Origin of the sequence: Brevundimonas faecalis, from assembly GCF_040549405.1 — a bacterium.
In the GTDB taxonomy this organism is placed as follows: Bacteria; Pseudomonadota; Alphaproteobacteria; order Caulobacterales; family Caulobacteraceae; genus Brevundimonas; species Brevundimonas faecalis.
In genome coordinates this window covers 1-215576 of sequence record NZ_JBEPTF010000002.1, presented here as the reverse complement: position 1 = coordinate 215576, position 215576 = coordinate 1, and the positions used below count along the sequence as shown (strand labels likewise).

Here is a 215576-nt window from a genome sequence, read left to right as displayed (position 1 = left end):
CCTGTTCCGTCCGGAAGTCCGCACCTTCTACAATATCGAGAAGATCTGGGCGATCGACAGCGCCCACCGCGGCGCCGGCGCCGCCTGATCCTCCTCGGACAGGGCTGACCTCATGAAGCTGGCGATCGCGGCCATCGGCAAGCCGGGCCGCGGTCCCGAGGCCGCCCTGGCCGATGACTATGCTCGCCGGGCGACCTTGGCGGGTCGGCCGCTGGGGCTGGGTCCGCTCGAACTTCTGGATCTCGAACCTCGCAAGCCGGGCAAGGCGCCGGAGGCCGAGCTGATCCTGGCCGCCGCCGAGGGCGCGCACCTGATCGCCTGTGACGAACGGGGCAGGACCTATTCGTCACGCGCCTTCGCCGACCATGTGGCGACCCTGCGGGACCAGGGTGAACGGCGCCTGGTCTTCGCCATCGGCGGGGCGGACGGCCTGGACGAGAGCGTGCGCCGGGCCGCGCGTTCGACCCTGGCCTTCGGACCCCAGACCTGGCCCCACGCCCTGGCCCGAGCCATGCTGGCGGAGCAGCTCTATCGGGCCGTGACCATCCTGGCCGGATCGCCCTATCATCGCGATTGATGCGACGCGGGGCCCTTCTTCTTCTGACCTCTTCCTGCCTGCTGCTGGTCCTGGCCGGACCGGCGGTCGGGCAGCGCCCCCCCGCGCCCACGCCCGAGCTGGCGCGCCTCCAGGCCGAATACAGGGATGAGGTGGCCCGGGCCCGCCGTCTGCGCGCCGAGGCCGTGGCGGCGAGCGAGGAACTCGTCGATCTCGACCGCCAGCTTGCCGAACTGCGCCGGGCCGAGGCTGACGACGATGTTCAGATGCAGGCCCAGCGCGCGCGCCTGAAACAACTGACCGACCGCGAGGCGGCCCTGGTCGCGGCCCTGTCGCGGGAACGGGCGGGGCAGGGGCGTCTTCTGTCCGCCCTGCAGATGATGAGCCGCAAGCCGCCGCCGCCCCTGCTGATCCCGGCGGACGAGGCCGTGGACACGGTGCGGGCCTCCATCCTGATCCGCGCCATGACGCCGGAGCTTCAGGCGCGGGCCAGGACCCTGGTCGAACGTCAGGCCGAGGTGAACCGCATCAGGCGTCTGGCCGCACTGTCCAGCGAGCGTCTGTTCACGGTCGAAAGCGCCCAGGGCGACCGCCGCGCCGAGATCGAAAGCCTGTCGACCCGCAAGACCGCCCTGCGCGCGGTGTTGAGGGCCGAGGCGAGCCGGGCCGAGCGCGCCACCCGCGCCCTGGAGGCCCGCATCCGCGAACTGGGCGGCCAGACGCCCAGCCTGTCCGACGAACCGGTCGAAGCCCCGGCCGCCCGCTTGCCGGCCGGCCGCAACCGCCTGACGCCGCCGGTCCAGGGCGCGCCGTCGCAACGCTTCGGCGGCGGCTCGCAGGGATGGCGCTGGCGCTCCAGTCATGAGGCGATCGCGGCGCCGGCGGCGGGGCGCGTCGCCTACGCCGGGCCGTTGCGTGAATGGGGCGAGGTGGTGATCCTGGATCTCGGCCCCGGCTGGCGCGTCGTGGTGGCCGGCCTGGACCGCCTGTCGGTGGAGACGGGCCAGAGGGTCGGCGACGGTCAGGTCCTGGGGCGCACCGGCGAGGACGGAGAGGCCTATTTCGAACTGCGTCGCGACGAACGGCCCATCGACCCGGCGCCCTGGCTTCAGTGACGCGAACCTGTCGCCGAGTTGAAAGCGAAAGTCCTTTCAAATCCGCGCGGAGGCTGATTGTATCGGCGCGAACGACGCAGGCGGCCGTCTCGGCCGTCGGCCTCCCCCTCGACGACCGGAGCCCGCGCGGGTCCGATGGAAAGACACCGAATGCGTAAACTGCTTCTCATCGGCTGCGCCGCCTTGGCCTTGGGCGGATCGGCGGCGGCCGTCGCCAGCCAGACGCCGCGCAACGAGACCTTCCGCATGCTCGAGATGTTCGGCGACGTGCTGGCCATCGTCGAGCGCGCCTATGTGGTGCCGGTGGACAACAAGAAACTGATCGAGGCAGCCCTTCAGGGCATGATGACGGCCCTCGATCCCCACTCCAACTACCTGCCGGCCAAGGCCTTCGGCGACCTGCGCGAACGGACATCGGGCGAATATTCCGGCGTGGGCCTGACCATCACCTCCGAGGGCGGACTGGTGAAGGTCATCTCGCCGATGGACGACAGTCCGGCGGGCCGCGCGGGCGTCCAGGCGGGCGACGTCATCAGCGCCATCGACGGCCAGAACGCCTCGGGCCTGACGGTCTCCGAGGTGTCGGACAAGCTGCGCGGCGCCATCGGCACCAGCGTCACCGTCACCTTCCTGCGCGACGGCGAGGAGCCGCGCGAGGTTGTGTTGAAGCGCGAGGTCATCAAGGTCGAATCCGTCACCGGCCGTCTGGAAGGCGACTTCGGCTACCTGCGCATCTCGACCTTCAACGAGAACACCGGCCGCGAACTGACCGAGACGATCGAGCGTCTGAAGCGCGAGAAGCCGGGCCTGAAGGGCTATGTGCTGGACCTGCGCAACAACGGCGGGGGCCTGCTGACTGCGGCCATCGACGTCTCCGACGCCTTCCTGGAACGGGGCGAGATCGTCAGCCAGCGCGGCCGCAAGCCGGAGGACATCGAACGCTACGCCGCCAAGCCGGGCGACCTGACCGGCGGCCTGCCGGTCGTGGTCCTGATCAACTACGGCTCGGCTTCGGCGTCCGAGATCGTGGCGGGCGCCCTGAAGGATCAGGAGCGGGCGACGGTCGTCGGCCTGACCAGCTTCGGCAAGGGATCGGTCCAGACGGTCATCCCGCTGCGCGGCGGCTCGGACGGCGCCCTGTCGATCACCACGGCGCGCTACTACACGCCCTCGGGCCGCTCGATCCAGAAGATCGGCATCGAGCCGGATCTGGAGGTCGCCCGCTCCGAGGCTGAGGCCCGCATCGTCTCGCGGTCCAGCTTCATCTATTCGGAAGCCGCCTACGCCACCGCCCTGGACGCCTCGATCGGCGCCGAACGCAAGGGCCCCCACACGCCGCGCGAGGCGCCGGGCCCTGACTACGACAAGGCCAAGGACTATCAGCTCCAGCGGGCTCTGGACGTCCTGCGCGCCGGCGGCGACCTGTCGAAACTGACGGCGGCGCCCGAGGGCGTCGTCATCACCGAACCGGGTCAGGAAAAGGCAGAAACCCCCGCCGCGGACGAGGCCAAGCCGGACGAGACCCGGCCCGACTGAGCCCCGTCGGCGCGACGGCCCGAAACGTGGTGAACGGCGCGTTAGGGTTTCTTAACCGACCACGAGGTTAATGGGGACTGAGGGAAGCCGCGTCCGGCGGCTTCCGCCCCTGTTTCCTGTCGTTCGAGCGCCGTTCCGTCCATGTTCGCCAAGCGCCAGTCCGCCCTCGCCGCCGCCGCCGGCATGCCGCCGGAGGCGCGCTCGCGCGTCAGCTTCGACGCCGTCGTCGACGCCCTGAAGAAGCCCCCGGTCGCGGCCGGAGCGGCGGGCGCCTTCGTCCTGGCGGCGGGCGCTCTCTTCGTCGCCGTCCTGGGCGATCCCCGGGCGGGCGCGCCTTCGGCCCGGGTGGCCCTGGAGCGTCCGGCGGCCGAGGCCCCGACGGGCGCCGAGGCCTTCTCGATGAGCGGCCTGGATCTCTATCAGGACCTGAGCGGCGTCGATCCCGCCCTGCTGGACCCCAACGGCGCGGCCGGGGGCGAGGCCCTGATCACCCTGCCGGACGGCGCCACGGTGGCCGGCGGCTCGACCATCGCCGCCCCGGTGCGCGCGCCGTCCAATCCCCTGCCCAAGGCGCCGATCGCCGGTCTGTTCTCGCCCGGCCCCAACGGCCCCCTGCCGCGCATCGCCCCGGACGGCCGCGTGCCGGCCCAGGCCTACGCCCGGCCCTTCCGCTCGAACGGCAAGCCCATGGTGGCCCTGGTCGTCGGCGGCCTGGGCCTGAACGCCGTCACCACCCGCGCGGCCATCGAACGCCTGCCGGCCGAGGTGACGCTCAGCTTCGTTCCCTACGCCGAGGGCCTGCAGACCTGGATCGACATGGCCCGCGCCCAGGGGCACGAGGTCATGATCGAACTGCCGATGGAGCCGACCGGCTATCCCGACAACGACCCCGGTCCCTACACCCTGCTGGCTGACGGCGGCGCCGACGACGTGGCGGCCAAGATGGACTGGCTGCTGGGCCGGGCGACGGGATATTTCGGCGTGACCAACTATCTGGGCGACCGCTTCGCGACCTCGGACGAGGGCATGGGCGCGGTGCTGGGCGTGCTGCGCCAGCGCGGCGTGGCCTTCCTCGACGACGGCTCCATGCGTCGCCGCCCGGGAGCCTTCTCCCGCGCCAGCGCCGACCGCATCATCGACGAGAGCCAGAGCCCGGCGGCCATCATGGGTCAGCTCACCGCCCTGGAGGCCGCGGCCAAGACGCGCGGCGCCGCCATGGGTTCGGGCTTCAGCTATCCGGTCACGGTCGAGGCCGCCGCCCGCTGGACCGCCGGCCTGGAAGCCCGCGGCCTGCAACTGGCTCCGGCCTCGGCGATGACGCGACGTCCGGGGCGATAGGCTTCGGCGGGCGCATCCGCCGCGCTCCCGTGCTATGGCGTCCGCATGAGCGAGCAAGACGACGCCCCGAACCCCGCCGCCGCGACGGAAACCCCGGCCCAGAAGGCGCTGCGCCTGAAACAGGCGGCCCAGGCCGCCAAGTCCGGCCCGCCCAAGGACGGCTTCAAGCGGCGACAGGCCGCCGCGCCCAAGGCGGGATCGTCCAAGCCCTGGATGACGCGCTGACGTCTTCCGGGTCCGGAACGTCCTAGGCCTGGGCTGCGGCCTCGCGGATGCGGCCCACCATGTTGTTCAGGCCGTTGGCGCGCTGGCGCGTCAGGGCGGCGGGCAGGCCCAGCCGATCCAGCGCCGCCCTGGCGTCGAAGGCCAGGATCTCGTCCGGCCGGCGGCCGGAATAGAGCTTGAGCAGCAGGGCGATATTGCCTTTCGACAGGGCGCTGTCGGAATCGGCGTCGAAGAACAGTCGTCCGTTCGCGCGTCGCGTCGACAGCCAGACCTGGGCCGCGCAGCCCGGCACCTTGTTCGCCTCGATCCGCGCCTCTTCGGGCAGGGGCGGCAGGGCCTTGCCCAGGTCGATGACGTATTCGATCCGCCCTTCCCAATCACCGAGCAGGTCGAATTCCTCGACCAGTTCGGCCAGGGTCGCGTCAAGGCTCAGGGCGGGAAGGGCGTCGGTCTGCGTCATCCGGGCGACATAGGCCCCAGCGGCCTCGACGACAACCGTCGCCTGTCGCCCGACAATCGCCCCAAAGGCGAGCGCTCTTTGGCGGAGTCCGGCTCGGGTCTAGAATGCCGGGTTGATTCATCGTCGGGACCTTGTGGATTGAAGCCTTCGCTCGCCGCCCTTGAGCCGCCTCGCGCGCCTGTGGTCGACGCCGACCGCCGGGACGGCGCGGCCGTGGCCGTCTGGCATGCGCTCTGGGCGGCGGCGGCGGGCCTGTTCGCCCTGGGCGCCGACGCTCTGGGGCGGGGCGGGGCGGAGACGGCCGGTCTGCTGATCCTGGCGACGCCGGGACTGCTCGGCCTGGTTCTTCTGGGCAGGGACGGAGGCGCCACGCGGGCCGCCCTGCTGGCCGCCTGGACCCTGGCGGCGATCGCGGCCCAGACCCTGACCGGGGGACTGACCGGCCCTCTCGGCGCCCTGGCCTTCATGCCCCTGATCGCGGCGGTGGTCCTCGGCGGACGGCTCGCCGTCTTCGGCGCCCTGGGTTCTGCGGCCGCTGCGGTTGCTGGTCTGACAAGCGTGGGTCTGGCAGGCGCGGCGATCAGCCAGGCGCCTGGCGCGCCTGAGCCGGGCGTGGCGGCGATCTCGGCCCTGCTGGCCGTCGGAGCGGCGGCCCTCGCCTTCTGTCAGGCCGAGCGACGGCGCGCGGTGCGTCTGACCGCGCTCCAGGCCGGCCTGGGCCGGGCCGAGACCATATTGGCGGGCCAGCCGGGCCTGACCCTGGTGACGGACGCCTCGGGCGCGGCGCTTGCGGCCTATGGGGCGGCGCCGGCCGCTCTGCCGGTCGATTCCCTGTTCGAGGAGGGCCTGCTGGCCGCCGTCCATGCGCCCGATCGCCCCGCCGTTCAGGCCGCCCTGGCCAAGGCGGCGACCGGGGCCGAGGCCCAGGTCCGCTTCGCCCCGCGTCTGGCGCTGGACCGGCGCATCCTCCTGGTCGTGCGTCGTCGGGCGGGCGCCGCGCCCCTGCGCCTGACCGTCATCGCCCTGGACGCCACCCTGCAGCACGCGCGCGAAGCCGAACTGGACGCCGCCCGCGTCGAGGCCGAGGCCCAGAACGCGAGCAAGACCCGCTTCCTGGCCAATATGAGCCATGAGCTGCGCACGCCGCTGAACGCCGTCCTCGGCTTCTCGGACATCATGCGCCAGCGCCTGTTCGGCTCCCTGCCGGACCGCTACGCCGAATATGCAGACTCGATCCACGAGGCGGGCGGCCATCTGCTGGACCTGATCAACGACGTCCTGGACGTCAGCCGGATCGAGGCGGCCCGTTACGAACTGAACCTGGAAAGGTTCGACGTGCGCGAAACCGTTTCCGCCGCCATGGCTCTGGTCCGGGTCCAGGCCGACGACAAGGGCGTGGACCTGGCCGCCGTCATGCCGGGCGAGGCCCTGACCGTCTCGGCCGACCGTCGCGCGGTCAAGCAGATCCTGCTGAACCTGCTGTCCAACGCGGTGAAGTTCACGCCGTCAGGCGGCGCCGTCACCGTCACGGCCGAGGCTTTGGACCAGGTGCTGGAACTGAGCGTGGCCGACACCGGCGTCGGCGTGGCGCCGGAAGACCTGGCCCGTCTCGGCCGTCCCTTCGAACAGGCGGGCGGCGCCGAACAGAGGGCGCAGGGCACGGGTCTGGGCCTGTCCCTGGTCCGCGCCCTGGCGGAACTGCATCAGGGGACGATGAGCGTGGACAGCACCCTGGGCGAGGGCACGGCGGTGGTCGTCCGACTGCCGGTCGTCGCGCCTCGCCCCGCGGTCGAAGGCGGCGCCGAGATCATTCCCCTGAACCGCAGCGCCTGATTCCGTTCAGGCCCGGGCTTCGACCTTCAGCGGCATGGGCTTGAGGTCCAGAAGGGCGAACAGCCTGGCGTCGTCGTCCTCTTCCGGATTGGGCGTGGTCAGCAGCTTGCCGCCGACGAAGATGGAGTTGGCGCCGGTCAGGAAGCACAGGGCCTGCATCTCTGGCGTCATGCCTTCGCGGCCGGCCGACAGGCGGACCATGGACTGCGGGCAGACCAGACGCGCGACGGCGACGGTGCGGACGAACTCGATCGGGTCGATCTCGCCCTCCTTCAGCACCCGCTCGCCCAGGGGCGTGCCGCCGACCGGGACCAGGGCGTTGACCGGCAGGCTGTCGGGGTGGACGGGCAGGGTGGCCAGGGCGTGCAGCAGGCCGGCGCGGTCGCGCCGCTTCTCACCCATGCCGACGATGCCGCCGCAGCAGGTGTTCATGCCCGCGTCGCGGACATGCTGCAGCGTCTCCAGACGATCCTGATAGGAACGGGTCGTCACCACCTCGGCATAGTACTCCGGCCCGGTGTCGAGGTTGTGGTTGTAGTAGTCCAGACCCGCGTCCTTGAGCTGTTTCGCCTGGTCGGCGTTCAGCATGCCGAGCGTGGCGCAGGTCTCGAGCCCCAGCGCCTTCACGCCCGAGATCATGGCCGCCAGCTTGGGCGTGTCGCGGTCCTTCAACTCGCGCCAGGCGGCGCCCATGCAGAAGCGGCTGGCCCCGCCCGCCTTGGCCGCCATGGCCTCGGCGATGACGGCGGTCGGCTCCATCAGCTTCTCGGCCTTGAGGCCGGTCTTGAAGCTGGCCGACTGCGAGCAGTAGCCGCAGTTCTCGGCGCAGCCGCCGGTCTTGACCGACAGCAGTTGCGACTTCTGCACCTCGTTCGGGTCAAAGGTGCGGCGGTGCACCGTCGCCGCCTCGAACACCAGCTCCATGAAGGGGCGGGCGAACAGGGCCTCGACCTCCTCCAGCGTCCAGTCGTGACGGGGGATCGAGAGATCGCGGGCGGGTCGGATCGATGCGTCGTCAGCCATGGGACGACGGCTTAGCCGCGCGCGCGGGCGCGGCCAAGCCGGAACTGACGCGCCGCCGTTCTCCGGATCAGCGCTCGTCCTTGTAGACGCGGCCGTCGCGCATGACGAAGGACACGGTCTTCAAGGTCGTCACGTCGCTGAGCGGGTCGCCCGCCACGGCGATGACGTCGGCGCGCTTGCCCGGCTCCAGGGTCCCGATCTCGGCCGACAGGCCCAGCAGGTCGGCGGCGTTGACGGTGGCGGCCTCGATCGCCGTCATCGGCGTCATGCCGTTGCGGACCATCAGTTCGAACTCGTCGGCGTTGCGACCGTGCTTGGACACGCCCGCGTCGGTGCCGAAGGCGATGCGGACCCCGGCGGGCACGGCCTTCTGCAAGGACTGGCCGGTGATGTCGATGCGCCAGCGAATCTTGGCCAGGACGTCCGGCGGATAGGCTTCCGGATCGGCCGCCAGTCGTTCGGTGTAGCCGTTCACCACCGACAGGGTCGGCACGTAATAGGCGCGCGTGCGGCGCAGCAACTGCAGGGTCTCGTCGTCGAAGATGGTGCCGTGCTCGATGGAATCGGCGCCCATGCGCAGGGCCAGGTTGATCCCGTCCACGCCGTGGGCGTGAACCGCGACCTTCTTGCCGTACAGGTGGGCCGTGTCGATCAGGGCCTTGGCCTCGTCCTCGAACATCTGGGCGCCCAGACCGGCGCCGATGCGGCTGTTGACCCCGCCGGTGGTGGCGATCTTGATCAGGTCCACGCCGCGCCCGACCTGAAGGCGCACGGCCTCGCGGCAGCTTTCCACCCCGTTGCAGACGTTGTCGTGGGCCACGTGCTCGCGCAGGTCGTCATTGAAGCCCAGCCGCCCGTCCATGTGGCCGGAGGTGGTCGAGATGCTGTTCCCCGCGTCCAGGATGCGCGGCCCGGGCAGACGGTGCGCCGCCGTCTCGGTCCGCAGGGCCAGGGTGACGCCGCCGCTGTCGCCCAGGTTCCGCACGGTGGTGAAGCCCGCCATCAGCGTCTTCCGGGCATTCATCGCGGCGCTGTAGGCGTGGACGGGCAGGTTGTCGGTCACGCCGGACAGGAAGCCCGCCTGGCCCGCCACGTCGGAGACCAGGTGCACATGGCTGTCGATCAGTCCGGGCAGGACGAAGCGGTCGCGCTGGTTCACCACCGTCGCGCCGGGATAGGCCGAGGCGTCGACGAAGCCGTCCCTGATCTCGACCACCTTGCCGTCACGCACCACCAGGGTCGAGGGCCCGCGCGGCGCCTGACCGGGCCGATCCAGCAGGCGTCCGGCCTGGATCAGGGTGACGGTCCCGCTCGCGGTCTGCGCGACCGAAGGCGTCGGCGCGACAGCCAGGGCGGCGCTCAGGGCGACGGCGCAGGCCGCGGCGGTCAGAAAGGCTTTCATGGTCGGTGCTCCCCACACGAACGCGGCGAGCCGAACTCCCCCGTTCGAACCCTGCCGCACCCAGTGTTAGACCGCGCCGACCGTCCTGCGCCAGGGGCTTCTCGTCGGATCAGGCGACCAGGCGAGGGCCCGAGGCGGCGCCTGAGACGGTTTCGTTCAGGCGGAATCGGCCGACCTGCCGCTGCAGGCTGACGGCCTCGTTGGCCAGTTGGCGGGCGGCGGCCGTGGCCTCTTCGGTCATGGCGGCGTTCTGCTGGGTGATGTCGTCCATCTCGCCCATGGTGCGGCGGACGCGCGCCAGGGCTTGGGCCTGATCCTGGGCCGAGGCGGCGATGCCGCCCGCCAGGCCGTCGATGGCGACCACTCGGCCGCCGATCCGCTCCAGAGCCACCCCCGTCCGCTCGACCAGGTCGACGCCGCGCGCCACCTGGGCGGAAGAGGTGGAGATCAGGCCGCGAATCTCGCCCGAGGCTTCGGACGACCGCTGGGCCAGGGCGCGAACCTCCTGGGCCACCACGGCGAAGCCGCGGCCGGCGTCGCCCGCCCGAGCCGCCTCGACCCCCGCGTTCAGCGCCAGCAGATTGGTCTGGAAGGCGATCTCGTCGATCAGGCTGGTGAAGCGGGCGATGCCGGTCGAGGATTCGGCGATGGCGTGGATGGCGGCCACGGCCTCGGCCACCACCTCGGCGCTGTCCTCGACGTCGCGGCGGGCGTCGGCCAGGGCCTCGGCCGTCTGGCGGGCGTTGTCGGCGGTCAGGGCGACCGCCCCGGCGATGGAATCGGCTTCGTTGACGGTGCGCTCGAGGTTGGAGGCCTGGCGTTCGGTCCGGCTGGCCAGATCCTCGGAGGCGACAGCCAGTTCGTTGGAGCCGGCGCTCAGGTTCTGGACGCTGTCGGCCACGGCGCGCACGGCGGTGCGCAGCGAGCGGGTGGCGTTGTGGAAGTCGTTCTGCAACCCACGATACTCGTCCGGGAAGACGCCGGGAATGGCGACGGTCAGGTCGTTTTCAGCCAGGGCGTGCAGGGCGGCGCCCAGGGCGCGCACGACTTCGTTCTGACGAGCGTCGGCCTCGGCCTTGGCGGCCTGGACCCGGTCGCGTTCTTCCTGCAGGACCTCCAGATAGATGGAGATGGCCAGGTCCATGTCCAGCATGACCCTCTGGGTCAGCTCCGACACGGCCTCGGCGGTGATGCGGTCATGCTCGCGGCGGTTGGCGAACCATTTGCGGGGGCGTTCCACGATGGCGCGGGTCAGGTGGGCCAGGATGACGCTGTAGCCGCCGATGTACCAGCGCGGCTCCAGGCCGATCCGGGCGTGAACCTTGCCGATCGTGCGCACCGAGGCGGCGTAGTCGGCGTCAGCGCGGCCGTCGATGATGGCGTCCCAGTGCCGCTCCTGCGCGCCGCTGGCGGCGGCGATATGGCTTTCGTCCTTGAAGAAGCGGCGTGTGACGGGCTCTGCGCGCACCCGATCATAGAAGGCGGCCAGGGCGAGGGGCGCTTCGCGTCTCAGCAGGCCCGCCATGGCGCGATAACCCTCGGAGGCCTGCCCCAGGCCCATGAAGCCCATGCGGTGATCGATGCTCTCGCCGGCCATCTTCGTCTCGTCATCCTTCGCGACGCAGGGGAGCGCGCCGACTTACCCCTTCGAACTCTAGGGGTATTTTCCGTCTTAAGGCAGAGCTACGTAGAGTTCCTAGTCTGTGGACAGTCCGCAGGGAGTGACGCCGATTTCATATAAAGATATCTTTATGTCTTGATTGCTCCTGCGCCCCTCCCGCGCTATAGCAGCCGCCTGAAACCGCGCTGCGAGAAACCAATCCATGACCGACTACATCGTCCGCGACATTTCCCTGGCCGACTTCGGCAACAAGGAAATCGCCATCGCCGAAACCGAAATGCCGGGCCTGATGGCGCTGCGCGCGGAATATGGCGCGGCCCAGCCGCTGAAGGGCGCCCGCATCGCGGGCTCCCTGCACATGACCATCCAGACGGCGGTCCTTATCCAGACGCTGGAAGCCCTGGGCGCCGAAGTGCGCTGGGCCTCGTGCAACATCTTCTCGACCCAGGACCATGCCGCCGCCGCCATCGCGGCCGCCGGCACCCCGGTCTTCGCCACCAAGGGCGAAACCCTGGAAGAGTACTGGGACTACGCCCACAAGATCTTTGAATGGGCCGACGGCGGCTATCCCAACCTGATCCTCGACGACGGCGGCGACGCCACCCTGCTGTGCGTGCTCGGTCCGAAGGCCGAGAAGGACCTGTCGGTCATCTCGAACCCGCAGAACGAGGAAGAGGAAGCCCTCTTCAAGGTGATGAAGCGCTACATCGCCGAGAAGCCCGGCTTCTACTCGGCCATCCGCGACGCCATCGGCGGCGTGTCGGAAGAGACGACCACGGGCGTCCACCGCCTGTATCAGATGGCTGAGCGCGGCGAGCTGCCGTTCCCCGCCATCAACGTCAACGACAGCGTCACCAAGTCCAAGTTCGACAACCTCTACGGCTGCCGTGAATCCCTGGTCGACGCCATCCGTCGCGGCACCGATGTCATGCTGTCGGGCAAGGTCGCCGTGGTCTGCGGCTACGGCGACGTGGGCAAGGGCTCGGCGGCTTCGCTGCGTAACGGCGGCGCCCGTGTGATCGTCACCGAGATCGACCCGATCTGCGCCCTGCAGGCCGCCATGGAAGGCTATGAGGTCCAGACCCTGGAAGACGTCGCCGACAAGGCCGACATCTTCGTCACCACGACGGGCAACAAGGACGTCATCCGCGTCGAGCACATGCGCGCCATGCGCAACAACGCCATCGTCTGCAACATCGGTCACTTCGACTCGGAAATTCAGGTCGCCGGCCTGAAGAACTTCAAGTGGGACGAGATCAAGCCGCAGGTTCACCACGTCGAGTTCCCGGACGGCAAGAAGATCATCCTGCTGTCGGAAGGCCGTCTGGTGAACCTGGGCAACGCCACGGGCCACCCGTCCTTCGTGATGTCGGCGTCCTTCACCAACCAGACCCTGGCCCAGATCGAGCTCTGGACCAACGCCAAGTCCTACGAGAAGCAGGTCTACACCCTGCCCAAGCACCTGGACGAGAAGGTCGCCTTCCTCCACCTGGCCAAGCTGGGCGCCAAGCTGACCAAGCTGACCCAGGAACAGGCCGACTACATCTCGGTTCCGACCGAGGGTCCGTTCAAGCCGGAACACTACCGCTACTGATCGGGCGACAGCCTGAAACGGAAAACCCTGCGCCGACGGCGCGGGGTTTTTCTTTGGTTCTTTAAAATCCTCCCCCGCCTACGGGGGGGAGGGTGCCGCGTAGCGGTGGAGGGGGCGACCACAGCCGCCACAGCTGTGAGCTAGGCCGCTAGGTCGCGGGGATCGAAGACGTCGGCGCCCCGGCCCATCAGCCCGGTTTCGAAGTCCATGAAGATATCGATCAACTCCTCCACCCCGACCGGCGGAGCCTTGGGGCCGAAGCGGAAGCGCCAGAAGCTGACGATGTGCTGAACCGCGCCCAACTGGTCGCCCAGCCGCGTGAACAGGGCCGGCGCCTCCAGCAGGAAGTCGCGGAAGGCCACCGGATTTCCCTCCACCGTCAGCCCCGCATAGGCGTCGTCGTAATAGCGCAGGGTGCGGCTGACCTCCTCGCAGGTCTTCATGATCCGGCTGCGCAGCACGCCCCGGCCGCGATCGATGTATTCCCGGGCGGCGGGGTCGCTGGGGCCGACGGGCTGGATGGCCCCGACCTCGTCCGCGACGTTGACGATGTCGGCCATCATGCTGGCCAGGCACCACTTGTAGTAGAGGAAGCCCTTCCAGCAGAAGACGCCCTCCTGATACTGCTCCGGCTCCAGCCTCAGTGTGGCGCGCAGGGCCTCCAGCCGGTCGCCGGGAGCGTTGGACAGGATCTTGCTGGCCATGCGGGTGGTCGATCCGACCGCCGCCACGCCGCCGCCCATGCTCAGGGTGACCAGGGGCTCGATCTCCTTCTGGACGAAGGTCAGCATCTTCTCCAGGTCCGCCTCGCTCAGGGCGAAGTAGCAGGGGGCGGCGTCCACTCCGCCGCGCCGCAGTTGCTCGCGCAGCAGGAAGGGATCCAGCGACGGCAACTGGTCCATCAGCCGCAGGATCCGCAGATCGGGATGGTCGGCATGGACCCCGAACGCGTCCTGCATGGCGCGTTCGAAGCCGATCTGGTTGACGAAGACGAAGCGCCCGCCGGTCTTCAGGTCCGTGCTGTCGATGGGAACGACGACCTTGGTGGCCACCTGGCGTCGGCCGGGAAAGGCGTCGGTCTCGTTGCGACGCAGGCGATGCTTGATGATCAGGGCCGTGTTCAGCGCGGGGGTCCGGAACATGGGGCGATCGGCCCAGTCGTCGGTCTCTCCATGCTCGTCGAAGACCTTGAGCAGGTTCAGCACGCGCGCCGTCGAGGCGCTGCGTCGAAGATGTTCCAGATTTCGGATGGCGCGATCGGTCATGGACCCGGACCATGCCCAAGAAAGGTGACCGACTGCTTAGCCGTACTCATGAAAAGAGGCAGTCCCGTCAGGAAGCGGCCCCGGTCGGTCGAGGAGAGGTCGGAAGACGGCCGTCGCCGAGGCCTACATACGATACGGCTCCTGGTTGTTCGCATGTCCGGCGAAGATGTCGCTCCCGCGGCTTGCCGACAGCGCTGGCGCGGCGCGTGCGGCGGGCCTAGAAGGCGATCATGGAAATCTTCGACATCCTGATCCTGATCGCCATCGCGGCCGTGACCGTCACCCTGGGCTTCGGCGTCTACAGCCTGTATCGGGGCGGCGACTTCGCCCGGTCGAACTCCAACAAGCTGATGCGGCTGCGCATCATCCTGCAGGCCGTGGCCGTGCTCCTGCTGATGGGCGGCATGTGGTGGAAAGCCACGCACGGCGGCTGATTTCTCGAGGGGCGAACGCATGGTCACGCTGAACAAGATCTACACCCGCACGGGCGACGGTGGAAAAACCCGCCTGGCCTCGGGCGCGCCGGTGTCCAAGACTGACCTGAGGGTCGAGGCCTACGGGGCGGTGGACGAACTGAACGCCGTCATCGGCCTGGCCCGTCTGAACAGCGGCCAGAACGACCGGATCGACGCCATGCTGGGCCGTATCCAGAACGAACTGTTCGACCTCGGCGCCGACCTGGCCACGCCGCTGGAGCCGGCGCCCAAGTGGGAGGCCCTGCGCATCATCGCGACTCAGGTGGAGCGGCTGGAATCCGAAATCGACTGGATGAACGAAAGCCTGAAGCCCCTGGACAGCTTCATCCTGTCCGGCGGTTCGCCCCTGTCGGCCCATCTGCATCTGGCGCGCACCGTCTGTCGCCGGGCCGAACGCGAGGCCATCCGTCTGATGGAATCGGGCGAGCCGGTGAACCCCGACGCGATCCGCTACCTGAACCGGCTGTCGGACCACCTGTTCTGCGCCGCCCGTCGCGCCAACGCCAACGGCGCGGCCGACATCCTGTGGAAACCCGGCGCGACCCGCTGACGGCGTGATCCCCTCCTCCTGTCGAACAGGGGAGGGGGCAATATTCTATTGCTGGCGCATGGCCTCGACGCGGGCGCGTTCCGCCTCGGTGGCGGCGACGCGGGCGCGGCGGTCGGCGGCGACCTGGTCTTCCAGCTTCACCAGTGCCTCATTGGCCTGGGCCGAGGCCTCGGCCCGGGTCACGCCCGCGGGACGGCCGGTGATGTCGGGGATATAGATCGGCTGGGCGCAGATGCGCGTTTCCAGGTCGTACCAATAGCCCTTTGCCGTGCATCGATCGCCCGGATCCATCCAGTAGCGCTGGAAGACGAAGATGCCGACGACCAGCACGGCGAAGGCGCCGAAGAACATGATGCTCAGGCGTCGGATGGTCAGGAAGCGTTTCATGCGGGTCTTCTAACGCAAAATAAGGCCTGGGACACGAGCGCAGTTCACGTAGCGTTACGTTGACAGGCGGGTTTCGTCGGTCCAATCCCTCGACCGACATTTCGATGACCAAGTGGATAGGCTCATGAAGGTACTCGTCCCGGTGAAACGGGTGATCGACAGCAACGTCAAGGCCCGCGTGAAGGCGGACCAGACCGGCGTCGACCTGGCCAACGTCAAGATGAGCATGAACCCCTTCGACGAAATCGCCGTCGAAGAGGCCGTGCGTCTGAAGGAAGGCAAGGAACACCATGCCGCAGGCACGGCGACGGAAATCGTCGTCGTCTCCATCGGCGTGGCCCAGGCCCAGGAAACCCTGCGCACGGCCCTGGCCATGGGCGCGGATCGTGGCGTCCTGATCCAGTCGGACACGGACCTGGAGCCCCTGGCCGTCGCCAAGCTGCTGAAGGCGGTGGTGGACGAAGAGAAGCCGGACCTGGTCCTGCTGGGCAAGCAGTCGATCGACGGCGACAACAACGCTGTGGGCCAGATGCTGGCCGCCCTGCTCGACTGGCCCCAGGCCACCTTCGCCGGCAAGCTGGCGATCGAAGGCGGCAAGGCTGTCGTCACGCGTGAAGTCGACGGTGGTCTGCAGACCGTCTCGGCCGAACTGCCGGCGGTGGTCTCGGTCGACCTGCGCCTGAACACCCCGCGCTACGCCTCGCTGCCCAACATCATGAAGGCCAAGAAGAAGGAGATCGCGATGAAAGCGGTCGCCGACTACGGCGTCGATGTCGCGGATCGCCTCAAGGTCCTCAAGGTGACGGAGCCGCCGAAGCGTTCGGCGGGCGTCAAGGTCGCCGACGCGGCCGAACTGGTTTCCAAGCTCAAAGACGCAGGGGTTCTGTAATGGCCGTTCTCGTCATCGCCGACCACGACGGCTCGGTCGTTCGCGACACCACCCACAAGACCGTGACGGCGGCCCTGGCCCTGTCGCCGGACGTCGACGTCCTGGTCCTGGGCAAGAACGCCAAGGGCGTGGCCGACGCCGCTGCGAAAATCTCGGGCGTGCGCAAGGTCCTGCTGGCCGAGGGCGACGCCGTCGCTCACGGTCTGGCCGAGGCTGTCGAGGCCTCCGTCCTGCCGCTGGCCGGGAACTACGACGCCATCCTGACCCCGGCCAACACCGACGGCAAGAACTTCGCCCCGCGCATCGCCGCCAAGCTGGATACGGCGCCGATCTCGGACATCGTCGAGGTCGTCTCGGGCGACACCTTCGTGCGTCCGATCTACGCCGGCAACGCCCTGGAGACGGTCCAATCGGCCGACGCCAAGAAGGTCATCACCGTGCGTCCGACGGCCTTCGCCGCCGCCGCCGAGGGCGGTTCGGCCTCGGTCGAGACCGTCGTCGCCGGCGAGGCCCCCAAGACCGCCTTCGTCTCTGAGGAAATGGTCAAGTCGGACCGCCCCGAACTGGGCGCCGCCAAGATCGTCGTCTCGGGCGGCCGCGCCCTCGGTTCGGCCGAGGAATTCCACGCCGTCATGGATCCCCTGGCCGACAAGCTGGGCGCCGCCGTCGGCGCTTCGCGCGCGGCGGTCGATGCGGGCTACGCCCCCAACGACTATCAGGTCGGCCAGACCGGCAAGGTCGTGGCCCCGGCCCTCTACATCGCCATCGGCATCTCGGGCGCCATCCAGCACCTGGCCGGGATGAAGGACTCCAAGGTGATCGTCGCGATCAACAAGGACGCCGACGCCCCGATCTTCCAGGTCGCCGACTACGGCCTGGTCGCCGACTACAAGACCGCCGTGCCGGAACTGATGGCCGCCCTGGGCTAAGGGCGCTTCAGGCTGACATCGAAGCGCGCCGGACGGGAGACCGTCCGGCGCGTTTTCTTTTCCGGGGCCGGGTTCCGCCGTCTCTAGGCCGTCAGGTCGAACAGGGCGGCCTCTGCGGTACGGGCTGCGTCGTCGGGCGCCAGGCCCAGCAGCAGGCCTCTCTGACCGCCGTTGATCAGGACCTGCTCGAACAGGACGGCGGTCTCGTCCATCACCGTGGGCACGCGCTTCCTCTGGCCGAACGGGCTGACGCCGCCGACCTTGTAGCCCGTCAGGCGCTCGGCCTCGGCGGGCTTCATCATCTGGGCCGACTTGGCGCCCAGGGCGGCGGCCAGCTTCTTCATGCTGACCTCGCAGTCGGAGGGAATGATGACGCAGGCGGGCTTGCCGTCCGCCAGGGTCATCAGGGTCTTGAACACCTGCTCCGGCGCCTTGCCCAGGGCCTCGGCCGCCTGCAGGCCGACGCGCGGCGCATCCGGATCATAGTCGTAGGGAAACAGTTCGAAGGCGACGCCGGCCTTGGTCAGGGCGACGGTCGCGGGCGTGGTCTTGGACATGGCGCCGACCCTAGCGCCAAATCCTCCGCTTCGCCCGCTATAAGCGCCTATCCCGGATGACGCGGCGCGCGCGAGGCGTTACACCGCCTGCATGACCCAAGACGCCCCCTCCCTCGGCGCCGCCTCCGGCAAGACGTCCTCCTTCGGTTTCCGCGACGTGGACGCCAAGGAAAAGGTCCGCATGGTGCGGGGGGTGTTCGATTCCGTCGCCTCCAACTACGACCTGATGAACGACCTGATGAGCGCGGGCGTGCATCGCATCTGGAAGGATGCGGCGGCGGCCAAGCTGAACGCCCGTCCCGGCGAACTCATCCTGGATATGGCCGGGGGCACCGGCGACATGGCGCGGCGCTATTCCAAGATGGCGCGCGCGGCGCAGGAGCGTCGCGGCGGCGAGGACGCCACCGTCATCGTCATGGATTACAACGCCGAGATGATCCTGAACGGCGTGGCCAAGGGCGGGGAGCCGGAGATGGCCTGGGGCGTCGGCGACGCCATGAACCTGCCCTTCCCCGACGCCTGCCTGGACGCCTATTCGATCAGCTTCGGCATCCGCAACGTGTCGGACGTGGCCGGCGCCCTGAAGGAGGCGCGACGCGCGCTGAAGCCGGGCGGGCGGTTCATCTGCCTGGAGTTCTCGCGCCCCACGACCGGCGCCCTGCGCAAGGCCTATGACGCCTGGTCCTTCCACGCCATTCCGCGCATCGGCGAGTGGGTGGCCAAGGATCGCGACAGCTATCAGTACCTGGTCGAGAGCATCCGTCGCTTCCCCGACCAGCAGACCTTCAAGCGGATGATCGAAGACGCCGGCTTCAGCCGCGTCAGCGTCACCAATCTGTCGGGCGGGATCGCCGCCATCCACCACGGGTGGGCGATCTGAGCCGGCTGACCTTCAACGCCCCGCCGCCTACGCCCCAGGCCCAGCCGGTCCGTCACCCGGTGGGTGCCGCCCTGCGCATGGTCCGCTGGGGCTGGGTCCTGGCGCGCCATGACGCCCTGATCCCGCGCGAGGTCAATCCCCTGCTGCCCGCCTGGGGCCGCCCCTTCGCCCGCCTGATCCAGATGTTCGCCAGCCGCAGGCGTCGCGCCGGCCGCCCCGGCCAGCGGGTGGGCGAGGCGTTCGAACATCTCGGCCCCGTCGCCATCAAGCTGGGCCAGGTCCTGGCCACGCGCGCCGACATCTTCGGCCTGCAGTTCGCTCAGGACCTGGGACGTCTGAAGGACAGGCTGCCGCCCTTCCCGCTGGAGGAGGCCAAGCGCGAGATCGAACGCTCCCTGGGCCGCCCAGCCGAGAGCCTGTTCATCGACCTGGCCCAGCCCGTGGGCGCCGCCTCCCTGGCCCAGGCGCATCCGGCCTGGCTGGCCGACGGGCGCAAGGTGGCGGTCAAGGTGCTGCGCCCCGGCGTCGAGCGCCGTGTGGCCCAGGGGCTGGACGCCATGCGCCTGGGCGCCAAGCTGGTCGATCGCTTCGTCGAGCCCGCCCGTCGGCTTGAACCCCGCGCCTTCGTCGAGATCATCGCTCAATCCTTGCAGCTTGAACTGGACATGAGACTGGAGGCGGCGGCCGCCTCCGAACTGGCCGAGGTCATGGCCAAGGACGGCTATATGTCGGCGCCGGCCATCGTCTGGGACGGCGTGGGCAAGCGGGTGCTGACCCTGGAATGGGCGTTCGGCCTGCCGATGACGGACCCGGCCCTGGTCGATCTGCCCGGTCTCGACAAGGACGCCCTGGCCGACAAGGTGGTGCGCGCCTTCCTGGTTCAGGCCCTGGACCACGGCGTCTTCCACGCCGACCTGCACGAGGGCAATCTGTTCGCCGACGCCCCGGCCCGGCTGACGGCCATCGACTTCGGCATCGTCGGCCGCCTGGGTCCGGCCGAGCGCCGCTACCTGGCCGAGATCCTGTGGGGCTTCATCAGCCGCGACTACGACCGCATCAGCCGCGTCCATTTCGAGGCCGGATACGTGCCGCCGCACCATTCGGTCGATACTTTCGCCCAGGCCCTGCGCGCCGTGGGCGAGCCGGTCATCGGCCGCCAGGCCAGCCAGGTGTCGATGGGCCGCCTGCTGGGCCAGTTGTTCGAGATCACCGCCCTGTTCGACATGCACCTGCGCCCCGAACTGGTGCTGCTGCAGAAGACCATGGTCTCGGTCGAGGGCGTGGCGCGCCGCCTCAACCCCGACCACGACCTGTGGGAGGCCGCCAAGCCGGTGGTCGAACGCTGGATCAAGCGCGAACTGGGTCCCCAGGCCCAGATCAAGGAAACCGTCGAGGAGGCGGTCGCCGCTCTCAAGGCCCTGTCGCGCCTGGTGCAGAACCCGCCGCAGTCTCAGACGTTGGTGATCGAGAAGGCCGGAACGCGGCCCTGGGTGGTCGCCGCCGTCACTGTCGCGGTCTGCGCTTCGGCGGCCGCCTTGGTGCTGACGCTTTGGCCGATGATCGTCGCCTGACGTTTCTTCGGAGCCTGAACATGAAGACCCCGATTTCCATGGCCGTCCTGGCCGCGACCCTGATCGCCCTGCCCGCCGCGGCCCAGACCACAGGCCAGACCGCAGGCCAGGGCGCCGGGCAGAGCGCCTCGCCTCGTCCCGGCGCGGCGGCGACCCTGCCCAACAGCTTCGGCGATCAGGCCGCGGCCCAGCGTCCGGCGCTGAGCCCCGGCCGCACGCCGATCCAGCCCGGTGAACGACCGGCCGCAGCCCCAACTCAAGCCCGGACCGAGGCGCCCGGCGCCCTGGCGCCGGACATCGCCCGCTCGCAGCAGGCCCTGCGCGCCGTCATCGCCTCGCTTCAGGCCGGAGACGTCGACTATTCGATGTTCACCACCGACCTGGCGGCCAAGATTCGCGAAAAGTCGGGCGACATCGTCGGCCTGGTCCAGCAGTTCGGCGCGGTGAAGACCATGACCCATCGCGGCCAGCAGGACGGCGCCGACATGTTCCGCGTCGAGTTCGAGAAACAGTCCACCGACTGGGTGATCGGCTTCGACGACGACAACCAGATCGCCGCCCTGCTGTTCCGTCCGGCCCAGCCCTAGAACAGGGTCAGTCGAGCGAAGGCTTGCCGCGTCCGCTCTTGATGGTCGAACGGGTGGACTTGCTCTTCAGCCGCCGCTCCTTCGAGGCCTTGGTCGGCCGGGTCGGCACGCGATAGACCGGCTTGATCGAGGCCTCGGCCACCATTTCGTCCAGCCGGGCGACGGCATCGGCCCGATTGCGCTCCTGGGTGCGGAAACGCACGGCGGTGATCAGGATGACGCCGTCCAGCGTCAACCGGCTGCCCGCCAGCTTCATCAGCCGCGCCTTGACCGGGTCGGTCAGGCTGGGCGAGTTCTTCACGTCGAACCGCATCTGCACGGCGGTCGAGACCTTGTTGACGTTCTGCCCGCCCGGTCCGCCCGCGCGAAAGAAGCGGAACTCCAGTTCCTCCTCGGGAATGCGGCTCACGGACCGACCTTCCGTGCACGGACGACCGCCGTGTCCAGGGCCTGAAGGAAGCGCGAGCGGTCGGCGTTCGAGAAGGGCGGCGGACCGCTGGTCGCCACCCCCATGGAGCGCAGATGCTCGCCCACCATGCGTCCGGCCAGGGCCGAGCCGATGGAGTCGGGGGTAAAGGCCTGACCGTTCGACTTCAGCGCCTGGGCGCCGGACTTCAGGCAGCGGTCGGCCAGGGGGATGTCGGCGGTGATGACGATGTCGCCGGCTGTGGCGCGCTCGGCGATCCAGTCGTCGGCTACGTCCGGACCGGCGTCCACCACCACCTGCTCGATCAGGGCTTCGCGCGGGACGTTGATCCAGGCGTTCGACACCACGAAGACCTTGAGCCCGTAGCGGCGGGCCACGCGATAGACCTCCTCCTTCACGGGGCAGGCGTCGGCGTCGATGTAGAGGGTGGTGGCCATGGGGTCCTTCTATCCGGCCTTGGCCGGATACGAAAAGGGCGCCGGTCCTGCGACCGACGCCCTCAACGTCATAGGGTTCGCGCCTTAATGCGGATAGGCCACCGGCATGGCCCCTTCGCCGCCGGTGCGGTAGCGGTCGCGCAGCAGCAGGTTGCGGGCCTGCAGCGGCTGCTCCACCCCGTCGATGAAGACGGCCGAGGGTTGGCTCAGCGGCTCCAGCGGATCGCCGGACCAGACCACGACGTCGCCCGCCGCGCCGGGCTTCAGCTCGCCGAACTGGCCGTCGAAGCCGAAGATGCGGGCCGGGTTGACCGTGATCGCCTGGATGGCCGCCGCGAAGGGTAGGCCGTGCGAGACGGCGTTGCCGGCGTTGTAGCGGATGTCGCGGGCGCGGTGGGTCGAACCCTCGTTGCCCTTGATGGCGATGACCACGCCCGCCGCGTTCAGCGCCGCCGCGTTCTGCATCCGCGCCGCCCGCATTTCGAAATTGCCGGGCAGGTTGGTGATCGGGTGCAGCAGGACGGGGACGCGCGCCGCCGCGATCTCGTCGGCGACCAGCCAGCCCTCGGCGGCGCCGTCCAGGATGACCTTGACGCCTTCCTCGCGGGCCAGACGCAGGACCTGCTGGATGTCCGAGGCGCGGTTGACGCTGACGATCAGCGGCATGGAGCCATTGGCCACCGGGATCAGGGCCTCCAGATCGGCGCGCGACAGCGACAGGTCGCGCAGAGCGGCGCGGTCATAGGCGGCCTTGTTGCGGGCGTAGAGGCGGACCTCGGCCAGGGTCTCCTTGAACAGGACGAACTCGGCCCCGCGCGCGCCGCCGGCTACGCCCTTTCCGGCTTCGCCGAAGGGGGCGACCATGGCCACGCGCGGCTTCACCAGGATGTCGGCGCCGCCCAGCTTGATGACCGCCGCCTGGCCCGCGAACAGGCCCGGCGTCTGATAGCCGCCCGCCCCGGCCCCGGCGAAGTCGCTGTCGTCATGGCTGTGGCCGCCGCCCGAGCCCGCGTGCTGGGGCGTGACCACGGCGCGGGTCACGCCGCCCAGGCGCGCGGTCGGCAGGGTGAAGGACCAGGGGTCCAGGCCATACGACAGATCGAAGGCCGCGCTAAGGCTGTTGGCGTCGTTCGACAGGTCGTTGGAGCCGCGCACCGAACCGACTTCCGAGCCGCCCAGGCCCGAATCCACGGCCACGAAACCCGGCGTGACAATCTTGCCGCGCGCGTCGATGGTCCGCAGCCCGGCCGGGGCCGCGCCGGTTCCGACCGAGACGACGCGGCCGTTGCGCACGACCACGGTCCCGTTCTCGATCACCGAGGTTCCGGTCAGGACGCGGCCGCCGGTGATGGCCACGTCCTGGGCCAAGGCGGGGCCGGCGAGGGCGAGGGCCGCGACTGCGCCCGCGAGGATGGACTTGATGCTCATGGTTCAGCGAGCTCCCTGGGCGACGCCGGCGGCGGACTGGCCGAAGCCGGGCTGGCCCAGTTCGAAATCGGATACGGGCTGGTAGGCGGGGTTGGACCGGTCGAAGGCCAGGCCGCCGTCAATGAAGACCTGGTCGGCGCGGGCGTAGATCGAGAAGGGGTCGGCGCTCCAGATCACCACGTCGGCGCGCTTGCCGGGCTCGAGCGATCCCGTCTCCTTGTCGATGCCTATGGCCCGGGCCGCGTTCAGCGTGATCCAGCTGATGGCATGCTCTTCGGAGATGTTCAGACCGGCGCGACGGCCGGCCGACAGGGCGGCGGCGGCTTCCTGGTTCAGGCGCTGGATCAGTTCGGCGTCGTCGGAGTGGATGACGGCGCACGAACCCTCGGGCGCGTCGGTCAGGGCGGCGTTCTCCTCGATGCCGTCCAGGGCTTCCATCTTGAAGCCCCACCAGCCGGTCCACATGGCGGCGCAGACGCCTTCGCGGGCCAGCATGGGCGCGATCTTGTAGGCCTCGACCGCGTGGTGGAAGGTGGTGATCTTGTAGCCGAACTCCTTGGCCACATCGAGCATGACGGCCATCTCGTCGGCGCGATAGCAGTGGTTCTGGATCAGGATCGAGCCGTCCAGCACGCCCGCCAGAGTCTCAAGCTGCAGATTGCGGGTCGGGGGCGAGCCCTGGCCGTCCTCGCGCCACTTGTCCCACTTGGCCTTGTATTCGCGCGCGGCGATGAAGGCGGCGCGATAGCCGGCGACATTGCCCATGCCGGTGGCCGGCGACTGGTTGCGCGAACCATAGACGCGCGACGGGTTCTCGCCGCAGGCCATCTTCAGGCCATAGGGGGCGTTCGGGAACTTCATCCCCTGCATGGTGACCGACGGCACGTTGCGCACCGTCACGCCGCGCCCGCCGAACAGGTTGGCTGAGCCGGGCAGGATCTGCATCGTCGTCACGCCGCCCGCGCGGGCGGTGTTGAAGCCCGGATCCTGGGGCCAGATCGAATGCTCGGCCCAGACCTGGGCCGTGTTCGGATTGGTCGCTTCGTTGCCGTCGCTCATGCCCATGACGCCGGGCGAGGGATAGACGCCCAGGTGGCTGTGGATGTCGATGACGCCGGGCGTGACGTAGCGGCCGCGCGCGTCCACCACCTTGTAGCCCGCCGGAACCGGGGTGTTCGCTCCGCCCACGGCGGCGATACGCCCGTCGGTCACGACCACCACCCCGCCTTCGATCTTCTGGCCCGTCCCGGTCAGGACCGTGGCGCCGACCAGGGCCATGTTCTCACGCGGCAGGCCGCGATAGGTCGAGGGATAGGGGTCCTGATTGGCCCACCCGTCCAGGCCGGGGGCCATGGTGCGGTCCTTGGAAGCGGGCGAGGCCGAGGCCGTCTCCGTCTTGGGCGCGGCGTCGCCGGTCGTGGCGCAGGCCGACAGGGCTAGAGCCCCGAGCGCGCAGGCGAGAACAGCGAGGCTTGGACCCCGCAGACGGTTAAGCAACATGGGCGAGACCCCCTCGCGCCCGCGAACTGCGGGCAGACAACGGGGACGTATACAATCGTCAGTTTCCCCTAGCGTAAAGCGCTAAAACCGCGCACCCGCGAAACTCAGTCGCCGGACAGTCGCGCCCGTGCCTCGGCGTCGTCCAGGCCCTCGATCTCGATCATCTTCAGTCGCGACTGGCCGCCGCGCGCCAGGGTCACGGCGCGCTTGGGGACGCCCAGGGCCTTGGCCAGAAAGCCGGTCAGGGCGGCGTTGGCCTCTCCCTCCACCGGCTGGGCCCGCACCCGGACCTTCAGCACCGGTCGACCGTCGGGATCGACGTCCCAGCCGTCGATGCGGTCGGCGGCGGCGCGGGGCGTCAGCTTGACGGGAATGCGGGCGGTCATGGGTTCTGTCTCCATCGCTTCGTCTTCCGCGACGAAACGCGCCCCAGATGCAGAAAAGGCGGCCCGAAGACCGCCTTTCCGTCGTGTCGCTGCTTCGATCCCTACGCCTTGGGGGCGCTGGTCGCGGCCGGCGGGGCGGCCGGAGTCGCCTGGGCCGTGGCCGGGGCGGCGCCCTCGGCGGCCGGAGCAGCCTCCGCAGCGGCGGCGCTTTCGGCCGGAGCCGCGCCTTCAGCGGCCGGGGCCGCGGCGGCGCCGGGCTGACGAGCCGGATCGGGCGCCGGGATGGCGAAGCCGCCCGAACCCTGCGACCGCAGCCAGGCGATCAGGTTGATGCGGGTCTTTTCGTCGCGGATGCCGGCGAAGGACATCTTGGTGCCCGGGATGTAACGGCCCGGCGCGGTCAGGAAGTGATCGATCTCGTCATAGCCCCAGGTCGGCGCCTCGGCCTTGTGCTTGGCCATGGCGTCCGAATAGGCGAAGCCCGCGCGGTGCATGGCGGGACCGCCGATGACGCCGAACAGGTTCGGACCGATGCCGTCCGCGCCGCCTTGCGAGGCGTTGTGGCAGGCCTGGCAGCGCGCGAAGGCGGCCTCACCGGCGGCCAGGTCGGCGGTCGGCAGGACCGTGCCCCAGTCGATCGGCAGGGCGGCGGGCTCGCCGCCGGCGGATTCTTCCGGCGCGTCCACGAAATAGCCCATCTTTTCGGGCTGCTTGGTCTGGTAGACCATGGCCGAAACCTGCTGGACCACCAGGATGACGAAGGCGGTGCCCAGGCACGCGCCCATAATCTTGTTCCACTTCAGATCGCCGCTCATGCGCGTCGTCGCTTCCCGTCTCTAGATAAAGAGCCCCCCAACCGCGGAGCGGCGTTCAGGCGTATTCTTGCGTCGGCGTCTCTGACACGCTAGCGCGACCTTCGCAACCGGCCCGGGCGTTTCCGGGCGCCTCTGGACGTCGTCAAGTCGATGAATCCGCTGATAATGATACCCGCTCGCATGGCAGCGACCCGTTTACCGAACAAGCCGCTGGCCGACATCGGCGGAAAGCCCATGATCGTGCGGGCCTGGGAACAGGCGGCGAAGTCCGGTTTTCGCGTGGCCGTGGCGGCGGGCGACCCCGAAATCGTCGAGGCGGTCGAGGCGGCGGGCGGCCTGGCCGTCCTGACCGATCCCGACCTGCCCAGCGGTTCTGACCGCATCCGTGCGGCGGTCGAGGCGGTCGATCCCGCCGGCGCCCATGACATCGTCATCAACATCCAGGGCGACATGCCCTTCGCCTCGCCGGACCTGGCGCGCGCCTGCGCCGCCCTGCTGGCCCGCGAATCGGCCTGCGACATCGCCACCCTGGTCGCCGCCGAGGCTGACGCGTCGGACCGCTCCAACCCGGACGTGGTCAAGGCCGTCCTCGCCCTGCCGGAAGGCGGGACCAGCGGCCGCGCCCTCTACTTCACCCGCTCGACCCTCTACGGCGACGCCCCGATCTGGCGTCACGTCGGCATCTACGGCTATCGCCGCGACGCCCTGACGCGTTTCTGCGCCGCCCCCCCGTCGCCGTTGGAGAAGCGCGAGAAGCTGGAACAGCTCCGCGCCTTGGAAATGGGCCTGCAGATCTGGGCCTCGGTCATCGACGAGGCGCCCCTGTCGGTGGACAATCCGGCCGACCTGGAAGCGGCGCGGGCGCTGGCATGAATCGACCTTCTCCCCTTGTGGGAGAATATGCTCAAGCAGCCGAAGGCGTTAGCGCACCAAAGCCTTCTGCCCTTGTGGGAGAAGATAGAACGCGCTCAAGCAGCGAACGACCGCGTCGCGAGCGCTAGCGCTCTTGGCCTAGATGTGAATCGCGTGCCCGAGCGCCCGCAGGCTGGCCTCGTGGAAGGCTTCGCCCAGCGTCGGGTGGACGTGGATGGTTCCGGCCACGTCTTCTAGCACGGCGCCCATCTCCAGCATCTGGGCGAAGCTGTTGGACAGCTCCGAGACATGCTGGCCGACGGCCTGGATGCCCAGGATGCGGTGGTCGGTCTTGGAGGCGATGACGCGGACGAAGCCGCCGTCTTCGCCCGCTTCGATGGCCAGGGCGCGGCCGATGGCGGCGAAGGGGAAGACGGCCTGGATCACGTCGTCGCGGCCCTTGACGTCGTCGACGCCCAGACCGGCCGAGACGATTTCCGGCTCGGTGAAGCAGACGGCGGCGATGGCAGCCGGGTCGAAGACGCGGTCATGGCCGGCGATGATCTCCGCGACCACCTCGCCCTGGGCCGAGCCCTTGTGCGCCAGCATGGGTTCGCCGGTCAGGTCGCCGATGGCCCAGACGTTCTTCATGCTGGTGGCGCAGCGCTCGTCGATCTTCACGAACGGGCCGTTCATGGCCACGCCCATGTTTTCCAGACCCCAGCCCTGGGTCCGCGCGCGGCGGCCGACGGTGAGCAGCACCTTGTCGGCGTCCAGCTGCATCGGGTTTCCGTCCTTGTCGGTGACGTTCAGCTTGCCGTCCCCGAAGCCGCCCGCGCGAGCGCCGAGCAGCAACTGCACGCCGTGCTTTTCCAGCCATTTTGCGACCGGGTCGGTCAGGGCCTTGTCGTAGAGCGGCAGGATGCGCTCGGCCATCTCGACGATGGCCACTTCGGCGCCCAACTTGCGGAAGGCGATGCCCAGCTCCAGGCCGATATAGCCGCCGCCGACGACGACCAGCTTCTTCGGCACTTCCGGCAGGCTCAGGGCCTCGGTGGACGAGATCACGTCGCCGCCGAAGGGCAGGAAGGGCAGTTCGACCGGCTCCGACCCCGTGGCCAGGATGACGTGTTCGGCGGTGATGCGGATGTCGCCGTCGTCGGTTTTGACGGTGCAGGTCTTGGCGTCCGAGAACTCGGCCCAGCCCTTGACGACCTTGACCTTGGCCTTCTTCAGCAGGGCGGCGACGCCGGCGTTCAGCTTCTTGACCACGCCGTCCTTCCACTCGACCGTCTTCGACAGGTCGATGGCCGGGGTCGAGGCGGTGATGCCCAGGGTCCCGTCGCCGGCGGCCTTGGCCACCGTCTCATACTTGCCCGCCGCGTGGATGATGGCCTTGGACGGAATGCAGCCGACATTCAGGCAGGTCCCGCCGAGGCCCGGCGAGGCGTCCACTAGCACGGTCTCCAGCCCCAGTTGGCCGCAACGGATTCCCGCGACGTAGCCGCCGGTGCCGGCGCCGATGATCAGGACTTTGGTCTTCAGGGTCTGGGTCAACGATAGGCCTCGATGCGAGAGGTGAATTCCGGGGGAACTTGTTGGGGTTCAAAGAGACGAACGGCGCCGTTCGGGGTTTCCATGCCGAACACCAGATCGCCGACCGTCACGCGCTGAAAATCAACGCAGACCATGCCGGTATAGTCATCAAGGCGACGAACGCTCTCGGCGGCCGTCAAGGCGTAGGTCGACTGAGGTTGTCCCTGAACGATTTCGAGACGCGTGACGGTTGCTTTCGACTCGGTGATTTCGAGGGCCGCCGTGCGACGAGGTTCGGGCAAACGCTCCACCGTAGTCACTCGTCCAATGAAGAGCGCAGGGCCATCGGCACGCAGAAGCGAAGGCCAGTGAGGTGGTGGATCAGGAAGGCAGGCTCGAGCGGGGGCCACGCCGAGCGCGGCTAGGGCGAACGCAATGATCAGGACTTTGGTTTTCAAAAGCTGGGTCATTCGCGTTGATAGCGCTCCAGGAGGCTCTGAATTCTGGAGAGGTCGTTGGTGTAAGGATACACTTCCATAGGGGCGCGATAAGCTGACCCGTCGATGGGGGCGGGCGCGGGTGGATCTTCGCCATGAGAGGACGTGATGATCTCGGTGAAGAGGCGTTGGGCCTCCACTGGATCAGCTTCCAGTAGCAGCAAGACGCGTTGACCTTCCTTCACGGGAAAAATCGGTCCGCAGTCATCCTTCGTAGCCCAGCGATAGCTTGGCAAGGTTCGCAAGCGGGCAGGGCCAGCGAGTCGAAAATCGGCCACGTAAACGGGCCCCATGCTTTCTTCCCACTCTCTGGGCTGTACCCGTCGAACTTTGGTGACCTCAGCTTCGAATGCTGCCGGGGCGGTAAGGAATGTGAAGCTCAGGGGGAGAAGCGTACAGGCATTGGTTTCGCCTGCCGCTAACAGCGCGGCTATCGCCAGAGCTACAGCCGCGCTGTGCTTCATCCTAGTTCATCCAGAGCGTCGCCGGGTTCTCCAGCAGGGTCTTGATGCGCTGCACGAAGACCGCCGCGTCATGGCCGTCGACGATGCGGTGATCGAAGCTGGAGGACAGGTTCATCATCTTGCGCACGACCATCTGGCCGTTCCGCACCACGACGCGCTCCTCGATCTTGTTCGGACCGACGATGGCGACTTCGGGATGGTTGATGATGGGCGTGTGCACCACGCCGCCGAGCGTGCCCAGCGAGGTGATGGTGATAGTCGAGCCCGACAACTCCTCGCGCTTGGCGCTGCCGTCCTTGGCCGCGCCCGAGACGCGGGCGATTTCCAGGGCGGTGTCATAGGCGTCGCGCGCCTCGGCGTGACGGACGACCGGGACCATCAGGCCGTTTGGCGTCTGGGCGGCGATGCCCAGATGGACGGCGGCGTGCTGGGTCAGGACGCCGGCCTCGTCGTCGTACCAGGCGTTGATCTGCGGCTGATCCTTCAGGGCCACGACGATGGCGCGGGCGATGAAGGGCAGGACGTTCAGCTTGGGCTTGCCGGTCTGCTTGGCCTGGGCGTTCAGGTGGGCGCGCAGCTCCTCCACCGCCGTCATGTCGATGTCCTCGACATAGGTGATGTGCGGGATGCGACGGACGCTCTCGGCCATCTTCTCCGCGATCTTGCGGCGCAGGCCGATGATGCGGACCTCGGTCGTCCCTTCGGCCCTGGCGTAGAGCGAACCGCCCGAGGCCGTGGTCGGAGCCAGGGTCCCGCCGCGGGCGACGAAGGCGTCCAGGTCGGCGTGTTCGATGCGGCCGGCCGGGCCGCTGCCCGGGACGAAGACCAGGTCGACGCCCAGGTCGCGCGCGCGGTTGCGCACGGCCGGAGAGGCCAGCGGGCGCTCGCCCGGCTGACGGCCGGTCAGGGCCGGAACCGGCTTGGCCTCGGCCTTGGAGGCCGTCTGGGGCGCAGGCGTCGAGGCGGGCCTGGCCGCCGGCGCGGGGGCGGCCTTTTCGGTCTTGGCGGCGGGCGCCGGAGCAGCGGCCGGGGCCTCGGCGACATTGCCCTTGCCCTCGACCTTGAAGCTGACCAGGGGACCGCCGACCGGCAGGGCCTGACCGGCCTCGCCGTGCAGGGCGACGACGGCGCCGGCGACGGGCGAGGTGATCTCCACCGTCGCCTTGTCGGTCATGACCTCGGCCAGGATCTGGTCTTCCTCGACCGCGTCGCCAACCTTGACGTGCCAGGCGACCAGCTCGGCCTCGGCCGTGCCTTCGCCCACGTCGGGCAGCTTGAAGACGTGGTTGGCGCCGGCGGCGACGGCCGGCGCGGCCTTGGGCGCTTCGACGGCGGCGGGGGCGGGTTCCGAGGCGGGTTCAGGCGCGACGGCCGCAGGGGCGGGCGCCGGCGCCGGTTCGGCGGCGGCGTTGCCTTCGCCCTCGACCTCGAACTCGACCAGGGGGCCGCGCACCGGGATCATCTGGCCGGGCTCGCCGTGGATGGCGATGACCTTGCCGCTGACGGGGGCGGTGATCTCCACCGTGGCCTTGTCGGTCATGACGTCGGCGACGATCTGGTCTTCCTCGACCATGTCCCCGACCGCGACGTGCCAGCCGACGAGCTCGGCCTCTGCGGTGCCTTCGCCCACGTCGGGCAGCTTGAAGACGAAACGACCCATCTTAGCGTCCTCCGGCCATGACGCTCTTCAAGGCGTCCGCGACCCGCTGCGGTCCCGGGAAATATTCCCATTCAAAGGCGTGCGGATAGGGCGTGTCCCAGCCGGTCACGCGCGCCACCGGCGCCTCCAGGTGATAGAAGCAGCGTTCCTGCACCAGGGCGCTCAGCTCGCCGCCGAAGCCCGAGGTCTTGGGCGCCTCGTGCACGATGACGCAGCGGCCGGTCTTCTTGACGCTGGCCTCGATGGTCTCGATGTCCAGCGGCACGAGCGTGCGCAGGTCGATGACCTCGGCGTCCACGCCCGCGTGCTCGGCGCCGGCCAGGGCGACCCAGACCATGGTGCCGTAGGCCAGGATGGTGACGTCGTTTCCTTCGCGCATGACGCGGGCCTTGCCGATCGGCTCGACATATTTGCCGGTCGGGACCTGGGCCAGCTCCTGGGCCTTCCACGGCGAAACCGGCTTCTCGTGCCAGCCGTCGAAGGGGCCGTTGTAGAGACGCTTGGGCTCGAAGAAGACGACCGGGTCGTCGTCCTCGATGGCGGCGGTCAGCAGGCCCTTGGCGTCATAGGGATTGCTGGGGATGACGACCTTCAGACCCGCGATGTGGGTGAACAGGGCCTCGGGCGACTGGCTGTGCGTCTGGCCGCCGAAGATGCCGCCGCCGTAGGGGCTGCGGATCGTGATCGGCGAGGTGAACTGACCGCCCGAGCGGTAGCGCATCTTGGCCGCTTCCGAGACGATCTGATCATAGGCCGGATAGATGTAGTCGGCGAACTGGATCTCGACCACGGGGCGCAGGCCGTAGGCGCCCATGCCGATGGCGGCGGCGACGATGCCGCACTCGCTGATCGGGGCGTCGAAGCTGCGGGTCAGGCCGTGCTTCTGCTGCAAATGATCGGTGACGCGGAAGACGCCGCCGAAATAGCCCGCGTCCTCGCCGAACGACAGGACGTTGGAGTCTTCCGACATCTTGACGTCGAGCGCCGAGTTCAACGCCTGAATCATGTTCATGGGCGCAGTTTGGGGTGCAGTGGTCATGATCAGACTCCGACCTCGCGGCGCTGTTCGACCAGGCGCCAGTCCTCGGTCGCATAGACCTCCTCGAACATGGTCTTCACGCTGGGGCGCGACTGGCCCAGGGTGCCGATGGCCTCGGATTCCTTGCCGGCGGCGCGGACCTGTTCGACGGCGTCCTTCTCTGCGGCTTCCTGCTGTTCGTCCGACCATTCGCCGAGGGCGATCAGGTGCTGCTTCAGGCGCTCGATCGGATCGCCCAGGGGCCACTTCTCATGCTCGTCGCCGGGGCGGTAGCGGCTGGGGTCGTCCGAGGTCGAGTGCGGGGCGCCGCGATAGGTGAACAGTTCGATCACGGTCGCGCCCTGGTTGGTGCGCGCGCGCTCCTCGGCCCACTGGGTCGCGGCCCAGACGGCCAGGAAGTCGTTGCCGTCCACGCGCAGGGCCGGCAGGCCGTAGCCGATGGCCTTGGCCGCGAAGGTGGTCTCAAGACCGCCGGCGATGCCCATGAAGGACGAGATGGCCCACTGGTTGTTGACCACGTTCAGGATGACCGGGGCGCGATAGACGGCGGCGAAGGTCAGGGCGTTGTGGAAGTCGCCTTCCGCCGTGGCGCCGTCGCCGATCCAACTGATGGCGATCTTGTCGTCGCCCTTGTAGGCGCTGGCCATGGCCCAGCCCACAGCCTGCGGCACCTGGGTGCCCAGGTTGCCCGAGATGGTGAAGAAGCCGTAGTCCTTGGCCGAGTACATGATCGGCAGTTGGCGGCCTTTGATCGGGTCTTCGGCGTTGGAATAGATCTGGTTCATCATGGTCGCCAGCGGATAGCCGCGCGCGATCAGGAGACCCTGTTGGCGATAGGTGGGGAAGCCCATGTCCTCGCGGCTCAGGATCATGCCCTGGGCGACCGCGATGGCCTCCTCGCCGGTGCACTTCATATAGAAGCTGGTCTTGCCCTGGCGGTGGGCGCGGTGCATCCGGTCGTCGAAGGCGCGGGTCAGGATCATGGCCTTCAGGCCGCGACGCATGACCTCGGGGTCCAGTTTCGGATCCCAGGGACCGACGGCCTTGCCCTCGTCGTCCAGGACGCGGATCAGGCGGAAGGCGTGATCGCGCATGTCATAGGGGGCGGTCGACACCTCGGGTCGGCTCACGGCGCCGGCGGGGTCGAACTGCAGGTGACTGAAGTCGGGCGCATCGCCCGGACGACCCGAGGGCTCCGGCACGCGCAGCGACAGGGTGGGGGTGTTCTTCATCATGCGTCCCGTCCGGTTGATCCGTCCGCGTTTCCTCTAGGAAGAGGGCATAGCATGGCGCGTGTCTGTTGGCTTTCCTAAAAATACCCTTGCCAAATGCCGATTTGGGGTATTTTATTGCGTCAAATCCCCATTTGGAGAAACGCATTTGGCCGACGAACTTGATCCTATCGACGCCCGCATCCTCGACATCCTGCAGCAGGACGCCGGCCTGTCGGTCGCCGAGGTCGCCGATCGCGTGGGCCTGTCGGCCTCGCCGTGTTGGCGCCGGATCAAGAGACTGGAGGACTCTGGCCTGATACGCAAGCGGGTCACGCTTCTGGACGCCGGCCTCCTGGGCCTGGACTTCGAAGTCTACGCCATCGTCAAGCTCAGCCTGCCCTCGCGCGAAAACCTCGACATCTTCGAAAAGGCCGTATCCGATTGGCCGGAAGTGGTCCAGTGCGCCACCATCACAGGCCGCGAGGACTACGTCCTGCGCATCATCACCTCGGACATGCACGCCTTCGACCAGTTCCTGCGCGACAAGCTGCTGACCCTGGGCATCGTCTCCGACTGCGCCAGCCATATCGTCACGCGCGGCGTCAAGAACGTCACCACCCTTCCGCTGGGCATCATCACGCCCCACGTCGGCTAGTGGCCGCCGGTTCGGCCGCGCCTGTGTCTGAACCCGGATATTCGTTCCGGCGCTGAAGGCGTCAGGACAGGTCCCTCAGGAACCTCGCCAGGGCGGCGCTCACCTCCTCCGGTCGCTCCTGCTGGATCCAGTGGCCCGCGTCGGGCAGGACGATCTGGCCGCGCAGATCGGTGAGCCAGTCCTTCAGTCCGGCCTCGTGCACGCCGGCGTAGCGGCGCACCGGGTCCCGCTCGCCGACCAGGAAAAGGGAAGGGCGGTCGATCCCGCGGTCCTGCAGGAAGGCCGTCAGGGCCCAGTTGCGATCGATGCAGCGATACCAGTCCAGCGGTCCCTTGAAGCCCGAGGCGGCGAAGGCGGCGACATAGGCGTCGAAATGATCGGGGCTCATCCATGGCGGCGGGGCGGCCCGGTCCGAGACGCTGTCCATCAGGCTGACCCCGTCCGGCAGGAAGCCGGTCGACTGGTCCGCGTCGGACGTGGCGCCGTCGAAGGACCAGAACATCTTGCGCAGGGCCGTCGCCGGATCGGCGTCCATCTCGACATGGGCGTCGGCGGCCTGGAACCGCTCGATATAGAGGTCGCCCAGGCCCGCCCTCTTCGTGATTGCGGCCATGGCGGTGGTCGGCGGCCCCTTCGGACGGCGCGGCTGGAAGGGGACGGACAGGCCGGCCACGGCGCGGAACAGATCCGGCCGCATCAGGGCGCAATGCCAGGCGACGACGGCGCCCCAGTCGTGGCCGACCACGACGGCCTGATCCGCGCCCAGCGCCCGCACCAGATCGACCATGTCCCCGACCAGATGCAGGATGGAATGCTCGGCCTCGTCCGCGGGCCGGTCGGTCCCGCCATAGCCGCGCATGTCGGGGGCGACGGCGTGGAATCCGGCCTCGGCCAGGGCCTCGACCTGGGCGCGCCAACTGACGCCCAGTTCGGGGAAGCCGTGAAGCAGCAGGAGCAGGGGGCCTTCGCCCGCCTCGATCACCTGCTGGGTCAGGCCGTCGGTCGCGATGCGGCGGGTCTGCATGGGCGCTCCTCCCTGTCGCGCGCAGCCTGACTCGCTTTTCGACTTCTGGCGAGAGGGAGACGCGTTCCCGTTCCGTTTCGCCGCGAGGGAGGCTATGGATCGGCCGTGACCGACTCCGCGATCGCATCCCTGTCGGAGGTTTCCGCGCCCGCCGACCTTCCGCCCGCCCTGGCCACCCCGCCGGGCGCGGGCGCGATCTGTGACGCCTCGGGCGCCAGGAAGATCGGGCGCGGGGCGGCCGAGGGCGTCTTCACCGGGGGTCCCGTCCTGGTGGCCCACGCCGGTCTGACGGCCCGTCGCCTGGGCCTCAGCCCGCCGCCGCGCTCGGCCGACATGCTGGACGTGCTGGAGCTCTACGCCTTCGTGCGGCCCGCCCGTTTCTGCGCGCCTTCGCCGACGGGCCTGGCCCTCGCCCTGGGACGGTCTGAACCCAAGGGTGCGGAGGCTCAGGCCCAGGCCCTGCGCGACGCCGCCGCCGACCTGCTGAAGGAATTGGCCGATCCTGCCTATCCGGGACGGGAGGAGGCCTTCACCCTGGCCGGAACCCTGGACCGGGCGGGCTGGGCCTGGGGGCCGCGCGTCCTGGCCGCGCTTCAGGCCGGACCGCTGCGCGACCGGCGCGAGCGGGGCTCGGGCCTGGACGTCTGGGCTCGCCTTCAGGAATGGGAGGACGAGGCGCCGCGCGGCGAGGCCGGCTCGGCCCCCGTCGATTCCGAAAGCGCCCGCATCCGTCTGGACAAGCTGCTGCAGGCCTCGGGTCTGGATGAGACCCGGCCGGCCCAGTCCGACTACGCCGCCGAGGCCGCCTACGCTTTTTCGCCGCGAAATGAGGAGGGGCGTCCGCGCGTCCTGCTGGCCGAGGCGGGCACCGGCACCGGCAAGACCCTGGGCTATCTGGCCCCCGCCAGCCTGTGGGCCGAGCGCAATTCGGGGGCGGCCTGGGTCTCGACCTATACCCGCGCCCTGCAACGCCAGATCGACCGCGAAAGCCGCGCCCTGTGGCCCGATGAGGCCGAGCGCCGCAAGAAGACGGTGGTGCGAAAAGGCCGCGAAAACTACCTTTGTCTGTTGAACCTGCAGGACATGATGCAGGCGGCCCAGCTGGGGAACGGCGACCTGATCGGCATGGCCCTGGCCGCGCGCTGGGCCGCCCATACCCGCGACGGCGACATGACCGGCGGCGACTATCCCGGCTGGCTGCCGGGCCTGTTCGCCGTGCCCGCGGGGCATCAGGCGGGACCGGCCAATCTGGTGGACCGGCGCGGGGAATGCGTCCACGCCGCCTGTCCCCACTATCGCCTCTGCTTCGTCGAGAAGACCATCCGCGCCAGTCGGCGGGCCGACCTGGTGGTCGCCAATCACGCCCTGGTCATGACCCAGGCCGCCTTCGACGGCGCCCGCACCGCGCGCGGTCTGAAGCAGGACGGCGAGACGGCGGCGTTGAAGCGCATCGTCTTCGACGAGGGCCACCATCTGTTCGACGCCGCCGACAGCGCCTTCTCCGCCGCCCTGTCGGGCCAGGAGGCCGCCGAACTGCGCCGCTGGATCAGAGGGCCCGAGGGGCGCGGTCGTCGCGGGCGCGGGTTGGAGCAGCGGTTGGGCGACCTATGCGCCGACAACGAAGCCGCCGCCAAGGCCCTGAAGGACGCGCTGCAGGCCGCGGCCGCCCTGCCGGGCGAGGGCGTGTCGGGCCGCATCGCCCCCGCCTCGGGCGAGGTCAATCCGATCGGCCCGATCGAGGCCTTCCTGGTCGCCGCCCTGGAGCAACTGCGCGCCCGCAGCCAGGAGAGCGGCGGGACCGACTTCGGGCTGGAATGCGCCCTGCGCCCGGCGACCGAGCCGGTGCTGGAGGCCGCCCGCGCCGCCGCCCGCGCCATCGCCGCCGTCGAGGCGCCGCTTCTGGCCCTGTCGCGCCACCTCGAGGACATTCTGGACGAAGAGGCCGCAGAGCTGGACGGCGCCGCTCGCGCCCGTATCGAGGGGGCGCTGCGCGGCATGGACCGCCGCGCGCGCATGACCCTGCCGGGCTGGCGCTCCATGCTGGCGGCGCTGGAGGAGGGGGGCGACGAACCGGACCCGGACTTCGTCGACTGGCTGTCGGCCGAAGCCGCCTTCGGCCGCATCCACGACGTGGCTCTGCGTCGCCACTGGATCGACCCGACCGTGCCTCTGGAGGCGGCCGTGGTCATGCCCGCCCACGGGGTGCTGATCACATCGGCCACCCTGACCGACCCGGCGGCCGAGGATCCCTTCGACCTGGCGCGGTTGCGCAGCGGGGCGGCCCGGTTGATCGAGCCGGCGCGGACCCTGAAGGTCGACAGTCCCTTCGACTACGCCGTCAACAGCCGCATCATCGTCGTCAACGATCTGACCAAGGACGATCCGCGTCAGATCGCGGCCGCCATGCGCGAACTCTTCCTGGCGGCGGGCGGCGGGGGCTTGGGCCTTTTCACCGCCATTCGCCGTCTGAAGGCCGTCTATGAGCGGCTGGGGCCGGACCTGGCTCGGGCGGGGATTCCCCTCTACGCCCAGCACGTCGATCCGCTGGAGGTCGGCGCTCTGGTGGACGTCTTCAGGGCCGAACAGGACAGTTGCCTGCTGGGCACGGACGCCGTGCGGGACGGGGTGGACGTGCCGGGTCGCTCTCTGCGCGTTCTCGCCTTCGACCGGGTGCCCTGGCCGCGCCCCGACCTGTTGCACAAGGCCCGACGCGAACGCTTCGGTTCGGGATCGGGCGGGCGCTCCTATGACGACGCCCTGGCGCGCGGTCGCATCGCCCAGGCCTTCGGCCGGCTGATCCGGCGCGCCGACGACCGGGGCGTCTTCCTGATGCTGGACGCCGCCTGCCCGACCCGTCTCTTCTCGGCCCTGCCGCCGGGGGCGGAGGTCCTTCGCATGGGTCTGGCCGAGGCGGTCGAGCTGACGCAGGCCTTCCTGAGCCCCGACGCCGCTCCCGGCGGCGAAGGGCCCTCCTAGGCGTCATGGCCTTGTGACCTCGGCGGGCGCACGATACCCCTGAACAAAATCAAGGAGACGCCCATGACCGCCCTCGACGTCGACGCCGTGCTTCGCGACCTGCCGGATTGGCGCCGCGCCGACGATCCGCGCCCGGCCATCGCCCGGACGTTGAAGTTCGCCGACTTCAACGCCGCTTTCGGCTTCATGACGCGTGTGGCGCTGCTGGCCGACAAGGCGGATCACCATCCCGAATGGTCGAATGTCTACAACCGGGTCGAGGTGCTGCTGACCACCCATGACGCGGGCGGCGTGACGGAACGGGACACGGCGATGGCCCGGTTCATCGACGAAATCGTGAAGGGCCAGGTCGGATGAGCGCCTCTCGTCCGGGTCGCGTTGCGGGCAAGGCGGCCCTCATCACCGGGGCGGCCGGCGGTCTGGGTCAGGCCATGGCGCGCATGTTGGCGAAGGAGGGGGCCAGGGTCGCCCTATCCGACCTTGACCTGAACGGCGCGCGCGCCCTGGCCGACAGCATCAACGCCGAGCATCCCGGTTCCGCCCATGCCTATGAGCACGACGTGACGCGCGAGGACGACTGGGTCCGGGTCGTTGCAGCGGCGGCAGAGGACATGGGCGGCCTGTCCATCCTGGTGAACAACGCCGGCATCGGCGGTTCCCTGGCCTGGGCCGAGCAGGACACGCTGGACAACTGGCGGCTGGTTCAGGCGGTGAACATCGAGTCCGTCATGCTGGGCTGCAAGCACGCCCTGCCGCATCTGCGGGCCTCGGGGGCGGGCTCCATCGTCAACATCTCCTCGATCGCGGGACTGGCGGCGGCGCCGGGCCTGGGCGCCTACAACGCCACCAAGGCGGCGGTCTGGCTCTATACCAAGACCGTGGCGCTGGAGTGCGCCAAGGCGGGTTGGAACGTCCGCGCCAACTCGGTCCACCCGGTCTTCATCAAGACCCCGATCCTCGATCCCTTCGTCGCCATGGCCGGCGGCGACGAGGCGACGGCCCACGAAAAGCTGGCGCGCGGCATTCCGCTGAAGCGGATCGGCGAGCCGGACGACGTGGCCTACTGTGTTCTGTACCTGGCCTCCGACGAGTCCAAGTTCGTCACCGGATCCGAGTTCAAGATCGACGGCGGCATGACGGCGCAGTGACCTGTCTTTCCTCCCCATTCATGGGGAGGTGGATCGGCCGCGCAGCGGCCGAGACGGAGGGGGCGGCGCCGACCTTTCCGCATAAACCGAGAACGTCAGGCGTCGCGTCGACCCCTCCACCGCTTCGCGGTCCCCCTCCCCACAGAGTGGGGAGGAAAAAGAAAAACGCCCCGATCTTTCGACCGGGGCGTTCTCATGTTCAGGCCTGGCCGTCGCGGAGACGCTTCAGGTCCGGCGCCAGGGCCTCGTCGGTCAGGATGGCGATGGCCTCCTCGACCGTGACGATGGTCTGGGCTTGGGAGCCGAAGCGGCGGATGGCGACCTTGCCTTCCTCGGCCTCCTTGCGGCCGACCACGGCGATGGCGGGGACCTTGGCGACCGAGTGTTCGCGGATCTTGTAGTTGATCTTCTCGTTGCGCAGGTCGGTCTCGACGCGCAGGCCCGCCGCGCGGAACTTGGCCGCCACGTCCTCGGCGTAGCCGTCGGCGTCAGACGTGATGGTGGCCACCACGGCCTGGGTCGGCGCCAGCCACAGCGGGAAGGCCCCGGCGTAGTTCTCGATCATGATGCCGATGAAGCGCTCGAACGAGCCCAGGATCGCGCGGTGCAGCATGACCGGGCGGTGCTTCTGACCGTCCTCGGCGATGTAGGTGGCGTCCAGACGCTCGGGCAGGACATAGTCCAGCTGAATCGTGCCGCAGGTCCATTCGCGGCCGATGGCGTCCTTGACGATGAAGTCCAGCTTGGGCGCGTAGAAGGCGCCGTCGCCCTCGGTGACGACCGGCTCGGTCCCGGCGGCGCGGGCGGCCTCCAGCATCTGGGCCTCGGCCTTGTCCCAGAATTCCTCGGTGCCGGCGCGCAGCTCGGGGCGGGTGCCCAGGCTGATGTACTTGGTCTCCATGCCCAGGTCGGCGTGGACCGAATAGGCCAGCTTGATGAACTCGGCCGTCTCCTCGACGATCTGGTCCTCGCGGCAGAAGATGTGGGCGTCGTCCTGGGTGAAGCCGCGCACCCGCATCAGGCCGTGCAGCGAGCCCGACGGTTCATAGCGGTGGCAGGCGCCGAACTCGGCCATGCGCAGGGGCAGTTCGCGATAGGACCGCTGGCCCTGATCGAAGATCTGCACGTGGCCCGGGCAGTTCATCGGCTTGAGGGAAAGGGTTTCGCCCTCGACCGTCTCGCAGACGAACATGTTGGCGCGGTACTTGTCCCAGTGGCCCGAGGCCTCCCAGAACTTGCGGTCCAGCACCTGAGGCGTCTTGACCTCGACATAGCCTGCGGCGTCCAGGCGACGGCGCATATAGGCCTCCAGCACGCGCCACAGGACCCAGCCCTTGGGGTGCCAGAAGACCATGCCCCGGCCCTCTTCCTGCATGTGGAAGAGCTCCATGGCGCGGCCCAGCTTGCGGTGGTCGCGCTTCTCGGCCTCCTCGATACGCAGCAGATAGGCGTCCAGGTCCTCCTTGGTCGCCCACGCCGTGCCGTAGATGCGCTGCAACTGGGCGCGGTTGGAATCCCCGCGCCAATAGGCGCCGGCCAGCTTGGTCAGCTTGAAGGCCTTGCCCACGAACTTGGTCGTGGGGAAGTGCGGTCCCCGGCACAGGTCGGCCCATTCGCCCTGCTTGTAGACGGTGATGGTCTCCGTCTCGGGCAGGTCGCGGATCAGTTCGGCCTTATATTCCTCGCCGATCTTTTCGAAGTGGGCGATGGCGTCGTCGCGGTTCCAGACCTGACGCTCCAGCGGGGCGCCCCGGTCGATGATCTCGGCCATCTTCTTCTCGATCTTCGGGAAGTCGTCGGTCGAGAAGGGCTCGTCGCGGGCGAAGTCGTAATAGAAGCCGTCCTCGATGGCCGGGCCGATCGTGACCTGGGTGCCGGGGAACAGCTCCTGCACCGCCTGGGCCAGGACGTGGGCGGCGTCGTGACGGATGGTCTCCAGCGCCTCGGCGTCGTCGCGCATCAACAGGCGGAAGTCGCCGTTCCCGTCGATGACGCGGTCCAGGTCGCGCTGCTCGCCGTTCCAGACGACCAGGGCCGCCTTCTTGGCCAGAGAGGGCGAGATGGCGGCGGCCACGTCGCGGCCCGTCGAGCCGGCCGGATACTGACGCACGGCGCCGTCGGGAAATTTCAGTTCGATCATGACGGTCGTTCTTTTTCGGTCTTGGCGGGCGGCACGGGATCATAGCCCGAACCGCCGAAGGGATGGCATTTACAGAGACGGCGCAGGGTGAGCCATCCCCCCCGAACCGGACCGTGCTGGATCAGGGCGTCGCGCCCATAGTCCGAACAGGTCGGCAGAAACCGGCACGACTGGCCGAAGAAGGGGGACAGCGTCACCTTGTAGCCCCGATGGGCCGCGCGGACGCTGCGTTCGTAGAGAGACATCGGTCCCTTCGCCGGGGGCTCTGTTTCGGGTTCGCGCCGCTTATCCCTCTTCATCGCAGGGGGATCAACCGGACGAAGCCTTCAGGCCGCGCCGGCGAGGCGAGTTCGCGTATCGTCGTGTCGTTTCGCCAAAGCCTGATTCTCTTGGGCCTGTTTCACGGCGTCGAGCGTCGCCTCCAGCGCCACCATGGTCGAGGCGTGGCGCGCCGGATAGTCCGCGACCTGCTTCAGGACGCGCAAGGCTTCGAACCGGCCCTCGGGACCCTCGCCGCCGGACTTCAGCATGGCCGACATGGCGTCGCGCGCGGCTTCGATCTCCTGGACCGAAGCGCCGAGGACGGCTTCGCCGATCACGCCCGCCGCCGCCTGGCCCAGAGCGCAGGCCTTCACCGTCTGGGCGAAGTCGCTGACGCGGCCCGCGTCGTCCAGCATCACGTCGACCACGGCCTTGGAGCCGCACAGCTTGGCCACCCGCTCGGCCGTCCCCTCGGGCGCAGCCAGCCGCCCGCTGTGCGGCAGGTTGGCCGCCAGCGACAGGATGCGCGCGCTGTAGAGGTCGTCGATCATGGGCGGAAGATAGGGCTTTCGAGGCTGAGAGAGAAGAGCACGACGCCTCTCCCTCCCACTTGGGGGAGGGTGGCTGACGCCTAGCGTCAGACGGGTGGGGGCGCTTCGGCAAATCAGGCGCTGCGCCCGTATCGCCCGGCCCTCCCCACCCGGTCGCTTCGCGACCACCCTCCCCCAAGTGGGAGGGAGAAGCGCGGCGGCTGTTTCCTAGCCGCCCTGAACCGACGACCAGGTGCGAGCCGATCCGGCGGTCAGGGCCGGGGCAGGCGTCGCGGCGACGGTCGAAGCGGCCGTCCGTTCGGCCAGCCAGCGCAGGTTGGCGTCGGCGACTTCCGGCGGCAGGTCGCGGCGCAGAATCTGTTCGGCCTCGCCGGTCTTGCCCTGCAGCCCCAGGGCCAGGGCCAGGTTCTGGCGCACCTTCAGGGTCGCGCCCGGCTGGGCGGCGGCGCGACGCAGCAGGATTTCCGCCGCCGGCGCGTCCCCTTCGCCCATGCGGGCAATGGCGGCGTTGGTCAGGACGTCGGGGTTGTCGGGCGACAGGCGCAGGGCCTCGGTCCAGGCCGTCTTGGCGTCGTCGGGACGACGAACCTGCTGATAGGCCACGCCCAGCAGGGACAAGGGGCGCCAGTCGCGCGGCGCGGTCGCCCTGGCCTGTTCCAGGGCCGCGATGCCGTAGAAGGCCTGGCCCCGCGCGATATGGGCGCGGCCGACCTCCAGCATGGCCTCGATGTTGGCGGGCTGGACCGTCAGCACGCCCTGGGCCGTCTCGGCCGCCTGGTCGAACTGTCCCAGTTCGCGCAGGGCCTGGGCGGTCTTCACCCCCGCGACCGGGTCCATCGGATTGATCCGCTGCTCATTGGCCCAGAAGACCGAGCGGCTGAGGGCGTCGGCCCGGTCATAGCTGGCCCGCGTCGCCGCGTCGGCGGGCAGGGCGGCCTGCGGAGCCTGTTGAGCCTGGGCTTGGGCGTTCTGGGCCAGGGCGGCGCCCGGCGCGGCCAGAAGGACCAGAGTCAAGGTTGCGGCGGCGGCGGCGGTGCGCGACATGTCGAAAGGTCCGGACGGTTTGCCTCGGCCTTCAGGGTCGCGCCTCCGCGTCAAAACTTGGTTAATCGGCCTTTAAAGGCCGGAAAGGCTCCTCATGTCCGCCTCCCGCTCCGAACTGCTGGTCGCCGCCGCCCCGGCTGCGCGTCCCGTGCGCCTGATCGACCCGGCGGGGGTCAAGGCGCTGGCGGGCCGTCTGGCCGCCTGGGCCTCGGCGAACAGCTTCACCGGCAAGGCAGGCCAGCTTATGATCGTCCCCGGCGACGACGGAGCCCCGGAATCGGCCCTGTTCGGGACGGGGGAGGCCTTTGATCCCATGACCGCGCGCGCCTTGTCGGCGCGCCTGCCCGAGGGCGACTGGCGTCTGGAAGGGGCCGGGAGGGGCGATCTCGCCTGCCAGGCCGCTCTGGCCTTCGCACTCGGCGGCTATCTGTTCGACCGCTACAAGGCCCGGCCCGAGCGCGGTCGCGCCCGCCTGGTCGCGCCCGAGGATCTGGACCTGGCCGAGACCCTGAACATCGCCGCCGCCGCCGCCCTGGCCCGCGAAATGGTCGACACCCCCGCCGCCGACATGGGGCCGCACCAGCTCGAGACCATCGCCCGCGAGATCGCGGAGGCTTCGGGCGCCGTCCTGACCGTCACGACCGGCGACGCCCTGCTGGAGGAAAACTACCCCGCGGTCCACGCCGTCGGTCGCGCCGCCGCCCCGCACCGGGCGCCGCGCGTCATCGAGATCGGCTGGAATCTGGACCAGACGGACCGTCCCCTGGTGGCCCTGGTCGGCAAGGGGGTGGTGTTCGACACCGGCGGCCTGGACCTCAAGCCCGCCGCCGGCATGCGCAACATGAAGAAGGACATGGGCGGCGCCGCCCACGCCCTGGCGCTGGGCCGCCTGATCATGCAGGCGAACCTGCCGATCCGATTGGTGGTCCTGGTCGCGGCGGTCGAGAACGCGGTGTCCGGCGACGCCTTCCGTCCCGGCGATATCCTGAACAGCCGCAAGGGCCTGACGATCGAGATCGGCAACACGGATGCGGAGGGCCGCCTGATCCTGGCCGACGTCCTGACGCGGGCGGGCGAGCATGAGCCGGACCTGACCCTGGACTTCGCCACCCTGACCGGGGCGGCCCGCATCGCCCTGGGGCCGGAACTGCCGCCCCTCTACACCGACGACGAGGCCCTGGCCGAGGGGCTGCTGGCGGCCGGCCGCGCCGTGGGCGACCCCTTGTGGCGCATGCCCCTGTGGGCCGGCTATCGCGCCTCCCTGGACAGCGAGATCGCCGACGTGCGCAATGATTCCGCCGCCTGGGCCCAGGCCGGATCGGTGACGGCGGCCCTCTTCCTGCAGAAGTTCGCCCCCGCCTCGGGAAGCTGGGCGCACATGGACGTCTTCGCCTGGAACCCTCGCGCCCGTCCCGGCTGGCCGGAAGGCGGGGAATGCCAGGCCCTGCGCGCCTGCTACGGCTATCTGCGCGAACGATTCGGCTGACGGCTCCGCCTGTTAACGCGCGGTTTGGCTTCGGCGTTTACAAAGGGCGGCTAACCCGTGTGAACCGCCGAGTCCCGATTGACCGACGTCCTCGACCTGATCCCGCCCGGCGCGCCCCTGATCCTTCGGGACGGGGATCGCGCCGTGCTGGCCGAGCAGGCGCTTGAGGGCCTGGCGCCCGCGCTCGCCTATCGCCGGACCGAGGCCATGCACGGCCGCCTGCCCGTGGCCGACATCCTGTCCGACGCCGATCAGCGCATCGATCAGCTTCTTCACGGAGAGGTCTTCGACGTCCTGCACCGCCACGGCGACCGCGCCTGGGGTCGTGCGCGTCGCGACGGCGTCGTCGGCTGGATCTCCCTGAACGCCCTGGCGCCCGGCGCGCCCCTGGCCGTCCGCCGGGTGGCCTCGGTCGACGCCGTCCTGCCGCTGAACGCCCTGGTGGGCGAGGTCCTGCCGGAGGGCCTGTCCGAAGCCGACCTCTGTCCGGTCGGAGAGTTTGAAACCGATCCGGTCGCCGTGGCCGAGCGCCTGCTGGGCCGTCCGCACGCCCTGGGCGCCCGGACGTCCCGTGAAACCGACTGCTCCGGCCTGGTGCAGCAGGCCCTGCTGGCCTGCGGTCTGCCGGGGCCGCGCCGTTCCGATGCTCAAGCCCTGCTGGGCCGGGCCGTCGCGCGGGCCGAGGCGCGGCGCGGCGATCTGGTCGTCTGGCTGTCGTCCGGCGCGGAAGACTGGACTGGTCACTCGGCCCTGATGCTGGACGCCGAGCGGATCATCCATTCGACCGGCGCCCGAGGCGGCGTGGTGGTCGAGCTCTTCGCCGAGGTCGAGGCCCGCCTGACGGCCGACGGCTTCGCAACCGCCGTCTTCCGGCGCGTCTGATCCCCTAGCGCTTTTTCACGGGTCGCGGGGTTCGCGCGCGCCTTGATCCTTGGTCCTGCCTCAGTCCTTGGTTTATGTGGCGCAGCGACCCTGGAGACCCCATGACCGACGCCCCCGCCGCACCTGTTCGCCACAGCCGCAAAGGGTTGATCATCCCCTTCGCCATCGTCTTCGTCGGCCTGGCCCTGTGGACCGGCTGGTGGTTCTTCCTGACGCAACAGATCGAGAAGAAGCTGGAAGGCCGTATCGCCCGGCTGGAGCAGTCGGGCTGGACCGTGAAGCACGCGGGCGTGACCACGACGGGCTGGCCCATGCGGGCCCGGGTGGCGATCAAGCATGTCGACGTCACGGCGCCCTCCGGCCACGCCGTCGCCGCGCCCGAGATCGTGGCCGAGGCCAACGCCTACAACCCGACCAAGTGGGTGATCATCGCGCCCGACGGCCTGGTTCTGACGCGCGGAGAAAAGGGCAAGGTCGCCGTGCGCGCCGAAGCGATCCGCATGAGCGTCCACGGCCTGACGCAGCGCTGGCCCAATGTGGCGGTCGAACTGGCCAAGCCGGTCTTCACCGCCCTGCCGGAAGCCGAACCCTTCCCCCTGTCCAGGGCGGCCTCGATCCAGTTCTACATGCGGCCGCACGTGGCGGGCTCTAACGCGCCGACCGACGACGTGGACGTCCTGTTCCGCCTGGTCGACGGTCAGGGACGCCCCAATGGTCCGGTCGAGGGGCTGACCCAGTCCGGCCTGCTGAACGCCCAGGTCGAGGCGGTGGTGCAGAAGGCCAGCGCGCTGAAAGGCGCCGACGCCCGAGGTCTGCTGTCGGCCTGGACCGCCGCGGGCGGCCGCTTCGTCGAGATGAGGGGCGAGCTAGGCGCGGGCGAAAGCAAGGCCTTCCTGTCCAGTTCCGCCCTGTCGGCCGACGACAAGGGCCGTCTGCAGGGCGAGGTCTTCCTGCGTGCGGAGAAACCCTTGGCCGCCATCGTCGGCCTGGCCGGCGTCCAGCAGGGCGGGGCCCTGGACCGCGCCGCCGCCGCCCGCGCGGCGGCCGCCACGCCCCAGGGCGGGACCGGCGATCAGGGCCAGGGCGTCGACCTGGTGCTGAACTTCCGTGGGGGGCGGACCTATCTGGGCCCCTTCGCCCTGGCGCCCGCGCCCCAGCTGTTCTGACATGCTGGTCGAACCGCCCGAGGACCTTGAGCGCCTGGTCCTGGACCGCGCCCTGATCGCGGCGGCGCGGGCGCGGATCGCCGCCGGACCGCGCGGCTCGGCCGACGCCGACGCCATCGCCCTGCGTGAGCTTCTACGCGACATTCCGGCGGCTGAGCGTCCGGCCGTACGCGCTGTGCTGGGCCGTATCGAGGCCGGGGCCGGCCCGGCGCTGGCGACCTGTGGGCCGTTGTCGCAGTCGCTGGCCGCCGACCGTTGGGGCCTGATCGGCCGTCCGGTCGTGGAGCCGGATCAGGCGCTGGCGACCGCCCGCCAAGGCGGCCGCGCCCTGATCGATCTCGGCGCCCGACCCTGGTGGGCGAAACTTCTGGCCCTGCCCATGCTGAAGGTGATCGCCGCCCTGCCGGACGACGCTGCGGGCGTTCCTCGTGCTCTTCTGGTCTCGACCGAGGCGCCCGGTCCGACCGGCGACGACCGCACCTTCTGGGTCACGGACAGCCCCTTGCCCGACGCCCGCATCCTCGCGGCCCTGGGCGAGGCGGGCCTGGCCGCCGCTCCCCTGGCGGCGGGCGGCGGCTTGAAGCTGTTCGCCCTGACAGGCTATGTGCAGGCGGAGGACGGGCGGTTGATCGATGCTCCCGGTCGTCTCCATGGCGTCATCGGCGCCGCTCCCGTCTACTGACCGCAGACCCTTCGAGGATGACGCCCATGACCGCTGCGACCGCCGCGCCCGCCCCCAAGCCCGGCATCCTCGACATCGCCCCCTATGTCGGCGGCAAGGGTTCCATCGCCGGCTTCGCCGAGCCGATGAAGCTGTCCTCGAACGAGAACGCCCTGGGCGCGGGCGAGAAGGCGCGCGAAGCCTACGCCGCGGCCCTGAAGAACATCCACGTCTATCCCGACGGCCGCGCGACCAAGCTGCGCGAGGCCGTCGCCGCCCACCACGGCCTGGAGCCCGAACGCCTGATCTTCGGCAACGGCTCGGACGAGGTCTTCGCCCTGCTGAACCAGACCTATCTGCAGCCCGGCGACAACATCGTCACCGGCCAGTACGGCTTCCTGGCCTATCGCATCTCGGCCAAGGCCTGCAGCGCCGAGGTCAAGCTGGCGCCCGAGCCGAACATGAAGGCCGAGGTCGAGGCCATCCTCGAACAGGTCGATGACCGGACCCGGATCGTCTACGTCTCCAACCCGTCCAACCCGACCGGCAGCTGGAACTCGGGCGAGGAGATCCGCCGCCTGCACGCCGCCCTGCCGGCCCACGTCATCCTGGTGGTGGACGAAGCCTACGCCGAATTCGTGGTCGAGCCGGAATGGGAGAGCGCCTTCGCCCTGGCGCGCGAGGCGTCGAACATCGTCGTCACCCGCACCTTCTCCAAGATTCACGGCCTGGGCGGCCTGCGCATCGGCTTCGGCTATGCGCCCCTGGCGATCGAACAGGCGGTGGACCGCATCCGCCTGCCCTTCAACGTCTCCGTTCCCGGCTTGGACGCGGCGACCGCCGCTCTGTCGGACGAGGCGCACCAGAAGGCCTCGCGCGATCTGGTGCTGGACTGGCGCCCGCGCATGACCCAGGCCGTTCGCGGCTTTGGTTTCGAGGTCTTCCCCTCGGCGGGCAACTTCGTCCTGGTCCGCTTCCCTGACGAGAAGCGCAGCGCCGCCGCCGCCAACGACTATCTGAACTCCAAGGGGATCATCGTGCGTCCGGTCGGCGGCTACGGCCTGCCTGACTGCCTACGGATCACCATCGGGACCGAGGACCAGAACCGCGCCGTCATCGACGCCCTCAGCGAGTTCGCCGCCCTCTGATCCTGGGCGGGGTCAGTTCCCGCTGTGGAAGCGGACGACGCCGATCAGGCCCGCGCGCCAGACGTGGTCGTCCTCCACCAGGGGGCTGTTCTTGATGTCGCCCAGCCGCTGTTCGTAGTTGACGAAGGCCCCCATGCCGAAGCGGTCGCCGATCGGCACGGCCAGAAGGGCGGCCGCGCCCAGGCCTGAAAGCCCGCCCGAGGGTTCGAAGGCGGTGAAGCCGCCGCCCGCCGCCTCGGCGGTCGTGACGCCGTAGTAGCGGCGCGCCCGTTCGTCGTTGATCCCCCGGGCGTAGCCCATGACCTGCAGCAGGCCGATGCGGGTCACGCGCTGATGGCCGACCGAGGCGAAATACTCCAGGCCCGCGTCGTCGCCCGTCGCGTCATGCTGGATGCGGCCCCCGACCACCAGGTTCCCGGGCAGGCGCTTGTAGGCGTAGACGGCGGCGTCCGCGCCCAGGCCGGGCCGGTCCAGGGTCGTGCCTTCGATGTCGCCGGCGGCGAAGCGTGGGCGCAACTGGACCCCGGCGCGGAAGTCGTCCGTCTTGACCGCGTTCCAGCCCAGGCCGTCCAGGCCGTTGGCGTAGACCACGTCGCGATAGGAGGCCGAGCCCCAGGCCGTCCAGTTGACGTCCTGGCCGGTGTTGCCGGTCGCGCTGAAGCCGCGAACCACGCCGCCGCCGACGTCGACCTTCCAGGTCCGGGGCGTCTCCACCTGCTCATAGGGCTGGGCCTGGGCCAGGGCGGCCGAGGCGGGCAGGCAGGCGGCGAGCGCCAGGGCGATGGGGGCGACGGCGCTGCGGGCGCGGCTGAGGGTCATGGGGCGTCCTTGATCATTGGGCCGAAAGGGGAGGCGACCCGTGGATCCCCAACGCAAAACCTAGGTTTTTGGCTGTAACAAGGCGGTCGAGGCCGTTTCGACGCTCTCTTCCAGGCGGTTCATGAATTCGGCGCGCTTCAGTCCCGCCGGGATGGGCGGCAGGAATTCGAACACCACCACGCCCGGATGGCGCTTGAAGCCGTGGGCGGGCCAGTGGACGCCGGAATTGGTGGCGATCGGCCAGCACGGCGCGTCCACGTCGCGATAGATGGCGGCCACGCCCGGCTTGTAGTCCGCCGGTTCGCCCGGCGCGGTACGGGTGCCTTCGGGGAAGATGACGATCTGACGGCCTTCGCCCAGGCGGGCGCGGGTCTGGCGCACCATGTCCTTCAGGGCCTTGGCGTGGGCGGCGCGATCCACGGCGATCATCTTGGTCTTCCAGGCGAACCAGCCGAAGAAGGGCAGGGGCATCAGCTCCTTCTTCAGGACGAAGCAGGGATCGTCCAGGAAGGCGAAGGGCGCCACCACGTCCAGCATTCCTTGGTGCTTGGCCGCGATCAGGGCCGGACCGGTCGGGCGATGTTCAAGCCCGCGCACCACCACCCTGACCCCGGCGATCCAGCGCAGGCCGAACAGGACGAACCGCGCCCACAGCTTGATCACGCCCATGGCGGCCCCGTGCGGCATGAGCAGGGCCGGCGACAGGAGGACCGCGAACAGCGGCATCGACAGATAGAGCCACAGGGTGAAGATCAGGGATCGGACGGTGGTCATGTCGCGGGCTCGGCCTTTTCGGCGGGGGCTTCGGCTTCCGCCGGGCGTTCGGGGTGGCGGCCGGTCAGGCGATGCATGGCCTCGCGGCCCAGCACGGCCAGGTATTTCATGTATTCCAGCGTCATGCGCCGGGCGGTCTCGGCCGCGCGCCACCAGCGGGAATCGTCCAGCGACGGCGTGGAGACGGCGTAGGGCGTCAGCCGTACGCCCGGCGCGGCGCCCCGGATCTCCAGCAGGCTGCGCGGCATGTGATAGTCGGAGGTGACGACGATCAGGTCGTCATAGCCCTTGGATCGGGCCCAGGCGGCGATCTCGCGCGCGTTGCCGACGGTGTTCTCGGCCTCGAAGCCCAGGTCGACGCAGCAGTTGAACAGCTTGCTGGACCCCGGCGTCAGGGCGCGCAGCTCCCGGCGACGGACCTCGCGGTTGACGCCCGAGATCAGGACGCGATCGCCCTTGTCCTGCTCCAGCAGGCGGATGGCCGCGTTGACGCGCTCGGCCGAGGGACCGGTCAGGGCGACGATGGCGTCGGCCCGCGCGGGCTCGGGCGCGGGCGTCAGGTCGCGCACGCGCTCGGCGAAGACGAACAGTCCCACCAGCCACATCAGGGCCGCCACGACGATCAGCGTCAGGTACTTCATCACGCCTACCTAGCCACGACCGCCCAGCTTCGCCAGCGCCGTGAAGCGGGCGGCGGCGACGGCGACGCCGCAGGCGGCCAGGGGGCAGGCGATCAGGATCAGCAGGTCGCCGAAGGCCAGGGGCAGGGCCGGGGTCAGGCCGCCCGCGCCGCCGACCAGTCGCGCCAGGGCCAGCAGGAGGGCCGCTCCCGCCGCTCCCGCCGCCCCGGCGCGCGCCGCCAGGCCGCCGAAGCGACGCTGGAACAGGCCGGCGACATAGCCGTCCGTGGCGCCGTTCAGGCTCAGGGTCTCGATGACGGCCGCCTGGGCCGCCATGCCCGCGCGGGTGGCGTAGGCGATGACCGCCGCCGTGGCCGCCGCGATCAGCAGGAAGGCCGCCCCCGCCAGGGCCGCGACCACGCCCGCCGAACGCTCGACCTCTCCGCGCCACAGGCTGTGGTCGTCGACCGTGGCGTCCAGCCCGGCCTCGGCCAGGGCGCGGCTCAGGGTCGTCGCGCTCGCGGGGGCCTCGGCGTCCAGGCGGACCGTGACCAGATAGGGCATGGGCAGGTCCGGCAGCACGGCCTCTCCCACCCAGGGGCGCAGCAGGGCCTCGGCCGTCTTGCGGTCCATGGCCTCGGCCTCGGCCACGCCCTTTACCCCGGCCAGGACCTCGGCGGCCCGGCCTGCGGCCGTGGGACCGGTCTCGTCCACGCGGGGGCGGACCTGGACCGTGGCCTCGTCACGCAGGCGTCCGGCCCAGCCGTGGGCGGCCCGGTCGGCCGCCAGGGCGCTCACGGCGGCGACGGAGGCCAGGAAGCACAGGACGCCGATGACGACGGCCAGCCAGCGCTCGCCGCCCGAATCGCGGGGCAGCAGGCTGGGTCTGCGCGTGAACAGGGCGCCGATCATGCGGCCTCTCCCGTCGCCGGGGCGGCCTGGCTCAGCCGGCCGTTCTCAAGTCGCAGGACGGTCGCGCCGACCCGTTCCGCCAGGGCCTCGTCATGGGTGGCGATCAGGACCGTCGCCCCCAGCTTGTGCAGGGATTGGAACAGCCGCATCAGCTTCTCGCCCATGGCGCGGTCCACGCTGCCGGTCGGCTCGTCGGCCAAGATCAGGCGCGGCCGTGTGATGACGGCGCGGGCGATGGCCAGGCGTTGCTTCTCGCCGCCCGACAGGGCGGGGGGCAGGGCGTCCATCCGGCCGCCCAGGCCGACCCAGCGCAGCATCTCCTCCACGTCGGCGCCGAAGTCGGCGGGACGCTCGCCCGCCAGGGTCAGGGGCAGGGCGACGTTGTCGAAGGCCGTCAGGTGGTCCAGCAGGCGGAAATCCTGGAAGATCACCCCCATCCGCCGTCGCAGGGCGGGCACGGCGGCGCGCGGCAGCTCGGTCACGTCCTGCCCGAACAGGGTGATTCGCCCCGTTTGCGGCCGCGCGGCCAGGGTCAGAAGCCGCAGCAGCGAGGACTTCCCGGCGCCGGACGGTCCGGTAAGAAAGTGGAAAGAGCCCTGCGGCAGAATAAGGTTAACGTCCCGCAGAACCGCGGGTTGGTCCGCATAGCCGAAGCCGACGCCCCGCAGGCGGACGGAGTCGGGCGCGGAATCGGGATCGGCGGCGCGTCGGGTCGAGTTCGGCATCGGGTTTCTTATTGGACCGGGGCGTTGCGGGCGCCATTGACAGGAGGGGGCGTCGAGCCTCGCAGTCAGCAGACATGATACTGACCTGCCCCGCCTGCGCCACCAGCTATTTCGTTCCTGACGAGGCGATCGGCCCCAGCGGGCGTCGCGTGCGGTGCAGATCCTGTGGAAACGACTGGCGCGCCACGCTGGAGGACGAACCTCTGGAGCTGTCGTCCGACGCCGCGCCCGCGACTGAAATCGCATCGGAGATCGAGGACGCGACCCCTGACGCGCCCGCCACCCTGGCCGAGACCCCGGCGCCCGAACTGCCCCGCGCCTTCCGCGCCCAGGCTGAACGGAAACGCCGCGTCCGTCGCGCCGCGACCATGGGCGCCGTCTGGGCCGCCGTGGCCATCGCGGTTCTGACCCTGGTCGGGGCGGCCTTCGTCTTCCGCCTGCAGATCGCCCAGGCCGTGCCGCGCGCGGCGGGGGTCTACAAGCTGCTGGGCGCGCCGGTGAACCTGGCCGGGCTGGATTTCGAGGCCTTCGGAATGCGGCTTCTGCCGCATGATCCGAGCCAGATCGTGATCTCGGGCGCCGTGCGCAATATTCGCGACAACGAGGTCGTGGCGCCGCCGATCCGCGTCGCCCTTCTGGACGAAAAGGGCCGCGAGATCGGCCATCGCATCCTGCGTCTGGAGGGCGCTCCGGTCCTGCCCGGCAAGGTTCAGGGCTTCGCCCTCGTTGTGGCCAATCCTGACGGCAAGGTGACGGGCGCCGGCGTCGACTTCGTTCTGGAGCGGGACGACCGGTCGGCGCGCGCCGTCCCGCCCGCGCCCCGCATCGAACAGGCCGCCGCTCGCCCGTCGCGCCGGAACCCGCCCCCCGCGGACGAAGGCGGCCTGCGTCGGGCCACGGCCTATGATCTGAGCCCCGTCGACGCCCAGCCTCTCGACAGCGGGGGCGCCAAGGGGCTATCCGCCGTGAATGGCTGACAAAGACCCGGCGCCCGCCCCCACGGTTCTCCTGCCGCATGCCGAGATCCAGGCGATCGTCGCCGATCTCGCGCGGCGCATCGCCCCTGTCGTCGACGACGAGACGGTGGCCGCCGTCCTCCTGACCGGCGGTCTCTGGTTCGCGGCGGACCTGACCCGCGCCCTGTCGCGCGAGGGGCGTCACGTCCGCTTCGACGCCCTGTGGCTGGCCTCCTACGGCGACGAACAGACCAGTCGCGGCAAGATCGACGTCCGCGCCCCCTATCAGCGGCCGATCGAGGGCAAGACGGTGCTGATCCTCGACGACGTCTTCGACACCGGCCTGTCCCTGGCCGAGGCGGTGCGGATCACCAAGGAAGCCGGCGCGGCGCAGGTCCTGACCTGCGTCTTCGCCCGCAAGCCCTGGCCCGAGGCCCGGGCTCCGGAGCCTGACTTCGTCGGCTGGGAGGCGCCGAACCGCTTCCTCGTCGGCTACGGCCTGGACCACGCCGGCGGCATGCGCGGCCTGCCGGACATCTGCGCTTTGGACTAGTGGCGAGTGGTTAGTGGCGAGCGGCGAGACAAGCCAATCTTGCCGCCGATCCTCGCCACTCGTCACTCGTTGCTCGCCACTGGCGCAAGCCACTCCGCCATCGGCTCGCGCGCGAACATCTCGTCATAGGTCGGGCGCGGACGAACCACCGCGCGGCGCTCGCCGTCGATCAGGACTTCGGCCGCCAGGGGGCGGGTGTTGTATTCGCCGCTCATGACCGCGCCATAGGCCCCGGCGCTCATGAAGACGACCAGATCGCCGGCTTCGAGCGGCGGCAGATCGCGGTCGCGAGCGAAGGTGTCGCCGGTCTCGCAGACCGGCCCGACCACGTCATGGGGGCGCGTCTCGCCCGCGCGCGGCCGCACCGGCTTCAGGTCATGGAAGGCGTCGTAGAGGGCCGGGCGCATCAGGTCGTTCATCGCCGCATCCAGCACCAGGAAGCGTCGCCCGTCGGTTCGCTCGTTGACCTGGATGACCCGGCTCAGCAGCACGCCGGCGTTGGCGGCCATCAGCCGACCCGGCTCGAAGGCGGCCTCGACCTTCAGCCCGTCCAGCACCCGTGCGGCCATGGCGACGTAGTCGGCGGGCGAGGGCGTCGCCGCCTCGCCGTAATAGGGCACGCCCAGGCCGCCGCCGAGATCCAGGCGCGTGACGGCATGTCCCTGTGCTCTCAGGGTTTCGGTCATCTGGCGCAGCACGCCGAAGGCGGCTTCCAGCGGAGCCAGGTCGGTGATCTGGCTGCCGATGTGGCAGGCCAGGCCCACAGGGGTCACGTGCGGCGAGGCGGAGGCGCGGGCGTAGAGGGCCAGGGCTTCCTCGACCGGCACCCCGAACTTGTCGCCCGCGCCGCCGGTGGTGATCTTGGCGTGGCCGCCTGCGCCGATCTTGGGATTCACCCGGATGGCGATATTCGGAGCCGAATCCCTAGCTTTCGCCACCAGGATCAGCCGCTCAAGCTCCGCCGAGGACTCGACGTTGATCTGGCGCACCCCGGTCTCGATGGCGAAGGCCAGTTCGGCGTCGGTCTTGCCCACGCCCGAGAAGATGATGCGCTCGGCCGGGACGCCCGCCGCCAGGGCGCGGCGGATCTCGCCCTCGGACACGGTGTCGGCGCCGCAGCCCATCTGGGCCAGGGTCGCCAGGACCGACAGGTTGGAGTTGGCCTTGACCGCATAGGCGATCAGGGCGTCGCCCAGCGCATCCTTATGGGCGTCGCAGGCTTCGCGCAGCAGGCCGTAGTGACGGCGCAGGGTGGCCGAGGAATAGACATAGGTCGGCGTGCCGACCTCCGCCGCCAGCGCTTCCAGCGAAACGCCCTCGGCGTGCAGAACGCCGTCCTTCAGGTCGAAATAATGCACGGCGGGGAGTCCGGTCTGGAAGGGTTGGAAGGTCGCGTCAGGCCATCGGGGGCTTGCCGAACGGGTCGGAGGCGCCGCTGTCGATGGGAAGCCGGCTGGGCGAACGATTGATGGTCGCCGGTTCGGTCGGGGACTTGGCGTTGGCGTCGCGCGGGGCGCGTTCGTTCTGGCGGGCCTGGGGCGCCTCCAGATCGGCCATGCGGCCGCAGCCGGCCAGCAGAAGGGCGGCGGCCCCGGCGAGGATCAGGGTCTTTTTCACAGGCGGCTTCTCCAGTCGGCGATACGCGCGCGGACCTGTTCCGGCGCCGTGCCGCCGAAGCTCTGGCGGCTGGCGCAGGAGGCTTCGGGCGTCAGGACTTCATACACCCCTTCGGTGATCCGGCCATCCAGGGCCTGCAGTTCCGTCAGCGGCAATTCGCCTAGGCCCAGCCCCAGGACCTCGGCCCGCTTCACGGCGGCGCCGGTGACATGGTGCGCCTGGCGGAAGGGCAGGTTCAGTTCGCGCACCAGCCAGTCGGCCAGGTCGGTGGCGGTCGAGAAGCCCGCGCCTGCGGCGGCGGCCATCTTCTCAGTGTTGGGACGGATCACGGCGACCATGGCGGTCATGGCCGTCAGCGCCAGGTCGAGGGCGTCGAAGGCCTCGAACACCGGCGGCTTGTCCTCCTGCATGTCCTTGGAATAGGCCAGCGGCAGGCCCTTCATCACCGTGGTCAGGGCGATCAGGGCGCCGTTGATGCGGCCCGTCTTGGCGCGCACCAGCTCGGCGGCGTCGGGGTTGCGCTTCTGCGGCATGATGGACGAGCCGGTGGTCAGGTCGTCGGGCAGGGAGGCGAAGCCGAACATAGGCGTCATCCACACCACGATCTCCTCGGCCAGACGCGACAGGTGGCCCGCCGCGATCGAGGCGGCGGCCAGGCTTTCCAGGGCGAAGTCGCGGTCCGACACGGCGTCCAGCGAGTTGGCCATGGGCCGGTCGAAGCCGAGCGCCTGCGCCGTCATGTGGCGGTCGATGGGGAAGGGCGACCCGGCCAGCGCCGCGGCGCCCAGGGGGTTCTCGTTCATCCGGACGCGGGCGTCATGGAAGCGCCCGGCGTCGCGGCCGAACATCTCGACATAGGCCATCAGGTGATGGCCGAAAGTCACCGGCTGGGCCGTCTGCAGGTGGGTGAAGCCGGGCATCAGGTCGCCCGCGTGCTGCTCCGCCCGGTCCAGCAAGGTCCGCTGCAGGTCCTTCAACTGGGCCATGGTGCGGTCGCAGGCGTCGCGCACCCACAGGCGGAAGTCCGTCGCCACCTGGTCGTTGCGGCTGCGCGCCGTGTGCAGACGCCCCGAGGGCTCGCCGATCAGCTCCGACAGGCGGGCCTCCACGTTCATGTGGATGTCTTCATAGGCGTCGCGGAAGGGGAAGGTCCCGCCCGAGATCTCGCCCTCGATCACGTCCAGCCCGCCCAGGATGGCCTCGGCGTCGGCCTGCTGGATGATGCCCTGCTGCGCCAGCATGCGACAATGGGCCCGCGACCCGGCCAGGTCCTGCGCCCACAGGCGTTTATCGACGCCGATGGAGACGTTGATGGCCTGCATGATGTCTGCGGGCTTGGCGCTGAAGCGCCCGCCCCATAGAGACTGACCCTGAGGGGTGTTGGAAGGCGTGTCGGACATGAGCGGCTCTAAACGGACTATGGCGGGCGTGGCGGCGGCGGCGCTGGTCGGCGTGATCGGTTGCGCGGCGTTGCTATACGTCAATCATCATAAGGGGCGCAAAGACTCCGCGCCCGTCGCGGCCGAACCGCGGCAGCCCAGCACACGCCTGATCACCTACGCCCGGGGGTCGCTGAGCCGGCTTCAGGCCCCGCCGCCGTCGCCCGCGCCCGACTATGTGTTCAAGGATGCGGCCGGACGGGACGTCCGCTTCGCGGACTTCGCCGGCAAGGTGACGGTGGTCAATCTGTGGGCCACCTGGTGCGCGCCCTGCAAGATCGAGATGCCGACCCTGGCCGCCCTGGCGGAGCACTACAAGGACCGCGAAGACTTCGCCGTCGTGACCGTCAGCATGGACGTGGAGAAGACGGCGGGCGAGGCCAGGGCCTTCATCGCCCGAAACGCCCCGCTCGACTTCTACATCGACCCGAAATTCCAGCTGGCCTTCGAATTCCCGGGCAAGGGGGCCATGCCCCAGACCCTGGTTCTGGATCGCAAGGGCCAGGTCCGCGCCGTCGTGGTCGGCGAGGCGGACTGGGCGAGCGCCGAGGCCAAGGCCCTGTTCGACGATCTGCTGGCCGAGAAATGATCCTTCTCCCACAAGGGGAGAAGGCTTTGGTGCGCTAACGCCTTCGGCTGCTTGAGCGCATCCTCCCAAGGGGAGAAGGAAGCTGGCCTAGTGCTTCGCCGGGACGCGGGTGTCCGTGGCCGGGTTGACGGCGCCGGGGCGGCCCTCGGCGGCGGCCTGGGCCTGATTGTCTTCCAGCTTGTCGGCGACCTTGCCGGCGCCTTCCTCGACCGCCTGGGCGGCCTTCATGGCGCCGGACTCGACCACTTCGCCGGTCTGGGCGGCGACGTCGGCCGCCTTGTCGCCGGCGGCTTCGGCGTTCGCCTCGGCCTTCTTCTGCTCGGCCTGGGTGCAGGCGGCGGCGCCCAGGGCCAGGGTCGAGGCGGCGACGACGCCCAGGGTACGAGCGGAAAGCGTGCGGATGCGCATGGGATTGTCTCCTGCTTGCGGTGAACCTTGGCGGTGAACGCCCGCGCGCGGGCGAGGGTTGCCTCGCCGCCCCCTGATCATGGTCCAGGTCGATCCTAGTCCAGATCGACGGGCAGGATCTGGCTGCCCAGCAACCGCTCCATGGTCTTCCAGTGGTCCGGCCCATGACCTTCCACCCAGGCCTGCACCATGTCGCGCCCCAGGCCGTAGTTGATGACATAGGATCGATAGGTCTCGATGAAGCTCAGTCGCTGCGCCGCCCGATCGCGCGCGACCAGGCCGTATTTCTGAAGTTGGTCCAGCGCCGTCTCCCGGTCGATCCGGCCCGCCAGATAGTCGTCGGCTATGGTGTACTCCGCCCGCGCCAACTGGCGCGTCAGGGCCAGCAACTGGGTCTGGGCCTCGGCCGTCGCCGGATCCAGACCGGCCAGGGGGTAGAGGACGCGCTGTTCGAAATCGGTCCGCTCATGGTCGGGGAAGGCCAGGTCGATACCGTAGTTGGCGCTGCCCTCGGCGATGAAGGACATGGGGCTGAACAGGGGATAGACGCTCATCTCCACCCAGCCCTTGCCCTGGACGAAGGTCCGCTCCAGCAGGGCGTTGTAGACGTGGTGGCCGGGATAGCCCTCGTGACAGCCCAGATCGACGGCGCGGTCGATGTAGATGGGCAGGTCGGTGTTCACCTGGATCAGGCTGAAGGCCTTGCCCTTGTACCAGTTGTAACCCGACCACGGCTTGTTGTTGACGAACTCCAGGGTGAAGGTCTCGTCGGCCGGCAGGGTCATGTGGCGCTCGGTGCGCGCCTTGCACTCGGCGATGGCGGCCCGCATCACCGGCTCCAGCCGTTCCTTGGGAACGACGTAGCGCGCGCGGAAGGCGGCGACCCGGTCGGCCAGGGGGCCTTCGCCCGGCACCAGGGCGTCGATGCGCGCCAGGACCGGATCATAGCTCGACAGGGGCCGCAGTTCGGGCCGCACCCCGAACAGGGCCTCGGCCTCGTCGGCGAAGTTCGGCTTCTGTCCCTGCAGCATCCCCAGCCGCGCCGAGGCGGCCGAGACGTGGGCCAGCAGATAGGCCCGCCGTTGCCGGCTGTCGGCGTCCAGACCCGCTTCAGGAAGCGTTTCCAGCCGCCGGGTCAGAGCGGCGGCGCCTTCGGCCAACTGGGGCAGGGCGCGCGGATTCGCCTTGGCCGCCTCGGCCCATTCGGCCGGGCCGTAATAGGCGTCGACATAGCCCGGCTCGCGCTCGCCGATCTCCAGCGTCAGGGCCACATAGTCCCTGGCGACGGCGTCCAGACTGTCGGGCTGGCTCTCGGACGCCTGGCTGGGCGTCGTCGCGCAGGCGGTCAGCAAGGCGGCGCCCAGCAAGGCGGCGATGGTCATACGGCGCATGGAAACTCCCTCTCTCCGGCCGGGACGCTAGGCGTTCATAGGCCTCTCGCCAAGAAGCGACCGAAGGAAACCGATCAGGGATTGAGACCGCCCCGCCCATGCTGTAAGCACCGCCGTCCGGCCGTCGCGCCGCAGACGCACCCGTAGCTCAGCTGGATAGAGTGCTGCCCTCCGAAGGCAGAGGTCACAGGTTCGAATCCTGTCGGGTGCGCCATTTCCCTCTATCATTCAGTTCAGCGCCCGGTGCGACGAAGAATTCGCGGCGGTTTCAGCGGATACGTAAAGCTACGCAGTTGAAATCAACCTTTTTTACGTCAATGTCAGCAATAGGTGATCTTCGATAACCTATCGGCTTGCGTCCGCGGTGCGGGCGGGGCTGCGTCCCACGGGGGGGAGGGCGTCGTGCGTAGGAGGCTGAAACCCAAGCTGCGCCTGTCCGTGACGGAGGTCGCCCTGATCGCCCTCTATGTCGCGGTCCTGCTGGGCGCCCTGGCCGTGACGCGGGGCATTGAGCGATCCAACCCGCAAGTCCGTTCCGCAGCTCAAAGCGTCGCGGAGATCGCGAACCCGGCGCCGGACGACGTACGCGTCTCCCGGGAAGCCAGGGCCTAGCGTCCTAACCCAGCAGGGCGTGGGCGCGCACGGGGAAGGTTCCCATGCCGGCGATCCTGGGCGGCGCGGCGGTGAAGACGAACCCTTCGTTCGGAAGGGCGTCCAACCGGGTCATGTGCTCCACTATGGGTATGCCCGCGCCCAGAAGCACGGTGTGGACCGGCCGGGTCCCGCCCGAGACGTCGTCGATGTTGAAGCTGTCGATGCCGACCACGGTCGCGCCGTGGGCCTTCAGCCATTCGGCGGCGGCTTCGGTCAGGAAGGGATGGCCTTCGAAATAGGCGTCCGTGCCGAAATGTCGGTCCCAGCCGGTGTTGATCAGGACGGCGCGGCCCCGCACCTCGGTCGCGGCGAAGGCGGTCCAGTCGATGGCGCGCTCGGCCGCGCCCAGGGTGCGGACCACCACGCCCGGGACATGGCTGACGCGCTCCAGCGGCAGACCGTCGAGGTCGTGGCCGTCGGCGAAGCGGTGGAAGGGGACGTCGATATAGGTTCCCGTGTTGGAGACCATGTCGATCCGCCCAATCTGGAACTCCGTCCCTGGCGCATAGAGGCCGCGCGAGGCCTCGCGCGACAGGTGGTCGCAGATATGGGGCGCGGGCAGACCCTTGTAGGTGATCATGCCGTCGCGGATCGTATGGCTGAGATCGACATAGCGACGGACCTGGCCATCCAGCGGGGTTTCGATCCCGGCTGAGGCGGCCCGCTTGTGGCGCTCGACGATGACGGTCTTGTTGAGGATGTTCACCCGCCCGACCATCAGCAGCCGCAGGTCCTTGATGATATAGGCCGCCAGTTCCGCGTCCTCGATGTCGTCGCCGTCGATGTCGAGCCGGAAGTCCTGGCCCTGTACGCCGCCGCCGTTCGAGAACTCGACCTCGAAGTCGAAGCGGACGCGTTTCTCGGTCATTGGCTCATCCCCCTCGGCGCGACGGTCACGGTCGACAGGCCTTTTAACCGACGACCGCGCCTGACGGGAACGTCGTCGGTCGTCGAAAAGCGTCGGTATGTCGTCCTTGCGGGCGGTTCGGCCGCGTGGCAAGGCTGTGGGCATGAAGACGGACGACGCAGGATCAGGATTTGAGTTCATCCTGCCTTCCGGGGTGGGCGTCAGGGCGTCCGGCGATCCGGCCTCTCCGATCCTGAAGCGCTTCTTCGAGGGCTACGATCGCGCCTTCGTCCTGCCGGACGAGCGCGAGGAACTGGACGGCTTCGAGACATGCCTGGCGCTGAACGCCTCGCATGACCGCGCCTTCGGGCGTCGGCATCGCGAACTCGTCGCCGTGCTGGAGGACGCCGACGGGACCCTGCTCGGCGGGATCAACTTCCTGGCCACGGGGGTGGAGCGGCCTGGCCTGCCGCCCGCGGCGGTGGCGCTGAACTACGTCTATGTCGAGGAGGCGGCGCGCGGGCGCGGCCTGCTGCGGCAGGCGCTGCGGGCGGTGCGCGACCTGACGCAGGCGGCCCTGGCCCTAGACCCCGCCGGCCCCGCCCCGGCCGTCTTCATCGAGCAGAACGACCCCCTGTGCCTGACGGCCGAGGCCTATGCGGCCGATACGGCCCATTCCGGTCTGGACCAGGTGGACCGGCTGGCCATCTGGGACCGGGTCGGAGCGCGGGTGGTTGACTTCCCCTATGTCCAGCCGGCCTTGTCGGCGGACCAGAGGCCGGACGACGGCCTCCTCTACGCGGCCGTCGACTATCCGCATGGCGCCGTGGACGCGGGCTTCCTGCATGACCACCTGCAGAGCTTCTTCGCGATCTCCGTTCTGAAGGGAGAGGTCGAACCGCCCGGCGGCGCGGCGGGGGTCCAGATCGCGGCCCTGGCGGCGCGGACCGCGCCCGTCCCCCTCCTGTCCATGAAGCCCGCGCTGGATCGGCTGCGGGCCGGAGGCGGGGAAGGCTTCACGAGTTTCCGGGAACTGGCGAGGGAGGCCGGGGGCTGATGCGGTTGCGGGGGGAGCGGAAGAGCGAGAACGGCTACGAAAAGGCGCTGTCGGGAACAGTCTACTGGACCCTGTCCCTCTATATAGAGGCGTCGAAGGTCGCCGAGACCCTGGGCTGCGCCGAGGACGGTCATGTGAAGCCCGACCTGTTCCGCAAGGCGCAGATGCGGCACGGCCCGTCCTTCGCCCTGCGCAACGCCGTCGATCCCCTGATGAACGACATCGCCGACCGCGAGACCCGGGGCGAGGTGCAGGAATTCCTGTTGTCCGTCGTCGACGCGGACGTCTCCGACGTCGCGGAAGAGGACCTCGTCAGCGCCTATGACCGCGCCGCCCGCGAATATGAAGACCTGACCTTCCTGATGCCCAAGTCGATCTCCTGGACGACCGAGGGCCGGCGGTATCACGCCTATCCGCCGAACCTGGACGACGAGCGCCTGGTCCGACTGCGTCGGTTCTGGATGTCGCACAACAACGGCGCGCTCAGCTATCACCTCTCGTTCAGCCACTATTACGGCGAGGAGGGGAAGGGCTACGACCCGTCGACCTACTACTTCCTGTCGGCCCTGCAGAAGCTGGCGGCGCCCAAGGAGTACGGCCTGGACCCGAAGATCCTCGGGGAGATTCTTGCGGACAAAAAGACCCATGCCGACGTCTTCCGGGAGCCGAAGCTGGGCATAGCGCCGCTGGACGACATCCGGATTTCGGACGGCGAGGGCGGGGGCGAGGGGCAGACCTTCTGGCCCTTCGTGAAACAGAGGTTCGAGCAGGATGCGATCAAGCTGTTCGACCGGCTGGCGACGGGGTTTCCGACGCCCCCGACGCTGCGACCGGAGTTCGAGAAGGGCCTGCTGGAGCTAGCGCCCTTCATCGAGGTTCCCGGGCTGAAGGTGCCCAAGTCGCGCTTCATGTTCATGTTGCACGACGAGCGTTTCTTCAAACGGCTGATGCCGTTGGACCCGCAGACTATGGCCGCTGCGTCGCGTAAGACCATGGTGCGGCAGGAGTGCTACGAGACCTACCAGAACCGTATGGACAAGCTGACGGCGCCGATCGCCGGCATGCCGCCCAAGGCGGTGCATCTCGGCCGTGCGTCCAAGGACGTCAGGCCGGGAGAGGTCGGAGACCGCGACTACTGGACCTGGATCGCCGACGGCGCCGGATCGAATTATCGCGCACTCGCCGCCAAGGGCGTCTTCGTCGTCGCCAATCCGGATTTCAAGGAGGGCCTCGCGGAAGGGCCGGGCAACCTGCGCTGGGCGCCGACGAAGGATCTCAAGGGGCTGGAAAGAGCGATCCAGACGGGGCGTTGCCATCAGGTGAAGGACGCCAGGGGCAAGGTGCTGAAAACACCCCTCCGCCATCACATCCCGGCCTTTGAGATGGGGCGGACGGACTGTCTCGACTACCTGTTCCTGTCGGGGTTCAACCAGAACATCATCGACTTCATGAACCAGGACACCTCGGAGATCCTGGACAGCATCGATCCCATCTATCCCAGCCGGGAGGAGCAGTCGGAGGAGCGTTTCTTCGTCCGCTACGCCAACCATCGGGCGATGATCACCTATGTCCCCAAGAGCCGCAGCCTGGAGATCGGCAACGACTACATCGGCGCCTGCCCCTACGCCTTCCTCATCCACGTCCTGGCCCTGCACAACGAGTTCCTGGGCCGCGCGCATGAGACGAACAGTCTGGAGCGGATCGAAGAGATCAACGCCGAGATGGCCCGATTGAAGGACGAGGGCGAGCGCAAGGAAACCCGAAAAGCCATCGACGACGCGGAACTGGCGATCAACCGGGTGAAGCTGGCCCGGTTCGCGGACTATGAGCGTTTTCGCTACGCCAATCCCTTCCGCTACGACACCGAGCGCGACGTCTTCGCCAAGCTGGAGGAGCTTCGAGGCGTCAGCCGCAAGCAGGAGGCCCTCGCCCTCGCGATCAAGAGTCTCGAAGACCACGCCCGCGACCTTCAGCGGCGGTCCCAGAACCTGGTCGCGGACCGGTCGGCCAAACGCGACCTGATGCTCAACGTTCTGCTCGGCGGCACCGGCGTCTTCGGCGCCGGACAGATGATCTACTGGATCGGCGAAAAGGCGGCAGGCGGCCAGGACCCGGCCAAGTCGGTCAGCCTCTTCGGTTGGCCGCTGCCGATCAATCCGGCGACCGGGCGGTGGATCATGTGGGGAACCGAGACCGTGATGTCGGGGGCGCTCGTCGTTTTCATCGTGGCGATCGCCTTTTTCATCGCGGCCGAACGCCGCCAGTGGCTCAAGGATCACGCTTCGGACGTTCCCGCGGATGGCGCGAAGCGAGGTCTCAGGGCGCGGCGATCGCGCCTGGCGGCCTGGGGGCGTTCAGCAGGCGGCCGGCCTTGACCGAGGCGACGCCGGAGAAGGCGGGGCGGGATACGGCCAGGGTCTTCAGGTCGATCTCTCCTTCGACGCCCATGCCGGTGACGCGGACGGCCGGATAGTCCAGCGGCTTGCCCGGCGCGGCGAAGGGCGGACCTTCCGGCTGGACCAGCCAGACATAGCCGCTGCTGGCGGTGAAGAAGCGGCCGACGCCGTTCGCCTCGACGCAGAGGGCGCCGTCCTCGTCGACGCCCAGGCCGACGGCCTGGGGATCGTCCGTGGCGCGGGTCTGGGCCACGAAGGCGATCAGACGACCCAGACGGTCGCGGACCGCGAAGTGGGTGTCGGTCACGACATGGGCCAGATAGGGCATGTCCAGGAAGTCGCGGACCATGGTGACTTCCGACCCCATCGGGTCCTTCAGCGCCGTCTCGGAATCCACGCTGCCGTCGTCCATGGCGCCGTATCCGCCGCCGCCCAGGATGGCCAGGCCGGCGCTGGTGCCGCCGATCGGGCGGCCGCGCGCCACGTGGGCGTTCAGGGCGGTCTCGACCGGGGTGTCCTTCCAGAAGCGGACGTATTTGGCCTGGTCGCCTCCGGCCAGGAAGACGCCGTCGGCGCGTTCCAGAATGGCCAGGACGCGGGGATCGTAGGCGGCCTTGCGGTCGTCGAACAGCAGGGTCTGGACCGAGGCCGCGCCCCCGATGTCGCGATAGATCTCCTCCCCGCCCTCGCCGTCGCCCGAGGCGCGCAGGATGACCAGGTGGCCGTTCCCGGCCTTGGCCAGGAACCAGCGGAAGGCGTCGTAGGACCAGTCGCCGCCGCCCATCAGCATCAGGGCCGTCTCGGTCGCGCCCGGCGTCGGAGCGGAGACGTCGCCGGCGGTGAAGAGGGTGTAGCCGTCCGGCGTCCCCGCCGAGGCTGTCTGCAGCGGCGCCCCCCATGCGAGGGCGAGGCCGAGAAGAAGGGCGAAGACCGTCGATCGCATGATGGAGACTCCTGTCCGGATGCTGCCCGACATCATGGCGCAGTTCGACGAAAGGTGCGATTCGAACACTGATTTTTCCCCTTCTAAAACAGCGAAATCGGTCGCATGCTGACGCTGAGGGACACAAGAGGGGGAGCGCCATGAGAAGCGCCAAGTCTATCGTTCGCGCCTTGAGCGCGGGCAGCAGCCTGATCGTATTGTCGATGGCCGCCGGGGCTGCGGCCCAGACTGCGCCGGAGCAGGGGGCGACCACGGTCGACGAGGTCGTCGTCCTGGGCTCGCGCATTCCGCGCAAGATCGACAGCGAGGGCCCTGCGCCCGTGACGGCCATCACCGCCGAGGAGATCCTGCGCAACGGCTATCAGAGCGTGCCGGACCTCCTGCGCGCCGTGACCCAGAACGGCGGCGAGACCCAGAGCCAGCAATCCTCTTCGGGCGCCTCCTTCACCCCGGGCGCCCAGCAGGTGGACCTGCGCGGCCTGGGCCCGAACCACACCCTGGTGCTGGTGAACGGCCGCCGCATCGCCGACTTCCCCCTGCCGTTCCAGGGCCAGAGCAATTTCACCGACGTCTCCAACATTCCGGTCGGCCTGATCGAACGGGTCGAAATCCTGAGCGGCAGCGCCTCGGCCGTCTATGGCTCGGACGCCATCGCCGGCGTGGTCAACTTCGTGCTGAAGAAGTCGGCGGACGGCACGCGCTTCGACTTCCGCACCGGCTTCACCGAGGACGGCGGCGGCGAGTCGCAACGTCTGACGATTACGACGGGTTGGGATCGCGGCGCCTTCCACGGCGTGGTCGGCGTCGAGCTTCTGAATCAGGAGCCGCTTTGGGCCTATGATCGCGAGATTCAGGATTCGACCAAGGACAGCCCGGTCAACACCACGGCCCGTCGCGCCTTCCTGCGGTTCGACGAGTACGACGACTACCTCGACCCGGGTAAGGCGACCTGCGACGCCCTGTCCTCGTTGAACGGGGGCACGACCTATTACGCCAACCGCCCGCGCTATGGGGACTTCTGCGGCAGCGACGAATCGATCGGTTACGGCACCATTCTCAGCGAGCGGCAGGGGATCAACGCCTATTCGGCCATCGGCTACACCCTGAACGACCGGACCGAACTCTTCCTGGACCTGCAGTTCAGCCACAGCAATCTGAAGCTGTTCCGCGACGTGAAGACCTGGATGTACCAGGATGCGAACGGCAGCGAGGACGGCCTCTTCTTCAATGCCGACACCGGCCTGATCGAGGGTTGGCAGCGCCAGTTCTCGCCCGAGGAGATGGGCGGCCTGTCCAAGGGTTTCACGCGCAACCGCTCGACCTCGTTCAACATCACCCCGGGGATCAAGGGCACGTTCGGCGAGGGCGACAGGTGGGCCTATGAGGTCGCTTTCAACCACGCCGAATACCGGTCGAAGGTCCGCTTCCCGCAAATCATCGCCGAGGCGGCCAACAAGTTCTTCCTGGGAGATTCGCTCGGCGTCGATCCCGACAGCGGCTACGCCATCTTCTCCGTGGGCGCCAATGCGAACCGTCTGTACCGGCCGCTGACCCCGGCGGAGTACGACCAGATCTCACAGGACTCGGTCTACGAGCCCAGGTCTCGCACCGACAGCCTGTCGGCCAGCCTCAGCACCAAGGAACTGTTCAACCTGCCGGCCGGACCTGTGGGCTTCGCCGCCGTGATCGAGGCGGGCAACCAGGCTTATGAGCTGAATCCCGACCCCCTGGCGCTGAAGCCCTACTACTACGCCCTGGTCGATTCCGACGGGGAGGGGGATCGCGACCACTGGGGCCTGGGCTATGAGGTGCGCGCGCCCCTGCTCAGCAATCTGGAGTTCAGCACGGCCGGCCGCTACGACCACTACAGCTTCGCCGGCAACGACGTGGGCGAGTTCACCTACAACCTGGGTCTCGAGTATCGGCCGATCACCAGCCTGATGTTCCGCGCCGCCTACGGCACGGGCTTCCGCGCGCCGGACCTGCACTATGTCTTCTCGGGGCCGGGCAACACCCACCCGTCGGGCACCGACTACTTCCGCTGCCGCACCGAGGAGCCGGACGAGGAGATCGGCGACTGCTCCTACTCGGACGAGGGCATCGTCGCCTATCGGAACGGCAACCGCGATCTGGAGCCGGAGACCAGCAAGTCGTTCAACGGCGGGGTGGTCTGGCAGCCGGTCCGCAACTTCGACATCTCGATCGACTACTTCCAGGTGGAACTGACCAACCAGGTCCGCGACATGAGCCTCGACGCCATCCTGCGCGACGAGGCCGACTGCCGGATCGGCAGAACCTCGGGCGGAAGCACGGTGGATCCCAACTCGCCCACCTGCCGGGACGCCGTGGCCCGGGTGGACCGCTACGCCTCGGGCCCGCTTCAGGGTCAGTTGCGCGGCGTCTCCACCAATCCGATCAACATCGCCGAAGAGACGACCTCGGGCGTGGACGTGGCCGCCCATTGGCGCATCCCGACCGAGTCCTGGGGGCGCTTCAACCTGGCCGCCGCCTATACCTGGGTGGATAAGCACGACTTCCAGCAGTATCCGGGCGATCCGACCATCGACAAGCTGGCCTTCGACAGCGGCTACTACATCCCGCGTGAGAAGGGCACGGCCAGCATCAGCTGGTCGAACGACCGCCTGACCACGACCCTGCAGGGCCAGTACCTGGGCGAACTGCCGAACTATGACGAAGACGGCTTCATCGACGCCAGCTGGATGTTCAACGCCTCGGTCCAGTACGACCTGAACGATCGCGTGCGCCTGTCGGGCACGATCAACAACCTGTTCGACGAGGGACCGGTCAAGGATTCGACCTACAGCGCCTATCCCTACTACGACATCTCCTGGTTCGATTCCGTCGGGCGCAGCTTCTACTTCCAGATCACCTACAAGATGGGCGGCGAGGGGCTCTGATCGTTCGGATCCCCCTTCGCTGGGCGAAGGGGGATCTGGACCGCAGGCTTCGGGCCGTTTGACCGGGAGCGTCCGGCGAGCGATGAAACGCAGGTGAGCCAGCCGCCCGTCCGACATTCGCCGAAAGGCCGTTCGCCCAGGGGGCGTCTGCCCGCGCCGCCGGCGGGGCGGGGGATCATCCCGGGCTTCGCCGACGTCCGCCTGAGCGTCGAGGAGGCCGAGACCTCGCTGGAGGCGGCGGCCGACCGCCTGTCCCTGCCTCGGTCGGGCTGGTCGTCGGGACGTTTCGACATGCTGGCGGTGTCCGGCGGGGCGGCGGGCGGCGCCTATGGCGCCGGCGCCCTGGTCGGTCTGACCGAGGCGAGGACGCGGCCGGAGTTCGCCCTGGTGACGGGGGTCAGCACCGGCGCCCTGATCGCCCCCTTCGCCTTCCTGGGCCCGAAGTGGGACGAGCGGCTGGCCGACGCCTATACGGGCGGGCATGCGGCCCATCTGCTGAGTCTGCGCGGCCTGGCCTCGGGCTTCACCGGCGGCTTTTTCGGGGCCGAGGCCCTGGACGCCCTGATCCACCCCTTCGTCGACGAGGCCCTGATCGACGCCGTGGCGGCCGAGCACGCTCGGGGGCGGCGCCTGCTGGTCGCCACGACCGACCTGGACAGCCAGCGGCCCTGCATCTGGGACATGGGCGCCGTCGCCGCCCACGGCGGAAAGGAGGCGGTGGTCCTCTTCCGCGAGGTCCTGGCCGCCTCGGCCAGCCTGCCGGGCCTCTTCTCTCCGCGCCGCATCGCCTGCGAGGTCGACGGGGAGGCGCATGAGGAGATGCATGTGGACGGCGGGGTGGCGGCCCCGCTCTTCCTGATGCCCGAAGGTCTGTTGCGCTGGAAACGGCTGGGGCGGCGGCTGAACCGGGGGCGGGTCCACGTCCTGGTCAATACGGTGCTGGAGCCGGAAACCCGGACCACGGCGCCCAATATGGCGGCCGTCCTGAGCCGCAGCTTCGAGGCCATGCTGCGTTTCTCCTATCGTCAGGCGCTGGGGACGGCGACGACCTTCTGCGCGGCCCAGGGCCTGCCGATCAGCGTGGCCTCCATTCCCGACGCCCCGGACCAGGGCGGCATGCTCAGCTTCGACACCGCGACGATGAAGCGTCTGTTCGACGCGGCGCGCGAGCGGGCGCGGGCGGGCGAGCTGTGGCGCTCGCCGGTGGCCGAGCCCCAGGGCCTGTCGGGTCTGCTGGAACGGCTGCTGCCGCGATCCTGACCTTGCCTTCCGGGCGGTTCGGGGCGCATGGAAGGCGCCTCTCCCCGCTACGTCCACGAAGATCCGAGGCCGCTGAAGTGTCCGACGCCGAACAATCCTCCGCCCCTGTCCGTTTGCCCGAGGGCCAGCCGGTCGGCCGCGTCATCGCCATGCCCGCCGACACCAATCCCGAAGGCGACATCTTCGGCGGCTGGCTGCTGGCCCAGATGGACGTGGCCGGGGCCACCCCCGCCTTCGAGCGCGCCAACGGCCGCTGCGCCACCGTGGCCCTGGACGGCATGGTCTTCCACCAGCCCGTCTCGGTCGGCGACGAGGTGTCGATCTACGCCCGGATCATCCATACCGGCCGCACCTCCGTCCGCGTCCACGTCGAGGCCTGGAAGCGGGCGCGCGGCCAGCCGGAAGCCCAGTCGGTGCGCGTGACCGAAGGCGTCTTCACCTATGTGGCCATAGATTCCGATCGCAAGCCGCGCCCCTTGCCGCCGGTCTGAACCGGGACTGGACAAGTCCCGGTTTGAAAAGCATGGTTCCGCCAATTTCCGAATTGGGGGCGGATCATGTTGATTGTCGGGGCTTTTCTGGCGGGACTTTTTCTCATCCTGAGAGAGTTGATCCCCCTGCTTCAGGCGCGTGGAAGCGGGGTCGTCTACACCAAGGGCCACACCCGCAAGCGGGTCGAGCGCGACGTGGAGCCGGAGCGTTTTCAGGCCCTGTGCCGCAGCCGCTTCAAGGCCATGGGCCTGGGTGCGATCGTCATCGCGGCGGCGCTCGGCTGGCTGGTCGTGAACACGGTGCTGGTTGTCCTGGATAGCGCCCTTCCGCCGCCGCCGGGCGTCTAGAGGCCCGGTTCAAAACCAAGCGCGGGACTCGGAAATTCTTGACGTTTCGCCCTCTGGGCCCTACCTGCGGGGCATGGCTATCCGTCGCATCCTGACCATCGACAACGCCGCCGACCTGGCGGTCCTGAAGTCCGTCGCCGCGCCCGTGCAGGGCGGGGTCACCGACGCTGTGCGCGCCCTCATGGACGACATGCTGGAGACCATGTACGACGCGCCGGGCATCGGCCTGGCCGCGCCGCAGGTCGGCGAGCTGACGCGCGTCGTGGTCATGGACCTGGGCGACAAGCCGGTCGAAGGCGGCGCCGAAGAGGCTGAAACCGAGGAAGAGGCGCTGGAGCGCCGCAACCCGCGCTACTTCGTCAATCCCGAGATCCTGTGGTCGTCGGAGGAGATGTTCTCCTATGAGGAGGGCTGCCTTTCGATCCCGACCTATTACGACGCCGTGGAGCGTCCGGCCCGCGTCCGCGTCCGCTACCTGAACTATCAGGGCGCGACGATCGAGGAAGAGATCGAAGGCCTCTACGCCGTCTGCTTCCAGCATGAGCTGGATCACCTGAACGGCGTCCTCTTCATCGACCACCTGTCGCGTCTGCGCCGCGATCGCGCCGTGACCAAGGTCAAGAAGCACGCGAGGATGGCCGCCTGATGGCTCGCAGAAGCACGATCATCGATCCGCGCGGCCGTCGCCGCATGACCCGCAGCCAGAAGGTCGGCGCGGCCAGCCTGGCCACTGTCCTGGCTCTGGGCGTCCTGGGGATCGCGGCGGGCCTGCTGCTGGATCGCCTGCTGGACTTCGACGACGCCCTGGACGCCGGCGGCGAGTGGGACGAGGGCGGCGGCGTCTATACGCGCTGGCAGTAAGCCGCCCCAGGGTCTAAAGGCGGGACCATGCGCCTAGCCTTCATGGGAACCCCCGACTTCGCCGTGCCGTCTCTGGCCGAGTTGATCGCCTCGGGACACGAGATCGTCGCCGTCTATTCGCAGCCGCCGCGCCCCAAGGGCCGAGGCCAGAAGCTGACGCCGTCGCCGGTTCACGCCTTCGCCGAGGCCATGGGCCTGCCGGTCTTCACGCCCGAGAGCATGAAGGCGCAGGAAGCCATCGACGTCTTCAAGAGCCTGGACCTCGACGCCGCCTGCGTCGTCGCCTACGGCCAGATCCTGAAACCCGAGGTGCTGGAGGCGCCGCGCCTGGGTTGTTTCAACCTGCACGGGTCGCTGCTGCCGCGCTGGCGCGGGGCCGCCCCGATCCAGCGCGCCGTCATGGCCGGCGACCGCCAGACCGGCGCCCAGATCATGCGGATGAGCGAGGGCCTGGACGAGGGCGCGATCATCCTGTCGGAACTGATGGACATCCGCGCCGACGATACCGCAGCCTCTCTGGGCGACCGCATGGCCCATGTCGGCGCCGCCCTGTGGCCCCGCGCCCTGGCGGCCATCGAGCGCGGCGGCGTCACCGAGACGGAGCAGGTCGGGGAACCGACCTATGCGAAGAAGATCACCCCCGCCGAGGCCCGCATCGACTGGAGCCGCCCGGCGGCAGAGGTGGACGCCCACATCCGCGGCCTGTCGCCCTTCCCCGGCGCCTGGTTCGAGGTCGAGGCGGACGGCGAGCCGGTGCGCATCAAGGCCCTGATGTCGGCTCTGGCCGAAGGGCAGGGGGCGTCCGGCCAGGTGCTGGACGACGCCCTAACGGTGGCCTGCGGAACCGGCGCGGTGCGCCTGATCCGCGTGCAGCGCCCCGGCAAGGCGGCGCAGTCGGCTGACGAGATGCTGCGGGGCTTTCCGGTCTCGGCTGGAATGGTGCTGGACGGGCCGCGTCGGGTCGAGAAGGCGGAGCCTTCTGATCGCGGCCCTCAAGGATAATGCCCCGGTATCGGTTTACGGTCGAGTACGACGGCTCAGCTTACAACGGCTTTCAGGCCCAGGTCGGCCAGCCGACGGTGCAGGGAGCCATTGAGACGGCGATCACGGCCTTCTGTGGCCAAGCTGTGCGGATCGCCGCCGCCGGCCGCACCGACACGGGCGTCCACGCCACGGGCCAGACCTGCCATGTCGACCTGGAGCGCGACTGGCCGGCGCGGACGGTGATGAACGCCCTGAACGCCCACCTGATGCACGAGGCGGTGTCGGTGCTGGACTGCACGCCGGTCGGCGACGACTGGCACGCCCGCTTCACCGCCGTGGGCCGCAAATACCTGTATCGCATCCTGAGCCGGCCCGGCCGCCCGGCCCTGGACCGGGGCCGGGTCTGGCACGTCAAGAAGCCGCTGGACGCCGAGGCCATGCATGAGGCGGCGCAGAGCCTGATCGGCCTGCACGACTTCACCACCTTCCGCGACGCGGCCTGTCAGTCGGCCAGCCCGGTCAAGACCCTGGACACGGCCCGCGTCGTCCGCATCGGGGAAGAGGTGCATCTGGTGTTCGAGGCGCGCAGCTTCCTGCACCGCCAGGTGCGGTCGATGACCGGCAGCCTGGTCGAGGTCGGCCTAGGTCGCTGGACGCCCGCCGACCTGGCCGAGGCGCTTGAAGCCAGGGACCGCGCGCGTTGCGGCCCGGTCGCCCCGTCGGACGGCCTCTATCTGACCGGCGTGGTCTACGAGACCGAGGCCTGAACCTTCTTCTCCTCCCCCGCAGGCGGGGGGAGGAGTTGCTGTCGTCAGCGCTTGAACAGGCCGCCCAGGGCGCCGCCGATGCCGCCCGGGAGGTTTTCCAGCAGGCCGCCCAGCATGTCGTCGGCGCCCTCGGCCGAGCCGTTGGGCGTCAGACGGTCGATGGCTTCCGGCAGCAGGCCGGCCAGGGTCTCGCTGGCCTGTTCCGGGGATATGCCCAGCTTCTTGGCGAAGTCGGCGATGGGGCCGGAGCCGATGACGGCGGCGATCTGTTCCGGCGAGATCGCGGCGTTGCCGCCCTTGCTGATCCAGGAGGCGGCCAGGTCGCCCAAGCCGTTCTGGCCGAATTTCTCCGCCAGGCCGGCGACGCCGCCCTGACCCTTCAGCAGGTCCGAAAGACCGCCCGCGGCGTCGTCGCCCAGGCCGTTCAGCACAGAGTCCAGAAGTCCCATCTCATTACCTCCGAGTGGTGAGGCCGAGAGCATAGACGGTCTCGGCCTGCGATTTTGCGACGGAAAGGCAAAACAAGGCAAAGGCGCTGGGCGCCTCGGCCGATCCTCAGTTCTTGGCGCGCTCCGAAGAGGTGGAGACGGCCTGGCCGGCGGCCGAAAGGTCGCGGCCGATGCCGGCCACGGTGTTGCAGGCGGCCGTGGCCAGGGCGACGGCGACGACGCCGAGAGTGATGAGTTTGCGCATGGCGATATCCCCGAAAGAAACGAATTCACGCTTCAACGTGAAGCTTGGCCATGAGGTTGCATGGCCAAAGGAGCCTTCAGTCTGCTAACGGCGAACTTATGACGCAAGCATCCGGAACCGCCGCCCGCCGATTGGTCGAAACCCTGGTCATGAACGGGGTCGACAAGGTCTTCTGCGTGCCCGGCGAGAGCTATCTCGCCGTGCTCGACGCCCTCGCCGACGTGCGGGACAGGATCGAGGTCGTGGTCTGTCGTCACGAGGCGGGCGCCGCCAACATGGCCGAGGCCTATGGCAAGCTGACCGGCAGGCCCGGGGTCTGCATGGTCACGCGCGGACCGGGCGCGACCCACGCCAGCATCGGCGTGCACACGGCGCACCAGGATTCGACGCCGGTGATCCTGTTCGTGGGCCAGATCGCCCTGACCGACCGGGGGCGCGGCGCCTTCCAGGAGGTCGACTATCGCGAGGTCTTCGGCGGTCTGGCCAAGTGGGCGACCGAGATCGAGAGCCCGGAGCGCACGGTCGAGGTGGTCGAGCGCGCCTTCGCCACGGCCCAGCAGGGCCGCATGGGACCGGTGGTCGTCGCCCTGCCTGAGAACATCCTGCACGAGGACGGCGGCCCTTCGCCGGTGCGTCCGGTCGTCCCGGCCAGGGCGGCCCTGGACCCGGCCTTCGTCGAACAGGTGCGCGCGCGCCTGGCGACCGCCGAACGGCCCATGCTGATCCTTGGCGGCTCGGGCTGGAGCGATGAAGCGACGGACGCGATCTCGGCCTGGGCCGAGCGGCTGGGTCTGCCGCTCGCCCTGTCCTTCCGACGCAAGGATCTGGTCCGCAACGACCACCCGACCTACGCCGGCGACGTCGGCCTGGGCGTCAATCCCAAGCTGGTCGCGCGGGTCAAGGCGGCCGACCTGCTGCTGGTCGTCGGCGCCCGGATGGGCGAGAATCCGACCCAGGGCTATACCCTGCTGGACCGCGCCAGGACGGCCGAGACCCTGATCCACATCCATCCGGGACCGGAGGAGCTGGGCCGCGTCTGGGCGCCCGCCCTGTCGGCGGCGGCGGACAATTCCCTGGCCGCCCTGGCCCTGTCGACCATCGAGCCGGGCCGGACCTGGACCGATCTGGGCGCGTCGGCCCACGCCGACTTCATGGCCTTCTCTTCGCCCATCGAGGTGAAGAGCGCGGTCAACATGAGCGAGGTCGTCGCCCATCTGGCCGAGGCCCTGCCCGAGGATGCGGTCATCACCAACGGCGCGGGCAATTTCGCCGCCTGGCTGCATCGCTTCCATCGCCATCAGGCCCGGCGCACCCAACTGGCCCCGACCTCGGGCGCCATGGGCTACGGCTATCCGGCGGCCCTGGCGGCCAAGGCGGTCGAACCCGCGCGCGAAGTCGTCTGCGTCGCCGGCGACGGCGACTTCATGATGAGCGCCAACGAGATGGCCACCGCCGCCCAGTACGGCCTGGGCGTCATCGTGGTGGTGGTCGACAACGGAACCTTCGGCACCATCCGTATGCACCAGGAGCGGGAATACCCGGCCCGGGTCATCGCCACCGACCTGAAGAACCCCGACTTCGTGAAGTTCGCCGAGGCCTTCGGCGCCTTCGCCGTGCGTTGCGAGGCGACCGGGGACTTCCCCGCGGCCCTGGCGGCGGCGCGCGAGGCGGCGGCGGGCGGTCGTCCCGCCCTGGTCCACCTGATCACCGACGCCGAGCAGATCGCGCCCGGACGGACCATCAGCGACCTGCGTGGGGCGTAGGGCCTTTATCCTCCCCCGTAAACGGGGGAGGAGAGGGTGAGAAAATCGGGTCTGAATCGTCTGAAATCCGACCCACGGAGCCGGCCGGCTTGAACGGGGGCAGGCCCAGGGCGACGGCGCGGCGGTCCAGGGTTTCGAAGCGGCGCTTCATGCGGCGAACGGCCCCGTGGTCGGTGCGGTCGAGGTCGGCGACGTCGCGGGCGATGCATTCCACGTCGCGCGCAAAGACCGCGAACGCCTGCATCGGTTCGGGCGGCGAGGGCTTGGTCGTGGCCTTGGTTTCCAGGGGCGTTGTCGTCTCGGCTTCCATCTCGGCTGCGGCGACCTTGAGCGCGCGCCAGGTGCGCATCCAGGAGGCGGCCTCGGCGGCTCGGCCGGCGCTGACGGCGCGGTTCAGCCAGGCCAGGGCGACGCGGGCCATGCGCGACAGATCCGGCGGGCCCGCCGCGATCTCGGCCTCGATCTCGGCGTCCATGTCGAAGGCGGTTGGGCTTGGCGTATTCCCTTCTTCCTTGATCAGGCTCTCGACAGCAGTTGCAGGGGCTTCGGCGATGTCGGTCATGGCGTTCCCTCCAGTTTGAAGGTCGGAAGCTAGGGAGGGCTTACGTCAGAATCGGACGTAGATGAGTGTTTTGATTGACATGACTGTTAATTGATCGCCCAAGTATCAACGTTACTCATGAGGGAGGTTGGTCTTATGGCTCGTTTTCGTTTGAGCGGCGTGTGTCTCGGCGTGCTGATAGCCGCGTCTGCACAGGCGACGGCGTCTGCGCAGATTTCTCCGGCTCCTGGAATGTTCTCTGTGAGCGGACCGGTGGTCTTCAGCCAGGTCGGTAATCCGACGATGACCTGCACCGCCGATATGGACATCACGGTGTTTGCGGGCGGAATGACAGGCGCTGTCACGAATTTCAGCTTTTCACCCGGCCACCTGCTGTGTGGAGCCTTTGTTCCCGTGGGGCTTCCCTGGACGGTGAATAGAATTACGCCCGCCACAATGGGGCGATTTGAAATACTGAATTTCGCGATCGTCGGACTTGGTTCTCGTTGCGACAAAGGTCGGCTGATCGTGAGTTGGGACAACTATCCGCCTGCAACGGGCTATGTGACGACAGACGGGTCCATGCCCGGTCATGTTCCGACGATCAGCTATCCAAACGCCGTCTGCAAAATAGAGGGGACCATCACCCAGGTGTCGGGAGCGCCTGTCGAAGTGGACTAGAAGCGAAGCACGTCCTGCCCCGGCTTGCGCGGGGACGGGGTTCGCGAAAGAGTGCCGCCCTCAATGTATCGAGGGGGTTCTTCATGCGTCGTCTTCTGATCTCGTCCGCCGCCGTACTGGCCGTCTGCGCCGCCGCGCCCGTCGTCCTGGCCGAAGGGGCGTCCGCGCCTGCCGCTGCGACAGCGGACAGCCAGACCGAGGATGCGCGGCTGAACGCCTTCTTCGAACAGGCCTATCAGGCGCGGATCGCCCTGAGCCCTCAGGCGATGACGGCCCTGGGTCTGAAGACGGACTACGACAAGCTGGACGACGTGTCCGACGCAGCCTCGGCCCGGTCGCTGGCCCTGCAGGAGGCGCAACTGGCGCAGATGAAGGCCGAGTTCGATCCGGCCCGTCTGAGCGTTCAGAGCCGCCTGTCCTGGCGCCTGTTCGAATACGGGGTGGAGCAGGCGCGCCTGTCGAACCGGTGGCGCGACTGGAACTTCCAGTTCGCGGCCAACGGCAACCCGACCACGGGTCTGCCGGTCTTCATGATCAACAACCACCGGATCGGCAGCGTCGCGGACGCGGAGGCCTATGTCGCCCGCCTGAACGAGGCCGAGCGCTACATGGGTCAGGTCGCGGACACCCTGAAGGCGCGGGCCGCACGGGGCGTGGTCTCGCCCCGCTTCGTCTTCGAGCCCTCGATCGAGAACACCCGGGCTGTGATCGCCGGCGCTCCCTTCGACGGCGGGGCGGACAATCCGGTCTGGGCCGATTTCCAGAAGAAGGTGGGAGCTCTGGACGCCGATCAGGTGACCAAGGATCGGTTGCTGGCCTCCGGGCGGGCGGCCCTGACCGGCCCGTACAAGCGGGGCTATGACACGGTGCTGGCGGCCCTGGATCAGGTGCGGCCGATGGCGGACAGCGACGCCGGGGTGTGGCGGCTGCCGGACGGCGAGGCCTATTACAATGCGCGCCTGCAGCTCTCGACCACCACGGATCTGACGGCGGAGCAGATCCACCAGATCGGCCTGGAGGAGGTCGCCCGCATCCAGGCCGAGATGGAGGTCGTCAAGGCCAAGGTCGGCTTTACCGGTTCGCTGCAGGACTTCTTCGCCTTCCTGAAGACCGATCCGCGCTTCCAGTATCCGAACACGCCGGAGGGCAAGGAACAGTACCTGACCGACGCCCGGGCCTTCATCGCCCAGGTCATGGCCGTGGCGCCCCAGTGGTTCTCCAACCTGCCCAAGGCGGCGCTGGAAGTCCGTGCGGTCGAACCCTTCCGCGAGGCCACGGCCTCCATCGCCTTCTACAACTCGCCGGCGCCCGATGGGTCGCGGCCGGGCATCTACTACGTCAACCTGTCGGACATGACCCAGGTGCTGAAGCCGCAGATCGAGGGCATCAGCTATCACGAGGGCGCGCCGGGCCATCACTTCCAGATCGCCTATGCGCAGGAGATCGAGGGGCTGCCGCGCTTCCGCCGCTTCGGCGGATACGGCGCCTACGCCGAGGGCTGGGGCCTGTACGCCGAGCAGTTGGGCAAGGAGATGGGCTTCTATCAGGACCCCTATTCCGACTTCGGCCGGCTCTCGACCGAGCTGTGGCGGGCGGTGCGCCTGGTGACGGACACGGGCCTGCACGCCAAGCGCTGGAGCCGCGAGCAGGCGATGGACTATTTCCGCCGGAACTCCCTGCTGTCCGAGCGCGACATCCAGAAGGAGGTCGAGCGCTACATCACCAATCCCGGCCAGGCGACCAGCTACAAGATCGGCGAGCTGAAGATCGAGGAGTTGCGCGCCAAGGCCGAGGCGGCGCTGGGCGACCGGTTCGACATCAAGGACTATCACGCCGTGGTCCTGGGCTCCGGCTCGGTGCCGCTGGACGTGCTGGAGGATCAGGTGAACGCCTGGATCGCGGCGGGCGGCGGCAAGCCGACCCTCTGACGGCGGCAGGAGCGTCCTCGGCCTAGGCCGCCGCCGCGCCTTCGGGATCGGCGGCGGCGAGGGCCGGCTGGAATAGGCCCAGCGCCAGGGCCTCGACCACCGGGGTCGCTACTGCGTCCCCCATCAGCTTCAGCGCCGCGCTTTCGCTGGAGGGCAGGCGATAGTCGTCCGCCACGCCCATGAGACGGGCCGCCTCGCGGCCGCTCAGACGCCGCATCGCAACCCGACCGTCTTCGCAGATCAGGACATATTGCCGCGACGAGCCGCCGGAGGGGGTGCGCAGGCAGCCCGCCAGGCCGTCGAAGCGCAATTCCAGCCGCTGGACCTTTCGTCCCCTGACCGTTCGCACGCGGCGGAAGGCGGCGCCGATCCGGCGTTCGCCCGAAGCCAGGATCGTCTCCAGCCGCGCGCGGTGCAGCGGCGACAGCAGGGCCAGCAGGGCCTCGGTCTGATCTGTCTCGAAGACAGGAAGGCCGGGTTCCAGCAGGGCCGAGAGGTCCAGATTGCGGCGCGCGGGGGCGGCCACGGACCACCATGACCAACCGGCCTTCACCATCTCGGGCAGGCGCGCGTGGGCGGCGATCAGGCGCGGCGTGTGGAAGGGGCCGGTCGGTTCCAGGACGGCCGGCCCTTCGGCGCCCCGCATGGCGACGATGAAGAGGCGGGGGCGCGACTGGGGCAGCCACAGGGCCGCGTCCATCTCCAGGGCGCCGACGCGATAGCCGGCCTCGACCATGGCGGCGCAGACGGCGGCGAAGTCGCGGCCCTCGTCCGAGGTCAGCAGGCCGACGACGTTCTCGATAACCACGACGCGCGGGGCCCGGCCCTCGGCGTCCAGCCCCTGCATCAGCTTCCAGAAGCCCCAGAAGGCGCCAGACCGCACGGCCTTCAGGCCGCCGCGCGCGCCCGCCAGACTGACGTCCTGACAGGGCGAGGAGGCCCAGCACAGGTCCGGCGTCCCGGGAACCTGGGCGGGCGTCAGGTCCCAGACATCGCCGTGAGCGAGGGAGACGTCCGCATGGTTGGCGCGAAAGGCCGCGGCCTTCATGGCGTCGATGTCGTTGGCCAGGACGGTGCGGAAGCCCGCCCGGCCCAGGCCCAGGCCCGCCAATCCGCCCCCAGCGAAGAATTCGCAGGCGGTCAGGGGAACGGAAGCGGCTGCGACGCGATTCGTCATGCCGGGCACCATAGAGCCTGATCGGTCGAGGCGGAATCAGGCCTTCGCATCGATCCAGGCGCGATGCGCGTTCGGCGCCTGTCCTTGACCGCGGCCTTCGGCTGCGGTCCATGAAACGAAACTTCACGGAGCTCGCCATGCGTCCCGCCCTTTCTTTCGCCGCCGTCGCCGCCCTGGCCCTGGCCGCCTGTTCCCAGCCCGCGGAGAAGACCGACGCTCCTGCCGCGCCGACGCAGGCGCGCGTCCTGGCCGGCGTCGACCTGGATCAGCCGCTGCGCGTCATGGGGACCGAGCCCTTCTGGGCGGTGGAGATCACGCCCCAGGGCCTGACCTATTCCGGCGTGGACCGCCCGGAACAGAAGGCCGCCAACCCCGGTCCGACCCTGCAGGGCACGGTGGCGAGCTGGACCGCCGAGACCGCCCAAAAGACGCCCCTGGTCGTGACCGTGTCGGCCACCGACTGCTCGGACGGCATGAGCGACCGCATCTATCCTCTGACCGCCAGGGTCGAGATCGGGACGGAAGACCTGACCGGCTGCGCCGCCTCGGTCGCGGCGATCGAGAAGGCCGGGGAGGCGGGGCGCGTCGAATAGGCCGCGCAGGCCGAGACACAGGCGGGCGGGCGTCTGGCGCCCGTCTTGCTGACGGATGGTTTCGCCGCTTAACGCTTCCCAAAGCGGCGTCATGCCAGATTGCGCCCTATGACGCCCGTCCAGACGCCGAACCCCATGCCCGCCGATCTTCGGCCCCTGACCGCCCTGCGGTTCATGGCCGCCCTGTGGGTCGCCCTCTACACCTTCTGGCCCAATCTGGACGTCGGTTTCGTCCCGAACCTGACGGCCAAGGGTTATCTGGGGGTGGAGCTCTTCTTCGTCCTGTCGGGCTTCATCCTCAGCCACGTCTATCTGCAGGCCTTCGCGGAGAAGCGTTTCTCCTATCGCGGCTTCCTGTGGGCGCGGATCGCGCGGATCTATCCGCTGCATCTCTTCACCCTGTTCGGGGTCATGGCCCTGGGGCTGGCGGCGACCTTCGTCGGCATGCAGATCGATTCCGGCATCCTGAGCTGGAAGACCCTTCCGGCCCATCTGCTGATGGTTCACGCCTGGGGCTTCGCCGGCGAGGCCGGCTGGAACCATCCCTCGTGGTCGATCTCGGCCGAGTGGTTCGCCTATCTGACCTTCCCCCTGTTCGCGACCCTGGCCTGGAGCCTGCGCAAGCGGCCGTGGCTGGCGGCGGCGGCGGCGGCCCTCTTCCTGGCGGGCCTCTATGCGGGGTTCGAGCGGGTGGCGGGCTTTCCCCTGACCGAGGCCACCTTCCGCTGGGGCGCGCTGCGGATCGTGCCCTGTTTCGCCTACGGCTGCACCCTCTATCTGGTCTATCGGCGGGCGCCCCTGCCGCGCGCCGGACTTCTGGCCCTGGCGGCGGCGGCGGTCATGATCGCGGCGGCCTCGATCTTCGCCTGGGACGCGGTGACGGTCCTGGCGGCGGGGCTGCTGATCCTGGCCCTGGCCTCCGTACCTAACGAGCGGGCCGGCCTGCTGGCCTCGAGGCCCGCCGTCTACCTGGGCGAGATCAGCTATTCCGTCTACATGATCTGCGCCCCTTGGCAGATTCTCGCGGTCAATCTGGCGGCCCGGGCGACGGGGGCGGAAGACAAGCGACTTCAACTTTTCGTGTGGTTGGGGATAGTTCTCGGCCTGATCGCCGCGGCCGCCGTCACCTATCATCTGGTCGAACGCCCGGCCCGCAAGGCTCTGCGCGGATGGGCCGAGCGCCGCCGCGCCCCTGTGGATCACGGGGCGAAACAGTCGGAAACGGTTCTTCAACCTTCGGACACTATCGTCTAAGGCTTGTCCGCGTTCAGTCGGGAGCACGCCAGATGATGAAACGGCTCACAGCCGCCGCAGTTGCGGCGACCCTAGGATTCTTCGCCCTCGGTCCGACCCAGGCGAAAGCCGACGACCCCTACTGGCAGTGCGTGACCTTCGCCCGCATGTTCTCGGGCATCAATATCTTCGGCGACGCCTGGACCTGGTGGCGTCAGGCCGTGGACAAGTTCCGCACCGGCCGCGCGCCTGAGACGGGCTCGGTCCTGGTCTTCCAGCCCAGCGGCCGCATGAACCGGGGCCATGTGGCCGTGGTTTCCGACGTCCTGACCGACCGCGTGATCCGCGTGACCCACGCCAACTGGGGCGGCAGCCGCGGCAAGGTGGAAGAGAACGTCACCGTGGTGGACGTCTCTCCCTCGGGCGACTGGAGCCGGGTCAAGGTCTGGTACAATCCGATCAACGACCTGGGCACCACCGTCTATCCGACCTACGGCTTCATCTATAACGGGGCGCGCGACGCCTTCGCCAACGGCCGCCAGATGGCCGCCGCCGCCGCGAGCGGCGAGACCCGCGCCGCCAACTGATTTTCCGCCGCTTCCGGGCTGGCCCTTCGGGGCCGATCCGGCGATAGGTGGCGGATGACCGACGCACCCAACGACATTCGCGCCTCCGATATTCGTGGAACGGCCATTGAGACGGCCAAGCACGAGCCGGGCGGCGTCACCTACGCCGGCTATCTGTCGCTCGACACCCTGCTCAGCGCCCAGAACCCGCGGTCCGACCAGCATGACGAGATGCTGTTCGTCATCATCCACCAGACCAAGGAGCTGTGGCTCAAGCAGATCCTGCATGAGACGGCCCTGGCCCAGCGGCTGGTGCGCGCCGGCGATCTGGTGCCCGCCTACAAGAGCCTGGCCCGCGTCAGCCGCATCCAGTCGGTCATGACCCAGAGCTGGGACATCCTGGCCACCATGACCCCGGCCGACTATCTGAAGTTCCGGGGCGACCTGGGCGCCAGCTCGGGCTTCCAGAGCGACCAGTTCCGTCGCCTGGAGACCATGCTGGGCCTGAAGGATCCGCGCTTCCTGCGCTTCCATGCGGAACGGCCCGAGGCCCATGCGGCGCTGGAGGCGGCGCTGAAGGCTCCCAGCCTCTACGACGACGCCCTGCGACAACTGGCCCTGGCCGGCCTGCCGGTCCCGGCCGAGGTGCTGAACCGCGACGTCAGCCAGTCCTATGAAGCGTCCGAGGGCGTAGAGGCGGCCTGGCTGGAGGTCTATCGCGACACCAAGCGCTGGTGGCCCCTGTATCAGTTGGCCGAGAAGCTGGTGGACCTGGACGACGCCCTGCTGACCTGGCGCCACAAGCACGTGGTGACGGTCGAGCGCATCATCGGCCGCCGCCAAGGCACGGGCGGCACCGACGGCGTCGGCTATCTGGTGGAGACGCTGAAGCGTCGCTGCTTCCCCGAGCTCTGGTCGCTGCGCACCAGGCTGTAGGCCCGCAGTCGGTCTGGGCGCGCTCGCGCCGCAGCCGATTTCACAGCGGCGTCATGCCGGCAACCTTCGCTGCTGCGACGGGTTCTTCCCTCGTCAGCAACGGAGATTTCCGATGAGCGGCGACAAGCACGACATCCGGGTCCTGAACGGCCTGATCGAGGGCCTGATCGACAGCGCGGACGGCTACGCCGAGGCGGCGGCCGAAGCTGGGGACCAGGGCTACAAGGCCTGGTTCCAGGCCCGGGCGGACGAGCGCCGCCGTCTGGCGGACGACTTCAAGACCGCGGTGCGTGAACGCGGCGGCGACCCGGAGGAGGACGGCTCCATCCTGGCCAAGGCTCAGCGGGCCTTCATGGACGTGAAGTCGGCCCTGCTGGGCGACTCCGCCTCGGTGATCGGTTCGGTCGAGGGCGGGGAGGACCACCTGAAGGCCCGGTTCGAGCGCGCCATGGCCGACGAAGACCTGTCGGCCACCACCCGCGAAACCATCCGCCGGGCCTACGCCGTGGTGAAGGAGGGGCACGATCAGATGAGCGCCCTGAAGCATAGCCTCGACGCCCGCCGCGACGCCGACAATCCGTTGTATCCGAAGTAAAATCTCCCTCTCCCATCGGGAGAGGGAAAACAAAAAGCCCCGGCGTCTCCGCCGGGGCTTTCGTGTCTTTCAGCGCGGGGCTGAAGCCTGGGATCAGGCCTCGTCGCCGGCCTTTTCGGCCGAACCGGTGACCGGCACGGCGGCGCCCTTGTTCGGGCGGGCCGTCTGGCGCTCGGCGATACGGGCCGACTTGCCGCGACGATCGCGCAGGTAATAGAGCTTGGCGCGACGGACGACGCCGCGGCGCTTCACTTCGATGGACTCGACGTTCGGCGACAGGATCGGGAAGCGACGCTCCACGCCTTCACCGAAGGAAATCTTGCGGACCGTGAAGGTCTCGTTCACGCCGCCGCCGTCACGGGCGATGCAGACGCCTTCGAACGCCTGGATGCGTTCACGCTCGCCTTCCTTGATGCGCACGTTGACGCGCAGGGTGTCGCCGGGCTGGAAGTCCGGGATCGACTTGCCTTCGAGCAGGCGGGCTTTTTCTTCGGCAGCGAGCTGCTGGACGATGTTCATATCTATTCTCCTCGGGCTTTAGCGCCCTTTGCCTTTGATTTGGCGGAGCCAGGCTCCGCGGTCTTGGCGAGATGCGCCGCCCAGAGGTCCGGACGTCGTTCCCGCGTGGTCTCTTCCCGCTGCGCCTCGCGCCATTGAGCGATCTTCCTGTGATCGCCCGACAGCAGCACCTCGGGAATGTCATGCCCCTCGAACGTCCGCGGTCGCGTGTACTGCGGGTGTTCCAGAAGCCCGTCCTCGAAGCTCTCGGACGACAGGCTTTCAGCCGCGCCCAGAACGCCGGGGACCAGTCTTACGCATGCCTCGATCACCACCATGGCCGCCGCCTCGCCGCCGGCGAGCACCGCGTCCCCGACGGAGACCTCCTCGAACCCGCGGGCGTCGAGCACCCGCTGGTCCACCCCCTCGAAACGGCCGCACAGGACGACGATTCCGTCGGCCTTCGCCCATTCCTTCACTCGCGCCTGCGTCAGGGGCCGACCGCGTGCGCTCATGTACAAAACCGGCCGAGGCGGGCCTTCGAGACTGTCTAAGGCCCGGGCCACCACGTCCGCTTTCAACACGGCTCCAGGGCCGCCACCCGCAGGGGTGTCGTCCAGGAAGCCGCGCTTATCTTCGGAAAAGCCCCGGATGTCCAGCGTTTCCAGCGACCACAGCCCCTTCTCGCGCCAGGCCGTGCCGATCAGCGACACGCCGAGCGGTCCGGGGAAGGCCTCGGGGAACATGGTCAGGACGGTGGCGGTGAAGGGCATGGCGGCGGCTCATACACCAGAAAGCCGGAAAAATCCGACCCTCTGAACGCAATCATGACGGATGCGCGGCCGGCAGGAGAAAGGAAGGGGGCGGGAGAGGCTCAGTAGGGAGCGTCGTCTTCCGCTTCGTCGCGGCCGGGATCCAGGCGGTTGTCGACCCGGTCATCCCAACCCTCGCGGTCGGAACGGAAGGCCAGGGCCATGAGCAGCCAGGACAGGCCGACGGTTCCCAGGACCCCCAGTCCCATGGCGATCCAGCCGTGGATCGACATGGCGCCGCCGCCGATCAACCGCCAGTAGCCGGCCAGGCCGAGGGTAGAGGCGGCGGCGATGAAAAGCGCGAGGCCGAGGGAGAGCAGAAAGCGCCGGAGGCGGCTCGCCGGTCGTCCCTCGACCTCGGTGGTCTTCATCGGTTCAGATCAGCGCTGGACCCACTGGCCGGCGGCGTTCTTGTACCACTGGCCCGAGCTGATGCGGCCCAGCAACTGGGTTTCGAACATCCGGGCGCCGGCCACTTCGGCCGAGGTGCCGGCGTCGGCGGCGCTGCGGGCGTAGGCCTGGCGGCGGCCGGCGTTGGTGGCGCTGACGGCGGCCTGGGTGTCGGCGTTCACCGATGTGCGGACGCCGAGGTAGCCGTCGGCCTGTTCGCCGACCGAGCCGGCGGCCTTGGCCTGGTCGACCAGGGTCTTCTGCGCGGCGGTCTGGGCCACGGCGGCGCCGGCGGCGACGCCCAGGGCGGCGGCTGCGGCGACGGCGACGAAGAGCTTGCGATGGTTCATGTTCAGCCCCTTTCTACGATCAGAACAGGTTGGGGTTTTCGCGCAGGAGGTTTTGCAACTCCTGGTCGAGCTTGATGCGGATGTCAGCGTCCAGCTTGGCGTAGATCTGCAGCGGTTCGCTGAATTTGATGTTCACCGTGGGCGCGCACGCGGCGACGCTGACGGCGGCGAGGCCGAGCAGGGCGATCTGACGCTTGCTGATCATGTGGGCCGATCTCCAAAGGCGGCGATGAAACTCGTGGCGATCTAACGCCTTTGTGCGTGAACGGGTTCTGAACAAAGCGAAGCCTTAGCTCAAGGTCTTTGACTCAAGGTCTTGTCGAAGGCGCGTCGGCGGCGCGGCTGGACCGGCCCCATTCCAGCAGGTCGGACACGATCTGGTTGGCGTTCCAGGTGGTGTCCAGCGTCAGGTCGATGGGGGTGTCGGAGGGCAGGTTCAGCTTCTTGTTGAGGAAGTCGCGCCGGATCAGCTCCATGAAGGTCAGGCGAAGCTGCTCGCGCTGGGGCGGATCGTGGCGGCCGTTGATGCGGAAGCGGACGCCCAGGCGGCCTTCGTCGAGGCTGTTCACCTCGGCGGACAGGTCCTTGATCGCCAGTTCCTGCATGGCCTGATAGGCCAGATCCTGCATGGTGTTGGGCGGCAGGGCCGCGTCGCCCCCGCCCCCGGCGGCGAGGTCGTCGAAGACCTCGGGCTTGATCGACAGACGGCCGGGGCGCACGGCGTTCAGCACGCCGCCGACGATCCGCCAGCCCTGTTCGGCCGAATAGGTGAAGGGCAGTCGGCCGGACACCACGGCGTCCAGTTCGGCCTTTTCCTGCAGGTTGGCGCTCTTGAGCAGTTCGTTGAGCTGGACCTGTTCGACCACGATGGTCCCGCCCCAGGCCTGGCCGGGGGTCAGGGGGATGTCGAAGGGCTCGACGCTGATGCGGCCGCCTGCCGCCTCGATCTTGCCGCCGCCCAGCATCAGGGCCTTCTCGTCCAGGCCGAAGCGCAGCTCCAGGCCCGACAGGGGGGTGACCGCCTGCAGGGTGTCGACCGTCAGAACCTGATCCGGGGCGGTGATCAGGGGCGTCAGACTGGTGAACTCCACCCGGCCCTTCAGGCCCTTGACCTTGCCCGCCGGGCTTTCGAAGTCCAGGCCGGACGTGGTCAGCAGGCCGGAGCTGGTCGAGGTCGTGGGCGACCAGTCGAAACGGCCGGCGAAGGCGGCCGTCCCCTCGACCGGAGCCTTCATGTAGTCGGCGACCAGGGGGCTGAGATCGGCGGGTTGCAGGCCGCCCTGGGCGAAGGTCAGGGCGGGGGCGCTGATGGTCACGCCCCCCGCCTCGGCCTTGCCGTCGTGGCGCAGGTCGATGCGGCCGACCGCATGGCCCAGGCGCGACAGGTCGAAGCCGCCGCTCCAGACGTCGGCGGCCAGGCGGGCTTCGCCGGCGGCGGTCAGGGGCAGGAAGCGCTGGGGCGTCGTGACGTCGGCGGCCAGGGCGCGGCTGACGGCGGCGGTCATCGACAGGCCGGCGGGCTTGCCGTCCACGACCAGGTCGCCCTCGGCCTCGCTGAAGCGCATGGCCAGGAAGGGGGCGACGGCGGTCACGTCCGCGAGCCTGCCCTGGGCGCGCCAGCCCCCGTCGGCGACGACGATCAGGGGGGCATCCGAGGGGCAGAAGCGGCCGGAAACCTCGGTCACGTCGTTCTCGCCCAGTTCGAGCCGCTCGACGCTGACGGGAATGCAGTCCTGGGCCGTGTAGGTCAGGCGGCCGCCGCTGGAGGCCAGTTCGCCCGTCGTGGTCAGGGCGATGTTGCGGCCGGGGCCGAAGTCGAGGGCGGCCTGGCCGTTCAATTGGGCGCGGAAGCCGCCGTGCGACAGGCTCCAGGACGGAATGTCGATCCGGGCCTCGGGCAGGCCGCCGCCGCGCTCGGCCGTGAGGGTCAGGGCGCCGCCGCCGTCGCGTTCAGGCTCGGCCGCGAACAGGGGCGTGGCCGCGGGGGACAGACGCAGCAGGCCGCCGTTGGCCGGGCGCGCCGTGATCGGCTGGGTCAGGGTCAGCTCGGTCCCCGCATTGCCCGTGGCGAAGCGGACGCCGGGCGCGTCGACGGCGAAGTCCGACAGGGCGCGCTTCAGCTCCGCCATCTCGGGCAGGTCGTCCTTGGCGAGGCCGCCCAGGCCGTTCCAGGCGCCGCGCGAGGCCGACAGGGCGCCGACGGCGGAGATGCGGGTTACGCTGTCGCGGACCACGTCCAGGGCCAGCCGGCCCCGCGCGCCGTTCAAGGTCAGGTCGCCAGCCGCCAACTGGGCGGCGGACAGGGCCAGGGGGCCTTCGATCTCGAAGGCGTCGTCGTGGCCGCCGGCCGTCAGGGCGACGGTGGAGAGGACGGCGCCGGTCAGCCGGGTCTCGCCCGAGGCGGCCGAGGCCAGACGGACCACGGCGGGCGAGGACAGTCGCCACTCCAGCCCCTTTTCCCGGCGCGTCAGGCTGATGTCGGCGCGGTTCAGGGCCAGGTCGGCGCCGCGCGCCGTCAGGTTCGGGCCGGTCAGGCGCTGGGCCTGGATCTGGGTGCGCCCCCGGCCTTCCAGATGGAAGGCGTCGAGCCAGCCCTGGACCTGGCCGTCGAAGCCCAGGTCGACCGTCGCGCCCTGGCCCGTCATCCCGGCGCCGTTCAGGGCGTCGGCCGTCAGTCGTCCGGCGAGCACGGCCTTGCCGTCGCCCTTGCGGGTCTTGAGGTCGGGGTAGGACAGGTCGCCGGTCAGGCTGAGGACCGCTCCCTGGCCGCCCAGGTCCTGGCCGGCGGGGTCCTTGAGAGCGAAGCGTTCGGCCTGGGCGTCGATCTTCAGGGTCACGCGATCGCCGACGGTGGTCAGGTCCACGACCGCGCCGAGGCCGCGAGCCTCGGTCGTTCCGCTCTTGAGCGAGGCGGCGGGCAGGCGGGCGTTCAGCCGCATCAGCTTGCCGTCGTCGATGCGGGCGTCGGCCAGGAGTTGAAGCGGGCCGTATTCGGTGTCGATGCGGGCGCGGCCCGTCTCGACGATCACCAGAGGCGCGCGCGTGTCGGGACGGGGCGGCTTGCCGGTGAACTCCTCGATCAGGGGGTCGAGGGAGCCGAGCGACAGCTTTCCGCCCTTCCAGGCGGCGCGGACCAGGGGGCGGACCAGGCGGATGCGGCTGGGGGTCACGCCCAGGCCGGTCTTCGACCAGGGCATGCCCAGGGCGTAGTCGACCTCAACTCGTTCGACGCGGAAGTCGGGATTGCGCGGGTCGCCGATCGTCACCTTGCCGACGAAGCCGTCGACCTCCAGTTGCTCGACCTCGACGTCGGCGTCTATGCCACGCCGGTCCAGCCAGCCGACCAGCAGTTCTCGCGCCGCCGCGCGGCGGTTCAGGTAGAGGGCGGCCGCCAGGACGACGAGCAGCAGCAGGACGATCAGCAGGCCGGTGGAGGCCGTCCGCAACGCGGAACGCGACTTGCGGCCCGGCTTGGCCTTGGAACGGGCTTGAGGCCGGGGCTGGGGGTCAGGGGCGTCGTCGGTCAAGGGCGCTCGGCGTCCGTCGGCGGATGGAGGGGCAACAACGCCACAGAATGCGCGAGAGCGACAGTTGTTGCTGCGTAGTCACTGCGGCGTGTCGGTGCGGTCACTGTTCAGCAGAGCAAGGCGACAAAAGGGCGGGGCGCGGCGAAAGATTCAATCGCTTCAGTGGAATACTTGATTTTGGCGCACGGAATTTAACGTTTTGTAACGTCCCTGCTTCCCAAGATGGGACGTGCGGGCTATATGGCTCGCTTCGCGTCGGGGGCGAGCCTGGGCGCGTCCGTGATTCGAAGGGTTGGCGCCGATCGGGCGTCGTCGTTTGCCGGGGACCGATGGCTCAGTTCGATCCGCGCCGCCAGCCGATGCGGCTAGCGCCGCATATCCTGACGACCGCCGCCGCAGTGACCATCGCCTTCACGGCGGGTCGTGCATATGAACCCGCTCGCGCGGAAGAGGTTCCGGCCCTGACGTCGGAGCAGATCGCCTACCTGGAGACCCAGGCCTACGCCGCCGCTGGCGCGCCGGCCGGTCTGACCGCCCCGGAATCCATCGCCGTTCAGATTCGCCGCGGCGAAACCTTCGAGCAGGCTGTTCGCCGCACCGGCATCGGCGCCGAAGAAGCCAGCGCCGTGGCCGCCACCATCGCCAGCGCCTTCGACCTCAGCGACATGCGCGCGGGCCTGAAGTTTGAAACGGCCGTGTCCAAGCCGCGCGGCGGCCGGGGCGACGCCCGCCTGATCGGCCTGACCATGCGCACCGGCCCGGCCAGCCAACTGACGGTTTCGCGCAGCTTCGACGGCGCGCTTCGCCTGCGCGCCCTGGACGAGAAGGTGACGCAGGAGACCGTGGTCGCCCGCGACAAGGTCCAGCGCTCCCTGTCGGCGTCGGCCCGCGAACTGGGCGCCACCTCGGCGGTGGTCCGCCGCGCCAGTCAGCTGTTCGCCCACAAGTTCGACATGCAGCGCGACGTGCGCGCCGCCGACGAATTCACCCTGGTCTTCGACCGCTCCGTGACCGAGGCGGGCCGCACGGTGGAAACTGGCGAACTGCTCTACGCCGAGCTGAAGGGCCACGCCTTCTATCGCTATCAGCCCGCGGGCTCGAGCACGGCGCAATATTTCGACGCCACGGGCAAGAACACGCGCACCGCCATGATGCGCACCCCGCTGCAGAGCTTCCGCCGGGTCAGCTCCAACTTCGGCGTCCGCACCCACCCCATCTCGGGCTATCGCAAGATGCACCAGGGGATGGACTTCGCCGCCACCACCGGCACGCCCGTCGTGGCGCCCGCCGACGGCGTGGTCGTCGAAGCCCGTCGCTGGGGCGGTTACGGCAACTGGCTGCGCATCCGCCACGCCAACGGCCTGGAAAGCGGCTACGGCCACCTGTCGCGCTATGGTTCGGGAATCCGCGCCGGCCAGCGCGTGTCGCAGGGTCAGGTCGTCGCCTATGTCGGCTCGACCGGCGCCTCGACCGGCCCGCACCTGCACTATGAGATCTGGCGCAACGGTCAGCGGATCAATCCCTCGGGCATCAAGACCCAGGAAGGCACCGTCCTGGCGGGCGCCGATCTGGCCGCCTTCCGCGCCGAGAAGTCGCGGATCGATCGCATCATCGCCGCCGGCGGCCAGCGCCGCCCGGTGGTGCAGCAGGCTGCATCCGGCCTTCGTTCGATCGAAGGCTGACGCCCGAAGTCTGACGCCGACGGGGGCGCGTCCCCCGTTTCGCTCCAGCGCATTCCCCTATCCGACCAGCTTGGGCGTGTGGCCGTCACTGGGGCATTGTATGGCCAGGACCTGGACGTCGGCCTCGCCCAGCTTGACGCCCAGCAGGTCCAGCAGGGGCTGGACTACGCCGTCCAGCACGGGGCCGAGCGGCGTCAGCAGAACGCCCAGGGCCTTGACCAGGCCGCCCAGGCCGATCGCCAGGGGACCCAGTTCGACGTCGGCGTCCAGGCGTGTCAGCAGGCTGACGATCAGGCCGTTGACGAAGCCGCGCGACTGCACCGACTTCACCTTCTTCTGATCGATGTCGACCTTGTTGAAGGCGGTCTCGGTCCAGTTCTCGTCGGAGACCTTCAGGTCGGCGCCGGCGGTCAGCTTCACCAGGCTCAGGACGTTGAGCACGGTCGCGCGCGACGCGACCAGTTCGGTCTTGAAATCCTTCAGCTTGGTCTCGTCGATGACGCCGATCTGGGCGCGGGCCACGCCGGGGCGTACGGCCAGGGTCACCGTCTTTGAGGCGTCGCAGTTGATCCGGGCCAGCTTGGCCTCGGAGGCGGCGGCCTCGACCAGGATGGGCAGCTTGACCTGGGCCAGGCCGGACAGGGCCTGGGCCGTGGTCACCTTCAGATAGATGCGGGTCTGGGTGGTGCGGATGATGGGCTCGCCCTTGTCGGTGACGGTCAACCAGGCGGAGTTGTTCGGCCGCTCGCCTATGGCCACCATGACGTCCAGGTCGGCTATGCCCGTGCGCACGCCTGCGTCCACGGCCAACTGCCGGTTCTTGTTGGCCGTCTCCAGGGTGGCCATGACCATGTCCATGGCCGAGACATCGACGTTCAACGCCTCGCGTAGGCCCTTGCGCGACAGGGCGTCGACGCCGATCAGCTCGCTGAGCTTCAGCTTGGCGTCCACGGGCGCGCGGGTCAGCTTGCTGAGCACGCTTTTGGCGTCGGAACCGGCCACGGCTTCCAGCACCTTCAGGGCGCGTCCGGCGGTGATCTCCTGGTTCAGCAGGGCGTCGTAGTCGCCGGCCGCCAGGCCCAGGTCGGTGGCCAGGGCGTCCGAGAAGGACAGAAGATTGACCTGGGCCCCGGCCAGGTTGCGATAATCCATCACCGTCAGGGAGACGTTGCTGCCCAGCAGGCCCGACAGCAGGGCATTGGCCAGGCCGCCGTCCACGCTGGCCAGGCGCGTGCCGATGGAGAACATGGCCTGGGGCTTGCCGCTGGGGATGGCGGCGGTCGCGGTGCGGCTGACCGGCACGGTCTCGCGACGCAGGATCCAGCGACCGAAGAAGAGGGGGGCGGGGGCGGTGATCTGGACTCGGGCGGCGTTCGGCGTCGCCGCGCCGGGGCTGAAGCGATTGGCGGGCGCCAGGCGCGGATCGGCGACATAGGCGCCCTTCTGCACATTGACCGTCTGGACGTCCGTGAGATTGGCCTGGGCCGTGGCTCGGGCGGCGAGGTCGGCCCGGGTCAGGTCGTGGGCCGCCGCCATGGCCGAAAGATCGGCTGCGCCCTGGACCTGCCGCGCCTTCAGGGAAACGGATCCCAGGTCGATCGCCACGGCGGCGACGATGCAGAAAAGGCCGGCCATGGCGGCGGTGACGATAGTCACCCCGCCGTCTTCGTTTCGGATCACGCCGCGGGTCTTCATGTCAGTAGCCCCCCAGGCGGACAGTCGCGGTGCGGCGAATGATGCGCGGCGGCGAGGGGACGAGGCCTGACAAGGCCATCAAGGGATGCTGGCGGATGTCATAGGCGACGTTGACGCGGATGACGTTGGGATCGGCCTGGATCTCCACCGTCGTCTTCTGAGTGTCCAATCCCATGCTCGGGGCCTGGGAGGTGACGAAGGCGCGCGCCAGTTGCTCGCGCTCGGTCGGGTCCAGGCCAGCTATGGCGGTGCGGGCCGCCTCGGTGGCCAGGGACTGGACCGAATGGGCCATCCAGAACCAGCCGCCATAGATGATCATGCCGAACATCATGACGACCAGAACAGGGGCGACGATGGCGAATTCTATCGCGGCTACGCCCCGGCGATCGCTCCAGAAACGCGGAGAAAAACGGCTTCGCTTCATGACCAGCTCCCGCTTTTTGCGGTGATCAATCTACAAATAACACCGTTAAACGGTGATGAAGGGGCGATCAAAAAAATGAACGCCGGAAGCGGTCACGTGAGGCGGTCGTGGAATTCTTTCGGAAATACGCCCGGCGGCGTTGACGGACCGCCCGCCGCAAAGGCATGAAAACAATGGCTCTGCGGGTATAGTTCAGAGGTAGAACGTCAGCTTCCCAAGCTGAATGTCGGGGGTTCGATTCCCCCTACCCGCTCCAGCCCTAGTCGAAATCCGGGTCAGGGTGGCGGGCGCCTCTATGGCCTAGGCGACCAGTTCCGTCAGCATCCAGCGCTTGAAGGCCTCGGCGTCGATGGAGAGGCCGAAGCTGACGGTCGAGCCCAGGATGTAGAACCAGCCGTTCCCAGGGCGGGCTTCCAGCCAGGCGGCCATGCGGGCGGCGGCGTCGGGGCCTCGGTCAGGCAGACTCATGGTCGTGACCCGTTCGCGGACACGACCCCATTCGGCGGGGGTCAGGCGTTTCATCGGACGGATAGACGGCGGTTCGCCCGTCGTGTCGAGACGGGTGTGACGCTTCTCAACAGTTGAATGCGACGGGCCTCAGTTCGTGCGCGGAGCGACGGGCAGGGCGGGCTGCGGCGCGGGCGGTGCTGCGGCTGCGGCGGCCTTGATCTCCGCGTCGGCCAGACCGGGCGCCAGGGCCATGAAGGCTGCGGCGGCGCCGGCCGACAGGGCCAGGACGGCGACCACGACATAGGCGACCACGGACCGATTCTTCCGGCGACGGAAGCTTCCGGCCCTCAGGTTGCGGATGATGACGAAGGGGCGCCGGTTGAAGGCCTCGGAGCCCATGATGTTGTGTTGCGACAAGAACGCGCTCCCCGACTGTCCGGACATGGATCAGTTCAGAGAGCGGTCCCGTGAGGCCAAAGGATGGCGAACGCCGATAGGATTTTGAGGGCGGAGATCAGCCGCCCAGGGTGACGGAGACCATGCGGCCGCCGCGCGTCTGGACCCGCTTCATCAGGACCATGACGTCGTCGCCCGCCTTGACCGGCGAGATCAGATACCAACTGCCGTCGGGCAGGCCGGTGAAGCTGAAGGCGTCGGCGGAACAGGCCTGGGCCCGTTCGAAGGAGCGATAGTCGGCGCCCTGTTCCCCGGCGGAGCGGGTGCGGACCACGGCGGCCGGGATGGCGGCGCGCTCGGTCGAGCCGTAGAGGCGCTGCATGCGGGCGCGGGTATAGCCGGTGTCGGGGATCAGGCCGACATTGCCGACGCAGTGGAAGTCGCGGCCGTCCTGGGCGAAGGCGACGCGGCCCTCGATCGAGGCCTGGCCGGAGCGCGTGGACCAGCCGAAGGCCTCGGCGCTAAAGGCGCCGGTGTCGACCGGCCCGGTCGGCGTGGTGGCGCAGGCGGCCAGGGTAAGGGCGCCGATCAGGGCGGCGGACAGCGCGATCGGACGCGAGGCGAGGCGGAACGACATTGAGGCAGGCTCCGGGAGGCTTCTCGTTTCAGACCCAAAGGGCATGACCCGGCGGAAGGAAGCGAGTCAAGGTTGCCCGTCTGCTTCCGCTGCGTCACAACAGCGCCGGAGATCGGGCGCACAGAACGTCCGAGTAATGTTTTCAGGGACTTCATGACCGTCACCATCGACGACATCCGGGCGGCGCAGTCGCGCATCGCCGGCCAGGTCGACCGCACGCCCGTCCGTTATTCCCGCCGCCTGTCGCAACTGACCGGCGCGGAGATCTGGATCAAGTTCGACAACCTGCACTTCACCGGCAGCTTCAAGGAGCGCGGCGCGCTGAACCGCCTGCTGCAACTGACGCCGGATGAGAAGAAGCGCGGCGTCGTCGCCGCCTCGGCCGGCAACCACGCCCAGGCCCTGGCCTATCACGGCGGCCGTCTGGGCGTGCCGGTGACCATCGTCATGCCCGAGGGCACCCCCTTCGTGAAGGTGGACGGCACCCGCGCCCACGGCGCAAACGTCGTCATCCACGGTCTCGATTTTTCAGGCTCGACCGAGGAGGCCAAGCGGCTGCAGGCCGAGCACGGCTATGTCTTCGTCTCGGCCTTCGACGATGAGGGCATCGTGGCGGGCCAGGGGGTCTGCGGCCTGGAGTTCGTCGAGGACGCGCCGGATCTGGACGCCCTGATCATCCCCATCGGCGGCGGCGGCCTGATCGCCGGCAGCGCCATCGCCGCCAAGGCGATGAAGCCGGACATCAAGATCTTCGGCGTCGAGGCCGCCCGCTATCCCTCCTTCACCGCGCGTCGTCGCGGCGAGCCGGCCAAGTGCAGCGGGCAGACCATCGCCGAAGGCATCGCCATCAAGGCCGTGGGAGAAATCCCCTTCGCCCTGGCTGACGGTTTGATCGACGAGGTCTTCGTCTGCGAGGAGGCCGACTTCGAAAAGGGCGTGGCCCTGCTGGCGACGCTGGAGAAGACGGTGGCCGAGGGCGCCGGCGCCGGCGGCCTGGCCGCCGTCCTGGCCAATCCGGAGCGGTTCAAGGGCATGAAGGTCGGGATTGAGCTGACCGGCGGCAATATCGACGCCCGCATGCTGGCCGTGGTGCTGAACCGTGAAATGGTCCGCGAGAAGCGACTGATCGTCTATCGCATCCTGGGCGACGACCGTCCGGGCATGCTGTCGGCCATGGCCGCCGTGATCGGCGGGCTGGGCGGCAACATCATCGACGTGGTGCACAACCGGCTGGCGCTGGACGTGCCCGCCAAGGGGGCGGAGTTCGACATCATGGTCGAGACCCGCGACGCCCGACATGCCGAGGAAATCGGCGAAGCCCTCAAGGAACGCGGCTATGAACTTCGCATGGGCTAGGCCCGCACTCGTCGCGGCTGCGGCCGCGTCTCTGCTGGCTGTCGCCGCCTGCAACCGCCAGCCCGCCGTGTCCGACGCGGACCTGGCGAAGAACGCGGAAGAAGCCGCCGCCTTCATGAAGACCAACGCCTCGGCGGAGGGGGTGAAGACCCTGCCGTCGGGCCTGCAGTACAAGGTGGTCGCCAGCGGCCCGGCGGGCGGCGTCCATCCCGACAGCAACGACCTGGTGCGCGTCGATTACGAAGGCAGCCTGGTCGACGGCACGGTCTTCGACAGCTCGTTCAAGCGCGGCGCCCCGGCGGTCTTCTCGCCCGAGGGCGTGGTGCCGGGCTGGACCGAGGCCCTGCAACTGATGAAGCCCGGCGACGAATGGCTGCTCTATCTGCCGCCCGAGCTGGGCTATGGCGAAGCGGGCGGTCCGCCGATGATTCCGGGCAACGCCGTCCTGGTGTTCCGGCTGAAGCTGCTGGACGTGGCGCCTGTGCCGGGCGGCGGCCGAGGCGTGGGCGAGGCCGCGGTCTGACGTTCTGCCTTCTCCCCTTGTGGGAGGGATACGCTCAAGCAGCCGAAGGCGTTAGCGCACTAAAGCCTTCTCCCCTTGTGGGAGAAGGTGGCAGGCGAAGCCTGACGGATGAGGGGTGACGGCGGCGCCGCTTAATGTGTTCAGGCGAAACCGGCGGCGCCCCTTTTTCTTGAATGGTGCGCTGACACCCCTCATCCGAGCGCCTGCGGCGCCCACCTTCTCCCTCAAGGGGAGAAGGACCACTCTGTTCTGACGCTCTCGTCCGTTTCCTCGGCCAGCCGCGCCTCGCGCAGCGCCGCGAACCGCTCGGCATCCAGCCGCGACAAGGCCCAGACCGCCGCGCCCCGCACCACGGGCGCCGGGTCGTCCAGCAGGGCTTCGACCGGGACGATCAGGGCGGCGTCGGCGGAATTTCCGGCTGCGTAGAGGACGTTGCGGATGAACCGATCGCGCCCGATCCGCTTGACCGGGCTCTTGGTGAACAGGGCGCGAAAGGCCGGATCGTCCAGCGCCAGTAGGTCGGCCAGGCGCGGCCCCTTGAGGCTGTCGCGGGCGTGCAGCCGGGCCTCCGACGCCCCTTGCGCGAACTTGTTCCAGGGGCAGGCGCCCAGGCAGTCGTCGCAGCCGTAGATGCGCGGCCCCGTTGCGATGCGGAACTCCACGGGCCAGGGATCGGCGTATTCAATGGTGAGGTAGGACAGGCAGCGCCGCGCATCGATCTGGAAGGGCGCTGGAAAGGCGTTCGTCGGGCAGGCGTCGAGGCAGGCGGTGCAGCGGCCGCAATGCTCGGTTTCCGGTTCGTCCGCCTCGATCTCGGCGGCGGTCAGGATGACGCCGAGGAAGAGCCAGTTGCCGTGGGTGCGGCTGAGCAGGTTGGTGTGCTTGCCCTGCCAGCCCAGGCCGGCGCGCTGGGCCAGGGGCTTTTCCATCAGGGGGGCGGTGTCGACGAAGACCTTCACCTCCTGTCCCAGTCGCGCGCCGATCTGACCGGCCAGGATCTTCAGCCGGCCCTTGATGACCTCATGATAGTCGTCGCCGCGCGCATAGACGGAGATATAGCCTGCCGACCGGTCTTCCAGCTCGGGCAGGGGATCGGCCTCGGGGCCGTAGTTCATGCCCAGGACGACGGCGGTCTTCGCCCCGTCCCACATGGCGGTCGGGTGGGCGCGGCGTTCCAGCGTCGTCTCCATCCAGCCCATGTCGCCGTGCCGTCCGGCCTCGACGAAGTGAGCCAGCTTCTCGCCCGCGCTCCAGGGTTCGCTGGCCGAGGCGAAGCGGCACACGCCGAAGCCCAGTTCGGCGGCGCGCTGTCGGATGAAGATGCGGGGATCGGCCGCCATGAAGGGGCCTTTGCCCCCGTTGACGTCAGAAGTCGAGGTCGGCGTACCAGGGGGCTGGATGGACGCCGGGGAAACGGTCGCTCAGCAGAGTCCGGAAACAGGGCCGCGACTTCAGCTTGGAATACCAGGTCTTCAGCGACGGATAGGAGGCCCAGGCGATCTCGCCGAAATAGTCGAGCACCGACAGGTGGCCCGCCGCGATCAGGTCGGCCTGGCTGAGCCGACGCCCGGCCAGCCATTCACGCCCGGCGGCCAGGGCTTCCAGCATGGCCAGGTGGGCGCGCAGGGCGTCGCGACCCTCGCGCAGCATACGGGCCTCGGGCGGGCCGAGGCGGAGCAGGGGCTTCTCCATCCGCTCATGCAGCAGGACGGCGTCGACCTCGTCCATGAAGCGACGGTTGAACCAGGTCGCCAGACGCCGGGTCTCGGCGCGTTCGGCCAGGTCGGCGGGCATCAGGACGTCGCCCTTGGACCGATCCTCGATCCAGCCCAGGACGGCCTCGGTCTCGCACAGGGTCAGGGTCTTGCCCTTTTCCACGACGGTCAGGACCGGCGGCATGCCCGAGGGATTGAGGTCGATCAGGGGGCAGTCGGGCTCCCACGGCTTGACCGGTTCCTCGCCGAAGTCGATGCGCGCCTCGCCCAGGGCCAGTCGCGCCGTGCGCGAGCCGGGGTGGAAGGCGAAATGATAGAGGACGGCGGGCGCGGACATTTGCCCGATCCATGCGCCCGCGCTCGTTAAGGCTCCGTTTACCGCGAGGCCTGAGAGCCGATCAGGACCAGGGGCTGGCCGAGGCGGCGGGCGGCGTTTCAGTCGAGGGCGCCGTCGGCAGGCCATGGGTCGCGCCGCGGCCGCGTGGATCGGCGTGGATCAGGATGTCGGCGTGAGGGAAGGCGGCCAGGACGCGCTGCTCCGCCTCGACCACGATGGCGTGGGCGGCCTCCAGCGTCAGGGAGGGCTCCAGATCGACATGCATCTGGATCATCAGAACCTGGCCCGCCATCCGGGTGCGCAACTGATGCACGCCGAAGACGCGCGGGTCGGCCAGGACGGCGGCGGCGATGGCGGCGCGGTCTTCCTCTGGTCCCGCATGGTCCAGCAGGTGGTCGGCGGCGTCGCGCAGGATGGAGGTCGCGCCCCAGAACAGCCAGACGGCCACCACCAGGCCTGCCGCCGCGTCCAGGCCCGGCGCATGGAGGAAGGCGCCGGAGATCACGCCGATCAGCACCACGACATTGGCCGCCAGGTCGGCGGCGTAGTGGGCGCGGTCGCCCGCCACGGCCAGGGAGCCGGTCTTCTTCATCGCCTGGGTCTGCATCCAGACCAGCCAAAGGGTGACGAGGATGGAGACCGCGACCACGCCGACGGCCCAGCCGCCGGAGGTCACGGGGCGCGGGTCGAACATGCGCTGAACCGCTTCCCAGCCGATGAAGGCGGCGGAGGCGAAGACCAGGCCCGCCTGGACTAGGGCGGCCAGGGCCTCGGCCTTGCCATGGCCGTAGCGGTGCTCCTCGTCCGGCGGAGCGGCGGCCCAGCGCACGGCGAAGAAGGTCGCGAGCGAGGCGATCAGGTCCAGGGCGGAATCCGCCAGAGTGGCCAGGATGGACACCGAACCCGAGGCGCCCAGGGCGAAGGCCTTCAGCACGATCAGGACGGTCGCGGTCCCCACCGACAGCATGGTGATGCGGCGCGTGGCGGCGTGGGCGTCGTCGAGGGAGGCGGGCGAGGCGGTCATGTCCGGTTCCTTGTCGCGCAAAACCGCCGCCGCGCCAATGGCGGCGTCCGGCCTGGGACGCTATGACAGGATCAGGCCCGGCCCGGACGAACCGGCGGCCGGTCGAGACGGAGTTTTCATGGCGGACTGGCTGACGGCGATCCTTCTGGGTCTGGTCGAGGGGTTGACCGAGTTCATTCCGGTGTCGTCCACCGGGCACCTGCTGCTGCTGGGGCATTTCCTCGGCTTCGAGAGCACGGGCAAGACGTTCGAGATCGTCATCCAACTGGGCGCCCTGCTGGCCATCATCAGCGTCTATCTGAAGCGGTTGTGGTTCCTGGCCACGCGGTGGCCGACCGACGCCGAGGCGCGGCGCTTCATCATCGGCCTGCTGGTCGCCTTCATTCCGGCGGTGGTGATCGGCTTCCTGGCCTACGGCTTCATCAAGCAGGTGCTGTTCGAGACGCCCCTGGTCATCTGCGTCGCCCTGATCGTCGGGGGGGTGTTGTTGCTGTGGCTGGACCGGATGAAGAAGATTCCGACCTATCTGGACGCCGACCGCTATCCCTTCCGCGTCTATTTCCTGATCGGCCTGTTCCAGTGCCTGGCCATGATCCCCGGGGTGTCGCGTTCGGGCGCCACCATCGCCGGCGGCCTGCTGCTGGGCACGGACAAGCGTTCGGCGGCGGAGTTCAGCTTCTTCCTGGCCCTGCCGACCATGGGCGCGGCGGTGGCCTATGATCTGTTCAAGAACCGCAATGTGCTGGATTTCAGCGACTTCGGCCTGATCGCCATCGGTTTTGTCGCGGCCTTCCTGGCGGCCCTGGCCGTGGTGCGCTTCCTGCTGGACTTCGTCTCTAAGCGCGGCTTCGGCCCCTTCGCCTGGTGGCGGATCGCCGTGGGCGTGGCGGGGATCATCGGTCTGGCCGTGACAGGCGCGCTATAGAGCACTACGGTTTCAGCCAAAGAAAAACCCCTCGGGACGCGGGTCCCGAGGGGTTTTTCGTAATCGGCTCGATCAGGCCGCCGCCGGGCTTTCGGCGTACTGGCCGCCCACGCGGTAGCGGTAGAGATAGCTCGGCGCCACGGCCTCCAGGCCGGTAGGCTCGACGCCCAGTTCGGCCAGGCCCGCGGCGCCCGGCGAGACGACATTGTCGCCTTCCAGCAGCAGGACCTGATCCTTGGTCAGGGCGGGCTTCAGGCCGATCATCGCCGGGATCTGCGCCAGCGCGCCGATCATGCGGGCGATGGGGAAGGGGACGGGGATCAGGAAGCGGTCGCGCTTGGTCTCGCGCAGGATGAATTTCAGGATGTCCTCGAAGGTCCAGACCGACGGTCCGCCCAGTTCGAAGGTCTTGCCCTCGGCTTCCGGAGAGACGGTGGCGCGGGCCACGGCTTCCGCCACGTCGCCGACGTAGACGGGCTGGAATCTGGTCGCGCCGCCGCCGATCAGGGGCAGGGCGGGCGAGAAGGTCGCCATGGCGGCGAACCTGTTCAGGAAGTCGTCGCCCTTGCCGAAGACGACCGAAGGACGGATGACCACGGCGCCGGGGAAGGCGGCGCGAACAGCGGCCTCGGCGGCGCCCTTGGTGCGGGCGTAGGCGGCCTTGCCGTTCACGTCGGCGCCAAGCGCCGACATGTGGGTCAGGCGCTGGACGCCCGCGGCCTTGGCGGCCTCGGCGACATTGACGGCGCCTTCGACGTGCAGGGCCTCGAACTTGCGGCCGCCGGTCTCGAACAGGATGCCGACCAGGTTGACCACGGCGTCGGCGCCCTTGATCGCCTCGGCCACGGCGGCCTTGTCGGCGATGTCGCAGCGAACGGTCTGGATCTGGCCGACGTCGCCGGCCATGCGCAGTTCATAGGCCAGGGCCGGCTTGCGCACGGCGACGCGCACGCGCCAGCCGCGCTTGGCCAGGGCTCGCACCACCTGGGTTCCGACAAAGCCCGAGCCGCCGAAAACGACGACCAGTCCGGGGGCGAAATCAGCCATATGAGCGCTCCAACGCCAAGCCCCGGCCGCGACGGGCGGCCGGAGGAGAATTCCATGGGCGGGGCTTAACCGATGCGCCGCCCCGCCGCAACGCACAGGGCCGGGAGAAGGGTTTTAGTCGGCGCGATAGACGACCTGTCCATCCACCACGGTCAGGACCGCACGGCCCTTGGGGATGTCGGCGGCGGGGACGGTCATCAGGTCGATATTGAAGGCGGTGAAGTCCGCGCGCTTGCCCACCTCGATCGTGCCCAGCTCCTTCTCGCGGAAGCTGGCGTAGGCGGGCCACAGGGTGAACATCTTCAGCGCCGTCGCCCGGTCCACGGCCTCGTTCGGGCGCCAGTCCGGCCCCTGGAAGCCGTTCAGGTCGCGCCGCGCCACGGCGGCGTAGAACTCGATCAGGGGATCGCCGCGTTCGACCGGGGCGTCCGAGCCGCCGACCACGATGACGCCCCGGTCCACCAGGGTATGCCAGGCATAGGCCCCGTCCAGCCGCGCGTCGCCCAGACGGTCGGCGGCGAAATGCAAGTCGCCGATGGCGTGGCTGGGCTGCATGGAGGCGATGATCGGCAGTTCGTCGAAGTAGTGATAGTCGCTGGGCCGGACGATCTGGGCGTGTTCGATGCGCCAGCGCGGATCGGCCAGCTTCCATTCCGACTTCGGCACGGAGCGCAGGGCCTCTTCATACCAGGCGGCGACATCGTGATTGCCCTTGTCGCCGATGGCGTGGGTGGCGATCTGGACGCCGGTGCGCAGGGCCTGTTGATACAGGGGCATGACCTCGTCGTGCGAGGTGCGCATCAGGCCGGTGGTGTCGGGGCGATCCGAATAGGGCTCGAACAGCTTGGCCCCGCGCGAGCCCAGGGCGCCGTCGGCGTAGAACTTGATCGCCCGGGTGATGATCCGACCATCGGCGGCGTCGCGCGGACCGCCGGCCATCAGGGCGCGGGCGTCGCCCATGTCGATGCTGTTGTAGACCCGCAGGGGCGCCTCGCCCTCGCGCGCCATCTGCTCCATCAGGGGCACGTCCTTCCACGGCGCGCTCATGAAGTGGATGCCGGTCCAGCCGTAGCGGGCGTAGACGCCGAAGCCCGCGCGATAGGCCGCGCGCGTCGCCGCCGCGTCCGCCTGGGGCGTCAGGCCCGCGATCAGATCGCCCGAGGCGTCGACCAGCAGGCCGGTCGGTTGGCCGTCCGGTCCCTTCAGGATGTCGCCGCCCGAGGGAGAGGGCGTGGTCGCGTCGATCCCGGCGGCGGTCATGGCCGCACTGGACACGGCCACGGCGTGGCCGTCGGCGCGGGTCAGCAGGACGATGCGCCCCGGCGCGGCGGCGTCCAGATCGGCGGTGGTCAGGAAGCGTTTCTCAGGCCAATGGGTCTCGATCCAGCCGCGTCCGACGATGACGCCCTCGGGGTGGGCCTCAGCCCAGTCGCTGAGCCTTTGCATGGCTTCGACGACCGAGGCTGAGCCTTCGAGGTTCAGCGTGGTCTCACGCCAGCCGATGCCGTCGAGATGGGCGTGGCCGTCGGTGAAGCCGGGGAAGAGGGTCGCGCCCTTGAGGTCGATCACCTCCAGCCCCTCGGTCGAGGGCGCGCCGTTCGCGGCTCCGACATAGGCGATGCGTCCGTCCCGGACGGCCACGACCTCGGCGCTCGGCAGGGCCTCATTGCCGGTGTGGATGGTCCCGCCCCGGATCAGCAGGTTCTGGGCGAAGGCGGCGGGCGCGGCAGCGGCCATCAGGGCGGCGGCCAGCGGGATGGCCTTCATCAGGGAGCGGATCATGGAGCCTCCGAAACGGTCAAGGTCAGGAGGTCGCCTTACGGACGCGCTTGCGTCAAGATGGCGGTCGAACGCGGGAGGAGAGATCGATGCTGGCGGTCGTTGCGGCCATGGCGATGCAGGCGGCGCAGCCTGACGGGGGAGAGGCGGCGGCCAGGGCCGCGCGGGCCGAGGCCTGCCTGATCCAGATCGAATCCCTGATCGTCGAGGCCTATCAGGAGACGGGGCGGGTCGCGGGGCCGAGCTGGTTCATCCGTGACTGGTGGACGGCGCGCCTGCCCAAGCCGGGGCAGGCCGGAGCCCTGACCGAGGATCAGCGACGACAGGCGATCGCGGACGCCCCTGCGCGCAAGGCGAGCGACCCGACCGGCTTCGCCGAGGAGCGCCGCAGTTGCATTCATGAGGCCATGGAGGCGGGCGCCGTCCCCTGAGGCGCGTCCGGATCGGAGATCGAGATGAAGCTGTTCACCATCGGCTACGAAGGCTCGACGCAGGGTGCAGTCATCGACCGGCTGAAGGCGGCGGGCGTCGAACTGGTCGCCGACGTGCGGGCCGTGGCCTCGTCGCGCATCGCGGGCTTTTCCAAGACGGTGCTGGGCGAAAGCCTGAAGGCGGAAGGCGTCGATTATCTGCAACTGCGGGCGCTGGGCACGCCCAAGGCCGGGCGCGATGCGGCGAGGAAGGGCGACGTGGCCGCCATGCACGCCGTCTTCAACGCCCACATGCAGGAGCCCGACGCCGAGGCCGCCTTCCAGCAGCTGCGCCGCGTCGCGGGCGAGAAGCGCGTCGCCCTGCTGTGCTTCGAGGCGGACGCCTGCGGCTGTCATCGCGCCGTCCTCGCCGACCGGCTGGCCCGCGAGGACGGGGCCGAGGTGACGAACCTCTAGATCGCGCCGGCTCGCAGGGGAGGCGGCCGGGCGATTGAACAGGTGCGAGGTCTCTGTCACGCTTCGGCGCGAACAGGGGGCAGGATCCAATGCGACGGGCGCCTGCCCGACCGTCGCGCGCGATCGATCGTCGGGGAGGCGAGGTGGATTTCCTCAAGATATTGAGAAGCTTCGAGGAGTTCCTCTTTGAGGCGGCCAGCTGGCTGATTTTCTATCCGGTGACGATGTGGCGGATCATCCGTCGACCGTTGGCGACGATGGACTATTCGGATCGCGAGCAGACCGATCCGGAGGAGCGCCGCTACGACGATGCGCTGAGCCCGCCCCTGATGCTGCTGGCGACCATCGTCCTGACCAACGCCGTGTCTCTGGCCGCCCACGTCCCGCAACCGCAGGGCGCGTCGCATATCATGCACGCCCTGGCGTCGTCGCAGCAGAACCTCGTCCTGTTCCGTTCTCTGATGTTCAGCCTGATTCCCCTGATCGCGGCCGTCGCCCTGCTGCACCGTCAAGGCCGGAAAGTCAGTCGGGAAAGCCTGCGGGGACCCTTCTACGCCCAGTGCTATCTGGCCGCGCCCTGCGCCGTCTTCGTGTCGATCGGGGCCATCCTGGTGCAGCGGCCGGCGACGTTCGGCGTTCTGGGACCGCTGATCATGGCGGGCGGCGCCCTGTGGTTCCTGGCGATCCAGACCGAATGGTTCCGCAAGAAGCTGAACCTGGGACGGCTCCAGGCGGCGGGGATCGCAGCCTGGGCCATGGTCCGCGCCATGATCTATCTGATCGCCATCCTGATCCCGGTCGCCCTGCTCTAGGTCAGTAGGGGTTCATCGCCCGAACCTCGCCCGAGGCCGAGACGACGCAACGCGAACGGTAGGCGCCGGTGGCCATGGTCAGTTCATATTCGCCGCGTCCCAGGTCGCGCACGCCGACCGGCACGCTGGAGCCGTAGGGACGGTTCTGGAAGTCGTCGGCGCGGCGCGAGCAGGCTTCCTGCGCCGCGGTCGGAGCGCCGCGCACCCAGCGGCTGTTGGCGTGGCGGCGGTTGCTCGCCTCGGACTCTCCGGCCAGATAGCCTTCGTGATAGCCTTCGGTCTCGTGCCGGTCGTCGTAGTCGGAGCCGTAGAGGCCGGCCTGATAGCCGCGCGAATATTCGTCGTCATGGTTGCGGTCGGCGTCATCGTGATGCCGGTTATGCGCCGCGATGGCCGCCGCCAGGCCGACGATGGCGACCCCCGCGACCACGGCCGCAGCGGTGTTGTTTCCGGACGACGAAGAGTCTGAAATCCCACGACAGTAGTTGATGTGGGCCGGAACGATGGAATTGACCCGGCCGTCGCGGGTCAGAACCTGGATGCAGTCGTCTCCGCGGCGCCAGTAGACGTACCGGCTGTTGTTGCGGCCCTCGCCGCCGTTTCCGGAGACATAGCCGCGATTGCGCAGTTCCGAGTCGGCGCTCGACGCCCGGGCGCCGATCAGGTCGTAGTTATTGCTCTGGGCCTGGACCGGAGCGCCGCTGAGCGTCGTCAGGGCGACGGCCGCCGCGAGAAGGACTGCGGAAGGGGTCTGGGCGCGCATGGGCGATCCTGTGCTGAGCATGAGCATGCAGGGGAACACAGTCGCCGCCGTTCGGCAATCGGCGCTTTTTCAAACGCCTTGCACGTGACGTGACTCCTCCCCCGCAGGCGGGGGAGGAGTTCTTAGCCCTAGGGACGGCCGACCAGTTGATCGACCGATCCGGACGTGACCGGGTGATAGAGCGGCCGGGCCTTGGCGTAGATGCGCGCAGCGTTGGCGCGGCCCCAGTCGCCCTCGTTCCACAGGGTCTGGAACAGGGGCAGGACGAACTTGCGACGGCCCTGGCTGGTCAGGAAGCGGTCGGCGGTGGCGACAGCCGGTTCATAGCGGTGCGCCAGGGCGATCTGCAGCCAGGCGAAGGTCAGCTCGGCGTTGCCTTCATTGGCCAGGTTCAGCGTCTTTTCCAGATCGGCCAGTTGCGCCGTGGTCAGCCAGTCGGCGCCCTGGGCCAGGCCCTCGGGGCGCCAGGCCAGGAAGCGCTGGCGCTGCTGGGTGTTCCAGTTCTTCCAGCCGATGGCCGAGGCTGGGCCCTTGTCGGCGAAGAAGGCCTTGGCCTGTTGATCCACGGCCTCGAAGGCGTGCGACACCGGCGGGACCCAGTTCGACGGCATGCCCGGCTGGTAGATCCAGTTCTCCAGTTGAAGCTGGGCCTCCAGCGCCGCGTCGCCCTTGATCAGGTTCTCGCGGATGTCGGCCAGGAAGCCGACGTCGGTCATGGGCTGGAAGGCGTGGCGGTCGAAATAGCCGCGCAGCCAGCCGTCGAACCTTTCACGGCCGACGATGCGCTCGATGGTCCGCAGCATGGCCGCGCCCTTTTCATAGGGCACGCCCGACAGGCCGTCGTCGGGGTCGCGCCCGGTCAGGTCGATGTGCAGCTTGGTGTCGTTGGGATCGGTGACGGCCATTTCCGCCGACAGCTCGCCCCAGCCCAGAACCTGCTCCTGCAGGGCGCGGTCGCGACCGTAGAGAGCCTCCATGATCCGGTTCTCGAAGTAGACGGTCGTCCCTTCGTTCAGCCAGATGTCCGACCAGGTGGCGTTGGTGACCAGATTGCCGGACCAGCTATGGGCCAGTTCGTGCGCCACCAGGGAGACTAGGGACTGATCCCCGGCGATGATGGTTGGGGTGGCGAAGGTCAGACGCGGGTTCTCCATCCCGCCGAAGGGGAAGCTGGGCGGCAGGACCAGCAGGTCGTAGCGGCCCCAGCGATAGGGGCCGTAAAGCGCCTCGGCCGCATCGACCATGCGCGGGGTCGATTGCAGTTCGGCGCGGGCGGCCTCCAGGCGGCTGGGTTCGGTCCAGACGCCTGTGCGGCCGTCGAAGGAGGCGAAGGCGATGTCGCCGATGGCGACAGCCATCAGATAGGGCGGGATCGGATGATCCATGTCGAAGCGCCAGGCCTTCCGGCCGCTGCCGGCGGCTTCGCCCTGCGGCGTCAGGTGCTCGGCGGACATGACCACGGTTAGGTCGGCGGGGGCGACGATGCGGGCCGAATAGGTCTGGCGGATGCCCGGGCTGTCCTGGGTCGGGACCCAGGTGCGGGTCAGGATGGCCTGGCCCTGGCTGAACAGATAGGGCTTCTGGCCGCCGGCCGTCTGCTGCGGGCTGAGCCATTGCAGGGCCGCCGCGTCGGGACGGGTGGAATAGTCGACGACGACCTTCTGGACCTCGGCGCCGGCGAAGGCGGGCAGGTGGACGATCAGGGCCTGACCCTTGATGGCGTCGGCGGCGCCCAGTTCAAAGCGCAGCGGGCGGCCTTGGGCGTCGCGCACGCCCCGGATGTCCAGGTTCTTGGTGTCCAGCACCACCTCGGTCGCGCCGACGCGGCCGGTGACGTCCAGGGTCGCCGACCCCGACAGGGTCTTCGTCGCAAAGTCGGCGGTCAGGTCCAGGGCCACGTGGCCGACCCGCGCCTCGGCCGGGCGGGCGTTGGAGTGGATGTCGTTGGCATAGGCGAAGGCCGGGATTGCGGGCGTGGCGGCGGTCATCTCCGATCCTCCGGGCGCGGTGGCGCAGGCGCCGAGGGAAGAGACAAGGGCGGCGGCGAGGGCCAGGGCGGATACCTGCCCAACCAGCTTCAGGGTCATCGAACGCTCCGTATTCAGATGCGCCCGAAAAGGCTCCCTTCGCCGCGAAAGATCAAGCCTTGGTCGGAGCGGGCGGCGGCAGATGGTGGGCCTTGAACAGGCGCCCCTTCTCGGCGGCAAGGACCAGCAGCAGGGCCAGGACGCCCAGGGCGGCGAAACCGACCGTCATCGGCACTGTGGTGCCGTCGAAATGCTGGCCGATCCAGAAGCCCAGCAGGGCCCCGCCGATGGTCGAGATGAAGCCCTGGGCCGAGGCCGCCGTGCCCGCGATATGGCCCATGGGCTCCATGGCCATGGAGCCGAAGTTCCCGGCGATGAAGCCGAAGCAGAACATCTTGCAGGCCTGCAGCCCGGCGAAGACCCACAGGCTGTCATGGCCCATGTAGGCGATGGCGGCGTGCAGCAGGCTGAAGCCGATGAAGCCGAGCAGGGCCGTGTGGGCGATCAGGCGCGAGCCCAGCCTTTCCACCATGCGCGAGTTCAACACCGAGGCCACGGCGATGCCGCCCGCCACCATGGCGAAGACGGTGGTGAACAGGCCGGGCGACTTGAAGACGTCGAAGAAGATCTGCTGCGACGAGTTGATGAAGGCGAACAGGGCGCCGCTGATCGCGGTCATGGCCAGGGTGTAACCCATGCCCAGGCGGTTGGTCAGGGCCTGGCCGAAGGCGCCGGCGATGCGTCCGACGTTGATCGGCATGCGGTCTTCGGCATGCAGGGTCTCGGGCAGGCGCAGGGCCGCCCACAGCAGGAAGCTTCCGCCGAACAGGGCGAAGAAGCCGAAGATCCATCGCCAGGGCGCGACCAGCAGGATCAACTGACCCACGGTCGGGGCCAGGATCGGCACGCCAAGGAAAACCAGGAAGCTCAGCGACATGACCCGCGCCATGGTCCGTCCCGAATAGCGGTCGCGCACGATGGAGACGGCCAGAACCCGCGTCGCCGCAGACCCCAGGCCCATGCCGATGCGCGACAGGATCAGCCACTCGAACGAATGGGCGAAGGCGGCCAGGATGCTGAAGGCGACATAGAGGCCGATGCCGACGAACAGGATGGGCCGACGTCCGAACCGGTCCGCCAGCGGGCCGTAGAACAGCTGCGCCCCGCCGAAGCCCAGCAGATAGGCGGTGATGACCCACTGGCGCGTGTTCTCATTGGCGACGTCCAGGTCCGCGCCGATGTGCGGCAGGGCCGGCAGCATGGCGTCGATCGCCAGGGCGTTCATCGCCATCATGACGGCGATCAGGCAGACGAATTCGGCGAAGCCCGGGCCCTTCGGCGCGGCGGTCGGGGAGGCGGCGCTGGTCATCGGACCCTGATGCGGGCTGCGGCAGGCTGACGCAACCCTAGACGGTCATGAATTTTGCGCTGCAACAATAAGTCAGCGGTTCCGGGGTTCGGCGCGGACGTCGATCCGCGCCGTCACCGACATGCCGGGCGACAGGCGTTCGGCGCCGTCCTGACCCGGAACTATGGAGATGCGGACCGGGATGCGCTGGGCCACCTTGGTGAAGTTGCCGGTGGCGTTGTCGGGGCGGATGACGCTGAACTCGGACCCGGCGGCGGGCGAGATGCGCTCCACCCTGCCTTTCAGTCGCCGCCCGCCCAGGGCGTCGACCGCGATCTCGACCGGCTGGCCGACGCGGACGTCGCGCATCTGGGTCTCTTTCATATTGGCCGTGACCCAGACCACGTCGGGGACCAGGGCGGTAAGCTGGGTTCCCACGGCGACCTGCTGGCCCTGACGCATGGAGACCTCGCCCAGGCGGCCGGCGCGCGGGGCGGTGATGCGGGTGTTGTCCAGGTCGATCTGGGCCAGGCGCACCTGGGCGCGGGCGTTCTCGACGGCGGCCTCCAGCGCGCCGCGGCCGACTACTACCGAGGCGACGCCGGTCTGGGCCACGTTTTCGGCGGCGCGGGCCTGGGCCAGCTGGGCCTCGGCGGCGCGCAGGGCGTTCTGGGCCGTGTCCACCTGGGCCTGGGCCACCCAGCCGCCGGCGAACAGGGTGCGGACGCGCTGGGCGTCGGCGCGCGCCTTGGTCACGGCGGATTCGGCGGCGGCGATGGAGGCGCGGGTCTGGGCCACCGAGCCCTGGGCCGAGGCCTGGCTCTGGGTCGAGTTGGCCAGGGCGGTCTCGGCCGAGTGCAGGGCGGCGTTCGCCTGGTCCAGGCGCTGGCGATAGATGCGGTCGTCGATGGTCGCCAGCAACTGGCCCTGCCGCACCGTCTGGAAGTCCTGGACCTCGATCGAGGTCACATAGCCGCTGACCTGGGGGCTGATGATCGTCACCTGGCCGCGGACATAGGCGTTGTCCGTCGTCTGCGGCCCGCCCGAGAAAGGCGGCAGGCGCCAAGCGTGCAGCACCAGACCCACCCCGACCAGGGCGATCAGGCCCAGGGCCACGCTCCACATGACGCGGCGGCTCTTCGTCGGCTGGGGCGCGGGCGGGGCGGCGGGCGCCTGGGCCGGGGGCGGCGTCTGTGCGGAGGGGGATGCGGCGTCGGTCATGGTTCGGGTCCGGGGGATCAGTCGGCGGAGCTCGCCGCAGCGGCGGCGGCCTGGGCCTGTCGGCCGGCGGCGCGGCGCGCTTCGATGCGGGGGCGGAAGTGGTTGAGGGCGACCCAGGCGGCGCCCACGACGGCGGCGCCCGAGATCAGCAGGAAGACGTCGTTATAGGCCAGCACCTGGGCCTGCTGGCTGATCTGCTGCTGCAACAGGCGCAGGGCGACGCCCTGCCTCTGGGCCGCGTCGCCGATCACATGGGCGTAGGCCCCGCTCAGTTGCTGAAGGCGCAGCACCGTCTCGGGATCGCCCAGGTTGATGTGGGCGGCCAACTGGTTGGAATGGAACTTCTCGCGCAGGGTCTGGATCGTCCCCACCAGGGCGGAGCCCGTCAGGCCGCCGATGTTCTGGCCGATGGAGAAGACGACGATGAAGCTGACCATGTGCTTGCCGCCGCCCTGCAGCACCTTGCCGAAGCCGATGATCATGGTCGGGCCGATGAAGAAGGCGGCGGCGAAGGCCAGCAGGGCCTGGCTGAAATAGAGCTCGGCCGGGCGGGTCAGGACGGTGGCGTGGCTGTCGAGGAAGGCGCCGACCGCGATCATCAGCAGAGCGATGGAGATGGGCTTCCACAACTTGGTCGGGTTGAGGGTCAGGGCGCTGACCGCCGTGCCGGCCGCGGTGGCGACCAGCATGACCAGGAAGAGGCCGCGCATCTGGTCCGGTCCCAGGCCCATCTGCTGCAGGAAGCCGACGGCGCCGGTCGTCTGTTCCGACAGGACGATCCGCACCAGGAGGATGGCCAGGGTCAGACGCACGATATCGCCCCCGGCCAGCCATTTCAGGTCGATCAGCGGATTGCTGCGATTGTACTCGACGATGACGGCGGCGGTCAGAAGCAGGATGGCGCCGATCAGGGCCCAGCCGATCCAGGCGGCTTCGGTCCACCAGACGATGCGGCCCAGGCCCAGGACGGCGGTCAGCAGGGCCACGCCCGGCGCGAACAGGGCGAAGGTGACGAAGTCCAGCTTTTCGAAGGTCCTGATCCGCTGCGACGGCGGCATCTTCAGCGCGTAGACGGCGGCCAGAGCCATAAGCACCAGACCCAGTTCGAACATGTAGAAGGCGCGCCACTGGTCGAGATCGAGCAGCCGGTTGACCCCCAGGCGGGCCAGGGGGATGGCCAGGCTGGACAGGCCGACGCCGATGATGATGCCCTTGAGCCGGTGCTGCGCCGGGAAGGCCTGGATGATGTAGAGGATGCCCAGGGTGGACATGCCCGCCGCCGCCATGCCCGCGATCCCGCGCACGACCAGGGTCGATCCGAAGTCGTTCAGGAAGAGGTGGGCCGCCGCCGTCGCCAGGAAGACGATCAGGATGATCTCGGTGAACAGCCGCAGCCCGTACTGCATGCGGAACTTGACCAGCAGCAGGTTCATGCAGGCGTTGGTCATGACGAAGACCACCGGCAGCCAGGCGGCCTCGGTCGTCGTCACCCCCAGGGCGCCGGCCAGCTGGGGCAGGTTGGCGGTCACGGCGGCGTTGCCCATGGAGCCGGTCAGGGCGACCAGAACCCCCACCAGGGCGTAGGCCCAGCGCATGGGCGTCGAATGGTCCGGGGTGGCGGGCGAGCCGGGCAGGGTCGGCCGCTCGTGCGGCTTCAACGTCGCTAGGAATTCTTCCCAGGGCAGGTCCCAGTTGCGGCGGCTCATGCGGCGCGTCCGGCCTGGGGACGCACGGCGTCCAGCACCAGTTCGAGCGAACGGCGGCTTAGGACCTCCCGATCCTCGGGACGAACGGTGCGCGACGGGGCGCCCAGCATCAGGGTCAGGACGCGGATGTCCTCGACCGTCAGATCGGCCCGGACGCGGCCGGCGCCACGGGAAACCTCCAGGGCCTCGGCGCCCGCCTGTCGCATGGCGCGACGGATGGGGGCCAAGGCCTCGTCCTTCAGGTCGCGAACGGCGCTGGCCAGGCCGGCGCTTTCCAGCATCAGGCCGACGATCTCTTCAAGGAAGATCAGGAAGACGTCGGGGTCGTCGAGGCGCGCCTGAATCCGGCGGCCCAGGTCGTCGATCTGGTTCAGGAAGACCGCCAGGGCCAGTTCCGACCGATCGGCGAAGTTGCGGTACAGGGTCGCCCGACCCACGCCCGCCTGGGCGGCGATCAGGTGCAGGGGCGCGTCCAGGCCGTCGCGCGCGAAGGCTTCCGCGGCGGCCTTCAACAGGGCGTCGCGCCTTTCGACGGCGTCTTTGCGCAGCGGGCGGGTCATGGCGCGCTAAGTGGACACCTGTGTCCGGTTAATCAAGCGGGCGCGCGCTCATAGATTGTTTCAGCCTGCAAACGACGCACGCCCGCCGCCCGCGCCGGATCAACGCGCCGCAACGGCTAAGGCTGCGTCGGGCGGGAGCGCTATTGCTGAAGCAGGACGGCGCGGGACAGTTCGCTCATCGCGAAGGAGATGCCGCAGTTCAGATCATAGGGCGTCACCATGGCCAGGACGCGTTGCGGCTCCAGCGACGGCGGGGATTGCGGCGGCGACGCGGGGGCCATCCATGCAGCCTTGTCGATGGCGTCGGTCAGGTCCTTTCGCAACCGCGCGCGTCCCTGTTTGACGGCGGCGTAGACGACCTGGAAGTCACGACCGGAGAAGACCGTGTCCTTCAGCGTCCGGTTGCCGCCCTGCACCAGGCTGGAAAGGCTGGAAAAGACATTGGCGGCCTGCCCCTGGCTGGCCAGACCGCCGACGGTGCTGAGGGTCTGGGCGGTGATGCTCAGCCCGGCGTCGGTGGAGTTGTTCATCACCGACAGGCCGACCAGGTAGTTCTCGCAGCGGATGTCCGACTGGGCGATCAGCATATAGGCCAGTTCGCGATTGCTCTGGGCGCCGTGATTCTGGGCGAGGGTAAGCGGCGGCGGATTGGCCCTGGCCCCGACTTCGTCCGGTCGCGGACCCAGAGTGCCGCACGCGCTCAAGGACAGGGCGCAGGCGACGACGAGCGCGATCCTTCTCATGACGATGTCCCCCTTCGATCTCGCAGGGCATCAAGCCGTGCAGTCGCCGAAAGAGTCAATAACGGTGGTTTTTGAAGCTGGGCTCTGGCGCGGAGCGCCGGATGGTGCGGGTGGTCGGGCTCGAACCGACACTCCTTTCGGAACCGGATTTTGAGTCCGGCGCGTCTACCAATTCCACCACACCCGCACAGGTCTGGGCCGCGCAATCTAGCGGCGGAAACCGCCGGGTCAATCGGCGAAAGCGTTGCAGTGAAAACTAGGCTGCGACTTCCACATGGCTGTCGGTTCCGCCGGCCAGGACGCGGCGGGCGCGGACGTACATCTCCACGCGCTGGGCGATGATCAGGCCCAGGGCGAAGAGCATGAAGGCGTCGGTGACGACGACGGCGTCCAGGTGCCAGGCGGCGGCGTTGGCCTCCATCACTTCGCGCAGGCCCGCGCGGGCGGCGAACAGGCCGACCACCAGGATCAGTCCCAGGGGCGAGGCCTGGGCCTTCAGGGAGCCGTCCGGCTCCTTTTCGATGGTGATGGTCTTGCCTCGCCACCAGCCGGCGAAGGCGCCCAGGGCCAGGGCGGCGATGAAGCTGAGGATGGCCCAGGGTCCGAAATGGGGGTGGGCGTTCACGGCCCACAGCCCCATGCTGATCGCCAGGGTGACGATCAGCGGCATGACCCAGAGCAGGTGCGGCCGCAGGGTCCGCTTGCGCCGGTTGCGCAACAGGATGATCGCCAAGGCGACGCCTATGCCGATCAATGGCCCCATGGTTTGCGGCGACATGTCTTCTTCCCCCGTCGAAAAGTTTCAGTCTGGCGCGGAGATCAGGCCGGCTGGACAGTCTGTTCGATGGCGCCGAACAGGGTGTGGTGTTTGTCGTCCAGCATCTCGATGCGGACGGTGTCGCCGTGTTTCAGCAAGGGCGTCTTGGCCTCGCCGGTCAGGATGGTCTCGACGGTGCGAACCTCGGCGATGCAGGAATAGCCCAGGCCGCCGTCTGCCACCGGCTTGCCCGGGCCGCCGTCGGCGTCCTTGTTCGACACCGTGCCCGAGCCGATGATGGTTCCGGCGATCAGCGAGCGGGTCTTGGCCAGGTGGGCGATCAGGACGCCGAAGTCGAAAGTCATGTCCACGCCGGCGTCGGCCCGGCCGAAGTCCTTGCCGTTCAACTGCACCGACAGGGCGCCGGACAGCTTGCCGTCCTTCCAGCGGTCGCCCAGCGCATCCGGGGTGACGAAGACGGGCGACAGGGCGCTGGCCGGCTTGGACTGGACGAAGCCGAAGCCCTTGGCCAGTTCGCCGGGGATCAGGTTGCGAAGCGAGATGTCGTTGACCAGGCCGACCAGGCGGATCGAGGCCAGGGCTTCTTCGCGCGTGGCGCCCAGGGGCACGTCGCCGGTCACGACCACGATCTCGGCCTCCAGGTCGCAGCCCCAGGCCTCGTCCTTCAGCGGGATGGCGTCGCGCGGACCCATGAAGTGGTCGGAGCCGCCCTGATACATCAGCGGGTCGGTCCAGAAGGTCGCGGGCATCTCGGCGTTGCGCGCCTTACGCACCAGTTCGACGTGGTTCACATAGGCCGAGCCGTCGGCCCACTGATAGGCGCGGGGCAGGGGGGCGGCGGCGTCGCGCTCATGGAAGCGGCCGCGCGGCACGGCTTCGTGCTCCAGGCTCTCGGCCAGGGCCCGCAGCAGGGGCTCGCAGCGCTCCCAGTCGTCCAGCGCCGCCTGCAGCGTGGGGGCGATCAGGAAGGCGTCCGTGAACCAGTTCAGGTCGTTGGAGACGACGACGAGGCGGCCGTCACGGCCGTGCTTGAGCGAGGCGAGTTTCATAGGGCGAAGCTAGTCCGCGCCGAAGCGGTTGGGAAGCGGTCTCGACGGTCGCGAAGCCGTCGTTCGATCAACTATTCGGGGGAGCGATCACGGCGCGAGCCTCGGCCCCGGTGCGCAGGGCCGGGTCGCGCACCTCGACCTCGACGGCGATGGCGCCCGCCGGTTCGTGCGCCCACAGGTAGCGACGCTCGATCTCGACCGTTCGGCCGGACGGGGCCATGCCTTCATAGGTGTCGCCCCAGGGGGTGACGGCCTTCATCTCGACCCAGTGCAGGCCGCAGGCGGCGTCCAGTTCCTCTATGGCCATTTCCGACAGTTCGTCGGCGTGGGGCGCGGGGCGGTTCGGGGTCACAGCCATCGGCGGACCTTTCCTTTGTAGGCCTGGTATTCAGCGCCGAATTTCGCCGCCAGATAGCCTTCCTCGCGGGCGATGACGAAGCGGTCGATCACGATCAGGCAGGGAAGCAGCATGGCCAGGGCCAGGGGGCTGTCCATGGCCAGGGCGAAACCGACGAAGGTGACGGCGAAGCCGACATAGATAGGGTTGCGGCTGTAGCGATAGAGGCCGCCGGTCGCCAGAGCCGTGGTCGGCTTCCACGGCTCGGGCGGGGTGCCCAGGCGGCGGAAGGTTCCCGCCGCGATCCCGTCCAGCAGCAGGCCGCCGATCACCAGGGCGAAGGCCAGGCCGCGTCGGACGCCGACGTCCAGGCCGAAGGAAGGCTCGCCGATCAGTCGTCCAATTCCGAACCCGGCCAGCAGGAAGGCCAGATAGATCAGCGGCGGCGGAGCGATGACGCCGGGATGGTCGGGCTTGCTCATATCGTCTGGCCTGACGGCGCGGTGAAATCCGAGGTCGGGGCGTCGCCGGTGTTGATCACCTCCGAGGGCTCGAAGATCATCACCTCGGCCTCCTCGTCGGCGGCGGTGCGGTGTTCGACGCCGCGCGGCACGACGATGAACTGGCCGGGTCCCAGCGTCTCGACCCGGTCGCGGAACTCGACGCGGAACCGGCCCTTCCAGACCAGGAACATCTCTTCGGCCTCGGCGTGGCTGTGCCAGGGGAAGACCCCCTGAACCTTGACCAGCCGCACGTCTTGGCCGTTCAACTGGGCGGCGACGCGCGGCCGCCAGTGGTCGGAAAAGGCCGCGAACTTCTGTTCGACATCCACGACCTGTCCGTGGGTCATCGCGAGGCTTCTTCGTCGGCGTAGATGGCGACGCGCGAGGCGCGGCCCGAACCGGCCTCGCCGCGATACATGCCGGAGGTGTTCATGGAGAAGGCGACCGAGCCGTCCTTGCCCATGACGATGACGCCGCCGTCGCCGCCGATCGAGCCGACCTCGGCGATCTCGGCCTCGGCCGCGGTCTGGACTGTGGCCCCGCTGGCGGTGCGGTGGCAGATGTCGCGGGCCACGGTCGAGCGGATGAAGTATTCGCCCGAACCGGTGGCCGAGACGGCGCAGCCGTCGGCGTTCGAGGCGTAGGTGCCGGCGCCGATCACCGGGGCGTCGCCTACGCGGCCCCAGCGCTTGGCCGTCATGCCGCCGGTCGAGGTGCCGGCCGCCAGCCGTCCCTGGCTGTCGAGGGCCACAGCGCCCACGGTGCCGAACTTGCGCTCGTTCAGAGGCGCTTCGTTGAGGGCCAGGGGAACCGGAGCGCCGAGCCGCGAGGGTTCGGGCGGGGCGCCGGCGGGACGCGACGGCAGGGGCTCGCCCTTTTCACTCAGGGCGGTCAGCAGGGCCTGCCAGCGGCTTTCGGTGAAGAAGTAGGCCGGATGGACCTGCTCCAGCCCGACCGAGGCGGAGAAGGCGTCGGCGCCCGCGCCGGTCATCATGACGTGAGGCGACTTCTCCATCACCGCGCGGGCGGCGGCGATGGGGTGACGCGTACGGGTCACGCCGGCGACCGAGCCGGCGGTCAGGTCGACGCCGTTCATCACGGCGGCGTCCAGTTCGTTCTTGCCCGCCGCGGTGAAGACCGCGCCGCGACCGGCGTTGAAGAGAGGGTTATCCTCCATGACCTCGATCGCGGCCTGGACGGCGTCCAGCGCCGAGCCGCCGCGCGCCAGAACGGCCGAACCGGCGTCCAGTGCGGCCTGAAGACCGGCGCGATAGGCGGCGTCGCGTTCCGGCGTCAGCTCGGCGCGCTCGATGACGCCCGCGCCGCCGTGAATGGCCAGGGACCATTTGGACGCCTCCTGAGCCAGGGCGGGCGAGGCCAGAAGAGACAGCGCCGCGACGGCGCCCAGGATGGTTTTCATGTGTCGGTTCCCCCGGTGTCGGCGCCCCTCAGCGCCGGTGATGCAGACGTTTCCAGATACGATAGGCCAGGATGGGGACGAAGCCGCAGAACAGCGCCGCGAACAGCACCGTCCAGAACCCGCCCCCCAGCCAATACTCCCCGGCGAGCGCCCCGGCGCCGGCCGCTGCGAGCGGGCCGAGCCAGGGCAGCCAATGCGGCGGCCGCACCTTCATTCAGGCGTCGACCTTGATGACGCCGCGACGGATCTGGTCCAGCTCGATCGAGTCGAACAGGGCCTGGAAGTTGCCGTTGCCGAAGCCCTCGTTGCCCTTGCGCTGGATGATTTCGAAGAAGATCGGACCGAAGGTGTCCTGGGTGAAGATCTGCAGCAGCAGGCCTTCCTCGTCCGAACCGTCGATCAGGATGCGGTTCTTGCGCATCCGCTCCACGTCCTCGCCGTGACCCGGCAGGCGCTTGTCGATCAGTTCGAAATAGGTCTCGATCGTATCCTGGAAGTCGACGCCGCGCGCCTTCATCGTCTCGACCGTCTCATAGATGTTCTCGGTCGTCAGGGCGATGTGCTGGATGCCTTCGCCGTTGTAGCGGCGGATGAATTCCTCGATCTGGGAATTCTCGTCCTGGCTCTCGTTCAGCGGGATGCGGATGGCGCGGTCGGGCGCGATCATGGCCTGGGAGAAGAGGCCGGTCGCCTTGCCCTTGATGTCGAAATACTTCTGTTCCTCGAAGTTGAAGACCGAGTTGTAGAAGCCGGACCAGGTGCGCATCTCGCCGCGACGGACGTTGTGGGTCAGGTGGTCGAGGATTTCGAGGCCTACCGAGTTCTTGCGTTCGGCTTCTTCCCAGCCCTCGATCTCGTCCCAGGCGTCGTAGAGCGAGCCGGCCTCGCCGTACTGGTCGACGACATAGAGCAGGCTGCCGCCGATGCCCTGCAGGATATAGGGATAGTCGTTCCCCAGGGCGCCGCCGGCCGCGCCTTCGGCGGCGCGGGCGCCGCGGGCCAGGGCGCCTTCATATGCGGACTTGGCGTCGGCGACGCGGAAGGCCATGCCGTTGGCCGAGGGGCCGTGGTCCTTGGCGAAGTCCGCCGCCTGACCCTTGGGCGCGCGGTTGACCAGCATGGTGATGTCACCCTGCTTCAGGCGCACGGCCTGGGTCACGGGATTCACATGGGTCTGGGTGAAGCCCATCAGCTCCAGACGGCTGATCATGGCTTCGGGTTCAGGGCCGGCGAATTCGACGAATTCGAATCCGTCCACGCCCAGAGGATTTTCCTGGTCGAGCTTGGCGGCTGCGTCCTGCATGACGCGTCTCCTCTCACTGTCGTTCGGGGCGGCTTCAGCCGCCGATTGGGGCGGAACCTAATGGCCGCCCCCCTTGGCGCGCAAGGCGGGCGTGACCCGAAACAGGACACGATCCGGTGTCGCAGGCGGCGATCGGCGGATGCGAAAGCCGTTCAGGCCTGCTAGAGCCGCAGGCTCAACCGGGACGACTGAATGCTTCGCAAGCTCTACGACTGGGTCTTCTCCCTGGCCCGCCACCGTCATGCGACCCGGTCGCTGGCCGTGGTCTCCTTCGCCGAAAGCTCCTTCTTCCCCATTCCGCCGGACGTCATGCTGGCGCCCATGGTGCTGGCCAAGCCAGAGCGCGCCTATTTCTACGCCCTGGTCTGCACCGTGGCTTCGGTGCTGGGCGGCCTGCTAGGCTACGCCATCGGCTATTTTCTGGAGCCGGTCGGCCTGTGGATGCTGGCCGTCCTGGGCAAGGCGGATACGTTCGAGGCGTCCAAGGCCCTGTTCCAGCAGCACGGCGCCTGGGTCATCCTGATCAAGGGGCTGACGCCCATCCCGTTCAAGCTGATCACCATCGCCGCGGGCATCTTCCAGTTCAACCTGGCCCTGTTCGTTGCCCTGTGCGTCGTGACGCGCGGCGCGCGCTTCTTCCTGGTGGCCTTCGTGCTGAAGCGGTGGGGCGAACCCATGCTGGCGATCATCGAGAAAAGGCTGGCTCTTTTCACCGTGCTTTTCCTGGTTCTGCTGGTCGGGGCCTTCTTTGCGGTCAAGCTTGTCGGACACTGATCGACGCCGGCCCCGGCTAAGGCTAAGAAAGGCGCCATGAAGCGCTTGTATCAACGTCTGACGCGGTGGTGGACCGCCTTCGCCCTGGCGGCCTCGCTGGCCATGCTGGGGGCCGCCCATGCGTTCGAGCGGTTCGCGGGCCTCGCGCCCTGCAACCTGTGCCTCAAGCAGCGCGAGGTCTATTGGGCCGCCGTGGCCGTGGCGGGGGCCGCCACCTTCTGGGCCGTGTTCAGCCGCGCCAGCCGAGGCACGCCGCGCATCGCCGCCTTCCTGCTGGCGGCGGTCTTCTTCACCGGGGCGATCACGGCGGGCTTCCACGCCGGGGGCGAGTTGAAGTGGTGGGCCCTGCCGGCCACCTGCCTCGCCGCGCCTTCCTCCGCCATCGACCTCAGCGCATTGAACGCCCTGGCCGACGGCACGGGCGGAAGCACGGGCTTCGTCTCCTGCGGCGACGTGGCCTGGAGCTTCGCCGGTCTGTCCATGGCGGCCTGGAACGCCCTGATCTCCCTGGCGCTGGCGGTCTTCAGCCTGCTGGCGGCGAAACGTCCCAAGGACGCGCGCGCGCCGAAGGCGTAAGGAGAAGGCTGGAAGGACGATCATGACCCAGGCATCCGACACCGTCGCCGACGCCCGCCGCATTCCCCTGCCGCGTCCCGGCGTGGGTCAGGAAAGGGCGCGCTTGGCCGAAATGCTGCGGGTCGATCATGCGGGAGAGTTCGCCGCCGTCCACATCTACCGCGCCCAGCGCGCGGTGCTGGAAGGACGCAAAGGCAAGGACGCCATCGCCGCCGACCTGACCGAGATGGAGGGGCATGAGGCGGTCCACCTGGCCCGGTTCGAGGCCCTGTTGAACCAGAACCGGGTGCGGCCCACGGCCATGATCCCGCTGTGGAAGCTGGCGGCCACGGCCCTGGGCGCCGGCACGGCCTTGATCTCGGAAAAGGCGGCCCACGCCTGCACCGAGGCGGTCGAGAGCGTCATCGAGAAACACTACGCCGACCAGATCGAGGAGGTTCGCGAGCGCGACCCGGAACTGGCCGCTGAACTGACCAAGTTCCGCGAAGAGGAACTGGCCCACCACGATCACGCCATCGAGCACGGCAGCCGCGAGGCTCCGGCCTATCGCCTGCTGTCCAGCGTCATCAAGGTCGGCTGCAAGGCCGCCATCAAGATCAGCGAGCGGATCTGAAGCCGCTGGATTGATGCTGGAGCGAATATCCGACTGATTTCGCTCTAGCGAACGTCGAAGGCCAGCATCAGGGTTCGCTGCACGGCGTTGAAGTTGTCGTCCGACAGGATGTAGAGGCGCGTCCGGTCGCCATGCCGCTCCGCCGCGATTCCTTCGAAATTATCCGTGGTGCCGGGCAGTTTCAGTTCCACCAGGACGGGACCCAGGGCGCCGTCCTCATCCATGCGCCGGACCCGCGCACGCACGTCGAGCGGGGGGCGATACAGGCGCTGGACCACGAACCAGCCGCCCGCCGGGTCGCGATCCATGCCGGTGATGCGGTACTCGCCGTCCGGCAGGGGCGTCTCGGGCGGCGCGACGACGACGCGGCAGCGGACGGGCGAACAGTCCCAGACGCCGCCGGATTCGCCCGCGACGCGCCAGCCGTCGGCGGAGGCGGCCAATCCCTCCATCCCGTCGTTCTCGGGGAAGGGGAAGTCGGGGCGGCGCACGGCCTGGGGCGTCCGCAGGTTCGTCAGGGGGCCGTAGTTCCAGATGCGGTGGTCGCGCTCGAAACTGACCAGAAGATCGCCGGATGCGGTGACGGCCAGGCCCTCGGCGTCGCCTTCGGCCTTGTCGCTGATCGGCGCGCCGTCCGTCAGGGTCAGGCGTCGCGTCCGGAAGGCCTCCAGCCCGACCAGGCGGCCTCGACCGTCCAGCTTCAGTCGTCCCTGGGCCAGGTCGCCCGCGTCCGACACGGCGACAAAGCCGCCGTCGCCGGTCAGCTTGAGGTCCGACAGGCTGTGCAGCGGCGAGGACGGAACAGTCAGAAGGGTCAGGCCGCCCGCGAAGCGCACGCCGTCGGCCAGGACGGCGCCGCCCGGCAGGCCCAGGCCCGTCGCCCGGGTCGAGGCCTCCGCCGGGCTCCATCCCCCGGCGTCGACCGGCGGCGTCCAGGGACGCGAGGTGACGACCGCGCTCGCGCAGGCCGCCAGGGTCAGGGCCGCCAGAGCCGAGACATAGAGACGGCGGTTCACGCCGCGCGTTTCCGCTGCGGACGTTCAGGCTTGGCGGCGGGCTTGGCGCGGGCGTCGGCGTCGAACAGTTCGGCCAGCTTCTCGGTCATGGCGCCGGCCAACTGCTCCACGTCCACGATGGTCACGGCGCGACGATACCAGCGGGTGACGTCGTGGCCGATGCCGATAGCCAGAAGTTCGACCGGGCTGCGGGTTTCGACCTGCTCGATGACCTGGCGCAGGTGCTTGTCCAGATAGAGGGCGGCGTTGGCCGATTGGGTGGAATCGTCGACCGGCGAGCCGTCGGAGATGACCATCAGGATGCGTCGCGCCTCGGGCCGGGCCAGAAGCCGCCCGTGGGCCCATTCCAGGGCCTCGCCGTCGATGTTCTCCTTCAGCAGGCCCTCGCGCATCATCAGGCCCAGGTTCTTCTTGGACCGGCGCCAGGGGGCGTCGGCCGCCTTGTAGATGATGTGGCGCAGGTCGTTGAGGCGGCCCGGCGCGGCGGGCTTGCCGGCCGTGATCCAGGCCTCGCGGCTCTGTCCGCCCTTCCAGGCGCGGGTGGTGAAGCCCAGGATCTCGACCTTGACGCCGCACCGCTCCAGCGTCCGCGCCAGGATGTCGGCGCAGACGGCGGCCACCATGATCGGCCGCCCGCGCATGGAGCCGGAGTTGTCGAGCAGGAGGGTCACGACCGTGTCGCGGAAGGGGCTGTCGCTCTCCATCTTGAAGGACAGGGGGCTGGTCGGATCGGTGATGACGCGGGTCAGGCGCGCCGTGTCGAGGACGCCCTCCTCCAGGTCGAAGGCCCAGCTTCGGTTCTGCTGCGCCATCAGGCGCCGTTGCAGCTTGTTGGCCAGGCGCGAGACGACGCTGCCGAGGGTGGCCAGCTGGGCGTCCAGCAGGGAGCGGAGCCGGTCCAGCTCCATCGGATCGCACAGGTCGGCGGCGTCCACGGTCTCGTCGAAGGCGGTGGTGAAGACGCGGTAGGCGTCGACCGCCCGGCCGTCGTCCTGGCTGTCCTGGCGGTTGGGCAGGGCGCCTTCGTTCAGTTCGGGGCCGTCGTCGCCGGCCTCGCCGTCGGGATCGGCCGGCGCGCCGTCGGGGCGGGTCTGACGCTCGTCCTCGGCGGTCTGGTCGTCGGCGGTTCCTTCCAGGGACTGACCGCCTTCGCCGCCGTCCTCTTCTTCCTGTTCCTGCTCGTCGGGCGTGTCCTGCTGCGACTGATCGGGCTCGTCCTCGCCTTCTTCGTCGTTCGCGTCCTCGCCCTGGCCGTCGCCGGGGTCGAGATCCAGGGCGCGCAGCACGTCCTTCAGCCTGGCTGCGAAGGCGGCCTGGTCGTCGGCCACGGCGGTCAGGGCGTCCAACTCGGCGCCGGCCTTCAGTTCCAGGTTGGACCGCACCAGGTCCAGCATGGTCTTGGCGCCGTCGGTAACGGGCTCGCCCGTCAGGCGTTCGCGCACCAGCAGGGCCGCCGCCTCGGCCACCGGCACGCGTTCCGCCTCGGCGCGCAGGGCGCCGCTCTTTTCCAGCCGGGTCAACAGGGCGGCGTTCAGGTTGTTGCGGACGCCCTTCAGTTCGCGCGCCCCCAGGGCTTCGACCCGCGCCTGTTCGACCGCGTCGAAGACCTCGGCCGCGGTCTGGTCCTGGGGGCGCAGCCGGGCGTTCAGGGTTTCGTCGTGGTTGGCCAGCCGCAGGGCCAGCCGATCCGCCTGCCCGCGCAGGGCGGCGCTTTCCGGCGCGGCGGGGTCGCGGGGCGGATGGGGCAGGGTCAGGACGCCGTTGGACAGTCGAGGACCGTCGGAACCGAAATGCACCTCCAACTCGGCCTGCTCGGCTAGGGCGCGGGCGGCGTTCGCCAGGGCGCGTTTGAAGGTCTCTACGGGGGTCTCTGCGGCGGCCATGCGCCACACATAGACGATGCCGCGCGGGGGGGAAGGGGGAGGGCCGGTCTACTTTGGCTTCACGCGCACTCTCATGGCCCCGCCGGCGCCGGCTTCGACGTCGAAGCGGCCGGTGGCGCGGATCAGCTCCGACAGTTTGGCGTGGCCGTAGGATCTCTGATCGAAGTCCGGATAGGCGTTCCGCAGGCGGTTGCCGATGCCCCCGATATTGACCCAACCGTCGCCGTCTTCGTCCATGTCGGCGATGGCCGTGGCGATCAAGCGAGCGGCCTCGGCGGGCTTCTTCTCCGCCGCGACGGAATGAGGAGCGTCGTCGCCGACGGTCGCGCCTGCTGAGCCCAGGAGATTCTCTGTGTAGATGAAGCGGGTGCAGGCCTGACGGAAGCTCTCAGGCGTCTTGCGTTCGCCGAAGCCGTAGACCGGGACCCCCTGTTCGCGGATGCGCGCCGCCAGTCGTGTGAAGTCGCTGTCGGAGGAGACCAGGCAGAATCCGTCGAACCGACCGGAATGCAACAGGTCCATGGCGTCGATCACCAGGGCGATGTCGCCCGAGTTCTTGCCCTTGGTGTTCTGGAAATTCTGCTGCCACTGGATGGCCCAGCGGGGCAGGACCTCGATCCAGCCGCGCAGGGCCGGGCTGGCCGCATCGCCGTAAATGCGCCGGGCCGAGGCCTCGCCCAGGGTCGCGATCTCGGTGAACAGGGCCTCTGCGATCCGGGCCGAGGCGTTTTCGCCGTCGATCAGGACGGCCAGGCGCGGCGCGCGGGCGGCGGTGGGCAGGTCGGTCGGCATGGGCGCAGCCTTCTGTGAACGCGCCGCCAGCCTCGACCCGCACGCGGGCGCGGTCAACCGTCGTCGGGCGTGCTAAGGGGCGGTCATGACCCAAGCACTCCGCCGCCTGATCGACCTGCCCGGCGTCGATGATCTGGAACTGAAGGCGCTGATGAAGCCGCGCTACGCCGATCCCGACGCCCGCGACGAATTCCCCGAGATCGACGCCCTGACCGGCGCCCTGTTCGGCCTGACTGGCGAGGCGGCCGAGGCCGTCGATCTGCCGGACGATTGGGACGACATCCACCGTCTGAGCGGGGCCGATCTGGCCGAGGCTTTCGAGGCTCTGGGCTGGGACGTGACGGACAAGCGCAGGAAGCCTCTGCGTCTGCTGCCGCACTATGCCCTGCCTCTGGCCCTGGCGATCAGAGGTCTCGCCGGGGACTTGCCCTTCGTGGCCGAAACAGACCATCCGACGACTGATTGGGGCGCGGGTCTGGCTGCAGAAGCGGCGCGTTTCCGCAAGCGATAGGGCGACGAAAAAGGCCGGCGGGTCGCCCCGCCGGCCTTTCCATTCCAACCGTCCGAGGCGGCCTACTGGGCCGGCTTCGGCGCTTCTGCGGCGCGCACTTCGACCGGCAGGCCCAGGGCGTCCAACTGCGGCTTGACCACCGAGGCGTCGCCGACCACCACCCAGACGAACTTGGCGGGGTCGATGGCGGCGCGAGCCGCGGCGTCCATCTGTTGCGCGGTCAGGGCGTTGATCCGACCCGCCAGAGCTTCCTGATAGCCGTCAGGACGGCCGTACAGGGCGTTGGAGCGCAGGGCGCCCAGCACCTGGGACGAGGTCTCGTAGCTGCCGGACAGACCGCGCGTGTCGCCCAGCACCGTGCGGTCGCGTTCGGCCTGGGTCACGCCGTCGGCGCCCAGGAAACGCTCGTATTGACCGATCAGGGCGGCGACGGATTCGCCCGTGCGGTTGGCCTGGACCGGGGCGTTGACGATGTAGGGCGAGCGGTTCTGCAGGGTGCTGACGCTGCCGCGCACGCCATAGGACCAACCCTTGGTCTCGCGCAGGTCGGCGTTGATCCGCGACAGGAAGTCGGCGCCCAGCACGGTGTTGGCCGTGGTCAGGGTCAGGATATCGTCCGTTCCCGAAACGGGCAGCACCTGACCGCCGTAGATCAGCGACTGCGGCGACTGCGGCCGGTCGATCAGGACGATGCGGGCCGAGGTCTGGGGCAGGGCGGCGTTGAAGGCCTTGGTCCCCTTGGCGGTCGTCGGCGCGCGCCAGTCGCCGAAGGCGGCTTCCAACTGCGGCTTCAGCTCGGCCAGCGGCAGGTCCGAGACCACGAACAGCCTGGCGTTGTCCGGGCGGATCCAACGGGCGTGTTCGGCGACCAGATCGTCGCGCGTCAGGCCGCGGATCACCGTCTCGTCGCCCGTACCGCTGAACGAACGGCCATAGGGGTGGCCTTCGCCGTAGATCAGCGGCGGAAGAGCGCGTCCAGCCAGGGAGCCGGGCTGGGTCTTTTCATTGGCCAGGGCGGCGAGACGCTGGGCGCGCAGGCGCTCGACCTCGGTCGGAGCGAAGGCGGGGTTGCGCACCACGTCCGACAACAGGACCAGCGACGGCTGCAGGTTGGTGGTCACGGCGGACAGGCTGGCGGTCGTGCGGTCCATCGACGAGCCGACCGAGACGCCGGCGCCCAGACGTTCCTGGGCCTCGGCCAGGGCCTTGGAGTCGCGCGTCGTCGTGCCTTCCTGCATGACGTTCAGCATCAGGGTGTGGGCGCCCAGGCGGTCGGCGCGGTCGGCGGCCACGCCGGCGTCGAACTCCAGGGCCACGCGGGTTACCGGCACGGTGGTCGAGCGGGCGTAGACCACCTCGATCCCGTTCGACAGGGCGGCGCGTTCCACCGCCGGGAAGTCCACGTTGGACACCTGGCCGATCGTCGGGGCGGCGTCGCGGGCCACGCGCTGGATCGGCGCGGCCGGCGTCGGAGTCGCGCCCGACGGGGCAGCGGCGGCCTCGACATAGGCCTCGCGCTCGCCCGGCTTCACGATCTGGCTGTAGACGGGGCGGCTCAGCCACTTCTTCATCGCAGCCTGAACCTGGGCGGGGGTCACGGCCGCATAGGCCGCCAGCTCCTTCTTGTAGAAGTCGGGATCGTCCGAATAGAGCTGGCCTTCGGCCAGAACCGAGGCCTTGCCGTTGGCCGTTTCCAGGCTCTGGATGCGCTGGGAGGCGTAACGCGTCACCACGCGGTCGATCTCGTCCTGGGTCGGGCCGTTGGCGATCAGGTCGGCCAGGATTTCATCCATGCGGCGGGCCACGGCGTCGGCGTCAGCGCCGGGCTTGACCATGGCCGAGTAGCTGAACATGCCCAAGCGGTGGAAGACCTGGTTGCCGGCCGAGACGCTGGAGGCCGTCTGCTCGTCGCGCACCAGGACGTTGTCCAGGCGCGAGCTGGCCAGGCCGCCCAGCACCGAGGCGCCGACGCTCAGCGGCACGGAGTCAGGATCGTTCAGGCCGGGCACGGCCCAGGTGCGGCTGATGCGGGTCTGGGCTACGCGGTCGTGCAGCACCTGCTCGACCGGCGCCGCCAGGGTCGGCACGGGCGCCTGGAGCGGCGTATGGACAGGGCCGCGCGCGATGGCGCCGAAGTATTTCTGGCTCAGCTCACGAGCCTTGGCCTCGTCGATGTCGCCGGACAGGACCAGGACGGCGTTGTTCGGGCCGTAGTTCTGGCGGAACCAGTCGCGCACCGTCTCCATGCTGGCGGCGTCCAGGTCGGCCATGGAGCCGATGGTGGAGTGGCGATAGGGATGGCCCTCAGGGAAGAGGGCTTCCAGCGTGGCGTAATAGGTCAGGCCGTAGGGCTGGTTGTCGCCCTGGCGCTTCTCGTTCTGGACGACGCCGCGTTGCAGATCCAGCACCTCCTGGCTGACCTGCCCCAGCAGATAGCCCATGCGGTCGGATTCCAGGTACAGGGTGTAGTCCAGCGCCGGGGTCGGCACCGTCTGGAAGTAGTTGGTGCGGTCGAACCAGGTGGTGCCGTTCAGGCCCGTGGCGCCCGCCGCGTTCATCGTCTGGATGTGGCTGGAGGGCGAGTTCTCCGATCCGCCGAACATCAGGTGCTCGAACAGGTGAGCGAAGCCGGTCGAGCCCTTGGGCTCGTCCTTCGACCCGACGTTGTACCAGACCGACACCGCCACCACGGGCGCCTTGCGGTCCTCATGGACCAGGACGGTCAGGCCGTTGTCCAGTTGGAAGCGTTTCCAGGGAATATCGACCCGCGACACCAACTCCGACACCGGCGCGCCGCGCAGAGGAGCGGCCTGAGGCGTCGTGGCGGCGGCGGAAGAGGCGGCGGAGGTCGCCATGACGGGCGTGCTCACGGCCAGAAGGGCGGTGAGCGCAACGGAAGAAGCGGCAAGGCGCATGGTGATTTCAGTCCCCAACAGATCATGTCGGGGACGGACCTTAACCGCCTACACCCGTCTCGCAATGTGACACATGGGGAGATGAACGGTTGTTCATGTTGGAGGGCGAAGATCGGACCGATCATTGGATCGGACCGCGATGCTCGCGGAAGGCGCAGACAAGGGTGCGCAGCGCGGCCTTGGACTTGGGGTCGGTCAGGGTCGAATGAAGGACGATCTCGGACGAAGGAAGCGAAGGCAGGCGGAAACGATCGCCTATGTCCACTGTGCCGGCGGGGGCGAGCCGACGCGGAAAGACCGATGTCGCCAGTCCGGCCGACACCGCCGCGTCCACGGCGGACGATCCTCCGCCCAGGAAGACCTCCGACCAGGCTATTCCGGCGGCGTCGAGAGCGCGGGTGGCGATGTCGCGAACGCCGCATGCGGGAGAAAGGGCGGCCAGGCGAAGCGGCGTGTTTTCGTGGTGTTCGAACTGGGGGGCGGCGTACCAGCCGAAATGCTCGGGCCCCAGAACCTCGCCGTCGCGTCGATCCTCATCGCCGCGAATGATGGCGGCGTCCAGTTCGCCCCGGTCGAAGGCGTCGAGGAGGACGCGCGAATTCTCCAGCCGCACCTCAATCGTCAGGCAGGGGTCGTGGGCGTTCAGGCGGGCCAGCAGAATCGGCACCTCGGGCCCGGCGACATGGGCGGCGATGCCAAGGACGAACCGGCGTTTGTCGGCCGACAGCGCGGACAGGGCCTGTTCGTGGGCGGACAGGAAGGCGCGGGCGGGCTCCAGGAAAAGGGCGCCCTGAGCAGAAAGACGTACCGACCGCGGCGTGCGCTCGACCAATCGGCGCCCCAGGTTCTGTTCCAGTCGCTTCAGTTTCACGCTGACAGCGCCTTGGGTGGTCTCCAGGACCTCGGCGGCGCGGGTGAAGCTTTGCAGGTCGGCGATGGCGACGAAGGTCCTAACGGCGTCGACGTCCAGCGATTTCATGCCGTTCATCTCAATTTGTAATCACTGAAATAGTAAGCAATCTCGTTTCGTTGTGGTCAAGGCTGAACTATTTCGCGGCGACCGGGCGGTTTCATGGCCCGGCGCTTCAAGAGCAAGACCCTGCAATGCCTCTCACTCGCCCTGGCCGGGATCGGCTGACGCTCGCGGCCGTCGCCTTGTCGTCGCTGATGTTCGGGCTGGAAATATCCAGCGTGCCCGTGATCCTGCCCACGCTTGAGCAAAGACTCGGTGCGGATTTCGTCCAGCTTCAGTGGGTGATGAACGCCTATACGATCGCCGTAGCGAGCGTGCTGATGGCGGCGGGGACCCTTGCGGATCGCTTCGGTCGCAAGCGTCTTTTCCTGATCGGCGTGGCTGCATTCGGCGCGACCTCGCTGGTATGCGGGGCGACGAACGATGTCGGCGTCCTGATCGGGGCCCGTTTTCTGCAGGGGGCGGCGGGCGGGATCATGCTGATCTGCCAGGTCGCCATCCTGTCCCACCAGTTCCGGGAGGGAAGGGCGCGGAGCGTCGCTTTCGGCTGGTGGGGCGTGGTTTTCGGCATAGGCCTGGGTTTTGGTCCGATCATCGGCAGCGGGATCGTGGCGGTCGCCGGCTGGGAGTGGGTTTTCCTGGTCCATGTCGCCCTGGCGGTTCTGGTTCTATTGTTGGCTCTGGCGGGCGTGGAGGAATCGAGGAGCCCGCAAGCCGGCCGTCTTGATGCGGCGGGGATGCTGACCCTGTCCGTTGCGGTTCTGGGATTGACGGCCTTCATCACCGAAGGGCCGCGACTGGGCTTCCAGGCGCCCCTGGCCCTGACGATCCTGGCGGTTTCAGTCGTCTGTTTCATCGCCTTCGTCGTAGTGGAGCGGCGCGCAGCCCATCCGATGTTCGACTTCGGCGTCTTTCGCCTTCCAACCTTTTCCGGCGCCCTGGCGGGAGCGGTCGGCATGAATCTGAGCTTCTGGCCGCTCATCATCTATCTGCCCATCTGGTTTCAGGCGGGACTGGGTCTGTCGCCTGTCGGCGTCGGCGCAGCTTTGCTGCTCTATACCTTGCCGACCCTGATCCTTCCGCCTGTGGCGGAGCGGATGCTGCTGCGCTTCGGGCCAGGGTTCATCGTTCCGCTCGGGCTTTTCATCATTGGTCTGGGGTTGATCGTGATGCGGATCGGCCTTGGCCTGCCGGACTCCGGCTGGGCGATCACGGCGCCGGGTCTGTTGCTGGCGGGCGCCGGCCTGGGGCTGACGAACACGCCCGTGACCAACGCCGCCACGGCTGCGGTTTCGAGCGACAGGGCCGGCATGGCGTCCGGAATGGACATGAGCGCGCGGATGATCACCCTGGCGATCAACATCGCCATCATGGGGGCGATCCTGTTCAACGGGGTCCTGGCTCGACTGAAGGCCGACGGGGGCAGCGTGTCGGGAGATCTGCATCGCATGGCCGAGAGGATCGCCGCAGGCAGCCCGGGGTCGGGCGCGCCGACGGATCTGGCCCACGCGGCGCTCAGCCAGGGCTTCGGTCTGGTGATGCTCTACGGCGGGATCGGGTGCTGGATTCTGGCGGCGACGAGCGCGATGTTGTTCCGGGGGCGAGGCGCCGATGGTCGCGAACAGGAATGCGCGGCGCGCCCTGTCTAGGCGCCGTTTCCTTGAAGATAGAGAGTTTTACTGCGTCGCCGTCCTGGCGACAGCACGGGGGCGACAAGCCGTTAACGCCGTCAGGGGATGGTTCTTGGGCTCGCCAGGACGCCAGGGCTGATGAACTGAGGGCGACCGGTCCAGGTCAGCAGCTTGATCAGGGTTCCGCCCGGCCTGGCGAAGGCTTCGCACTCGGCGGGGGTCGGCGGGGCGGGCGCGGCGGCGGTCAGGGCGCCGTAGCGCAGGCCGTCATAGAAGACGGCGAAATCGGCCTCCTGCTCGTCGGACAGGACGGATCGCCCGAACTCCATGTCCTGCCGGGCGTTGGCGATGATCAGCCGCGTATCCTCTTCGGTCAGAAGACGGCACAGCACCCCGATGGTGGCCAGTCGCTCGATGCGGACGGCCAGGCCGGCGTGGGCCTTGACCAGATCATACTGGGCTCGGGCGTATTCAGGATTGGTCGCCGCCCAGGCCTTCAGCGCGGAGCGAGCGGCTTCCTCGTCACCGTTGGTCTGAGCGTTTCCGGCGCCGGCCGCACCCATCATCAGGGCCAGGGCCAGCGCGCCGGCGACAAGACGGGACGTCATCGAGCTGGCTCCTGAGGCTGAACGAGAGGGCGTCCAGGTCGAGTTGCGGACATCCGCTCTCAATCGTCGTCCATCTTCAGGGCGGCGATGAAGGCTTCCTGCGGGATCTCGACCTTGCCGAACTGGCGCATCCGCTTCTTGCCTTCCTTCTGTTTCTCCAGAAGCTTCTTCTTGCGGGTGGCGTCGCCGCCGTAGCACTTGGAGGTCACGTCCTTGCGCAGGGCGCGAACCGTCTCGCGGGCGATGATCTTGCCGCCGATGGCCGCCTGGATCGGGATCTGGAACATGTGGGGCGGGATCAACTCCTTCATCTTCTCGACCATGCCGCGTCCGCGCGTCTCGGCGCGGCTGCGGTGGACCAGCATCGACAGGGCGTCCACCGGCTCAGCGTTGACCAGGATCGACATCTTCACCAGATCGCCGGTCTTGTAGTCGGTGATCTCGTAGTCGAAGGAGGCGTAGCCCTTCGAGATGGACTTCAGCCGGTCGTAGAAGTCGAACACCACCTCGTTCAGCGGCAGCTCATAGACCACCAGGGCGCGGCTGCCGACGTAGGACAGTTCCAGCTGATTGCCGCGGCGGTCCTGGCACAGCTTGATCACCCCGCCCAGGTACTCGTCCGGCGTCATGATGGTGGCCTTGATCCAGGGCTCGGCGATGCTCTCGATCTGCATGACGTCGGGCAGGTCGGCCGGGTTGTGCAGGTCGATCTCGGCCCCGTCCCGCTTCTGGATCTTGTAGACGACCGAGGGGGCCGTCGCGATCAGGTCCAGGTTGAACTCGCGGCTCAGGCGCTCCTGGATGATCTCCAGGTGCAGCAGGCCCAGGAAGCCGCAGCGGAAGCCGAAGCCCAGGGCCGGGCTGGATTCCATTTCGAAGGTGAAGCTGGCGTCGTTCAGGCGCAGCTTGCCGATGGCGGCGCGCAGGTCCTCGAAGTCGGCGGCGTCGACCGGGAAGAGGCCGCAGAAGACCACCGACTGGACCTCCTTGAAGCCCTTCAGAGGTTCGGCGGTCGGCTTCTTCTCGTCGGTGATGGTGTCGCCGACGGCGGCGTGGGCCACTTCCTTGATCTGGGCGGTGATGAAGCCGACCTCGCCCGGGCCGAGCTGATCGACCGGGGTGTTCTTGGGCAGGAAGACGCCGACGCGGTCGACCAGGTGGGTCGAGCCCGACTGCATCATCTTGACCCGCATGCCGGTCTTCAGCACGCCGTCGAAGACGCGCACCAGCAGGACCACGCCCAGATAGGGGTCGTACCAGGCGTCGACCAGCATGGCCTTGAGGGGGGCGGTCACGTCGCCCTTTGGGGCAGGCAGACGGGTCACGATGCCTTCAAGCACGTCCTCGATGCCGATGCCCGACTTGGCCGAGCATTCGATGGCGTCCGAGGCGTCCAGGCCGATGACGTCCTCGATCTGGGCCTTGACCCGCTCCGGCTCGGCGGCCGGCAGGTCGATCTTGTTCAGGACCGGGACGATCTCGTGGTTGTTGTCGATCGCCTGATAGACGTTGGCCAGGGTCTGGGCCTCGACGCCCTGAGAGGCGTCCACCACCAGCAGCGAGCCCTCGCAAGCGGCCAGGGAGCGGGACACCTCATAGGCGAAGTCCACGTGGCCGGGCGTGTCCATCAGGTTCAGGACATAGTCCAGGCCGTCCTTGGCCTTGTAGTTCAGGCGCACGGTCTGCGCCTTGATGGTGATGCCGCGCTCCTTCTCGATGTCCATGTTGTCGAGAACCTGTTCCGACATTTCCCGCGCGGACAGGCCGCCCGTGAACTGGATCAGGCGGTCGGACAGGGTCGATTTCCCGTGGTCGATGTGGGCGACCACCGAGAAGTTGCGGATGCGTTCAATAGGAGGCGTCGTCATGGTCCGCGCGCTTAGCATTCGCCGGGCCGGAAGGCTATGGAAACGGCGTTCAGCCGTGGCGCGCGGCCTGGTGGCGGTAGATTAACCGAGTCCGACGGCGCGCGAGACTTCAGCGGGGGCGGATCTCCTTGACGCGCGCCGCCCATTCCACGTCCTGGTTCCAGAGCGGTTCCTCAGCCGTGTTCGACAGGAGATGATAGCGGCCGTTCTCGCCCTGACGGAGAACCTTGACCAGGATGCGGTCGTCAGAGAGGCCGACGACGCAGAGGCGGCCGATCAGGTCCGGCGTCACCGGGGATCGCACCTCGTCATAGAAGATGACGGCTTCGTCGAAGGCCGGGCCCAGGGAGACGCCGCGGACGGCGACGGCGACGGTGCTCGGCGTTTTCCAGTGTGGTGCGGCCACGGTTTCGAACGGTCCCTGTCCCGCGCCGTACTGAACAATCGCGGCGCCGGCCGATACATATCCGACCACGGCGACAGAATCGGTCATGGGCTCGGGGTCGTCTCCGTTTAGCAGGTAGTCGACATTGGTCTGGAGAACCGGCGCCAGGGCGTTGATGGTCCGGGTGGAGACGCCCTGCCTGCCGCCGGTCCGAGCGGCGCGTTGCAGGTTGCGGACGGCGTCGGCGCTCAGTCCCGCAGCCTTGGAGGCGGCGGCGGCCGTCAGGCCGACGGCCTGGAGGCGTTCTTCGACGCGACGGACGACATCTTCCAACATGGTCTGCTCATAGGCCTAACCCCCGATTTCAGGGTATGGGGTAATTTTACCGTTGACAATGACGGTAAGATTACCGATAATGGCGTCATGAGATCAGGGATGCGCTCTTCGCTTTCGCCAGCCGCGAAGAAGGCGTCGTTGATTTCTGCGGGAGGTTCGTCGCCCTCGGCCTTGCCGAGCTGCGCCTCCCGCGAACCCCCTTTTCGCCATCCGTCGCGACGTCAGTCCGCTCTGAAACAGTTCAATGATTTTAGTCAATTTGAGAACAAATAGCGAACATTCATTGAGGGTGTTCTCCGATCCTTGCGAGGGCGCCGCCTTGGCGTTCGCGACGGGCGGCAATGTTCGATCGGCGCGGTCCAAGGCTTTCGAAGCGAAGGCGGAGCGGCGGGTCGGCGACAATGAGATGCGGATGGACCCCGCCGGCGCTGCTGCGACTCCGTTGTCGGCGCGTGGGCGCTATCAGTGCGCCTGGCCGGTCGATGGAGAAGCGGACGGCGCCATGGTGTGTTGCGGGCGGCCTGTCGATCGGACGGCGACCCGGACGACCGCTTCCTATTGCCCGCAGCATCGCGAACGGGCGGCGAGAAAGGCCTGCAGCCCGGCGGAGGCGCTCAGGAGCATGGAGGCGACAATGCGCGCCGTGCGGGTCCTGGGCTGGTGAGCCGTGTCGTGGAAAAGGGAGCGACCGACTTCATCGCGACGGGGACTGTCGCGGGGCAGGCGCGCGACGGGCTGGAGATCCTGCGATCCGCAGGCCTGATCCGCAGCGTGCAGAGCGCCGCGGGGCTGCTCTACAGGCGCGACTATGAAAGGCTTGATCCCGAGCGGAGCCTGACGCCGCCGCCGCTGGACGGACGGCGTCGCAAGGCGGTGCGCTGCGATGTCGGCTGGACCGAGCGTGGACGCCGCCGGGGTCTGTTCATCCGTGATCTGGAAGGCGTGATCCAGAGGCGCGATCCGACCTTTCAGGGCGCATTGGGATGGCGGCCGATCGATCGCGTGGGCGTCGCTGTCTGGATGTTGCGCGAGGTGGCGGGGAAGGGGCGAAGCCTTCGCGCTCTTTCGAGCGACCCGCCGACGCTGAGGCGCATGCTCAAGGGGCTGCGTATGGCGTTGGACTGTTCGAGCGTCGCTTACGGGACGGTTTCGGGCCGCCGCTAGCCGCGCGTTCTGCAGTCTGCATCAAGTTCGAAATTCCGGTTCGAGAGGCGGCGCAAGGCGCGTCTTTCGCGCCGGCCAGGATCAGCGGGACGTCGTGCGACGACCTGCTGTGCGCCCTGCCGCCGAGATGGGCTCCGGCTAATATTATCTGAAAGTGTCTCTCATGACTGCTCTCTCTGACGGACTGGGCACCAAGGTCTATATCGGCCCGATCGCCACGTCCGACGACACCTCCACCTATGCGAGCCTGACCGGCTGGAAGGAAATCTCGGAGGTCGAAAGCATCGGCGAGTTCGGCGATGCGGCGACGGCCATCACCTTTACCTCCCTGTCGTCCTCGCGCGTTCGCAAGCGCAAGGGCGCGCGCGACGCCGGCGATGTGGCCATCGTCTGCGCCAACCTGCCGGGCGACCCGGGTCAGGAAGCGGCCATCGCCGCCGAAGGCTCCAAGCATCGCTACGCCTTCAAGATCGTGGCGGCCGATGCGCCGACCGAAGCGGGCACGGACAGCGTCTTCTATTTCGGCGCCCTGGTCATGTCGAAGAAGCTGAACGTCGGCGCCTCCAACGCCGTCAACAAGCGCACCTTCAACCTGGCGATCGACACCGACATCGACGAGCAGGCTGCGGACGACGGCACGCCTTAAGCCGGCCCGACGACCCAAGCCCGATCACATTTGAAAACTCGACGGCAGGCCCGGCCTGCCGTCCCCTTTCCCCTGGACGACATCAATGGACCTATCTGCGCTCGACACATCGGAATTGGCCAATCTGGGAGCGATCCTGGAGTTGCGGGATCCGGCCGGCAATCCGGTCCTGCAGGACGACGGCTCGCCCGTGACCCTGACCCTGCTGGGCGAGGATTCGGAAGTGGTCACCAAGGTCAACAACCACAACGCCAACCAGTATCTGCGCGGCGCCTCGGGTTCGGGTCAGACCGTCACGGTCGAGATGAGCCGCACCAATGAGATCAACAAGTTCGCCGCCGCCACCACCGGCTGGTCGGGCGTGGTGGTGGACGGAGAGGCGCTGAAGTTCTCGGTCGAGGCCGCCAAGGCCCTGTACCGCCGTTTCCCCTGGATCCGGGATCAGGTGCGCGTCTTTGTCGGCGACCGCGCAAATTTCACGAAGGCCTCGCGCAAGAGCTGATCGCCTATGCAGGGGCGGTGCAGGCGGGACGTCGTCGCCTGCCGCCGTTCCCGGCGGCGCTGGGCCATGTCTGGTGGTGCTATTCGCAACTGGCGGGGACGCGGCCGGTCGCGCCGGTGGTCGCCCCCATCAGCTATGTCGAGATCGAGGCCTTCAATCGTTCGACCGCTGCCGCCCTGGCGCCATGGGACGTGCGCCTGATCCGCCGGATCGACGACCATGTCCGGGCGATTGTCCTGGGCGAGGCGAACCCTTCCAGCCAGATCAGCGTCTCCGACGGCAAGGGCGTGGCCGGCATGCTGCGCGGCATGGCGGCGCTGAAGAAGAAACGCGGGGACGAGGCCCGCAATCCGTCTGCGTCCGGCGCTGAGGCAACGCCGGACCGCAGGATGTCCCGATGACTGACCGGCCGTACGTGAGCCGGTTCAAACTTCCAGGCTCGCGAACGCGGGCCTCATTTTCCTTGGAGGCTGCATGGCAGACATAGCTGAGCTGAGCGTCCGCATTTCATCCGAAGAGACGCTGCTGGCTGCGGAGCGCGTGAAAGATCTTTCCGCCGTGGTTCGCCTGGCGAGCGCGGGGATCGACCGCATGGCGCGCGCCGCGCGCGGCATGGGCGACGCCATGGCCAAGTCTTTGGCGTCGATCGATGAAAGCGTGAAGCGACTTCTTGAACTGCAACAGGTCCAGATGGACGCCGCTGAGGCGGCCTTGGACCCAGCAATTGTCGATGCTCTCGTAAATAGTGCGGAGATCGGCGTGGATGCTTTTTCTCAGATAATCGGCAAAGCCAAAGAAGCCGGTATGTCGACGGGTGAAGCCTTGGCTCTTACTGGTCGCGTCGCGTTAGCTGAGTTTGCTCCCTTGGCGCCTATGCTTGGAGCTATTGGCGTGGCAGCGGTCGCCAGCTTTGTCAGCCTTAGCGCTGTCACTCGCGCCGCCGGGAAAGAGATCGGCGACCTGACTGCGGGTATGGGGTTGAGCGAAGAGCAGCTTAAGAGGCTGAAAGACCAAGGAATCTCTACGACCACCACCATGGGAGACGTGTTCCGAGGGGTTGGCGAGACCATAAAAGAAGTCTTCTTCGCCGCCTTTGGCGAGCAGATCGCATGGCTTGCTGGTGTTTGGGGTGGTTTCCTTACTTTTGTCGCTGAATCTATGTCGAGAAATGTTAAATTTGTTGTCGGATCATTTCTTGGTGCCTTCTATGTAATTAAAGACGTCTGGATGGCTCTTCCGGGAGTGATAGGCGATGCATTAATCACTGCCGCGAATGTTTCTATTAAATTCTTGCAAAACTTTATCAATAAATACGTCGATGAAATAAATGCAATTATCAGATTTGTTGGAGGGATCGCATCGAAGGTTCCGGCTTTAAGGGCCTTTGTTGTAAATGAAATTGAGCCATCAAATATTGATCCTATTCATAATCCATTTGCTGGATCGGTTCGTGATTTTCCAAATGTTATCGCGAATAGCTGGTCGCGAGGAATGCAGGATGCCGCAAATTTAGTTGAAGGTATTCTGAAGAGGTTTTTGGATAATATCCGATCGGCAGGCGAAGAACGTATTGAGAAGGGAGTTGTCGGTGTTCGCGGCCGGATTCCTGGACGTGACGGTCAGAACGTTCCGGGGATTATGCGAGACGGCTCCTCAATCCCTGATGCCGAAGGGAGGGCGCTTGCATCAACCACCGAGGTGACAGCGAGGGTGCAAGCGGGCGCAGCAGCAACGGCGAACGGACCTGTCGAGGTTCTGGAGCCGAGGCAGGATGCTGTGTTGAGGCCGCTTACGACGCAACTGCCCCATGCGTTGAAGCCGCTCCAACGCATTTCGAATGAGTGGAAAGAAATCGACAGGCATGCACAAGCGGCGGCAAGAAGCATGTCATCGGTCTTTGGCAAGAACGGCAAGGCGATGGGCGATCTGCTGACGCAGATGACTCGCTATCGGTCACAGATGGCCGACATCAATCTGCAAGAGAGTGAAAATCAGATCACGGAGGAGCAGGCGAACAAGAGTCGCGCCGAGCTTCAGATCCAAAGCTACGGAGACATGGCGGCCGCGGCCCGGGGCTTCTTCAAGGAGGGGTCCGACGGCTATCAGGCGTTGCTGGCTATTGAACAGGCCTATCGCGCCTTCCAGATGGCCCAGTCCCTTCAAGCCATGGCGCAAGGCTGGATGGAAACCGGAGCTTCGGTCGCGCAGAGCGGGACGAAGGGCGCGGCGTCCATGGCCGCCGGCGCCGCCAAGATGTTCGAGTTCCTGGGGCCGTTCGGCTTCCCTCTGGTGGCGGCCATGGTCGCTTTGCTGGCGGGCATCGGGCTGAAGGGCGGCAAGAGCGGCGGCGGGGGAGCCGGGGCCGGCGCAGGCGCAGGCGGAGGCGGCGCAGGCGCGCCCGCCAACGACAATGGAGGCAACGCCGAGGCCAGCACCGCCGCCGTGCGCGCCTATGACGCTCGCGACGCCCAGTCGCGCGATCAGGCGGCCGGCGCCGTGGCGTCCAAGATCGACGTGCGGGTCTCGGCCGACCGCGAGGGGCTCAACGCCTATGTCGTGGGGGCTGCGCAACGGGAGGCCGCGAATGTCGCGGCGCCCATGGCCGCCGCCGCAGCAGCGGGCGCCAAGCGCGACGTCTTCCAGACCATGAACGACCGGCAAGCCGGCAATCGAAAGGTGTCTGTCTGATGGTCAGATCACTGCCTTCAAGCCCTGAACCGCGCTCGCCCTTCACCTATGCGGTGATGCGGCTGAGGAACGACGTGACGTCGATGATCGGCGGCAATCGTCAGCGCAACCTGAGGAAGGGCGACCACTATGTCGTGGACTTCAACCTGCCGCCCATGGCGCCGGAAGAGGTCGGGCCCTGGCGCAAGCTGATGACGGCGGCGGACACCCTGCTGATGCGGATGCCGCAGCCGGGGTTCGATGTCGGAGCGCCGGGCGCGCCTCAAGTGAACGGCGGGCCGCAACTCGGCAGCCTGCTCGGGCTCAAGGGCCTGACGCCGGGCTACAAGATCCGTCAGGGCCAGTTCTTCAGCATCGTCACGGCGGATCGTCGGTGGCTGTATGCAGCGGATGCCGATGCGACGGCGGATGCGGCGGGGATCGTCTCCGTCCCGTTGGAGGTGATGATCCGGACGGCCCATTTCGACGGCGACGTCGTCGAGATGGCTGATCCCAAGATCGAGGGTCTTCCCCAGGTCGAGGAGGACGCCTTCACCGTCGCGGAGGACGGCCATGTCTGGCTGTCCTTCTCCATCGAGGAGCGCGGCTGATGGATGCAGCGCTTATCGCGGAACGCCGAAAGGGCGTATCCATCCGTTGCGTCCTGGTCCGCATCGCGGCGCCTGACGGCGCCATCTGCTGGACCGACGGCGGCGTGGCGGTCTTCGATTCCGGCCGCGGCCCGGAGATCTATTACGGCGAACATCCGACCTATGGATTGTTGTCGACGGTCGGCGGCGTCTCCAACGGCGCCGGCGACCAGACCAGCCGGCCGAGCCTGGATCTGTTTCCCAAGGACGACGCGGCGGCGGCGAAGCTGGCTTCGCCCCTGATCCAGGGATCGCCTGTGTCGATCTGGACCGGGGCGATAGGCCGGGAGACGGGTCTGCTGATCGGCGCGCCCAAGCTGGAGTTCGTCGGTCAGGTCGACCAGCCTGCCGTCAACGCGGGTCAGTCGCTGAGCATGAGCATGCGGTTGATCACCGACGGAGCCCTGCAGAAGGAGGCCAATGCGGACTACCGGCAGAACCATGCCGCCCACATCCGCACCTGGCCCGGCGAGAACGGCTACCTGAATGTTTCCAATGCGGTGGAAGCCGCGCGATCCATGGAGTGGCGCACGTGACCAGGACCATTGGCGAACGGCGCGCCGACGCCGTGGCGGCCTGCCGCGATCGCTTCGTCGGCAAGACCTATGATCCGTCGGCGAACCGCGATTGCCTGCGTCTGGCCGGCCATGCCGCCCACAAGATGGGGCGGAAGGTCAGCCTGACGAAGGGGCTGCGGTATTCATCGGAGGCGGGCGGATTGCGGATGATGCGCAAGCTGGGGTTCGCCTCCCTGCTCGACGCGGTGGACGCAGCCGGGTTCCAGCGGATCGCGCCGGCCATGACGCGTCCGGGCGACCTGATCGCGCTGAAGACGGAGACGGACAACGCCTTCGGCTGCGCTCTGACGGTCGCCTTCGACAACGGGAGGGTCATCGGCTTCTTAGACGGCGTCGGCGCCGTCTGCCGCGTGGACGACCCTGACGCCTACATCGCCGCCTGGCGCATCGTCGACGACGGTCGCCAGGAATCCGGGACGTCGGAGAACGTCCCCATCGACACGAATTAGAAGGTCGAGAAATGCCTCAAATTATTTTCGGCGTCGCGGCTGCGATCACGACGGTGACGAGCGCAGTCGTGGCTGCGGGCCCTCTGGCGGTGGCGGCCTTCAACGCAGTCAATATTGCGGGAGCCGCGGCGCTTATCGGCGGCGCGTTACAGGCGGTGCAACCGCAGGTGAAATCGTCCAGCACAGCGATCGAGTGGACAGCTGATCCCAACGCGCCCAACCGCTTCGCCTTTGGGCGCGTGGGCGGAGCCGGCAACATCATCCACAACATCACCTATGGTCCCGACAAGATGTTTGTCGGTTTCGTCGGCGTCATGTCGGCCTCTGGTCCGATCAAGTCCTGGGTCGGCTTCAAGGCGGATGACGCCTATGTCGCTTTCGACGGGAACGGTAAGGCCGTCACCAGCCAGTACGCCAACGAGATGTGGGTGCGTCGGCAACGCGGTCTTCAGCCCGAAGCCGGGGCGCTGACTTCTCCATCGGAGCTGAAGCACGGCGCGACGATGCCCATGTGGGGCGCCGGCTACAGGCTGAGCGGCAAGGCCGCCTATATGTACACCCTGTCCGAGAACTCGAAGCGTTCGGCCTACAAGGGCAAGGTGCCGACCGGCATCCATGTGATCGAGGGGCTCTACTGCTATGATCCTCGCCGCGACAGCACCTATCCCGGCGGTTCGGGCGCGTGCCGGTTGGAGAACCCGACCACCTGGGTCTATTCGACCAACGCCTATATCCACGCCCTGAACTGGGTCATTGGGCGATGGGAGGGGCCGGGATCCGGCGCCTATGGCGCGCCCTATACGACGACCAAGGTCGGAGGCATCGGCGCGCGACCGGAATCGATCGACTTCGCGGCCTTTGTCGAAGGGGCGAACGTCTTTGACGAAAACGCCTGGGTCTGCGCCGCATGGCCGGACGCCGACGAAGGCAAGGCCGCCGTGCTGGAGAGCTTCCTGCAGGCAGGGGGCGGCATCTATGCTGAACGCCAGGGCCGCATCAGTTGCATGCATCGGGCGGCGCCGCGCACCTCGGTCGTGACGGTCACGACCGACGATACGGCGGGCACGATCGAGTACGACACCACGACTTCGCTGTTGGAACGCATCAACACCATCCGGCCGGAGTACTGGTCGGAGGCTCATGGCTGGCAGATGGTCGCCACGGAGGAGGTGACGTCCAGACAGTGGCGTGAGGAAGACGGACAAGGCGTGGCCGTCACTCGCTCCAAGGGCATGCAGTACAACTATGTGCCTGGCTCCAAGCAGGCGCGCGAGTTGGCGGCGCTGGAGATCGCCCATACGCGGGAAGGCATCCGCGGCACGGCCACTCTGCGGCACTATCTCGACCTGGACGTGGGCGACTGTTTCACCTGGGAGGCGCCGGAGGCGGTGCTGAACGGTCGGAAATGCGTCGTGCTCAACGTCGACGCCGACCTTGAGAACGACGTCATCAACATCACCTTTGCGTCGGAAAGCGACGGCAAGTATCCGTTCGCCTTCGGTCAGGCGGATGCGCCGCCGCCGGCGCCGGGGCTTCAACCCTACGACCCTGTCGTCAGCGCGCCCCTGCCGGAGGATTGGACGGTCACCGTCCGCCCGCCCGCGACGGGGGGCGGGCAACTGCCGGGCTTCGACCTAAGCGGCGTCGTCAGCAATGAGACGGCGACGGCCATCCTGGTGGAGCACGGTCCAGCGACGTCCGGCCCTTGGACGCAGGTCTATCAGGGACCGCCGACGGTGACGAACTTCCCGATCGACGGGCTGCAGCCGGGCGCGACCTATTATGTCGCGGTCCAGTATCAGCGGAACCAGAACTATTCCGATCGCCAGATCTACGGCCCCTATACCGCGCCGCCGCTGGTGTCGGACAACACCGCCAATGTGGGCGGTCTGCCCGCGACGGAGGTCGTGCGGAAGATCGAGGATCTTCTGGTCGATGTGGATGCTCAAGAGGCGACGATCGGAGCCGTCAGCGCCAAGGCGACCAAGGCGACGGAACTGGCGGTGTCCGCTCTGGCGGTCGGCGCGGTCAACGCCAACTCGCGGTTCGGGCAGACGTGGGAAAGCGGGGCAATCCCCCCTGGCTTCGCGGACTGGGATAGCGGGTGGCTCACCGCCCGGGAAGGGCCGATGGACGGGCCGCATTCGCTGGCCTTCAACAACGTACCCGAAAATCAGAACAGGGGTGTTCAGCAGCATGCGGCCGTCTCGCCGCAGATGGCGACGCTGTCGCCGGGATGGTGGGTTCTCGAAGCATCGGCTGAGCTGAAAGCCGGATCATTGCGGGGCGCGGGTCTGTTCGTCCAGACCTTCGGCGACGACAGCTTTACACTGCGCTTCAGCCATGATCCCGATACTTCGGGCGTCCCGCCTATTGATGGCGTCGTCGGGCGAACCTATCGCTGGTCGAAGCTGATCCAGGTTGCTGCGGGCGAGCCCCGTCACGCCATCCTCTACACGATGGCGAATTGGACGGGGTTCGGCGCTGGCATGCCTGCGAAGTCCATCCGCTTCGGCGAAGTGGTGTTGCGCCCCGCGTCTGCTGCCGAAGTCGAAACAGGCCAGGCGCGCGGGTCATTTCCGACCGTCAACGCCCGGATCACCGAGGAGGCCGCTGTCACGGCGGGCCAGATCGGGGCGTTGGCTCAGCGCGCCACCACCCTGGAAAGCCTGTCGCGCAACCATCCGAACCTGATGCGGAACAGCGACGCCGCTCAGGGCATGCGGTATCATGAAGCGTTCGGGGTATGGGCCAACTTCTACGATGCCGCCTATGGGCCGATCTTCGGAGCGCTCGGCGGCGGCGACTACAGCTATTGGGTGTCGGACCGCATAACGGTCTACAGCAACACCGCCTACTCCGTTTCGTGGGAAGGGGATGGCGGCGCCCAGCCTGACGCGGTCATCATGTATATGACGTTCTTCCGCGCCGACGGGACGATGATAGCGGACGGCCAGTATCAAACGAACTTCGTCGGCGTCAGCTGGGATAAGCGGAAGTCCTTCAGTTTCGGGACGCCTGTCGATGCCGTCACTATGAAAGTCATTTGCCGGAAGGCCGGAACGAACACGGTCCCCGCCTTCAACGCCTTTTTCAGCCGCGTCATGGTCAACGTCGGTTGGACGCCAGTCGCGTGGAACGACACCGCTTCGGCCCGCGACACGGCCGCCCGAGTGACGGCGGAGGAGCAGACCCGCGCGACGGCGGATCAGGCCTTGGCGCTGCGGACGACGACGGTCGAGGCGATGGTGGGCGGCGGCAATCTGCTGACGCGGACGGCGTTTCCGGAGGCGTGGTGGACAAGCAGCGACACGAAACATCCCTGGGGCGTGTGGACCCCGACGCCCGGCGATTACGTCTGGGGCACGGTCAATGACGTAGCGCATCCGGGTTGGAGGCTGCCTGGCGAGACGGGCCTGTATTCGGAAGACCATAAGCCCAATACGGCGGGCCGCTTGTGGCAATGGCATTGCTGGATCGACAACATCGAACCGGGCAAGACCTACATGGGATCAGCCCTGACCGGCGCTCACCGTTGCGCCGTTCAAGTTCATCTCGAATGGTACGACCGCAACAATGTCGGCCTGCAGGGGCAGGACCTTTGGCCAGATAACTATCAGAATAATAACGAAAAGCAGGGCGGCCAGGTCATCGGAGACTGGAAGCGTATTTTCATGCGCGCCAAGGCTCCGCCGGGCGCTGCCCGCGCGGTCATCGTTTTCCGCCACAACTCCACCTTGGCCGGGTCGAACGACAGCTACATGTTCGTCACCCGGCCAATGTTTGAGGAGTGTGCGCCGAACGCAACCGCGCCTTCGCCCTGGACCGCTGCGACGCTGGAGGCGCGCCAGGTTGCGACCGAGGGCGCGACGGCGACGGCGACGGGGCGCACCAAGGTCTGGTCGCAGAAGGTGCTGAACGCGGGTGCGGGCGCGCAGGTCTTCAGCCGCATGCTCGCCGAGGACGACAACGGCGTCACGACGTCCGACGTCGCCTTCGGGGCCAAGACCATCTCGCTCTACAACCCGTCGTCATCGGGCGACGATTGGCGGTTGGCGATGTTGGTCGAGAACGGCAACGCCATCTTCACCGGCGGCCTGCGGGCGGGGGCCTTCATCAAGTTGGGCTCCGGCACGGGCTGGGCGGTGGCGCTGCAATCCAAGTCGTTCCCTGCTGCCGATGGCGGGGCGATCAGCTTCGGCGCGGACCTGGGCGCCCTGCCGTCTTATGAGTTCGTGCGGGACAACCTGCTGCCCCTCAACAGCGGGGAGACCTACAACCTCACGCTGGCCAATCTGACGGCCGTTGGGGCGACACTGTCGGCGAAGATCAATGTCCCGGGCGCTCCGGGCGGGGTCAGTCTGCCGGGTAATGGGACCGTGCAGCCTTCCGGACCTCGGTATCAGGTGGAGCGCGGGGCCAACCCTGAACCTGCTGACGGACAATACGGCATCCGCGTGCAGGTGACGCACACGGGCCAGTATTGGGACATCAACATGGAGCCCGGCTCATGGGAGGGGCAAATCACGGTCGGCATCTGGGCGAGAAAGGCCGGCGTCTGGAGCGAGGTCGGCACGATCAGCTCCTACGCCTACGGCTACGGGGACGGTAGCAGCAGCGCTTGGCGGACCTACTACAAGACCGTGACGGAGATGCAGGTCATGCAGCTTGGGTCCGGCGTCGAGGCCTTCGGGGCCGTCATGAAGGGGTATGGCGGCAACAACAACAGCAACAGCAGCCTGCACTACCTCGGCTCCATTACCTGGACGACGCCGGGAACGCCGGGCGGCACGCGCAGCGCCTTGGCTCCAGGCGCGACAACAACCGTGATCGTGAGGCCGCAAAACTGATGACCCGTCGCACCATGCAAGACTTCCTCCGATCCATCGGAAAGCCCGGCGTTACGCCGAAGATCACGGCGTGCTGCGGGCAACTGCGCGAGCCTTACGCCATCGTCGAACTGACGCCGGAAGAGGAGGAGCGGCTTGGCGTCGCCTGGGCTTGCGGCGCCTGTCTGGCAGGACCGCCGGTCGAGACGGCTTCCGTGGTCGATCTCGACAATCCCTGGGGCGACAACGAAGTCGCCAATGGTGTTCGTGCGACGCGATGGCGAATGCTGCAGGCCAGCGATTGGACACAGGTTCCAGATACGCCGTTGCCGATCGAAAAACGTGACGCCTGGAGCGTCTATAGGCGAGCGCTCCGCGACATCACGGAGACCTTCGATACGCCGACGGATGTGGTTTGGCCCGAATCTCCGCCCCAGAGGAGCTGACATCTTGTCGTCGACGTCTTTATCGCTAGGGACCTAGTCGACAGCGCCATCCGCTCCGCCGAGAAGCGGATGGCGCTGCGAAGGTCAGCGAGCGCGGATGAAGGTCCGCAGGTCGTTGGACAGCTTCCGCAGGTCGGCGTCGCGGACGTACATCATGTGGCCGGCGTGATAGTAGTGCCACTCGATGCGGCCGTCGGTGGGGAAGCCGGGACGGTTGAGCGAATACTCCGCCCCGAAGAAGGGGGTGGCGAAGTCGTAGTAGCCCTGGCCCACCCAGACGCGCAGGCCGCTGTTCTCACGCAGGGCGCGGCCGATATAGGGGGCGACGTTCAGGTATTCCGAGCCGCCGCGAGGGCCGGTGGGAATGGTCCAGTCCCAGTTGCGGGTGCCGCCGATCGAGGAATAGACGACGCTGGGCGAGTACTTCAGGCCCTCGCGCGACCAGGCGTTCATGGCGGCGGTATAGGCGCCGTCGATGCCGTAGAAGCTGGGGTCGTTGTCCGGACGGTCGCCAGCGTTGTCATAGTCGACGCCGGTGTAGCGGGTGTCCAGGCGGCCGATGGTCAGGCCCCGGTCACGCAGCAGCTCCTTGTAGAAACGGCTGGGCGACAGGCGCAGGTTGGCGTTGCTGAGATAGGTCTCGGACACGCCGGTGTAACGCGACAGCTGAGGCAGGATGGTCGCCCGTTCCTGGGCGGTCAGGGCGTTGCCCTTCAGTAGGGCCGAGGCGTAGGGGCCGATGGCCCAGGCGCGGGCCTCAGCCACGAATTCCTCGACCGTGGCGGGCTTGTTGGCGACCTTGTCGTGATACCAGGCGGTGGCGGCCATGGAGGGCAGGTTGGTGACGAAGCCCAGCTCATTGCCCTGGCTGTCCGAGGCCAGGCTGAAGTCCAGGATCGACGAGATCAGCAGGATGCCGTTGATCGAGACGTCCGTGTAGCTGCCTTCCAGCTCGTTGATCACGGCGGCCGAGCGGGTGGTGCCGTAGCTTTCGCCGCCGATGAACTTGGGCGCGTTCCAGCGGCCGTTGTCGTTCAGCCACAGACGGATGAACTCGGCGATCGACTTGGCGTCCTTGGTCACGCCCCAGTAGTCGGCCGGGTCCGTCTTGCCCAGGGCGCGGCTGAAGCCGGTGCCGATCGGGTCGATGAAGACGATGTCGGTGACGTCCAGCAGGGAATCGACATTGTCGATGATGGGGAAGGGCGCGGCGCCGTCGTCCTTGGCGTCCGAGGGCACGACCACGCGCTTGGGTCCGAAGGCGCCCATGTGCAGCCACAGGGAACCGGAGCCGGGGCCGCCGTTCCACAGGAAGGTGACGGGCCGGTTGGGGTCGACCGGACCTTCCTTGATGTAGCTGTAGGAGACCATGGCCGCGAGGGGCTTGCCGTCCTTGTCCTTCAGATAGGTTTCGCCGGCGACGGCGCGATAGGCGATCCGTTCTCCGCCGAAGACGCCGGTGTGGCGGGTCACGGAAACCACGGGGGGCGGGATGGCGGGATCGCGCGACGCGGCGGCGTCGGGGCGGGCGGCGTCCTGACCTCCAGCCTGGGGCGCGTTTTGGGCCACGGCCGGTCCGGCCAGGACAAGCGCCGATACGGCGGCGGCGGCGAGCAGTCTCTTCATCGGAATTCCCCCCGGATGATCGTCAACGACTCCCCCTCGAGAGCCAGGCGCGCGAACGGCGCGCCCGTGGGAATGAGGCGGCAAGCCGCGCCGAATGTAAACCTGGGCTTCGATGGCGATCCGGGAAGGTGTGGCGGAGCGCGGCGTCGTTTTCCGAACAATGTCCGGAAACCGCATCGAGCGGCGCGAGAGGGGCGCCGCAGGGGATCGAACCGGGCGACGAAAGCGTTCGAACGGCGTCAACTCAGACACCATATCGGAGGCTTGATGCTGCCCTTTTCCCTTATCCTGCTCTCGGCTGTCGCGCCGGCCCAGGTCGGTTCCATCGACATGTCCTCTAGTCTGATAGAGGTCTCCGGGGTCGGTCATCAGCGGACCATCCCCTGTGAAGGCCGGGCGGTCGATGTCGCGGGTTCGGGTCATGTCCTGACCTTTACGGGAACCTGCGCCGGCCTGACGCTGAGCGGCACGGACAATCAGGTGACGATCAATCTGGCCCCCAATGCGCCCTTGACGGTGGATGGCTCGGAGCAGGTGGTGCGCTGGCGTTCCTCCAGCCCGCCGCGCCAGAGCGTGAGCGGCGTCGGCAATCGGGTGAGCCGCCTGCGCGATTGATACCCGCTCCATATGCATAGGCCCCACCGTTCAACGGCGGGGCCTTTTTTATGCCGGATCAGGCGGGCGGGTTGGCGCAGGGCAGGCGCTGCGCCCGGGCGGGTAGCAGGTCGCGGTTGAAGACCTCGGCCACTTCAGGGCGTCGCGGCAGATGGCGCGTCGTGACGGTCAACTGCAGGCCGGACTGCATGCGCGCGGGGTCGATGTCGCCGACGCCGTTTCGGGCGATCTGTCCGCGACCGCCCATGTCGTCGATGGTGTCCATCAGGCGGTCCAGTTCGACGTCCGCCTTCTGCTCCGGATCATGGGCCGTCAGGATGTCGATCGCGGCTTCCGGCTTGCACAGGGTGTCGGTGACGGCGCGGTTGATGGCGCGGACCAGGCCGCGCGCGACCTCAGGACGTTCGCGAAGCAGTTGGGGCGAGACCATCAGGGCGCTGCCGTAGAGTTCAGGGACCGCGTCGCGGAACTTGAGGAAGCGCAGTCGGTCCTCGACCTTGCCGCCCGCCGTGCGGATGGCCGCGCTGCTGGTCGACAGATAGCCGAACAGGGCGTCGGACCGGCCCTCGTCCAAGAGGCCGATCAGGGTTTTCCAATTGCCGTCGTTCGGCGTGATCGTAACCGAGGCCGGGTCGAGGCCGGTCTTCGAGGCGAACTGTTCGAAGGTGTTCAACGCCACGTCCGTGCCGTGGCCGGTGACGGTCTTTCCGGACAACTGACGCGCGGTCCGGATGGGCGAGGCTGCGGGCAGGATGATGACGGAGGGCGAGGCGTCCATCACCATGTAGACGCCGATCGGCGCCTGGCCCGGCCGCTTGGCGGCCTGTTCATAGGTCGCCTGGATGTCGCCGTAGCCGGCGTCGAAACCCTCGTCGATCATGCGTCCGGCGGCGGTGAAGGCGCCGCGACCCGGCGTGAACTCGACCTCCAGGCCCTCGTCGCGGAAATAGCCGCGCTGCTGGGCCACCAGGAACCAGACATTGGCGCCCGAATAGCCGGAGTTCATCAGGAAGCGCACCTTCTGCGGCGCGGCCGCAGCGGGAGCTTCGGCCGACTGGGGCGCTTCATCAGAGCGACCGCAACCGGCCAGCAGCATCAGGCTAGCAAGGACGGCCGCCGTCAGGACGGACTTCATGCGGAGACTCCGGCTCGCGTCAGGGGACGGGCGCGTTCGGCCAGGGGAGGCAGATAGGCGCGGGTGAAGACGTCTTCCGGTCGGGGCGTGCGCGGCAGGCGGCAGGAATCGACCATCATCCGGATCGAGCGTTGCAGACGGCCGTCGTCCACGTCGCCGATGCTGATCCGGGCGCCCTCGGGATGGGCCATCTCGACCTCCAGCGTGCCCATCAGGCGCGGGCCGTCGACGTGGTCGGCGAACTTGGGCGCCATCTTGCGCGTGGCCTCGAGCGCGGCCTGGGGATCGGCCAGGGTCTCGATGATCCCGCGATTGACCGCCGCCACCAGGGCGCGGGCGGCCTCGGGGTGGGCCTGGAGGAAGGTGGGCGTCAGCATCAGGGCGTTGCCGTAGAGGTCCGGGACCAGGTCGCGGTACTCTAGGAAGCGCAGGCCCGCCCGGCCGTCGATACCGCGGCCCGCCAGGGCGGCGATGATGGTGTGGACGAAGCCGAACACTCCGTCCGTATGGCCGTTCAGCACGTCCTCGCCCAGGGTCGCCATGCTGGTGGTCGAGCGCAGGATGGAGACGCGCGACGCGTCCACCCCCGCGGCGGCGGCGTAGGGCGGGAAGGCCTCGATGGCGGCGTCGATGGCGTGTCCGCCGATGACGCGTCCCTCCAGATCCTTGGGCGTGCGGATCGGGCCGTCCTTGCGCACGCCGATGGTCAGGGGCGTCTGGTTGAAGGCGACGTGGACGGCGACGGGGCAGTTGTCGGGGCGCATGCCCGCCAGCTTGATCAGGGCGCACAGGTCGCCGTAGGCGCCGTCGAATCCTTCCTGCGGGATGCGGGGCACGATCGAGGCGGCGCCGTCGCCGGCGACGAACTCCACGTCCAGCCCGGCCTGGGCGAAATAGCCGCGCTCATGCGCCAGGCAGAAGAAGGCGTGGGGACCGGACAGGGCCGAGTTCATCAGCAGCCGGATCCGCACGCGCTCGCCGACGGCGGCGGGAGTCTGGCGTGCGCTCGGGGCGGCCTGGGCGCCGGCGGCGCTTCCGATGGAGGCGGGCAGGGCCGTCGCCAACCCCAACACCGTCAGCAAATCACGTCTGGACGCCGTCACCATGCTTCTCCGCTTCTCCGCTTCTCCGCTTGTTCGCGCGGGCGTCGTCGGGGCGTGGGCCAGGCTCTCGATCGGACGACGCTGTTACGAGGCAATACGCCCGTCCGCGCTGCATCTGATAGTTAAATCTTTTGATTATTTTCATTGTGATTATGAATGAAAAGGCGACGCCACGGGTAATGAAACGCCATGCTTGATCCTCGCCTTCTGCGCGCCTTCATCACCGTCGTCGATGCGGGCAGCTTCACCCTGGCGGCGGAGCGGCTGAACTCCACCCAGTCGACGGTCAGCCAGCAGTTGGCGCGCCTGGAAGAGGCGACGGGCGCGGTCCTGATCGAACGGTCGGCGCGTCCGGTCCAGCCCACTGCCGTGGGCGAGCGCCTGCTGGGCTATGCGCGCCGACTGCTGGCCTTGCAGCAGGAGGCCCAGGCCGCCCTGGGCGATACGGCCGGCGTCGCCTCTATCCGCATCGGCGTACCCGAGGACATCATGAACCCGGCGATGGCGGCGGTCTTCGCCGGTTTCGCCGCTCGGCATCGGGGCATTCGTCTGGATGTGGTCAGCGGCCTGAGCCGCGAACTGAGCCGCCGCTATCGGGCGGGCGATTTCGATATCGCGGCGGTGAAGGACTATGAGCCCGGCGCCGACTGCCGCGCCTCCTTCCGGGAGCCCATGGCCTGGTATGAGAGCGCCGACGCGCCGGACTGGCCCAATCCGATCCCCCTGGTGACCTTCCCGCCCGGCGGCCTCTATCGGGACGTGATGTTCGAACGGATCGAGCGGGAGCAGCGCCGCTGGTACGTGGCCTTTTCAGGCAGCAGCCTCAGCAATGTTCTGACGGCGGTGGAGGCTGGGCTGGGGGTGTCGCTTCTGCCGGTCGGAACGGCCCGACAACATAGGCTTCGGCTGCATGAGGCGCTGGGAACGGAGGCGGCCATCGCCGTTTCCCTCTATTCCTGGGAAGGCGACGGACCGGCCGCTGAACTGGTCGGCCTGATGCAGGCGGTGCTGACGGCCCGGTTCGGTTGAGGCTCGGGATCGATTAGCGGGTCAGCTTTTCTGCCCGTCCGTATCGTCCGTGGACATCCTGTTTGATCCAGTCGGCGAGGAGCCGGAGGTAGCCGTCGGTGATCCGGGTCGAGATGCGGTTTCCTTCGGCGTCGGTGCGGAATTCCACCATGCCGTGGTCCGTGTCCGGGAACAGATAGGCGTCGATCGGCTGTCCGGCGGCGCTGAGCTTGCTCAGGATGGCGCGGGTGGCGCCGATGGGGGCGGCGCGATCCTCGGCGGCCAGGACCCACAGCAGTGGGGCCTTGAGATTTCGCAGCGCCGCTTCCGCGTCATAGTCCCAGATCAGCTCCAGGTTGTCGAAGCGGGCGCGGCCGATACGTCGCAGGTCGGCGTCGCTCATCCGAAGCATGTCGCCGCTGTGCTCTCCGTTGATCGTCTGGGCCCAGGGGGCGTCGCCGATCTCCGCCCGGACCCGCGCCAGGTCGTCGAAGCCTTCGGTGAAGTGGGTGCGCATCAGGCGGGCGGAGGCCTTGGACAGGCGTTCGACCTGAGCGACCGCGTCAGGCGCGAGGCGCAGGGTGCGGGCTTCGTCCAGAAGCTGCTCGCGATCCTCTTCGATCGGGGAGACGACGAGGCCGAAGCCGATCGCGACGAAGTCCGCCTGGGTGCGCGTGGCCGCGAGAGGGGCGACCCAGCCGCCCTGACTGCCGCCGAAGAAGCCCGAGCGTCCGAAACGGCCGGCGGCCATGCGGCGCGCCTGAATCAGGGCGGCGGCGGCGTCGTCGGCCAGGAGCTCGAAGTTCTGGGTGTACTCGCCCTCGGACTCGCCCGTGCCGCGCTTTTGGTAGGCGAAGACGGAGATGCCCTGGGCCGCCAGCATCTGGCCGTAGATGGCGGCGACGGCCATGGTCCGCTCCGAACCGTGGACCAGGACCACCAGGGGCCGATGGGGATCGACGGGGCCTGCAGGCTCGATCAACTGCCCGACCAGCCGCGTTCCCGCGCTGGTGAAGTCGGCGGGGGTTTCTTGCGTCGCGATGCGCGACAGGGCGGTCGTTCGCCCTTCGGACGCGGCGTAGCTGAGAACCTCGCCGTCGCAGACGACCGGCGCATCCGCCCCGCCCAGGGCGCCACGTCGCCCGTCCAGAAGCAGGTAGCGCTGTCCCGGGGGCGACGTCGTCGCGGCGGGGGTGAGAACGACCAAGCCGCCTGCTCCATCGCCATAGGCGCCGGGCGCGCAGGCGGCCGAGGCCGTCGCGGGCGCGGCCAGGGCGAGGCACGCGGCCAGCAACGAAAAACGTCTCTTCATGAAAGCCATCTGCGCCCTCCCGCTTCAGTTCGGCTTTCTAAACACCTTCGACGGGGCGGAGGTAAAGAGGCGTTCGGGTGCTCAACTTCGGCGCATCATGGGGCGTCGCGCGGAGAGGAAGACCAGGCCTAGACCGGCGGCGGCGAGCAGGCCGCCCGCGACGGGGATGGCCGCATAGCCCAGGTTCAGGCTGATGACCGCGGCGCCGACGGCCGCGCCCAGGGCGTTGCCGAGATTGAAGGCCCCGACGTTGATGGAGGAGGCCAGGCCCGGCGCCTCGGACGCCGCCTCCATCACGCGCATCTGGACCGGCGGGACGATGGCGAAGGCCGCGCCTCCCCAGAGCAGTAGGCCGATCGCGACGCCGACGTGACTGCTGAACACGAAGGGCAGGGCGAACATGATGGCCGCCAGGGCGCCGAGGAAGATCTTGGTCGCGCCGTCCGGCGACCAGTCGGCCAGTCGTCCGCCCACCCAGTTGCCCATGGTGAAGCCGACCCCGATCAGGGCCAGGCCCAGGGTGACGAAGCCGCTCGACGCGCCGGTCAGGGTTTCAAGCGCCGGGGCGACATAGGTGTAGAGGGTGAACATGGCGCCGGCGCCCATGACGGTGGTCGCCATGGCCAGCAACACCGGCAGGCGCGTCAGCACGCGGAACTCGCGACGCATGTCGGGCATGACGCCGCGCTCGCCCTTGGGCAGGGCGAACCACAGGGCCGCGATGGCCAGGACGCCGATCAGGGCCGTGCCGACGAAGGCCATGCGCCAGCCGACCTGCTGGCCGATCCAGGTGGCGGCCGGCACCCCGCCGATATTGGCGATGGTCAGGCCCATGAACATGGCCGCCACGGCGCTGGCCTGTTTCTCTTTCGGCACGAGGCTGGCGGCCACGACGGCGCCCAGGCCGAAGAAGGCGCCGTGGTTGAGGCTGGTGACCAGGCGCGCGGCCAGCAGGGTGAAATAGCCGGGTGCCATGGCCGACATCAGATTGCCGATGGTGAAGATGGCCATCAGCAGGATCAGGGCCGTGCGCTTGCCGAAACGGGTGAAGGCCAGGGTCATGACCGGCGCCCCGATCATGACCCCGATCGCATAGGCGCTGATCAACAGGCCGGCCTTGGGGATCGAGACCTCGACCCCTTCGGCGATGACGGGTAGCAGGCCCATGGGCGAGAACTCAGTGGTGCCGATGCCGAAGGCGCCCACGGCCAGGGCCAGAAGAGCCCAGCGCGCGTGAGCGGGTCTGGCGGCGGGCGTCGCGGTCATCGGAGCCGTTGTGTCCATCTGCGTCATCCTTAGGCGTCCCAGGTCGGGGCCAGACCCGCCGGGTCGACCAGGCGGCCGTCGGGTCGCGCCAGGGCGGCGACCGCGGCCATGTCGGCGTCGTCCAGGGCGAAGTCGAAGACGGCGATGTTTTCGGCGACGCGGGCGGGATTGGCGGTCTTGGACAGGGCGATGTGGCCCTGCTGGATCAGCCAGCGCAGGCCGACCTGGGCGGCGCTCTTGCCGTACTTGGCGCCGATCCGTTGCAGGGTTTCGTCCTTGGGCACGGCGCCGTCGGCCATGCTGTAATAGGCGGTGACGGCTACGCCTGCGTCTCTTGCGGCGGCGGCGAGCGCCCGCTGGGGCAGATAAGGGTGCAGTTCGACCTGGTTGGTCACGATCGGGGCGGTGGAACGCGTGATCGATTCCCGCATCTGGGCGATGTTCTGGTTGGACACGCCGATGAACCGCGTCTTGCCGGCCGCCTGCGCCGCATTCAGCCGTTCGATCTGTTCGGCGATGGGGACCTTGGCCGCAGGCCAGTGCAGCAGCAACAGATCGACCTGATCGACCCTGAGCCTGTCCAGGCTTTCGTCGATTGATGAGGCAAAGGCGTCGGCGTCGTAGTTGTCGACCCAGACCTTGGTGGTCAGGAACAGGTCTTCGCGACGCGCCCCCGCAGTCTGCAGGGCCCGGCCCAGGGCGGCCTCGTTCCGGTAAATCTGGGCAGTGTCGAAATGGCGGAAACCGGCTTCGAGCGCGGCGGGGACGATGTGTTCGACCTCCGCGTCGGACATGCGGAAGAGGCCGAATCCAAGGGCGGGGACGACTGCGCCGTGGGCGGTGACGGTCTGCATCTGGAGAACTTCTCGCTGAACCTTCCTGTGAGGCGGCGGAAGTAGGTCTTCAGTTCAAACTTGATAATCGCGCCCGATTTCCCATCATCTGTGAAATCAAATCACGGATGGCGGGGCGATGGACAACCGGGCCGGCGAGATGCAGGTCTTTCTGCGAGTGGTGGAGACGGGCAGCTTTTCCGAGGCGGCGCGGCTGCTGCGCATGACGCCCTCGACCGTCAGCAAGCTGGTTTCACGCGTGGAGGCGCGGCTGGGCGTTCGCCTGATCGAGCGTTCGACCCGGCGCCTGTCCCTGACGGCCGAAGGCCAGGCCTATTACGAGCGCAGCCTGAACCTGCTGCGGGATCTGGACCTGATCGAGCAGGAACTGTCCCAAGGGGCGGCCGCGACGGGAGGTCGGGTGCGGGTCAACGTCTCCGTCGCGCTCGGGGTGCTGGGGCTGGAGCCGCTGCTTCCGGAGTTCTGGCGGGCCTATCCCAACATCGTGGTGGACCTGTCGCTGTCGGACGAGATCGTCGACCTCTATCTCGACCGCACGGACGTGGCCTTCCGGGTCGGGCGATTGCCGGACTCCGGCATGACGGCGCGTCGCATCGGCGTGGCCCATCGCAAGATCGTCGCCTCGCCCGCCTATCTGGAGCGCCATGGCCTGCCCCGCACCGCCGAGGACCTGTCGCGACACAACTGCCTGGGCTTCAACTTCCGCCGCGCCGCGCCGGTCTGGCCGCTCAAGGAAGGCGGACGGGTCGTGGAGCGCGTGGTCCACGGCTCCCTGCTGGGCAACAACGGGGAGACGGTCCGGCGCATGGCCCTGGCCGGCGTCGGCCTGGCGCGGATGGGCGACTACCATGTCCGCGCGGACCTGGCGGCCGGCCGGCTGGTCGAGGTCCTGGGCGACGTGATCGAGCGGGACGAGGAACAGATTCACGCCGTCTTCCTGGGCGGGCCGCGCGTGCCGGAGCGCGTGCGGGTCTTCCTCGACTTCGTCGTGCCTCGGTTGCAGCAGTTCCTGAACGGCTGAGACTCGGCCGTCAGGCCAGGGCGCCGAACACCAGGCGTCCGCCATGGAAGACCGCCGCGCGTTTCGACTTGCGGGCCACCGCCTCGGCCGAACAACTGGCGTCCGCCAGGACCAGGTCGGCGGCGTCGCCGGGCTTAGGCCAGGCTCTCTCGCCCGCGTCGTTCAGGGGCAGGACGTCCCCGGTCGCGATGGCCAGGCCGCGCGACAGGCCGAACTCGTCGCTGCCGCTGTAGAGCTGGGCGTAGAGGTTGGCCTTGTCCAGCATGTCGCCGGAACCGAAGGGCGACCACATGTCGATGACGCTGTCCGTGCCGGACATCAGGCGCACGCCTTTTTCGCGCAGGCGCGCCAGGGGCATCATGGAGCGGCCGATCGGTATGGTCGAGGCCACCGTCACGCCCGAGGCGGCCATGCGCTCGGCCGTCGCGTCCAGGTCGGCGGGTGACAGATTGGCCAGGGCGAAGGCGTGGCTGAGGGTCAGCCGCCCCTTGAGCGAGGGCGTGCGCTCGACCGTGTCGAGCATGTAGCGGATGGCCGCCGCGCCGGACGGACCACTTTCGTGCAGGTGGATGTCGATCCCCTTTTCATGATCGACGGCGATGCCGAACATGGCGTCCAGCGAGGCCTCCATCCGGCCGTCCACATTGGTCGGGTCCAGACCGCCGACGAAGGCGACGCCCATGCTCATGGATTCGCGCATCAACGGTTCCACCTCGGACAGCAGCAGGCCGTGCTGCGGGAAGGCGACGATCTCGCAGCTGAAGCGGCCCCGATAGTTCTCCAGCGCCTGGTTGAGATGCTCCAGGCTCTTCAGGCCGCTGACCGGGTCGATGTTGCAGTGGCTGCGCGCGGTGGTCGTGCCGTGTTCCAGCAAGAGGTCGATCAGCCCCTCGGCTCGCTCCTGCGAGACGGGCAGGAGTTCGGGCAGCAGGGTTCGTTCCAGGGCGATCATGTCCATGATCGTCTTGCCCTTGCGCGGGCGCGGCGCCTGCCACGGACCGCCGTAGAAGGTCTTGTCCAGGTGGATGTGCATGTCCCTGAACGCGGGCAGGGCCAGACGCCCATTGGCCGACAGGCGAGGCAGGGCGGCGGATCCGGCGGCGGTCGCCGGCGTCACGGACAGGATGCGCCCGTCCTTGATCTCCAGATCATATCGACCGGTGTGCGTCCCGATGATCTGGCCCTGATCGCGAATGAAGCCGTCCTCAAGCGTGACGTCGGCCAGGATGAAATGGGTCGGCGCGGTGGTGGTCGCGCCCTTCTGGTCCTCGGCGGCCGCGGCTCGGGCCATGGCTTGATGTCCTCCGGCCGCGACGGTCGCGGCGAGACCGGCGACGCCCATCAGGGAACGGCGATTCAGACCTAAAGAACCAGACAAGGAAGCCTCCTGCGCGTGTCGGGAGCTTCAGCCTAGCGAGGGCGTGGTTCATTTGAAAACAATATGGATCAATCATGATTATCCATAATTTGTATAATCATCGCTGCTCTTGCCGGGGGGGAAACGTAAGCGCGTCCCTCTCCGAGGCGTCCATTCCTTCCTTGCGGCGCCTAGTCCTGCAAGGTCTTCCCCACGATGAATTCGTCAGAGAGGCGGTCACGGGCTGCTGCGAGAGTCTCAGGATAGTCAGGACGAAAAGGCGCGTTGAGCAGCACCTTCAGCCTTTCATCGACCTGCTTCAGCACGACCAGTTCGGCGGGGCTCTGAAAACAGTCCGCTGACGGAGTCGGCTGCGGCGCGTCGTCGATCCAGCGCGACAACAGTTCGAACAGCACCAGGGCCTGATCCCTGTCGAGTTCAAGAACCCTCTTTCCTGAACGCCCGCCAAACCCGAACATCACGCCCTCCGCTCCTGCCGCGTTCACGATACGCGGGACCGGCCGACGAGCAAGGCGTCACCCGGAGGTCGTGACCAGACGGCAGTCAGCGTCTGCGCGTTAGGCGATTGATCTGGAAGGTAAAGAGATGGTGGACGCGACAGGGATTGAACCTGTGACCCCTACGATGTCAACGAAAGGGTTTCTGCGCCAAACGTAAGAAATCCGGGCGTTTGGGGTTCATTGCCCCCCAGTTACGTTCACGCTCTTTTCTGGTGTTTCTGGGGGGTAACTGGGGGGCGCCGCCGCCGGCGGCGGGCCGTCGTCGTTCAGGATCAAGAGCGCCTTGGCGACTTCCGAGGTCGCCGTGGAAACGCCCTGGAACAGTAGGGTGAACGAGATCCCTGACAGCACCCATGTCAGCAGCAGGAGCCTGGGCCGGCCGTGGCTGATGAGCGACGGAGCGGTCATCAAGCCCGAGCGATAGAACTGGCGAGCGATGTAGATGACCAGGAGCGCCTGGCTGAGCCATGCGAGCGAAAGGATCAGTTCGTTTGAAGTCTTGCCGGCGACCCAGCGCAAGGCGCTGATGACGATCAGCCATTCCACAACCTGGAAGAAGACCGGGATGGAGGCGTCGGTGGCCGAGATCGCCCGGCGCCCCCAGCGCTCTAGAACGCCAGTCCTAACCATGCGCCTTGCGGGCCCAGTCACGGTTGCTGGGGCGGTGGTGGCCGTAGCACTCTTCGAGCGTCTTCACCGTCATGCCGGTGAAGCCGGAGGCCTCCCATAGCTTGGCATCGCGCTGCATCAACCAGGTCGCGCAGGTGTGCCGCATCCAGTGCGGGGTGACGTCTTGAGAAAGTCCCGCGTCGCGAACGACGCCCTCGAAGCCTGTCCGGATGCGGCCGGCGATCGGCCGCGCGCCATGGTGCATGACGCTGACGATCTGGGGCGCGGCCAGCGGATCGCCTCCGGCCTTAAGGTGGGCTTCGCGCAGCTCGGCCGAGGCGGCGAGATCAAGATCGCGCCAGCGCCGAAGATGCGCCAGTAGGCGGTTCGGGACGACCACCAGGGGGCGCCGCTTTGTTCGGTGGTCTCGCTCGAGCCGGCCGCGACGGTAGATGACGCCGTCGTCGATATCGACCCAGGCCTGCTTTGCGGATTCGCTCCAGAGGAGCTTCGGGATCACGCCAGGGCGCGTCCCTGTGTAGAGGCCTATCAGGATGAAACGCTTGATGTGCGCCCGGTTCAATCGGGCGGAGAGGCCCCGGCGTTTCCACTTGCCTTCTGCGTTTCGGTACCAGCCCATGGCGGCCAGCAAGAGCCGGGCGGCCTCGGATCGGGTCAGCGCGTCGCGGCGGGTTTCCGCCTTTTGCGGAAGCACCACCTTGGGGCGGCGGGTCAGGGGGTGTTCGTCGTGCCAGTAGCCGATCGCTGCGGACAGATCCTCGAGCTCGCGGCGCGCGCCCTGGTCCGTGACGCGCCGGGCGGTCTTGGGATCCTTCGCCATCTTGATCGGCTGCAGAATCCGATGCGCCACATACTGCTCGCACGTCGACCGCCGGACGTCCGCGACGGTCGATTCTCCCCAGAACTCGAGAAGCGCGGAAAGGCGGGCGCGGACAGCCTTTGGATCCGGAGCCTTGGCCGCCTTGCCGTCGGCGTAGAGGCTCAGGACGTCCGCGATGAGAACGTCGGTCGGATCAGTTGGGCCGTTGGTTCCGGTTGCCGGCGCCGGGGTCCATTTGGCCTGGATGTATTCGGCGAGCCGGAGCCCAGCCTCTGCAACTTCGCCTGGGCCGCAGCCAGTGCCAACTTCCTTCGCTCCGTCTCGGATAACCCAGACGGAGGCCTGTCGCTTTTCGGGGCGGGCCTTCCGGAGGAAGAGTCGGGGGCCTTTGGAAGGGCGGGGCATTGGCGAGGCTCGAACAGCGCCCGGATTCGGGCGGGCGTCACATAAAGGCGGCCGGCGACCTCGGCCGTCAACAGGCGGCCCTTGCGGATCTCTGTGCGCAGGCTCGAAACCGTGAGCGGCCCGCTGGGCCAGAAGACGGCCACGGCCTCGGCCAGGGTCATGTCTTCATCCGGGCCCCAGTCAGACGGGGAGGGGCGCAGTCGCACGCGGAGAAGGGCGTCGCGGGCCATGGCTAGTGTCGAGCGCCTTTCGCGGAGATGAGGGCGGCGGCCTGGGCGACGACCGCCATCTGTTTGTCGAGCGGCATGGCGTCCAGTTCGTCCGCCGCCTCGCGCAATGCACCGGCGATCCAGTCCAGATCCGCATGTTGGGCTTCCGGCTGATCAAAGGACTTCCCCATCCGTCGGGCCTTGGCCGGCGACATGAGGATCAGATGGCCAGCGCCCTTCATCCCCACGCGCAGGCCAACACCCTGGACCGGGATCAGGCCCAGGGTGATCGAGGCGTCGTTGAGCGGCACGCCCAGGAGGCCCTGGTGTTTCTCGGGCATGGTCACGGCGTCGTCTCCTCTCCGGCCGGGATCAAGCGGATGCTTGAGGGGTGAAAGATCAGGGCGTGCTTGATGCCGGCGAAGACGACATGGACGTGCGACGTGGTGAGCTTTCCGGGGTGAACGACCCGGCCACGCTTGCCGGTCCAGTCGCCCTCATTCACCAGCTCGACCTCGGCGCCGATGCGCGGATCCACGCCATAAGCGCGACGCACATAGTCGTAGCCGTCGTTGGCGCAGCTCTGGACGCGACGGGCGCGGACGAAACGCAGGAAGTCCCTGAAGCTGATCGTCCAGACCTCGCTGTAGTCCTGGAAGGTCTGGTACACGGCCTTCGCCCTGGTCGGGGCGGAGAGCGTGGACGTCGCGCTGTAGCCGCCGTCCGAGACGGTGATCTCATAGAGGTTCCAGGGGGCAGGCGTCGCCGTCGAAAGAGGGGACGTCATTGGATCGTCTCCCCGGGGTTCTCGAGGCGGGTGGCGCGCTCCTGTTCGAGCACATGAGCCAGCGCCTGGTGGACGCCCTCATCCATCTCGGCGCCCGTCGTGAAGCTGGCCCAACGGCCGGCCGCACGAAGCAGGCCGATCAGGACGCCGAGTATCTCGTCTTCACCGACCCGTTCGCCGTCCGAGACGGATCGAACGGCCTTGATCGCGGCTTCCAGGGCAGCGGTCGCGACTTCGGTTGCGATGTCCGCCTGTTTGTCGAGGTTCGGCGTTCTCATTCCCCGCCCTCCTCGGGTTCGTCCTGGTCGACGGCGGTCCCCAGTATCTCGTTGCGGACTGCGAGCCCCTCCGCATTGTTGAAGTAGAGGCCGGAGAACGAGCCTCCGGGGCCCTCCACGTCGCCGAGTTCACGGCGTTCCAGGGATCGGGCCACGGCGTAGTCGGCGCCGCTCTGCAGCTCGACGCCGGCGCCGACTGTTCGATCACGATCTGACGGTTCGGAGGCCGCGATCATCGTCCGTTGCCGGTCGGTCAGCGGTTTAAGCATCGGCGCCCGCCTCCCCTCGTGCTGATGCAGAGAGGGCTCCGGCGTTGTCTGCGATCATCATTGCGAAGTTGGCGACGTCGGCAGCCTCAGAGCCGATACGCGCTGTTGCATCGGCGTCCGGGTTGAAGCGCTTCGGCGTGTGGATGTTCGCGCAGAACCAGCCTTTATGAGGCCGGAATCTGACGATTACAGCAGGAGCTGAAGGCCCTGCCTTGGCGTAGGCGTCCGGATCCCAATCCCGCCAGACGCGATCTCCTGCGTTCTCGATCTCCTGCGTCAGTTCCGACGTCTCCTCGCGGAGGCGCTTCAACAGGGCTTCCGGCGCGTCGTCGGACCAACCGCCTTTCCAATCGTTTTCACGGAGCTGCCGCTCCATGAGCAGCGCGAACGTCATGACCTCGGGGCGCAGATCGGCAACGGTAAGGGCGTCCGCCCGGCCTTCTTCGGCCTCCATGTCGGCGAGCATGGATGTCGCCATGGCATCGTAGTCGGTGGTGTCCCACTTCACGCCGAGGCCGCCGCACTCTGAGCACCCTCCCCCGGGCTGACAGCCGAAGGCCGCGCTATAGGGGTAGTCCTGGGTGGAGACGTAGCCGTCGACGCTCTCCTGACAGCCCGAACAGGCCTGCCATACGCCGTCGCCCTCCTCGCGGATCTCCATGACGCGCGAGACCCAGTTCATGGGCGCCGGGGCCGGGGCCTTGGCCGTATGAGAGTGGAAGGGGAGCCAGCCGATAACCGTTCCGCCGGTCGCCTCCAACAGTTGGTCCTGAGACCAATCCCATCCGACAAACTGCCAGCGGTCATCGCCGGTGTTGTCGAAGTTGTTGAACCCAATGGTCCAGCTTTCCTCGCTGTCTTCCAGCGGGGTCCAAGCCTCCTCCCTATTGTCCGCATTGTAGCGAACGTTCAGACGCAGCACTGTCCCGTCGCGAGGGGCGCTCCCCACAGCTAAGGCAATCGGCTGCGCTTCCTCGCAAGCTTGGGGCTGGGGACGGAGGGTTGCTAGTTCAGCCTCGGCAACGACCGCTTGCTTTTGCCAGCGACCAACAGCTTTGGCGTAAAGCGCGATCACCGCATTCAGACGTTCAATCTCCAGACGGGACCATTCCCCCGCCCAATCTTTCAACTCTTGAGGCGCGTCTTCGGCCAGGTCCACGCCGAGGCAGACCGGCGCGCCGAACGGCGCGGATTGCCAGTCGGCGGCCTGGGCCGAGATCTCGATCCAGTTCAGGATCTGGTCAACGGCGTCGACGGCGCGGTCGGACAGGTGTTGTTCGCGCTGTTGCTTGATCCACGCCCTGGCCGCCTCGAAGTCTTGAGTCGGGGGCCGAAGGGCCGTGATCAGAACGGTTCTCGCCGCGTCAGAACGCCCAACATTCGCAGGCTTGGGGAAGGTCCTGTCAGACATCGGCAAGCCTCCAATCGGTGGCGAGGATGGGGGCTTGCGACGTGAATCTGGTCGCGGCGTCGTCTTCGTCAACGATCTGGCCGTCGCCGTTCATGGCGATCCATTCGGACGGGTCCCAGTGAGGCAGGCGGACCTTCTGGCCGGCTCGCATCTGGGCCAGGGCCCACCCGAAGTCTTGGATGGCCGGCCAGCTCAAGGGAGTGACCGTCTCTGCGAGCATGACTTTCCACATTTCCCGCCAGCACGCTTCCGCCTGCTGGACTGGTCTGCTCTGAATGGCTCGCTCACCTGCAGCGCACATAGCCATGCTGGGCTGGTTGGGGGCGATGGCCCAAATGTCGGGCTTCATCATGGTTCGATCCCGGCCTCGATCAGGTCTCCGACCGAGGCGTTGAAGAGTTGAGCGATTTCGCGGATGGGCAGGCCGGCCTGGCGCAGGTGGGCGCACCAGGTCAGGAGGCGGGGGTGACGTTTCTCGATCGAGCGGGGGTCGATCATGGGCGGCCCTCCGACAGGTTCGGGGCCGAGCCGCCGGCGTCGAGCGTGCGCACGCCGTGCGCGGTGGCGATGAAGCCGCGCGGTTGGTCGAGGCGGGCGATCAGGCCCAGGCGGCGCATCGCGGCGAGGGCCTTGTGCACCTTGATCTTCTCGACGTTGCGGGAATGACGGCCGGTCTCGACAGCGCGCAGGATCTCGCCCTGGGTCATGGGCTGGTTCGCCGCGCGCAGGATGCGTTCCCAACGGCCGCCGGGGCGGTAGCCGTCCAGGACGAAGGCGCCGGCGGGGCGGGCCCGGATGCAGGGGTCAGACATCGGCTTCCTCCTCCGGCGGGAGGTCCGGCAGGGTCATGGCGATGTCCGCCAGCAGTTCGTCCAGGCCGTCCTGCATGGGGTCGCCCTCGAAGCCGGCGAGGATCGCCTCGGCGCGGCGGAGCAACCAGACAAGGGTCAGGCCGTCCTCCGGCGTCAGGGGCTTGTGACCGTGAACGGTCACGTAGAGCTCGTCCTTGCCGCCCGGAAAGTTGGCGAAGATTGCGCCCGTGGACATCTCCATGGTGGCGGCCATGGCGCGGATGGTGGCGCCGGCGTAGCCGTCATTCTTGAAGTGGTGACGGGCGGCGGCGAGCACCTTGGCCCGGGTGCGGGCCTTGGCGGCCTGGCGCTGGTTCGGGGCTTTCTCAGGCTCGGCCGCCATGACGGGGACCTGATCGGGGAGGGAGCTGCCGAGCTCCTGAGAGTAGAACTTGTTCTTTTCACGCGCGAACTGTTCCAGCGTTTCTTCCCAATCCGGCCTGGGCTGCAGGTCGTCGGCGGGGCGTTTTGCGGCGGCGTCCATCATGCGGCCCTCCGCTCGCCCGGGCGGCCGGTCTGGTTGGCCCGGATGGCGGCGCGCAGGGCGTCCTGGGTGCGGCCGTCCAGCCAGCAGTGACCGATCAGGCGGTCGCGATCGCCGCCCATGTCCAGGGCGTAGACGGAGACGCCTTCGCGCATGTCCGTGTCGCCGTCGAAAAGCAGATCCTGGACGTCGACCATCTCGATCCCTTGGGATCCGCGCTCGCGCTGGATGTGGCGCGCCAGGGCGTCGATGTCTGGGAAGGCCAGGGGCTTGGCCTGGGGGTCAGCCCTGAGCAGGGCGAAGCGGACTTCGGGCGGCACGGGATAGCTCCTGCGGTTGCGGGGTTTGGGCGCCGGGGCGGCGCGGTCATGGGCGGAGAGAAGGGCCGCGCCCTCGATCCAGGGGCGGGCGGTCATGACCGCGCCGCCTTCAGCTGCCAGCCCATACGCCGCGCGAGATCCTCGCGGGCCTTGGCGTAGTTGGGCGCGACCATGGGGTAGTCGGCGGGGAGCTTCCAACGGGCGCGGTACTGCTCCGGCGAGAGGTTGTAGCGGGTGCGCAGATGGCGCTTCAGCGACTTGAACTTTCGGCCGTCCTCGAGGCAGACGATGAAGTCAGGCGTGATCGACTTGCGGATCGGCACGGCCGGCTCGCCCAGGCTGGGTCGCGGGAGTTCCTCGCCCTGGCCGTCGAAGACCGTGGTGGTTTCCGCCAGGGCGTCTTCGGCCCATTCGCAGGCCTGGGCGATCTCGCGCTTGAAATACTCGGCTTCGTCGCTGTCGATCGCGACCGTGCCGTCTTCGGTTCGGTCGCCGCCCAGGACCGCGAGCAGCGGCTCCAGGCGTTCCATCACCACCTGCAGCGAGGCGCTGAGGCGTTCCAGCCTTTGCTCCGCCAGCTGCTCGCGGGCGGAGGCGGCGAGCGGCTTGATCGTCGTCGCCGGCGGAATGGTCGGCAGGGCGTCGTCGCCCGCGTCATCCTCGGCGCTGCGGACGGCCGAGCCGTAGTTGGCGGCCGGGCGCTGATCGATGCCGGCGGCGTAGCGGGCTTCCTGGGCCCGGGTGGCGTTGCCGTAGTCGACGCCGGCGACGGCGTGGGGGCCGATCTTGGCGTCCAGCCATTTCATCGCGACGGAGCCATGAACCGGGCGGATGATGGCGTAGGCGCGTTTGGCGGCCTCAGCGATCGCCGCATCACGGGAAGAGGCGGGGTTTGTGCAGGCGCCGCTTTCGCTGCCCGACGCGGTCTTGACCTGGGCGTGGAAGATCGGGTCGTCGCCGCACTGGAAGAGGGTGATCGCTATGTCGCCGGTCAAGACCGATCCCGTGCGGAAGGTTTCGATCTGCCGCCAGGGCGCGTCGGTGACGTAGTCGGGAACGGCAGGCGCGGGTTCGGCGGGCTTCGGGGCCTCAGCCGGGCGAGCAAGAAGGCGCTTGCGCTTTGTCGCCGTGTTCAACGCTGAGGTGAAGAAGCCTTCGTCGTCCTCCGGGTGCGGGTCATAACGGTCGACCTCGCGACCGCACCGATCGCGCCAGCGGATCACTGCCGATAAGTTGGGAGGGTTCCCTCCCAAATGTCGCTCGCTCCAATCCTGGGCCTTTTGCGTAGGTCGAACGATGCAGGCGGTGCCGTTGGGCAGCGAAATACCGAGGTAATCGAGGAACCCCTCCGACACGAGATCGCTCAGGCCTTCGCACCTGTAGAGATAACCGTCCGTCAGGACCGACAGCTCATGTCCTTCAGGTGCGAAGGGGCAGAAGGACATCGCCCACATGACCTCGACAAGCGCCAGCTCGGCGAAGGGCGTAAGAGGCTGGACGGCGACGGTCGTCGCATCCGCCGCGTCGAACATCTCGACCTGGTCGGCGTCGGGTTCCGGCGCGACCTTGGACATGACGGCGGCGCCGTATTCCGCGACCTGGTCGGACAGGGTCGGGGTCTTGGGAACGAGGGCATAGGCGCCTCGTTGGAAGGCCTGGTCGCGGAAGTCGTCCCAGGATCCATTGGTCTGATAGGCGGCGATCTGCTCCGGCGTCGCCACGCGAACCAGACGCAGCTTGTCCTGGACGTCCCGGACCCCGCCGCGCGACCCTTCGCGCACGCGGCCTGCACGGCGCGCCAGTTCGGAGGCATTGGTGATGCCGAGGCCGTCCGCCGCCCGCGCCAGCATGAGGGCGTCGTCCCAGGGGCTCATGTCTTCGCGGCCGTTGTTTTCAATGATTGCGATCAAGGCGGCTTCGCCCTCGGTCGCTTCCCGTTCGTCGAAGGGCAGGCCCTCCGCCAGGGCGGCCGGCAAACGGCCTTCGTCCCGAAGCAGGCCCGCGCCGCGCCAGCGCCGCTCGCCGATCAGGATCATGCGATTGCCGTCAGGACGAACAGGCGTCAGGGTCAGGCGCTGCAGGATGTCGCCCGCGTCCTCGATCTGATCGGCCATGTCGGGAATCGTCGCCGGGTTGACCGTGCGGTTCGCCGGGTTCGGAACGCATTTGTCGATGGGCCAGCGAGCGACCTGGGCGCCGTCAGCAGCAACAGACGCCAGGCCCTCGGCCACGTCCTGGCCGGCGACCCATTGGCGGCCCTTGTCCGTCAGGATCCAGCAGGCGCCGTCGTGCTCGATCACCCCGGCCGCGCTCAGCTTGTGCAGGTCGCGCTTGAGGTTGGAGCTGTCGCGTTCGGCCAGTCTAGCCAGGTGGTTGGCGTCGCCCTGGGGGCTGTCGCGCAGGATCCGCAGGACGTCGGTGTAGGTGTGGACGACGGCGGGGAAGTCAGGCTTGCGCATTTCGCGCGGCGTCGGCTGCGCCATTTATCGGCTCCGGACATGGTTGGAGGGAGAGAGAGGCTGTTCGCCCGCATCGACGGCGGCGCCGGCGAAGATCAGGGCCAGAAGGACGACCAGGGCCCCGGCGAGGATCTCGCGCGCGGCGTCGGTCAGCAGGGGGCCGCTGCGGCGTCGGAAGGGGCGCATCAGAAACGACCCAGGACGAAGCCTGCGGCGGCCAGGAATGCGGCGCCGAGGAGGCCGTAGACGACGGCGCCGAGGAAGATCCGGGCCGCGCGCTGCTCGGCGTTGGAAACGGGCTTCCACTCCATGCCGGCCTTGCAGGCCTTCTTCAGGGCGTCTTTCATGAGGCGGACGCCGAGAATGGAGAGCAGGATGAAGACGGCGAGGGTCCAGATCATGCCTGGGCCTCGCCGGCGTCCGTCGCAATCACCGCGAGCTCGCGCCCCTGCCCCGGCCGCCAGCCGTGGTTGATCAGGGAGGAGGCTGCGACGTTGAAGTAGGCGAAGCTGAGCCCGTGGATCCGGGCGACGCGCTGGTCGGCGCGGTCCAGGATGTAGCAGCAGGCGGCGTCGCCGCGACGATCGCGCGCGTTCGGATCGGCCACGGCGAAGAGGGCGCCGGGGCCGCATTCCAGCGCGCGGCATAGGGATTTGACGACGTGGATCGGGCTGGGCCCGTCGGGCCCGTCCGAGATCTCGATCCGTTCGCTGGCGCAGGAGGGCCGCATTTCGATGACGACCATGGGGCCGTTTGGAATGGCGGAGACGGCGGCGCGAAGAGCCTGGGCGTCAGCGGGGACGGGAGCGAAGGCGACGGCGGCCATGGCTTCAGCCCTCTTCTTCCGTGGTGGGGCGGATGCGGTTCGACCAGGCGTTGACCGCGTCCACCTTGGCCTCGGCCTCGTGAACGGCGGTGCGGAAGGCCGAGGCGAAGAGGTTGTATCCGCGCAGCTCCATCTCGAGCTGAACCAGCATGGCCAGGACGGCGCAGGACATGGTCGGCAGGGACCAGGATCGGCCGTTGAGGCGGATGCAGACCCGGCCCTCGATGAAGGGGCCGCTGATCACGGCCGCCGTGGAGAGGTCGAAGGACTTCATCGGGGCGGCGTGCAGGGCGGCGATGATGTCGATCAGTTCGTCGTCGACGCTGACGATCGGCACGACATCGGCGCCGGCGTGGCGGCGGGTCATCACGTCGCGGAAGGCGCGCACGCCGTGCGCCTTCGTCTGGGCCGCGTCCGATTTTGGCGTAGGCGTGGACGTAGGGTGGAAAAATCCGTGAGCCATGGGGCGATCCTCCAAAGGGATGCCCCGCGTCAGGACGGAAGAGCGTCGGATGAGGGTGGGGCGTCAGCCCAACCGAACGACGCGGGACGACGTTATGTCTGTAAGTGTCATGACGTTTTGTCAACACATAATGTCAGTCCCGAAATCACGGTTCGTCCTGATAGGTTTGCAACCTGGGCGGGAGGAACTGTCATGAACGGCGAGGATCGGGCGTCGCGAGGCGCGGACAGCGTTCGGGAGGAAGGCGCGGGCGGGGGCGCTGCTAAGCGGGACAGCAAGCACGGCGGGACCTGGGGCGTGGTCATCGCAGTTCTGCTGCTGGCCGTCGTGGGTTTCTGCCTGTTGGCCAGGGCCGATGCAGAGCGCGCGTCAAGCCAGCCAGACGCCAACGCCCGGATCGAAGAGAGTTGCCGACGCGAGTATGAGGTGCAGGGCGAGGATGCGGTCAGGGAGTGCCGGATCCGCCTGTCGATCGAGTATCTGCAGAAGGCTGAGGCCAGCAAGATGGAGCGCGCACGCTCCGGCGCCGGCCTCTAACGCGGGAAGCCGTTAGTTTCGGCCAACCACGGTGTGGATCGTGTCGATGTCATCGATCGCCTTCACGATCTCTTGCGGCGGATTGAGCTGAAACAGCACAATATTTCCGTTCTCGCGTCGAACGAACCGCTTCAGAAGCCCCTCGCCTTCGTGAGTGACCACCACGCAATCCTGGTCGCGTTGAGGCCATCGGTTGGGGGCCAGGTAGACCATCTCGCCCGGCTCATATCGCGGCGACATGCTGATGTCGTTCACCTCCAGGGCGAAGGCGTCGCGAATGTGCTGCTGGGCCGGGTGCATTTGGACGTAGCCTCTCAGATTTTGCTCCGCCAGTGTGAGGCGTCCTTCTGACGCCGCGCCAACGTAGCCGTAGAGAGGAATCATATTCGGACCCGCTACGACAACGCCGGTCGTAGGGGCAGACTGGCCGGTCGAGCTCAGCCATTCATCGATCTTCAGGCGCTCGTGATACTGCACCCGACGCCGACCATTGAAGATCCGGTTCACTTGGGAGCTGTCGAGGCCAAGCAGCCTTCCCAGGTCCGCCTTGGACTTGCCCTGGGCTTCCATCCGGGCAGCGATCATCGACATGTCAGCATCCATAGGTGGAATAACTGACATAACGTCCTGATGGCGTCGTTGACACGAATGTCGAATCAAAGGCGTCTACTGTCCTGACAAAATGTCAGGACGATATGTCATGCAATCCCGCCTTTGTCACGCCCAAGCTGAAACGCCGTCCCAGGCGAGCGATGCGCGTGACCTGATCATCCGCGTTCTATCCGTGCGCAAGGTAGCGCAGTGGTGCGACGTCACAGAGTCCGCCGTTCACCAATGGATCCGGCGAGGATCTGCGGCCGCGCCAGTGCCCGTCAAGGTTGTTCCGACCATAGCGCGAGGCGCCGTCGACGACGGAAAGGACTTCGATCTCGGCATCTTGTGGCCCGACATGCGCGGAACGACCGCCGCTCGGTTCGCGGGCGGCCGCCCATGACCGGCCTTCGCTACAGCAGCCCTCGCCTGCTGGCCCGCCCCGCCCTCTATCCCGACATTCGGAAGGCGGACGCCTATCGCTATCTGACCCGCAAGCCGCGCGTGCTGTCGGGCACGGAGCTCGTGGATCTGCTCGATGTTTTCAAGTCCGGCTCATACCTCGTCTTCGGCGTGATCGGAGAGGTAGGCCTGGGCAGCGCCGCGCACGCGGTGCGACATGGCCTGGGCTGCGTCGGGAAAGCTGAGGCAGGCCAGGCTGCGGAAGTTCGGATCGAGGGCTTCGCCGGCGGCGATCAGGGCCGCGATGGCCAGTTCGGCGGCCTGAAGCTGCTCGCCCGGCCTGAGGGTGAAGACGTCGTCCATCCTGTTTTCTCCTGTGTGTGGAACCGCAGAGAGAAGGGCGAGTCGGGGGCGGTGGAAACGCCGTCCCCGGTTCAACCGGAGGTTCGCCCATGAGCCGGTTCGGCAACTTGCGCGGCGGGCCGGACGGCCGGATGACGGCCGATGACGAAGCCTGTTGGAATGCGCTGATCACCCAGGCGGAAGCGGCGGCGGCGGATCCCGCCAGGTCGGCCGGCGGACTGGCGCGGACGGCGAAGGCGGCCAGGCACGCCTGCGCGCCCGGCGTTGTGACGCGGGACAACCCATGCGTGCAGCTGTCGCGCCTGTCGCGGCGGTTTTGCGATGAGACCTCGGCGGGCCGTCGGGCCCTGCAGGGCGAGTTGAAAGCGGCGGCCGAGGCCGCGCGTCAGGCATTGGCGAACCGGGCCCAGACGAACCGTGCGCGCCGCGAACGGAAGGACATCGACGGATGATGGAGTTGGGCGATCCGGCGTTTCGCCGGGCGGATGATCAGTACGTCCATCGGTGCCGCCTGGCGCTGGCGGAAATAGCCGAGCCGAGCCGAGCCGAGCCGAGCCGAGCCGAGCCGAGCCGAGCCGAGCCGAGCCGAGCCGAGCCGAGCCGAGCCGAGCCGAAGGGGGATGCCATGTCTGAGGTCGGGTCAAGCGCGCTGCGCGCGGTCAAGGCGATCAATCTGTCCGGCGTCGAGGTCGGCGCGGCGGATACGAGCACGCCGACCTTCGAGTGGGTGGATCCCGCCAGCCTGTTGGTCGACGACGGCTATCAGCGGAATCTGTCGGAGCGATCGATCAAGCTGGTCCGGCGGATCTGTTCGCGTTGGGATTGGCGGCGGTTCAAGCCGCCCGTCTGCGCGCGGACGGAACGCGGGCTGGAAGTCATCGACGGTCAGCACACGGCCATCGCCGCCTGCAGTCATCCGGGCGTGGAGCGTATTCCCGTGATGGTGGTCGAGGCGGCGAGCCGCGCCGATCGGGCCCACAGCTTCATCGGCCACAACCGCGACCGGCTGAACATCACGCCGATGCAGATGCATTTCGCCGCCGCCGCCGCCGGCGACGAAGAGGCGCAGACGATCGACCAGGTCTGCGTCCGGGCCGGGGTGAAGGTGTTGCGGACCACGCCCGGCAACGGGATCTGGAGCGTCGGGGACACGGTGGCCGTGCGCGCCATCGGCGCCCTGATCAACCGGCGCGGCGCCATGAAGGCGCGGATCATCCTGGAGGCCCTGGTCAAGGGTCGGGCCATGCCGGTGACAGCGGGGCAGATCAAGGCGGTCGAGACCCTGCTGCACGGCGAGGAGTACCGCGACGACATCGATGCGGAGGGCGTGTCGAACGCCCTGTTGGCCCTGGGCGCGGCGGCCGATCACGAGGCCGGCGTATTCGCCGCCACGCACAATGTGCCGGTGTGGAAGGCCCTGGCCATCGTGCTTTTCCGGAAGGGGAAACGGCGTGGCCGCAGACCCGGTTGAGTTCACGGCGCGGGAGCAGGCCCTGCAGGCGACGATCGTCCGCCTGGAGGATCGGATCCAGGAGTTGGAGGCGGCGATGGGCCTGTGCGTCCTGCCGCCGCTGGAATGGGGGCTGACGCATAGCGAGGCGCGGCTGCTGGGCGCATTGTTGGAGCGCGAGCTGCTGACCAAGGACGCGGCCATGGCGGTCCTGTACCGCGACCGGGGCGCCGACGAACCCGAGATCAAGATCGTAGACGTCCTGGTCTGCAAGGCGCGCAAGAAGCTGAAGCCGTTCGGGATCGAGATCGGGACGCGCTGGGGCGTGGGATACTTCATCGCCCCGGCGCATAAGGCCGAGGCGCGGGTCCAGATCGAGGCTGCGCGGCAGGTGGCGGCATGAGGCGGGTCGAGGTCATCGGATCGGCCACGCTGTATCAGGGCGACGCCTATGAGACCCTGGAGGAACTGGGCCCGCAGGACGCAGGGGTGTTCGATCCCCCATACGAGTTCGCCACGTCCGGCGGCGGCCGGTTCCGCAAGGCCCGGCCCAACATGGATCAGATCGCGGCGGCGGGTCTGGACAAGGGTTTCGACGACCGGATCTGCTCGCCCGCCATTTTCCGATCCGTGGCGGTGTTCTGCCACAACGACCAACTGCCGGAGTTGCTGCCCCGATTGGCGGCGCGGTTCTATCGGACGGTCGTTTGCGCCTGGCACAAGTCCAACGCCCTGCCTGTCGCGAACAAGCATTATCGGCCGGATACCGAGTTCTGGATCCACGCCTGGCTGGCGGATGCGCACCCGGTCGGATCATTGACCGACAAGGCGCGATGGATCCTGAGCGAGAACGGGCGATTCACGGGCGTCGATCACCCGACGGTCAAGCCCGAGCCTGTCATGGACAAGGTGCTGGCCACCATCAACGCGCGCAGGGTTTGCGATCCGTTCATGGGCAGCGGCTCGACCGGCGTCGCCGCCATCAAGCGGGGCCTGGGCTTTACCGGGGTCGAGCGGGATCCGAAGCATTTCGACACCGCCTGCAGGCGCATCGAGGCGGCCGTGAAGGCCAGCGAGATCCCGCAACCGCGCGAGGCCGTCCGATGAAGGATGAGCTTTTCGATCGCGCCCGGGATGAGGTGAAGTGCGAGGAGGTCGCCGGCCGCGCGGCCGGATGCAAGCTGTTCCGCGTCGGCAAGGAGGTTCGGGGGATCTGTCCCTTCGGCCGATGCGGCGCGAAGAGCGGCTTGACGCCGTTCCGGATCTACAAGGGCGGCCGGCGTTGGAAATGCTATTCCTGCGACCCGCGCGGCGGCGACGTAGTCGACCTGGAACACCGCCTGTTCTCGGGCCCGGATGAGACGATCGGGGACGCCGCACGGCGCTTGATCGGCGGCGTGCTGACGGCCGAAAGCGAAGAGTCGCGCGCACGGCGTGCGCAGGCGTCCAAGGAGGCCGAGGCGGAGGCCCTGGCCGATGCGGCCTGGCGCTTGGAAATGGCGCGGAAGATCTGGCGTGGGCGGGAGCCGGCGGCCGGATCGTTGGTCCAGGTCTATCTGGAAAGCCGGGCGATCCGGGGGCCGGTGCTGGGCCGAATGCTGATGATCGTGGGTTTCAACCCGCGCACCTGGCACAGCGGGGATCCGGAGCGGGGCGTCTTTCTGCCGGCGATGATCTCCCTGGTCATGACCGAGCTGGGCCCGACGGGCGGGGTGCATTGCACCTATCTGTCGCCCAACGGGCGCGGAAAGACCCATCGGACGCCGAAGAAGCGGATGCTGGGCCCGCAGGGTCATTTCGTGCTGGCGCGGCGCGACGGCCTGGCCGGCCCGCCGCGTCCGGATCCGTATGGAGATCACGAAGGCTATGTGCTGCCGGGCGGGATCTGGCTGACGCGGCCGGACGCCCCCGGGCCCCTGGTCACGGCGGAAGGCATCGAGAATACGGCGTCGCGGGCCATGATGGTGGCCGGGCCCATGAGTTTCCCCGTGCGGGCCGTGGCGGCCGGGTCGCTGGATCGCCTGTCCGGCTTCGAGTTGGTCGACGACGACGGGGTGCGGGACGTGTGGAAGGTCCGGCCCGATCCGTGGCGGCCGGGGTTCAGCTGGCCAGAGGATCCGGCGAGCCCGTGGGGCCTGATCGACGTCGCCGTCGACGGCGACATGAGCCCGGTCACGGTCAAGGGGCGCGCCGGTCTGCACCAAAACCGGCTGATCGACGTGGTGCGAGATTCCGCCGAGCGCGCCCGGGTGAGCGGCGCCCTGGCCAAGGCCAGCTGGCGGCGGCGCCTGGCGCCGGAGAGCACGACCGAGGTGCGGGCGTCGTGCCCGCCGATCGGGATGGATTTCAATGAAGTGTTGATGGCGGCTGAGGCCGCCGCGAGCGTAGCCGGGGGCGTATCCGCATGACCGATTCCTATGTGATGGAGGATGCGGAGCCGGACACGGAGACCAAGTCCGGGGCCATTTGGGTCGATCCGAAGGTCGAGGATTGCCCGGTCATCCCACTGGGCTTCGAGGGCGGCTATCTCTGGTTCGCCCTGCCTGAGGGAGAACTGAGGCGGGAGCCGGCGGCGAAGATCCCCGGCATGTTGAAGACCGATCTGTTCGTCAGTTTCCAAGGCCGGGTCTTCCTGGCCCAATGGCGCGATCCGGACGGCAAGCTGCAGCGCGACATGGCGGCGCAGTGGTTCAATGATCAGTGCCGCAAGGCCGGGAAATGGGACGCCGATCGACCCCAGCGTGGATACGGCGTCTGGCCCACTCCTGACGGCCCGGTCGTCCATGCCGGCGACGCGGTCGGGCGGTGGCCGTTCGGTGAGGAGGATTGGAGGTCAGTGGCCGAAGCGCTGCGGGTCGGGGTCGGCAAGCGGAGCGGACCTTTGTGGTTGCTGCGCCCCCCAGCTCCCAGGCCCGGGAAGCCCGCGACCTTGGCGGACGGCCTGAAGCTTCGCGAGTTGATGGAGATGTGGCGGTTTGCGCCCCTGGACCCCCAGGATCCGGAAGGCCTCAGCGAGGCGGACGCCCTGATCGGCTGGCAAGGCACGGCGCTGTTGGGCGCCGTCGCGCCGTTCAGGCCCCACGCCAGCGTCAGCGGCGGCGCGGGGGCCGGCAAGACAACCTTGTCGCGCCTGCTGCAGGCGGCGGGGTCGGCGAACGCGGGCGAGTTGCTGGACAGTTTCTCGGAGGCGGGCCTGCGGAATGGCCTGGCCGGGGAGGCGCGGGCGATTTACCTGGACGAAGCCGAGCCCAGCGCCGACGGCCAGGGCCCGGTCGAGAAGGCGATGGAGTTCCTGCGTCGGATGTCGACCGGGGAAGGCGCGAACCGGCGCCAGGGCGATACCGGCGGCCGGACCACGGCGCAGACGGCGGTCGGGTCCGCCTTCCTGGCCAGCATCCTGCCCGTGCAGCTGGGCGACGCGATGGCGACCCGGGTTGTCGAGGTTCGGCTCAGGCCGCTCGGCAAGGCCAAGGGCGGGGCGGACGACGCCCTGCAGGAAGCCATCGAGTGGGCGCGAGAGGCGTCGCCTCGGCTGCTTGCTCGGGCAGTGCGGGAGGCCGGCCGATACCGAAGCGACGTCCGGCTGATCAAGGCGGCGTTGGGGGAGGCCGGGCAATCACCCCGGGCGGCCGACCTGGTCGCGGCCCTGGCGGCCGGACGAAGGCTGCTGCTTCATGACGACGCCCTGACCGAAGAGACGGCCCGAGGGGAGGCCGCCAAGTGGTCGGCGTTGATCCAGAGCCGAGAGGAGAGCTCCTCCGCGCAGAACCCGGGGCAGGCGTGCTTGTCCAGGATCTGGGCCATCAACTCCGGGCAGCACCAGAAGGATCGACACCTGACGATCGGGGAGCTGATCCAGGAGAACCTGGAAGTGCCCGGAACCCACGCGAACGTCCTGAAGGCGTTCGGTCTGAGGGTCGAGAATGGCCACGGGCACCACGATAGACCGGGGCCCTGGTTGATCATATCGAACAATCATCCGGCCTTGGCGCGGGCGCTGGCCGGGTCGCATTACGCGAACTGGCGCGGGGTGCTCGAGCACCTTGCAGACCTGGGCGAACCGTATGCGCCGCGCCACATGCCCAAGCCGGTGAGGTTCGGGATGCACCAAAGCCGCGCCCAGGCCGTGCCCCTGACCCCCTGGTTGGAGAGGCCCGTCGCCGTGGGGGCGGATCCGGGCGAGATCTCGCCCTTCGACAAGCCTGTTTGGGACGGCGTGACAGACCGTCCGTCCCGCCCAGCGTCCCACGGTGAAACCCATGAGTAGCGGAGGTTTGAGCCGGGAGCGGGACGCTGGGACGGTTGGTACGCCTCCCCCGACTCCTGCGAGCGCACATAGGCGGAGGCGCACGACGCCACAGGTGCGTCCCATCCGTACCGCGCGTACCGTCTGTAATTTTATCGAGATTAATCAAAAGAATAGTTGGGACAGCCTGACGGTACGCCGTGGGACGCCCATCGTCGCAACCATGGGGCCCTGCAAGTGACCGCGTCTTCCGTCCAGCCCGCCGCCGATCAAGGCAAGTCCTGGTATGTGGTGGTGACCCAAGCCCATCAGGAACGGCACGCCCGTTATCAGCTGGAGCAGCAAGGGTTCCGGGTCTACCTGCCCATGGTCCCGCCCCCTGCCCGGGCCCGGGCCCGGAACGGTATCGCCCCTGCGCCCCGGCCGTTGATCCCGCGCTACCTGTTCATCGAAATGGATCTCGATCAGGACCGTTGGCGCGCGGTGTATTCGACCTACGGCGTGACCGAGGTGATCACGCGCGGGACCGGCGAGACCGCTCGGCCCTGCCCGATCCCCGCCAGCTTCATCGAGGCCACGAAGAGCCGGGAGGTCAACGGCCTGGTGGTGTTGCAGCGTCCCCGCAATGACAACGAAACCGCCCCTAAATCGGCCGCCCGGTTCAAGCGCGGGCAGCGCCTTCGCCTCGCAGGGCAGACCGCCGACTACGATGTCATCTTCGACGAGATGGTTGACGGTGACCGGGCTGCGGTCGTATTCACCCTGCTAGGGCGTGATTCGCGCCAGATCATTGCACTGCCGTCAGAGGACTGACGCGCAGTGCGGTAGCCGTCCAGCCCCAGCCCGATCCGACACACCCGCCCAGGCCATGTGCAGGGCGGGTTTTTCATTGCCTTTCAACGAGTTACGCGCGCCGCGAGGGGGTCGCGGGTCCTTCCCCGCCGCCCTGGCCCTATACGGTGGCCCTGAGCGTTTGCGTTCCGTAGTGAGCGATGTTTTGAGGGGTGCAACGGGCGTTGCGGGCGCAACAGGGAGCGCAACGATGCAAGACGCCTTCCTGCTCGACGCTGAACCTGCCCGTCGCTGGGTCAGCGTCAGCGAGGCGGCCTCCCTGGAAGGGAAAGCAGGTCGCCCGATCAACAAATCCTCGATCTCGCGGTTCATCGCGCGGAATGAGGATCTGCCCGTCCGCCGCGACGCCCAGGGCCGGGTGAAAGAGGTCGACTACGACGCCCTGGTGAGGGCCCGGGGAGAGTCCCTGTCGGTCCAGGACAGCCGGGAAGCGCCCGAAGCGCCCAAGCTGCAGGCGCTGCCGGCCGGATCGCGCAAGAGGGCCCTGGAAGAGGAAAAGCTGGAGCTCGACCTTGCCGAACGGAAAGGCGAGCTGCTGTCGAAGGCCGCAATCACCATGGCGGTGGAGGCGATGGGGGTCGCCTTCACGCAGGCGCTGGAGCGCCGCCGGCGCGGCCTGGCGACCGAGATCAGCGGCATTGGCGACGTGCGGCAAGCGGAACTGGCCTTGAAGCAGGCTGATCAGAAGCTGCTGGGGAACCTGGTCAAGGAACTGACCCGCTTGGCGACGGGCGCTGCGGACGACGAGCAGGCAGCGGCCTGATATGAACCTTTTCAGCGCGGCGGAGATCGGCCGCCAGGTGGCTGGGCTGCTGACGGCCATGGCGACGGCGGTGACGCCGGTGTCGGACGACCGGATCAGCGAATGGGCCGAGGGGCGGGTCTACATTCCCGGCGAAACGGGGACGACGCGGGAAGGGCTGCTGTCCTGGGATGGGTTCGAGTATCTGATCGAGCCGCTCGATCGGCTCCATCCGGACGACCCGGCGCGCACGGTGACCTTCGTCGGCTCGGCCCAGATCGCCAAGACGACGATCGGCGTGCTGGCCACCCTCTACTATTCGGCCGTCAGGGCGCGGCCTTGGGGCGTGGCGCTGCCCAGCGGCGACGAAGCCCTGAAATACAACCGGACGAAGTGGCAACCCCTGGTCGACGCCACGCCGGAGCTGCGCCGCAAGATCCGGGCGGTCACCTCGAGGGACGAGCAGGGCTCGACCAACACCTACAAGCGCTTCCCGGGCGGCTATGGCCAGTTTTTCGGGACCACGTCCGCCAAGCCGCTGCAGATGGTCACCTTCTGCCTGGTGGTGAAGGAGGAAACGCCGAACTGGAGCGTCTCGGTCGGCGACCGTGGCGATCCCCACAAGCAGATCGAGGTCCGCCAGCTGCAGTGGGAGCTCGCCGGGGCGAAGACCTTCCACAACTCGACGCCCGGCCTGGTTCGGCGCTCTGAGGAAGACGACGGCGCCCTGACCGGGTGTCCGGTCACAGCCGATTTCATCGCGGGCGATCAACGCAGGCTCTACCTGCCCTGTCCGCACTGCGCAGACCGTCCTGGCGGCGTGCTGATCCGGCTTGATCGCGACCAGATGATGGGCCTGGAGAAGGGCGAGACGCCTCACTTCAACTGCCCGAGCTGCGGCGGCGAGATCCAGCATAGGCATAAGCGGTCGATGGTCGCTTCGTGCCATCCGTACCGCGAGCCTGCGAACGGCGTGCGCAGCGGGTGGATCCCGACTTTCCCATCGGAGGATCTGAACAATCCCGCGCCCGGCGCAACCATCCTGGTGTCAGAGTTCCAGGCGTGGCGCGACCGTCCGACTGAAGGCCGCGAGCCCAGTTATCAGGCCTGGCAAGTCGTGTCGGACGCCGTGGACTGGAACTACATCGCCAAGCAGGTCCAGGATGCGACGACCGAGGAGCTGAAGATCGCTCTGGATCAGCAGATCTTCGGCGAGGCTCACGAGATCACGATCCAGAAGACGGACGTGAAAAAGCTCCTCGAGCGCCGCGACGGCCGCCTGGTCAAGGGCGTGGTGCCGTCCGGCTACGAGATGGTCACGATCGCCGTCGACCTCAACGGCGACTGGGCTCAGTGGTCGGCCTATGCGTGGGGACCGGGCGCCGAGCATGTCCTGATCGATCGAGACAGTATCGAAGGCGGCCCTTCGGCGCCTGAAATTTGGGCGGCGCTAGGCGAGTTGGAGCGCAGACGCTGGCCACATGAAGACGGCGGCTTGGTTGCGACAGAGGTGCTCGGCGTCGATTCCGGCTACGGCACCTATTACGTCTACGCCTTCTGTTCTAGCCATGGGAAATCGAAGGCCTTGGACGGCCAGGACGGCTGGGGCCGTATGCCGCTCCGCAAGTCTCCGAAACGTCAGAAGTTGGAAGGTCCGGAAGGACGTGTCGTCAGCTGCCGAACCTGGGGCGTCGGCACCTGGGATCTCAAGCGGACCCTCATGAATGAGGCGATCCCGCTCAGCCTGGAAGGCGAGAAGGGCGCGCGGGCCCCGGGCCGGCCGCATTGGCCCGGCTGGATCGACAAGGACTTCTTCGAGGAGCTGACCGCCGAAGGCCTGGTTTCCGTCCAGGACAGCAAGACCGGCGTCGTGAAAGACGAGGCCTGGGTGCGTCTTCGGCGTCGGAACGAAGAGCTTGACCTGTGGGTCTACAACCGGGCGCTGGCGGCCTCCCTCGGGGTCGGCGTTCCCGGCGCCGAACCGGACTGGATCGAGCTCGGCCGTCGCCGCGTCGCCGAGAGAGCGGGGCTCGAGGCCCTGTGGGATCGGCCGCCGACGTCGTCGAGCGGATCCGCCGCACCGACATCGACAGACACCGCCACGGTCGCGGCCAAAGCCAAATGGAGCTTCTGATGGCCCTTTCGCCTGCCGAACAAACCCAGCTGAGCAATTTCCGCGACGCCTACGCCAAACTGATCGCCGGCGGCCAGGTCGCGGAGATCACGAGCAACGGCCGGACGGTGAAATACAACAAGGGCGACATCGGCCGCCTGGAAACCGCTATCGCCCAGCTCGAGGACAAGGCGGCCCGCGTCGATGACGCGCCGGTTCGGCGTCGCGGCGCCCTGCATATCCATCTCTAGGCGCAATCCTCCAGCGCCCAGCCTCCCGCCCGGGCTTGGGGAGGTCAGGCGGCCTGCGACCGTCAGCTTATCGACGTCGTCAACGTCGGCAGTTCGCCGGCGAAAGGCCGCCACGCCCGGATTTCATCCATCAAGGAGGCTGTCATGAGCCAATCCACCACGACGGCGGACGTGCCGGCGGACGCTGCGACCGCGTCCCTGACCGATCACCCGGTTTTCATCGCCCTGGTCGCCTACCTGGACGCGATGCGCGCCCTGACCACCTTCCCGAGCTCGCCAGTCCCGCCGGCGCTGGACGAGGCCGTCGTAGCGGCTCGCCTGGCTTTCAAGGAAGCGCTGGGCGCCGGCTTCTTCGCGGCCGGGAGCGCCCAAGCGAACGCCTATGACGACGCCTGGCTCAAGCAGCGGTTCGAGAGCCTGGATGAGGCGCTGAAGACGCGCTTCGAGGCGATCGATGAGTCGATCGTGCAACTCGCCGCGCATGAGGTCGAGGCACGGGCGGCGCTCGCAGAGCGCCTGCAGAAGATCGAGGGTCATGATCTGACGGCCTTCGCTCCGACCGCATCCCTGCAGGGCCTGGAGAAACGGATCGAGGCTCTGGAAGCCGGCGGCGTAGAGGTCGATTTTTCCGGCCTGACCGCCCGCGTCGCGGATCTCGAGCAAGCGGCGGTGGCGTCCGTCGCGCCCGCCACGCCCTCCAAGCGCTGAGCCGCACCATGCGCGCGCCGTTCGCTCCCTCTGGCCTTGTCACGTCTTCCGGCCGGTCGATCTCGCAGTACGAGGTCGCCCGCGCTCGCGCCGTGGCCATGACTGATACGGCCGCCATGGGCGGCGCGCCGGCCTATGAGGGGGCGAGCGGCCACGGCACCTATTTTTCCGAATGGCCCGCTCACCTGGGTTCGGCTGACCGGGATTGGTTGCCGGCCCGCAACGCCGTCACGGCCCGGGTCCGTGAGCGGACCCGCAACGACCCCGTGGCGGCCTCGGCCAAGTCCCGGCGGGTCAACGCCGCCATCGGGCGCGGCTGGCGCGTCAAGTTCCGCCCCAATGCCCGGGCCCTCGGCATCGACATCGAGGCCGCCCGCCAGCTGGGCGCGGATCTGAGCACGGAGTTCCAGCTCTACGCCTACGGCCACGCCTTCACCTCGGATGCGGAACGCCGACTGACCTGGGGCCAGCAGCTGCGCCTGGCCGCGTCGCATATCGTCGTCGACGGCGAGGCCTTGGGCCTCGGCGAATGGGCGGCCAACGACCACACGCGCTACAAGACCCGCCTGCGCCTGGTCGATCCGGATCGGCTTTCCAACCCGAACAACCGGCCGGATCGGGACGACCTACGCGCCGGCGTCGAGTTCGACAGCGACGGCGCGCCGGACGCCTATCATATCCGTGAGCGTCACCCTTCAGACTTCGGCGGGCCCGGCCAGTACCGCTGGAAGCGGTTCAAGCGCTGGACGGAATGGGGCCGCCCTCAGGTCTTCCACTGCTTCGAGCCCGACCGCGCCGGCCAGACGCGCGGGATCAGCCGTTTCGTCGCGGCGCTGAAGAGTTTCCGCGCCCTGTCGCGGTTCACGGATGCGACGCTGCAGAGCGCAACCGTCAACGCCCTGATCGTCGCCTTCATGAAGTCGAACGGCGGCCCCGGCGCCGTCAGCGAGAGCTTCGAGCCCAAGGACGTCAGGGACTTCGAGACCTGGCGCCAGGATCACTACAAGGAACACCCGGTCAACCTGGCCAACGGGGCGCAGATCCCGGTCCTGCCCTACGGCGACGAGCTGCAGCTGCAGACGGCGTCGAAAGACGTCGCCAACTTCGACGCCTTCGTTCGCGCCATCCTGCGCCTGATCGCTGCGACGGTCGGCGTCACCTACGAAGAACTGTCGATGGACTATTCGCAGACGAATTATTCGTCTGCGCGCGCCGCCCTGCGTCACGCCTGGGCCGAGACGGTGGCCCTCATGGGCCTGATGGAGGATCAGTTGGTCCGTCCGTTCATCGTCTCCTGGGCCGAAGAGGCGTTTGACCGGGGCTATGTCCAGGTCCCGGACGGCGCGCCTGATTTCTACGACGCCGTCGACGCCTATTGCCAGATCCACTGCATCGGCCCGGGGCGCGGCTTCATCGACCCGACGAAGGAAATCGACGCCGCCGCCGCCCGCATCGAGGCCAACGTCAGCACCCTGGAAGACGAGTGCGACGATCAGGGCAAGGACTGGGAAGAGGTCCTGGAACAGAAGGCGCGGGAGCGGGCCAAGTACGAGGAGCTGGAGTTGGAGTACCCGAACGGCGCCCTCGACCGGACGGCCCGCTCCAGCCGCGATCCCGCGCACCAGGCCTTCCTGGATCAGCGCTCCGCCGCCTGACGGCGAACCCGAGAGGTCCCCATGCGAAACCCCGCCCAGCTGGCGGCCGCCCTGTCCGGCCGCCCGCTACTCATGCGCGAAGAGGCGATCCCGGCCCTGGCCCGACAGTTGGGCCTCGAGGCCGGCGATCGCGGCTCGCCCATCGCCAACTTCTTCGGGCGCGCACGGCGTGCGCTCGCCGGCAGGGAGGATTTCGAGGAACGGACGGAGCCCCTGGCCTCGGCGCCGCGCTTCGTGGGCGAGCCCGACGATGTGGGTTTCGGCTGGGTGCTGAAGGACGGCGTCGGCATCCTGGAGATCACGGGCCCGCTGATGGCCGAAGGCTTCGGCTGGGGCGATGTCTGGTATCACGGCTACGACACCCTCTTCGCCGCCTATGAAGAGATGTTCGCGGACGCACGCGTCGGCGCGATCTGGGAGGTGGTTCGCTCGCCGGGCGGCGTGGTGGATCAAGGCCTTCCCGAGCTGGCGGCGCTGAAGCGGGAAAACCGGGCCTCCGCCGGCGGAAAGCCGATCCACGCCTTCCTACGCGACGGCTACAGCGCCGCCTATTGGGAGCCCAGCGCCGCCGATCACATCGTCGCGGCGCGCGAGAGCGGCGTCGGCTCGATCGGCGCCGTCGTCACTCACTGCGACTTTTCCGGCGCCTTCGCCAAGGACGGCATCGTGATCACCCCGTTCAAGTTCGGGGCGAAAAAGACGGACGGCAGCTGGATGGAGCCGCTGTCGGAAACCGCCAGCCAGGGCCTGCAGGACGAAATCGATCAGTGCGGTCGATGGTTCGTGGCCGATGTGCTCGCGGGGCGCCCGAACCTGACCGAGGAAGAGATCCTGGCGACCGAGGCCGGTTGCTACTTCGGCGATTCCGACAATCCGCAACTTTCGGCCCTGGCCAAGGGCCTGGTCGATGAGATCGCGTCCGAGCGCAAGGCGTTCGGGGCGATCCGAGAGCTGGCGCGCGAGCGTCTGGCGTCATCCAACGCGGCTCCGGCGCCGGCCGCATCTACCGAGGAGAAGGACATGAAGCGTTCCGCTGTGCTCGCCGCCGCAAAGTCGGCCGGGCTGGACCAAGCCGCAATCAAGGCCCTGTCGGAGGCCCTGCCGAAGGCCGAGACCGACGACACCAAGCCCAAGGACGACGAAGGCGACGACGACGAAGAAGAAGACGACGACGCCAAGCCCAAGGGCGAAGGCGGCGCCGAAGACGAAGACCAGGACGACAAGAAGGAAGGCGACGCCGCCGCCATCGCCGCCTCGGCCGAGGCCGTGAAGCACCCGGCTCTTGCGCTGGCCGCGATCCAGACCGGGCAGACCCTGGCGCAATTCAAGGCCTCGGCCGCCGTCGCCGGTCGCACGTCGGGCGGCAACCGCCTCGACCGGGCCCTGGCGAACCAGTCGCGCCTCGGCCCCGACGGCGCGAAGAAGAGCGAAGGCGCCTTGGGCGACGCCGTCGCCGCCCGCATCCAGAAGAACCGGGGCGAGGCGTCCTAGTCCCGTCAGCCCAGCCGTCCGGAGCTGGTCTGCGATCCGGGCAACGACCACCCACCTGAAACAAAGGAGGCCGCCATGAGGGCCTATGTTTTCAAGACCGACCTGCCCGGTCTGAGCGATCTGATCCATTCGGAATATGATCCGACCTATACGACCGACGAACGCAAGGGGCGCGGCGGCGTCGGCACGGCCCGGGCCTTTCCGGCCTTCGTCCTGCTGGGCACGATCCTGATCGGGGCGGCGACCGTCACGGCCGGCGCCGTGGTCGGCACGGGCAACGGCGCGATCGGCGCGGTGACGGCCGATGTCGGCGCCCCTGCCGGCGTCTACAGCGTCGTCGTCGTTTCGGCCGCCGCCAACGGCGGATCCTTCCAGGTGATCAAGCCGGACGGCGGCGTCGACGGCGCCGGCAGCGTGGGCGTGGCCTATAACGGCGCGCTCAACTTCACCCTGGCGGACGGCTCGACCGATTTCGCCGTGGGCGATCGCATCCCGGTCACCGTGGCCTATGCCGCCGGCGTGGTCGAGAAGGACGTGCCCTGGGATCCCGCCGCCACCGACGGAACCCAGATCATCACCGGGATCAACCTGTTCGAGGCCGAGGCCCCGGTCGGTCAGGACGTCGAGCTCAAGTCCCTGCGACGCGGCCCGGTCATCGTCCGCCGTGAGGCCATCGTCTGGCCCGCCGGCGCGACGGCCGCGCTGAAAGAGGCGGCCTATGCGCGCCTGGCCGAGCTGGGGATCCGTCCCTTCGTCAGCGGCTGATCCGCATCACCTCCGAGGGCGCCTTAGGGGCCCCTCCCTGACACTCTTTTGAAAGGAGGGCTCCTATGGACCCCGAAGAACTGCTCGGCAGCGGCTCGCTGCTTCCCCTGACCGCCGCCCATCACACGGGCCTGGTCAACTCAATCCCGGACGCCTTCGGCCAGTTGAACGCCGACGGCATGTTCCCGGTTGAAGGTCTCGACACCCCCTTCGTCGAAATCGACATCGAGGACGGCGTCATCACCGCCCTGCCGGTCACCGAAGGCGGCCGTCCCTCGACGATCGCCCGTCACGAAAGCGGCAAGGGCTTCATCTTCAAGATCCCGAACGTCAGCCATGAGGATTCGGTGCTGGCGGGCGATATTCGCAAGTGGCTGGCCTATGCGAAACGGAAGCGTAATCCGGACGACGCGCTGATCAACAAGGTCGAGATCCGTCACAAGCGGAACCGCCTGAAGTTCGAGATCACCCGCGAAGTGATGAAGCTGTCGTCGCTGCGGAATGAAATCCGCGACGGCGCAAACACCCTGCTCTACGACATGAACAAGGTGTTCGGCGTCCAGCAACGCATCGTCTATTTCGATCTGGCCAACCCCAATTTCGACGTGCCGAAGGCCCTGGAAGAAGTCATTTCCGGGACTGAGGATGAACTGGTCAACGACACGATGACCGGGCTGGAAGCGCGGATCGCTCCGGAGTTTTACGACGAGATCATTCGCCACCCTTCGGTGGAGAAGTATTTCGCGAACACCCCTGCCATGCTCCTGCTCCTGAACCAGCAGAGGGAGCGGGCAGGCAACAGCTTCCGCCGCAAGATCGAGATCGGCGGCGTCATGATCCGGGAATACCGCGATCGGGTGAAGCTGTGGGGCGCCTCCGGGACGACCCGTCTGATCGAACCGACGGAGGCCCTGTCCTATCCGGTCGGCACGATCGATTCCCACGTCACCTATGCGGCGCCGCCTCTGGACATCCGCGAACTGGACGGCTCCTCGGCGTCTTCGTCCGATGACGATCTGATCCACGTCTCCGAGGAGATGATGAAGCACGGCGCCGGTCTGGAATGGAAGTACCAGATGAACGCCCTGCCGATCTGGCGCAAGCCGCGTCTGCTGGCGAAGTGGGTGCGGGGACCGAAGCCCTGATGGGCTTCGGCAAGCACATGGCCGCATTGGTCGCCGAGGTGGACGAACACCTCGGCGACCGTGCGACCTGGTCGGGCGTGGCCGGAGAGGTCCGCGTCCTGCCAGCGGAAGAGGATGCGATCGCCCGCTACGGCGACGCCTCACACGTCCTGACCGCCCGCGCGGTTGAAATCCACGAGCGCTGGATCGCCCTGCCGGCGGAAGGCGACCAGGTGCAGATCCTGGACGACGACACCGGCGCCGTGCGCGAGATCCTGCGCGTCATCGGAGATCCGCGCCGCAATGAAGACGGCTGGTGGTTGTGCACCGTCGTCCTGGTCGGAGGCTGACATGGCCAGCAAACGCGAGGAGGTCGTCCAGGCGGTGGATGCGATGCTGAAGGCCGCCTTGCCGCACGCCGAACATCGCAGGGATCAGCCCCTGCCGAAGCGCCCGGATCCGGGCGGCACGGTCATCCTGCACGACGGCGATCCGGGCGAACCGGAGGTGACGCTGTCGCCTCTACTCTACACCTACGAACATGAGATCGAGCTCGAAGTCCTGGGGCCGATCGGCTCGGCCGCGAGGCACGAGCTCCTGGATCAGATGCTGCAGGCGATCGGCGAACGCATCGAGACGGATCGCAGCCTTGGCGGCCTGGCCGAATGGCTGGAGCCTGGGGCTCCGCTGACCGACGACATCGTCCTGGACAACGCCGAACCCGTTCGGGGGGCGCAGCTTACGATCCTGGCTGTCTATTCGACGCCGAACCCCCTGACCTGATCGGCCTCGGCCGCTCGCACCTGGCCAGACACCGTCCGGAGCCAGGCGGACATCCCTGAAAATGGAGCACTCACATGGGACGCACTCGCGCGCGGGGCGCTAACGCCCGCATGGGCCTCAAGTTTGAAAAGGCTTACGGCTTCCCCGAGGCCAGCGGCTATCGCCGGATGTCGTTTTCCTCGACTTCGTTGGGCGAGGAACAGCCTCTGGAAGACGGCGATCTGCGCGGAAACGGCCGCGAGCCCGACGAGCCGGAAGTCGGGCCGTCCGATGACCAGGGCGACGCCGTCGTGCCGATCTGCGCCCGACAGTTCGGCATCTGGCTGACGATGATGTTCGGCGCCCCCACAAGCGCGGCCGGCAAGCCCGCCAAAGGCTCGATCGTCTTCTCCGCCCAGCCGGCCAACAATGCGACGATCAGCGTCGGGGGCCAGACCTTCACCTTCGTCAGCGGATCGCCCACGGCCAATCAGATCAAGATCGGTTCGACGATCGCTGCGACCGTCGAGGTGGCGGTGCGCCAGTTGAACGCCAGCGCCGTGCCGGGCGTGGCGGCGGCGACCTATCGCCAGAACCCCCGAGGCAACGGGATCCTGATCGAAGCCGACGCCCTTGGGATCGCGGGCAACAGCTTTGCGATCGAGGCCAGCTCGACGCCGGCTTCCAACGCCACGTTGTCGGGGGCGACGCTGACCGGAGGTGCGGCCACCGGGGGCTATCGCCACACCTTCGAGAGCGGCGCGGCCGTTCTACCCTCGGCCGGGATTGAGATCCAGCACCCGGAGGTGCCCTCTTTCCACATGAACTACGGCGTCGCATTGAACACCATCGCCATCCAGATGCAGCGTAGCGGTCGACTGACGGCGACGCTGGGTCTCATCGCCCAGGGCGAGGATCCCGCCGCTGAGGTCAGCGCAGTGGGCGCCTTGGACGACGGTCTGGACGTCATCCGCTTTTCTCAGTTTTCAGGTTCGGTGTTGCGTTATGGCGTCCCGGTCGCAGACCTGGTCAGCGGCCAACTCAACTTGAGCAATGGCCTCGATCCCGTTCCGGGTATGCGCGGCGATGGCCGCATCACAGGCATCGACGCCGGAGATCCTGAATGGACCGGCCAGCTCGGCGTTCGATACAGCGGGCCCGAGCTGCAGCAACAGGCCGAGAACGGCGAGGCGTGTGACCTCGAGTTCTCCTGGTGGCGGCCCGGGACGGATTTCATCCTGCGGATCATCCTGCACCGCGTGCGTATGCCCAAGGCGAAGCGTCCGATCACAAACGGCGGCGGCGTCCAGGCGGATTACGGCTTCCGGGCCGCCCTGGATCGGTCGTTGGGCAAGTCGCTGACCGTCATCCTCGACAACGACGTCGCCGGCGCCGTCTACGCCTTGGCATAGGGAACCGACCATGTATCAGCTGAAGGAAGACGTCGGGCCCGAGTGGGCCGAGCCGATCGAGGGCCTTCGGGTCCTCATGGATCCCGTGTCCTCGCCGGTCATCGTCGACATGCGCATGATCATGACCGATCTGCTGCGCGAGCTCGGGCTGGAAAGCGAGGCGGACGAAGCCACGGACCCCGTGGACGAAGCGATCGAGGAGCAGGGCGAAGACGACGCGCCGCCGCGCCGCGCGGGCCGGCTGACCTTCGTCATGGTCTGCGCGATCGTCGCCGCCGGGGCCCAGAAGTGGGAGGGCCTGGGGGATGAGAAGGGAAGGCCTCTGCCCTATCCCAGGCCTCTGCAGGTCCATCGCCTGCTGAAGCAATCGCCGACGATCTTCGACTATTTCGACAAGGACTATGCGAACACCGTGTTCGCCCTGCTGTCGGAAAAAAACGGATCATCTCCCTCGCCAAATGGCAGTTCGGCGAGGGAGGCGGATCCTACTGCCGGAACAGCTGCAGGCGGCGATACTGCGGCGGTGACGGCGAGTCCTGCCCCTTCGACCGGCACGCCCCCCGCACCCGCGAAGGGCGCCGCGTCTGGGACATCCTCGACGCCTGCAGCGGCCAGCTGAGGTCCAGCGCCATGGGGCCCTTCGCCCTGGACTTCGGGGCGGTGGCGTCCTTCGCCGAGATGGGCGGCGGATTGTCGCTCAAGGCTCGGCTGCTGCTGGCGGAGTCCCTGCCGGTCGCAGAGGGCTGGGTCGTCAAGGGTCTCAGCCGCGAGAATGAGGAATGAGGGCCCGGATCGACGTCGACGCCGATGGCCTGGCGGCGGAGATCGAGAAGGAGCTGGCCCGCGACGTCACCGCCAGCGTGCGCGAGGCCACCAATGTCCTGAAGACGGCCCTCCGGGATGAAACCTGGAGGGCCTTTTCCATGAGCAATCGCCTCCCCCTGGCCTGGCGTGGAAAGGTCTATCCGCAGGGGCGGGACAGCGTGGAGGCGGCCGGCTACGTGGCCGTGCGCGGGTCGGCGGCGAAGATCATCGAGACGGCGCTGCAGGCCACGGTCATTCGCGCCAGGGGCGGTCGCTGGCTGGCGGTTCCCACGGACGCCGCCGGCAAGCAGGGCCTCAGGGCCGGCTTCGAGGGGGGCGGCGGCCACGTCAACCGAAGGGGCGCCCGCGAGCGCGTCACCCCGGCGGGTTTCGAGCGTCGCACAGGCCTGAAGTTGCGCTTCGTCCCCGAAAAGGGCGGCCGTCGCGCCTTCCTGGTCGTCGACGGCGCCATGCGCAATCGCGCCACGGGGATCGCCGCGCCCTATCGCCAGCGCGGTCGCGGTTCGCGGCTCTACGGCCCCGCCGGCCACACCATCGTCGTCTTCACCCTGGTTCCCCAGGTCACAACCCGCAAGCGCATGGATCTGGACGCCATCGCTGAAGAGGCCGGGGCGACCGTCGCCGGTCTGATCGTCATGCATCGGAGCCGCTGAACATGAGCGTCAAGCAAATCGCCGTGCGTCTGAAGCCGGAGGGCGGAAAGGACGTCGTCCGCGAGGCCCAGGGCGCCGAGCGCGCCCTGGTGAGCATGAATGAAAAGGCGGCGGCCGGATCCGACCGGGCCGCCGCCGCCGCCCGGCGCGAGATCGAGCAGCTGCGCGAGGTGGCCAAGGCGGCGGTCCAGGCGCAGACGGCGGCGCAGAACCGGATCAACGCCGTCGCCGGCGGATCCACGCGGATCTCGCTGCAGGATCAGACATCGGCGCCCGGCAACGCCCGGGCCTCTGTCGCGGCCCAGTCCCTGTTCGCCGCCGACAAGGTGTACGAACGGCGTGCGCAGGCCTTGCGGGCCGCCCTGGACCCTGCCTGGGCGGCGCAGCAGAAGCTGAACCAGGAACTGGCGGAATACGACGCCCTGGCCAAGCGCGGAAAGATCACGACAGATCAACTGGCCCAGGCCCAGGGCCAGGCGCGCCGCCGCTATGAAGAGGCGACGTTGGCCCTCGACCGCCAGAACAAGGGGATGACCCGTAACGTCCTGGCCTCCCGCCTGAACCTGACGCGGCAGGCCTCGGACGTCTTCACCACGGGCATGATGGGTATGAATCCCTTCATGATCGCGATTCAGCAGGGTCCGCAGATCATGGACGCCTTCGCGACCTCGGCCATCCGCCTGACCGGGCCCCTGACCCTGCTGGTGGGATCGCTCGGCCTGGCCGCCGGCGCTACAGCCGTCTTGGGCGCGGCCTGGCACAATGCGGACAAGTCGGCGGCGGCCCTGGAAAACGCGGCGACGGGTCTGGGGCGCACGGCCCGCTTGACCGCGACCGAACTGAAGGCGGCGGCGGACGCCGGCGCTGAGGCAGGAGAGGTGTCGATCAGGGCCGCTGAAAAGATGGCGGCGACCTATGTCTCGACCGGCAAGATCGGTGGGGAGGTGATGAGCGGTCTGATCGCTATCACCAAGGATTACGCGGTGTTCGCAGGCAAGGACGCAGTCGGCGCGACCGAGTACCTGGCCAAGGCGATGGAGGATCCTGCCAAGGCGGGCGCCGAGATGACCCGTCAATTTGGCCTGCTGGATATGAAGACGCTCGAGCATATCGAGAGCCTGCAGAAGCTGGGCGATAGAACTGCTGCGCAGAAGCTCCTGCTTGAGGCCTTGACCGGCGCCATGTCGGGCCATGCCGATCAGGTCGATGAGCTTTCCAGCTTCTGGGACGTCGCGACGCGCAGCATGTCCAACTACTGGACGAAGTTGGGCGAGTGGCTCCACACCACGGACAGCGAACGGATCGCCGAGCTGGAAGCGCGGGTCGCAAACCGCTCCGTCGGCGTAGGCGGCGGTCGGGCTCAGGATCCGACAAGTCGTAGGCGCGATGAAGCGGAGCTGTTCCGACTTCGCTACGAACGCGACTGGAATAGCCGAACGGCTCGCGATCGTGCTGCGGAGGCAGCTAGGAACCAGGCCGCGATAGAGGCGCGTGATCGCAACAACGCCGGGAAGAAAGATCGCGATAGTGCTGCACGCTCGGCTGCTCGTGCTGCTCGAGAGGCTGAACGAGAGGCACGCGAAGCTCTGCAGCGCCGACGTAGGGAAGAGGACACTCAGGCGGCGAGAGAGCGGGAAATCGCTCGGGCCACCAATGATCACGGTGAAACGCGCCGCCTTGAGGAAGAGGAGCGTATCCGGCGCCGTGTCCGCGAGTTGGAAGATGGTGGAGCGAAATCGGCGGAGGCTCGGACAAAGGCGCTCGAAGAAGACGCCCCTCTCCGCCAGGCCTTAGCCGATGCTGCAGCAAGAGAACGCGGGGAGCTGATGCAGGCCGCGCAACTCGATGTCATGCGCGCAGCTGGCCGCGAACAGGACGTCGCGGCCGAGGAGCGCGTCCTGGATCTTCGCCGACGGACCGAGGAGTATCGAAAGGCTGGCCTGGGTACTATTGCAAAGGTCGTAAAGGGGTCGCTCGACATCAAGATCATTGATGAGGCGGCGGGGCAGGCCGGAAAGGACAGGCTCGCGATCGACCAGGCTCGATTGCAGGTTGTCCAACGGCTGCGCGAAGAGGCGGCGCTGGAGCATCGCCTGACGCTGGCGCGTCTGTCCGGCGACACCCAGCTGGCCCGGATACTGAATACGGGAGCGCGGATCCGGTCTCGCGCTCGCGAGATCGAGCAGCGCGAGGGCTGGAATCGCGGCGATGACCGCGCCATGGCCCAGGCGAAGAAGGAGATCGTCGACGAGATCAACGCCGAGATCGCCGGCGCGCGCCGCCAATGGATGTCGAACTTCCTGCTGGACATCAAGCACAGCGGCATAGGCGACGCCATCGGCGAACAGTTCGACCGCGCCACGGACAAGTGGATCGTCAAGCTGGGCGAGGCCCTGGCGGATCTGGCCGGCAAGGTGGACTGGTCGCAGGTGATCAACGACCTGTTCGGCGGCGGCAAGGGCATGGGGGGCAAGGGCGGCGCCAGCGGCGGCGGCTGGGCCTCGGTCGTCGGGGACATCATGAACAGCGTCTTCGGCAGCGGCCATTCCGCCGGCACCGACTTCTCCGAGGGCGGTCTGAAATGGGTCGGGGAGCGCGGGCCGGAGCTGCTGCGCCTGCCGCGCGGATCCGGCGTCTATGAGCACAACCGCTCGCGTCAGATCGCATCGGCCGCCGCTGCACCCATGATCAATTTCGGCGGCCTGACCGTGAACAACATGGGCAGCGAGCCCCTGACCGGGTCCATGCGCCAGACGCCGGACGGCGGAATGGAGCTGCTGCTCGAGCCGGTCTTCAAGGCGCAGCTGCAGAAGGCCGGGCGCAACGGCGACCTGATGCGCGGCATGAAGGCGACGCCCCAGCCGCGCCGAAGGGGCTGACCCTCTCCAGCTGAAAGGGCGATATGGAAAATCGACTGACAAACGGCGGCTTGCTCGACGGCCCGTCCGGCTGGACCGCGACGCCGGCGGGCCTGTCGCTGTCGGTGGACGAAGGCCAGCGCGGCGCGCCCGGCCGGGCGGCGCTGAAAGCGGTCGGGACCTCGACCGCCGGCGGGCAGGCGTTCCGGATCCTGACCTCCTCGGCCGCCGCCGCCGACGTCGCCGGCGTGGGAACGGTCGAGGCGTCATGCGCCGTCGCCGCCTTCGTCGCCGGCGTCGCCGTCACACCGATCGTGCGCCTGGTCTTCCAGGACGCCGGCGGGGCGGTGCTGACGGCCGTGGACCTGGTGGTGCGCCGCCCCTTCCTGCAGCGCTGGGGGGTGGGCGTGCAGGGCTTGAGGGACACCTATCACCTGGCCTGGGGGCGGATCCCCCGGCCGTCAGCCGCCGCCAAGGCGCTGCTCGAGGTCGGGGCGACGGCGACGGGATCGGGCCAGGCGATCGAGGCCGTCCTGTTGAAGCCCCTGATCGCCCCGGCGCCGCCGACGGAATACGCCCTGCTCTGGTCGCCGGGGCGGCATACGAACATCGACCTGCAGCTGCCGGCCTGGCCCGGCGCCCTGCGCGAGATCGAGACCGGGGCCGGGTTCGACCCCAAGCCCGGCTGGGTCGAGTTCGACGCCGGCGCGGGCCGTCCGATGTCGCGCCGGATCTCGCCCGACCCGGCGCGCAAGCTGAGCGGCCGGATGCGCTGCGACGTGGTTCAGCGCGGGATGCTGGAGAGCTTCGCCGCTTCGGCCGCCAAGTTCTGGTTCGTCGAGCCGGGCAGCGATCGCTTGTGCATCGCCAGCTGGGCCGCCGACGGCGCGCCGCGCCTGGCCGAAACCCGGGGCGGCCTGCATGTCATGGAATTTTCAATCTGGTTGGAGACAGCGTGATGGTCGAGGTTTCGGACGCCTTCGTGGACGCGGCCTGGAAGGGCGAGCCGGACGCGGTGGCTCAGTTGGCGGAGATCCGCAGCGACGCGCTGGAGGAGCCGATCCGGGTGACGGACTGGCCGGACGGGATCGTCTCGAACGGCGTCGTCTATCAGCACTTTCCATTCAGCCTGCGTTGGGCCGGCGCCAGTCAGGACAATCCCGTCGGTCAGGCCCAGCTGACGGTCGAGAACGTGGACTATCGGATCGAGCAGGCCTGCGAGGCGGCCCTGTCGCCGCCCACGTTGGATCTGTCGATCGTGCGGGTGGCGGATCCGGACGTCATCGAGCACGCGCTGCGGGACGCCTCCCTGCACTCGGTCCAGATCGAGGCGACGCGGCTGACGGCCGTGATCCGGCCGCGCGACTTCGCCGAGGAGCCGGCCGTGGCCTTCAACTACACCCCCGCCTCGGCGCCCGGGCTGTTCTGATGAAGCTCTATGCGCCGGCGGATCTGCGGACGCAGGTCGCGCCCCTGGTCGGCGCTCCCTTCCTGGCCAAGGGCGAGACGCCGGCGGGCTGGGACTGCAAGGGGCTGGCGCGGTGGTGCCTGAAGACCTTCGGCCAGGTGGAGACGCCCGATTATCAGGATCGATACGCAGCGGACATCGTGACGCCGCGCGGCGCCGGCGAGAGGGCCCGCCTGCTGGCTGAGGGGCTGGCGGAATGGCGGCCGGTCGAGCCCCAGGCCGGGGTGGTCGCCTGGCTGTCCTGGATGGGGCGGGCCTATCATGTCGGCTACATGCTGGGGCCCCGCGAGATCCTGCACGCCGACACCCCCTTCGGCACCGTCATCCTGGACCTGGATGAACCCGGCGCCGGCTATCGACTGAAGGGGGCCTTCGTGCCCGCAGGCGTCACCAAGATCGTGCGGCTCTAGCCGAAACGGAAGAGCTCGATTTCATCGCCCGGGCGCTCTCCACGCGCGACAGCCTTCCAGCGCTGGTGAACGATGTCGGAGCTATCAGGTTGGTCAATTCTCATCTGGCCCGTGACGAGCGACCACCATACCGCCTTATGGCTGGGCCCGGCGGTGCGAACTGCAAAATCACCATCCCGCATGAGCCATAGGCTGCCGCCAGCCGCAAAGTCGGTCGAGGTATGGCCGAGGCCGTCGCCCTCGAGAGGCATGATGGTGATGTCCTCTTCGATCGCCTCGACATAGGTCGGGAAGCCGGCGGTCCTGGCGTAGGGCTTGGCTTCGCCGTCATCCTCACAAATGACCAAGGCGCCGAGCGATCGGCCATTGGTGACGCGCAGGCCCAATCCGGATCGGCTGTCGTCTGTATAGGTGAAGAAAGTCCCGGGCTTCAGGTCTTCATAGGCGGCGGGCGCCGGGAAGCGCGAGGTGACGGTCATGGGGCCTCCTGTGAACCGTGAAGCTCTCCAGATGGCGTCTCCGCCGATAAGTTCAAGCGTTCAGCGATCCTTGTTCTGACACGCTCCGCGCACGCCGTGCGCGCCCTTTTCCATTCCTTTCATCCTACAGGAGGCGCCCGTGGCTGACGGCTCGCTGCCCATTGTCGTGTCTCCGAAGCCGTTCGGCGACGACGCCTTCGAGCTGACCATGGTCGAGGGCGTGACCGTCCGACGGATGCTGGCGAAGGCCATTGAATCCGGCCTGCCGGCGGAGGTGCTGCCGCGCACGGAGATCTACATCGACGGCCTGCGCCTGCCGCGCGACGAAGCCTTGGACTACGTCCTGCGCGCCGGCCAGGTGGTCAATGTGGTGGTCGAGCCGCTGGGCGGCGGAGGCGGCGGCCGCAAGGACATAGGCCAGATCCTGCTGCAGGTGGCGATCATCGCCATCAGCGCCTGGATCGGCGGGCCCACGGGGCCGCTGAAGGCCTGGCCCCTGATCGCGCGAGTGGCGGCGGCGGCCGCCGTCCAGGTCATCGGCAGCATGGCGGTCAACGCCATCTTCGCCCCCGACAAACAGACCGCCAAGGCGAACGATCGGTACGCGCTGCAGAGCGCGTCGAACCAATATCGTCCCTGGGGCCCGCAGCCGATCGCCCTGGGCGAGGTGGTGGCGGCGCCGGATCTGGCGGCCAAGACCTTCACCCAGGGCCATGGCGAGGATGTCTGGCTGTACGGGATCCTGGGCGTGCACCGGGGGCCGTGCGAGGTGTCCGAGATCAAAATCGGCGACACCCTGGTCAGCACCATGGGCGCCGCCGACTGGCGCATGGTCGCGCACCTGACGCCCGGGCCGCGCACCTTCAGCCTCTATCCGAACGACGTCGACCAGATCGATTTCCAGGAGGAGTTGCAAGCGACGCCGACAAGCGCGACGCCGTGGATCCGCGCCGCGTCGTCCGACGGCTCCCGCTTCGATCTGGACTTCTTCTTGCCCGGGGGTCTGCACTTCCAGAAGGACGACGGCCGCGTGCTGTCGGTCACCGTCTCGGTCGGCGTGCGGTATCGGCCCATCAACCAGGCCGGGACCGCGACGGGGCCCTGGCAGACAGGCCCGACCTGGACGCAAACGGCCGCGACCAAGGATCCCATCCGGGTCACGCACTCGATCAACCTGCCCCATGGTCGGTACGAGTTCGAGCTGACGCGGTCGAGGCCGGCGGACGACAACACGAAGCGCCGGGATCAGGTCTATATCACCGCGATCAAGTCGGTGGCGTTCCGCAAGCCGATCGTGGACGAGGAGCTGTCGATCATCGAGTTCGCCGTGCGCGCGACGGCGATCAACCAGGGCGGCCTGGCTCCGATCACCATGCGGATCAAGCCGCTGTGCCCGACCTGGACGGGCGGCGCATGGGGGCCGGCGGTTCCGACGTCCAACCCGGCCGCCCTGCTGCGGTGGTTGCTGACGGGCCCGGCGCCGGCCAAGCCGCTGGCCCTGGCCCAGGCGGACACGCGTCTGCGCACCTGGTCGAACCTGTGCGATCAGTACGGCTGGACCTCGCATGTTTACCTGACGGAGACGAAGACCCAGCAGGAGGCGATGCAGATCCTGGAGCGCGCCGGCCGCGCCTCGGTTTTTTGGGACGGCACCCAGTCCGTCGCTTCGCCCTGGGTGGACAAGCCCGCCGCGAACCAGATGTTCACGGCCGAGAACCTGAAGGACTATCGGTCGGAGCTGGTCTATTCCGAGCCGGTCCACGCCCTGAGGGTCGAGTTTCTCAACTTCGACAAGAGCGGGGAGCCCGACGAAGTCTTCGTCTATGCGGACGGCTATGGCGAGACGGCGGATCCGAGCAAGGGGATCCAGGCCGCGTCACTGATCGAATCCATGCAGCTGGACGGTCAGGCGACGCCGGCCCGGGCGTGGAAGGACGGCCGCTGGGCCCTGGGGCAGAGGATCCACCAAAGGCGGATCGACACCTGGTCCGTCGACATCGAGTTTCTGCAGTCGCGATACGGAAACCGCGTCGGCCTGGCGCGGCTGAAGGTGGCCGGGGCGACCGCCCGGGTGCGGGTGCGGCGCTGGAACGCCGCGCAGACCAAGGTGATCGGCCTGCGCCTGTCGCAGCCGGTCCAGATGGCGCCGGGGCAGGACTACGCCGTCGACATGCGCACGCCCTTGGCCGTCCACACAGCCGTCCGCGTCGTCAATGCGGCGGACGCGGCCGGCAAGGTGATCGAGGTGCGCGAGCTGACCTTCGTGGCGGAGCGGGACGCCTCGGTCTCGCCGCGCGCCGGCGACCTGATCGCCTTCGGCAAGCCGGAGGAGATCACCGACGACCTGGAGATCGTGGCCATCGAGCCGGGAGAGAACCTGACGGCGGTGCTGACCGGGGTCCGCTATGTCGCGCCCCTGTTGATGGCGGGAGAGACCGGCCCGATCCCGCCCCTGCCGTCGCGCCTGTCCGGCGATCGTCAGGCCAATCCGCCGACCCCGACGCTGCTCGGGGTGCAGCAGGACGCGAACGGCGTGCGCGTCAGCTTCGACCTGCCGACCTGGCGCGGCTCTCCGATCTCGGCCTTCAGCGTGCGCTGGCGGTCCAAGACCGAGGCGGGCGGCCTAGGCGGCTGGACGGCCCTGCCGGCGCTGGACGCCTCCGCGCGCGAGTTGCGCACGCCGCCGATCGAGGAGGCGCCCAGCGAAGGAGCCGTCGCCTCTCGCGCCGAGATCGAAATCGTGGCGACGACGGTGGACGGCCGGGCGTCTCGCCCGCTGTCCGTGACCGTGGTGCGTCCACTGCCGGCGAAGCCGCGGGCCTCCGTCTGGTCGGTGACGGCCAAGGGGGCGGCGGCGGACGGCACGTCCCAGCCCATCCTGATCGTCACGGGCGAGATCAACGACCCGGCCGTGGCTTCAGTCCTGATTCAGTGGGGTCTGGCGGAGACTGGGCCGTGGACGGAGGCCTATTCCGGGCCGCCGTTGACGAAGGCGCTGGAGATCCCGGGTCTGCTGCCCGGGGTGGAATACTGGGTCGCCGTCACGATGCTCTCGGCTACGGGGCTCCCGTCCGAGCACCTGGTCATCGGGCCACGCACGCCTGGCCAGCTGGTGTCCGGGGATACGACTCATATGGGCGGGGAGCCGGTCTCAACCATTCTGGATCGGCTGACGGGGGTCGAAGACATATCGGCCGCCAACGCCGCCGCCGTGGCGGACCTGGACGGCCGTGTGGACGATACGATCACGGCCGCCGAAGCCGCGATCGCGGCCGGTCAGGCGGCGGACCTGGCCGTCCTGAAGGCCGGAGAGGCAGGCGGCGCTGCGTCGGCGGCCAACATATCGGCCGGCATCGCGACGACGAAGGCGGGCGAGGCAGGCAACAGCGCTGCGGCGTCCAACGCCGCTAGGCTGACGGCTGAGGCGGCGCGGGATCAGTCCCAGGGCGCGGCGACGGCGTCGGTGGCCAGCGCCGCCAATGCAGCCGCTGCCGCCGGGGCGGCTGAAGATTGGGCGGAGGCTAGCGAGGGGGCGTCCGTGTCGTCGGCCGCCAGTGCTGGTCAGGCGCAGGCCTTCCGAAATCAGGCATCCGACGCCCGTGACGGCGCCGTGGCGGCGCAGGTCGCTGCCGGCGTCAGCGCCAGCACGGCGCAACTGACGGCGGCCAAGACAATGCCGGATCGGGTGTCCGAGGCCTCCAATTTCTATGGGGTGACTGATCCAGGCCTGTGGGTGACGCCAGAACAGACGACGCCGATGGCCGTGGGCTCCAATACGTCTACATCAGAGCAAGGCGTGGTGCGGCAGTTCACGACGCCCACGGCCGTCATGACGCGCGGGTGGCTCAAGATTGAGGCTGGCCGCACCTACCGCTTCACGGTCACGACCAGGATCATCACGGGCGGCGCGAACAACGCGGTGCGCAATGGTTTCTCGCTCTATCGCGGTGATGGACAGCTGGTCGGGTGGCATTACGAAAACGCCGCGAGGCCCGCCCCCGGAGGATGGATCACCTATACGCGGACAGTGACGGGCGACACGCTGCTGGGCATAGCGCCGACCGGCGCCTATGTTCGTGGCTGGGTTCAGTCGGCCGCAGACGCTAGCGGCGCGGCCATCTCTGGGGTGGTCTGGCAGGCCTCGGTCCTGCGCCTTGAAGACGTGACCGAAAGCGCATCCGCCGCCAACTCGGCGGCCATCGCGACGGCAGCTAAGGCCTCGGCGACCGCTTCGGAGGCGTCGGCGTCCATCAGCGCCAATCTCGCGGTCTCCGCCGCGAATGCGCGGCAGAACCTCGTGCCGAACTCGACAGGGCTGGCGGGCATGCGGGACTGGATCAGCGATCCGGCGCACCCGCCGGTTGTTGCGGAGCCAGCGGCGACCGACGGCGCCCGGTTCATCTGGTATGGGCCGGGCGCTGGGGCTCACACCGCCAAAGCCTGGTCTGTGGACCTGGACTATGGGCCCGGCTACCTCACATCGCTTTCGGCCGAGGTCTTCTCGGCGCGTATGATCAGCGGGTCGATCAGGGTCTACATTGTCTTCCTGAACGCTGCGGGCGGGGCCATCGACTATGCGGTGGCCGAGGCCTACGGCAGCACGGACGCCTGGGTTTCGGTCAAACGTGAAGGTTTCGTCAGCCCGGCGGGGACCGCAAAGATACGCGTCGTCATGGACACCTACGCCGCGTCTTGGACAACCCCTTACCCGGTCGCGGCCTGGCGCAAGATCAAGGTGGAAAACGGCGCTACGGCGACGCCCTGGAACGACTACGCGAACGACAGGGCGCAGGCTGCGCAGTTGAGCATCGTCGGCGCTGTCGCGGCCGATGCTCAGAACCGCCTGTCCACGGTCCGATTTGATGTGGCGGGCGGTGCGGGCGGCGACCCGTTCGAGGTGTCGTTGCGGGCGGACGCATCCGGCTCGCTGGCCATGATTACGGCCACGGCGCTGAGATTTCGAAATATCCTCGGCGGCGCGGCTGTCGATGTCTTGAAGCTGATCGGCGGCGCAGCCCACTTTGCAGGCGAGGTCTTCATCGGCGCGCTCGGTCAAATCAAGATTGACCCGTCGCTCGGCGCGATCATCTGGAACAAGGACAGCACGCGCCTGGTCATTGGCGCGGGGATTGGCGCAGGGGGTCAAAACCTGTTGGCCTGGTTCGGCGCCAACACCGTCGCGCCAGCGGCCATGACGAAGGCCAACGCCTCGTTCTTCCTCAGTTCGGACGCGCCTGGGATTGGCGGCAACAACCTGCGAACCAACCAGATCCGACAGGCCACGGTGGCGAGCCAGAGCCTGGCCGTGGGCGCCAACGACATGATGGCTGTGGACTTCGGCTACACGCTCACCAACTCGAACTTCGTGCTCACATTGGACCTCTCCCACACCGGGTCGGGCTCCTATGCCGCCTCGGGCAAGATCATGTCCGCCAACCTGGACGGGTCCGACGAAGTCGAACTCTACAGCGGCGGGCACGTCGGCCAGGGCGGGCCGCAAAACCGTTTGATCGACATGGCCATCGTGCCGTCGCCCCGTAACGGCCCACGCAAGGTCTTCCTTCGGCTGAACATGACCTCAGGCCCGATCAACATCGTCAGCGGAAAGCTGACCGTCTTCCACCTCGGCTGAAAAGGAACCATCCATGTCCGAACTGACCCCTGAACAAATCGAAGCCATGCGCCTTGAGGTCCAGGCCTATGACGCCGCGCAGAACGAGGCGGGAAAAGCCGCTGTCCGCGCGCTGATCCAGCCGCTGATCGACCTGGGCCTGGGCGGCTCCGACCCTCTGACGGCTTCGCCCGTGCAGTTGGCGACGGCCATGCGGACGGCGGCGCCGACCCTGGCCAGCGTAGACCCGAGCTTGCCGAACCTGCTGTTCAGCACGGCCCAGGTGTTCGAGACGGCGAACGACCGCATCCGGACGCTGGTCGCGCTGAACGCCCCTGCGCCCGCGTCACCGCCCGCGCCTGAAGCCTGACGAACCCGGTTCGTCTCATTCACAACTGATAGGGAGGGCGGCGCATGCTGTCTGAAATTCCTCCGGGGTTCGACCTGGGGCGGCTGCGCTATGCCTTCGGCGGCGCGGCGGGGGCGCTGATCTACGGCGTTTATTATTTCGTCCAGATGATCAAGGCGGGCCATCGCCCGACCCTCGGCGACTTCGGCCGGGCGGCGATCAACGTCGCGGCCGGGCTGCTGGTCGGCATGGTCGGGGCTTTCGCTCTGGGGCCGTCCCTGGTCGCGATGATCCCGCTGGAAGGCCTCAGGGCGGCCGTCGATCCGGTCGCGGTCGGCTTCGTCATCGGCGGGCTGGGGTGGGAGTTGCTGCCCCTTGTCATCGAGGGCGCGCGGCGCTGGGCCGGGCGCATCGGGCGGGAGCAAACCTGATGACCTGGCTGGACTGGATCGCCGCTCTCGCCAGCGGCTACGCCAGCGCCGTCTTGCAGCTGCGGGCGGTCGCTCTCAAGCCCAAGATGGGCGAATACCCCGAAGGCCCCGGCGACGTTCGCCGGGCGCTTTTCATCCTGTCCCTGGTCATGGGCGCCTATGCCCTGACTGTCGCGGTCGGCGACTATCAGGCGTCGCGAACAGAGGCCCTTATCGCCTCGGCCGTCGCCTACACCGCGCACGTTCTCTGGCGAAATGTCCGGCGGCAACACCTCGGCTAACGCCGCCGCTGCGAACGCCGTTCGCATCTTCTGATCCATCCATAACCTGAACTGGAGACCATCATGGGCTTTGCCCTCGGTGCGCGGTCGCGCGCCAATTTGAAGGGGGTCCACCCCGATCTGATCGCGGTCGTTGAAGAGGCGATCAAGCTGACTGAGGTGGACTTCACCGTCACTGAAGGGCTGCGCTCGAAGGAGCGTCAGGCCGCCCTGGTCAAGGCGGGCGCGAGCCGGACCCTGAACAGCCGTCACCTGACCGGCCACGCCGTAGACGTGGCGGCCCTGGTCGAGGGTCAAGTGCGTTGGGATTGGCCGCTGTATGGCCGGATCGCGGCGGCCTTCAAGGCGGCGGCCAAGAAACGGGGCGTGGCTCTGACCTGGGGCGGCGACTGGACGAAACTTCGGGACGGTCCGCACTTCGAACTGGATCGGAGGGCCTATCCGTGAGGTGGCTGCGAACCCTGACGGCGACCGGCTGGCTGGCGTTGGCCTGTCTCGCTTTGTCGCTGATCCTGCTGGCCTGGTGCGCCGTCACGGCCCCCGGCCGCGAGCGGGCGAAACAGGATCGCGCCGTCGAGGCGGCCAACGCCCAGGCCCGAGCCGCGGACGCCACGGCTCGCGATCACGCCGCCGACGAACGGCTGACCGACCTGAAAACCAACACCCAGCTTGAAAAGGATCTGACCAATGCGGTTTCTCCTCTGCCGGACGCCCGCCCTTCTCCTCGCCGCGTCGCTCTTGGTTGCGCCCGGTTGCGCCGTCAGGGAACGGGTGACGCCGATCTACCCCCCGAGTGCCGATCTGGCGGTTGAGCCCAAGCCCCGCCTGGACCCCGCCGCCCTGCAGAGCGAAGCCGCCCTGGACGCCCACGACATCGCCCTGGAGACCTGGGGCGAGCGGGGCTGGGCTGCCGTGGCGCGGCTGTGCCGCTGGGCGGATCGCAACGGGGCCAAGGGGCTGAGTTGTCCTCCGCCGCCCGATCCGCCGTTGAGGCCGGGCTAGGGGGTGGCCACCGACTATGCTTGCTGCGTTGAGCCGTCAGGCTCCGCGATCGAGGCCCGCTCTCTTCGGAGGGCGGGCCTTCGTCGTATTATTCAGCGTCGCCGTCATAGTGCGCGGATTCGCCCTGGGGCGTGCTGCGCCAACCTATGGGCTGCCTCGGTTCGGGCCAGTCCTTGGGGCGCGGGCGGCGTCTCGCGATGGTGTGGACGGTCCGGCCGAGTTTGCGCCGATTGCGCAGCACTATCTCGTATATCGCAGGCCCCACCCACGACGGCAGGACGCCTTGCGCGAACCACTTGTTGATATGCGCTTCAGGCACCCCAAGACTGCGGGCCATTCTCGCGGGCCAGTCGGCGCCATAGAGGGCGACGCCGGCAAGCGTCAGGTGCGACAGGCTGGAGCGTCCATATCGGCTGATCCGGTCGGCGTCCGTCCACCACAGCGCGTATTCGACATGGCGCATAGGCAGGCCCTCAAACGATAGGGCGCCGTCGGGAAGGGTTGAAAACCTGATGTCAAAGGGATCGACGCCCTTGGCCACTAGATCGAGAGTGCGTTCCCGACCCCGTTTCCAACTGCAGGGTTCGAGAACCGAGACTTGGGTGTTATCCGGCTGAATCACGGTCAAGCAATGCGGGTTCTTGGCCTGGGGCGTGACCGGCCGAACTTCCGGCTCCCCCATCTGCGCTTCGGTATACATGCTGCCCCTCTTCGGCCCCAGGCCCGCAAATCAGAGCGACAACATCACAGATTGATACGAGCCGTCCACGACTTCAGCGATGGTGAAGGTATCCTGATAGCCGCCGGGAACGACATCATCCGTCGTGATGGTCTCGCTGTATTCGATTTCGTCGATGATGACTTCCATCCCGAGGGCTTGGGCTGCGCGGATGCGGTGAGAGCCTTCCAGGGCCACATAATGTTCGCCGCAATCGACCGCCTTGATGGTGGGGGCACCTAGAACCTTCATTTCCTCAATCACCTTGGCCAGGTGATCAGCGTCGTAATCGGCGTGAGGAAGGATGATGTTCATCGGGGCGGACCCTTTTCCGGTATCGGCGGTTGCTGATGACCCATAGGTAGCATGTCGGTCCGATGACGCAAGCAGAAATTGCACATATTGTGCAAAAGCAAGATCGCGGGTAAGGTGGCCGCATGGAACCAATGCACCAAGCTTCGATCCTGCGGGCCATGCGCGCCTATCTCGGCCTATCGCAGACAGATGCGGCTGAGGCCGTGGGGCTGACAAGGCGCACCATCGTCTCGGCCGAGGCAGGCGAGATGACCGACAAGACCTGGGGCAAGCTGACCGCCTATTACGCGGACCTGGGCCTAGAATGGTGGGATGATCCCGCCTCGATCCGGATCATGCTTGGGTCGTGAGTTCCCGATAGGGCTCGCCCCGCTCGCCAGCCTCGGCCCTGGTCAGCAGCCTCGTTTGAAACGCCGAGCTGATCAGAATTTTGATGTTCCTGTGCCGGGTCCCGTCGGCGAGGGTCTTCGACGAGTGGTCGAGCGCATACATCGTTGAACACCAGTCGGCGTCTAGGATTTCGATAAGGCCTGGCTGCTTGTCGGAATCGTCGCCGGCAGCGGCGGCCATGGCGTCGAGGGCAGCGGATAGTTCGTCGGGGGTCATGCCCGCCGTCTACCCGAGTCGGCGGTCACATGACCACCAGTGCGCCATCGGGCAGCGGCCGTTGCAACGCCTTGGCCTCTGCCCAATCCGCTCGCATCCAGGCGTCGAATTCGTCGGGCTCTGTCAGGATAACGGGCATGGCCTTGGGGTGGACGGCGCCGACTTCGGCGTTCGGCTCGGTCGTAAGAAAGGCGAAGAGGTCAGCCGTTTCCCAGCCGGTCTTGATCTTCCGGACGCCATCCCAGCCCTGAAGCTGGATGCCGGCGAAGAAGGCCAGGGGCTCCGGTTCATCGCCCGCCAGCCGGAACCAGACCGGGCGATAGCGGCCCTCGGCATCGCGGCCCGGCTCAGAAAAAGCCGTCATGGGGACCAGGCACCGATGCTCGGGCGTCAGCCATCGCATCCAATGTTTCGAGGTGGTGTTGCGGACGTTCGTCGTCCCGCCGTCAGGCTCCATCTTCAGGAGGTGATCGAAATCCACATCCTTCCCTTTGGCGCGGAGCTTGTCGGCGCGCTTGGTCGCCGCGTCGAAAATGGCCTTGGCAGACGATGGCATGCCCCAGCGGGCGGTTGTCAGGATTCGGTCTGATCCGTCCCAGCGCACGATAGGCGCGGCATAGTCGGGATAGACGTCGCCGGGCGCCAGATTGCCAACGTCGGAACGCATGGCCTTGGCCGCTGCCATGATGGCCTGCGGGCCTGCCTTCTGAGCGTAGAGGTTGCACATGGGGAACCTGTCCAGCGATCAACGGTTGTGGTGTTGCAGAGGCGGCTGCGGGAGCGGTGGCCCGCCGATAAGCGCCGCTCCACTCAGGCTTTCGCGATAGGAACCTCAGCCAGGCAGGTTGTCCAGCGCGGGCTTCGCATGTCCTGTTTCAGGCCCCATGGCCGCTGATAGGTGACGCCGGCGGGCGCGAGAGCGTGGCGCCCGAAGCGTTGATTGACCGCGTCCATGGCCCGCATCAGTTCGCCGCGTCGCGGGTCCGGTTGGTGCCAGAGGTCCAGAGCGGCGTCGGTCGGGCTGATCAGACCGTCCAGCATGACCCCGGCCTTGGTGTAGAGATAGCCGGGCTTCCATAGACGCCGCGCCAGCCGCCCGGCGGCGGCAGAGAGGGCCAGGCTGTCACTTGTCGCCACAGGAAAGGTTTCGACGCCTGACACCGATCGCTGCGGCCCGTCACGGTGCCGCGAGGTAAAGTAGAAGACGACAATCTGAGGCGCGGCGCGGCCGTGGCGTCGAAGCTTTTCGCCCGCGCGCACGGCGTGGGTCCGCACGGCCTGTTCCATCTCGGCCAGGGTCGAGACAGGGCGGCCGAAGGATCGCGTGACGGCGACGCCCTTACGCGCCGGAGCCGTCACCTCCAACGCGCTGCAATGGACGCCCTGAAGCTCCAGCACGATCCGCTCCCCCATGACGGTCAGTATCTGCCGGGCGGACTTGGGCTGTAGGGCGGCCAGATCGGCGGCGGTGTGGACGCCATTGGCGGCGAGGCGCGCCGACAGGGCGCGGCCAACGCCCCAGACATCGGCGACCTCCATGCTGGCCAGGAGCGTCATTCGCCTTTCTGGATCCGAAAGGTCGCAGACCCCGTCGAACTCAGGGCGCTTTTTCGCCAGGTGGTTCGCGGCCTTGGCCAGGACGCGGGTCGGGCCCAGGCCGACACAGGTCGGGATTCCGGTCCATCGCAGGACGGTTTCGCGCATCTGCCTCGCGTGCTGCTCGGGGGCGGGGGCGAGCGTCAGGTCTAGGAAGCTCTCGTCTATCGAGTAGACCTCGACCTCATCTGCGTACTGGTCATAGATCGCATTCACGCGTCGCGACATGTCGCCGTAGAGCGCATAGTTCGATGATCGGACCAGGCCGCCGGCGCGAAGGTAGCTCTCTCGGATCTCAAACCACGGGGCGCCCATCGGCACCCCCATGGCCTTAGCTTCGGGCGTGCGGGCGACGACGCAGCCGTCATTGTTGGACAGGACCACGACAGGGCGGTCGATCAGGGACGGGTCAAACACGCGCTCGCACGATGCGTAGAAGCTGTTGCCGTCAGACAGAGCGTAGACCCGGCTCATGGCGCCGGACGGTGCGGTGTCAGCGACCATGTGACCACGCCCCAGACCTGGGCCTCGGCGGCTTCGTCCAGGGTGAGCAGACCCATTTCCGGGTTGTCGAAATCCAGAGAAAGGCGGCCGCCACGGAGGCGACGCACGCGTTTGACGCTCGGTTGCCCGTCGATCAGCACCACGACGACGTCACCGGGCCGAACCTTGAGCGAGCGGTCGACGATGACAAAGTCCCCGTCGTTGATCCCTGCGCCAATCATCGACCGTCCCGCGACCCTCCACATGAAGGTGCTGACCGGGTTGGTGACGATCAGGCTGGCCGGATCAAGGGCGGCTTCAATGTAGTCGTCTGCAGGCGATGGGAAGCCGGCGCAGACAGTCGAACCCATGAGCGGGATGGGCAGGGCGGCGCCAAGGCGCACAGGCGTCAGTTTCATCGTGGGAGGTGCGTGCTCTCGTGCGCCAAGCGCTCCGCCGCCGTGTGGACATCGCGGGCGCGGCCCACGAAGCGCATCCCGGCGAGCAGCCCTGTAATCAGATCGACGGTTTGGGTGGGAATGTCGGGCCCCGGCGGCGATTGATTGGGCTTGGCCGCCAGTTCCGCCTCCAAGCGCTTGAGATCGGCGTTGAAGGCCGCGTCGCGCGGCAGGTCGGACTTCTCAGACATCGCTCTCTCCTCTCCATTTCGCCTCGTGTCCGGGGCGGGATCGGCGCGCGCCAACGCGCCGAACTGCGGGATCGCCCCCGCACGACTGGACCGATCGGCCGCCCGGCCGGTCGCCGCCCCGTGCTCGCGAGCCGGGGACTCCTACTCGTGCAAAAGGCGACTCCGCAAATGAATTGTTCTCGTAATGTTCTCATTCTTGGCCAGAGCCCCGTGGCCTCGGCCGAACCGCCTGCAGCTTGGCTGGGCGGAAAGAGCAAGCTGGCCAAGAGGATCTGCCACGTCCTGGCGGCGACGCCCCATGACGCCTACGTCGAGCCCTTCCTGGGCATGGGCGGCGTCTTCCTGCGCCGGCGGGTTCGGCCGAGCGTCGAGGTGGTCAACGACATCTCCGGAGACATCGTCACTCTGTTCCGCGTCCTGCAGCGGTTTCCCGAGGCCCTGCTGCGCGAGCTCCGCTGGCGGCCGGCGATGCGCGGCGAGTTCGCCAGGCTGAACGAGACCCGCGACTGCGATCTACTCGACATCGAGCGGGCCGCCCGATTCCTGTATCTGCAGACCTTGTCCTTCGGCGGCAAGATGGCCGGCCGATCGTTCGGGGTCGGGCCGGTGGCGCCGAAGACCTTCGACCTGGCGCGGATCGAGCCTCGGCTGCGACGCCTGCACAATCGGCTCGCTGGCGTCGTTATCGAGCAACTGGACTGGCTCGAAGTGATCAGCCGCTATGATCGACCGGGCACGCTTTTCTACCTGGATCCACCCTACTGGGGCGGGGAAGCCGACTATGGCGCCGGGGTCTTCATCCGGGGCGACTTCAAGCGGATGGCGGACAAGCTGCAGGCGATCGAGGGGCGCTTTCTGCTTTCCATCAATGATCGGCCGGAGATCCGCGAGCTCTTCGCCTGGGCTGACATCGAGGCCGTGCAGACGACGTACAGCGTCGCCGGCGGCGACAAGGCGTCGACGGCGGCCGAGTTGCTGATCGGAAAGGGTGTCGAGCTCGCGCCTGCAGCGGCCCAGGCCAGCCTTTTCTAGTCAGATCATGCCCCCCGGTTTCCGAGGGTTTCTGGGGGGATTTCTGGGGGGCTTTGGGAGGGTGTTTCGCCTAAAGCCTTGAAAAGAATGGTGGACGCGACAGGGATTGAACCTGTGACCCCTACGATGTCAACGTAGTGCTCTCCCGCTGAGCTACGCGTCCGCCTGTTCTGCGGCCCCTCGACGAAAACGCCGGGTGGGCGGGAAGGCGGCGTCTATAACCCGCAGTTCGCGGGGGCCGCAAGGGGCTTGTCTCTTCTTTTTTTGGATTTTTTCGTTAGGCCGCGATCATCCGTTCGACCTCGTTCACCAGGTCGCGCAGGTGGACGGGCTTGGACAGGACCTTGGCCTGGGGCGTGGCCTGGGCGGCGGTCAGGGCGACGGCGGCGAAGCCGGTGATGAACATGATGCGGATGCCGGGGTGGCGGGCGGCGGCGATGCGCGCCACCTCGATCCCGTCGGCGCCGGGCATGACAATGTCGGTCAGCAGGAGGTCGAACGGCCCGTGATCCAGGGCGTCGACGGCGTCGTCCCCGTTTTCGCAGTCCACGACGGCGTGACCGGCGCGTTCCAGCGCGCGTGTCAGGAAGCCTCGGAGCGAGCCGTCGTCTTCGGCCAGCAGAATACGCGCCATGCGGAGAACAAGTCCTTGAAGATCAGCGGCGGAGGGTAGGGGCGGATCGGTAAACCCGCGATGAAAATCCGTCTCCGGCAAGATACCTAAAGGGGCGCGGATGGGGATAAATCAGGCTATGGCCGGGGCATGGAGTCTTCGACGCCCCTTATCGTTTCCGGCCTTGCTTCCGGCGCGACCTTCGAGGTCCTGGCCGCCTCGGCGGGTCGGGCGACGCCGCTGGTGTTCGCCTCGCCCCATTCCGGAACGACCTATCCCGAGGACATGGGAGCGGCGGCGGGACTGTCCGAGCGGTCGCTGCGCAGCGCCGAGGATGCGGCGGTGGACCGCCTGCTGGACGGAGCGACGGCGGCCGGAGCGGCCCTGATCGCCGGGAGGATCGGCCGGGCCTATGTCGATCTGAATCGCGCACCTGGCGACCTGGATCCGGTCCTGATCGCCGACGCTCCCGCGAGCGCGCCGCCGGGCGCCAAGACCCTGGCGGGTTATGGAGTGGCGCCGCGCCTGGCTGGGGACGGGACGGCGCTCTATGCCCGTCGCCTGAACCTGGCGGAGGTCAGGGAGAGGATCGCGCGCGTTCACGCCCCCTATCATGCGGCCCTGGCCGAGTTGATGCAGGCGGCGCATCGGCGGCATGGGCGAGCGGTGCTGATCGACTGGCATTCCATGCCGGCGCGGGCGACCGGTCCGAACGGGCCGGAGGTGGTGCTGGGCGATCGCCATGGAGCGGCCTGCGCCGCCGCCCTCACGCGGCGGCTGCGCGTCCTGTTCGAGGCGCTGGGCTGGCGCGTGGCCCTGAACCGTCCCTATGCCGGCGGCTACGCCACCCAGATCTGGGGGCGGCCGGAAGAGGGGTTCGAGGCCGTGCAGGTCGAGTTGAACCGGGGCATGTACTGGGACGAGGCGACGGGCGCGCCCTCGGCCGGATGGGGGCGATGCCGCAGCGGCGTGGCTCGGGTCGTCGCCGCCCTGGGCGAGGACTTCGCGGCCTGAGGCGCGGCGTTTCGGGGCCCGGCCGCAGGCCAAAAAAAAGCCGCGCCCGGGGGCGCGGCATGAAAAGTCTATAGGGAGGAAACGCCCAGGAAGGGCAAGACGCCGTCAGGCGTCGAAGAAGAACCTAGTTTGCAGCGCACAAAAATTCAAGCGTGGATTGTTCGTCTTCGATCACAGGCTGTTACGAAAACCATGCGTTGATGGGGGCGTTATGACGCAGGGATTGCGGTTTGCCGTGTTCGCAACTGCGATATGGATCGTCAGCTGCGCTCCAGCAGACGGCGTGCGGCGCGCACGGCGCGGGCGGCGGGCGAGGCGGCCTGACGCCAGACCAGCAGGCTGAAGGCCGAGATCACGCCGAGCAGCAGCCACAGCGGCCCGAACAGCCAGGCCGCCGCCGCCAGGGCGAAGTAGTAGCCGCGCACCCCCTGGCTGAATCCGCTGAGGGCGGGATTGAGCACCTGGGCCGTGGCGTGGCCGTAGGCGACGCGGTCGGCCTCCACATGGATTTCCGGCGCCGCGCCGATCAGGGCGAGGGCGTAGTTCATCTGGCGCAGCGACCAGATGAAGTCGAGGAAGCCGCGCGCCAGGCAGATCAGCACGAGGGCCAGCTTGGCCTCCAGCAGCTTGATCGGCACGGCCTCGGCTCCGACGGCGGCGAAGCCCCTCAGCGCGGCCTCACCGCCGAACAGGATGCCCGCCACCGCGGCGATCAGCAGCAGGTTGGTCGAGGCGAAGAAGGAGGCCGAGTTGATCGAATGGCCCATCAACTGGCTGTCCAGCAGCCGCATCTCCCGATGGGTCATGGCGGTCATCCAACTGTCGCGGACGATCAGCATGTCGGCGTTCAGCGAGCCGCTGCGCCGTGCGATCAGCCGCAGCAGCGGGCCATAGCCCAGCCAGGCGATGAAGAAGACGACGAGGGCGATCCAGTCGAGCAGGGCCATGCCCGATTGATGCCTTCAGTCGGGGGTAAGGGGCAAGCGTGATCGCGCCAAAGCTTGCCGTTCGGCCAAGCAGGGCTTATCACGCGCGCAATTCTCCCCGTTCGCACCTGCAACATAGAGCGAAGCACATGAATCTCGACGCCATTCCGGTCGGTCCCAACGCTCCGTGGGACGTCAACGTCGTCATCGAAATCCCGCAGGGCGGCCTGCCGGTGAAGTATGAGATGGACAAGGCGTCGGGCGCTCTGTTCGTCGACCGCTTCCTGCACACCGCCATGTACTATCCGGGCAACTACGGCTTCATCCCGCACACCCTGTCGGACGACGGCGACCCCTGCGACGTGATCGTGCTGAACCCGACCCCGGTGGTGCCGGGCTGCGTCATCCGCTCGCGCCCGATCGGCGTGCTGAAGATGGTCGACGAGGCCGGCGGCGACGAGAAAATCCTGGCCGTGCCGGTCGACAAGCTGAACCCCTACTACACCGAGGTTTCCAGCTATCGTCAGCTGCCCGCCATCCTGATCGAGCAGATCGAGCACTTCTTCACCCGCTACAAGGATCTGGAGAAGGGCAAGTCGGTCACGGTCAAGGGCTGGGGCGACGCCGGCGAGGCCGCCGAGCTGATCGCTCTGGGCATGAAGGCCCACCAGGACAAGCTGGCCAAGGCCGCAGCCGCCGCTGCTTGAGGCGACGCAGCGTCTGAATATATGAGAAGGCCTCGCCGGTTCGACCGGCGGGGTCTTTTTTGTGCGCTATCGCTTGCCGCGCGGCGGCTCGCTGCTTGAGCGCAGGCTTTCTCCCTCCCCGAATGGGGAGGGTGAGGCGTTGCTATTTGCTTCTGAACGCCGCGACGGCCTCGACTGTCTGGCGCACCTTGGCTTCGATGCCGGCCCAATCCCGGGCCTGGATGGCGGCGTCGGTGATCAGCTTCGACCCCATGCCGGCGGCTACGATGCCGGCGCCGAACCATTTGGCGATGGAGGCCTCGTCCGGGTCGACGCCGCCGGTGGGCATGATCTTGGTCCAGGGCATGGGCCCCAGCACGGCCTTGACGAAGTCCGGCCCGCCGACCGAGGCGCCGGGGAAGAGCTTGACGATCTCGCAGCCCAGAGCTTGCGCCTCCGAGATGTCGCGCACGGAGCCGCAGCCCGGCGAATAGGCGACCATCCGGCGGTTGCAGACCTGGGCCACCTCGGGAACCAGGCAGGGGCTGATGACGAAGCGTGCGCCCGAGGCCAGGTAGAGAGCCGCTGTCGGCGCGTCCAGGATGGAGCCGACGCCCATGATGATGTCGGGATCGGTCTGGGCGAACTGTTTCGACAGGGCGGTGAAGGTCTCCCAGGCGAAGTCGCCGCGGTTGGTGAACTCGATCGCCCTGGCGCCGCCGCGGGCGCAGGCGCGGATCACCTCGGCGCAGACCTCTGCGTCCGGGTGATAGAAGACCGGCACCACGCCCTGGGCTTCGAGGGCGGTGAGCACGCTGAGGCGGTCGTGGCGCTGAACGGGACGCATGGGGTCTCCTTACCGAAGGCGGAGACCGCAGATCGCCGGTCGGCGCGGTCGCCGTCAAGGGCGGAGGGCCGTCGCCGTGCGAGTGGTCCTATTCCGCGACGGCCAGGGCCGCCAGTCGCCGCACCATGGCGCTGTCCTTGTCGGCGAGGGGATCCAGGGCGGTGAAGTGATTGAGCCCCTCCATGATCTCCACGTGGGTGTCGGCGCCCTTGCCGCCCCATTCGGCGGCCATGTGACGGCTCTGGCGGACGAATTCGTTGCTTTCCTCGCCGCCGACCCAGCAGTCCAGCGCCTTTCCGCCCGGCGTCGAACCGTTGGGAACGGGCCAGTAGATGGGCGACAGGGCGCGGGCGGTCAGAAGATCCAGGCCCAGGGCGTCGTTCAGGGAGGTATGGGTCACGGGCTCGAGATCGAACACGCCCGATATGGCCAGGGCGGCGCGGGCCCGGCCTTCCGACAGCATGCAGGCGGCCATGCAGCCCCCGACCGAGTGGCCGAAGACCAGGGGACGCTTGCCCGTGCGGGCGCGGACCAGTTCGGTCGCCTCGCGCATCTGGCCGATGATCTTGCCGGGAGAGACGGCGGGAGCCAGGTCGTAGCCCGGCACGGCCACGCTGATCCCGTGTTCCAGCAGGGCGGGCGCGACCCAGGCGAACCAGCCCCTGTCCAGGGCCTGCCAGTAGCCGCCGTGCATGAAGACGGCGACCGGGGCGCCGGCGCCCGCGTCGAACCACTCCATCTTCTGCCGCTCGGACGGGCCGTATTCGAGGGTTTCGGGGCGGCGGGCGTCGATGACCCGCAGCGAGTCCTTGCGCCAGCGGTCCAGAACGGCCGGATGGCCCGGCACGCGGGCGCGATTGTTGTAGGCGGCCTCCAGTTCGGCCGTGCGTTCGTTCGTCAGCGTCGCCTCGGGCGACAAAGCCTTACCCATGTCGTCTCCATCCGCTTTCAATCACTGGAGCGAAGTTCTGCGCTCATATGCGTTCGCATATGAACCGATTTCGCTCTAGAGACCTCCTCTGAACGGGAGGCTTGAAGCCCATGATGACCGCCATTTTCGTCTTCATCAAATGCGAGTTGGGCTACGCCAACGATGTCGCGGCCGATCTGGTCGACAATGTTGAAAACGTGTCGGAAGTTTACTCGACCTCGGGTCAGCATGACCTCCTGGCCAAGTTCCAACTGCCGCGCGAAGCCGACATCGGAACCTTCGTCACCAAGCAGGTGCAGACGCGTCCGCATATCCGCGACACTTTCACCGTCATCACCTTCTCGCCCTTCCTGCCGAAGAAGTAGGTTCATCGAAGAAGCCGGTTCCGTTTCCAAAAAGGACCGGCTAGCCTCTCTCCCGAGGCATGAATGCGAGGGGAGGGCGGCCATGGCCGATCTGGAGACGTTCCGCGCCGAGACGCGCGCCTGGCTGGAGGCGAACTGCCCGCCCGAATGCCGCGGCGGCGGGGCGGGCGAGGCCGACATGGTCTGGGGCGGGCGCAACCCCGTCTTCCCCACGCCTGCGCACAAGACCTGGCTGGACCGCATGGCCGAGCGCGGCTGGACCGCGCCGGAATGGCCGAGCGAATACGGCGGCGGCGGCTTGAACCGCGAAGAGGCCAAGGTGCTGGCGTCCGAGATGCGCCGCATCAAGGCGCGGCCGCCCCTGTTCAGCTTCGGCGTCTGGATGCTGGGCCCGGCGCTTCTGGCCTTCGGGACCGAGGAGCAGAAGCAGCGCTTCCTGCCGCCCATCGTGCGCGGGGAGATTCGCTGGTGCCAGGGCTATTCCGAGCCCGGTTCCGGCTCCGACCTGGCTTCGATCCAGACGCGCGCCGTCGATCAGGGCGACCACTGGATCGTCAACGGCCAGAAGATCTGGACCTCCTACGCCGACAAGGCCGACTGGATCTTCTGCCTGGTCCGCACCGACCCGGAGGCGCCCAAGCACCTGGGCATCAGCTTCGTCCTGTTCGACATGGCGACGCCGGGCGTGACGACGCGGCCCATCACCCTGATCAGCGGCAAGTCGCCCTTCTGCGAGACCTTCTTCGACGATGTTCGGGTCGAGAAGGAGAACCTGGTCGGGACGCTGAACCGCGGCTGGGACGTGGCCAAGGCCCTGCTGGCGCATGAGCGGACGATGATCGGCGCCATGGGCGACACGGGCGTCGGCCGGCCTCTCGGTCAGGTGGCGATCGACGCCCTGGGCGTGGACGAGGCCGGGCGCCTGGACGAACCCCTGCTGCGCGCCCGCATCGCCGATTTCGACATCGACGCCGCCGCCTTCCGCCTGGCCATGGAGCGGGTCGGGGACCAGGTGAAGGCCAAGCAGGCCCACCCGGCGATCGCTTCCATGCTGAAATACTACGGTTCCGAGCTGAACAAGCGCCGCCACGAACTGGCCATGGCGGCGGGCGGTGCGGACGCCCTGGAATGGGAAGGCGAGCGTTCGCAGGACGGCCAGGCCGCCCGCGACTGGCTGCGCACCAAGGCCAACTCCATCGAAGGCGGCACCAGCGAGATCCAGCTGAACATCATCGCCAAGCACCTGTTGCAACTGCCGGGGGCGTAAGGATGATCGTCCAAGTGAAGCCGAAAGAATTGCTGCTGGCCGTCGCCGTCATCGGGATCGTTTTGAGCGGCCTGCTCAGCTTCGTCATGCTGACGCCTCTGGGCTGGGGGATGTCCTGGCAGGGGCTTGCGCCCAGTTGGGGCGCCAAACTCTTCTTCTTTGCGCCCTTGATCGCGTTGATCGTCGCCTGCTTGGCGAAATTGCTGCCGCGACCGTCGCCGTCACAGGAAATCGCTTTGCTGACCGCACCGATCTATCAGGCGATTTATCTCGCCTTCTCCTACGTCGTTTTGAAGCCGGGAGCCTGAGCCTATGCCCCTGATCCTGACCGAAGAGCAGACCATGCTTCAGGACGCCGCCGACGGCTTCCTGAACGAAAACGCGCCCATCAATCACCTGCGCAAACTGCGCGACAGCCGCGATGCCGACGGCGTCTCGCGCGACCTGTGGCGGGCGTTCGGAGAGATGGGCTTCGCCGGCGTCATCGTCCCCGAAGAGGACGGCGGCTCGGGCCTGGGCGCCGTCGAGGCGGGCGTCATCGCCGAAAGCCTGGGCCGGACCCTGACGCCCTCGCCCTTCATGGGCTCGTCGGTTCTGGCGGCGAGCGTGCTGAAGGCGGCGGGTTCTGACGCGCAGAAGGCCTGGCTGGCGAAGATCGCGGCGGGCGAGGCCATCCTCAGCCTGGCCGTCGACGAGGGGCCGAAGCACGCGCCCGCCCGGACCGGCGCGCGGGCCGAACGGGCCGGCAACGGCTTCCGGCTGAACGGCGCCAAGGGTTTCGTGCTGGACGGCCATGTCGCCGACGCCCTGATCGTCGCGGCGCAGGCCGACGAGGGCCTGACCCTCTTCCTGGTCGATCCGGCGACGTCGGGCGTCTCGGTCGAGCGCACGATCATGGTCGACGCCCATAACGCGGCCCGCGTGACCCTGACCGACGTGACGGTGGACGCCGACGCCGTGATCGGCGCGGTGGGCGAGGGGCAGGGGCCGCTGGACGCCGCCCTGATCCTGGGTCGGGCCTGCGCCGCCTCCTCCCTGGTCGGAGCGGGGGATCAGGCCTTCAAGACGACCCTGGAATACCTGCGCACCCGCAAGCAGTTCGGCAAGCTGATCGGCGAGTTCCAGGCCCTGCAGCACCGCGCCGCCCACCTGTTCACCGAGCTGGAGTTGGCCAGGGCCGCGACGCTTGCGGCTCTGCAAGCCATCGACGCCGGTCGCCCCGACGCCGAACAGGCGGCGGGGATCGCCAAAGCCAAGGCGGGCCGCGTCGCCGAACTGGCGGTGCAGGAGGCGGTGCAGATGCACGGCGGCGTCGGCATGACCGACGAGTTCGACGTCGGCCTGTTCATGAAGCGCGTCCGCGTCCTGAACGAACTGCTGGGCGACGCCGGTTTCCACGCGGAGCGTCTGGCGCGGGCGCAGGGGTTCTAAATCCCTTCTCCCCTTGAGGGAGAAGGTGGCCTGCGAAGCAGGTCGGATGAGGGGTGTAAGCGCCAGTGTTTGACGTGTGCACGTATCGCCTCAAACACGAGGTCCGGATTAGGTTGGATCATTGAGTTGTCGAACCGCAGCACCAGCTGAAGCTTGGCCGGTTGGCGGCAATGCTGACACCCCTCATCCGCCTCGCTCCGCGAGCCACCTTCTCCCGCAAGGGGAGAAGGGTGACGCATTGACTTGGCCCCGCTAAACCTCCCGCAGGGAGAAAGCACATGACGCGACCCAACGCGCCCGTTTACCAGAGCGGCTTCGGCAATCACTTCGCGACGGAGGCGGTGGCGGGTGCGCTGCCCCAGGGTCGGAACTCGCCGCAGCGTCCGGCCCTGGGGCTGTACGCCGAGCAGTTGTCGGGGACGGCCTTCACCGCCCCGCGCGACCACAACCTGAGAAGCTGGCTCTACCGCCTGCGGCCCTCGGCCCAGCACGGGCCGTATCAGCCGTTCGCGCAAGGCCGGGTGCGTTCCGGTCCCTTCGTCGAGACCCCGCCCAATCCCAACCGCATGCGCTGGGATCCCCTGCCCATGCCGGACCAGCCGACCGACTGGGTCGAGGGCCTGACCACCTATGGCGGCGCCGGCGACGCCGATTCCGGGACAGGGGTGGGAATCCACCTCTATGTCGCCAACCGGTCCATGGTCGACCGGGTCTTCTATTCCGCCGACGGTGAGTTGCTGATCGTGCCGCAGCAGGGGGCGCAACGCTTCGTCACCGAGATGGGCGTGATCGAGGCCGCTCCCGGCCATGTGGTCGTCATCCCGCGCGGCGTCCGCTTCCGCGTCGAGGTCGACGGCGAGGTCCGGGGCTATGTCTGCGAGAACTACGGCGCGCCCTTCCGCCTGCCCGACCTGGGGCCGATCGGCTCCAACGGCCTGGCCAATCCGCGCGACTTCGAGATCCCGGTCGCCGCCTTCGAGGACGTGGATCGCCCGACGGAGTGCGTGCAGAAATACGGTGGCCTGCTATGGGCCACGACCTTCGACCACAGTCCGCTGGACGTGGTCGGCTGGCACGGCAACTACGCCCCCTATCGCTATGACACGGCGCGGTTCAACACCATCGGCACGGTCAGCTTCGACCACCCGGACCCGTCGATCTTCACCGTCCTGAC

General features: G+C 68.2%; 232 protein-coding genes, 4 tRNA genes and 1 pseudogene (1 of these 237 running past the window's edge). 117 read left to right on the top strand and 120 right to left on the bottom strand.

The window, feature by feature from the left end; genetic code table 11:
• The 6 genes from rsfS to ABIE19_RS09025 form a co-directional block, all read left to right on the top strand.
• Positions 1-88, top strand: partial view of a ribosome silencing factor gene (gene rsfS, locus ABIE19_RS09050; protein WP_354088837.1) — the end only. Its footprint begins 341 nt before the window's first position; only the last 88 of its 429 coding nucleotides appear in the window; the start codon falls outside the window, past its left edge; its stop codon occupies positions 86-88.
• 24 nt (positions 89-112) lie between these two features.
• Positions 113-577, top strand: a complete 465-nt coding sequence (gene rlmH, locus ABIE19_RS09045) for a 23S rRNA (pseudouridine(1915)-N(3))-methyltransferase RlmH (protein WP_354088836.1) — start codon at positions 113-115, stop codon at positions 575-577.
• On the top strand, positions 577-1671 hold the full coding sequence (locus ABIE19_RS09040; protein ID WP_354088835.1) for a murein hydrolase activator EnvC family protein: 1095 nt from the start codon (positions 577-579) through the stop codon (positions 1669-1671). Before rlmH ends, ABIE19_RS09040 begins: the two co-directional genes overlap by 1 nt.
• A gap of 150 nt (positions 1672-1821) precedes the next feature.
• Positions 1822-3207 carry a S41 family peptidase gene (locus ABIE19_RS09035; protein ID WP_354088834.1) on the top strand — a complete coding sequence of 462 codons (1386 nt, stop codon included), beginning with the start codon at positions 1822-1824 and terminating at the stop codon, positions 3205-3207.
• A 141-nt stretch (positions 3208-3348) separates the two neighbouring features.
• Positions 3349-4545, top strand: coding sequence for a divergent polysaccharide deacetylase family protein (locus ABIE19_RS09030; RefSeq protein WP_354088833.1), 1197 nt, complete (start codon positions 3349-3351; stop codon positions 4543-4545).
• A gap of 45 nt (positions 4546-4590) precedes the next feature.
• Entirely contained in the window at positions 4591-4770 is a 180-nt protein-coding gene (locus ABIE19_RS09025; RefSeq protein ID WP_354088832.1) for a hypothetical protein, read from the top strand.
• A gap of 22 nt (positions 4771-4792) precedes the next feature.
• Here the strand turns inward: ABIE19_RS09025 and ABIE19_RS09020 are convergent, their stop codons facing one another.
• Positions 4793-5230, bottom strand: coding sequence for a SufE family protein (locus ABIE19_RS09020; protein ID WP_354088831.1), 438 nt, complete (start codon positions 5228-5230; stop codon positions 4793-4795).
• Positions 5231-5368: 138 nt separating this feature from the next.
• Between ABIE19_RS09020 and ABIE19_RS09015 the strand changes: the two genes are divergently transcribed.
• Complete coding sequence (locus tag ABIE19_RS09015; RefSeq protein ID WP_354088830.1) at positions 5369-7063, top strand: sensor histidine kinase; 1695 nt, start codon at positions 5369-5371, stop codon at positions 7061-7063.
• A 6-nt stretch (positions 7064-7069) separates the two neighbouring features.
• Here ABIE19_RS09015 and bioB read toward each other — a convergent pair whose 3' ends face one another.
• From bioB to ABIE19_RS09000, 3 genes are all read right to left on the bottom strand, one after another.
• A complete protein-coding gene (gene bioB, locus ABIE19_RS09010; RefSeq protein WP_354088829.1) occupies positions 7070-8086 on the bottom strand; it encodes a biotin synthase BioB in 1017 nt (338 codons plus the stop codon).
• Between the two features lie 67 nt (positions 8087-8153).
• Positions 8154-9488 carry an amidohydrolase family protein gene (locus ABIE19_RS09005; protein WP_354088828.1) on the bottom strand — a complete coding sequence of 445 codons (1335 nt, stop codon included), beginning with the start codon at positions 9486-9488 and terminating at the stop codon, positions 8154-8156.
• A 109-nt stretch (positions 9489-9597) separates the two neighbouring features.
• Positions 9598-11085 (bottom strand): methyl-accepting chemotaxis protein, encoded by a 1488-nt coding sequence (locus ABIE19_RS09000; RefSeq protein ID WP_354088826.1) that lies wholly within the window; start codon positions 11083-11085, stop codon positions 9598-9600.
• 226 nt (positions 11086-11311) lie between these two features.
• On the opposite strand from ABIE19_RS09000, the gene ahcY reads away from it, so the two are divergent.
• On the top strand, positions 11312-12703 hold the full coding sequence (gene ahcY / locus ABIE19_RS08995) for an adenosylhomocysteinase (RefSeq protein WP_354088825.1): 1392 nt from the start codon (positions 11312-11314) through the stop codon (positions 12701-12703).
• Between the two features lie 140 nt (positions 12704-12843).
• Here the strand turns inward: ahcY and ABIE19_RS08990 are convergent, their stop codons facing one another.
• A complete protein-coding gene (locus ABIE19_RS08990; protein WP_354088824.1) occupies positions 12844-13968 on the bottom strand; it encodes a hypothetical protein in 1125 nt (374 codons plus the stop codon).
• Positions 13969-14198: 230 nt separating this feature from the next.
• Between ABIE19_RS08990 and ABIE19_RS08985 the strand changes: the two genes are divergently transcribed.
• Positions 14199-14402, top strand: a complete 204-nt coding sequence (locus tag ABIE19_RS08985; protein ID WP_354088823.1) for a twin transmembrane helix small protein — start codon at positions 14199-14201, stop codon at positions 14400-14402.
• 19 nt (positions 14403-14421) lie between these two features.
• On the top strand, positions 14422-14994 hold the full coding sequence (locus ABIE19_RS08980; RefSeq protein WP_354088822.1) for a cob(I)yrinic acid a,c-diamide adenosyltransferase: 573 nt from the start codon (positions 14422-14424) through the stop codon (positions 14992-14994).
• A 45-nt stretch (positions 14995-15039) separates the two neighbouring features.
• Here ABIE19_RS08980 and ABIE19_RS08975 read toward each other — a convergent pair whose 3' ends face one another.
• On the bottom strand, positions 15040-15381 hold the full coding sequence (locus tag ABIE19_RS08975) for a hypothetical protein (protein WP_354088821.1): 342 nt from the start codon (positions 15379-15381) through the stop codon (positions 15040-15042).
• 124 nt (positions 15382-15505) lie between these two features.
• On the opposite strand from ABIE19_RS08975, the gene ABIE19_RS08970 reads away from it, so the two are divergent.
• Both ABIE19_RS08970 and ABIE19_RS08965 read left to right on the top strand, forming a co-directional pair.
• Positions 15506-16270 carry an electron transfer flavoprotein subunit beta/FixA family protein gene (locus ABIE19_RS08970; protein WP_354088820.1) on the top strand — a complete coding sequence of 255 codons (765 nt, stop codon included), beginning with the start codon at positions 15506-15508 and terminating at the stop codon, positions 16268-16270.
• On the top strand, positions 16270-17199 hold the full coding sequence (locus tag ABIE19_RS08965) for an electron transfer flavoprotein subunit alpha/FixB family protein (protein ID WP_354088819.1): 930 nt from the start codon (positions 16270-16272) through the stop codon (positions 17197-17199). Before ABIE19_RS08970 ends, ABIE19_RS08965 begins: the two co-directional genes overlap by 1 nt.
• An 83-nt stretch (positions 17200-17282) precedes the next feature.
• Here the strand turns inward: ABIE19_RS08965 and ybaK are convergent, their stop codons facing one another.
• Positions 17283-17756, bottom strand: coding sequence for a Cys-tRNA(Pro) deacylase (gene ybaK, locus ABIE19_RS08960; RefSeq protein ID WP_354088818.1), 474 nt, complete (start codon positions 17754-17756; stop codon positions 17283-17285).
• A 91-nt stretch (positions 17757-17847) separates the two neighbouring features.
• Between ybaK and ABIE19_RS08955 the strand changes: the two genes are divergently transcribed.
• Genes ABIE19_RS08955 through ABIE19_RS08945 form a run of 3 tightly spaced genes read left to right on the top strand, consistent with a single transcriptional unit; the run spans position 17848 to position 20794 of the window.
• A complete protein-coding gene (locus tag ABIE19_RS08955) occupies positions 17848-18636 on the top strand; it encodes a class I SAM-dependent methyltransferase (protein WP_354088817.1) in 789 nt (262 codons plus the stop codon).
• On the top strand, positions 18624-20207 hold the full coding sequence (ubiB, locus tag ABIE19_RS08950) for a 2-polyprenylphenol 6-hydroxylase (protein ID WP_354088816.1): 1584 nt from the start codon (positions 18624-18626) through the stop codon (positions 20205-20207). Before ABIE19_RS08955 ends, ubiB begins: the two co-directional genes overlap by 13 nt.
• Before the next feature lie 20 nt (positions 20208-20227).
• A complete protein-coding gene (locus tag ABIE19_RS08945; protein WP_354088815.1) occupies positions 20228-20794 on the top strand; it encodes a hypothetical protein in 567 nt (188 codons plus the stop codon).
• Between the two features lie 7 nt (positions 20795-20801).
• On the opposite strand, the gene arfB is transcribed toward ABIE19_RS08945, so the two are convergent.
• The 6 genes from arfB to ABIE19_RS08915 all read right to left on the bottom strand — a co-directional run bounded on the left by arfB (position 20802) and on the right by ABIE19_RS08915 (position 25787).
• Complete coding sequence (arfB, locus tag ABIE19_RS08940) at positions 20802-21203, bottom strand: alternative ribosome rescue aminoacyl-tRNA hydrolase ArfB (RefSeq protein WP_354088814.1); 402 nt, start codon at positions 21201-21203, stop codon at positions 20802-20804.
• Complete coding sequence (locus ABIE19_RS08935; protein WP_354088813.1) at positions 21200-21658, bottom strand: YaiI/YqxD family protein; 459 nt, start codon at positions 21656-21658, stop codon at positions 21200-21202. The genes arfB and ABIE19_RS08935 overlap by 4 nt, the downstream gene beginning before the upstream one ends.
• Positions 21659-21742: 84 nt before the next feature.
• The gene (locus tag ABIE19_RS08930) at positions 21743-23086 is read right to left on the bottom strand and encodes an amidohydrolase family protein (RefSeq protein ID WP_354088812.1); all 1344 of its coding nucleotides are present in this window, start codon (positions 23084-23086) and stop codon (positions 21743-21745) included.
• Positions 23087-23089: 3 nt separating this feature from the next.
• The gene (locus ABIE19_RS08925) at positions 23090-24586 is read right to left on the bottom strand and encodes an amidohydrolase (RefSeq protein ID WP_354088811.1); all 1497 of its coding nucleotides are present in this window, start codon (positions 24584-24586) and stop codon (positions 23090-23092) included.
• Positions 24587-24690: 104 nt separating this feature from the next.
• Positions 24691-24972 (bottom strand): DUF167 family protein, encoded by a 282-nt coding sequence (locus ABIE19_RS08920; RefSeq protein WP_354088810.1) that lies wholly within the window; start codon positions 24970-24972, stop codon positions 24691-24693.
• 101 nt (positions 24973-25073) lie between these two features.
• Positions 25074-25787 (bottom strand): c-type cytochrome, encoded by a 714-nt coding sequence (locus ABIE19_RS08915; RefSeq protein WP_354088809.1) that lies wholly within the window; start codon positions 25785-25787, stop codon positions 25074-25076.
• Between the two features lie 150 nt (positions 25788-25937).
• Here ABIE19_RS08915 and ABIE19_RS08910 point away from each other — a divergent pair, with 150 nt between their 5' ends.
• Positions 25938-26660, top strand: coding sequence for a 3-deoxy-manno-octulosonate cytidylyltransferase (locus ABIE19_RS08910; protein WP_354088808.1), 723 nt, complete (start codon positions 25938-25940; stop codon positions 26658-26660).
• Positions 26661-26798: 138 nt separating this feature from the next.
• On the opposite strand, the gene lpdA is transcribed toward ABIE19_RS08910, so the two are convergent.
• The 6 genes from lpdA to ABIE19_RS08880 are packed head-to-tail and all read right to left on the bottom strand — an operon-like array spanning position 26799 to position 33070.
• Complete coding sequence (gene lpdA / locus ABIE19_RS08905) at positions 26799-28196, bottom strand: dihydrolipoyl dehydrogenase (RefSeq protein ID WP_354088807.1); 1398 nt, start codon at positions 28194-28196, stop codon at positions 26799-26801.
• Positions 28193-28645, bottom strand: coding sequence for a hypothetical protein (locus tag ABIE19_RS08900; RefSeq protein ID WP_354088806.1), 453 nt, complete (start codon positions 28643-28645; stop codon positions 28193-28195). Before ABIE19_RS08900 ends, lpdA begins: the two co-directional genes overlap by 4 nt.
• Positions 28642-29136 (bottom strand): hypothetical protein, encoded by a 495-nt coding sequence (locus ABIE19_RS08895; RefSeq protein ID WP_354088805.1) that lies wholly within the window; start codon positions 29134-29136, stop codon positions 28642-28644. The genes ABIE19_RS08900 and ABIE19_RS08895 overlap by 4 nt, the downstream gene beginning before the upstream one ends.
• A 1-nt stretch (position 29137) precedes the next feature.
• Positions 29138-30796, bottom strand: coding sequence for a dihydrolipoyl dehydrogenase family protein (locus ABIE19_RS08890; RefSeq protein WP_354088804.1), 1659 nt, complete (start codon positions 30794-30796; stop codon positions 29138-29140).
• Between the two features lies 1 nt (position 30797).
• A complete protein-coding gene (locus ABIE19_RS08885; protein ID WP_354088803.1) occupies positions 30798-31835 on the bottom strand; it encodes an alpha-ketoacid dehydrogenase subunit beta in 1038 nt (345 codons plus the stop codon).
• A 2-nt stretch (positions 31836-31837) separates the two neighbouring features.
• Entirely contained in the window at positions 31838-33070 is a 1233-nt protein-coding gene (locus ABIE19_RS08880; protein WP_354088802.1) for a 3-methyl-2-oxobutanoate dehydrogenase (2-methylpropanoyl-transferring) subunit alpha, read from the bottom strand.
• Between the two features lie 145 nt (positions 33071-33215).
• Here ABIE19_RS08880 and ABIE19_RS08875 point away from each other — a divergent pair, with 145 nt between their 5' ends.
• Positions 33216-33704, top strand: a complete 489-nt coding sequence (locus ABIE19_RS08875; protein ID WP_354088801.1) for an Lrp/AsnC family transcriptional regulator — start codon at positions 33216-33218, stop codon at positions 33702-33704.
• A 61-nt stretch (positions 33705-33765) separates the two neighbouring features.
• On the opposite strand, the gene ABIE19_RS08870 is transcribed toward ABIE19_RS08875, so the two are convergent.
• Positions 33766-34728 carry an alpha/beta fold hydrolase gene (locus ABIE19_RS08870; protein WP_354088800.1) on the bottom strand — a complete coding sequence of 321 codons (963 nt, stop codon included), beginning with the start codon at positions 34726-34728 and terminating at the stop codon, positions 33766-33768.
• Positions 34729-34833: 105 nt separating this feature from the next.
• Here ABIE19_RS08870 and ABIE19_RS08865 point away from each other — a divergent pair, with 105 nt between their 5' ends.
• From ABIE19_RS08865 to ABIE19_RS08855, 3 genes are all read left to right on the top strand, one after another.
• A complete protein-coding gene (locus ABIE19_RS08865; protein WP_435521142.1) occupies positions 34834-37704 on the top strand; it encodes an ATP-dependent DNA helicase in 2871 nt (956 codons plus the stop codon).
• A 63-nt stretch (positions 37705-37767) separates the two neighbouring features.
• On the top strand, positions 37768-38061 hold the full coding sequence (locus tag ABIE19_RS08860; protein WP_354088799.1) for a 4a-hydroxytetrahydrobiopterin dehydratase: 294 nt from the start codon (positions 37768-37770) through the stop codon (positions 38059-38061).
• Positions 38058-38852, top strand: coding sequence for an SDR family oxidoreductase (locus ABIE19_RS08855; protein ID WP_354088798.1), 795 nt, complete (start codon positions 38058-38060; stop codon positions 38850-38852). The genes ABIE19_RS08860 and ABIE19_RS08855 overlap by 4 nt, the downstream gene beginning before the upstream one ends.
• Before the next feature lie 199 nt (positions 38853-39051).
• On the opposite strand, the gene thrS is transcribed toward ABIE19_RS08855, so the two are convergent.
• From thrS to ABIE19_RS08835, 4 genes are all read right to left on the bottom strand, one after another.
• Entirely contained in the window at positions 39052-40992 is a 1941-nt protein-coding gene (gene thrS, locus ABIE19_RS08850) for a threonine--tRNA ligase (RefSeq protein WP_354088797.1), read from the bottom strand.
• Positions 40989-41237 (bottom strand): membrane protein insertion efficiency factor YidD, encoded by a 249-nt coding sequence (gene yidD, locus ABIE19_RS08845; RefSeq protein ID WP_354088796.1) that lies wholly within the window; start codon positions 41235-41237, stop codon positions 40989-40991. Before yidD ends, thrS begins: the two co-directional genes overlap by 4 nt.
• A gap of 81 nt (positions 41238-41318) precedes the next feature.
• A complete protein-coding gene (locus ABIE19_RS08840; RefSeq protein WP_354088795.1) occupies positions 41319-41804 on the bottom strand; it encodes an iron-sulfur cluster assembly scaffold protein in 486 nt (161 codons plus the stop codon).
• A gap of 207 nt (positions 41805-42011) precedes the next feature.
• The gene (locus ABIE19_RS08835; RefSeq protein ID WP_354088794.1) at positions 42012-42848 is read right to left on the bottom strand and encodes a tetratricopeptide repeat protein; all 837 of its coding nucleotides are present in this window, start codon (positions 42846-42848) and stop codon (positions 42012-42014) included.
• Between the two features lie 94 nt (positions 42849-42942).
• On the opposite strand from ABIE19_RS08835, the gene ABIE19_RS08830 reads away from it, so the two are divergent.
• From ABIE19_RS08830 to hisC, 5 genes are all read left to right on the top strand, one after another.
• Entirely contained in the window at positions 42943-44334 is a 1392-nt protein-coding gene (locus ABIE19_RS08830; protein WP_354088793.1) for a leucyl aminopeptidase family protein, read from the top strand.
• A 78-nt stretch (positions 44335-44412) separates the two neighbouring features.
• Positions 44413-45216, top strand: coding sequence for a C40 family peptidase (locus tag ABIE19_RS08825; RefSeq protein WP_354088792.1), 804 nt, complete (start codon positions 44413-44415; stop codon positions 45214-45216).
• A gap of 101 nt (positions 45217-45317) precedes the next feature.
• The gene (locus ABIE19_RS08820) at positions 45318-46382 is read left to right on the top strand and encodes a DUF2125 domain-containing protein (RefSeq protein ID WP_354088791.1); all 1065 of its coding nucleotides are present in this window, start codon (positions 45318-45320) and stop codon (positions 46380-46382) included.
• Position 46383: 1 nt separating this feature from the next.
• Positions 46384-47064 carry a hypothetical protein gene (locus ABIE19_RS08815; RefSeq protein ID WP_354088790.1) on the top strand — a complete coding sequence of 227 codons (681 nt, stop codon included), beginning with the start codon at positions 46384-46386 and terminating at the stop codon, positions 47062-47064.
• A 26-nt stretch (positions 47065-47090) separates the two neighbouring features.
• Positions 47091-48191, top strand: a complete 1101-nt coding sequence (gene hisC, locus ABIE19_RS08810; protein ID WP_354088789.1) for a histidinol-phosphate transaminase — start codon at positions 47091-47093, stop codon at positions 48189-48191.
• A 12-nt stretch (positions 48192-48203) separates the two neighbouring features.
• Here the strand turns inward: hisC and ABIE19_RS08805 are convergent, their stop codons facing one another.
• From ABIE19_RS08805 to ABIE19_RS08785, 5 genes are read right to left on the bottom strand one after another with little or no spacing between them, the layout of a single operon-like run.
• The gene (locus tag ABIE19_RS08805) at positions 48204-49010 is read right to left on the bottom strand and encodes a MipA/OmpV family protein (protein ID WP_354088788.1); all 807 of its coding nucleotides are present in this window, start codon (positions 49008-49010) and stop codon (positions 48204-48206) included.
• 60 nt (positions 49011-49070) lie between these two features.
• Entirely contained in the window at positions 49071-49784 is a 714-nt protein-coding gene (locus ABIE19_RS08800) for a lysophospholipid acyltransferase family protein (protein WP_354088787.1), read from the bottom strand.
• Positions 49781-50425, bottom strand: coding sequence for a YdcF family protein (locus tag ABIE19_RS08795; RefSeq protein ID WP_354088786.1), 645 nt, complete (start codon positions 50423-50425; stop codon positions 49781-49783). Before ABIE19_RS08795 ends, ABIE19_RS08800 begins: the two co-directional genes overlap by 4 nt.
• Before the next feature lie 9 nt (positions 50426-50434).
• Positions 50435-51316, bottom strand: coding sequence for a cell division protein FtsX (locus tag ABIE19_RS08790; protein ID WP_354088785.1), 882 nt, complete (start codon positions 51314-51316; stop codon positions 50435-50437).
• Positions 51313-52041 carry a cell division ATP-binding protein FtsE gene (locus tag ABIE19_RS08785; RefSeq protein WP_354088784.1) on the bottom strand — a complete coding sequence of 243 codons (729 nt, stop codon included), beginning with the start codon at positions 52039-52041 and terminating at the stop codon, positions 51313-51315. Before ABIE19_RS08785 ends, ABIE19_RS08790 begins: the two co-directional genes overlap by 4 nt.
• A 74-nt stretch (positions 52042-52115) precedes the next feature.
• Between ABIE19_RS08785 and ABIE19_RS08780 the strand changes: the two genes are divergently transcribed.
• Both ABIE19_RS08780 and ABIE19_RS08775 read left to right on the top strand, forming a co-directional pair.
• Positions 52116-53018, top strand: coding sequence for an MJ0042-type zinc finger domain-containing protein (locus tag ABIE19_RS08780; RefSeq protein WP_354088783.1), 903 nt, complete (start codon positions 52116-52118; stop codon positions 53016-53018).
• A complete protein-coding gene (locus tag ABIE19_RS08775; protein WP_354088782.1) occupies positions 53011-53550 on the top strand; it encodes a phosphoribosyltransferase in 540 nt (179 codons plus the stop codon). The genes ABIE19_RS08780 and ABIE19_RS08775 overlap by 8 nt, the downstream gene beginning before the upstream one ends.
• Before the next feature lie 62 nt (positions 53551-53612).
• Here ABIE19_RS08775 and lysA read toward each other — a convergent pair whose 3' ends face one another.
• The 3 genes from lysA to argH are packed head-to-tail and all read right to left on the bottom strand — an operon-like array spanning position 53613 to position 56567.
• On the bottom strand, positions 53613-54908 hold the full coding sequence (gene lysA, locus ABIE19_RS08770; RefSeq protein ID WP_354088781.1) for a diaminopimelate decarboxylase: 1296 nt from the start codon (positions 54906-54908) through the stop codon (positions 53613-53615).
• A gap of 37 nt (positions 54909-54945) precedes the next feature.
• Positions 54946-55167: an LPS translocon maturation chaperone LptM gene (lptM, locus tag ABIE19_RS08765; protein WP_354088780.1), complete on the bottom strand. Its 222-nt coding sequence runs from the start codon at positions 55165-55167 to the stop codon at positions 54946-54948.
• On the bottom strand, positions 55164-56567 hold the full coding sequence (gene argH / locus ABIE19_RS08760; RefSeq protein WP_354088779.1) for an argininosuccinate lyase: 1404 nt from the start codon (positions 56565-56567) through the stop codon (positions 55164-55166). The genes lptM and argH overlap by 4 nt, the downstream gene beginning before the upstream one ends.
• Here argH and ABIE19_RS08755 point away from each other — a divergent pair.
• Positions 56566-57195 carry a TlpA family protein disulfide reductase gene (locus ABIE19_RS08755; protein ID WP_354088778.1) on the top strand — a complete coding sequence of 210 codons (630 nt, stop codon included), beginning with the start codon at positions 56566-56568 and terminating at the stop codon, positions 57193-57195. The two genes, argH and ABIE19_RS08755, sit on opposite strands and share 2 nt — an antisense overlap.
• Before the next feature lie 87 nt (positions 57196-57282).
• On the opposite strand, the gene ABIE19_RS08750 is transcribed toward ABIE19_RS08755, so the two are convergent.
• Entirely contained in the window at positions 57283-57603 is a 321-nt protein-coding gene (locus tag ABIE19_RS08750) for a hypothetical protein (RefSeq protein WP_354088777.1), read from the bottom strand.
• 95 nt (positions 57604-57698) lie between these two features.
• Positions 57699-58994: a hypothetical protein gene (locus tag ABIE19_RS08745; RefSeq protein ID WP_354088776.1), complete on the bottom strand. Its 1296-nt coding sequence runs from the start codon at positions 58992-58994 to the stop codon at positions 57699-57701.
• A gap of 137 nt (positions 58995-59131) precedes the next feature.
• Here ABIE19_RS08745 and ABIE19_RS08740 point away from each other — a divergent pair.
• Positions 59132-59208 (top strand) — tRNA-Arg (locus tag ABIE19_RS08740).
• A gap of 188 nt (positions 59209-59396) precedes the next feature.
• Positions 59397-59606 carry a hypothetical protein gene (locus ABIE19_RS08735; RefSeq protein ID WP_354088775.1) on the top strand — a complete coding sequence of 70 codons (210 nt, stop codon included), beginning with the start codon at positions 59397-59399 and terminating at the stop codon, positions 59604-59606.
• 4 nt (positions 59607-59610) lie between these two features.
• On the opposite strand, the gene ABIE19_RS08730 is transcribed toward ABIE19_RS08735, so the two are convergent.
• Positions 59611-60516, bottom strand: coding sequence for a cyclase family protein (locus ABIE19_RS08730; protein ID WP_354088774.1), 906 nt, complete (start codon positions 60514-60516; stop codon positions 59611-59613).
• A gap of 142 nt (positions 60517-60658) precedes the next feature.
• Here ABIE19_RS08730 and ABIE19_RS08725 point away from each other — a divergent pair, with 142 nt between their 5' ends.
• Together ABIE19_RS08725 and ABIE19_RS08720 are read left to right on the top strand one after the other, a co-directional pair.
• The gene (locus tag ABIE19_RS08725; RefSeq protein ID WP_354088773.1) at positions 60659-61552 is read left to right on the top strand and encodes a hypothetical protein; all 894 of its coding nucleotides are present in this window, start codon (positions 60659-60661) and stop codon (positions 61550-61552) included.
• Positions 61552-63927: a hypothetical protein gene (locus ABIE19_RS08720; protein WP_354088772.1), complete on the top strand. Its 2376-nt coding sequence runs from the start codon at positions 61552-61554 to the stop codon at positions 63925-63927. Before ABIE19_RS08725 ends, ABIE19_RS08720 begins: the two co-directional genes overlap by 1 nt.
• Here the strand turns inward: ABIE19_RS08720 and ABIE19_RS08715 are convergent.
• Positions 63869-64891, bottom strand: coding sequence for a cyanophycinase (locus ABIE19_RS08715; protein ID WP_354088771.1), 1023 nt, complete (start codon positions 64889-64891; stop codon positions 63869-63871). The genes ABIE19_RS08720 and ABIE19_RS08715 overlap by 59 nt on opposite strands.
• A 140-nt stretch (positions 64892-65031) precedes the next feature.
• On the opposite strand from ABIE19_RS08715, the gene ABIE19_RS08710 reads away from it, so the two are divergent.
• From ABIE19_RS08710 to truA, 8 genes are all read left to right on the top strand, one after another.
• Positions 65032-67809 carry a TonB-dependent receptor plug domain-containing protein gene (locus tag ABIE19_RS08710; RefSeq protein ID WP_354088770.1) on the top strand — a complete coding sequence of 926 codons (2778 nt, stop codon included), beginning with the start codon at positions 65032-65034 and terminating at the stop codon, positions 67807-67809.
• 93 nt (positions 67810-67902) lie between these two features.
• A complete protein-coding gene (locus ABIE19_RS08705) occupies positions 67903-69069 on the top strand; it encodes a patatin-like phospholipase family protein (RefSeq protein WP_354088769.1) in 1167 nt (388 codons plus the stop codon).
• A gap of 149 nt (positions 69070-69218) precedes the next feature.
• Positions 69219-69560 carry an acyl-CoA thioesterase gene (locus ABIE19_RS08700; RefSeq protein ID WP_354089232.1) on the top strand — a complete coding sequence of 114 codons (342 nt, stop codon included), beginning with the start codon at positions 69219-69221 and terminating at the stop codon, positions 69558-69560.
• Between the two features lie 66 nt (positions 69561-69626).
• Entirely contained in the window at positions 69627-69908 is a 282-nt protein-coding gene (locus ABIE19_RS08695; RefSeq protein WP_354088768.1) for a hypothetical protein, read from the top strand.
• A 73-nt stretch (positions 69909-69981) separates the two neighbouring features.
• On the top strand, positions 69982-70554 hold the full coding sequence (gene def / locus ABIE19_RS08690) for a peptide deformylase (protein WP_354088767.1): 573 nt from the start codon (positions 69982-69984) through the stop codon (positions 70552-70554).
• A complete protein-coding gene (locus tag ABIE19_RS08685) occupies positions 70554-70769 on the top strand; it encodes a hypothetical protein (RefSeq protein ID WP_354088766.1) in 216 nt (71 codons plus the stop codon). Before def ends, ABIE19_RS08685 begins: the two co-directional genes overlap by 1 nt.
• A gap of 27 nt (positions 70770-70796) precedes the next feature.
• Positions 70797-71771, top strand: coding sequence for a methionyl-tRNA formyltransferase (gene fmt, locus ABIE19_RS08680; RefSeq protein WP_354088765.1), 975 nt, complete (start codon positions 70797-70799; stop codon positions 71769-71771).
• Positions 71771-72520, top strand: coding sequence for a tRNA pseudouridine(38-40) synthase TruA (gene truA, locus ABIE19_RS08675; protein ID WP_354088764.1), 750 nt, complete (start codon positions 71771-71773; stop codon positions 72518-72520). The genes fmt and truA overlap by 1 nt, the downstream gene beginning before the upstream one ends.
• 44 nt (positions 72521-72564) lie before the next feature.
• Here the strand turns inward: truA and ABIE19_RS08670 are convergent, their stop codons facing one another.
• Positions 72565-73002, bottom strand: a complete 438-nt coding sequence (locus ABIE19_RS08670) for a YidB family protein (protein WP_354088763.1) — start codon at positions 73000-73002, stop codon at positions 72565-72567.
• A 73-nt stretch (positions 73003-73075) separates the two neighbouring features.
• Positions 73076-73213 carry an entericidin A/B family lipoprotein gene (locus tag ABIE19_RS08665; protein WP_354088762.1) on the bottom strand — a complete coding sequence of 46 codons (138 nt, stop codon included), beginning with the start codon at positions 73211-73213 and terminating at the stop codon, positions 73076-73078.
• A 98-nt stretch (positions 73214-73311) separates the two neighbouring features.
• Here ABIE19_RS08665 and ABIE19_RS08660 point away from each other — a divergent pair, with 98 nt between their 5' ends.
• Positions 73312-74976: a thiamine pyrophosphate-binding protein gene (locus ABIE19_RS08660; protein ID WP_354088761.1), complete on the top strand. Its 1665-nt coding sequence runs from the start codon at positions 73312-73314 to the stop codon at positions 74974-74976.
• Here the strand turns inward: ABIE19_RS08660 and ABIE19_RS08655 are convergent.
• A complete protein-coding gene (locus ABIE19_RS08655) occupies positions 74954-75538 on the bottom strand; it encodes a hypothetical protein (RefSeq protein ID WP_354088760.1) in 585 nt (194 codons plus the stop codon). The genes ABIE19_RS08660 and ABIE19_RS08655 overlap by 23 nt on opposite strands.
• 135 nt (positions 75539-75673) lie before the next feature.
• Here ABIE19_RS08655 and ABIE19_RS08650 point away from each other — a divergent pair, with 135 nt between their 5' ends.
• Together ABIE19_RS08650 and ABIE19_RS08645 are read left to right on the top strand one after the other, a co-directional pair.
• A complete protein-coding gene (locus ABIE19_RS08650) occupies positions 75674-76198 on the top strand; it encodes a PraA/PraB family alkane oxidation protein activator (RefSeq protein WP_354088759.1) in 525 nt (174 codons plus the stop codon).
• A gap of 83 nt (positions 76199-76281) precedes the next feature.
• Positions 76282-78126, top strand: coding sequence for a DUF885 domain-containing protein (locus tag ABIE19_RS08645; protein WP_354088758.1), 1845 nt, complete (start codon positions 76282-76284; stop codon positions 78124-78126).
• A gap of 22 nt (positions 78127-78148) precedes the next feature.
• On the opposite strand, the gene ABIE19_RS08640 is transcribed toward ABIE19_RS08645, so the two are convergent.
• Complete coding sequence (locus ABIE19_RS08640; RefSeq protein WP_354088757.1) at positions 78149-79303, bottom strand: DNA cytosine methyltransferase; 1155 nt, start codon at positions 79301-79303, stop codon at positions 78149-78151.
• Between the two features lie 137 nt (positions 79304-79440).
• Between ABIE19_RS08640 and ABIE19_RS08635 the strand changes: the two genes are divergently transcribed.
• The 5 genes from ABIE19_RS08635 to ABIE19_RS08615 all read left to right on the top strand — a co-directional run bounded on the left by ABIE19_RS08635 (position 79441) and on the right by ABIE19_RS08615 (position 83226).
• The gene (locus ABIE19_RS08635) at positions 79441-79896 is read left to right on the top strand and encodes a COG3650 family protein (RefSeq protein WP_354088756.1); all 456 of its coding nucleotides are present in this window, start codon (positions 79441-79443) and stop codon (positions 79894-79896) included.
• Positions 79897-80004: 108 nt separating this feature from the next.
• Positions 80005-81150, top strand: coding sequence for an acyltransferase family protein (locus ABIE19_RS08630; RefSeq protein ID WP_354088755.1), 1146 nt, complete (start codon positions 80005-80007; stop codon positions 81148-81150).
• 32 nt (positions 81151-81182) lie between these two features.
• A complete protein-coding gene (locus tag ABIE19_RS08625) occupies positions 81183-81716 on the top strand; it encodes a CHAP domain-containing protein (RefSeq protein WP_354088754.1) in 534 nt (177 codons plus the stop codon).
• Between the two features lie 54 nt (positions 81717-81770).
• On the top strand, positions 81771-82631 hold the full coding sequence (locus tag ABIE19_RS08620) for a tryptophan 2,3-dioxygenase (RefSeq protein WP_354088753.1): 861 nt from the start codon (positions 81771-81773) through the stop codon (positions 82629-82631).
• 112 nt (positions 82632-82743) lie between these two features.
• On the top strand, positions 82744-83226 hold the full coding sequence (locus tag ABIE19_RS08615; protein ID WP_354088752.1) for a PA2169 family four-helix-bundle protein: 483 nt from the start codon (positions 82744-82746) through the stop codon (positions 83224-83226).
• Between the two features lie 93 nt (positions 83227-83319).
• Here ABIE19_RS08615 and rplS read toward each other — a convergent pair whose 3' ends face one another.
• The 6 genes from rplS to ABIE19_RS08585 all read right to left on the bottom strand — a co-directional run bounded on the left by rplS (position 83320) and on the right by ABIE19_RS08585 (position 88803).
• On the bottom strand, positions 83320-83745 hold the full coding sequence (rplS, locus tag ABIE19_RS08610) for a 50S ribosomal protein L19 (RefSeq protein WP_354088751.1): 426 nt from the start codon (positions 83743-83745) through the stop codon (positions 83320-83322).
• 2 nt (positions 83746-83747) lie between these two features.
• Complete coding sequence (trmD, locus tag ABIE19_RS08605) at positions 83748-84497, bottom strand: tRNA (guanosine(37)-N1)-methyltransferase TrmD (RefSeq protein ID WP_354088750.1); 750 nt, start codon at positions 84495-84497, stop codon at positions 83748-83750.
• Between the two features lie 101 nt (positions 84498-84598).
• A complete protein-coding gene (locus ABIE19_RS08600; protein WP_354088749.1) occupies positions 84599-84907 on the bottom strand; it encodes an amastin family protein in 309 nt (102 codons plus the stop codon).
• A gap of 9 nt (positions 84908-84916) precedes the next feature.
• Positions 84917-85276, bottom strand: coding sequence for a YdbL family probable chaperone protein (locus tag ABIE19_RS08595; protein ID WP_354088748.1), 360 nt, complete (start codon positions 85274-85276; stop codon positions 84917-84919).
• Between the two features lie 19 nt (positions 85277-85295).
• Positions 85296-85481 carry a YnbE family lipoprotein gene (locus tag ABIE19_RS08590; RefSeq protein WP_207824933.1) on the bottom strand — a complete coding sequence of 62 codons (186 nt, stop codon included), beginning with the start codon at positions 85479-85481 and terminating at the stop codon, positions 85296-85298.
• A 103-nt stretch (positions 85482-85584) separates the two neighbouring features.
• The gene (locus ABIE19_RS08585) at positions 85585-88803 is read right to left on the bottom strand and encodes an intermembrane phospholipid transport protein YdbH family protein (RefSeq protein ID WP_354088747.1); all 3219 of its coding nucleotides are present in this window, start codon (positions 88801-88803) and stop codon (positions 85585-85587) included.
• A 329-nt stretch (positions 88804-89132) separates the two neighbouring features.
• On the opposite strand from ABIE19_RS08585, the gene ABIE19_RS08580 reads away from it, so the two are divergent.
• The gene (locus tag ABIE19_RS08580) at positions 89133-90485 is read left to right on the top strand and encodes a M23 family metallopeptidase (RefSeq protein ID WP_354088746.1); all 1353 of its coding nucleotides are present in this window, start codon (positions 89133-89135) and stop codon (positions 90483-90485) included.
• 57 nt (positions 90486-90542) lie between these two features.
• Here the strand turns inward: ABIE19_RS08580 and ABIE19_RS08575 are convergent, their stop codons facing one another.
• Both ABIE19_RS08575 and ABIE19_RS08570 read right to left on the bottom strand, forming a co-directional pair.
• On the bottom strand, positions 90543-92165 hold the full coding sequence (locus tag ABIE19_RS08575; protein WP_354088745.1) for a TadG family pilus assembly protein: 1623 nt from the start codon (positions 92163-92165) through the stop codon (positions 90543-90545).
• 16 nt (positions 92166-92181) lie between these two features.
• Positions 92182-92604 carry a TadE/TadG family type IV pilus assembly protein gene (locus tag ABIE19_RS08570; RefSeq protein WP_354088744.1) on the bottom strand — a complete coding sequence of 141 codons (423 nt, stop codon included), beginning with the start codon at positions 92602-92604 and terminating at the stop codon, positions 92182-92184.
• 181 nt (positions 92605-92785) lie between these two features.
• Between ABIE19_RS08570 and ABIE19_RS08565 the strand changes: the two genes are divergently transcribed.
• Positions 92786-92860 (top strand) — tRNA-Gly (locus tag ABIE19_RS08565).
• Between the two features lie 44 nt (positions 92861-92904).
• Here the strand turns inward: ABIE19_RS08565 and ABIE19_RS08560 are convergent.
• The 3 genes from ABIE19_RS08560 to ABIE19_RS08550 all read right to left on the bottom strand — a co-directional run bounded on the left by ABIE19_RS08560 (position 92905) and on the right by ABIE19_RS08550 (position 94087).
• Positions 92905-93072 carry a hypothetical protein gene (locus tag ABIE19_RS08560; protein ID WP_354088743.1) on the bottom strand — a complete coding sequence of 56 codons (168 nt, stop codon included), beginning with the start codon at positions 93070-93072 and terminating at the stop codon, positions 92905-92907.
• A 129-nt stretch (positions 93073-93201) separates the two neighbouring features.
• Positions 93202-93471 carry a hypothetical protein gene (locus ABIE19_RS08555; protein WP_354088742.1) on the bottom strand — a complete coding sequence of 90 codons (270 nt, stop codon included), beginning with the start codon at positions 93469-93471 and terminating at the stop codon, positions 93202-93204.
• Positions 93472-93568: 97 nt separating this feature from the next.
• Positions 93569-94087 carry a hypothetical protein gene (locus ABIE19_RS08550; RefSeq protein ID WP_354088741.1) on the bottom strand — a complete coding sequence of 173 codons (519 nt, stop codon included), beginning with the start codon at positions 94085-94087 and terminating at the stop codon, positions 93569-93571.
• Between the two features lie 153 nt (positions 94088-94240).
• On the opposite strand from ABIE19_RS08550, the gene ABIE19_RS08545 reads away from it, so the two are divergent.
• Both ABIE19_RS08545 and ABIE19_RS08540 read left to right on the top strand, forming a co-directional pair.
• Entirely contained in the window at positions 94241-95443 is a 1203-nt protein-coding gene (locus ABIE19_RS08545; RefSeq protein ID WP_354088740.1) for a threonine ammonia-lyase, read from the top strand.
• Positions 95424-95966, top strand: a complete 543-nt coding sequence (locus tag ABIE19_RS08540) for an FKBP-type peptidyl-prolyl cis-trans isomerase (protein ID WP_354088739.1) — start codon at positions 95424-95426, stop codon at positions 95964-95966. The genes ABIE19_RS08545 and ABIE19_RS08540 overlap by 20 nt, the downstream gene beginning before the upstream one ends.
• Before the next feature lie 224 nt (positions 95967-96190).
• Here the strand turns inward: ABIE19_RS08540 and queG are convergent, their stop codons facing one another.
• The 3 genes from queG to ABIE19_RS08525 all read right to left on the bottom strand — a co-directional run bounded on the left by queG (position 96191) and on the right by ABIE19_RS08525 (position 99042).
• Positions 96191-97306: a tRNA epoxyqueuosine(34) reductase QueG gene (gene queG / locus ABIE19_RS08535; RefSeq protein WP_354088738.1), complete on the bottom strand. Its 1116-nt coding sequence runs from the start codon at positions 97304-97306 to the stop codon at positions 96191-96193.
• Positions 97307-97331: 25 nt separating this feature from the next.
• Positions 97332-98018, bottom strand: coding sequence for an FtsZ-binding protein FzlA (gene fzlA, locus ABIE19_RS08530; RefSeq protein WP_354088737.1), 687 nt, complete (start codon positions 98016-98018; stop codon positions 97332-97334).
• Positions 98019-98079: 61 nt separating this feature from the next.
• Positions 98080-99042, bottom strand: a complete 963-nt coding sequence (locus ABIE19_RS08525) for a cation diffusion facilitator family transporter (protein WP_354088736.1) — start codon at positions 99040-99042, stop codon at positions 98080-98082.
• 118 nt (positions 99043-99160) lie between these two features.
• Between ABIE19_RS08525 and ABIE19_RS08520 the strand changes: the two genes are divergently transcribed.
• Positions 99161-99967: an undecaprenyl-diphosphate phosphatase gene (locus tag ABIE19_RS08520; protein WP_354089231.1), complete on the top strand. Its 807-nt coding sequence runs from the start codon at positions 99161-99163 to the stop codon at positions 99965-99967.
• 72 nt (positions 99968-100039) lie between these two features.
• Here ABIE19_RS08520 and ABIE19_RS08515 read toward each other — a convergent pair whose 3' ends face one another.
• Both ABIE19_RS08515 and ABIE19_RS08510 read right to left on the bottom strand, forming a co-directional pair.
• Complete coding sequence (locus tag ABIE19_RS08515) at positions 100040-101014, bottom strand: complex I NDUFA9 subunit family protein (protein ID WP_354088735.1); 975 nt, start codon at positions 101012-101014, stop codon at positions 100040-100042.
• A gap of 114 nt (positions 101015-101128) precedes the next feature.
• Complete coding sequence (locus tag ABIE19_RS08510) at positions 101129-102796, bottom strand: amidohydrolase (RefSeq protein ID WP_354088734.1); 1668 nt, start codon at positions 102794-102796, stop codon at positions 101129-101131.
• An 86-nt stretch (positions 102797-102882) separates the two neighbouring features.
• Here ABIE19_RS08510 and ABIE19_RS08505 point away from each other — a divergent pair, with 86 nt between their 5' ends.
• The 3 genes from ABIE19_RS08505 to ABIE19_RS08495 all read left to right on the top strand — a co-directional run bounded on the left by ABIE19_RS08505 (position 102883) and on the right by ABIE19_RS08495 (position 104492).
• Positions 102883-103224, top strand: coding sequence for a hypothetical protein (locus tag ABIE19_RS08505; RefSeq protein WP_354088733.1), 342 nt, complete (start codon positions 102883-102885; stop codon positions 103222-103224).
• 24 nt (positions 103225-103248) lie between these two features.
• A complete protein-coding gene (locus ABIE19_RS08500; RefSeq protein WP_354088732.1) occupies positions 103249-103680 on the top strand; it encodes a DUF488 domain-containing protein in 432 nt (143 codons plus the stop codon).
• Between the two features lie 143 nt (positions 103681-103823).
• Complete coding sequence (locus ABIE19_RS08495; RefSeq protein WP_354088731.1) at positions 103824-104492, top strand: hypothetical protein; 669 nt, start codon at positions 103824-103826, stop codon at positions 104490-104492.
• Between the two features lies 1 nt (position 104493).
• On the opposite strand, the gene ABIE19_RS08490 is transcribed toward ABIE19_RS08495, so the two are convergent.
• The 16 genes from ABIE19_RS08490 to hppD all read right to left on the bottom strand — a co-directional run bounded on the left by ABIE19_RS08490 (position 104494) and on the right by hppD (position 118250).
• Positions 104494-105255: a hypothetical protein gene (locus tag ABIE19_RS08490; RefSeq protein ID WP_354088730.1), complete on the bottom strand. Its 762-nt coding sequence runs from the start codon at positions 105253-105255 to the stop codon at positions 104494-104496.
• Positions 105256-105383: 128 nt separating this feature from the next.
• Positions 105384-107342 carry a M1 family metallopeptidase gene (locus tag ABIE19_RS08485; RefSeq protein ID WP_354088729.1) on the bottom strand — a complete coding sequence of 653 codons (1959 nt, stop codon included), beginning with the start codon at positions 107340-107342 and terminating at the stop codon, positions 105384-105386.
• 52 nt (positions 107343-107394) lie between these two features.
• Positions 107395-108651: a multidrug effflux MFS transporter gene (locus ABIE19_RS08480; RefSeq protein WP_354088728.1), complete on the bottom strand. Its 1257-nt coding sequence runs from the start codon at positions 108649-108651 to the stop codon at positions 107395-107397.
• Between the two features lie 72 nt (positions 108652-108723).
• A complete protein-coding gene (locus ABIE19_RS08475; protein ID WP_354088727.1) occupies positions 108724-109851 on the bottom strand; it encodes an HlyD family secretion protein in 1128 nt (375 codons plus the stop codon).
• A gap of 17 nt (positions 109852-109868) precedes the next feature.
• A complete protein-coding gene (locus ABIE19_RS08470; RefSeq protein ID WP_354088726.1) occupies positions 109869-111557 on the bottom strand; it encodes an efflux MFS transporter permease in 1689 nt (562 codons plus the stop codon).
• Complete coding sequence (locus ABIE19_RS08465) at positions 111554-112117, bottom strand: TetR/AcrR family transcriptional regulator (RefSeq protein ID WP_354088725.1); 564 nt, start codon at positions 112115-112117, stop codon at positions 111554-111556. The genes ABIE19_RS08470 and ABIE19_RS08465 overlap by 4 nt, the downstream gene beginning before the upstream one ends.
• A gap of 140 nt (positions 112118-112257) precedes the next feature.
• Positions 112258-112860: a YqhG/Tai3 family protein gene (locus tag ABIE19_RS08460; RefSeq protein ID WP_354088724.1), complete on the bottom strand. Its 603-nt coding sequence runs from the start codon at positions 112858-112860 to the stop codon at positions 112258-112260.
• Between the two features lie 102 nt (positions 112861-112962).
• Positions 112963-113047 (bottom strand) — tRNA-Leu (locus tag ABIE19_RS08455).
• Positions 113048-113116: 69 nt separating this feature from the next.
• Complete coding sequence (locus ABIE19_RS08450; RefSeq protein WP_354088723.1) at positions 113117-113638, bottom strand: CcdC protein domain-containing protein; 522 nt, start codon at positions 113636-113638, stop codon at positions 113117-113119.
• Between the two features lie 41 nt (positions 113639-113679).
• Positions 113680-114687: a fumarylacetoacetate hydrolase family protein gene (locus tag ABIE19_RS08445; protein ID WP_354088722.1), complete on the bottom strand. Its 1008-nt coding sequence runs from the start codon at positions 114685-114687 to the stop codon at positions 113680-113682.
• A gap of 67 nt (positions 114688-114754) precedes the next feature.
• Complete coding sequence (locus tag ABIE19_RS08440; protein ID WP_354088721.1) at positions 114755-115045, bottom strand: hypothetical protein; 291 nt, start codon at positions 115043-115045, stop codon at positions 114755-114757.
• Positions 115036-115506, bottom strand: coding sequence for a methyltransferase family protein (locus tag ABIE19_RS08435; protein ID WP_354088720.1), 471 nt, complete (start codon positions 115504-115506; stop codon positions 115036-115038). Before ABIE19_RS08435 ends, ABIE19_RS08440 begins: the two co-directional genes overlap by 10 nt.
• On the bottom strand, positions 115503-115874 hold the full coding sequence (locus ABIE19_RS08430; RefSeq protein ID WP_354088719.1) for a cupin domain-containing protein: 372 nt from the start codon (positions 115872-115874) through the stop codon (positions 115503-115505). The genes ABIE19_RS08435 and ABIE19_RS08430 overlap by 4 nt, the downstream gene beginning before the upstream one ends.
• On the bottom strand, positions 115871-116947 hold the full coding sequence (locus tag ABIE19_RS08425) for an isoaspartyl peptidase/L-asparaginase family protein (protein ID WP_354088718.1): 1077 nt from the start codon (positions 116945-116947) through the stop codon (positions 115871-115873). Before ABIE19_RS08425 ends, ABIE19_RS08430 begins: the two co-directional genes overlap by 4 nt.
• Before the next feature lie 28 nt (positions 116948-116975).
• Positions 116976-117161 (bottom strand): hypothetical protein, encoded by a 186-nt coding sequence (locus ABIE19_RS08420; RefSeq protein WP_354088717.1) that lies wholly within the window; start codon positions 117159-117161, stop codon positions 116976-116978.
• Positions 117162-118250 (bottom strand): 4-hydroxyphenylpyruvate dioxygenase, encoded by a 1089-nt coding sequence (hppD, locus tag ABIE19_RS08415; RefSeq protein WP_354088716.1) that lies wholly within the window; start codon positions 118248-118250, stop codon positions 117162-117164.
• Between the two features lie 192 nt (positions 118251-118442).
• Between hppD and ABIE19_RS08410 the strand changes: the two genes are divergently transcribed.
• From ABIE19_RS08410 to ABIE19_RS08400, 3 genes are read left to right on the top strand one after another with little or no spacing between them, the layout of a single operon-like run.
• Positions 118443-119024, top strand: coding sequence for a YqaA family protein (locus ABIE19_RS08410; protein WP_354088715.1), 582 nt, complete (start codon positions 118443-118445; stop codon positions 119022-119024).
• Positions 119025-119060: 36 nt separating this feature from the next.
• Positions 119061-119600 (top strand): disulfide bond formation protein B, encoded by a 540-nt coding sequence (locus ABIE19_RS08405; RefSeq protein WP_354088714.1) that lies wholly within the window; start codon positions 119061-119063, stop codon positions 119598-119600.
• A gap of 22 nt (positions 119601-119622) precedes the next feature.
• Positions 119623-120213 (top strand): demethoxyubiquinone hydroxylase family protein, encoded by a 591-nt coding sequence (locus tag ABIE19_RS08400; protein WP_354088713.1) that lies wholly within the window; start codon positions 119623-119625, stop codon positions 120211-120213.
• A gap of 44 nt (positions 120214-120257) precedes the next feature.
• On the opposite strand, the gene ABIE19_RS08395 is transcribed toward ABIE19_RS08400, so the two are convergent.
• Genes ABIE19_RS08395 through ABIE19_RS08385 form a run of 3 tightly spaced genes read right to left on the bottom strand, consistent with a single transcriptional unit; the run spans position 120258 to position 123904 of the window.
• On the bottom strand, positions 120258-121229 hold the full coding sequence (locus ABIE19_RS08395) for an esterase-like activity of phytase family protein (RefSeq protein ID WP_354088712.1): 972 nt from the start codon (positions 121227-121229) through the stop codon (positions 120258-120260).
• Positions 121226-123112 (bottom strand): cobaltochelatase subunit CobT, encoded by a 1887-nt coding sequence (gene cobT, locus ABIE19_RS08390; protein ID WP_354088711.1) that lies wholly within the window; start codon positions 123110-123112, stop codon positions 121226-121228. Before cobT ends, ABIE19_RS08395 begins: the two co-directional genes overlap by 4 nt.
• A 48-nt stretch (positions 123113-123160) precedes the next feature.
• A complete protein-coding gene (locus ABIE19_RS08385) occupies positions 123161-123904 on the bottom strand; it encodes an NYN domain-containing protein (RefSeq protein ID WP_354088710.1) in 744 nt (247 codons plus the stop codon).
• A gap of 85 nt (positions 123905-123989) precedes the next feature.
• On the opposite strand from ABIE19_RS08385, the gene ABIE19_RS08380 reads away from it, so the two are divergent.
• Positions 123990-124415, top strand: a complete 426-nt coding sequence (locus ABIE19_RS08380; RefSeq protein WP_354088709.1) for a hypothetical protein — start codon at positions 123990-123992, stop codon at positions 124413-124415.
• Positions 124416-124477: 62 nt separating this feature from the next.
• Here the strand turns inward: ABIE19_RS08380 and ABIE19_RS08375 are convergent, their stop codons facing one another.
• Together ABIE19_RS08375 and ABIE19_RS08370 are read right to left on the bottom strand one after the other, a co-directional pair.
• Positions 124478-127270, bottom strand: coding sequence for a M16 family metallopeptidase (locus tag ABIE19_RS08375; protein WP_354088708.1), 2793 nt, complete (start codon positions 127268-127270; stop codon positions 124478-124480).
• Between the two features lie 181 nt (positions 127271-127451).
• Positions 127452-128309 (bottom strand): LysR family transcriptional regulator, encoded by an 858-nt coding sequence (locus ABIE19_RS08370; RefSeq protein ID WP_354088707.1) that lies wholly within the window; start codon positions 128307-128309, stop codon positions 127452-127454.
• 125 nt (positions 128310-128434) lie between these two features.
• On the opposite strand from ABIE19_RS08370, the gene ABIE19_RS08365 reads away from it, so the two are divergent.
• Entirely contained in the window at positions 128435-129952 is a 1518-nt protein-coding gene (locus ABIE19_RS08365; protein ID WP_354088706.1) for an MFS transporter, read from the top strand.
• An 80-nt stretch (positions 129953-130032) separates the two neighbouring features.
• On the opposite strand, the gene ABIE19_RS08360 is transcribed toward ABIE19_RS08365, so the two are convergent.
• From ABIE19_RS08360 to ABIE19_RS08350, 3 genes are all read right to left on the bottom strand, one after another.
• The gene (locus ABIE19_RS08360; RefSeq protein ID WP_354088705.1) at positions 130033-130542 is read right to left on the bottom strand and encodes a hypothetical protein; all 510 of its coding nucleotides are present in this window, start codon (positions 130540-130542) and stop codon (positions 130033-130035) included.
• A 59-nt stretch (positions 130543-130601) separates the two neighbouring features.
• Complete coding sequence (gene lepA, locus ABIE19_RS08355) at positions 130602-132410, bottom strand: translation elongation factor 4 (protein ID WP_354088704.1); 1809 nt, start codon at positions 132408-132410, stop codon at positions 130602-130604.
• Positions 132411-132519: 109 nt separating this feature from the next.
• Positions 132520-133131, bottom strand: coding sequence for a hypothetical protein (locus tag ABIE19_RS08350; RefSeq protein WP_354088703.1), 612 nt, complete (start codon positions 133129-133131; stop codon positions 132520-132522).
• Positions 133132-133450: 319 nt separating this feature from the next.
• Here ABIE19_RS08350 and ABIE19_RS08345 point away from each other — a divergent pair, with 319 nt between their 5' ends.
• The 11 genes from ABIE19_RS08345 to ABIE19_RS08295 all read left to right on the top strand — a co-directional run bounded on the left by ABIE19_RS08345 (position 133451) and on the right by ABIE19_RS08295 (position 145062).
• On the top strand, positions 133451-133795 hold the full coding sequence (locus ABIE19_RS08345; protein ID WP_354088702.1) for a hypothetical protein: 345 nt from the start codon (positions 133451-133453) through the stop codon (positions 133793-133795).
• Between the two features lie 8 nt (positions 133796-133803).
• Entirely contained in the window at positions 133804-134295 is a 492-nt protein-coding gene (locus tag ABIE19_RS08340; protein WP_354088701.1) for a hypothetical protein, read from the top strand.
• Between the two features lie 163 nt (positions 134296-134458).
• Positions 134459-134941: a hypothetical protein gene (locus tag ABIE19_RS08335; protein ID WP_354088700.1), complete on the top strand. Its 483-nt coding sequence runs from the start codon at positions 134459-134461 to the stop codon at positions 134939-134941.
• Between the two features lie 85 nt (positions 134942-135026).
• A complete protein-coding gene (locus ABIE19_RS08330; RefSeq protein ID WP_354088699.1) occupies positions 135027-135443 on the top strand; it encodes a hypothetical protein in 417 nt (138 codons plus the stop codon).
• Positions 135444-135460: 17 nt separating this feature from the next.
• Complete coding sequence (locus ABIE19_RS08325; RefSeq protein ID WP_354088698.1) at positions 135461-135844, top strand: phage tail assembly chaperone; 384 nt, start codon at positions 135461-135463, stop codon at positions 135842-135844.
• A gap of 73 nt (positions 135845-135917) precedes the next feature.
• Positions 135918-138131 carry a hypothetical protein gene (locus tag ABIE19_RS08320; RefSeq protein ID WP_354088697.1) on the top strand — a complete coding sequence of 738 codons (2214 nt, stop codon included), beginning with the start codon at positions 135918-135920 and terminating at the stop codon, positions 138129-138131.
• Complete coding sequence (locus tag ABIE19_RS08315; protein WP_354088696.1) at positions 138131-138721, top strand: hypothetical protein; 591 nt, start codon at positions 138131-138133, stop codon at positions 138719-138721. The genes ABIE19_RS08320 and ABIE19_RS08315 overlap by 1 nt, the downstream gene beginning before the upstream one ends.
• A complete protein-coding gene (locus ABIE19_RS08310; RefSeq protein ID WP_354088695.1) occupies positions 138721-139296 on the top strand; it encodes a hypothetical protein in 576 nt (191 codons plus the stop codon). Before ABIE19_RS08315 ends, ABIE19_RS08310 begins: the two co-directional genes overlap by 1 nt.
• Positions 139293-139787 (top strand): DUF6950 family protein, encoded by a 495-nt coding sequence (locus ABIE19_RS08305; RefSeq protein ID WP_354088694.1) that lies wholly within the window; start codon positions 139293-139295, stop codon positions 139785-139787. The genes ABIE19_RS08310 and ABIE19_RS08305 overlap by 4 nt, the downstream gene beginning before the upstream one ends.
• A gap of 11 nt (positions 139788-139798) precedes the next feature.
• Positions 139799-144637, top strand: a complete 4839-nt coding sequence (locus ABIE19_RS08300; protein WP_354088693.1) for a phage tail protein — start codon at positions 139799-139801, stop codon at positions 144635-144637.
• Positions 144637-145062: a tail fiber assembly protein gene (locus ABIE19_RS08295; RefSeq protein WP_354088692.1), complete on the top strand. Its 426-nt coding sequence runs from the start codon at positions 144637-144639 to the stop codon at positions 145060-145062. Before ABIE19_RS08300 ends, ABIE19_RS08295 begins: the two co-directional genes overlap by 1 nt.
• Before the next feature lie 84 nt (positions 145063-145146).
• Here ABIE19_RS08295 and ABIE19_RS08290 read toward each other — a convergent pair whose 3' ends face one another.
• Positions 145147-146688 (bottom strand): S10 family peptidase, encoded by a 1542-nt coding sequence (locus tag ABIE19_RS08290; protein WP_354088691.1) that lies wholly within the window; start codon positions 146686-146688, stop codon positions 145147-145149.
• Positions 146689-146955: 267 nt separating this feature from the next.
• On the opposite strand from ABIE19_RS08290, the gene ABIE19_RS08285 reads away from it, so the two are divergent.
• Positions 146956-147303 (top strand): DUF3060 domain-containing protein, encoded by a 348-nt coding sequence (locus ABIE19_RS08285; RefSeq protein ID WP_354088690.1) that lies wholly within the window; start codon positions 146956-146958, stop codon positions 147301-147303.
• 58 nt (positions 147304-147361) lie between these two features.
• Here the strand turns inward: ABIE19_RS08285 and ABIE19_RS08280 are convergent, their stop codons facing one another.
• Positions 147362-148438, bottom strand: a complete 1077-nt coding sequence (locus ABIE19_RS08280) for an ABC transporter substrate-binding protein (protein WP_354088689.1) — start codon at positions 148436-148438, stop codon at positions 147362-147364.
• Positions 148435-149541 carry an ABC transporter substrate-binding protein gene (locus ABIE19_RS08275; protein WP_354088688.1) on the bottom strand — a complete coding sequence of 369 codons (1107 nt, stop codon included), beginning with the start codon at positions 149539-149541 and terminating at the stop codon, positions 148435-148437. The genes ABIE19_RS08280 and ABIE19_RS08275 overlap by 4 nt, the downstream gene beginning before the upstream one ends.
• Before the next feature lie 189 nt (positions 149542-149730).
• Between ABIE19_RS08275 and ABIE19_RS08270 the strand changes: the two genes are divergently transcribed.
• Positions 149731-150570: a LysR family transcriptional regulator gene (locus ABIE19_RS08270; RefSeq protein ID WP_354088687.1), complete on the top strand. Its 840-nt coding sequence runs from the start codon at positions 149731-149733 to the stop codon at positions 150568-150570.
• 13 nt (positions 150571-150583) lie between these two features.
• Here ABIE19_RS08270 and ABIE19_RS08265 read toward each other — a convergent pair whose 3' ends face one another.
• The 3 genes from ABIE19_RS08265 to ABIE19_RS08255 all read right to left on the bottom strand — a co-directional run bounded on the left by ABIE19_RS08265 (position 150584) and on the right by ABIE19_RS08255 (position 153981).
• Positions 150584-151861 carry an alpha/beta hydrolase gene (locus tag ABIE19_RS08265; protein ID WP_354088686.1) on the bottom strand — a complete coding sequence of 426 codons (1278 nt, stop codon included), beginning with the start codon at positions 151859-151861 and terminating at the stop codon, positions 150584-150586.
• Between the two features lie 81 nt (positions 151862-151942).
• Positions 151943-153145, bottom strand: coding sequence for an MFS transporter (locus ABIE19_RS08260; RefSeq protein WP_354088685.1), 1203 nt, complete (start codon positions 153143-153145; stop codon positions 151943-151945).
• A gap of 11 nt (positions 153146-153156) precedes the next feature.
• Positions 153157-153981, bottom strand: coding sequence for an aldo/keto reductase (locus ABIE19_RS08255; RefSeq protein ID WP_354088684.1), 825 nt, complete (start codon positions 153979-153981; stop codon positions 153157-153159).
• Positions 153982-154099: 118 nt separating this feature from the next.
• On the opposite strand from ABIE19_RS08255, the gene ABIE19_RS08250 reads away from it, so the two are divergent.
• A complete protein-coding gene (locus tag ABIE19_RS08250) occupies positions 154100-155002 on the top strand; it encodes a LysR family transcriptional regulator (RefSeq protein WP_354088683.1) in 903 nt (300 codons plus the stop codon).
• Positions 155003-155012: 10 nt separating this feature from the next.
• On the opposite strand, the gene ABIE19_RS08245 is transcribed toward ABIE19_RS08250, so the two are convergent.
• The 19 genes and pseudogenes from ABIE19_RS08245 to ABIE19_RS08155 form a co-directional block, all read right to left on the bottom strand.
• Positions 155013-156293, bottom strand: a complete 1281-nt coding sequence (locus ABIE19_RS08245) for an amidohydrolase family protein (protein WP_354088682.1) — start codon at positions 156291-156293, stop codon at positions 155013-155015.
• Between the two features lie 257 nt (positions 156294-156550).
• The gene (locus tag ABIE19_RS08240; protein WP_354088681.1) at positions 156551-156838 is read right to left on the bottom strand and encodes a hypothetical protein; all 288 of its coding nucleotides are present in this window, start codon (positions 156836-156838) and stop codon (positions 156551-156553) included.
• A gap of 219 nt (positions 156839-157057) precedes the next feature.
• On the bottom strand, positions 157058-157510 hold the full coding sequence (locus ABIE19_RS08235) for a hypothetical protein (protein ID WP_354088680.1): 453 nt from the start codon (positions 157508-157510) through the stop codon (positions 157058-157060).
• Positions 157503-158735 (bottom strand): tyrosine-type recombinase/integrase, encoded by a 1233-nt coding sequence (locus ABIE19_RS08230; RefSeq protein WP_354088679.1) that lies wholly within the window; start codon positions 158733-158735, stop codon positions 157503-157505. The genes ABIE19_RS08235 and ABIE19_RS08230 overlap by 8 nt, the downstream gene beginning before the upstream one ends.
• 232 nt (positions 158736-158967) lie before the next feature.
• Positions 158968-159291 (bottom strand): hypothetical protein, encoded by a 324-nt coding sequence (locus ABIE19_RS08225; RefSeq protein ID WP_354088678.1) that lies wholly within the window; start codon positions 159289-159291, stop codon positions 158968-158970.
• Positions 159288-159731 (bottom strand): hypothetical protein, encoded by a 444-nt coding sequence (locus ABIE19_RS08220; protein ID WP_354088677.1) that lies wholly within the window; start codon positions 159729-159731, stop codon positions 159288-159290. Before ABIE19_RS08220 ends, ABIE19_RS08225 begins: the two co-directional genes overlap by 4 nt.
• A complete protein-coding gene (locus ABIE19_RS08215; protein WP_354088676.1) occupies positions 159728-160009 on the bottom strand; it encodes a hypothetical protein in 282 nt (93 codons plus the stop codon). Before ABIE19_RS08215 ends, ABIE19_RS08220 begins: the two co-directional genes overlap by 4 nt.
• Positions 160006-160278 carry a hypothetical protein gene (locus ABIE19_RS08210; RefSeq protein WP_354088675.1) on the bottom strand — a complete coding sequence of 91 codons (273 nt, stop codon included), beginning with the start codon at positions 160276-160278 and terminating at the stop codon, positions 160006-160008. The genes ABIE19_RS08215 and ABIE19_RS08210 overlap by 4 nt, the downstream gene beginning before the upstream one ends.
• The gene (locus tag ABIE19_RS08205) at positions 160271-161689 is read right to left on the bottom strand and encodes a hypothetical protein (RefSeq protein WP_354088674.1); all 1419 of its coding nucleotides are present in this window, start codon (positions 161687-161689) and stop codon (positions 160271-160273) included. Before ABIE19_RS08205 ends, ABIE19_RS08210 begins: the two co-directional genes overlap by 8 nt.
• Positions 161682-162041 (bottom strand): hypothetical protein, encoded by a 360-nt coding sequence (locus tag ABIE19_RS08200; protein WP_354088673.1) that lies wholly within the window; start codon positions 162039-162041, stop codon positions 161682-161684. The genes ABIE19_RS08205 and ABIE19_RS08200 overlap by 8 nt, the downstream gene beginning before the upstream one ends.
• Positions 162038-162187, bottom strand: coding sequence for a hypothetical protein (locus ABIE19_RS08195; RefSeq protein WP_354088672.1), 150 nt, complete (start codon positions 162185-162187; stop codon positions 162038-162040). Before ABIE19_RS08195 ends, ABIE19_RS08200 begins: the two co-directional genes overlap by 4 nt.
• Positions 162184-162501: a hypothetical protein gene (locus tag ABIE19_RS08190; RefSeq protein ID WP_354088671.1), complete on the bottom strand. Its 318-nt coding sequence runs from the start codon at positions 162499-162501 to the stop codon at positions 162184-162186. The genes ABIE19_RS08195 and ABIE19_RS08190 overlap by 4 nt, the downstream gene beginning before the upstream one ends.
• Positions 162494-163027 carry a TetR/AcrR family transcriptional regulator gene (locus tag ABIE19_RS08185; protein ID WP_354088670.1) on the bottom strand — a complete coding sequence of 178 codons (534 nt, stop codon included), beginning with the start codon at positions 163025-163027 and terminating at the stop codon, positions 162494-162496. The genes ABIE19_RS08190 and ABIE19_RS08185 overlap by 8 nt, the downstream gene beginning before the upstream one ends.
• Positions 163024-163440, bottom strand: a complete 417-nt coding sequence (locus ABIE19_RS08180) for a hypothetical protein (RefSeq protein ID WP_354088669.1) — start codon at positions 163438-163440, stop codon at positions 163024-163026. The genes ABIE19_RS08185 and ABIE19_RS08180 overlap by 4 nt, the downstream gene beginning before the upstream one ends.
• Positions 163437-163694: pseudogene (locus ABIE19_RS17505) on the bottom strand (Ros/MucR family transcriptional regulator); the annotation flags it as partial. The gene ABIE19_RS08180 and the pseudogene ABIE19_RS17505, both read right to left, overlap by 4 nt.
• A 2133-nt stretch (positions 163695-165827) precedes the next feature.
• Positions 165828-165989 carry a hypothetical protein gene (locus ABIE19_RS08170; protein ID WP_354088668.1) on the bottom strand — a complete coding sequence of 54 codons (162 nt, stop codon included), beginning with the start codon at positions 165987-165989 and terminating at the stop codon, positions 165828-165830.
• Positions 165989-166204 carry a hypothetical protein gene (locus ABIE19_RS08165; protein WP_354088667.1) on the bottom strand — a complete coding sequence of 72 codons (216 nt, stop codon included), beginning with the start codon at positions 166202-166204 and terminating at the stop codon, positions 165989-165991. Before ABIE19_RS08165 ends, ABIE19_RS08170 begins: the two co-directional genes overlap by 1 nt.
• Positions 166201-166629 carry a hypothetical protein gene (locus ABIE19_RS08160; RefSeq protein WP_354088666.1) on the bottom strand — a complete coding sequence of 143 codons (429 nt, stop codon included), beginning with the start codon at positions 166627-166629 and terminating at the stop codon, positions 166201-166203. The genes ABIE19_RS08165 and ABIE19_RS08160 overlap by 4 nt, the downstream gene beginning before the upstream one ends.
• Positions 166630-166633: 4 nt before the next feature.
• A complete protein-coding gene (locus tag ABIE19_RS08155) occupies positions 166634-167092 on the bottom strand; it encodes a hypothetical protein (RefSeq protein ID WP_354088665.1) in 459 nt (152 codons plus the stop codon).
• Between the two features lie 192 nt (positions 167093-167284).
• Between ABIE19_RS08155 and ABIE19_RS08150 the strand changes: the two genes are divergently transcribed.
• Positions 167285-167629 (top strand): hypothetical protein, encoded by a 345-nt coding sequence (locus tag ABIE19_RS08150; RefSeq protein WP_354088664.1) that lies wholly within the window; start codon positions 167285-167287, stop codon positions 167627-167629.
• Between the two features lie 12 nt (positions 167630-167641).
• Here ABIE19_RS08150 and ABIE19_RS08145 read toward each other — a convergent pair whose 3' ends face one another.
• Both ABIE19_RS08145 and ABIE19_RS08140 read right to left on the bottom strand, forming a co-directional pair.
• Entirely contained in the window at positions 167642-168220 is a 579-nt protein-coding gene (locus ABIE19_RS08145) for a LexA family transcriptional regulator (RefSeq protein WP_354088663.1), read from the bottom strand.
• A 555-nt stretch (positions 168221-168775) separates the two neighbouring features.
• A complete protein-coding gene (locus ABIE19_RS08140) occupies positions 168776-168985 on the bottom strand; it encodes a hypothetical protein (RefSeq protein WP_354088662.1) in 210 nt (69 codons plus the stop codon).
• Between the two features lie 89 nt (positions 168986-169074).
• On the opposite strand from ABIE19_RS08140, the gene ABIE19_RS08135 reads away from it, so the two are divergent.
• The 25 genes from ABIE19_RS08135 to ABIE19_RS08015 all read left to right on the top strand — a co-directional run bounded on the left by ABIE19_RS08135 (position 169075) and on the right by ABIE19_RS08015 (position 192770).
• Positions 169075-169437, top strand: coding sequence for a hypothetical protein (locus ABIE19_RS08135; RefSeq protein WP_354088661.1), 363 nt, complete (start codon positions 169075-169077; stop codon positions 169435-169437).
• A gap of 173 nt (positions 169438-169610) precedes the next feature.
• The gene (locus ABIE19_RS08130; RefSeq protein ID WP_354088660.1) at positions 169611-170456 is read left to right on the top strand and encodes a hypothetical protein; all 846 of its coding nucleotides are present in this window, start codon (positions 169611-169613) and stop codon (positions 170454-170456) included.
• Complete coding sequence (locus tag ABIE19_RS17500; RefSeq protein ID WP_435521140.1) at positions 170437-170838, top strand: helix-turn-helix domain-containing protein; 402 nt, start codon at positions 170437-170439, stop codon at positions 170836-170838. Before ABIE19_RS08130 ends, ABIE19_RS17500 begins: the two co-directional genes overlap by 20 nt.
• Entirely contained in the window at positions 170835-171542 is a 708-nt protein-coding gene (locus ABIE19_RS08120) for a DNA methyltransferase (RefSeq protein ID WP_354088659.1), read from the top strand. Before ABIE19_RS17500 ends, ABIE19_RS08120 begins: the two co-directional genes overlap by 4 nt.
• Positions 171539-172843: a DUF7146 domain-containing protein gene (locus ABIE19_RS08115; protein ID WP_354088658.1), complete on the top strand. Its 1305-nt coding sequence runs from the start codon at positions 171539-171541 to the stop codon at positions 172841-172843. The genes ABIE19_RS08120 and ABIE19_RS08115 overlap by 4 nt, the downstream gene beginning before the upstream one ends.
• Complete coding sequence (locus ABIE19_RS08110; RefSeq protein ID WP_354088657.1) at positions 172840-174702, top strand: hypothetical protein; 1863 nt, start codon at positions 172840-172842, stop codon at positions 174700-174702. Before ABIE19_RS08115 ends, ABIE19_RS08110 begins: the two co-directional genes overlap by 4 nt.
• 216 nt (positions 174703-174918) lie before the next feature.
• The gene (locus ABIE19_RS08105; protein ID WP_354088656.1) at positions 174919-175494 is read left to right on the top strand and encodes a transcription termination/antitermination NusG family protein; all 576 of its coding nucleotides are present in this window, start codon (positions 174919-174921) and stop codon (positions 175492-175494) included.
• 172 nt (positions 175495-175666) lie between these two features.
• A complete protein-coding gene (locus ABIE19_RS08100) occupies positions 175667-176296 on the top strand; it encodes a hypothetical protein (protein ID WP_354088655.1) in 630 nt (209 codons plus the stop codon).
• A 1-nt stretch (position 176297) separates the two neighbouring features.
• Positions 176298-178409, top strand: coding sequence for a terminase gpA endonuclease subunit (locus tag ABIE19_RS08095; RefSeq protein WP_354088654.1), 2112 nt, complete (start codon positions 176298-176300; stop codon positions 178407-178409).
• Complete coding sequence (gene gpW, locus ABIE19_RS08090; protein ID WP_354088653.1) at positions 178409-178639, top strand: gpW family head-tail joining protein; 231 nt, start codon at positions 178409-178411, stop codon at positions 178637-178639. Before ABIE19_RS08095 ends, gpW begins: the two co-directional genes overlap by 1 nt.
• Positions 178640-178783: 144 nt before the next feature.
• On the top strand, positions 178784-179347 hold the full coding sequence (locus tag ABIE19_RS08085) for a hypothetical protein (protein ID WP_354088652.1): 564 nt from the start codon (positions 178784-178786) through the stop codon (positions 179345-179347).
• Between the two features lie 8 nt (positions 179348-179355).
• The gene (locus tag ABIE19_RS08080; RefSeq protein WP_354088651.1) at positions 179356-181002 is read left to right on the top strand and encodes a phage portal protein; all 1647 of its coding nucleotides are present in this window, start codon (positions 179356-179358) and stop codon (positions 181000-181002) included.
• A 21-nt stretch (positions 181003-181023) separates the two neighbouring features.
• Positions 181024-182493: a S49 family peptidase gene (locus ABIE19_RS08075; RefSeq protein ID WP_354088650.1), complete on the top strand. Its 1470-nt coding sequence runs from the start codon at positions 181024-181026 to the stop codon at positions 182491-182493.
• A gap of 75 nt (positions 182494-182568) precedes the next feature.
• Positions 182569-183258: a head decoration protein gene (locus tag ABIE19_RS08070; RefSeq protein ID WP_354088649.1), complete on the top strand. Its 690-nt coding sequence runs from the start codon at positions 182569-182571 to the stop codon at positions 183256-183258.
• A 65-nt stretch (positions 183259-183323) separates the two neighbouring features.
• A complete protein-coding gene (locus tag ABIE19_RS08065) occupies positions 183324-184403 on the top strand; it encodes a major capsid protein (RefSeq protein WP_354088648.1) in 1080 nt (359 codons plus the stop codon).
• Entirely contained in the window at positions 184403-184732 is a 330-nt protein-coding gene (locus tag ABIE19_RS08060) for a head-tail joining protein (protein ID WP_354088647.1), read from the top strand. Before ABIE19_RS08065 ends, ABIE19_RS08060 begins: the two co-directional genes overlap by 1 nt.
• 1 nt (position 184733) lies before the next feature.
• On the top strand, positions 184734-185165 hold the full coding sequence (locus ABIE19_RS08055) for a hypothetical protein (RefSeq protein ID WP_354088646.1): 432 nt from the start codon (positions 184734-184736) through the stop codon (positions 185163-185165).
• Positions 185166-185239: 74 nt separating this feature from the next.
• Positions 185240-186556: a phage tail tube protein gene (locus ABIE19_RS08050; RefSeq protein WP_354088645.1), complete on the top strand. Its 1317-nt coding sequence runs from the start codon at positions 185240-185242 to the stop codon at positions 186554-186556.
• Positions 186557-186677: 121 nt separating this feature from the next.
• Positions 186678-187175, top strand: coding sequence for a hypothetical protein (locus tag ABIE19_RS08045; protein ID WP_354088644.1), 498 nt, complete (start codon positions 186678-186680; stop codon positions 187173-187175).
• Positions 187176-187186: 11 nt separating this feature from the next.
• Positions 187187-187339 (top strand): hypothetical protein, encoded by a 153-nt coding sequence (locus ABIE19_RS08040; RefSeq protein ID WP_354088643.1) that lies wholly within the window; start codon positions 187187-187189, stop codon positions 187337-187339.
• Entirely contained in the window at positions 187336-188034 is a 699-nt protein-coding gene (locus tag ABIE19_RS08035) for a DUF6441 family protein (protein WP_354088642.1), read from the top strand. Before ABIE19_RS08040 ends, ABIE19_RS08035 begins: the two co-directional genes overlap by 4 nt.
• Before the next feature lie 2 nt (positions 188035-188036).
• Positions 188037-190913, top strand: coding sequence for a phage tail length tape measure family protein (locus ABIE19_RS08030; protein WP_354088641.1), 2877 nt, complete (start codon positions 188037-188039; stop codon positions 190911-190913).
• 23 nt (positions 190914-190936) lie between these two features.
• Positions 190937-191851, top strand: a complete 915-nt coding sequence (locus ABIE19_RS08025; protein WP_354088640.1) for a hypothetical protein — start codon at positions 190937-190939, stop codon at positions 191849-191851.
• Positions 191851-192321, top strand: a complete 471-nt coding sequence (locus tag ABIE19_RS08020) for a DUF1833 family protein (RefSeq protein ID WP_354088639.1) — start codon at positions 191851-191853, stop codon at positions 192319-192321. The genes ABIE19_RS08025 and ABIE19_RS08020 overlap by 1 nt, the downstream gene beginning before the upstream one ends.
• On the top strand, positions 192321-192770 hold the full coding sequence (locus tag ABIE19_RS08015) for an NlpC/P60 family protein (RefSeq protein WP_354088638.1): 450 nt from the start codon (positions 192321-192323) through the stop codon (positions 192768-192770). The genes ABIE19_RS08020 and ABIE19_RS08015 overlap by 1 nt, the downstream gene beginning before the upstream one ends.
• On the opposite strand, the gene ABIE19_RS08010 is transcribed toward ABIE19_RS08015, so the two are convergent.
• The gene (locus ABIE19_RS08010; RefSeq protein WP_354088637.1) at positions 192767-193249 is read right to left on the bottom strand and encodes a hypothetical protein; all 483 of its coding nucleotides are present in this window, start codon (positions 193247-193249) and stop codon (positions 192767-192769) included. The two genes, ABIE19_RS08015 and ABIE19_RS08010, sit on opposite strands and share 4 nt — an antisense overlap.
• A gap of 139 nt (positions 193250-193388) precedes the next feature.
• On the opposite strand from ABIE19_RS08010, the gene gpJ reads away from it, so the two are divergent.
• From gpJ to ABIE19_RS07975, 7 genes are all read left to right on the top strand, one after another.
• Positions 193389-198881, top strand: a complete 5493-nt coding sequence (gene gpJ, locus ABIE19_RS08005; protein WP_354088636.1) for a TipJ family phage tail tip protein — start codon at positions 193389-193391, stop codon at positions 198879-198881.
• A gap of 13 nt (positions 198882-198894) precedes the next feature.
• Positions 198895-199230, top strand: a complete 336-nt coding sequence (locus tag ABIE19_RS08000) for a hypothetical protein (RefSeq protein ID WP_354088635.1) — start codon at positions 198895-198897, stop codon at positions 199228-199230.
• A 44-nt stretch (positions 199231-199274) separates the two neighbouring features.
• Positions 199275-199640, top strand: coding sequence for a hypothetical protein (locus ABIE19_RS07995; RefSeq protein ID WP_354088634.1), 366 nt, complete (start codon positions 199275-199277; stop codon positions 199638-199640).
• On the top strand, positions 199640-199921 hold the full coding sequence (locus ABIE19_RS07990) for a hypothetical protein (protein WP_354088633.1): 282 nt from the start codon (positions 199640-199642) through the stop codon (positions 199919-199921). Before ABIE19_RS07995 ends, ABIE19_RS07990 begins: the two co-directional genes overlap by 1 nt.
• Before the next feature lie 63 nt (positions 199922-199984).
• Positions 199985-200368, top strand: a complete 384-nt coding sequence (locus ABIE19_RS07985) for a M15 family metallopeptidase (RefSeq protein ID WP_354088632.1) — start codon at positions 199985-199987, stop codon at positions 200366-200368.
• Positions 200365-200733 (top strand): hypothetical protein, encoded by a 369-nt coding sequence (locus ABIE19_RS07980; protein WP_354088631.1) that lies wholly within the window; start codon positions 200365-200367, stop codon positions 200731-200733. Before ABIE19_RS07985 ends, ABIE19_RS07980 begins: the two co-directional genes overlap by 4 nt.
• Positions 200693-200923, top strand: a complete 231-nt coding sequence (locus ABIE19_RS07975; protein ID WP_354088630.1) for a hypothetical protein — start codon at positions 200693-200695, stop codon at positions 200921-200923. Before ABIE19_RS07980 ends, ABIE19_RS07975 begins: the two co-directional genes overlap by 41 nt.
• An 88-nt stretch (positions 200924-201011) precedes the next feature.
• On the opposite strand, the gene ABIE19_RS07970 is transcribed toward ABIE19_RS07975, so the two are convergent.
• Positions 201012-201623, bottom strand: a complete 612-nt coding sequence (locus ABIE19_RS07970; RefSeq protein WP_354088629.1) for a hypothetical protein — start codon at positions 201621-201623, stop codon at positions 201012-201014.
• Between the two features lie 30 nt (positions 201624-201653).
• The gene (locus tag ABIE19_RS07965; protein ID WP_354088628.1) at positions 201654-201956 is read right to left on the bottom strand and encodes a ParB N-terminal domain-containing protein; all 303 of its coding nucleotides are present in this window, start codon (positions 201954-201956) and stop codon (positions 201654-201656) included.
• 131 nt (positions 201957-202087) lie between these two features.
• Here ABIE19_RS07965 and ABIE19_RS07960 point away from each other — a divergent pair, with 131 nt between their 5' ends.
• The gene (locus ABIE19_RS07960; protein WP_354088627.1) at positions 202088-202306 is read left to right on the top strand and encodes a helix-turn-helix transcriptional regulator; all 219 of its coding nucleotides are present in this window, start codon (positions 202088-202090) and stop codon (positions 202304-202306) included.
• Here the strand turns inward: ABIE19_RS07960 and ABIE19_RS07955 are convergent.
• From ABIE19_RS07955 to ABIE19_RS07935, 5 genes are all read right to left on the bottom strand, one after another.
• Positions 202290-202562, bottom strand: coding sequence for a hypothetical protein (locus ABIE19_RS07955; RefSeq protein ID WP_354088626.1), 273 nt, complete (start codon positions 202560-202562; stop codon positions 202290-202292). The genes ABIE19_RS07960 and ABIE19_RS07955 overlap by 17 nt on opposite strands.
• Before the next feature lie 25 nt (positions 202563-202587).
• Complete coding sequence (locus tag ABIE19_RS07950) at positions 202588-203289, bottom strand: SOS response-associated peptidase (protein ID WP_354088625.1); 702 nt, start codon at positions 203287-203289, stop codon at positions 202588-202590.
• 83 nt (positions 203290-203372) lie between these two features.
• Positions 203373-204662 carry a Y-family DNA polymerase gene (locus tag ABIE19_RS07945; protein WP_354088624.1) on the bottom strand — a complete coding sequence of 430 codons (1290 nt, stop codon included), beginning with the start codon at positions 204660-204662 and terminating at the stop codon, positions 203373-203375.
• Complete coding sequence (locus tag ABIE19_RS07940; RefSeq protein ID WP_354088623.1) at positions 204629-205060, bottom strand: LexA family protein; 432 nt, start codon at positions 205058-205060, stop codon at positions 204629-204631. The genes ABIE19_RS07945 and ABIE19_RS07940 overlap by 34 nt, the downstream gene beginning before the upstream one ends.
• Entirely contained in the window at positions 205057-205290 is a 234-nt protein-coding gene (locus ABIE19_RS07935) for a hypothetical protein (RefSeq protein WP_354088622.1), read from the bottom strand. The genes ABIE19_RS07940 and ABIE19_RS07935 overlap by 4 nt, the downstream gene beginning before the upstream one ends.
• A gap of 168 nt (positions 205291-205458) precedes the next feature.
• On the opposite strand from ABIE19_RS07935, the gene ABIE19_RS07930 reads away from it, so the two are divergent.
• Complete coding sequence (locus ABIE19_RS07930; RefSeq protein ID WP_354088621.1) at positions 205459-206322, top strand: DNA adenine methylase; 864 nt, start codon at positions 205459-205461, stop codon at positions 206320-206322.
• A gap of 88 nt (positions 206323-206410) precedes the next feature.
• Here the strand turns inward: ABIE19_RS07930 and ABIE19_RS07925 are convergent.
• Both ABIE19_RS07925 and cpdR read right to left on the bottom strand, forming a co-directional pair.
• A tRNA-Val gene (locus ABIE19_RS07925) sits at positions 206411-206485 on the bottom strand.
• A 114-nt stretch (positions 206486-206599) separates the two neighbouring features.
• Positions 206600-206956 (bottom strand): cell cycle two-component system response regulator CpdR, encoded by a 357-nt coding sequence (gene cpdR, locus ABIE19_RS07920; protein WP_354088620.1) that lies wholly within the window; start codon positions 206954-206956, stop codon positions 206600-206602.
• A gap of 129 nt (positions 206957-207085) precedes the next feature.
• On the opposite strand from cpdR, the gene ABIE19_RS07915 reads away from it, so the two are divergent.
• The gene (locus tag ABIE19_RS07915) at positions 207086-207949 is read left to right on the top strand and encodes an N-formylglutamate amidohydrolase (RefSeq protein ID WP_354088619.1); all 864 of its coding nucleotides are present in this window, start codon (positions 207086-207088) and stop codon (positions 207947-207949) included.
• A gap of 260 nt (positions 207950-208209) precedes the next feature.
• Here the strand turns inward: ABIE19_RS07915 and ABIE19_RS07910 are convergent, their stop codons facing one another.
• On the bottom strand, positions 208210-208896 hold the full coding sequence (locus tag ABIE19_RS07910; RefSeq protein ID WP_354088618.1) for a DUF599 domain-containing protein: 687 nt from the start codon (positions 208894-208896) through the stop codon (positions 208210-208212).
• Positions 208897-209024: 128 nt separating this feature from the next.
• Here ABIE19_RS07910 and ppa point away from each other — a divergent pair, with 128 nt between their 5' ends.
• The gene (gene ppa, locus ABIE19_RS07905) at positions 209025-209582 is read left to right on the top strand and encodes an inorganic diphosphatase (protein ID WP_354088617.1); all 558 of its coding nucleotides are present in this window, start codon (positions 209025-209027) and stop codon (positions 209580-209582) included.
• 142 nt (positions 209583-209724) lie between these two features.
• Here ppa and ABIE19_RS07900 read toward each other — a convergent pair whose 3' ends face one another.
• Entirely contained in the window at positions 209725-210408 is a 684-nt protein-coding gene (locus tag ABIE19_RS07900) for a bifunctional 4-hydroxy-2-oxoglutarate aldolase/2-dehydro-3-deoxy-phosphogluconate aldolase (protein WP_354088616.1), read from the bottom strand.
• Between the two features lie 88 nt (positions 210409-210496).
• On the bottom strand, positions 210497-211339 hold the full coding sequence (locus tag ABIE19_RS07895) for an alpha/beta hydrolase (RefSeq protein ID WP_354088615.1): 843 nt from the start codon (positions 211337-211339) through the stop codon (positions 210497-210499).
• A 110-nt stretch (positions 211340-211449) separates the two neighbouring features.
• On the opposite strand from ABIE19_RS07895, the gene ABIE19_RS07890 reads away from it, so the two are divergent.
• The 5 genes from ABIE19_RS07890 to ABIE19_RS07870 form a co-directional block, all read left to right on the top strand.
• Positions 211450-211704 carry an Lrp/AsnC ligand binding domain-containing protein gene (locus ABIE19_RS07890; RefSeq protein ID WP_354088614.1) on the top strand — a complete coding sequence of 85 codons (255 nt, stop codon included), beginning with the start codon at positions 211450-211452 and terminating at the stop codon, positions 211702-211704.
• Positions 211705-211786: 82 nt separating this feature from the next.
• Positions 211787-212971 carry an acyl-CoA dehydrogenase family protein gene (locus tag ABIE19_RS07885; RefSeq protein WP_354088613.1) on the top strand — a complete coding sequence of 395 codons (1185 nt, stop codon included), beginning with the start codon at positions 211787-211789 and terminating at the stop codon, positions 212969-212971.
• Between the two features lie 2 nt (positions 212972-212973).
• A complete protein-coding gene (locus ABIE19_RS07880; protein ID WP_354088612.1) occupies positions 212974-213279 on the top strand; it encodes a hypothetical protein in 306 nt (101 codons plus the stop codon).
• A 4-nt stretch (positions 213280-213283) separates the two neighbouring features.
• Positions 213284-214402: an acyl-CoA dehydrogenase family protein gene (locus ABIE19_RS07875; protein WP_354088611.1), complete on the top strand. Its 1119-nt coding sequence runs from the start codon at positions 213284-213286 to the stop codon at positions 214400-214402.
• A 278-nt stretch (positions 214403-214680) separates the two neighbouring features.
• The coding region (locus ABIE19_RS07870) for a homogentisate 1,2-dioxygenase (protein WP_354088610.1) at positions 214681-215576 on the top strand (896 nt) is incomplete at its 3' end.

Coding starts and splice junctions, on each gene's coding strand:
- rlmH (WP_354088836.1), top strand. CDS start 113: ATGAAGCTGGCGATCGCGGCCATCGGCAAGCCGGGCCGCGGTCCCGAG.
- ABIE19_RS09040 (WP_354088835.1), top strand. CDS start 577: ATGCGACGCGGGGCCCTTCTTCTTCTGACCTCTTCCTGCCTGCTGCTG.
- ABIE19_RS09035 (WP_354088834.1), top strand. CDS start 1,822: ATGCGTAAACTGCTTCTCATCGGCTGCGCCGCCTTGGCCTTGGGCGGA.
- ABIE19_RS09030 (WP_354088833.1), top strand. CDS start 3,349: ATGTTCGCCAAGCGCCAGTCCGCCCTCGCCGCCGCCGCCGGCATGCCG.
- ABIE19_RS09025 (WP_354088832.1), top strand. CDS start 4,591: ATGAGCGAGCAAGACGACGCCCCGAACCCCGCCGCCGCGACGGAAACC.
- ABIE19_RS09020 (WP_354088831.1), bottom strand. CDS start 5,230: ATGACGCAGACCGACGCCCTTCCCGCCCTGAGCCTTGACGCGACCCTG.
- bioB (WP_354088829.1), bottom strand. CDS start 8,086: ATGGCTGACGACGCATCGATCCGACCCGCCCGCGATCTCTCGATCCCC.
- ABIE19_RS09005 (WP_354088828.1), bottom strand. CDS start 9,488: ATGAAAGCCTTTCTGACCGCCGCGGCCTGCGCCGTCGCCCTGAGCGCC.
- ABIE19_RS09000 (WP_354088826.1), bottom strand. CDS start 11,085: ATGGCCGGCGAGAGCATCGATCACCGCATGGGCTTCATGGGCCTGGGG.
- ahcY (WP_354088825.1), top strand. CDS start 11,312: ATGACCGACTACATCGTCCGCGACATTTCCCTGGCCGACTTCGGCAAC.
- ABIE19_RS08990 (WP_354088824.1), bottom strand. CDS start 13,968: ATGACCGATCGCGCCATCCGAAATCTGGAACATCTTCGACGCAGCGCC.
- ABIE19_RS08985 (WP_354088823.1), top strand. CDS start 14,199: ATGGAAATCTTCGACATCCTGATCCTGATCGCCATCGCGGCCGTGACC.
- ABIE19_RS08980 (WP_354088822.1), top strand. CDS start 14,422: ATGGTCACGCTGAACAAGATCTACACCCGCACGGGCGACGGTGGAAAA.
- ABIE19_RS08975 (WP_354088821.1), bottom strand. CDS start 15,381: ATGAAACGCTTCCTGACCATCCGACGCCTGAGCATCATGTTCTTCGGC.
- ABIE19_RS08970 (WP_354088820.1), top strand. CDS start 15,506: ATGAAGGTACTCGTCCCGGTGAAACGGGTGATCGACAGCAACGTCAAG.
- ABIE19_RS08965 (WP_354088819.1), top strand. CDS start 16,270: ATGGCCGTTCTCGTCATCGCCGACCACGACGGCTCGGTCGTTCGCGAC.
- ybaK (WP_354088818.1), bottom strand. CDS start 17,756: ATGTCCAAGACCACGCCCGCGACCGTCGCCCTGACCAAGGCCGGCGTC.
- ABIE19_RS08955 (WP_354088817.1), top strand. CDS start 17,848: ATGACCCAAGACGCCCCCTCCCTCGGCGCCGCCTCCGGCAAGACGTCC.
- ABIE19_RS08945 (WP_354088815.1), top strand. CDS start 20,228: ATGAAGACCCCGATTTCCATGGCCGTCCTGGCCGCGACCCTGATCGCC.
- ABIE19_RS08935 (WP_354088813.1), bottom strand. CDS start 21,658: ATGGCCACCACCCTCTACATCGACGCCGACGCCTGCCCCGTGAAGGAG.
- ABIE19_RS08930 (WP_354088812.1), bottom strand. CDS start 23,086: ATGAGCATCAAGTCCATCCTCGCGGGCGCAGTCGCGGCCCTCGCCCTC.
- ABIE19_RS08925 (WP_354088811.1), bottom strand. CDS start 24,586: ATGTTGCTTAACCGTCTGCGGGGTCCAAGCCTCGCTGTTCTCGCCTGC.
- ABIE19_RS08920 (WP_354088810.1), bottom strand. CDS start 24,972: ATGACCGCCCGCATTCCCGTCAAGCTGACGCCCCGCGCCGCCGCCGAC.
- ABIE19_RS08915 (WP_354088809.1), bottom strand. CDS start 25,787: ATGAGCGGCGATCTGAAGTGGAACAAGATTATGGGCGCGTGCCTGGGC.
- ABIE19_RS08910 (WP_354088808.1), top strand. CDS start 25,938: ATGAATCCGCTGATAATGATACCCGCTCGCATGGCAGCGACCCGTTTA.
- ABIE19_RS08900 (WP_354088806.1), bottom strand. CDS start 28,645: ATGACCCAGCTTTTGAAAACCAAAGTCCTGATCATTGCGTTCGCCCTA.
- ABIE19_RS08895 (WP_354088805.1), bottom strand. CDS start 29,136: ATGAAGCACAGCGCGGCTGTAGCTCTGGCGATAGCCGCGCTGTTAGCG.
- ABIE19_RS08890 (WP_354088804.1), bottom strand. CDS start 30,796: ATGGGTCGTTTCGTCTTCAAGCTGCCCGACGTGGGCGAAGGCACCGCA.
- ABIE19_RS08885 (WP_354088803.1), bottom strand. CDS start 31,835: ATGACCACTGCACCCCAAACTGCGCCCATGAACATGATTCAGGCGTTG.
- ABIE19_RS08880 (WP_354088802.1), bottom strand. CDS start 33,070: ATGATGAAGAACACCCCCACCCTGTCGCTGCGCGTGCCGGAGCCCTCG.
- ABIE19_RS08870 (WP_354088800.1), bottom strand. CDS start 34,728: ATGCAGACCCGCCGCATCGCGACCGACGGCCTGACCCAGCAGGTGATC.
- ABIE19_RS08860 (WP_354088799.1), top strand. CDS start 37,768: ATGACCGCCCTCGACGTCGACGCCGTGCTTCGCGACCTGCCGGATTGG.
- ABIE19_RS08855 (WP_354088798.1), top strand. CDS start 38,058: ATGAGCGCCTCTCGTCCGGGTCGCGTTGCGGGCAAGGCGGCCCTCATC.
- thrS (WP_354088797.1), bottom strand. CDS start 40,992: ATGATCGAACTGAAATTTCCCGACGGCGCCGTGCGTCAGTATCCGGCC.
- yidD (WP_354088796.1), bottom strand. CDS start 41,237: ATGTCTCTCTACGAACGCAGCGTCCGCGCGGCCCATCGGGGCTACAAG.
- ABIE19_RS08840 (WP_354088795.1), bottom strand. CDS start 41,804: ATGATCGACGACCTCTACAGCGCGCGCATCCTGTCGCTGGCGGCCAAC.
- ABIE19_RS08835 (WP_354088794.1), bottom strand. CDS start 42,848: ATGTCGCGCACCGCCGCCGCCGCCGCAACCTTGACTCTGGTCCTTCTG.
- ABIE19_RS08830 (WP_354088793.1), top strand. CDS start 42,943: ATGTCCGCCTCCCGCTCCGAACTGCTGGTCGCCGCCGCCCCGGCTGCG.
- ABIE19_RS08820 (WP_354088791.1), top strand. CDS start 45,318: ATGACCGACGCCCCCGCCGCACCTGTTCGCCACAGCCGCAAAGGGTTG.
- ABIE19_RS08815 (WP_354088790.1), top strand. CDS start 46,384: ATGCTGGTCGAACCGCCCGAGGACCTTGAGCGCCTGGTCCTGGACCGC.
- hisC (WP_354088789.1), top strand. CDS start 47,091: ATGACCGCTGCGACCGCCGCGCCCGCCCCCAAGCCCGGCATCCTCGAC.
- ABIE19_RS08805 (WP_354088788.1), bottom strand. CDS start 49,010: ATGACCCTCAGCCGCGCCCGCAGCGCCGTCGCCCCCATCGCCCTGGCG.
- ABIE19_RS08800 (WP_354088787.1), bottom strand. CDS start 49,784: ATGACCACCGTCCGATCCCTGATCTTCACCCTGTGGCTCTATCTGTCG.
- ABIE19_RS08795 (WP_354088786.1), bottom strand. CDS start 50,425: ATGAAGTACCTGACGCTGATCGTCGTGGCGGCCCTGATGTGGCTGGTG.
- ABIE19_RS08790 (WP_354088785.1), bottom strand. CDS start 51,316: ATGATCGGCGCCCTGTTCACGCGCAGACCCAGCCTGCTGCCCCGCGAT.
- ABIE19_RS08785 (WP_354088784.1), bottom strand. CDS start 52,041: ATGCCGAACTCGACCCGACGCGCCGCCGATCCCGATTCCGCGCCCGAC.
- ABIE19_RS08780 (WP_354088783.1), top strand. CDS start 52,116: ATGATACTGACCTGCCCCGCCTGCGCCACCAGCTATTTCGTTCCTGAC.
- ABIE19_RS08775 (WP_354088782.1), top strand. CDS start 53,011: ATGGCTGACAAAGACCCGGCGCCCGCCCCCACGGTTCTCCTGCCGCAT.
- ABIE19_RS08755 (WP_354088778.1), top strand. CDS start 56,566: ATGAGCGGCTCTAAACGGACTATGGCGGGCGTGGCGGCGGCGGCGCTG.
- argH (WP_354088779.1), bottom strand. CDS start 56,567: ATGTCCGACACGCCTTCCAACACCCCTCAGGGTCAGTCTCTATGGGGC.
- ABIE19_RS08750 (WP_354088777.1), bottom strand. CDS start 57,603: ATGCGCATCCGCACGCTTTCCGCTCGTACCCTGGGCGTCGTCGCCGCC.
- ABIE19_RS08745 (WP_354088776.1), bottom strand. CDS start 58,994: ATGCGCCGTATGACCATCGCCGCCTTGCTGGGCGCCGCCTTGCTGACC.
- ABIE19_RS08730 (WP_354088774.1), bottom strand. CDS start 60,516: ATGACCGAGAAACGCGTCCGCTTCGACTTCGAGGTCGAGTTCTCGAAC.
- ABIE19_RS08725 (WP_354088773.1), top strand. CDS start 60,659: ATGAAGACGGACGACGCAGGATCAGGATTTGAGTTCATCCTGCCTTCC.
- ABIE19_RS08720 (WP_354088772.1), top strand. CDS start 61,552: ATGCGGTTGCGGGGGGAGCGGAAGAGCGAGAACGGCTACGAAAAGGCG.
- ABIE19_RS08715 (WP_354088771.1), bottom strand. CDS start 64,891: ATGCGATCGACGGTCTTCGCCCTTCTTCTCGGCCTCGCCCTCGCATGG.
- ABIE19_RS08710 (WP_354088770.1), top strand. CDS start 65,032: ATGAGAAGCGCCAAGTCTATCGTTCGCGCCTTGAGCGCGGGCAGCAGC.
- ABIE19_RS08700 (WP_354089232.1), top strand. CDS start 69,219: ATGCCCGCCGACACCAATCCCGAAGGCGACATCTTCGGCGGCTGGCTG.
- ABIE19_RS08695 (WP_354088768.1), top strand. CDS start 69,627: ATGTTGATTGTCGGGGCTTTTCTGGCGGGACTTTTTCTCATCCTGAGA.
- def (WP_354088767.1), top strand. CDS start 69,982: ATGGCTATCCGTCGCATCCTGACCATCGACAACGCCGCCGACCTGGCG.
- ABIE19_RS08685 (WP_354088766.1), top strand. CDS start 70,554: ATGGCTCGCAGAAGCACGATCATCGATCCGCGCGGCCGTCGCCGCATG.
- fmt (WP_354088765.1), top strand. CDS start 70,797: ATGCGCCTAGCCTTCATGGGAACCCCCGACTTCGCCGTGCCGTCTCTG.
- truA (WP_354088764.1), top strand. CDS start 71,771: ATGCCCCGGTATCGGTTTACGGTCGAGTACGACGGCTCAGCTTACAAC.
- ABIE19_RS08670 (WP_354088763.1), bottom strand. CDS start 73,002: ATGCTCTCGGCCTCACCACTCGGAGGTAATGAGATGGGACTTCTGGAC.
- ABIE19_RS08665 (WP_354088762.1), bottom strand. CDS start 73,213: ATGCGCAAACTCATCACTCTCGGCGTCGTCGCCGTCGCCCTGGCCACG.
- ABIE19_RS08660 (WP_354088761.1), top strand. CDS start 73,312: ATGACGCAAGCATCCGGAACCGCCGCCCGCCGATTGGTCGAAACCCTG.
- ABIE19_RS08655 (WP_354088760.1), bottom strand. CDS start 75,538: ATGACCGACATCGCCGAAGCCCCTGCAACTGCTGTCGAGAGCCTGATC.
- ABIE19_RS08650 (WP_354088759.1), top strand. CDS start 75,674: ATGGCTCGTTTTCGTTTGAGCGGCGTGTGTCTCGGCGTGCTGATAGCC.
- ABIE19_RS08645 (WP_354088758.1), top strand. CDS start 76,282: ATGCGTCGTCTTCTGATCTCGTCCGCCGCCGTACTGGCCGTCTGCGCC.
- ABIE19_RS08640 (WP_354088757.1), bottom strand. CDS start 79,303: ATGACGAATCGCGTCGCAGCCGCTTCCGTTCCCCTGACCGCCTGCGAA.
- ABIE19_RS08635 (WP_354088756.1), top strand. CDS start 79,441: ATGCGTCCCGCCCTTTCTTTCGCCGCCGTCGCCGCCCTGGCCCTGGCC.
- ABIE19_RS08630 (WP_354088755.1), top strand. CDS start 80,005: ATGACGCCCGTCCAGACGCCGAACCCCATGCCCGCCGATCTTCGGCCC.
- ABIE19_RS08625 (WP_354088754.1), top strand. CDS start 81,183: ATGATGAAACGGCTCACAGCCGCCGCAGTTGCGGCGACCCTAGGATTC.
- ABIE19_RS08620 (WP_354088753.1), top strand. CDS start 81,771: ATGACCGACGCACCCAACGACATTCGCGCCTCCGATATTCGTGGAACG.
- ABIE19_RS08615 (WP_354088752.1), top strand. CDS start 82,744: ATGAGCGGCGACAAGCACGACATCCGGGTCCTGAACGGCCTGATCGAG.
- rplS (WP_354088751.1), bottom strand. CDS start 83,745: ATGAACATCGTCCAGCAGCTCGCTGCCGAAGAAAAAGCCCGCCTGCTC.
- trmD (WP_354088750.1), bottom strand. CDS start 84,497: ATGCCCTTCACCGCCACCGTCCTGACCATGTTCCCCGAGGCCTTCCCC.
- ABIE19_RS08600 (WP_354088749.1), bottom strand. CDS start 84,907: ATGAAGACCACCGAGGTCGAGGGACGACCGGCGAGCCGCCTCCGGCGC.
- ABIE19_RS08595 (WP_354088748.1), bottom strand. CDS start 85,276: ATGAACCATCGCAAGCTCTTCGTCGCCGTCGCCGCAGCCGCCGCCCTG.
- ABIE19_RS08590 (WP_207824933.1), bottom strand. CDS start 85,481: ATGATCAGCAAGCGTCAGATCGCCCTGCTCGGCCTCGCCGCCGTCAGC.
- ABIE19_RS08580 (WP_354088746.1), top strand. CDS start 89,133: ATGGCTCAGTTCGATCCGCGCCGCCAGCCGATGCGGCTAGCGCCGCAT.
- ABIE19_RS08570 (WP_354088744.1), bottom strand. CDS start 92,604: ATGAAGCGAAGCCGTTTTTCTCCGCGTTTCTGGAGCGATCGCCGGGGC.
- ABIE19_RS08560 (WP_354088743.1), bottom strand. CDS start 93,072: ATGAGTCTGCCTGACCGAGGCCCCGACGCCGCCGCCCGCATGGCCGCC.
- ABIE19_RS08550 (WP_354088741.1), bottom strand. CDS start 94,087: ATGTCGTTCCGCCTCGCCTCGCGTCCGATCGCGCTGTCCGCCGCCCTG.
- ABIE19_RS08545 (WP_354088740.1), top strand. CDS start 94,241: ATGACCGTCACCATCGACGACATCCGGGCGGCGCAGTCGCGCATCGCC.
- ABIE19_RS08540 (WP_354088739.1), top strand. CDS start 95,424: ATGAACTTCGCATGGGCTAGGCCCGCACTCGTCGCGGCTGCGGCCGCG.
- queG (WP_354088738.1), bottom strand. CDS start 97,306: ATGGCGGCCGATCCCCGCATCTTCATCCGACAGCGCGCCGCCGAACTG.
- fzlA (WP_354088737.1), bottom strand. CDS start 98,018: ATGTCCGCGCCCGCCGTCCTCTATCATTTCGCCTTCCACCCCGGCTCG.
- ABIE19_RS08525 (WP_354088736.1), bottom strand. CDS start 99,042: ATGACCGCCTCGCCCGCCTCCCTCGACGACGCCCACGCCGCCACGCGC.
- ABIE19_RS08520 (WP_354089231.1), top strand. CDS start 99,161: ATGGCGGACTGGCTGACGGCGATCCTTCTGGGTCTGGTCGAGGGGTTG.
- ABIE19_RS08515 (WP_354088735.1), bottom strand. CDS start 101,014: ATGGCTGATTTCGCCCCCGGACTGGTCGTCGTTTTCGGCGGCTCGGGC.
- ABIE19_RS08510 (WP_354088734.1), bottom strand. CDS start 102,796: ATGATCCGCTCCCTGATGAAGGCCATCCCGCTGGCCGCCGCCCTGATG.
- ABIE19_RS08505 (WP_354088733.1), top strand. CDS start 102,883: ATGCTGGCGGTCGTTGCGGCCATGGCGATGCAGGCGGCGCAGCCTGAC.
- ABIE19_RS08500 (WP_354088732.1), top strand. CDS start 103,249: ATGAAGCTGTTCACCATCGGCTACGAAGGCTCGACGCAGGGTGCAGTC.
- ABIE19_RS08490 (WP_354088730.1), bottom strand. CDS start 105,255: ATGCGCGCCCAGACCCCTTCCGCAGTCCTTCTCGCGGCGGCCGTCGCC.
- ABIE19_RS08485 (WP_354088729.1), bottom strand. CDS start 107,342: ATGACCCTGAAGCTGGTTGGGCAGGTATCCGCCCTGGCCCTCGCCGCC.
- ABIE19_RS08480 (WP_354088728.1), bottom strand. CDS start 108,651: ATGACCAGCGCCGCCTCCCCGACCGCCGCGCCGAAGGGCCCGGGCTTC.
- ABIE19_RS08475 (WP_354088727.1), bottom strand. CDS start 109,851: ATGACCGACGCCGCATCCCCCTCCGCACAGACGCCGCCCCCGGCCCAG.
- ABIE19_RS08470 (WP_354088726.1), bottom strand. CDS start 111,557: ATGAGCCGCCGCAACTGGGACCTGCCCTGGGAAGAATTCCTAGCGACG.
- ABIE19_RS08465 (WP_354088725.1), bottom strand. CDS start 112,117: ATGACCCGCCCGCTGCGCAAAGACGCCGTCGAAAGGCGCGACGCCCTG.
- ABIE19_RS08460 (WP_354088724.1), bottom strand. CDS start 112,860: ATGAGAAGGATCGCGCTCGTCGTCGCCTGCGCCCTGTCCTTGAGCGCG.
- ABIE19_RS08450 (WP_354088723.1), bottom strand. CDS start 113,638: ATGTCGCCGCAAACCATGGGGCCATTGATCGGCATAGGCGTCGCCTTG.
- ABIE19_RS08445 (WP_354088722.1), bottom strand. CDS start 114,687: ATGAAACTCGCCTCGCTCAAGCACGGCCGTGACGGCCGCCTCGTCGTC.
- ABIE19_RS08440 (WP_354088721.1), bottom strand. CDS start 115,045: ATGGCTGTGACCCCGAACCGCCCCGCGCCCCACGCCGACGAACTGTCG.
- ABIE19_RS08435 (WP_354088720.1), bottom strand. CDS start 115,506: ATGAGCAAGCCCGACCATCCCGGCGTCATCGCTCCGCCGCCGCTGATC.
- ABIE19_RS08430 (WP_354088719.1), bottom strand. CDS start 115,874: ATGACCCACGGACAGGTCGTGGATGTCGAACAGAAGTTCGCGGCCTTT.
- ABIE19_RS08425 (WP_354088718.1), bottom strand. CDS start 116,947: ATGAAAACCATCCTGGGCGCCGTCGCGGCGCTGTCTCTTCTGGCCTCG.
- ABIE19_RS08420 (WP_354088717.1), bottom strand. CDS start 117,161: ATGAAGGTGCGGCCGCCGCATTGGCTGCCCTGGCTCGGCCCGCTCGCA.
- hppD (WP_354088716.1), bottom strand. CDS start 118,250: ATGCAGGACGCAGCCGCCAAGCTCGACCAGGAAAATCCTCTGGGCGTG.
- ABIE19_RS08410 (WP_354088715.1), top strand. CDS start 118,443: ATGCTTCGCAAGCTCTACGACTGGGTCTTCTCCCTGGCCCGCCACCGT.
- ABIE19_RS08405 (WP_354088714.1), top strand. CDS start 119,061: ATGAAGCGCTTGTATCAACGTCTGACGCGGTGGTGGACCGCCTTCGCC.
- ABIE19_RS08400 (WP_354088713.1), top strand. CDS start 119,623: ATGACCCAGGCATCCGACACCGTCGCCGACGCCCGCCGCATTCCCCTG.
- cobT (WP_354088711.1), bottom strand. CDS start 123,112: ATGGCCGCCGCAGAGACCCCCGTAGAGACCTTCAAACGCGCCCTGGCG.
- ABIE19_RS08385 (WP_354088710.1), bottom strand. CDS start 123,904: ATGCCGACCGACCTGCCCACCGCCGCCCGCGCGCCGCGCCTGGCCGTC.
- ABIE19_RS08380 (WP_354088709.1), top strand. CDS start 123,990: ATGACCCAAGCACTCCGCCGCCTGATCGACCTGCCCGGCGTCGATGAT.
- ABIE19_RS08375 (WP_354088708.1), bottom strand. CDS start 127,270: ATGGCGACCTCCGCCGCCTCTTCCGCCGCCGCCACGACGCCTCAGGCC.
- ABIE19_RS08370 (WP_354088707.1), bottom strand. CDS start 128,309: ATGAAATCGCTGGACGTCGACGCCGTTAGGACCTTCGTCGCCATCGCC.
- ABIE19_RS08365 (WP_354088706.1), top strand. CDS start 128,435: ATGCCTCTCACTCGCCCTGGCCGGGATCGGCTGACGCTCGCGGCCGTC.
- ABIE19_RS08360 (WP_354088705.1), bottom strand. CDS start 130,542: ATGACGTCCCGTCTTGTCGCCGGCGCGCTGGCCCTGGCCCTGATGATG.
- lepA (WP_354088704.1), bottom strand. CDS start 132,410: ATGACGACGCCTCCTATTGAACGCATCCGCAACTTCTCGGTGGTCGCC.
- ABIE19_RS08350 (WP_354088703.1), bottom strand. CDS start 133,131: ATGTTGGAAGATGTCGTCCGTCGCGTCGAAGAACGCCTCCAGGCCGTC.
- ABIE19_RS08335 (WP_354088700.1), top strand. CDS start 134,459: ATGACTGCTCTCTCTGACGGACTGGGCACCAAGGTCTATATCGGCCCG.
- ABIE19_RS08330 (WP_354088699.1), top strand. CDS start 135,027: ATGGACCTATCTGCGCTCGACACATCGGAATTGGCCAATCTGGGAGCG.
- ABIE19_RS08320 (WP_354088697.1), top strand. CDS start 135,918: ATGGCAGACATAGCTGAGCTGAGCGTCCGCATTTCATCCGAAGAGACG.
- ABIE19_RS08315 (WP_354088696.1), top strand. CDS start 138,131: ATGGTCAGATCACTGCCTTCAAGCCCTGAACCGCGCTCGCCCTTCACC.
- ABIE19_RS08310 (WP_354088695.1), top strand. CDS start 138,721: ATGGATGCAGCGCTTATCGCGGAACGCCGAAAGGGCGTATCCATCCGT.
- ABIE19_RS08300 (WP_354088693.1), top strand. CDS start 139,799: ATGCCTCAAATTATTTTCGGCGTCGCGGCTGCGATCACGACGGTGACG.
- ABIE19_RS08295 (WP_354088692.1), top strand. CDS start 144,637: ATGACCCGTCGCACCATGCAAGACTTCCTCCGATCCATCGGAAAGCCC.
- ABIE19_RS08290 (WP_354088691.1), bottom strand. CDS start 146,688: ATGAAGAGACTGCTCGCCGCCGCCGCCGTATCGGCGCTTGTCCTGGCC.
- ABIE19_RS08285 (WP_354088690.1), top strand. CDS start 146,956: ATGCTGCCCTTTTCCCTTATCCTGCTCTCGGCTGTCGCGCCGGCCCAG.
- ABIE19_RS08280 (WP_354088689.1), bottom strand. CDS start 148,438: ATGAAGTCCGTCCTGACGGCGGCCGTCCTTGCTAGCCTGATGCTGCTG.
- ABIE19_RS08270 (WP_354088687.1), top strand. CDS start 149,731: ATGCTTGATCCTCGCCTTCTGCGCGCCTTCATCACCGTCGTCGATGCG.
- ABIE19_RS08265 (WP_354088686.1), bottom strand. CDS start 151,861: ATGAAGAGACGTTTTTCGTTGCTGGCCGCGTGCCTCGCCCTGGCCGCG.
- ABIE19_RS08260 (WP_354088685.1), bottom strand. CDS start 153,145: ATGGACACAACGGCTCCGATGACCGCGACGCCCGCCGCCAGACCCGCT.
- ABIE19_RS08255 (WP_354088684.1), bottom strand. CDS start 153,981: ATGCAGACCGTCACCGCCCACGGCGCAGTCGTCCCCGCCCTTGGATTC.
- ABIE19_RS08250 (WP_354088683.1), top strand. CDS start 154,100: ATGGACAACCGGGCCGGCGAGATGCAGGTCTTTCTGCGAGTGGTGGAG.
- ABIE19_RS08245 (WP_354088682.1), bottom strand. CDS start 156,293: ATGGCCCGAGCCGCGGCCGCCGAGGACCAGAAGGGCGCGACCACCACC.
- ABIE19_RS08240 (WP_354088681.1), bottom strand. CDS start 156,838: ATGTTCGGGTTTGGCGGGCGTTCAGGAAAGAGGGTTCTTGAACTCGAC.
- ABIE19_RS08235 (WP_354088680.1), bottom strand. CDS start 157,510: ATGGTTAGGACTGGCGTTCTAGAGCGCTGGGGGCGCCGGGCGATCTCG.
- ABIE19_RS08230 (WP_354088679.1), bottom strand. CDS start 158,735: ATGCCCCGCCCTTCCAAAGGCCCCCGACTCTTCCTCCGGAAGGCCCGC.
- ABIE19_RS08220 (WP_354088677.1), bottom strand. CDS start 159,731: ATGACGTCCCCTCTTTCGACGGCGACGCCTGCCCCCTGGAACCTCTAT.
- ABIE19_RS08215 (WP_354088676.1), bottom strand. CDS start 160,009: ATGAGAACGCCGAACCTCGACAAACAGGCGGACATCGCAACCGAAGTC.
- ABIE19_RS08210 (WP_354088675.1), bottom strand. CDS start 160,278: ATGCTTAAACCGCTGACCGACCGGCAACGGACGATGATCGCGGCCTCC.
- ABIE19_RS08205 (WP_354088674.1), bottom strand. CDS start 161,689: ATGTCTGACAGGACCTTCCCCAAGCCTGCGAATGTTGGGCGTTCTGAC.
- ABIE19_RS08200 (WP_354088673.1), bottom strand. CDS start 162,041: ATGATGAAGCCCGACATTTGGGCCATCGCCCCCAACCAGCCCAGCATG.
- ABIE19_RS08195 (WP_354088672.1), bottom strand. CDS start 162,187: ATGATCGACCCCCGCTCGATCGAGAAACGTCACCCCCGCCTCCTGACC.
- ABIE19_RS08190 (WP_354088671.1), bottom strand. CDS start 162,501: ATGTCTGACCCCTGCATCCGGGCCCGCCCCGCCGGCGCCTTCGTCCTG.
- ABIE19_RS08185 (WP_354088670.1), bottom strand. CDS start 163,027: ATGATGGACGCCGCCGCAAAACGCCCCGCCGACGACCTGCAGCCCAGG.
- ABIE19_RS08180 (WP_354088669.1), bottom strand. CDS start 163,440: ATGACCGCCCGCCCCTGGATCGAGGGCGCGGCCCTTCTCTCCGCCCAT.
- ABIE19_RS08170 (WP_354088668.1), bottom strand. CDS start 165,989: ATGCGCCCCTTCCGACGCCGCAGCGGCCCCCTGCTGACCGACGCCGCG.
- ABIE19_RS08165 (WP_354088667.1), bottom strand. CDS start 166,204: ATGATCTGGACCCTCGCCGTCTTCATCCTGCTCTCCATTCTCGGCGTC.
- ABIE19_RS08160 (WP_354088666.1), bottom strand. CDS start 166,629: ATGGCCGCCGTCGCCTTCGCTCCCGTCCCCGCTGACGCCCAGGCTCTT.
- ABIE19_RS08155 (WP_354088665.1), bottom strand. CDS start 167,092: ATGGCTCACGGATTTTTCCACCCTACGTCCACGCCTACGCCAAAATCG.
- ABIE19_RS08150 (WP_354088664.1), top strand. CDS start 167,285: ATGAACGGCGAGGATCGGGCGTCGCGAGGCGCGGACAGCGTTCGGGAG.
- ABIE19_RS08145 (WP_354088663.1), bottom strand. CDS start 168,220: ATGTCGATGATCGCTGCCCGGATGGAAGCCCAGGGCAAGTCCAAGGCG.
- ABIE19_RS08140 (WP_354088662.1), bottom strand. CDS start 168,985: ATGGACGACGTCTTCACCCTCAGGCCGGGCGAGCAGCTTCAGGCCGCC.
- ABIE19_RS08135 (WP_354088661.1), top strand. CDS start 169,075: ATGAGCCGGTTCGGCAACTTGCGCGGCGGGCCGGACGGCCGGATGACG.
- ABIE19_RS08130 (WP_354088660.1), top strand. CDS start 169,611: ATGTCTGAGGTCGGGTCAAGCGCGCTGCGCGCGGTCAAGGCGATCAAT.
- ABIE19_RS08120 (WP_354088659.1), top strand. CDS start 170,835: ATGAGGCGGGTCGAGGTCATCGGATCGGCCACGCTGTATCAGGGCGAC.
- ABIE19_RS08115 (WP_354088658.1), top strand. CDS start 171,539: ATGAAGGATGAGCTTTTCGATCGCGCCCGGGATGAGGTGAAGTGCGAG.
- ABIE19_RS08110 (WP_354088657.1), top strand. CDS start 172,840: ATGACCGATTCCTATGTGATGGAGGATGCGGAGCCGGACACGGAGACC.
- ABIE19_RS08095 (WP_354088654.1), top strand. CDS start 176,298: ATGAACCTTTTCAGCGCGGCGGAGATCGGCCGCCAGGTGGCTGGGCTG.
- gpW (WP_354088653.1), top strand. CDS start 178,409: ATGGCCCTTTCGCCTGCCGAACAAACCCAGCTGAGCAATTTCCGCGAC.
- ABIE19_RS08085 (WP_354088652.1), top strand. CDS start 178,784: ATGAGCCAATCCACCACGACGGCGGACGTGCCGGCGGACGCTGCGACC.
- ABIE19_RS08080 (WP_354088651.1), top strand. CDS start 179,356: ATGCGCGCGCCGTTCGCTCCCTCTGGCCTTGTCACGTCTTCCGGCCGG.
- ABIE19_RS08075 (WP_354088650.1), top strand. CDS start 181,024: ATGCGAAACCCCGCCCAGCTGGCGGCCGCCCTGTCCGGCCGCCCGCTA.
- ABIE19_RS08070 (WP_354088649.1), top strand. CDS start 182,569: ATGAGGGCCTATGTTTTCAAGACCGACCTGCCCGGTCTGAGCGATCTG.
- ABIE19_RS08065 (WP_354088648.1), top strand. CDS start 183,324: ATGGACCCCGAAGAACTGCTCGGCAGCGGCTCGCTGCTTCCCCTGACC.
- ABIE19_RS08060 (WP_354088647.1), top strand. CDS start 184,403: ATGGGCTTCGGCAAGCACATGGCCGCATTGGTCGCCGAGGTGGACGAA.
- ABIE19_RS08055 (WP_354088646.1), top strand. CDS start 184,734: ATGGCCAGCAAACGCGAGGAGGTCGTCCAGGCGGTGGATGCGATGCTG.
- ABIE19_RS08050 (WP_354088645.1), top strand. CDS start 185,240: ATGGGACGCACTCGCGCGCGGGGCGCTAACGCCCGCATGGGCCTCAAG.
- ABIE19_RS08045 (WP_354088644.1), top strand. CDS start 186,678: ATGACCGATCTGCTGCGCGAGCTCGGGCTGGAAAGCGAGGCGGACGAA.
- ABIE19_RS08040 (WP_354088643.1), top strand. CDS start 187,187: ATGGGGCCCTTCGCCCTGGACTTCGGGGCGGTGGCGTCCTTCGCCGAG.
- ABIE19_RS08035 (WP_354088642.1), top strand. CDS start 187,336: ATGAGGGCCCGGATCGACGTCGACGCCGATGGCCTGGCGGCGGAGATC.
- ABIE19_RS08030 (WP_354088641.1), top strand. CDS start 188,037: ATGAGCGTCAAGCAAATCGCCGTGCGTCTGAAGCCGGAGGGCGGAAAG.
- ABIE19_RS08025 (WP_354088640.1), top strand. CDS start 190,937: ATGGAAAATCGACTGACAAACGGCGGCTTGCTCGACGGCCCGTCCGGC.
- ABIE19_RS08020 (WP_354088639.1), top strand. CDS start 191,851: ATGGTCGAGGTTTCGGACGCCTTCGTGGACGCGGCCTGGAAGGGCGAG.
- ABIE19_RS08015 (WP_354088638.1), top strand. CDS start 192,321: ATGAAGCTCTATGCGCCGGCGGATCTGCGGACGCAGGTCGCGCCCCTG.
- ABIE19_RS08010 (WP_354088637.1), bottom strand. CDS start 193,249: ATGACCGTCACCTCGCGCTTCCCGGCGCCCGCCGCCTATGAAGACCTG.
- ABIE19_RS08000 (WP_354088635.1), top strand. CDS start 198,895: ATGTCCGAACTGACCCCTGAACAAATCGAAGCCATGCGCCTTGAGGTC.
- ABIE19_RS07995 (WP_354088634.1), top strand. CDS start 199,275: ATGCTGTCTGAAATTCCTCCGGGGTTCGACCTGGGGCGGCTGCGCTAT.
- ABIE19_RS07990 (WP_354088633.1), top strand. CDS start 199,640: ATGACCTGGCTGGACTGGATCGCCGCTCTCGCCAGCGGCTACGCCAGC.
- ABIE19_RS07985 (WP_354088632.1), top strand. CDS start 199,985: ATGGGCTTTGCCCTCGGTGCGCGGTCGCGCGCCAATTTGAAGGGGGTC.
- ABIE19_RS07970 (WP_354088629.1), bottom strand. CDS start 201,623: ATGTATACCGAAGCGCAGATGGGGGAGCCGGAAGTTCGGCCGGTCACG.
- ABIE19_RS07965 (WP_354088628.1), bottom strand. CDS start 201,956: ATGAACATCATCCTTCCTCACGCCGATTACGACGCTGATCACCTGGCC.
- ABIE19_RS07960 (WP_354088627.1), top strand. CDS start 202,088: ATGCACCAAGCTTCGATCCTGCGGGCCATGCGCGCCTATCTCGGCCTA.
- ABIE19_RS07955 (WP_354088626.1), bottom strand. CDS start 202,562: ATGACCCCCGACGAACTATCCGCTGCCCTCGACGCCATGGCCGCCGCT.
- ABIE19_RS07950 (WP_354088625.1), bottom strand. CDS start 203,289: ATGTGCAACCTCTACGCTCAGAAGGCAGGCCCGCAGGCCATCATGGCA.
- ABIE19_RS07945 (WP_354088624.1), bottom strand. CDS start 204,662: ATGGTCGCTGACACCGCACCGTCCGGCGCCATGAGCCGGGTCTACGCT.
- ABIE19_RS07940 (WP_354088623.1), bottom strand. CDS start 205,060: ATGAAACTGACGCCTGTGCGCCTTGGCGCCGCCCTGCCCATCCCGCTC.
- ABIE19_RS07935 (WP_354088622.1), bottom strand. CDS start 205,290: ATGTCTGAGAAGTCCGACCTGCCGCGCGACGCGGCCTTCAACGCCGAT.
- ABIE19_RS07930 (WP_354088621.1), top strand. CDS start 205,459: ATGAATTGTTCTCGTAATGTTCTCATTCTTGGCCAGAGCCCCGTGGCC.
- cpdR (WP_354088620.1), bottom strand. CDS start 206,956: ATGGCGCGTATTCTGCTGGCCGAAGACGACGGCTCGCTCCGAGGCTTC.
- ABIE19_RS07915 (WP_354088619.1), top strand. CDS start 207,086: ATGGAGTCTTCGACGCCCCTTATCGTTTCCGGCCTTGCTTCCGGCGCG.
- ABIE19_RS07910 (WP_354088618.1), bottom strand. CDS start 208,896: ATGGCCCTGCTCGACTGGATCGCCCTCGTCGTCTTCTTCATCGCCTGG.
- ppa (WP_354088617.1), top strand. CDS start 209,025: ATGAATCTCGACGCCATTCCGGTCGGTCCCAACGCTCCGTGGGACGTC.
- ABIE19_RS07900 (WP_354088616.1), bottom strand. CDS start 210,408: ATGCGTCCCGTTCAGCGCCACGACCGCCTCAGCGTGCTCACCGCCCTC.
- ABIE19_RS07895 (WP_354088615.1), bottom strand. CDS start 211,339: ATGGGTAAGGCTTTGTCGCCCGAGGCGACGCTGACGAACGAACGCACG.
- ABIE19_RS07890 (WP_354088614.1), top strand. CDS start 211,450: ATGATGACCGCCATTTTCGTCTTCATCAAATGCGAGTTGGGCTACGCC.
- ABIE19_RS07885 (WP_354088613.1), top strand. CDS start 211,787: ATGGCCGATCTGGAGACGTTCCGCGCCGAGACGCGCGCCTGGCTGGAG.
- ABIE19_RS07880 (WP_354088612.1), top strand. CDS start 212,974: ATGATCGTCCAAGTGAAGCCGAAAGAATTGCTGCTGGCCGTCGCCGTC.
- ABIE19_RS07875 (WP_354088611.1), top strand. CDS start 213,284: ATGCCCCTGATCCTGACCGAAGAGCAGACCATGCTTCAGGACGCCGCC.